At 59.4% G+C, this 230,686-nt stretch carries 207 protein-coding genes and 2 pseudogenes (2 of these 209 only partly in view); 121 read left to right on the forward strand and 88 right to left on the reverse strand.

Annotated elements, in window-relative coordinates:
• The 3 genes from JTP94_RS01030 to JTP94_RS01040 all read right to left on the reverse strand — a co-directional run.
• Positions 1–562 carry the 5' portion of a bifunctional allantoicase/(S)-ureidoglycine aminohydrolase gene (locus JTP94_RS01030; RefSeq protein ID WP_204848712.1) on the reverse strand. The gene continues 275 nt to the left of window position 1, outside the view, so only the first 562 of its 837 coding nucleotides appear in the window; its start codon is at positions 560–562; the stop codon falls past the left edge of the window.
• A gap of 423 nt (positions 563–985) precedes the next feature.
• Complete coding sequence (locus tag JTP94_RS01035; RefSeq protein WP_204848713.1) at positions 986–1,795, reverse strand: SDR family oxidoreductase; 810 nt, start codon at positions 1,793–1,795, stop codon at positions 986–988.
• A 7-nt stretch (positions 1,796–1,802) separates the two neighbouring features.
• Positions 1,803–2,996, reverse strand: a complete 1,194-nt coding sequence (locus JTP94_RS01040) for a phytanoyl-CoA dioxygenase family protein (protein ID WP_204848714.1) — start codon at positions 2,994–2,996, stop codon at positions 1,803–1,805.
• A gap of 107 nt (positions 2,997–3,103) precedes the next feature.
• Here JTP94_RS01040 and JTP94_RS01045 point away from each other — a divergent pair, with 107 nt between their 5' ends.
• Positions 3,104–4,123 carry a substrate-binding domain-containing protein gene (locus JTP94_RS01045; RefSeq protein WP_204848715.1) on the forward strand — a complete coding sequence of 340 codons (1,020 nt, stop codon included), beginning with the start codon at positions 3,104–3,106 and terminating at the stop codon, positions 4,121–4,123.
• Positions 4,124–4,146: 23 nt separating this feature from the next.
• Here the strand turns inward: JTP94_RS01045 and JTP94_RS01050 are convergent, their stop codons facing one another.
• Positions 4,147–5,028, reverse strand: coding sequence for a LysR family transcriptional regulator (locus tag JTP94_RS01050; RefSeq protein WP_204848716.1), 882 nt, complete (start codon positions 5,026–5,028; stop codon positions 4,147–4,149).
• A gap of 151 nt (positions 5,029–5,179) precedes the next feature.
• Here JTP94_RS01050 and JTP94_RS01055 point away from each other — a divergent pair, with 151 nt between their 5' ends.
• The 4 genes from JTP94_RS01055 to JTP94_RS01070 all read left to right on the forward strand — a co-directional run bounded on the left by JTP94_RS01055 (position 5,180) and on the right by JTP94_RS01070 (position 8,156).
• On the forward strand, positions 5,180–5,926 hold the full coding sequence (locus JTP94_RS01055) for an SDR family NAD(P)-dependent oxidoreductase (RefSeq protein WP_204848717.1): 747 nt from the start codon (positions 5,180–5,182) through the stop codon (positions 5,924–5,926).
• A gap of 64 nt (positions 5,927–5,990) precedes the next feature.
• Entirely contained in the window at positions 5,991–6,836 is an 846-nt protein-coding gene (locus JTP94_RS01060) for an alpha/beta fold hydrolase (RefSeq protein ID WP_204848718.1), read from the forward strand.
• Positions 6,837–6,878: 42 nt separating this feature from the next.
• Positions 6,879–7,280 carry a DUF427 domain-containing protein gene (locus JTP94_RS01065; RefSeq protein ID WP_204848719.1) on the forward strand — a complete coding sequence of 134 codons (402 nt, stop codon included), beginning with the start codon at positions 6,879–6,881 and terminating at the stop codon, positions 7,278–7,280.
• A 129-nt stretch (positions 7,281–7,409) separates the two neighbouring features.
• Positions 7,410–8,156 (forward strand): SDR family NAD(P)-dependent oxidoreductase, encoded by a 747-nt coding sequence (locus tag JTP94_RS01070; protein WP_204848720.1) that lies wholly within the window; start codon positions 7,410–7,412, stop codon positions 8,154–8,156.
• Positions 8,157–8,232: 76 nt separating this feature from the next.
• Here JTP94_RS01070 and JTP94_RS01075 read toward each other — a convergent pair whose 3' ends face one another.
• On the reverse strand, positions 8,233–9,192 hold the full coding sequence (locus JTP94_RS01075) for an SPFH domain-containing protein (RefSeq protein WP_204848721.1): 960 nt from the start codon (positions 9,190–9,192) through the stop codon (positions 8,233–8,235).
• Between the two features lie 806 nt (positions 9,193–9,998).
• Positions 9,999–10,187: a hypothetical protein gene (locus JTP94_RS01080; protein ID WP_204848722.1), complete on the reverse strand. Its 189-nt coding sequence runs from the start codon at positions 10,185–10,187 to the stop codon at positions 9,999–10,001.
• A gap of 407 nt (positions 10,188–10,594) precedes the next feature.
• Between JTP94_RS01080 and JTP94_RS01085 the strand changes: the two genes are divergently transcribed.
• Positions 10,595–11,365: a 2-keto-4-pentenoate hydratase gene (locus tag JTP94_RS01085; RefSeq protein ID WP_204848723.1), complete on the forward strand. Its 771-nt coding sequence runs from the start codon at positions 10,595–10,597 to the stop codon at positions 11,363–11,365.
• Positions 11,366–11,452: 87 nt separating this feature from the next.
• Here the strand turns inward: JTP94_RS01085 and JTP94_RS01090 are convergent, their stop codons facing one another.
• The 3 genes from JTP94_RS01090 to JTP94_RS01100 form a co-directional block, all read right to left on the reverse strand.
• The gene (locus tag JTP94_RS01090; RefSeq protein ID WP_204848724.1) at positions 11,453–12,322 is read right to left on the reverse strand and encodes a DUF4118 domain-containing protein; all 870 of its coding nucleotides are present in this window, start codon (positions 12,320–12,322) and stop codon (positions 11,453–11,455) included.
• A gap of 612 nt (positions 12,323–12,934) precedes the next feature.
• Entirely contained in the window at positions 12,935–13,567 is a 633-nt protein-coding gene (locus JTP94_RS01095) for a PQQ-binding-like beta-propeller repeat protein (protein ID WP_204848725.1), read from the reverse strand.
• Positions 13,568–13,614: 47 nt separating this feature from the next.
• Positions 13,615–14,835 (reverse strand): helix-turn-helix domain-containing protein, encoded by a 1,221-nt coding sequence (locus tag JTP94_RS01100; protein WP_204848726.1) that lies wholly within the window; start codon positions 14,833–14,835, stop codon positions 13,615–13,617.
• A gap of 118 nt (positions 14,836–14,953) precedes the next feature.
• Between JTP94_RS01100 and JTP94_RS01105 the strand changes: the two genes are divergently transcribed.
• Positions 14,954–15,748: a thioredoxin family protein gene (locus JTP94_RS01105; RefSeq protein WP_204848727.1), complete on the forward strand. Its 795-nt coding sequence runs from the start codon at positions 14,954–14,956 to the stop codon at positions 15,746–15,748.
• 3 nt (positions 15,749–15,751) lie between these two features.
• Entirely contained in the window at positions 15,752–16,030 is a 279-nt protein-coding gene (locus JTP94_RS01110; RefSeq protein WP_204848728.1) for a hypothetical protein, read from the forward strand.
• Positions 16,031–16,083: 53 nt separating this feature from the next.
• Here the strand turns inward: JTP94_RS01110 and JTP94_RS01115 are convergent, their stop codons facing one another.
• Positions 16,084–16,986, reverse strand: a complete 903-nt coding sequence (locus tag JTP94_RS01115) for a LysR family transcriptional regulator (protein ID WP_204848729.1) — start codon at positions 16,984–16,986, stop codon at positions 16,084–16,086.
• Between the two features lie 178 nt (positions 16,987–17,164).
• On the opposite strand from JTP94_RS01115, the gene JTP94_RS01120 reads away from it, so the two are divergent.
• The 3 genes from JTP94_RS01120 to JTP94_RS01130 all read left to right on the forward strand — a co-directional run bounded on the left by JTP94_RS01120 (position 17,165) and on the right by JTP94_RS01130 (position 20,025).
• Positions 17,165–17,890 (forward strand): SDR family NAD(P)-dependent oxidoreductase, encoded by a 726-nt coding sequence (locus JTP94_RS01120; protein ID WP_204848730.1) that lies wholly within the window; start codon positions 17,165–17,167, stop codon positions 17,888–17,890.
• Positions 17,884–18,372 carry a RidA family protein gene (locus JTP94_RS01125; RefSeq protein WP_204848731.1) on the forward strand — a complete coding sequence of 163 codons (489 nt, stop codon included), beginning with the start codon at positions 17,884–17,886 and terminating at the stop codon, positions 18,370–18,372. Before JTP94_RS01120 ends, JTP94_RS01125 begins: the two co-directional genes overlap by 7 nt.
• A gap of 576 nt (positions 18,373–18,948) precedes the next feature.
• Positions 18,949–20,025: a porin gene (locus JTP94_RS01130; RefSeq protein WP_204848732.1), complete on the forward strand. Its 1,077-nt coding sequence runs from the start codon at positions 18,949–18,951 to the stop codon at positions 20,023–20,025.
• Between the two features lie 238 nt (positions 20,026–20,263).
• Here JTP94_RS01130 and JTP94_RS01135 read toward each other — a convergent pair whose 3' ends face one another.
• The 7 genes from JTP94_RS01135 to JTP94_RS01165 all read right to left on the reverse strand — a co-directional run bounded on the left by JTP94_RS01135 (position 20,264) and on the right by JTP94_RS01165 (position 27,651).
• Positions 20,264–20,680, reverse strand: a complete 417-nt coding sequence (locus tag JTP94_RS01135; protein WP_204848733.1) for a DUF3830 family protein — start codon at positions 20,678–20,680, stop codon at positions 20,264–20,266.
• Positions 20,681–20,726: 46 nt separating this feature from the next.
• Positions 20,727–21,455, reverse strand: coding sequence for an amino acid ABC transporter ATP-binding protein (locus tag JTP94_RS01140; RefSeq protein WP_092577313.1), 729 nt, complete (start codon positions 21,453–21,455; stop codon positions 20,727–20,729).
• On the reverse strand, positions 21,452–24,373 hold the full coding sequence (locus tag JTP94_RS01145) for an FAD-dependent oxidoreductase (RefSeq protein WP_204848734.1): 2,922 nt from the start codon (positions 24,371–24,373) through the stop codon (positions 21,452–21,454). Before JTP94_RS01145 ends, JTP94_RS01140 begins: the two co-directional genes overlap by 4 nt.
• Positions 24,374–24,383: 10 nt before the next feature.
• Positions 24,384–25,274, reverse strand: a complete 891-nt coding sequence (gene dapA, locus JTP94_RS01150; RefSeq protein WP_204848735.1) for a 4-hydroxy-tetrahydrodipicolinate synthase — start codon at positions 25,272–25,274, stop codon at positions 24,384–24,386.
• 16 nt (positions 25,275–25,290) lie between these two features.
• Positions 25,291–25,986 carry an amino acid ABC transporter permease gene (locus JTP94_RS01155; RefSeq protein WP_034505757.1) on the reverse strand — a complete coding sequence of 232 codons (696 nt, stop codon included), beginning with the start codon at positions 25,984–25,986 and terminating at the stop codon, positions 25,291–25,293.
• Positions 25,987–26,058: 72 nt separating this feature from the next.
• Positions 26,059–26,895 (reverse strand): ABC transporter substrate-binding protein, encoded by an 837-nt coding sequence (locus JTP94_RS01160; protein WP_204848736.1) that lies wholly within the window; start codon positions 26,893–26,895, stop codon positions 26,059–26,061.
• A 108-nt stretch (positions 26,896–27,003) separates the two neighbouring features.
• The gene (locus JTP94_RS01165; protein WP_204848737.1) at positions 27,004–27,651 is read right to left on the reverse strand and encodes a GntR family transcriptional regulator; all 648 of its coding nucleotides are present in this window, start codon (positions 27,649–27,651) and stop codon (positions 27,004–27,006) included.
• A gap of 111 nt (positions 27,652–27,762) precedes the next feature.
• On the opposite strand from JTP94_RS01165, the gene JTP94_RS01170 reads away from it, so the two are divergent.
• On the forward strand, positions 27,763–28,434 hold the full coding sequence (locus JTP94_RS01170) for a GntR family transcriptional regulator (protein WP_204848738.1): 672 nt from the start codon (positions 27,763–27,765) through the stop codon (positions 28,432–28,434).
• A 91-nt stretch (positions 28,435–28,525) separates the two neighbouring features.
• Here the strand turns inward: JTP94_RS01170 and JTP94_RS01175 are convergent, their stop codons facing one another.
• The 4 genes from JTP94_RS01175 to JTP94_RS01190 form a co-directional block, all read right to left on the reverse strand.
• Positions 28,526–29,317: an amino acid ABC transporter ATP-binding protein gene (locus JTP94_RS01175; protein WP_204848739.1), complete on the reverse strand. Its 792-nt coding sequence runs from the start codon at positions 29,315–29,317 to the stop codon at positions 28,526–28,528.
• A complete protein-coding gene (locus tag JTP94_RS01180) occupies positions 29,314–29,982 on the reverse strand; it encodes an amino acid ABC transporter permease (protein ID WP_204848740.1) in 669 nt (222 codons plus the stop codon). The genes JTP94_RS01175 and JTP94_RS01180 overlap by 4 nt, the downstream gene beginning before the upstream one ends.
• Positions 29,979–30,620 (reverse strand): amino acid ABC transporter permease, encoded by a 642-nt coding sequence (locus JTP94_RS01185; RefSeq protein ID WP_204848741.1) that lies wholly within the window; start codon positions 30,618–30,620, stop codon positions 29,979–29,981. Before JTP94_RS01185 ends, JTP94_RS01180 begins: the two co-directional genes overlap by 4 nt.
• A 98-nt stretch (positions 30,621–30,718) precedes the next feature.
• Positions 30,719–31,546 carry a transporter substrate-binding domain-containing protein gene (locus tag JTP94_RS01190; RefSeq protein ID WP_204848742.1) on the reverse strand — a complete coding sequence of 276 codons (828 nt, stop codon included), beginning with the start codon at positions 31,544–31,546 and terminating at the stop codon, positions 30,719–30,721.
• Between the two features lie 231 nt (positions 31,547–31,777).
• Between JTP94_RS01190 and hutC the strand changes: the two genes are divergently transcribed.
• The 3 genes from hutC (at position 31,778) to JTP94_RS01205 (ending at position 34,913) form a co-directional block, all read left to right on the forward strand.
• Positions 31,778–32,521 carry a histidine utilization repressor gene (gene hutC, locus JTP94_RS01195; protein WP_204848743.1) on the forward strand — a complete coding sequence of 248 codons (744 nt, stop codon included), beginning with the start codon at positions 31,778–31,780 and terminating at the stop codon, positions 32,519–32,521.
• Positions 32,518–33,459: a LysR family transcriptional regulator gene (locus JTP94_RS01200; RefSeq protein ID WP_204848744.1), complete on the forward strand. Its 942-nt coding sequence runs from the start codon at positions 32,518–32,520 to the stop codon at positions 33,457–33,459. Before hutC ends, JTP94_RS01200 begins: the two co-directional genes overlap by 4 nt.
• A gap of 104 nt (positions 33,460–33,563) precedes the next feature.
• Positions 33,564–34,913, forward strand: coding sequence for an LLM class flavin-dependent oxidoreductase (locus JTP94_RS01205; RefSeq protein WP_204848745.1), 1,350 nt, complete (start codon positions 33,564–33,566; stop codon positions 34,911–34,913).
• Here the strand turns inward: JTP94_RS01205 and JTP94_RS01210 are convergent.
• On the reverse strand, positions 34,905–36,074 hold the full coding sequence (locus tag JTP94_RS01210) for an aminotransferase (protein WP_204848746.1): 1,170 nt from the start codon (positions 36,072–36,074) through the stop codon (positions 34,905–34,907). The two genes, JTP94_RS01205 and JTP94_RS01210, sit on opposite strands and share 9 nt — an antisense overlap.
• Before the next feature lie 214 nt (positions 36,075–36,288).
• Between JTP94_RS01210 and JTP94_RS01215 the strand changes: the two genes are divergently transcribed.
• On the forward strand, positions 36,289–36,765 hold the full coding sequence (locus JTP94_RS01215) for a GNAT family N-acetyltransferase (protein ID WP_204849010.1): 477 nt from the start codon (positions 36,289–36,291) through the stop codon (positions 36,763–36,765).
• Between the two features lie 11 nt (positions 36,766–36,776).
• Here JTP94_RS01215 and JTP94_RS01220 read toward each other — a convergent pair whose 3' ends face one another.
• Positions 36,777–37,679 carry a LysR substrate-binding domain-containing protein gene (locus JTP94_RS01220; protein WP_204848747.1) on the reverse strand — a complete coding sequence of 301 codons (903 nt, stop codon included), beginning with the start codon at positions 37,677–37,679 and terminating at the stop codon, positions 36,777–36,779.
• A gap of 172 nt (positions 37,680–37,851) precedes the next feature.
• Here JTP94_RS01220 and argH point away from each other — a divergent pair, with 172 nt between their 5' ends.
• The 8 genes from argH (at position 37,852) to JTP94_RS01260 (ending at position 46,912) form a co-directional block, all read left to right on the forward strand.
• Positions 37,852–39,318, forward strand: a complete 1,467-nt coding sequence (gene argH, locus JTP94_RS01225; RefSeq protein WP_204848748.1) for an argininosuccinate lyase — start codon at positions 37,852–37,854, stop codon at positions 39,316–39,318.
• Positions 39,315–40,187: an amino acid ABC transporter permease gene (locus JTP94_RS01230; protein ID WP_034505777.1), complete on the forward strand. Its 873-nt coding sequence runs from the start codon at positions 39,315–39,317 to the stop codon at positions 40,185–40,187. Before argH ends, JTP94_RS01230 begins: the two co-directional genes overlap by 4 nt.
• A gap of 8 nt (positions 40,188–40,195) precedes the next feature.
• Positions 40,196–40,966 carry an amino acid ABC transporter ATP-binding protein gene (locus JTP94_RS01235; protein WP_037197005.1) on the forward strand — a complete coding sequence of 257 codons (771 nt, stop codon included), beginning with the start codon at positions 40,196–40,198 and terminating at the stop codon, positions 40,964–40,966.
• A gap of 53 nt (positions 40,967–41,019) precedes the next feature.
• Positions 41,020–41,862 carry an ABC transporter substrate-binding protein gene (locus JTP94_RS01240; RefSeq protein ID WP_409456572.1) on the forward strand — a complete coding sequence of 281 codons (843 nt, stop codon included), beginning with the start codon at positions 41,020–41,022 and terminating at the stop codon, positions 41,860–41,862.
• Positions 41,863–41,973: 111 nt separating this feature from the next.
• Positions 41,974–43,365, forward strand: a complete 1,392-nt coding sequence (locus JTP94_RS01245) for an MmgE/PrpD family protein (protein WP_204848750.1) — start codon at positions 41,974–41,976, stop codon at positions 43,363–43,365.
• Between the two features lie 10 nt (positions 43,366–43,375).
• Positions 43,376–44,260, forward strand: coding sequence for a polysaccharide deacetylase (locus JTP94_RS01250; RefSeq protein ID WP_204848751.1), 885 nt, complete (start codon positions 43,376–43,378; stop codon positions 44,258–44,260).
• Between the two features lie 18 nt (positions 44,261–44,278).
• Positions 44,279–45,331, forward strand: coding sequence for an agmatinase (gene speB, locus JTP94_RS01255; RefSeq protein ID WP_204848752.1), 1,053 nt, complete (start codon positions 44,279–44,281; stop codon positions 45,329–45,331).
• Positions 45,332–45,424: 93 nt separating this feature from the next.
• Positions 45,425–46,912, forward strand: a complete 1,488-nt coding sequence (locus JTP94_RS01260; RefSeq protein WP_246754603.1) for an FAD-binding oxidoreductase — start codon at positions 45,425–45,427, stop codon at positions 46,910–46,912.
• 125 nt (positions 46,913–47,037) lie between these two features.
• On the opposite strand, the gene JTP94_RS01265 is transcribed toward JTP94_RS01260, so the two are convergent.
• The 13 genes and pseudogenes from JTP94_RS01265 to JTP94_RS01325 form a co-directional block, all read right to left on the reverse strand.
• Entirely contained in the window at positions 47,038–48,354 is a 1,317-nt protein-coding gene (locus tag JTP94_RS01265) for a M20 family metallopeptidase (RefSeq protein WP_204848753.1), read from the reverse strand.
• A 2-nt stretch (positions 48,355–48,356) separates the two neighbouring features.
• Positions 48,357–49,313 (reverse strand): ABC transporter permease, encoded by a 957-nt coding sequence (locus tag JTP94_RS01270; protein WP_204848754.1) that lies wholly within the window; start codon positions 49,311–49,313, stop codon positions 48,357–48,359.
• A complete protein-coding gene (locus tag JTP94_RS01275) occupies positions 49,310–50,287 on the reverse strand; it encodes an ABC transporter permease (RefSeq protein WP_204848755.1) in 978 nt (325 codons plus the stop codon). Before JTP94_RS01275 ends, JTP94_RS01270 begins: the two co-directional genes overlap by 4 nt.
• Before the next feature lie 17 nt (positions 50,288–50,304).
• Entirely contained in the window at positions 50,305–51,291 is a 987-nt protein-coding gene (locus JTP94_RS01280; protein WP_204848756.1) for an autoinducer 2 ABC transporter substrate-binding protein, read from the reverse strand.
• A gap of 32 nt (positions 51,292–51,323) precedes the next feature.
• Positions 51,324–52,094, reverse strand: a complete 771-nt coding sequence (locus tag JTP94_RS01285) for an ATP-binding cassette domain-containing protein (RefSeq protein ID WP_204848757.1) — start codon at positions 52,092–52,094, stop codon at positions 51,324–51,326.
• Positions 52,095–52,119: 25 nt separating this feature from the next.
• On the reverse strand, positions 52,120–52,887 hold the full coding sequence (locus JTP94_RS01290; RefSeq protein ID WP_204848758.1) for a glutamine amidotransferase: 768 nt from the start codon (positions 52,885–52,887) through the stop codon (positions 52,120–52,122).
• Between the two features lie 43 nt (positions 52,888–52,930).
• Positions 52,931–54,112 carry a carbohydrate kinase family protein gene (locus JTP94_RS01295; protein WP_204848759.1) on the reverse strand — a complete coding sequence of 394 codons (1,182 nt, stop codon included), beginning with the start codon at positions 54,110–54,112 and terminating at the stop codon, positions 52,931–52,933.
• A gap of 358 nt (positions 54,113–54,470) precedes the next feature.
• On the reverse strand, positions 54,471–55,490 hold the full coding sequence (locus JTP94_RS01300) for a LacI family DNA-binding transcriptional regulator (RefSeq protein WP_204849012.1): 1,020 nt from the start codon (positions 55,488–55,490) through the stop codon (positions 54,471–54,473).
• A 122-nt stretch (positions 55,491–55,612) separates the two neighbouring features.
• Positions 55,613–56,623, reverse strand: coding sequence for a zinc-dependent alcohol dehydrogenase family protein (locus JTP94_RS01305; protein WP_204848760.1), 1,011 nt, complete (start codon positions 56,621–56,623; stop codon positions 55,613–55,615).
• A 31-nt stretch (positions 56,624–56,654) separates the two neighbouring features.
• Positions 56,655–57,425 carry an L-iditol 2-dehydrogenase gene (locus tag JTP94_RS01310; protein WP_204848761.1) on the reverse strand — a complete coding sequence of 257 codons (771 nt, stop codon included), beginning with the start codon at positions 57,423–57,425 and terminating at the stop codon, positions 56,655–56,657.
• A gap of 169 nt (positions 57,426–57,594) precedes the next feature.
• A complete protein-coding gene (locus tag JTP94_RS01315; protein WP_204848762.1) occupies positions 57,595–58,911 on the reverse strand; it encodes a sugar ABC transporter substrate-binding protein in 1,317 nt (438 codons plus the stop codon).
• Between the two features lie 274 nt (positions 58,912–59,185).
• Positions 59,186–59,476 (reverse strand): annotated as a pseudogene (locus JTP94_RS35980) (DUF736 family protein); the annotation flags it as partial.
• 43 nt (positions 59,477–59,519) lie between these two features.
• On the reverse strand, positions 59,520–60,107 hold the full coding sequence (locus JTP94_RS01325; RefSeq protein ID WP_204848763.1) for a TetR/AcrR family transcriptional regulator: 588 nt from the start codon (positions 60,105–60,107) through the stop codon (positions 59,520–59,522).
• A 139-nt stretch (positions 60,108–60,246) separates the two neighbouring features.
• On the opposite strand from JTP94_RS01325, the gene JTP94_RS01330 reads away from it, so the two are divergent.
• Positions 60,247–61,230 carry an SDR family NAD(P)-dependent oxidoreductase gene (locus tag JTP94_RS01330; protein ID WP_204848764.1) on the forward strand — a complete coding sequence of 328 codons (984 nt, stop codon included), beginning with the start codon at positions 60,247–60,249 and terminating at the stop codon, positions 61,228–61,230.
• On the opposite strand, the gene JTP94_RS01335 is transcribed toward JTP94_RS01330, so the two are convergent.
• A complete protein-coding gene (locus tag JTP94_RS01335; protein ID WP_204848765.1) occupies positions 61,227–61,385 on the reverse strand; it encodes a hypothetical protein in 159 nt (52 codons plus the stop codon). The two genes, JTP94_RS01330 and JTP94_RS01335, sit on opposite strands and share 4 nt — an antisense overlap.
• A gap of 51 nt (positions 61,386–61,436) precedes the next feature.
• A complete protein-coding gene (locus JTP94_RS01340; protein ID WP_204848766.1) occupies positions 61,437–61,829 on the reverse strand; it encodes a GFA family protein in 393 nt (130 codons plus the stop codon).
• A 357-nt stretch (positions 61,830–62,186) separates the two neighbouring features.
• Here JTP94_RS01340 and JTP94_RS01345 point away from each other — a divergent pair, with 357 nt between their 5' ends.
• The 3 genes from JTP94_RS01345 (at position 62,187) to JTP94_RS01355 (ending at position 63,907) form a co-directional block, all read left to right on the forward strand.
• The gene (locus tag JTP94_RS01345) at positions 62,187–62,417 is read left to right on the forward strand and encodes a BrnA antitoxin family protein (RefSeq protein ID WP_168597999.1); all 231 of its coding nucleotides are present in this window, start codon (positions 62,187–62,189) and stop codon (positions 62,415–62,417) included.
• A gap of 178 nt (positions 62,418–62,595) precedes the next feature.
• Positions 62,596–63,183, forward strand: a complete 588-nt coding sequence (mug, locus tag JTP94_RS01350; protein WP_204848767.1) for a G/U mismatch-specific DNA glycosylase — start codon at positions 62,596–62,598, stop codon at positions 63,181–63,183.
• A gap of 436 nt (positions 63,184–63,619) precedes the next feature.
• Positions 63,620–63,907, forward strand: coding sequence for a hypothetical protein (locus tag JTP94_RS01355; RefSeq protein ID WP_204848768.1), 288 nt, complete (start codon positions 63,620–63,622; stop codon positions 63,905–63,907).
• A gap of 355 nt (positions 63,908–64,262) precedes the next feature.
• Here JTP94_RS01355 and JTP94_RS01360 read toward each other — a convergent pair whose 3' ends face one another.
• Positions 64,263–64,520, reverse strand: a complete 258-nt coding sequence (locus tag JTP94_RS01360) for a hypothetical protein (RefSeq protein WP_246754604.1) — start codon at positions 64,518–64,520, stop codon at positions 64,263–64,265.
• A 467-nt stretch (positions 64,521–64,987) separates the two neighbouring features.
• On the opposite strand from JTP94_RS01360, the gene lpxD reads away from it, so the two are divergent.
• The 5 genes from lpxD (at position 64,988) to JTP94_RS01385 (ending at position 71,045) form a co-directional block, all read left to right on the forward strand.
• Complete coding sequence (lpxD, locus tag JTP94_RS01365; RefSeq protein WP_246754605.1) at positions 64,988–66,049, forward strand: UDP-3-O-(3-hydroxymyristoyl)glucosamine N-acyltransferase; 1,062 nt, start codon at positions 64,988–64,990, stop codon at positions 66,047–66,049.
• Positions 66,050–67,146: 1,097 nt separating this feature from the next.
• A complete protein-coding gene (locus tag JTP94_RS01370; RefSeq protein ID WP_204848769.1) occupies positions 67,147–67,968 on the forward strand; it encodes a galactosyl transferase in 822 nt (273 codons plus the stop codon).
• Between the two features lie 314 nt (positions 67,969–68,282).
• Positions 68,283–68,672 (forward strand): hypothetical protein, encoded by a 390-nt coding sequence (locus tag JTP94_RS01375; RefSeq protein WP_204848770.1) that lies wholly within the window; start codon positions 68,283–68,285, stop codon positions 68,670–68,672.
• Positions 68,673–68,854: 182 nt separating this feature from the next.
• Positions 68,855–69,316, forward strand: coding sequence for a hypothetical protein (locus JTP94_RS01380; protein WP_271024218.1), 462 nt, complete (start codon positions 68,855–68,857; stop codon positions 69,314–69,316).
• Positions 69,317–69,983: 667 nt separating this feature from the next.
• Positions 69,984–71,045 carry a porin gene (locus JTP94_RS01385; protein WP_204848771.1) on the forward strand — a complete coding sequence of 354 codons (1,062 nt, stop codon included), beginning with the start codon at positions 69,984–69,986 and terminating at the stop codon, positions 71,043–71,045.
• A 290-nt stretch (positions 71,046–71,335) separates the two neighbouring features.
• On the opposite strand, the gene JTP94_RS01390 is transcribed toward JTP94_RS01385, so the two are convergent.
• Positions 71,336–72,271 (reverse strand): nucleoside hydrolase, encoded by a 936-nt coding sequence (locus JTP94_RS01390; RefSeq protein WP_204848772.1) that lies wholly within the window; start codon positions 72,269–72,271, stop codon positions 71,336–71,338.
• A 231-nt stretch (positions 72,272–72,502) separates the two neighbouring features.
• Between JTP94_RS01390 and JTP94_RS01395 the strand changes: the two genes are divergently transcribed.
• The 12 genes from JTP94_RS01395 (at position 72,503) to JTP94_RS01450 (ending at position 87,262) form a co-directional block, all read left to right on the forward strand.
• Positions 72,503–74,023, forward strand: a complete 1,521-nt coding sequence (locus JTP94_RS01395) for a 4-hydroxyphenylacetate 3-hydroxylase family protein (protein WP_034505809.1) — start codon at positions 72,503–72,505, stop codon at positions 74,021–74,023.
• A gap of 43 nt (positions 74,024–74,066) precedes the next feature.
• A complete protein-coding gene (locus JTP94_RS01400) occupies positions 74,067–74,600 on the forward strand; it encodes a flavin reductase family protein (protein ID WP_204848773.1) in 534 nt (177 codons plus the stop codon).
• A 26-nt stretch (positions 74,601–74,626) separates the two neighbouring features.
• The gene (locus JTP94_RS01405) at positions 74,627–75,058 is read left to right on the forward strand and encodes a RidA family protein (protein WP_204848774.1); all 432 of its coding nucleotides are present in this window, start codon (positions 74,627–74,629) and stop codon (positions 75,056–75,058) included.
• A 19-nt stretch (positions 75,059–75,077) separates the two neighbouring features.
• Complete coding sequence (locus JTP94_RS01410) at positions 75,078–75,749, forward strand: DUF1028 domain-containing protein (protein WP_204848775.1); 672 nt, start codon at positions 75,078–75,080, stop codon at positions 75,747–75,749.
• Positions 75,750–75,792: 43 nt separating this feature from the next.
• Positions 75,793–76,743, forward strand: coding sequence for a LysR family transcriptional regulator (locus JTP94_RS01415; protein WP_204848776.1), 951 nt, complete (start codon positions 75,793–75,795; stop codon positions 76,741–76,743).
• A gap of 104 nt (positions 76,744–76,847) precedes the next feature.
• Positions 76,848–77,720 carry a hypothetical protein gene (locus JTP94_RS01420; protein WP_204848777.1) on the forward strand — a complete coding sequence of 291 codons (873 nt, stop codon included), beginning with the start codon at positions 76,848–76,850 and terminating at the stop codon, positions 77,718–77,720.
• Positions 77,721–77,787: 67 nt separating this feature from the next.
• Complete coding sequence (locus JTP94_RS01425; RefSeq protein ID WP_409456578.1) at positions 77,788–80,133, forward strand: beta-glucosidase; 2,346 nt, start codon at positions 77,788–77,790, stop codon at positions 80,131–80,133.
• Between the two features lie 79 nt (positions 80,134–80,212).
• Positions 80,213–81,364 carry an acetylornithine deacetylase gene (gene argE, locus JTP94_RS01430; protein WP_204848778.1) on the forward strand — a complete coding sequence of 384 codons (1,152 nt, stop codon included), beginning with the start codon at positions 80,213–80,215 and terminating at the stop codon, positions 81,362–81,364.
• Between the two features lie 118 nt (positions 81,365–81,482).
• Positions 81,483–82,550, forward strand: a complete 1,068-nt coding sequence (locus tag JTP94_RS01435) for an extracellular solute-binding protein (protein ID WP_204848779.1) — start codon at positions 81,483–81,485, stop codon at positions 82,548–82,550.
• Positions 82,551–82,692: 142 nt separating this feature from the next.
• Positions 82,693–84,432: an ABC transporter permease subunit gene (locus JTP94_RS01440; protein ID WP_204848780.1), complete on the forward strand. Its 1,740-nt coding sequence runs from the start codon at positions 82,693–82,695 to the stop codon at positions 84,430–84,432.
• Between the two features lie 37 nt (positions 84,433–84,469).
• Positions 84,470–85,543 (forward strand): ABC transporter ATP-binding protein, encoded by a 1,074-nt coding sequence (locus JTP94_RS01445; RefSeq protein WP_246754607.1) that lies wholly within the window; start codon positions 84,470–84,472, stop codon positions 85,541–85,543.
• 426 nt (positions 85,544–85,969) lie between these two features.
• A complete protein-coding gene (locus tag JTP94_RS01450) occupies positions 85,970–87,262 on the forward strand; it encodes an NCS2 family permease (RefSeq protein WP_204848781.1) in 1,293 nt (430 codons plus the stop codon).
• Positions 87,263–87,458: 196 nt separating this feature from the next.
• On the opposite strand, the gene JTP94_RS01455 is transcribed toward JTP94_RS01450, so the two are convergent.
• Both JTP94_RS01455 and puuE read right to left on the reverse strand, forming a co-directional pair.
• Positions 87,459–87,944, reverse strand: coding sequence for an ureidoglycolate lyase (locus tag JTP94_RS01455; protein WP_204848782.1), 486 nt, complete (start codon positions 87,942–87,944; stop codon positions 87,459–87,461).
• Positions 87,945–87,988: 44 nt separating this feature from the next.
• On the reverse strand, positions 87,989–89,446 hold the full coding sequence (gene puuE / locus JTP94_RS01460) for an allantoinase PuuE (RefSeq protein ID WP_204848783.1): 1,458 nt from the start codon (positions 89,444–89,446) through the stop codon (positions 87,989–87,991).
• 159 nt (positions 89,447–89,605) lie between these two features.
• Here puuE and uraH point away from each other — a divergent pair, with 159 nt between their 5' ends.
• The 4 genes from uraH to xdhC are packed head-to-tail and all read left to right on the forward strand — an operon-like array spanning position 89,606 to position 94,721.
• Complete coding sequence (gene uraH / locus JTP94_RS01465; RefSeq protein ID WP_204848784.1) at positions 89,606–89,971, forward strand: hydroxyisourate hydrolase; 366 nt, start codon at positions 89,606–89,608, stop codon at positions 89,969–89,971.
• 3 nt (positions 89,972–89,974) lie between these two features.
• Positions 89,975–91,459 (forward strand): xanthine dehydrogenase small subunit, encoded by a 1,485-nt coding sequence (gene xdhA, locus JTP94_RS01470; protein WP_204848785.1) that lies wholly within the window; start codon positions 89,975–89,977, stop codon positions 91,457–91,459.
• A gap of 3 nt (positions 91,460–91,462) precedes the next feature.
• Complete coding sequence (gene xdhB, locus JTP94_RS01475) at positions 91,463–93,817, forward strand: xanthine dehydrogenase molybdopterin binding subunit (RefSeq protein WP_204848786.1); 2,355 nt, start codon at positions 91,463–91,465, stop codon at positions 93,815–93,817.
• 4 nt (positions 93,818–93,821) lie between these two features.
• Positions 93,822–94,721 carry a xanthine dehydrogenase accessory protein XdhC gene (gene xdhC, locus JTP94_RS01480; RefSeq protein WP_246754608.1) on the forward strand — a complete coding sequence of 300 codons (900 nt, stop codon included), beginning with the start codon at positions 93,822–93,824 and terminating at the stop codon, positions 94,719–94,721.
• Here the strand turns inward: xdhC and JTP94_RS01485 are convergent.
• On the reverse strand, positions 94,661–95,605 hold the full coding sequence (locus tag JTP94_RS01485) for a LysR family transcriptional regulator (RefSeq protein ID WP_204848787.1): 945 nt from the start codon (positions 95,603–95,605) through the stop codon (positions 94,661–94,663). The two genes, xdhC and JTP94_RS01485, sit on opposite strands and share 61 nt — an antisense overlap.
• 140 nt (positions 95,606–95,745) lie before the next feature.
• Here JTP94_RS01485 and JTP94_RS01490 point away from each other — a divergent pair, with 140 nt between their 5' ends.
• Both JTP94_RS01490 and guaD read left to right on the forward strand, forming a co-directional pair.
• Positions 95,746–96,987 (forward strand): urate hydroxylase PuuD, encoded by a 1,242-nt coding sequence (locus JTP94_RS01490; protein WP_204848788.1) that lies wholly within the window; start codon positions 95,746–95,748, stop codon positions 96,985–96,987.
• Positions 96,984–98,327, forward strand: coding sequence for a guanine deaminase (gene guaD, locus JTP94_RS01495; RefSeq protein WP_204848789.1), 1,344 nt, complete (start codon positions 96,984–96,986; stop codon positions 98,325–98,327). Before JTP94_RS01490 ends, guaD begins: the two co-directional genes overlap by 4 nt.
• 118 nt (positions 98,328–98,445) lie before the next feature.
• Here the strand turns inward: guaD and JTP94_RS01500 are convergent, their stop codons facing one another.
• From JTP94_RS01500 to bhcA, 5 genes are all read right to left on the reverse strand, one after another.
• Positions 98,446–99,429, reverse strand: a complete 984-nt coding sequence (locus JTP94_RS01500; RefSeq protein ID WP_246754609.1) for a type I glyceraldehyde-3-phosphate dehydrogenase — start codon at positions 99,427–99,429, stop codon at positions 98,446–98,448.
• A 142-nt stretch (positions 99,430–99,571) separates the two neighbouring features.
• The gene (bhcD, locus tag JTP94_RS01505; RefSeq protein WP_204848791.1) at positions 99,572–100,537 is read right to left on the reverse strand and encodes an iminosuccinate reductase BhcD; all 966 of its coding nucleotides are present in this window, start codon (positions 100,535–100,537) and stop codon (positions 99,572–99,574) included.
• A gap of 47 nt (positions 100,538–100,584) precedes the next feature.
• Complete coding sequence (bhcC, locus tag JTP94_RS01510) at positions 100,585–101,748, reverse strand: 3-hydroxy-D-aspartate aldolase BhcC (RefSeq protein ID WP_204848792.1); 1,164 nt, start codon at positions 101,746–101,748, stop codon at positions 100,585–100,587.
• 12 nt (positions 101,749–101,760) lie between these two features.
• Positions 101,761–102,708, reverse strand: coding sequence for a beta-hydroxyaspartate dehydratase BhcB (gene bhcB / locus JTP94_RS01515; protein ID WP_204848793.1), 948 nt, complete (start codon positions 102,706–102,708; stop codon positions 101,761–101,763).
• A 14-nt stretch (positions 102,709–102,722) separates the two neighbouring features.
• Positions 102,723–103,913, reverse strand: coding sequence for an L-aspartate--glyoxylate aminotransferase BhcA (gene bhcA / locus JTP94_RS01520; protein WP_204848794.1), 1,191 nt, complete (start codon positions 103,911–103,913; stop codon positions 102,723–102,725).
• Positions 103,914–104,109: 196 nt separating this feature from the next.
• Here bhcA and bhcR point away from each other — a divergent pair, with 196 nt between their 5' ends.
• The 7 genes from bhcR to JTP94_RS01555 all read left to right on the forward strand — a co-directional run bounded on the left by bhcR (position 104,110) and on the right by JTP94_RS01555 (position 110,459).
• On the forward strand, positions 104,110–104,919 hold the full coding sequence (gene bhcR / locus JTP94_RS01525; protein WP_204848795.1) for an HTH-type transcriptional regulator BhcR: 810 nt from the start codon (positions 104,110–104,112) through the stop codon (positions 104,917–104,919).
• A 137-nt stretch (positions 104,920–105,056) separates the two neighbouring features.
• Positions 105,057–105,890: a formate/nitrite transporter family protein gene (locus JTP94_RS01530; RefSeq protein ID WP_204848796.1), complete on the forward strand. Its 834-nt coding sequence runs from the start codon at positions 105,057–105,059 to the stop codon at positions 105,888–105,890.
• Positions 105,891–106,070: 180 nt separating this feature from the next.
• Entirely contained in the window at positions 106,071–107,651 is a 1,581-nt protein-coding gene (locus JTP94_RS01535; RefSeq protein WP_204849017.1) for a sensor histidine kinase, read from the forward strand.
• Complete coding sequence (locus JTP94_RS01540) at positions 107,644–108,300, forward strand: response regulator transcription factor (protein WP_204848797.1); 657 nt, start codon at positions 107,644–107,646, stop codon at positions 108,298–108,300. The genes JTP94_RS01535 and JTP94_RS01540 overlap by 8 nt, the downstream gene beginning before the upstream one ends.
• Before the next feature lie 78 nt (positions 108,301–108,378).
• A complete protein-coding gene (locus JTP94_RS01545; protein WP_204848798.1) occupies positions 108,379–108,750 on the forward strand; it encodes a response regulator transcription factor in 372 nt (123 codons plus the stop codon).
• A 217-nt stretch (positions 108,751–108,967) separates the two neighbouring features.
• Entirely contained in the window at positions 108,968–109,183 is a 216-nt protein-coding gene (locus JTP94_RS01550) for a hypothetical protein (RefSeq protein WP_204848799.1), read from the forward strand.
• A gap of 28 nt (positions 109,184–109,211) precedes the next feature.
• Entirely contained in the window at positions 109,212–110,459 is a 1,248-nt protein-coding gene (locus tag JTP94_RS01555) for a cupin domain-containing protein (protein WP_204848800.1), read from the forward strand.
• Between the two features lie 174 nt (positions 110,460–110,633).
• Here the strand turns inward: JTP94_RS01555 and JTP94_RS01560 are convergent, their stop codons facing one another.
• The 4 genes from JTP94_RS01560 to JTP94_RS01575 all read right to left on the reverse strand — a co-directional run bounded on the left by JTP94_RS01560 (position 110,634) and on the right by JTP94_RS01575 (position 115,288).
• The gene (locus tag JTP94_RS01560) at positions 110,634–112,580 is read right to left on the reverse strand and encodes a methyl-accepting chemotaxis protein (protein ID WP_204848801.1); all 1,947 of its coding nucleotides are present in this window, start codon (positions 112,578–112,580) and stop codon (positions 110,634–110,636) included.
• Between the two features lie 238 nt (positions 112,581–112,818).
• On the reverse strand, positions 112,819–113,874 hold the full coding sequence (locus JTP94_RS01565; protein ID WP_204848802.1) for a LacI family DNA-binding transcriptional regulator: 1,056 nt from the start codon (positions 113,872–113,874) through the stop codon (positions 112,819–112,821).
• A 22-nt stretch (positions 113,875–113,896) separates the two neighbouring features.
• Entirely contained in the window at positions 113,897–114,343 is a 447-nt protein-coding gene (locus JTP94_RS01570) for a VOC family protein (protein WP_204848803.1), read from the reverse strand.
• A gap of 123 nt (positions 114,344–114,466) precedes the next feature.
• Positions 114,467–115,288 carry an aldo/keto reductase gene (locus tag JTP94_RS01575; RefSeq protein ID WP_204848806.1) on the reverse strand — a complete coding sequence of 274 codons (822 nt, stop codon included), beginning with the start codon at positions 115,286–115,288 and terminating at the stop codon, positions 114,467–114,469.
• A gap of 176 nt (positions 115,289–115,464) precedes the next feature.
• On the opposite strand from JTP94_RS01575, the gene JTP94_RS01580 reads away from it, so the two are divergent.
• The 10 genes from JTP94_RS01580 to JTP94_RS01625 all read left to right on the forward strand — a co-directional run bounded on the left by JTP94_RS01580 (position 115,465) and on the right by JTP94_RS01625 (position 126,763).
• The gene (locus JTP94_RS01580) at positions 115,465–116,364 is read left to right on the forward strand and encodes a carbohydrate ABC transporter permease (RefSeq protein ID WP_204848807.1); all 900 of its coding nucleotides are present in this window, start codon (positions 115,465–115,467) and stop codon (positions 116,362–116,364) included.
• Entirely contained in the window at positions 116,361–117,314 is a 954-nt protein-coding gene (locus tag JTP94_RS01585) for a carbohydrate ABC transporter permease (RefSeq protein WP_204848808.1), read from the forward strand. The genes JTP94_RS01580 and JTP94_RS01585 overlap by 4 nt, the downstream gene beginning before the upstream one ends.
• Before the next feature lie 24 nt (positions 117,315–117,338).
• Positions 117,339–118,439 (forward strand): ABC transporter ATP-binding protein, encoded by a 1,101-nt coding sequence (locus JTP94_RS01590; RefSeq protein WP_204848810.1) that lies wholly within the window; start codon positions 117,339–117,341, stop codon positions 118,437–118,439.
• 32 nt (positions 118,440–118,471) lie between these two features.
• Positions 118,472–119,719: an ABC transporter substrate-binding protein gene (locus JTP94_RS01595; protein WP_204848811.1), complete on the forward strand. Its 1,248-nt coding sequence runs from the start codon at positions 118,472–118,474 to the stop codon at positions 119,717–119,719.
• A gap of 76 nt (positions 119,720–119,795) precedes the next feature.
• Entirely contained in the window at positions 119,796–120,275 is a 480-nt protein-coding gene (locus JTP94_RS01600) for a VOC family protein (RefSeq protein WP_204848813.1), read from the forward strand.
• 58 nt (positions 120,276–120,333) lie between these two features.
• Complete coding sequence (locus JTP94_RS01605) at positions 120,334–121,089, forward strand: sugar phosphate isomerase/epimerase (RefSeq protein WP_204848814.1); 756 nt, start codon at positions 120,334–120,336, stop codon at positions 121,087–121,089.
• 5 nt (positions 121,090–121,094) lie between these two features.
• Positions 121,095–122,291, forward strand: a complete 1,197-nt coding sequence (locus JTP94_RS01610; protein ID WP_204848815.1) for a mandelate racemase/muconate lactonizing enzyme family protein — start codon at positions 121,095–121,097, stop codon at positions 122,289–122,291.
• Positions 122,292–122,317: 26 nt separating this feature from the next.
• On the forward strand, positions 122,318–123,145 hold the full coding sequence (locus tag JTP94_RS01615) for a PD40 domain-containing protein (protein ID WP_204848816.1): 828 nt from the start codon (positions 122,318–122,320) through the stop codon (positions 123,143–123,145).
• A 435-nt stretch (positions 123,146–123,580) separates the two neighbouring features.
• Positions 123,581–126,004 carry a glucan 1,4-alpha-glucosidase gene (locus JTP94_RS01620; protein WP_204848817.1) on the forward strand — a complete coding sequence of 808 codons (2,424 nt, stop codon included), beginning with the start codon at positions 123,581–123,583 and terminating at the stop codon, positions 126,002–126,004.
• Between the two features lie 57 nt (positions 126,005–126,061).
• Entirely contained in the window at positions 126,062–126,763 is a 702-nt protein-coding gene (locus tag JTP94_RS01625) for an ROK family protein (RefSeq protein ID WP_204849018.1), read from the forward strand.
• A gap of 21 nt (positions 126,764–126,784) precedes the next feature.
• On the opposite strand, the pseudogene JTP94_RS01630 reads toward JTP94_RS01625, so the two are convergent.
• Positions 126,785–126,969 (reverse strand): annotated as a pseudogene (locus tag JTP94_RS01630) (Fic/DOC family N-terminal domain-containing protein); the annotation flags it as partial.
• Between the two features lie 154 nt (positions 126,970–127,123).
• Between JTP94_RS01630 and JTP94_RS01635 the strand changes: the two are divergent.
• Entirely contained in the window at positions 127,124–127,327 is a 204-nt protein-coding gene (locus tag JTP94_RS01635) for a cold-shock protein (RefSeq protein ID WP_007693942.1), read from the forward strand.
• A gap of 270 nt (positions 127,328–127,597) precedes the next feature.
• On the opposite strand, the gene JTP94_RS01640 is transcribed toward JTP94_RS01635, so the two are convergent.
• Entirely contained in the window at positions 127,598–128,503 is a 906-nt protein-coding gene (locus JTP94_RS01640) for a LysR family transcriptional regulator (protein ID WP_204848818.1), read from the reverse strand.
• Between the two features lie 270 nt (positions 128,504–128,773).
• On the opposite strand from JTP94_RS01640, the gene JTP94_RS01645 reads away from it, so the two are divergent.
• The 6 genes from JTP94_RS01645 (at position 128,774) to JTP94_RS01670 (ending at position 133,677) form a co-directional block, all read left to right on the forward strand.
• Positions 128,774–129,406 (forward strand): hypothetical protein, encoded by a 633-nt coding sequence (locus tag JTP94_RS01645; RefSeq protein WP_204848819.1) that lies wholly within the window; start codon positions 128,774–128,776, stop codon positions 129,404–129,406.
• A gap of 421 nt (positions 129,407–129,827) precedes the next feature.
• Positions 129,828–130,556: an SDR family NAD(P)-dependent oxidoreductase gene (locus JTP94_RS01650; RefSeq protein ID WP_210384002.1), complete on the forward strand. Its 729-nt coding sequence runs from the start codon at positions 129,828–129,830 to the stop codon at positions 130,554–130,556.
• 144 nt (positions 130,557–130,700) lie between these two features.
• Complete coding sequence (locus tag JTP94_RS01655) at positions 130,701–131,435, forward strand: SDR family oxidoreductase (protein WP_204848820.1); 735 nt, start codon at positions 130,701–130,703, stop codon at positions 131,433–131,435.
• A 95-nt stretch (positions 131,436–131,530) separates the two neighbouring features.
• Positions 131,531–132,172 (forward strand): glutathione S-transferase family protein, encoded by a 642-nt coding sequence (locus JTP94_RS01660; RefSeq protein WP_246754611.1) that lies wholly within the window; start codon positions 131,531–131,533, stop codon positions 132,170–132,172.
• 103 nt (positions 132,173–132,275) lie between these two features.
• Positions 132,276–133,265: a zinc-dependent alcohol dehydrogenase family protein gene (locus JTP94_RS01665; protein ID WP_204848821.1), complete on the forward strand. Its 990-nt coding sequence runs from the start codon at positions 132,276–132,278 to the stop codon at positions 133,263–133,265.
• A gap of 25 nt (positions 133,266–133,290) precedes the next feature.
• Positions 133,291–133,677, forward strand: coding sequence for a nuclear transport factor 2 family protein (locus tag JTP94_RS01670; RefSeq protein ID WP_204848822.1), 387 nt, complete (start codon positions 133,291–133,293; stop codon positions 133,675–133,677).
• A gap of 32 nt (positions 133,678–133,709) precedes the next feature.
• On the opposite strand, the gene JTP94_RS01675 is transcribed toward JTP94_RS01670, so the two are convergent.
• The gene (locus JTP94_RS01675) at positions 133,710–134,600 is read right to left on the reverse strand and encodes a GntR family transcriptional regulator (protein WP_204848823.1); all 891 of its coding nucleotides are present in this window, start codon (positions 134,598–134,600) and stop codon (positions 133,710–133,712) included.
• Between the two features lie 313 nt (positions 134,601–134,913).
• Here JTP94_RS01675 and JTP94_RS01680 point away from each other — a divergent pair, with 313 nt between their 5' ends.
• The 11 genes from JTP94_RS01680 (at position 134,914) to JTP94_RS01730 (ending at position 145,496) form a co-directional block, all read left to right on the forward strand.
• On the forward strand, positions 134,914–135,723 hold the full coding sequence (locus tag JTP94_RS01680) for an ABC transporter substrate-binding protein (protein ID WP_204848824.1): 810 nt from the start codon (positions 134,914–134,916) through the stop codon (positions 135,721–135,723).
• Positions 135,724–135,756: 33 nt separating this feature from the next.
• The gene (locus tag JTP94_RS01685) at positions 135,757–136,473 is read left to right on the forward strand and encodes an amino acid ABC transporter permease (RefSeq protein WP_204848825.1); all 717 of its coding nucleotides are present in this window, start codon (positions 135,757–135,759) and stop codon (positions 136,471–136,473) included.
• Positions 136,474–136,484: 11 nt separating this feature from the next.
• Entirely contained in the window at positions 136,485–137,234 is a 750-nt protein-coding gene (locus JTP94_RS01690) for an amino acid ABC transporter ATP-binding protein (protein WP_204848826.1), read from the forward strand.
• A 15-nt stretch (positions 137,235–137,249) separates the two neighbouring features.
• Positions 137,250–138,407 (forward strand): M20 family metallopeptidase, encoded by a 1,158-nt coding sequence (locus JTP94_RS01695; protein WP_204848827.1) that lies wholly within the window; start codon positions 137,250–137,252, stop codon positions 138,405–138,407.
• Between the two features lie 51 nt (positions 138,408–138,458).
• Complete coding sequence (locus JTP94_RS01700; protein WP_246754612.1) at positions 138,459–139,505, forward strand: mandelate racemase/muconate lactonizing enzyme family protein; 1,047 nt, start codon at positions 138,459–138,461, stop codon at positions 139,503–139,505.
• Positions 139,505–140,671: a M24 family metallopeptidase gene (locus JTP94_RS01705; RefSeq protein WP_409456573.1), complete on the forward strand. Its 1,167-nt coding sequence runs from the start codon at positions 139,505–139,507 to the stop codon at positions 140,669–140,671. The genes JTP94_RS01700 and JTP94_RS01705 overlap by 1 nt, the downstream gene beginning before the upstream one ends.
• 21 nt (positions 140,672–140,692) lie before the next feature.
• Positions 140,693–141,919, forward strand: a complete 1,227-nt coding sequence (locus JTP94_RS01710) for a glutamine amidotransferase-related protein (RefSeq protein WP_204848830.1) — start codon at positions 140,693–140,695, stop codon at positions 141,917–141,919.
• A gap of 40 nt (positions 141,920–141,959) precedes the next feature.
• Entirely contained in the window at positions 141,960–142,373 is a 414-nt protein-coding gene (locus JTP94_RS01715) for a VOC family protein (protein WP_204848831.1), read from the forward strand.
• Between the two features lie 21 nt (positions 142,374–142,394).
• Positions 142,395–143,330 carry a glyoxylate/hydroxypyruvate reductase A gene (locus tag JTP94_RS01720; protein WP_204848832.1) on the forward strand — a complete coding sequence of 312 codons (936 nt, stop codon included), beginning with the start codon at positions 142,395–142,397 and terminating at the stop codon, positions 143,328–143,330.
• A gap of 59 nt (positions 143,331–143,389) precedes the next feature.
• Positions 143,390–144,262 carry a D-amino-acid transaminase gene (locus JTP94_RS01725; RefSeq protein WP_204848833.1) on the forward strand — a complete coding sequence of 291 codons (873 nt, stop codon included), beginning with the start codon at positions 143,390–143,392 and terminating at the stop codon, positions 144,260–144,262.
• Positions 144,263–144,407: 145 nt separating this feature from the next.
• Positions 144,408–145,496: a GSU2403 family nucleotidyltransferase fold protein gene (locus JTP94_RS01730; RefSeq protein ID WP_204849021.1), complete on the forward strand. Its 1,089-nt coding sequence runs from the start codon at positions 144,408–144,410 to the stop codon at positions 145,494–145,496.
• A 721-nt stretch (positions 145,497–146,217) separates the two neighbouring features.
• Here the strand turns inward: JTP94_RS01730 and JTP94_RS01735 are convergent.
• The gene (locus tag JTP94_RS01735) at positions 146,218–146,364 is read right to left on the reverse strand and encodes a DUF1127 domain-containing protein (RefSeq protein WP_080739486.1); all 147 of its coding nucleotides are present in this window, start codon (positions 146,362–146,364) and stop codon (positions 146,218–146,220) included.
• 489 nt (positions 146,365–146,853) lie between these two features.
• Between JTP94_RS01735 and poxB the strand changes: the two genes are divergently transcribed.
• Positions 146,854–148,578 (forward strand): ubiquinone-dependent pyruvate dehydrogenase, encoded by a 1,725-nt coding sequence (poxB, locus tag JTP94_RS01740; RefSeq protein ID WP_204848834.1) that lies wholly within the window; start codon positions 146,854–146,856, stop codon positions 148,576–148,578.
• Positions 148,579–148,592: 14 nt separating this feature from the next.
• Positions 148,593–149,117: an FUSC family protein gene (locus tag JTP94_RS01745; protein ID WP_312038131.1), complete on the forward strand. Its 525-nt coding sequence runs from the start codon at positions 148,593–148,595 to the stop codon at positions 149,115–149,117.
• Positions 149,118–149,242: 125 nt separating this feature from the next.
• Here the strand turns inward: JTP94_RS01745 and manD are convergent, their stop codons facing one another.
• Together manD and JTP94_RS01755 are read right to left on the reverse strand one after the other, a co-directional pair.
• Entirely contained in the window at positions 149,243–150,445 is a 1,203-nt protein-coding gene (manD, locus tag JTP94_RS01750) for a D-mannonate dehydratase ManD (protein ID WP_204848835.1), read from the reverse strand.
• Positions 150,446–150,474: 29 nt separating this feature from the next.
• Complete coding sequence (locus JTP94_RS01755; RefSeq protein ID WP_204848836.1) at positions 150,475–151,782, reverse strand: MFS transporter; 1,308 nt, start codon at positions 151,780–151,782, stop codon at positions 150,475–150,477.
• A 136-nt stretch (positions 151,783–151,918) separates the two neighbouring features.
• On the opposite strand from JTP94_RS01755, the gene JTP94_RS01760 reads away from it, so the two are divergent.
• Complete coding sequence (locus JTP94_RS01760) at positions 151,919–152,695, forward strand: GntR family transcriptional regulator (RefSeq protein WP_281434773.1); 777 nt, start codon at positions 151,919–151,921, stop codon at positions 152,693–152,695.
• Positions 152,696–152,849: 154 nt separating this feature from the next.
• Here JTP94_RS01760 and JTP94_RS01765 read toward each other — a convergent pair whose 3' ends face one another.
• Positions 152,850–153,284, reverse strand: a complete 435-nt coding sequence (locus tag JTP94_RS01765; RefSeq protein ID WP_246754613.1) for a lysozyme inhibitor LprI family protein — start codon at positions 153,282–153,284, stop codon at positions 152,850–152,852.
• A gap of 677 nt (positions 153,285–153,961) precedes the next feature.
• Here JTP94_RS01765 and JTP94_RS01770 point away from each other — a divergent pair.
• The 7 genes from JTP94_RS01770 (at position 153,962) to JTP94_RS01800 (ending at position 165,921) form a co-directional block, all read left to right on the forward strand.
• On the forward strand, positions 153,962–156,529 hold the full coding sequence (locus tag JTP94_RS01770; protein WP_204848839.1) for an autotransporter outer membrane beta-barrel domain-containing protein: 2,568 nt from the start codon (positions 153,962–153,964) through the stop codon (positions 156,527–156,529).
• Between the two features lie 179 nt (positions 156,530–156,708).
• Positions 156,709–158,433, forward strand: a complete 1,725-nt coding sequence (locus JTP94_RS01775) for a penicillin-binding protein 2 (RefSeq protein ID WP_204848840.1) — start codon at positions 156,709–156,711, stop codon at positions 158,431–158,433.
• Between the two features lie 123 nt (positions 158,434–158,556).
• Positions 158,557–159,486 (forward strand): hypothetical protein, encoded by a 930-nt coding sequence (locus JTP94_RS01780; RefSeq protein ID WP_312038132.1) that lies wholly within the window; start codon positions 158,557–158,559, stop codon positions 159,484–159,486.
• Positions 159,487–159,956: 470 nt separating this feature from the next.
• Positions 159,957–161,441 (forward strand): lipopolysaccharide biosynthesis protein, encoded by a 1,485-nt coding sequence (locus JTP94_RS01785; protein WP_204848841.1) that lies wholly within the window; start codon positions 159,957–159,959, stop codon positions 161,439–161,441.
• Between the two features lie 58 nt (positions 161,442–161,499).
• Positions 161,500–162,510, forward strand: coding sequence for a polysaccharide pyruvyl transferase family protein (locus tag JTP94_RS01790; protein WP_204848842.1), 1,011 nt, complete (start codon positions 161,500–161,502; stop codon positions 162,508–162,510).
• Between the two features lie 639 nt (positions 162,511–163,149).
• Positions 163,150–163,527 (forward strand): hypothetical protein, encoded by a 378-nt coding sequence (locus JTP94_RS01795; RefSeq protein ID WP_204848843.1) that lies wholly within the window; start codon positions 163,150–163,152, stop codon positions 163,525–163,527.
• Between the two features lie 288 nt (positions 163,528–163,815).
• On the forward strand, positions 163,816–165,921 hold the full coding sequence (locus JTP94_RS01800; protein ID WP_204848844.1) for a carboxy terminal-processing peptidase: 2,106 nt from the start codon (positions 163,816–163,818) through the stop codon (positions 165,919–165,921).
• A gap of 165 nt (positions 165,922–166,086) precedes the next feature.
• Here the strand turns inward: JTP94_RS01800 and JTP94_RS01805 are convergent, their stop codons facing one another.
• Positions 166,087–167,370: a cystathionine gamma-synthase family protein gene (locus JTP94_RS01805; protein WP_204848845.1), complete on the reverse strand. Its 1,284-nt coding sequence runs from the start codon at positions 167,368–167,370 to the stop codon at positions 166,087–166,089.
• A 175-nt stretch (positions 167,371–167,545) separates the two neighbouring features.
• Positions 167,546–168,193 carry a TetR/AcrR family transcriptional regulator gene (locus JTP94_RS01810; RefSeq protein ID WP_204848846.1) on the reverse strand — a complete coding sequence of 216 codons (648 nt, stop codon included), beginning with the start codon at positions 168,191–168,193 and terminating at the stop codon, positions 167,546–167,548.
• Positions 168,194–168,331: 138 nt separating this feature from the next.
• Here JTP94_RS01810 and JTP94_RS01815 point away from each other — a divergent pair, with 138 nt between their 5' ends.
• Complete coding sequence (locus tag JTP94_RS01815; RefSeq protein ID WP_204848847.1) at positions 168,332–169,519, forward strand: HlyD family secretion protein; 1,188 nt, start codon at positions 168,332–168,334, stop codon at positions 169,517–169,519.
• Between the two features lie 27 nt (positions 169,520–169,546).
• Complete coding sequence (locus tag JTP94_RS01820) at positions 169,547–171,130, forward strand: DHA2 family efflux MFS transporter permease subunit (RefSeq protein WP_204848848.1); 1,584 nt, start codon at positions 169,547–169,549, stop codon at positions 171,128–171,130.
• Here the strand turns inward: JTP94_RS01820 and ftsZ are convergent.
• Entirely contained in the window at positions 171,124–172,119 is a 996-nt protein-coding gene (gene ftsZ, locus JTP94_RS01825; RefSeq protein WP_204848849.1) for a cell division protein FtsZ, read from the reverse strand. The two genes, JTP94_RS01820 and ftsZ, sit on opposite strands and share 7 nt — an antisense overlap.
• A 239-nt stretch (positions 172,120–172,358) precedes the next feature.
• Entirely contained in the window at positions 172,359–172,628 is a 270-nt protein-coding gene (locus tag JTP94_RS01830) for a hypothetical protein (RefSeq protein ID WP_409456574.1), read from the reverse strand.
• Here JTP94_RS01830 and JTP94_RS01835 point away from each other — a divergent pair.
• The 6 genes from JTP94_RS01835 to JTP94_RS01860 all read left to right on the forward strand — a co-directional run bounded on the left by JTP94_RS01835 (position 172,621) and on the right by JTP94_RS01860 (position 176,970).
• Positions 172,621–172,875 (forward strand): hypothetical protein, encoded by a 255-nt coding sequence (locus JTP94_RS01835; protein ID WP_204848851.1) that lies wholly within the window; start codon positions 172,621–172,623, stop codon positions 172,873–172,875. The genes JTP94_RS01830 and JTP94_RS01835 overlap by 8 nt on opposite strands.
• Before the next feature lie 296 nt (positions 172,876–173,171).
• Entirely contained in the window at positions 173,172–174,077 is a 906-nt protein-coding gene (locus JTP94_RS01840) for a LysR family transcriptional regulator (RefSeq protein WP_204848852.1), read from the forward strand.
• A 156-nt stretch (positions 174,078–174,233) separates the two neighbouring features.
• Complete coding sequence (locus JTP94_RS01845) at positions 174,234–174,635, forward strand: ester cyclase (protein WP_204848853.1); 402 nt, start codon at positions 174,234–174,236, stop codon at positions 174,633–174,635.
• Positions 174,636–174,669: 34 nt separating this feature from the next.
• A complete protein-coding gene (locus tag JTP94_RS01850) occupies positions 174,670–175,428 on the forward strand; it encodes an SDR family oxidoreductase (RefSeq protein ID WP_204848854.1) in 759 nt (252 codons plus the stop codon).
• 405 nt (positions 175,429–175,833) lie between these two features.
• A complete protein-coding gene (locus JTP94_RS01855) occupies positions 175,834–176,424 on the forward strand; it encodes an ankyrin repeat domain-containing protein (protein WP_204848855.1) in 591 nt (196 codons plus the stop codon).
• Positions 176,425–176,460: 36 nt separating this feature from the next.
• A complete protein-coding gene (locus tag JTP94_RS01860; protein ID WP_204848856.1) occupies positions 176,461–176,970 on the forward strand; it encodes a YHS domain-containing (seleno)protein in 510 nt (169 codons plus the stop codon).
• Positions 176,971–176,973: 3 nt separating this feature from the next.
• Here the strand turns inward: JTP94_RS01860 and JTP94_RS01865 are convergent, their stop codons facing one another.
• The 11 genes from JTP94_RS01865 to JTP94_RS01915 form a co-directional block, all read right to left on the reverse strand.
• Positions 176,974–179,181: an adenylate/guanylate cyclase domain-containing protein gene (locus tag JTP94_RS01865; RefSeq protein ID WP_204848857.1), complete on the reverse strand. Its 2,208-nt coding sequence runs from the start codon at positions 179,179–179,181 to the stop codon at positions 176,974–176,976.
• A gap of 311 nt (positions 179,182–179,492) precedes the next feature.
• Entirely contained in the window at positions 179,493–179,918 is a 426-nt protein-coding gene (locus JTP94_RS01870; protein ID WP_204848858.1) for a hypothetical protein, read from the reverse strand.
• Between the two features lie 60 nt (positions 179,919–179,978).
• Positions 179,979–181,943, reverse strand: a complete 1,965-nt coding sequence (locus JTP94_RS01875) for an SUMF1/EgtB/PvdO family nonheme iron enzyme (protein ID WP_204848859.1) — start codon at positions 181,941–181,943, stop codon at positions 179,979–179,981.
• A 142-nt stretch (positions 181,944–182,085) separates the two neighbouring features.
• Positions 182,086–182,595, reverse strand: a complete 510-nt coding sequence (locus tag JTP94_RS01880; protein ID WP_204848860.1) for a hypothetical protein — start codon at positions 182,593–182,595, stop codon at positions 182,086–182,088.
• 121 nt (positions 182,596–182,716) lie between these two features.
• Positions 182,717–184,138 carry a hypothetical protein gene (locus JTP94_RS01885; protein WP_210384004.1) on the reverse strand — a complete coding sequence of 474 codons (1,422 nt, stop codon included), beginning with the start codon at positions 184,136–184,138 and terminating at the stop codon, positions 182,717–182,719.
• Positions 184,135–186,981, reverse strand: coding sequence for a peroxidase family protein (locus tag JTP94_RS01890; protein ID WP_204848861.1), 2,847 nt, complete (start codon positions 186,979–186,981; stop codon positions 184,135–184,137). Before JTP94_RS01890 ends, JTP94_RS01885 begins: the two co-directional genes overlap by 4 nt.
• 168 nt (positions 186,982–187,149) lie before the next feature.
• Positions 187,150–188,868 (reverse strand): thiamine pyrophosphate-binding protein, encoded by a 1,719-nt coding sequence (locus JTP94_RS01895; RefSeq protein WP_204848862.1) that lies wholly within the window; start codon positions 188,866–188,868, stop codon positions 187,150–187,152.
• Positions 188,869–189,220: 352 nt separating this feature from the next.
• Positions 189,221–191,566 (reverse strand): patatin-like phospholipase family protein, encoded by a 2,346-nt coding sequence (locus JTP94_RS01900; protein WP_204848863.1) that lies wholly within the window; start codon positions 191,564–191,566, stop codon positions 189,221–189,223.
• Between the two features lie 435 nt (positions 191,567–192,001).
• Positions 192,002–195,076 carry an efflux RND transporter permease subunit gene (locus JTP94_RS01905; RefSeq protein ID WP_204848864.1) on the reverse strand — a complete coding sequence of 1,025 codons (3,075 nt, stop codon included), beginning with the start codon at positions 195,074–195,076 and terminating at the stop codon, positions 192,002–192,004.
• A 9-nt stretch (positions 195,077–195,085) separates the two neighbouring features.
• Entirely contained in the window at positions 195,086–196,219 is a 1,134-nt protein-coding gene (locus JTP94_RS01910) for an efflux RND transporter periplasmic adaptor subunit (protein WP_204848865.1), read from the reverse strand.
• Positions 196,220–197,023: 804 nt separating this feature from the next.
• Complete coding sequence (locus JTP94_RS01915; protein WP_204848866.1) at positions 197,024–198,574, reverse strand: winged helix-turn-helix domain-containing protein; 1,551 nt, start codon at positions 198,572–198,574, stop codon at positions 197,024–197,026.
• A gap of 195 nt (positions 198,575–198,769) precedes the next feature.
• Here JTP94_RS01915 and JTP94_RS01920 point away from each other — a divergent pair, with 195 nt between their 5' ends.
• Complete coding sequence (locus JTP94_RS01920) at positions 198,770–199,483, forward strand: alpha/beta fold hydrolase (RefSeq protein WP_204848867.1); 714 nt, start codon at positions 198,770–198,772, stop codon at positions 199,481–199,483.
• Between the two features lie 120 nt (positions 199,484–199,603).
• Here the strand turns inward: JTP94_RS01920 and JTP94_RS01925 are convergent, their stop codons facing one another.
• On the reverse strand, positions 199,604–200,359 hold the full coding sequence (locus JTP94_RS01925; protein ID WP_204848868.1) for an SDR family NAD(P)-dependent oxidoreductase: 756 nt from the start codon (positions 200,357–200,359) through the stop codon (positions 199,604–199,606).
• A gap of 249 nt (positions 200,360–200,608) precedes the next feature.
• On the opposite strand from JTP94_RS01925, the gene JTP94_RS01930 reads away from it, so the two are divergent.
• The 12 genes from JTP94_RS01930 to JTP94_RS01985 all read left to right on the forward strand — a co-directional run bounded on the left by JTP94_RS01930 (position 200,609) and on the right by JTP94_RS01985 (position 212,071).
• Positions 200,609–201,115, forward strand: coding sequence for a flavin reductase family protein (locus JTP94_RS01930; RefSeq protein WP_204848869.1), 507 nt, complete (start codon positions 200,609–200,611; stop codon positions 201,113–201,115).
• Positions 201,116–201,142: 27 nt separating this feature from the next.
• The gene (locus JTP94_RS01935) at positions 201,143–202,234 is read left to right on the forward strand and encodes an LLM class flavin-dependent oxidoreductase (protein WP_204848870.1); all 1,092 of its coding nucleotides are present in this window, start codon (positions 201,143–201,145) and stop codon (positions 202,232–202,234) included.
• 122 nt (positions 202,235–202,356) lie between these two features.
• Positions 202,357–203,157 carry a transporter substrate-binding domain-containing protein gene (locus JTP94_RS01940; RefSeq protein ID WP_246754614.1) on the forward strand — a complete coding sequence of 267 codons (801 nt, stop codon included), beginning with the start codon at positions 202,357–202,359 and terminating at the stop codon, positions 203,155–203,157.
• Positions 203,158–203,213: 56 nt separating this feature from the next.
• Positions 203,214–203,879, forward strand: a complete 666-nt coding sequence (locus JTP94_RS01945; RefSeq protein WP_204848872.1) for an amino acid ABC transporter permease — start codon at positions 203,214–203,216, stop codon at positions 203,877–203,879.
• Positions 203,879–204,535 (forward strand): amino acid ABC transporter permease, encoded by a 657-nt coding sequence (locus tag JTP94_RS01950; RefSeq protein WP_204848873.1) that lies wholly within the window; start codon positions 203,879–203,881, stop codon positions 204,533–204,535. Before JTP94_RS01945 ends, JTP94_RS01950 begins: the two co-directional genes overlap by 1 nt.
• Positions 204,532–205,293: an amino acid ABC transporter ATP-binding protein gene (locus JTP94_RS01955; protein WP_204848874.1), complete on the forward strand. Its 762-nt coding sequence runs from the start codon at positions 204,532–204,534 to the stop codon at positions 205,291–205,293. The genes JTP94_RS01950 and JTP94_RS01955 overlap by 4 nt, the downstream gene beginning before the upstream one ends.
• 45 nt (positions 205,294–205,338) lie before the next feature.
• On the forward strand, positions 205,339–206,100 hold the full coding sequence (locus JTP94_RS01960) for an SDR family NAD(P)-dependent oxidoreductase (protein ID WP_034505938.1): 762 nt from the start codon (positions 205,339–205,341) through the stop codon (positions 206,098–206,100).
• A 129-nt stretch (positions 206,101–206,229) separates the two neighbouring features.
• Positions 206,230–206,655, forward strand: coding sequence for a RidA family protein (locus JTP94_RS01965; RefSeq protein ID WP_204848875.1), 426 nt, complete (start codon positions 206,230–206,232; stop codon positions 206,653–206,655).
• 120 nt (positions 206,656–206,775) lie between these two features.
• Entirely contained in the window at positions 206,776–207,471 is a 696-nt protein-coding gene (locus JTP94_RS01970) for a GntR family transcriptional regulator (RefSeq protein ID WP_204848876.1), read from the forward strand.
• Positions 207,472–207,892: 421 nt separating this feature from the next.
• Complete coding sequence (locus JTP94_RS01975; protein WP_204848877.1) at positions 207,893–208,498, forward strand: dual specificity protein phosphatase family protein; 606 nt, start codon at positions 207,893–207,895, stop codon at positions 208,496–208,498.
• Between the two features lie 186 nt (positions 208,499–208,684).
• The gene (locus JTP94_RS01980) at positions 208,685–210,646 is read left to right on the forward strand and encodes a glycosyltransferase family 39 protein (protein WP_204848878.1); all 1,962 of its coding nucleotides are present in this window, start codon (positions 208,685–208,687) and stop codon (positions 210,644–210,646) included.
• Between the two features lie 258 nt (positions 210,647–210,904).
• On the forward strand, positions 210,905–212,071 hold the full coding sequence (locus JTP94_RS01985; RefSeq protein WP_204848879.1) for a glycosyltransferase family 2 protein: 1,167 nt from the start codon (positions 210,905–210,907) through the stop codon (positions 212,069–212,071).
• Positions 212,072–212,273: 202 nt separating this feature from the next.
• Here the strand turns inward: JTP94_RS01985 and JTP94_RS01990 are convergent, their stop codons facing one another.
• Positions 212,274–212,921 carry a TenA family protein gene (locus JTP94_RS01990; protein WP_204849025.1) on the reverse strand — a complete coding sequence of 216 codons (648 nt, stop codon included), beginning with the start codon at positions 212,919–212,921 and terminating at the stop codon, positions 212,274–212,276.
• 3 nt (positions 212,922–212,924) lie between these two features.
• Entirely contained in the window at positions 212,925–213,767 is an 843-nt protein-coding gene (locus JTP94_RS01995; RefSeq protein ID WP_204848880.1) for a BtpA/SgcQ family protein, read from the reverse strand.
• Positions 213,768–213,793: 26 nt separating this feature from the next.
• On the opposite strand from JTP94_RS01995, the gene JTP94_RS02000 reads away from it, so the two are divergent.
• Positions 213,794–214,696, forward strand: coding sequence for a PfkB family carbohydrate kinase (locus JTP94_RS02000; protein ID WP_204848881.1), 903 nt, complete (start codon positions 213,794–213,796; stop codon positions 214,694–214,696).
• Between the two features lie 2 nt (positions 214,697–214,698).
• On the opposite strand, the gene JTP94_RS02005 is transcribed toward JTP94_RS02000, so the two are convergent.
• The 10 genes from JTP94_RS02005 to JTP94_RS02050 all read right to left on the reverse strand — a co-directional run bounded on the left by JTP94_RS02005 (position 214,699) and on the right by JTP94_RS02050 (position 227,312).
• The gene (locus JTP94_RS02005; protein ID WP_204848882.1) at positions 214,699–215,469 is read right to left on the reverse strand and encodes a glutamine amidotransferase; all 771 of its coding nucleotides are present in this window, start codon (positions 215,467–215,469) and stop codon (positions 214,699–214,701) included.
• A gap of 29 nt (positions 215,470–215,498) precedes the next feature.
• The gene (locus JTP94_RS02010) at positions 215,499–216,569 is read right to left on the reverse strand and encodes a phosphotriesterase (protein WP_204848883.1); all 1,071 of its coding nucleotides are present in this window, start codon (positions 216,567–216,569) and stop codon (positions 215,499–215,501) included.
• A 1-nt stretch (position 216,570) separates the two neighbouring features.
• Positions 216,571–217,575 carry an ABC transporter permease gene (locus JTP94_RS02015; protein ID WP_204848884.1) on the reverse strand — a complete coding sequence of 335 codons (1,005 nt, stop codon included), beginning with the start codon at positions 217,573–217,575 and terminating at the stop codon, positions 216,571–216,573.
• The gene (locus JTP94_RS02020) at positions 217,572–218,381 is read right to left on the reverse strand and encodes an ATP-binding cassette domain-containing protein (protein WP_204848885.1); all 810 of its coding nucleotides are present in this window, start codon (positions 218,379–218,381) and stop codon (positions 217,572–217,574) included. Before JTP94_RS02020 ends, JTP94_RS02015 begins: the two co-directional genes overlap by 4 nt.
• A complete protein-coding gene (locus JTP94_RS02025; protein ID WP_204849026.1) occupies positions 218,378–219,328 on the reverse strand; it encodes a substrate-binding domain-containing protein in 951 nt (316 codons plus the stop codon). Before JTP94_RS02025 ends, JTP94_RS02020 begins: the two co-directional genes overlap by 4 nt.
• A 39-nt stretch (positions 219,329–219,367) precedes the next feature.
• Positions 219,368–220,405: a LacI family DNA-binding transcriptional regulator gene (locus JTP94_RS02030; protein WP_204848886.1), complete on the reverse strand. Its 1,038-nt coding sequence runs from the start codon at positions 220,403–220,405 to the stop codon at positions 219,368–219,370.
• A gap of 324 nt (positions 220,406–220,729) precedes the next feature.
• Positions 220,730–221,869 (reverse strand): alpha/beta hydrolase, encoded by a 1,140-nt coding sequence (locus tag JTP94_RS02035; RefSeq protein WP_204848887.1) that lies wholly within the window; start codon positions 221,867–221,869, stop codon positions 220,730–220,732.
• A 216-nt stretch (positions 221,870–222,085) separates the two neighbouring features.
• Positions 222,086–225,157, reverse strand: a complete 3,072-nt coding sequence (locus tag JTP94_RS02040; protein WP_204848888.1) for an efflux RND transporter permease subunit — start codon at positions 225,155–225,157, stop codon at positions 222,086–222,088.
• Positions 225,154–226,236 (reverse strand): efflux RND transporter periplasmic adaptor subunit, encoded by a 1,083-nt coding sequence (locus tag JTP94_RS02045; RefSeq protein ID WP_204848889.1) that lies wholly within the window; start codon positions 226,234–226,236, stop codon positions 225,154–225,156. The genes JTP94_RS02040 and JTP94_RS02045 overlap by 4 nt, the downstream gene beginning before the upstream one ends.
• Positions 226,236–227,312 (reverse strand): efflux RND transporter periplasmic adaptor subunit, encoded by a 1,077-nt coding sequence (locus JTP94_RS02050; protein ID WP_204848890.1) that lies wholly within the window; start codon positions 227,310–227,312, stop codon positions 226,236–226,238. The genes JTP94_RS02045 and JTP94_RS02050 overlap by 1 nt, the downstream gene beginning before the upstream one ends.
• A gap of 114 nt (positions 227,313–227,426) precedes the next feature.
• Between JTP94_RS02050 and JTP94_RS02055 the strand changes: the two genes are divergently transcribed.
• Positions 227,427–228,092 carry a TetR/AcrR family transcriptional regulator gene (locus JTP94_RS02055; protein ID WP_204848891.1) on the forward strand — a complete coding sequence of 222 codons (666 nt, stop codon included), beginning with the start codon at positions 227,427–227,429 and terminating at the stop codon, positions 228,090–228,092.
• 187 nt (positions 228,093–228,279) lie between these two features.
• Here JTP94_RS02055 and JTP94_RS02060 read toward each other — a convergent pair whose 3' ends face one another.
• A complete protein-coding gene (locus tag JTP94_RS02060) occupies positions 228,280–228,840 on the reverse strand; it encodes a dual specificity protein phosphatase family protein (protein WP_204848892.1) in 561 nt (186 codons plus the stop codon).
• Positions 228,841–229,454: 614 nt separating this feature from the next.
• Between JTP94_RS02060 and JTP94_RS02065 the strand changes: the two genes are divergently transcribed.
• Positions 229,455–229,961: a (2Fe-2S)-binding protein gene (locus tag JTP94_RS02065; RefSeq protein WP_204848893.1), complete on the forward strand. Its 507-nt coding sequence runs from the start codon at positions 229,455–229,457 to the stop codon at positions 229,959–229,961.
• Positions 229,958–230,686: the start of a molybdopterin cofactor-binding domain-containing protein gene (locus JTP94_RS02070; protein ID WP_204848894.1), read on the forward strand. The gene runs 2,829 nt beyond the window's last position; the window shows 729 of its 3,558 coding nt (coding positions 1–729); the start codon lies at positions 229,958–229,960; the stop codon falls past the right edge of the window. Before JTP94_RS02065 ends, JTP94_RS02070 begins: the two co-directional genes overlap by 4 nt.

A 230,686-nucleotide genomic window follows, 5' to 3' on the forward strand; every position in this document is an offset into this window, starting at 1 on the left:
GGCGGAGATCGGAGGGATCTACGAAGCGGGTCGTCGCCCAGCGCCCTTCCGTGCCGGGCATGGTGGACGGCGTGACGTCCTTCTCGTTGAGGATGAGCGGTTCCGGATGATCCAGCCCTTCGACAGCTTCATAGGCCTTGCGGATCCAGTGGAAGCGGGCATGGGTGCCGCCGCGGTTGTGCAGCGACCACGTCAGGCCCGGCGGCAGGAAGGCATAGCCGCCCGGCTGGAGAATGTGCTTGCCGGCCGGCAGCGTCAGTTCAACCTCGCCATCGACGACGAAGAGCACGCCTTCGGCTTCCGGATCCTGCTCCGGCCGGTCGCTACCACCGCCCGGCGCCACTTCCATGACATATTGGGAAAAGGTCTCGGCGAAGCCGGAGAGCGGGCGGGCAATCACCCAACAGCGCGTGTCGTTCCAGAAGGGCAGGAAGCTGGTGACGATGTCCTGCATCACCCCCTTGGGGATGACCGCATAGGCCTCCGTGAATACAGCTCTTCCTGTCAGGAGATCACTTTGCGGCGGATGGCCGCCAAGGGAAGAGTAGTAGTTTCTTTGCATCGTCTGGGCCCTTCGTTCTCAGAGTTCCGGAAGGCTGCGGCATTCGCCTCCGCCTCCATATTAGATGGTGTCAGAGCCTTAACAAGGATATCCGGGGACACCTGCAAGCCTCCACGCACAAGACTACTCCGGATCTGGGACAATATCCTCCCATCGTTCCACCGGATCTTTCGTGTTGTCGCACTCAATCAGGAACTGAAGGTGGTGAATCGCCGTACTCCGAAGTCGGCGGGAATATTTATCAAGATTCTCACAGGCGTCGAGGTCGGCGAATTCGTTTTCGCCAACCCACCTTTTCAGAACATCGAATCGAAGGTGTATCGATCCCCCCGGTTGGGTACAAAGCAAGCCTCGGGCTTAGCGCCAATTGACGCCGCTGGTCGTCGTCGGTGAGGGAGTATCCCTCCCGTCAGCCAACTTGCCTTAAATCGCCTCCCTCGGATGCGGAGTATCTTCATAGGCGCCCCAGATCGATTGATCCAGATTGATGGTAGCGCCGGTCATCAGACCGGATTCCTCGGAAGACAAATAGGCGACAGCGCGCGCAACCTCGGCCGGCTCTACAAGCCGGCCGAAGGGTTGATTGGCAGCCGCCTTCGCCAACCAATCGTCATCAGCACCATGATACTCCCGTTGGATGCGGTCCTCACCATCGCTTGCCATCCAGCCGATATTGAGTGCGTTGACCCTGATCCGGTTTCTCAAGAGCGCAAAGGCGGTGTTGCGGGTCAGCGTGTCGAGCGCTCCCTTGGATGAGCAATAGGCGCTGATGAAGGGCTGCCCGGCCATCGACGACATCGAGGAGATGTTGACGATCGTGCCCTCGATGGCATTGGCGATCATGTTCTTGATCGCGTCCTGCATCAGAAAGAACGGCGCACGCACATTGACCGCGAAGATCCGGTCGAACAGCTCCGGATCGGTATCGAGAATAGTGCCCCGGTCGGTGATCGCTGCGACATTGACCAGGGCGTCGATCCGGCCGAACCGCTCGGCCGCTGCGTCTATGACCTTGCGACAATCCTCAACCCGGCCGAGATCGGCTGCGACGAAGACGACCGGCGTGCCATATCGGTCAACGATCTCCCGTGCCTTGGCCTCGCCCTTGGCGGTGCTGCGGCCGCAGATCGTAATCCCCGCAGCGCCGCGCTCGGCAAAAAGACGTGCGACTTCCGCACCCAGGCCCTGCGTGCCGCCGGTGACGACGGCAAATTTTCCATCCAGGCGATTCATCGGACCCTCACGCCTCCCTGCGTGCTGCGTGAGCCGCGATCAGCTCCGCAAAGCGCCCAGCATCCACCTTGGCGTCGATGGCCTCGGCCATGATCTGAGCCTGCGTTTTCGGTGCAAGGCCTCCGACCGGCGGATCGCTGTCGAGATTGGTGGGGAAGGCATAGCCTTCGGCAGTCGATGCGATCACATTGGCCGCCTCGGCGCGGTTCAGCGTGCCTGCCTCAAGTGCAGCGAGCAGCGGGGGATAGACAGTGACCGACATCCGGTTCCGGTTGATGCTTTCCATTGCCCGTCCGAATGCCGATGACACCTGCAGGAGATTTGCCATGCGATAGATGTCCGTTGAGACATTGTTGCCGGCGCCATGCATGACCGCCGGGTTGAAGAAGACGGCATCGCCCTTCTGCAGCGGCAGCTGCACATGATGCTCCGCGAAATACGCCTGGAACTCCGGACGGCCGAAGGCGATGTAGCCTTCGAAGAACGTCTGAGAATAGGGCAGAAACAGCGTCGGCCCGCTTTCGAGCGGCATGTCGCAATGCGCGACGGCTCCTTGCAGGGTGAGCAGCGGCGAAACGGCGTGGATATGTCCGGGATAGGCCTGCATCTGCTGGGGCGTCATGAAGCCAAGGTGGTAGTCGCGATGCGGTTTCTGCGCGGTGCCGCCCGGATTGACCCGGTTCATCTGCGCGGTCATCTGGTAGCCCGTACCGAGCCAGGCTTCCGATACCATGGCGATGGCGGTGGAGGCATAGTAGCGGGCGAAATTCTCCGGATCCGCCAGGCAGTGCTTCTCAAGCGAGTTCCAGATGCGGTCATTGGCGCCGGGCTTGGCAAAGTGGTCGCCCGCGCCTTTGCCCTTCTCGCGCTCGTCGCGGACGATTGCGTCGAACACGCCAGTGGCACGGTCGACGACCGCAGCGTCCGGCATGGCGTTCTTGATGGCGATGATGCCGGGACCGGAGGTGAATGCTTCGACCCATTCAGCCATCAGCGCGCGGCGATCGTGTTCGTCTCCTGCGGCGTTCCGAACCTTCTCGCCATCATAGATGAGGATGTTCTTCTCGATTCCGTCGGCAAACGGCCAGTCTGCAGGGTCAGCAGTCTTTTCGACCAAGGTCCTGAAATGATCGAAATTGCCGCAATCGGCCGAAAGCCAAACTTTCCGGCTGCGCCGGCTGGCGAGCGTTTGAGTGTCCATAATGATCTCCTCCCGAAGTGGTGTTGGACTTATGCATTGATCGTAGTATCCGCCCGGCCTATGAGAAAGGCAGAAAAGCCCTCAAAAACACCTCAAAAGGAATACCGGTGACATCACGCTTTCCTTTGAAGGATATCGCCTTGCAGGCCGGCCTCAGTCTGGCGACAGTCGACCGGGTGATGCATGAACGCGTGGGCGTTCGCGCCGTCACGCGGGCGCGGGTCGCTGCGGCAATTTCCGAGCTGGAACGGCAGTATCTACAATCGGGCCTCGCCGGGCGGCGCTTCGTCATCGATGTCGTGATGGACACGCCTCAGCGCTTTTCCACGACGGTGCGCGAAGCATTCGAGGCCGAACTGCCCGGCATGCGTCCCGCTTCGTTTTCTGCACGATTTCACGTCGCCGAGACAATGAGCGAGCAGGAGCTACTGTCCATCCTGCGCGCCATACGCCGGCGCGGGAGCCATGGCGTTGTCCTGAAGGCCGCTTCGACGCCGGCGATTGCCGAGCTTGCTTCCCAGCTTATGGCGGCAAAAATTCCGGTCGTCACGCTGGTGACCGATCTGCCGGCGAGCTCCCGGATTGGCTATGTCGGCATGGACAACCGGGTGGCGGGAGCGACAACGGCCTATCTGCTCGGGCGCATGGCGGGAGAACGGGCGGGCAAAGTGCTGGTGACGCTGTCGAGCAGGCTCTTTGCCGGTGAAGACGAGCGCGAACAGGGATTCCGCAATGTGCTCGCCGAACGATTTCCCTGGCTGTCCGTCGCGCGGATCTCCGAAGGTTTCGGCGTCGATCGCACGACAGAACTGCTCGTTCGCGATGCGCTGGAACAGGAACCGGACATTCGCGCAGTTTACTCGATCGGAGGCGGCAATCGCGCCATATTGAAAGCCTTCGCCGAAGCCCGGCGCGAATGCACGGTCTTTGCGGCTCATGATCTCGATCATGACAATATCAAGCTTCTGGCCGCTGGCGATATTACCTTCGTCATTCATCACGATCTGCGGCACGACGCCCGCAGCGCTTGCCAGCTCGTGCTTGCCTATCACCGGATGCTGCCGGCCGACTTCCAGGTGGCGCAGTCGCGGGTTGCGATCGCGACGCCCTTTGATCCCTCGCACTGACACGCAGCTTGGCTCAGACACAATCACTTCGTTAGCTGATCAGCACGGGAAAGAAAGAGCGAGAGAGTTGGCGAGGTGTTGGTCCGATTGTATCCAATAACCAGATCGATGGTGGGCGCTTCGCCTTTGAGGGGGCGGCTGGTGACGGACCATGGCAGGAAGTTCTCCGCATAGGCAGGGAGCAAAGCCACGCCTCTCGTCGAGGCGATCAACGACATCGCCATGGTAAGATTGTGGACACGGTGGGCGGGCTCGATGTCGAGGTCGTTGGCAGCCAGATATCTCTCGATGGATGCTCGCATCGGGCCGGCGATGTTCGATCCGCTGATGAAAAGCTCGCCGGCAAGTTCCCGTACGTCCACGCTCTCGCACGCTGCAAGGCGATGGTCACTTGGCATGATCACGACGAACGGTTCGCGCGTGACGGTGATATAGCTGAGGTTGGGCCAGTTGGGCTCGGCCCTCATGAAGGCGACATCCAGCTTGCCCGTCGCAAGTAGCTGGGCGAGGTCGGGCGAGTGCTCGCTTGATATCGTCATCGCGATATTCCGCAACTCGTCGGTCAATAAGCATGTCGCCTTCGCGAGCCAGTTGACCTCCTGGCCGCTGAGGAAGCCGACGGCGAAGACAGGTTTCAGCGGTTTCGCCGCCCGGCGCGCCGCTTCTACCGCGGTCTCGGCCTGTGCCAGCGCCAGCCTGGCATGATCGAGAAAGACCTTGCCTGCCGCGGTTAACTCGATGCCATGCACGCTGCGGTTCATCAGCGGGACGCCGACTTCATATTCGAGATCGCGGATTTGCCGGCTGAGGGAAGGCTGGGCCGTATGCAGCCTTTTCTCGGCGGCAAGCGTCAGGCTGCCTTCTTCGGCGACGGCGACGAAATAGCGAAGATGTCTCAGTTCCATGAGCGTTCCATGCCTTGGAGGTATGAGGGCAAGCTTACAAAGTCTTTTTCGATGGCGCCAGCAATACCTAAGTTCAGCCCAACAGAAACGAACTGGCCGCGACCCCACGGAACTCCGCCGGGCGAAGGCCATATCTTGAAGGACTGGAAACATGAGTACTCAAGTTGTTTTGATTACCGGTGGACTGACCGGCATCGGGCGTGCAGCCGCTATCGCCTTTGCCAAGAAGGGCGCGAAGGTCGTCGTCGCCGGTCGGCGTGACGAGGCTGGTCGAGCGCTCGTCGAGGAACTGCGCTCCTTCGGTTCGGAGGCCGAGTTCGTTAACGCCGACGTCCGCAAGGAGGAGGATGTCCGCGCCATGGTCGACAAGACCGTCGCCCGGTTCGGCCGTCTCGATGTCGCCGTCAACAATGCCGCCACCGAAGGCGATCGCGGTCTGATCACCGAGCAGACGTCCGAAAGCTTCGCCGCGACGTTTGACACCAACGTTCTCGGCGTGGTCCTGAGCATGAAGCACGAAGTGCGTGCCATGCAGGCGCAGGGGAGCGGCAGCATCATCAACATCTCCTCGACCTATGGTCATGAGGGCGCGGCCGGCGCTTCGATTTACGTCGGCGCCAAACATGCAGTCGAAGGCATCACCAAGTCGGTGGCGCTCGAAGTCGCCAAGTCCGGAATTCGAGTGAATGCCGTCGCGCCCGGCCCCACCGACACCGGCATGCTCACGCGCTTCACGGAGACGGCGGAGAACAAGGCGGTTCTTGCGGGGCAAGTCCCGCTGGGTCGGCTCGGCCTTTCCGAAGAGGTCGCCGACGGCATCGTCTTCATGGGGTCGGATGAGGCGAGGTTCGTCACGGGTCACGTCCTCAACGTCGACGGCGGGCACAGCGCCAACTGATCCTGCCAGGCGCGGAGCAAATCTCCGCGCCTGATTTCGGCCGATAAACACCAAGGGACAACCAATGACCCAGCATAGTCACGAGACCGCACCGACACAGTTCATCGAGGCCGACGGCATCCGCTTCGCTTACCGCCGCTTCGGCACCGGGAGCGGTGTCCCGCTGGTCTTTTTCCAGCACTTCATGGGCAACCTCGACGATCATGATCCGGCGCTGACCGACGCGTTCGCCGCCGACCGCGCGGTCATCCTCTTCAACAATGCCGGGGTCGCCTCTTCCACTGGCACCACCCCGAACACGATCGAACAAGCGGCACGCGATGCGGCGACGTTCATCGACGCCCTCCGCCTCAAGACAGTCGACCTGCTGGCCCATTCGATGGGCGGCATAATAGCCCAGCAGCTTGCACTAGACCGGCCCGAGCTGGCGCGCCGCCTCGTTCTGGTCGGCACCGCGCCACGCGGTGGCGTCGGCCTCGGCGCAATGGCGCCGGAAACGCGGGCGCTGTTCTTCCAGACCTATGAGCATCAGGAGGAGATGTGGCTGCCGATCCTGTTTGCCCCATCAGAGAGCAGCCAAGCTGCGGGTCGCGCCTATCTGGCACGCATGATGGCCCGCAAAGACCGCGACGCCGAGGTCTCGATGGAGACGGTCCAAGCCCAAGCCACCGCCATCGCGGCATACGGAGCACAGAAGGACGAGACCTACGCCCACCTGAAGGACCTGCACCAGCCGACCCTGGTCGTCAACGGCGACAACGACATCATCATCCCCACAATCAACTCCTATCTGCTGCAGCAGCATCTCCCCAATGCGCAGCTCATCCTCTACCCCGACGCCAATCATGGCGCCCACCACCAGTATCCCGAGCTGTTTGCCCAGCACACCAAGCTCTTCCTCGACGCGTGACGTCGAAAAAGGAGCCGGGCGCCGCATCCAAGGATTGAAGCCATGTCAGACCAAGCAGAGCCAAAGACGAAGACCATCAAGATCCCCGGCCGGGACCACCCGATCACGATCGAGCGCAATGCCCATCGTGTCGTCGTCAAGGTCGCAGGACGCGTTATCGCCGATACGCAGGGCGCATTGACACTGCGCGAGGCAGGTTATGCGGCCGTGCACTACATTCCGCGCAAGGACGTGGACATGACGCTGCTTGAGCGGACGGATCACGCCACCTACTGCCCTTACAAGGGTGATTGCGCCTATTACAGCATCCCGGCCGGAGGCGAACGTTCGCTCAACGCTGTCTGGACCTACGAGACGCCTTACACCGCAGTCGCCGCAATCAAGGATCACCTCGCGTTCTACCCCGACCGCGTCGATTCGATCGAGGAACCGGCAAGCGACTAGCCGCTCTCGGACCAGCCGGCCGGGCCAAGGCCCGGCGATTGACCGACCAGATACCGCCGCGAATCCTCGCGTCGGCAAACCCCTTGCTGCGCCCCGATGCAGGTTCTCGGACCGGAAGGACACCAAATCATGATCATGCTCACGGGAAAAACCGCCCTCGTCACCGGCGCTTCGCGCGGCATCGGCCGCTCCAGTGCCCTCGCCTTGGCAAAGGTCGGCGCCCAGGTGCTCGTGCATTATGGGCAAGGGAAGGCGGAAGCTCAGCTCGTCATCGAGGAGATCCGCAAGGCCGGCGGTCGCGCCGAGACAGTCACCGCCGATCTGGCCACCGCTGAAGGCCCAAACAAGCTTGCCCAGCAGGTTCGCGCCATCGTCGGCGCTCGACTGGACATCCTGGTTGCCAATGCGGGCATCTCGAAAGCTGCGACCATCGAGGAGACAACGATAGAGGATTTCGACCGGTTGTTTGCCGTTAATGTGCGCGCGCCGTTCTTCCTTGTTCAACAACTTCTGCCGATCATGTGCCAGGGAAGCAGCATCACACTTCTGTCCTCGCTCGCGGCCCATGCTTCGGTCGGCACGCTCTCCGCTTATGCGGCGACCAAGGGCGCGGTCGACACACTCGTCAGGCACTTCGCCGCGGCACTCGGTCCGCGCGGCGTCCGCGTCAACGCGGTCGCGCCCGGCGTCGTCCAAACCGACATGTCGAACTTCACCAAAACCGAGACGGGCCGCGACGTCACACTCGGCATGCAGGCACTCAAGCGCCTGGCCGAACCGGATGACATCGGCGGTGTCGTCGCCTTCCTCGCCTCGGATGAGGCACGCTGGATCACCGGCGACATCCTGCATGTCGACGGCGGCTCCAAGCTCTGAACTTCAAGAGCCCGATGAGGGAGGAAGGCATGGCAAACCACATCGCGGATTGACCTCAGTCAAATGCACCAATACCTCATTTTGGGGCATTCTCCGGGCTGGGTCGACTTTGATCCGTTGGCGGCAGGTTGAGCATCGTCAGTGGATTCGATCCGCTCCCCAGCATCGTAGCGGGCATCATCCCGTTCCAACGGTGTGCCGTCTCATAGGCGACGACACCAGGGTTGGAAGCGACGGCGGAGCCAACCTGCTGTATGATCTTGGCTTGAGCCTCCCCCGTCAGCATGGTCGCCTGTGCTGCGCCTTCAGCCTGCAAGATCGAGGCTTCGCGCTGGGCATGCGCCTGAGCAATCTGTGCTTCCGCCTCGCCGTTGGCTTGCGCGATGCGTACGGCAGCAGCTGCGGCGGCTTGCACCTTGGCCTGCTCTCCTTCGTACTGGACCTTCGTCACCGTATTCTCCGCACGAATGGCATCGTTTTTGGCTTGGACGGCGGCCTCAACCGAAGCCTGGAAGCTCGGGCTATAGGTGATGCTGCTGAGTTGCAGGTCGGTGATTTCCAGCCCGAAGATACTGTTCAGCGCCTCGGTAACGTTCTTGGTGATCTGGGCGGTGATCTGTTCGCGATTGGCGGAAATGCTGACAGTGCTCTGCGTAGCGAAGACGCGAAGCACCCTATCGGAGAGAATCGGTCTGATGTTCTCGGTTATATCAACGTCTCCCGCCCGGCCGACCTGGTAGAGCAATTTCAAGACGGCGGCCGCAGGGATTCTATAGGAGACCCCGAGGCTGACGGTGACCGCCTGGTTGTCGATCGTGTAGACGGTGAGGTTGCTGAGATTGAGAGTGTCAAGACTTGTCTGGATGGTATCGACCACATCGACAAAGGGCAGCTTGAAATGCAGGCCGGGGCCTACGGGCTTGTCGGTGACAACCGTTCCGAAACGCCGCACGCCCGCCATTTCCGTTGGTTCGACCACATAGAAGCTGCTGAGCAGGAGAGCTACGATCGCGACGATGGCGACACCCCCCACCACTAAAAGCCGTGCTAGCCCAGGCGGCAATTGCGGCAATTGCGGAGTCCTAATTGGTTGCTGAGGGGCCGACCCCCAAGGTCCTCTTTCGTTTGGCACGACTTAATCCTTTACATATATAAGCGTATGTTCTTTCTAAAAGCTTGAATGCGCCTATTTCCGGAAGGATAAAAGTGAATTTAGTAAATTTAATATGCATTTTATAAAATAAGTCTTCGTCTTTATACATTATTTATATTGGCGTTATTTTTTTCTATAGAATATTGATATTCGCATCATCGCCTAATAATCTTCATCTTTACGTTCGACGAGGATTGCTCCACGGCTGCCATTCCGCTCTCTATTGAGATCGACCCGGGCGGTCCGTCGCGAATGGCGGGTGGGATAGCGGGATATCCAATTGGCCCTTTCCCAAGGGCGCTGCTTAATCCGAACAATATACGAGGTCTGGCAGGACGATCCATTCGCCGGCCCGAAGGGATTCCACATCAAGACGTCCGTTACCGTCTCGATGTGCCAATCCTGCAAATCGATATCTATGGCCGGTGGCATCGATTACGATGTCTCGTATCGGTCGGCCCGCAAGATAGCCGACAACTGCTCCGTCAAACCGCGGATTGCCCAGGACAAAATATTCAAAAGGTAGATTTCGGCTCACCATTGGATGTGGCTCCCCATTTCAACAATATAATCCGCGCAGGCTGACGCTGACACCTATTCGTCCAAGCAGGGACTAGACCCTGTTCCCGCTTTCTTTGAGTTTTTGATCAACGTCGTAAGCGGTGTTCTTGGATTGCTCTTCGGCGAGATTAGCCGGTGTGATCGCGGGCCAGCTTGGCTTCGAGTGGGTTCTTTTGCCCCGCCGGGACGATTTGATTTCTACCAGGAAGGGCTTGGTCTGAGGCTTCATGAAATTCCCCCAAAGGCAGCAGCTGCGGCCATATGATGGTGGTGATGAAAGTTTCGCAGGCCCATGCCGTCGACAGCGTCGTTGGCATCGGTCGCGGCTTCCGCATCAGGGTGAGGTATACCGGAGCAGATAGGATTTCCATTGCGGAAGGCTGGAGATTGCATAGGAATCTCATAGGAATGGCGCGGTCCCCATGCCGCCAAAGCCGGGGATTGGGATCGTTGACGGACCGCCGGCACATTGAAATTTTACCGGTGTCGGTACAACACGACCGGATAGCCATGGACGATCTTTAGCTCTGGCGCGTGTTCGAAGTCTCCGGATTGTGCAGGCGACTGCTTCGCCAGTTTTCGCCTATGAGATTTTGATGGTCCGACGCCCATTGTCGAATGGAACGCTTATCCGTACATCCCCAGATACCTTCCCTGAACACCGGAATGAACAGCGAGCGTGATTTTCCTTGGCTCGTCAACAGCACCGGTTCAGGAGGTGAAGATGTATTTCGAACTGATCGATTCCACTGCCGCTATCCTCGCGAAGAGCCGCCGGCATGAAACCTGCTGCGATCTCCCGCTGGACATGATTTCATCAAAGGCCGAGGCCCTTGAGATACAGACGGCTGCCCTTGAAGTGCTCGGCTTTAGCCGCAGCGGCTACTCCATCGTCGGGACAAGCGAGGCAAGCAGAAAGTTTCTCGGGATCGGAAAGCCGATCTATTCAGCTATTCCTGCAAATGCCTTTTACGCCAGCGGATCCGTTCTTCGGCTGCCGCCCGGTATGATTGGCGCGCAATGCGAACTGGCATTCACCATGCTTCGGCAGTTTCCCGATGCGGATGAGGACATCAATATCGAGAACGCGGCCCTGGCAGTGCTTGGCTGCCAGCCCGCTATCGGCTTGCTCGGTCGCCGAACGAACTTTCCGCACATGGGCGAGATCGCCGCAACCGCCGACTTTGGCCTGCATGTTGCGACGATATGCGGACCCTATGCCGATACAAAGGATATGCTGAGCCTCGATGCGGTCGATGTGAATGCATTCCTGTTCAAGCGCACCATGGTCAGCGGCTCCGCAAGCTGCATCTTCGGCCATCCTCTTGAAGCGATTGGTTGGCTGGCCAAGCAGCTCTCAGAAAATGGCCGTTCGCTCCAGGCCGGCGATGTCGTCACCACCGGTTCCTGCACGACAATCCTCGAGGTCAAACCCGGCCAACACCTGGCCGCCGAATTCGGCGCCATCGGCCAGATCGAATGTTTCTTCGAATGATCCACCATCCGCTATGAGTCGAATTCGACAAGCCGCCGGATGAACATGGGGACAGCTCAGTCCCTGGGCAGTTTGGCAAAGACTGGTTCAGCGGGCCGTCCGAAGATCACCCGAAGTTCGGAAGCGCTGGCGGTCGAGAGCCAAGCCGAGAAGGCCTCCAACGACCTCGACGAGAATCCCGGGCCTTGGCGGGCGCTCTTGCGGATCGAATGCCAGACCGATGACGGCCTGCGGCCCGAGCGACGTCGCAACGGGCCAGAAGTCGAAGCGAGAGGCGTCGAACGGATACACCTCCGCCGGGACGAACTGCCGCGTCGTCAGCGAAGATTGCGCCGCTTCCATCTCCACCTCGCCGAGCTCGACTTTGCCGCGTCTTTCGACGAAATCCACCGTGGTCTCAGATGCAAACCCGATGACGACGGACGTGTGGAAGAGCGCTTCAAGAGCGGTGGCGGCAACGGAGATCATTCCCCTCGTATCTTCGGTTGCGACGATGTCTCGGCTGCAGGCCTGCAGAACCGCCGCCTGCCGCGTGAGGAGCGACGCATCATCTGCCCTTCGCCGGGCAGTCGAGGCTACGGCGCTCGCAATACATCCGACAACGAATAGCAGCGCAATCGCCCATATGTTCGCCGGATCGTCGACGGCCAACGAGTAGCGCGGCTCGGTCAAAAAGAAGTTATAGGCGAGAGCGCCTAGGACTGCTGAAAGGAGGGACGGCCCCAGCCCAAAAGCGACTGCAGCTACAACAACGGGAACGACGTAAATAAGCGAGAGGTTCGGGATGGTTACTTCGTGGTCAACCCCGACGGCCACGACCGTCGCAATGGCGACCATGACGAACACAGCAATGTATTGCACCGCGATCGACGTGCTTGGGAACCGCAAAGCCTGAAACGGGTCTGGAGCGTTAAACGACGTTCCATCGCTCGGCGAGGTTACTTTATCAATGCTCATCACGATACCTCCTTATGCCGCTTACCGCCATGAGGGCCATCCGGCGATGAGCTGGAAAGGGCTTCGAATGTTCGTATCCGAACCGCATCGAGGCCGGCGATTTCCGTACCGAGCCAAGTCGGCCGTCAATTACGGTGTTCCATTCTCAGCAGACCTGCGACCATCGCGATAAATCTTAATTTAGAAATGGAGAAAACAATATAAGAATTCCATTCGTGTACCGACCCTTAGATATAAAGATCGCAAACATACGCTGATGCGCTTGGGGCGCGGCGATCCTGATCGAGCACCAGCCCTCGGCCGGGCTCAGCCGATTTGGTCTTCGGTCGTTTCAGGACGGATGGCTCGCCAGAGCGTAAGGTTGCTCTCGATGCCTGGGGATGAACGCCGTGATCACAGGCGCAACCTCGCCCTTCCTGTCGGCAATGGCGAGGTCGGACGTCGTCACTGTCATTTCGCAGCGCGGGCGGCCTCTGCGCGATGCGCGTTCGCCGTGGCTATCGGCGCCCTCCACGGCAGCTCAAAGGCGCAGACGAAGCGATGTGCCCAGCGTGACCGCTTTGCCATCGATACAAATACGCACGTACGCGCAGAAACGCTGCAGCATATCCTTCAACGCGGGCGGCGGATCGCCCGCACCTTGCCGCTGCCGCCACCGCCAGCGAAGAAGAGGTCCCCGCCGTTGGATTCGAGGCCAGAGACGCCGGTGCCCTCAGGCATTTCCAGCCGTTCCAGCACTTCGCCCGTTATCGGATCGATGCGGCGAACGTCGCTTTCGTCGCCGTCCCAGGTGCCGTGCCACAACTCGCCATCGACCCATGTGACACCGGTAACGATACGGTTGGATTCGATGGTGCGCCTGATAGCACCGGTTTCGGGGTCGATCTCGTGGATCTTGCGGCCGCGATGCTGGCCCACCCACAGGCTTCCCTCGCACCAGGCAAGGCCCGAATCGCCACCCTTGCCGGGCGCGGGAATGGTGGAGAGCACCTTTCCGGTCTCGGGGTCGATCTTATGAATCAGGTCCTCGGCGATCTGGTAGAGATAGCGCCCGTCGAAAGCGGTGCCCGCATGCGAGGCGACGTCGATCGAGCGCACCTGCATACCGCTCTCCGGGTCCAGGGCGTGCAGCTTTTCGCCGGAGGCGAACCAGACATGCCGGCCGTCGAACGTCACGCCGTTTACACGGGGCGCATTCTCGAAGGGGCCATATTCGCGAAGGACCTCAGCTTGAGACTTTTTCATTGTATCCATCCTCCGGTCAGCATCTGTTGAATTCGGCAGCTCCAACCCTAGTCGCTCGGCAGCGGTCCCGGGAGTAACAATGTTGTCGGGAAGCCGACGACCGGCGGCATCATCCAGCGACAAGCGCGGCCATTGCCGATACTTTGCACCCGCCCGGTGGCCGCCAGTGCATCGAGCGCCCGCTGCACCGTGCGCGGGCTTGTGGCCAGCGCGATCGCCAGCGCCGAACTCGACCAGGATTCGCCGTCGGTGAGCAGGGCAAGCAGGAAGGCATGTTCCGCCTCGACAGGTGGCGCCAGCACAACGATATCGCGTTTTCCATGCGGCGTAAGCGCAAAGCCGTGCGTCGTCGCGCCAATATCGGCAAATGGCTCCAACGCGGTGCGCAGCCTCCCAATTTCCACCCTGAGCCGCGCCCTGTGGGATTCGTCGGCATGGCGGGCGCGGAAAGCACGGGAAAGCAGCACGGCACGCGGCGCGTCCGCCGGAGCAGCCTCTGCAAGCGCCCGCGCCAGTGTAAAGAGCACCGGCCGGCTCGCCAAAGACACGACTTCACCGCCGCTGCGCACGACATTGCGGCAGGCATCGACGACCAGCGCTCCGGAGGACAGCAGGGCTTCCACCTCGCCGAGCGAAAGCAGGCGCTCCCTACCCTGTGCGATCAGCCGGGCCGCTGGTGCGTCGAGAACGTGCGCGGCGTCGCGCACTTCGATCGTGAGCGCGGGAATGCCGGCCTTGCGTGCCGCCTCCGCGGCTCGCGCCAGGGCACCACGGGCCGGCTCGGTGCGAAGGCGGCGGATGGCGATACCGGCAACTGCAAGCTCGTGGCTTGCCCTTGCGGCCGGCGGTAGTGGCGAGGGATCAAGTTTCGCGAGCAGTCGTTCGGCCTCGTCGAGATGGCCGATCAGCAGCAGGCGGCGTATCTGCAGGTTGCGGGCATGGGCGGCATTGATGCGGTCGCCATGCTTGTCGAGGACGGCCCGCGCCGTCTCCAGCGCCTTTTCCGGCCAACCGAGATCTCGCGAGACGAGGGCAATCTCCGCCTCGGCCACGACGCAACGGGCGCGGGCCACCGCCTCGCGAGGGCCGAAGGCGCGCGCGGCGCTCTTCAGCAGCGTCTTGGCGCGGACTAGATCGCCGAGCTGCGCCATGGCAATGCCGCGAAGCGCCAGCGCCGGTGCATCGTCGCGCAGCGCCACGCGTTTCAGCGCACCCAGCGGATCGCCTGATGCAAGCGCCTGTGCGGCCGCGACGATCAGCGAGTCCATCGAAATCCCGTCACACTTGTAACTCCCACCCGTCCGGCTTCCAGCCGTAAGTTATTCCCCATCGGCCGGCAAGATGCCGCGCCGGAGAGACAAACCTAGCAGACACAGGAGATGAACCATGACGATGCACAGAACAGGAACGCGTAAGGAGTGGCTTTCGGCACGGCTTTCCCTGCTGGAACAGGAAAAGGAGCTGACGAGGCGCAGCGATGAAATTGCCGCGAGCCGCCAGCAGTTGCCCTGGGTGAGGGTGGAAAAGGACTATCGGCTCGAAACCGAGGATGGCACGGTTCCGCTCTCGGCGCTCTTCAAGGGGCGTTCCCAGCTTCTCGTCTATCACTTCATGTTCGGGCCGGACTACACGGCCGGCTGCCCATCCTGCTCGTCGATCGCCGACGGCTTCAACGGCTTTGCCGTGCACCTTGAAAACCATGACGTCGCCTTTTCCGCGGTATCCCGGGGACCGCTTGAGAAACTGCGGGAATTTAAGCGCCGCATGGGCTGGACCTTCGACTGGGCCTCGTCGGCCAACAGCGACTTCAACCACGATTTCAATGTCTGGTTCACGCCGGAGGAGCAGCGCGACGGCAGCATCGAATACAATTACCGCCGCGAGCCGCCGATGCCCGAGCCGCTCGCGGGCAAGACGGTGCAGCAGTGGGAGTTGCGCGGCAGCGAAGGCCCGGTCGCGCAGATCGCCTCGATGACGGGAACGGATGTCGCGACCTACACGCGCGACCGGCCGGGTGTCAGCGCCTTCGTGATGCAGGATGGGGAGATCTATCACACCTATTCGTCCTATGCCCGCGGGCTAGACGGCCTCTGGGGCATGTATCAGTGGCTCGACCGGGCACCGCTCGGCCGCAACGAAACCGGTGTCTGGTGGCGCCATCACGACCGCTACGGAGCGTAGCCGATGTCCAGATTGTCTGAAATCCACGAAAGGGCCGGCGCGCGTGCCGCCGGCCTGCTGCAATATGCGGGTATCGGTCGCTGGCTTCAGCTGGCCGCCGCGCCAACCTTCGCCGCCATGGCGCTACTAACTGCCCGCGATGGCGCAGCCGACATGATCTGCTCGGCGCAAGGCGGCTCGATGTTTGGCGGAATGGCGCCGATGTACCTGCTGATGAGCCTGTTCCATGCCGGACCCTGGCTGAGGCTTCTTGCAAGAGAAGAGAGTGCGCGCGGCCCCTGAGTGAACCTCCGCCTTGCTGCTCGAGCCAATCAATCCGACTATCGGAACAAGGGTCACCGCAGCGGAATCCAAAGCGGGCTCTTCCAGGCCTTCAACGCATCGAGAAAGACTTGCAGCTTCGATGGCAGGAAGCGCCGCGTCTGATAAACCGCGTGCACGAAGATTTCGGGCGAGGACCAATCCGGCAGGACGCGGACGAGTTCGCCGCGTTCGATCCGGTCGTCACAATAGTTCGAGGGTAGTAGGCCTATGCCGTGGCCCTTGTAAGTAAATGCGCTTACTGACTGGAAATCGCGGCTCGCGATCGGTCCCGATACCTGCACCTTCGCCGATTTGCGGCCGTTGACCAGATGCCATTCGGTTTCGTTGTTGCGGCCATTCAACAGGACGCATTGATGCTCTCGCAAATCCTCGGGTTTGGTGGGTAGGGCACGACCCTGCAGATAGGTCGGCGTCGCGACCAGATAACGGACGCTCTTGCCGATGCGCTGCGCAATGATCGTCGAATCCTGCAATTCTCCGAAACGGATGGCGAGATCGACATTCTCGGCGATCAGGTCGAGAAACGTATTGGTGATGAAGAGATCGACCTGGATGCGTGGATAGTTTTTCAGAAATGCGGAAATGAAATCGTAGAAGGGTTCCTGCCCTAGGACGACTGGCACGGAAATCCGAAGCAGGCCCTCCGGCTGTCGCTGTGACTGAATGAGCACCCGCTCGGCGTCGTGGAGATGGCTGAGCGGCTCGCTGCATTGATTGTAGTAGGCACGCCCCTGCGCCGTGAGGTTCAATTTGCGTGTCGTCCGCTGCAGGAGCGTCACGCCCAATTGCTCCTCGAGCGCGGTTACCCTGCGGCTCACTGTCGAGACCGGCATGCCGAGCGCATGGGCGGCCCGGCTGAAGCTCTCGAGCTGCGCTACTTTCACGAAAACAGCGATATCATTCAGATCGGTCATGCCACGATTTTTGCATAAATGAAAAATTGATTCCAGATATTTCCATCTAATCGCGTAAAGCCCAAGTGGGCATATTTCCCTTCACGAGAGCAAACCAACCACCTCGTCCCCTCTCGATCGGTCCGCTCTTCGGGCCGAAGCATGGCGATGAGGTCGCTTCGTGAAACGGAGAACGACAATGCAAACAGAAAAAACAGTACTGATTACCGGTGCCTCGCAGGGCATTGGTGCCGGCCTTGCCAATGCCTTCCTCGACCGAGGCTATAATGTTGTCGCGACATCGCGACGGGTCAGTGAAACCGGCGAGATCAAGGCCTCCGACAGGCTGGCCCGTGTTGACGGCGACATCGGCGATCCCGCCACAGCCCAACGCGTCGTCGAGACCGCGCTCACCCGCTTCGGGACGATCGACGCTCTGGTCAACAATGCCGGGATTTTCTTCACCAAGCCGTTCATCGACTACACCATCGAGGATTATCGCAAGCTGTCCTCGACGAATCTGGAGGGCTTTCTGCATCTGACCCAATTGGTCGTGCGCCAGATGTTGATGCAGAAGACCGGCGGCAGTATCGTCAGCATCACCACGCCTTTGGTTGACCACCCGATCGCCGGCATCAACGCTTCCGTCGCGATGGCCACCAAGGGCGGTATCGAGGCGCTCTCCAAGAACATTGCCCTCGAATATGCAAAGGAGGGAATTCGCGTGAACACAGTGGCGCCCGGCGTCGTCGACACGCCGCTTCACAAGGACAACCCGAAGGATTTCCTCAAGACGATGTCACCTATGCCTGGCATTTCCAACGTCCAGGAAATCGCCGATGCCGTCCTCTTCCTGACCGAGGCTCCACGCATTACCGGGGAGGTGCTGCACGTCGACGGCGGCGCACATTTGGGAAAATGGTAAGCTCCGAAAAGCCGCCGGCCGCTGGCGCAGAACAGCGGCTGAAGGATCTTGGCATCGCGCTTCCTCCGCCTCCGACGCCGTTCGGCGCCTATGTGGAGGCGGTGAAGATCGGAAAGCTGTTGTTCCTGAGCGGGATGCTGCCGGTCATTGACCGCAAGCCGCAATATGTCGGACGCGTTGGCGGCGAACTATCCGCTAAAGATGGACGCAAGGCGGCCGAGATCGCCACCCTAAGTGCACTCGCCGCCATCAAGGAACATCTCGGTTCGCTCGACAAAGTGACAGGTGTCGCCAAGCTCGGCGTCTATATTGCGACGGAAGGCGATTTCCGGGATCATCCGAAAGTCGCTGATGGGGCGTCCGAGCTTCTCCTCAAGGTCTTCGGCACGGAGATGCTGTCGGGCCGGATCGTCCTCGGAGTGGCCAGCGTGCCCCTCGGTATGCCGGTTGAAGTCGAGCTCGTGCTCGAGGTCGCGGAGTGAAACACCGCGCCCTGGTCCGGTCTGCCGGCCGGGGCGCTTCACATCCGTCCCCACGACACCCCTATGGTTGCTTCCTGCATGCTGAAAACTCGAGGCGACGATGACGGAACAACCTGTCCGTGACGTCGGCATCCAACCAGCCCGCTTCCCAGTCTCGCCGCTCGCGACACTCAACCACGTCGCTCTGCGACGTGTTTGGCGCCAATTGACGTTACGGTTTAGGGGCGATTGATTCATACAAAATACGGTGAGCGAATACCAATTAAGACTTATAGAAGTATATCCGACGATTACATACGTTTATCAAATATTTTTCTATTAATACTTATAATATTCAAGAATGTATTATGTTTATACTTTTTATTTCTGCGTGATGCAGTTACGCATCTACCACCTATTGATATGAAGAGATTACAGAGCATGACCGAAATATTGGATTTCGGCGCGTGCATTTCCCTCTCTATCGTGTGCGTGGGGGGCCGTCGGCTTCCAATCAAGGGGGAACAGCCGGATCAATGAACATAGCGGGTGGTCGCCAGCGTCGTTCCGATCAGGCAAAGCGATTGGAGAAAACTAATGAATATCAAGAGCCTTCTTCTCGGCTCCGCTGCTGCACTGGCAGCAGTATCCGGTGCTCACGCGGCTGACGCTGTCGTCGCTGCTGAGCCGGAGCAGCTCGAATATGTTCGCATCTGCGACGCTTACGGCGCCGGCTACTTCTTCATCCCGGGCACCGAAACCTGCCTCAAGATCGGCGGCAAGGTTCGTACGGAGGGTCAATGGTACAGCGCGTATGACCCGAACGCCCGTTTCGGCACGCTCTGGCACACCCGCGCCGAGCTGCAGCTGCAGACCGCGACGGACACCGAATACGGTCCGCTGAGGACCAACACCGAACTCCGTTGGGACTGGGACGACGGTGGTTCGACGTTCACCAACCTGCTGCACGCCAGCATCAGCCTCGGTGGTTTCACCGTTGGTAAGGAAGACTCGCAGTTCAACGTCTTCACCGGTTATGCCGGCGACGTCATCAACGACGACGTTGTTTATGATGGTCCGTACGAACTCAACCAGATCACCTACAACTACGACGCAGGCAACGGCTTCACGGCTGTGATCTCCGTCGAAGATACCAATTCCGGTCCGGGCGCTACCGGCTTCAACGGCGAGGACAGCTCCGACCATTATGCTCCCGACGTTGTTGCCGGTGCTGGTTTCAGGTCTGGCGCATGGGGCTTCAAGGTCGTCGGCGGCTATGACTCCATCGTCGAAGAAGGCGCCATCAAGGCTCGCGTCGATGCTGACTTCGGTGTCTTCTCGGCCTTCTTGATGGGTGGCTGGAACACCGATGGCGACAAGCTGAACAAGTATGCCGGCACCAACACCGGGGGCGCTTGCCCGGCTGATCGTCCGGCGCTGTGCGGCTGGGGTGACTGGGCACTTTGGGGCGGCGTTGGCGTTCCGATCAACGAAAAGCTGAAGTGGAATCTCCAGCTCGCCTACACCGACTCGAAGATCTTCGCCGCGACCACGAACGTTAAGTGGTACGCGGTCAGGAACCTGCTCATCGAGCCGGAGCTCTCCTACACCAGCTGGGATTCGATCAATCAGGACCAGTGGGCTGGCATTCTCCGCTTCGAGCGCAGTTTCTAATCCAATCTGATCTGAAATAGGCCTCCGATCAGAAAAGAGAGGAAGGCTCGGTTCCTACCGAGCCTTCTTTCCGTCCAGGAAAGCTTGAGTCTGGGCTCAATCCCTCCGCCGACCCGGGGACCGGGTTTCGCTCGTGGTAGAGCAACTCCAGGAAAAGTGCGCAGCGGTTTTCCGTCCGGAATTGCGTAAAAACAATAACATAGAGCGGTTAAGCGATTCCGTGAAACGCGCAGCCGCTCTAGTCGGAAATTTGTTCGAACCTGATGTGCTGCGCTCCTTCCCAAAGCACCAGACGACCCAATTCAGCAAGCTTGTCGAAGTTGGAAGTCACCGTGATGAAGTGATTGCCGGCGAGCTGACCCATTTTCGACGAGAAATCGACGCCGCCATAGGCAAGCAGGATTTCGGTTTCGCTAATGCCGCCCGGATAGAGAATGATGTGCCCTGGCGCCGGATGGCTCGTGTGGTTTTCGTATCCAACGCCGAAGTCGAGATCGCCGAGAGGAATCCAGACGCCCTCGCCCGACCAGCGGACATGCACGATCTGGCCTTCGAACGGCATCTGCCTCAGGAAGGCTTCGCAAGTCTTAGGCGCCTTCGCGGTTTCAAGCACGGCATCGAATTCGAAGGGGCCAGCGGTAATCTTCAGTTTCATTAGGTTTCTCTCTTTGCTTAGGAAATGTCGTAAGTCGGTCCCGCCCTCAGTGCTGCAGGATCTTTCCGAGGAATGCTTCTGTCCTCGGATTGTGCTTGCCGGCGAAGAATTCCTCGCTCGGGCGGTCCTCGACGATCTCGCCCTGGTCGATGAAGATCACGCGGGTCGCGACGCGGCGGGCAAAGCCCATTTCATGGGTAACGACCATCATCGTCATGCCGTCTTTCGCAAGGCCGGTCATGACATCGAGCACTTCCGAAATCATCTCCGGATCGAGCGCCGAGGTCGGCTCATCGAAGAGCATCGCCAAGGGGTCCATGGCGAGCGCCCGCGCAATGGCGACGCGCTGCTGCTGGCCGCCGGAAAGCTGGCTCGGATATTTGTTGGCGTGATCGGCCAGCTCGACGCGATCGAGAAGTTGCATGGCCTTTGTCTTCGCGATCGTCTCGCTGCGCCCGAGCACGATCTTCTGCGCCAGCATGAGATTGTCGATGATGGTCAGGTGCGCGAAGAGCTCGAAATTCTGAAAGACCATGCCGATGCGTGTGCGCAGGTTCGGCAGATCCGTCTTCGGATCTCCCACTTCGATCCCGTGGACGCGAATGGAGCCCTTCTGGAAAGGCTCCAGACCGTTCACGCATTTGATCAGCGTCGACTTGCCGGAACCGGACGGGCCGCAAACCACGACGACCTCGCCGCGATCGACCTTGACCGTGCAATTCTTCAGGACTTCGTAGTTGCCGTAGAATTTGGAGACGCCACTGATTTCGATCATGAGCGACCTTTCGCGAAACGAGTGATGGAAAACGGTTGCAGCGCCCTGCCGGTCTCCCGGCCGAGGACGAGCTGCGCGGTCAACTGGCCGACGATCGGGCCGAGCGTGTAGCCGTTCGATGTGACGGCGCTGAAATAGCCGGGCTGCGACGGATGCTCGCCGAGGATCGGCGCGCCGTCGATGTTGATGTTCATCGCCGCCCAACTGCGGATGACATGAAGCTTGCGCAGCGCCGGGACCACATGCTGGGCAACCCAAAGATTGCCCTCAAGGCTCGATAGCAGCGGCCTTGGATGCTGGTGTACGCGGTCGAGGCCGGCCGTCCAGCCGCCGCCGATGATGAAATTGCCGTTCGCCGCCTGCTTCAGGGTCAGGTGACGATCGGCATGGGCGACGAGGCAGGAGATCAGGGGCGCAGCAGCCTCTGTCACCACCATCTGCAGCGGCGCGCCGAAGACGGGAATATCGAGACCAAGCATCGATCCGATGCGCGACGAGAAGGCGCCGGCAGCATTGACGATGCGCTTTGCCCTGATGATGCCGCGTGACGTGGTGACCTCGAAGCCGGCTGGACCTGGCACGATGTCGATAACCTCGCATGTTTCGAAGATGCGGGCACCTTTCGCCCGTGCCGCTTCAAGAATGTGCTGGGTTGCGACCAGTGGATTGATCTTGCCTTCCTGCGAACAATAGGCGGCGCCGACAAAATCCGGCGACAAGGCCGGTTCCAGCGCCCGCAACTCTTCTTGGCCAATCAGCCTGCAATCAATGCCGGCCCGCTGCTCGACACCGACTTTCTCGGCAAGGAAGCGCATATGCGCCTCGGTCTCGGCGACCATCAACCCGCCCGTCACCTTCATTTCGAAGTCGCAGCCGAGTTCATCTTGCAGCGCTGCCCAAAGGGCGATGGAATCGCGTTGCAGCGGCAGCGTCTGCGCGGCCGCACTGCCGCCGCCTTCGGCGCGCGCGCCGTGATCGAAGGAGAGAAGCTGCGCATGCAGGCTGCCGGCATTGCCGCCCGAGGCCAGCGAGTTCGGAAAAGCGCGCTCCAATACCGTGACCTCTTCGCCTTCGCGGGCGAGAAAGAGGGCGGTCGACAAACCGGCAATTCCCGCGCCGATCACCAGCGTCGATGTCTGCGACAACGGCAGCGGTTCGCGGCTTTCCAGTGGTGGCCTCTCCGGCAGCAGCGCGCGCTTGTGGCCACCCCATTCCGGCTTTTCAACCGCGAGTGCTGCGAGCGGCACTGGCCGCAATGGCATTTGCGGCGCCAGAAAACCGCGCGTCTCTCCAGATGTGCGTTTCTCCCCCGCGACGGCCGCGATCGCGTGGCCGCAATAGCGGCTCTGACAGCGCCCCATCCCGGCACGGGATAACCGCTTCAGCGTCGCTATATCCTTGGCGCTGTGCTCGCCAAGCGCCCGCAGCGTGCCATAGGTCACGCCTTCGCAGCGACAGATGACGGTGTGATCAGGCGGCGTATGACTGCCTGCCGGACGAGCCGGTTTGAAAGCCGTCCAGAGCGCGGCTTGAAAAGCCCTGTGTCGCGCAAGCCTGCGTTCAGCGCCAGGATCGGGCGCGACGCCGAAGCCCAATTTGCGCGCCACGGCAATCCCGGCGAGCCTGCCTTGCGCCAGAGCGATATGCGCGCCGCCGAAGCGGGCGGCTTCTCCGATCACATGCACATGCGGAAGCGTCGTCTCGCCATCGTCCTTGCGGATGATGGCAAGGTTTCCATCGATGACTTCATGGCCGCAACCGAGTAGTCGGGAAAGCTCGTTCGATGAAGCGAAATCGCCGCCGACGAGAACGGTATCGACCTCAAGCCTGGTCCTACCATTCGGTCCAGTGATGTTGACCATTTCGACAGCGGCCGTCCCATCTATCGCAACAATGCTGCTTTCCCACAGGATCGAAATGCCGGCAGCGCGCAAAGCCGCGAGCTGCCGAACACCGACCAGTGCAAGCGCTCTGTCAGCCACCAGAAGCTGCAGCGCCGCCAGAGGCTGCTTCCACGGCGCCGGAGCGGATTCCACCAGAGCGACCACGGAGCCCCCAGCCTTGTGGATCTCATTGGCGACCTGGATGTTGAGTGGGCCGTTGCCGGCAATGACGATCCGACCGGCGGGCACTGTGCCATAGCTTCTGAGCAGCGTCTGTGCCGCGCCTGCCGTCATGACGCCGGGTCGCGTCCAGCCGGGAATGGCTGGTGGACGTTCGTAGGCGCCCGTCGCGATGACGATCATTCGCGGCTTGCAATAGAAGGCCCCTTGTGGACCATAGCAGGCAATCCTTGCACCGCTCTCGTCATTCTCCGCGCCCCAGACGACCGTACCGGCCATCATCGATACGCCAGCAGCTTGCACGCGACTGATCAGGTCGGCTCCCGATTGGGCCTGCTCGTCGCCGACAAGATGCAATGCCGCCTTCGATGTCGAGGGCTGCTTGAAATATTGCCCGCCGGCGATGGCGCGCTCGTCGACGAGCGTCACGCTCGCCCCGGCCGCCGCGGCGACCTCGGCAGCGGCAAGACCTGCCGGTCCCGCCCCGATCACCAACACGTCCATCTCGATGTATGGGATCGACGCCGGCACGTCGCAGAGGTCGGCAAAGTCGCCTGCCGCGAGCGACGGCCTCGAGGATGGCCGATCGACCCGCATGCCGTCCTTGACCGATGTCATGCAGGCGCGCTGGCTGACCTTGCCGTCAACCGTGACGAGGCAATCGTGACACGCGCCCATGCCGCAGAAGAGACCGCGCGCCTCCCCCTTGAGACCGCGGGAAAAATCATGCCGCCCGCCCGCCTCGATTGCGGCTGCAATCGTCATCCCGCTTTCGGCATGCAGAGCCGCGCCGTCGAGGAAGAACTCGACGCGCGTTTCCGATCCGGAATGCGAGATTGCAAGGGAGGCGGACATTGATCGATCCTCAGGCGCTGAATGTCAGACCGAAGTCCGAAACCAGCTTTTTCATGGCTGCATCCTGTGCAGGCGGCAACGGCAGGCGCGGCGGCCGGGGCGTTCCGGCGGCAAAGCCCATATGCGTCAGCAGCGACTTCGAACCGGCAACATAGGCCTGCCCACCCACGGCCTGGATGATCGGCAGCCACTTCAGGTAAAGAGCGCGCGCCTCATCGATCTTCTTCTCATCCGCGACGAGCTCGAAAATGCGAGCCATCGGTCCCGGCGCCACGTTCGAAGCGACGGCAACCCAGCCCTCAGCCCCCATCACGAAGGATTCAAATCCGAGGATACCACCGAAAACGGTCATATTCTCTCCCGCCAGGCGGATGATGTCACGCACCCGCGTCACTTCGAGGGTCGATTCCTTGATGTAGTCGCAGCCTTTGATCTCGGCGATGCGCTTCACCAGCTCCGGCTTCAGATCGACATTGGCCGTCGCCGGGTTGTTGTAGACCATGATTGGAATGGAAATAGCGGATGCGACCGTGCGATAGTGATGAACGAGTTCGTCATCCGTCGGCGTGGAATAGAATGGCGGGATGATCATGACGCCATCAGCGCCCATGGTCTCGGCCTTGAGGCTGAGACGGACACATTCGCGCGTGTCTTCCGCCCCGGTCCCGATCAGCACCGGAACGCGGCCGGCGACGGTTTCGATCACCGTCCTTGCCACCCCGTCGCGTTCCTCTTCGCTCAGCGACAGGAACTCGCCGGTCGAGCCGAGCGGGATGAGACCATGTATGCCCTCGCGCACCTGCCAATCGGTGAAGGCGGCGAGCGCCTTAAGGTCCACGGCGCCGGTCGCATCCAGCGGCGTGATCATCACGGTATAGACACCGCGAAATTTCCTAGTCATGTAAAGTATCCTGGTTCTAGCGCTTTTCGGTGATGGAAAGCCGGGAGTTGGTGGCTTGACCGAAGCGCTTCTCGATATGGTTCTGGAAGAAATCCCAGAGCGTGGTCAGAAGGAGGTAGTAGATGGCCGCCACCGCGAAGAGCTCCAGCACCATGAAGCGTTCCTGGATGAGGACCTGGGTACGCCTCAGAAGCTCCTCCATGGAGATGACCGAGGTCACGGAGGTCGTCTTCAGCAGGCCGTTGACAGAGTTTCCAAGCGGCGGAATGATCACCTTGAAGGCTTGCGGCATGACGATGTGGCGCATGATCTGCCGTTCCGTCATCCCGAGCGCCCGGGCCGCGCGAGCCTGCCCTTCCGGAACCGCCTCGATGCCGGCGCGGATGATTTCCGCAAGATAGGCGGCTTCGTTGAGCGCAAGCCCGATCAGGGCCGCCTCGACCACGGTGAAGCGAATGCCGAACTGCGGCAGCGCTGTGTAGATGGCGATGAGCTGGACGAGCAACGGCGTGCCGCGGAACAACCAGATATAGGTCTTGGCGAGGATCTTGGCCGACCGGAAGGGTGATCGCCGCATCAGAGCAAGGGCAAATCCGAGGATAAGACCCGCTGTCAGCGACACGACGGTCAGCCATATGGTCGTCAGGACCCCGCCGAGAATGAAGGGATTAAACAGGTATCCGAAGAAACCCGACCAGCTCCAAAGCGTCATGAACGTAGCTTTCTGCTCAAGGCGAGCGCGGCAGACCCGCGCATCGCCATTCCGATGGACCGATCGATCCGATCAGCGGCCAGGGCCCTTAACGGAATAATCACCGGACACCATAGGCAATCCGTACTTGTCGAACAGCGCCTTCAACGATCCGTCGGCCTTCATTGCCTTGAGCGTCGCCGATACGGCATCGGCAAGGGCCGGGCTTTTGAAGGCGACGGCGACCGGTGCGGGATAGAGGCCGCTCAGCGCACGCTTGAAGTCGCCGCGTGCATCATATTCCTTGGCGACGGCATCGATCGACACCACGCCGTCGACCTGCCCGGCACGCAGAGCCTGGTAAGCAAGCGCAAAATTGTCGAAGGTCTGGATCGTCAAGCCCTGCTTGCCGGCATCGCGCAATTCCTTGTCGAGCAGGCGCGTCTTGGTTTCCTCGAAGCCGCCGATCTCGACACCAATAGTCATGCCGGAGAGATCGTCCTTGCTGGCAACCTTCTTGGTGGAATTCGGCGCGATCGACACGCTGATCGCCTGGTCTTCATAGGGGATCATCTGCATGATCTTGGCGCGTTCTTCGGTGAAGAAGATACCGGTGTTGATCATGTCCCAGCGACCGGCCTGCAGGCCAGGCACCATCGCGGAGAACTCGATACGGACATATTCCGGCTCAAGGCAGAGACGCTTGGCGATCTCCGTGCCGAGTTCGACGCGCATGCCCTTCAGCTCGCCGCTGGAGTCGATGAACTGCAGGGGCGGCAGCGTCGGATTGGTCGACATGACGAGCTTGCCCGGCGTGATCAACTCGCCGGCCGCAACTTTCGGCGTGCAGGATTGGGCAAGGGCGAGCGATGTCGTCAGGGCTAGGAATGAGGCGGCAAGAACGCCGCGGGACAATTGAATTCGGAACATGATGACCTCTGGAGTTGTTTTTATTGGTGTCCCAAAGTTTGCATTCATCTGGGATCCCACTTTTATACAAAGTTTTGCCGCTGACGCAAGAGCTGTCGCGAAAGCCTATCAGTAATTTGTGAGAACACCTTGTCGGACCGCATCGAGATGACGGGCCATTGCCTGTCGCGCCGCCTCGGGATCGCCCGCCGACAAAGCGGTGAGGATTGCCCGATGCTCGGCGATGCCGGGCTTTGCCCGGATCACTGCCATCTGCCTTTCGAAGATCGTGGTATAGCGCCGCATCTCGCCGATCGTGGCGGCCATGAAGGAATTGCCGCTCTCATTGGCGATGGACATATGCAGAGCATCATCAAACTGCCAGACGAGTTCCTGATCCGGGTCCGGATCTGCTTCGATCGCATCGAGCATTGCGGAAAGCGACGTCAACGTCTCCACCAGCATATGAGGCGCCGCCGCGGCCGCGGCGCTCGGCTCGAGCAGCATTCGCATCGACAGACTGTCGAGATAGTCCTTCAGCGTGATGACCCGGACGCAAAGCACTCCCTTGTCGTTGCGGACCAGCAACCCCTCCCCCTCGAGACGGCCGAGTGCGTGCCGCATCGGCGAGCGCGATACCGCGTGCTTGGTCGCAAGCCGCCTTTGCTGAACCACCGATCCGCCGGCGAGCCGGGCCGAAAGAATATCGGCTAGGAGCAGGCGATAGGTCTCCTCCGCAAGGCTTTCGTCTTCAGCGTCGTTCAAGCGATCGTCCATAAGTCCCCTTTTTCGTTATTTGCGAGTTCGGCTATCATATGTAACACCAACCTACAGGAAGAAAGTGCGTCGTTGCACGGTCGCGCCCTCGACACGCGAAATGAGGTAAAGGTGACAGATATTTCAATCTTGCCGGATACGCAGCCAGCGGGCACACAGCACAATCTTGCCTCGCTGACCTACAAGGCCGTGTCCGACATGATTCGCCATCGCCGCTTGAAAGGCGGACAGGTCATTGTCGAAGCAAGGCTCGCCGAAGCCCTCGGCATTTCCCGGACGCCCCTGCGGGAAGCCCTGCAGCGGCTCGAGGGCGAGGGATTGGTGCGCAAGGGCGATGGCCGCAATTACGTGGTTCGCCGGGTTGATATCGGAGAATACCTGCAGAGCCTGAAGCTTCGGTTGCTGATCGAGCCCGAGGCCGCTGTGCTGGCAATCCCCAATATTCCGCGCCGGCAGTTGATCGCCGTCAGGCACGAGATCCATGAGCTTCTCGATGCAACGGCCTATCACACCGATGCGCACTGGGTCTCCGACGACAACCTGCACAATCTCATCATCGACCACTGCGCCAACGCGGTCATGGCCAAGGTACTGCGGGAGCTACGCGCCACCACACGCCTGTTCGAAATCGACCGGTTGAAGGATCGGCTGAAGCCCGATTCAACCGAGCACCTCGTCATCATCGAGGCTCTGGAGCGCGGCGATGCGGAACAAACGCGGTCTGCGGTTGCGGTTCATATCGAAAGCCTGATCAGCTTTGCGAGAGAACAATTGGAATGGTGATCCAAGACGCGCGGAACTGCCTGATCAGGCGGCCTGGAGATAGGCGACTTGGCTCCGTGTTTGCGCCGATGCCCACGGGATCCTCGACAAGTTAAAGCAGCATCGAGGCGCCGCGATCGAGATAGGTATCGAGGAACTGCTCAAGACGCGGATTTCTCGGCTTCTTGAAGACCTCCTGCGGCGGCCCGGTGAACAATACCTTGCCGTGGTCGAGGAAGATGATCTGCTGGCCGACCGTCGCGGCGAAACCTATCTCGTGCGAGACGACAACCATGGTCATGCCCTCGGCCGCCAGATCTCGCATGACGTTCAGGACCTCGCCCGTCAGTTCCGGATCGAGTGATGAGGTCGGCTCGTCGAACAGCATGATCTTCGGCTTCAACGCCAGGGCACGGGCGATCGCCACGCGCTGCTGCTGTCCGCCCGACAGCTGCGAGGGATAGTGCCCTGCCCGCGCTTCCAGTCCCACTTTGACGAGTTGCGCCATCGCCGCATCCTCGGCCGCTTTCCGGCTCATCTTGTGAACCGTTTTTAGCGCCTCGCTGACATTGCCGAGCGCGGTCATATGAGGCCAGAGATTGAACTGCTGGAACACCATGCCGATCTGGGCGCGGATCGCACGGTTGGCCGCGGCCGAAATGCGCTCGCGCCGTCCTTGAGAATCCTCGGTGAAACCGAGCACCTCGCCGTTGATGGAGATCGTCCCGCGCGTAGCCTCCTCGAGAAAAGCCATGCAGCGCAAAAGCGTGCTCTTGCCGGAGCCGGATGGGCCGATAAGGCAGGAAACCTGCCCCGGCTCGATGGCAAGATCGATGCCATGAAGGACCGTGGTCTCTCCGAAAGTCTTGACGAGATTGCTGACTGCGATCGCGGGGACGCTCATGCGCTGAAAAACCTGAATCTGGAAAGTTTCGTTTCGGCAAGATTGCCAAGCCAGCCGGTGAGTTCGACGAGTACCCAATAGAAGAGCGCCAGCGCGGAAAGAGCTTCGACGAAGGCATATTGCTGCGATCCGATCGCGCTCAGCGTTGCCGTCAGCTCCGGCACGGTGATGATGGACAGGACCGCCGTCTCCTTCATCAGGATGACCACCATGTTCACGGATGGCGGCAGCACCAGCATCGTCATTTCCGGCAATAGAATGCGCCTGACGATCTGCCCTCGCGTCAGGCCGACGCATTCGCCGGCCTCGATATGACCCTTCGGCACCGCCTGGAAGCCCGAGCGGAAGATCTCGCTGAAATAGGCCGCGCCGTAGATCGAAATGCCGATCAACCCGGCGGGCAAGGGATCGAGCTCAAGGCCGACGAAGGGGCCGCCGTAATAGACCAGGAAGATCTGGATGAGAAACGGCGTGCCGCGCAGCACGGCGACGATGGCGCCGAGCGCCTTGTAGACCAGCATGCCGCCATATTGCCGGGCGACTGCCATCAGGAAGCCGATGATGGCTGCGGCGATGGTGCCCAGGATCCAGATCATGATCGTCACGCCCGCACCGCTGACGATGGCCGGCCACTGTCCGATGAGCACATTGATATCGAAGGTCATCGCGGCACCCCGGGCAATCTGCTTTCGATCAGGCCGCCGGCAAGCGCCACCAACCAGTTGATGACGAGATAGATGAGGCCGGCGGATGCGAAGAGCTGCAGCGGCAGGAAGGTGCTGCCCGCCAGGTCCTGCGCCATGCGCGTCAGTTCGACGATACCGACGACGGAGACCAGCGACGACGCCTTCAGAATGAGGATCGCCTCGTTGACGAGAGCGGGAAATGTGAGGCGCAGGGCGATCGGAACCTTGATGCGGCGGAAGATCTGGCGCGGCGTCAGGCCGACCATCTCCGCCGATTCCACAAGGCCCAGAGGCACACTGGCAAAGCCGCCGCGCAGGTTCTCGGCCTGATAGGCTGCCGTGCAGAGCGACAGGCCGATGACCGCGGCGACGATGCTCGGCACATTGATGCCGATGCCCGGAAGCAGATTGTAGATCAGCAGCAGTTGCACCAGCAGCGGTACGCCGCGAAAGAAGCTGATGAAAATCTGGGCAGGTCGCACAAAGAGACCGCGCCCCGACAACAGCATTCCCGAAAGGAGGATCGCAATCGCAAAGCCGATGAGGATCGACACGACGCTAATCGTCACCGTGTAGATCGATGCCTGCAGAAGCAACTCGAAGAGCTTGATGGACATTGTTCAGATTTCGCCCGCTTGACGGCCAGGAAGATGCGGTCGCATGCCTCGGCCATGCCCCGACATTGCCGTGGGCATGGCCGATTTCCGGTGGCTGATCAGAATGCCGGGTCCTTGACAGAATCCGGGGTGTCGAAGCTTGCGCCGAACCACTTCTTCTGCAGCGTTGCCATGCGCCCGTCAGCCTTGATCTTCAGCATGGCGGCATCGATCGCATCCATCAGCGGCGCATGATCGGCGTCCTTCAGGCCGATAAAGCCGAAATAGGATTTCTTGCCGAAGGGCGGCAGCACGACTTCAAACGTGCCTTCACGCTGCTTGGCGACGAAAGCAATATTCGGCAGCGAGTTGGCAACACCGGCGATGCGGCCGGCCGCGAGGTCTGCATAGGATTCCGTAAAGGCCGGATATTCGCGAATGTCGACCTTGGTCGGCAGAGTTTCGGAAAACTCCTTGAGCTGATCGAGCTGGGCGGTCGCCTTGCCGACGCCGATCTTTTTGCCGGCAATATCTTCCGGCTTGTTGATCGTCTTGTCACCGGCCTTTTTCAGGATGGCGATCGTTGCCTCGGCAAGCGGCGGCGTGAAGCGATAGCGCTCCATGCGCTTCTTGGTAATCGTCGCCGGACCTGCGACAACATCGAACTTGCCGGCTTCGAGCGCCGGGAAGACGCCATCCCACGGCAGCGTGACCCATTCGATCTTCACGCCGAGTTCCTTGCCGATCTCAGCGAAGAGATCGACGTTCAGGCCGACATGTTCGCCGGCATCGATGAAATCGAAGGGTGCAAAGGCCGTCTCGGTGCCGACCTTCAAGGTGCCGGCGGCCTTTACGGCGGCAAGCGTGTCGGCCGCATGGGCGGAAATCGTCGCGCCAAACAAGAATGCGGCGCCGACCAGCCCCTTCAGAAGCGAATTCTTCCTCATGTTTTTCTCTCCAGTTTTTTGCCCTTCCGGTGGAAGGTGCAGGTTCCCCAAGCGTAGTCCCGCCAAGCGGATTTCTATGACCCGCTTTTGTCTATACAAATAGATACAGGCTGGCCTACACTGTCAAACGTTAAACTCGAACGACGCAAGATTTATGCCGAATAGCGGCAATGGACCTAGCAAAAGCGGCTTTCGCGGCAACTGAATGTCATGGCTGGATCGAGGTGAGCATTGGTCTCAATTCATCGGAGAATTTTCGAAGACATCGAAGCCAGGATCATGAGCAGGGCCTGGCCGCCCGGTCATCGCATCCCCTTCGAACACGAGCTGGTGCAAGAGTATCAATGCTCTCGGATGACCGTGAACAAGGCGCTTTCGGCCTTGGCGGCACGCGGCATGATCATCCGCCGCCGCAAGGTTGGTTCTTTCGTCGCCGCGCGGCAGATCGACCGAACGGTGATGGATATTCAGGACATTTCCACGGAAGCCGAGTTGGCGGGGCATGACCACAGCTACAGGATCCTGATGCGAAAGATCGAGGCGCTGGATGCCGCCACCGCGACGCAGCTCGGTGAACCGACGGGAGCGGAAATCCTGCGGCTTCACTGCCTGCATGCGGTGGACGGCAAGCCGAATGCGCTGGAGCGGCGCATCATCATGCTCGCCATGGTGCCATCCGCCAGAACCGAAAGCTTTGCCTCGGTGCCGCCCGGCAAATGGCTGCTGGACATGGTGCCCTGGTCGAAGGCGAGGCATGTCATTCGCGCCGTTTCGGCCGATGCCGCCACGGCGCGCCTGCTTGAGACCGAGCGCGGCGAGGCCTGCCTTACGCTCGTCCGCCAGACATGGCAGAACAGCCGCACGGTCACCTATGTCGAGATCATCCATCCCGGCGACCGTTTCCAGTTCGCGGGCGACTTTCATCCGAGTGAAAAAGGCGCCATGGATCAACTGCCGCGGAGAAGCGCCTCTTGACCGAGAAACAGGCTATCAGGACAGTTCCGCTCAAGGGCTTGCAGGCCTTCGAAGCTGTCGGCCGTTGTGGCGGCGTGAGCGCCGCAGCCCTGGAACTGAAGGTTTCCCCCGGCGCGATCAGTCAGCAGATCCGCAAAATCGAGAGCTTTCTCGGCGTCACCTTGCTGGAGCGCAACGGCCGTACCGTGGAGCTGACCCCATGGGGGCGGCTCTACCATCAGGAAATATCGAAGGGTTTCGAGCAATTCGCGCTTGCGGAGCAGATCCTGGAACGGGCGCGCAACGAGAATGCCCTGGTTCTCAGCGCCCTGTCTTCCGTCGTCAACAAATGGATAGGACGCCGGATCTTCGACTGGCAGGCCCTTCATCCGAATGCCCATGTCAGGATCGTCGGCCGCGATAAGGAACCGCGCATGGGCTTCGACGACATCGATTTCCGCATAAGCTATGGATCGGATGTGCTGCAGCACGAACACTATACGGAGCTGTTCCGCGATTGGGTCGTTCCGGCCTGCTCGCCGGCGCTGATCAAGGGCAAGGCGCCCTCTGCCGCGCGGCTTCTCGACTATCCGCTCCTGCATGTCGAATGGGAGCGGCATTTCACGCCCTATCCAAGCTGGCGTGAATTCGCCGCGAAGACAGGAGCGGCACTCAAGGAGACCACCGCCGGTCTTTCCTTTACCCTATCGAGCAGCGCCATCGATGCGGCCGTCAACAAACGCGGCATCGTCCTCGCGCAGATGTCGATGATCGCAGATGAGCTTGAAGCGCAGACGCTCGTCATTCCCGCCGATATCCGCATTCCGTTGCGCGAAAGCTATTTTCTCGCCTGGGACAGGGCGGCGCTGCAAAAGCCCTTCGGTCCGGCATTTCGCGACTGGCTTGTTTCGATCTCCCGTCAACAGGCGCGCATATCCGCGCCATCGAACTCGGCATAGACTTTTAGAAAAACTAAAACGAAAGACAGCGCCGCGATATTGATGAAAAAATTCGCAAGACGATAATCTGCGCAGACTTTGAGCTTGGCGATCAGGAGAACGACATGGCGCGCACCGACAAGATGAAGCTGGGCACTTTTGTCTACACCTTCGGTTTCCATCCCGCCTCCTGGCTTCATCCGGCCAGCGATGTCAACGGCGCCAATGATTTCAGCCACCTCCTCGACGTCGCCAAGCGATCCGAGGAAGCCAAATTCGACTTCATGTTCATGGCGGATTCGCCTGCCGCAGCCGTCGGCGACCCGGACGCGCTCTCGCGCATCCCGACCAAGATGAACCGTTTCGAGCCGGTGTCGCTCCTGGCCGCGCTGTCCGTCACCACCAAAAATCTCGGCCTCGTCGCCACCCTCTCGACGAGTTACTACGAGCCCTACAACGTCGCCCGCCTCTTCGCATCGGTCGATCATTTGAGCGGCGGCCGCGCCTGCTGGAACGTCGTGACCTCCGACCACGACGAGACGGGCTATAACTTTAACCGCGAAGGGCTGGATCCCCACGCGCTGCGCTACGAGCGCGGCAACGAATTCGTCGATGTGGTGTTCGGCCTGTGGGACAGTTTCGAGGAAGGCGCCCTGCTTCTCGACCGGGAAAGCGGCGTCTATTACGACAAGACGAAGCATCACACGCTGAACCACAAGGGCAAGCACTTCCAGGTGCGCGGGCCGCTCAACATCGCTCGCACGCCGCAGGGCCGGCCTGTCATAGCGCAAGCCGGCGGGTCGGAACCCGGCATGGATATGGCGGCGCGCACCGCCGAGATCGTCTTCAGCCTTGCCTCCAACATCGACCGCAATCGCGACTTCTATGCCAATGTCAAAGCCCGCATGCCCGCCTATGGGCGCGACCCGGAGGACCTTAAGATCATGCCCGGCGTGGTCATCAATGTCGGGGAAACGCAGGCTGAAGCCGAAGCCAAGGTCAATTATCTCATCGACAAAATGCATCCGGATGTCGGCCGGCTGATGCTGTCGGAATTCCTCGAAGCCGATCTGCGCGGCGTACCGTTGGATCAACCCTTCCCGATGGACCGACTTCCGGCGGCACCGAAAGGCTCGCGTGCACTTTTCGACGAGCTCGTCGATTTCGTCAAAAGCGGGCGCACGGTTGGCGAGCTTGTCCGCCATTATGCGGAAAAGCATACCGGCAACGGCATTACCGGCACACCGACGCAGATTGCCGACTTCATGGAGGAATGGTTCGAGACACGCGCCGCGGACGGCTTCATCCTGATGTTCCCGACCCTGCCCTCCAGCCTCGACGATTTCGTCAAGCTTGTCCTGCCGGAGCTGCGCCGCCGCGGGCTGTTCCGAGAAGAATACGAAGGCTCGACGCTTCGTGAAAACCTGGGACTGTCCATGCCGGCCAACCGGTTTGCGAAGAGCCCGTCAGCCTAGGGGCAGCCGGCTCCCGAGCAGCCCGATCGAGGCAACGTCGGCATTGGCAAAGGCAAGACGCAGATAACGCTCCTGTCCCACGCCGAAATAGCTTCCGGGGATGCTGACGATCCCCGCCTGCTTTGCCAGCCTCTCGGCCACCTCAGCGGAAGACTGGTCAGTGAAGGGGTGCCGTACGAAGGCGAAATAGGCGCCGATTGCGGCAATGTCCCAACCGGGCAGGTCGGACACTACGCCCTTCAACGCCTCCGCCCGGCGCGCGATCTCCAGCCGGTTTCCTGCCCGCCAATCGGCAAGCACCGGCAAGGCGGCAGCCACGGCCACCTGGGCTGAGCGCGGGGCGCAGATCTGCATATTGTCCATGATCTTGGCGATCTCGCCCAAAAGCTTAGGCCCCGCCGTCACGGCCCCCAGCCTGTGGCCGGGAATGCAGAAAGACTTCGAGAAACTGTAGAGCAGGACGAGCGTATCCTCCCAGCCCGGCTCCGACAGCAGCGCATGCGGCGGGCCGTAATCGCCAGGAAGAAAATCGCGATAGGTCTCATCAAGCACAAGCCAGGCGCCATATCTCCGGCAAAGCGCAAAAAGATCATGCAGCAATGACGGCGGATAGACGGCCCCGGTCGGATTGTTCGGCGTGACAACTGCAAGCGCCCGCGCGCCGGCGGCAAGCGCCTGCTCGGCCGAAGCAACATCCGGCAGGAAGCCGCCGGCCGCATCGCACTCGACAAGCACGCGCTTGATGCCGAGCATGGACAAGGTCGTCTCATGATTGAAATAGAAGGGATTTGTGAGCGCGATCGCGTCATCGGCACCGGCAAGGGCGATGGCGGCACACATGAAGGCCTGATTGCAGCCGGAGGTGATGTGGATATTGGCTGTTTGGATCGACGCGCCGTAGATGTCGCTCACATGCCGCGCATAGGCTTCGCGCAGCACCGTTTCTCCCTCGATCGGCCCATAGCCCGTCATGGCCTGCGATGCCGCCGCCTCGCCGAGGAGCCGCAGCATCTCGGGATGGGCGGGATAGCCGGGCACGGCCTGCGACAGATCGATCAGCGGCCCGTGAGCGCCGGCATAGTCGCGCGCCCATGCAAAAACCGAGGGGATGGGCGGCGGCGAAAGCCGCGTTACGAAAGGATTGGGGATTGCGGATGGCATGTCGATGGGTTCCTTGGAGACCGATTGCTACACCGATATCGGTCACGATCTCAACTGCTTTGTCGGAGCAAACCGCTCCTCGGCGAATTGCCGGCGATTGTTTCCGCCATATCGAAGATGTTGACGGCTTCGGCATCCGGCCCCTAAAGCTCGACGACAAGAAGGCTTTCCGCTCGCACGGTCTGTCCGATACCCGAAACCTAGCTTGGAGCGAATCGTGACCACCAAAATCCGTCTTCTATTGACGAACGATCCAGCATTGCCGGCGCTGGCGGCCCTCATGGAAGAAATGCAGGCGCATTATCAAGTGCCCTGTCCGTCGCGGGCCGAAATCATTGCCGGGCTCAAGGCAATGCCGCCAGGTGCCGAGATCCTGATCGTGGAAGAGAACGACGCCATCCTCGGCTTCGCCGCCTTCTCCGGGCTCTATCCCGGACCTGGCCTGAAACCGGGCATCTTTCTGAAGGAGCTCTTCGTAAGCGCCGCGCAACGCAGCCGCGGGTTAGGCCGAGACCTCATGCGCGCGCTCGCGGAGCTGGCACAAGAGCGGGGGCTTGCCCGGATCGACTGGACCGCCGACCCCGAAAACGCAAAGCTTCTGGATTTCTACGACGGGCTCGGCGGCTCGCGCAAACCCGATAAACTGTTCTATCGCCTCGACGAAAAGGCGCTCGAGAAACTGACGCGCTGACCACTTTTGTTTCAGTCGCGCATGCTCTCAGCTTGCCCCATCAGCCATGCCTCGAACGTCCGCATCGAAGCGCCGGGGGAGATGTCTTCAGGCTTGGCAAACCAATATCCATATTCGCTTCGATATCCGAAGCCATTGGGGTTGATCAGTCTACCTGTCTCCAATTCATCGAGAATGAGGCCGCGCGGTATCAACGCCATCCCCTGTCCGGCAAGGGCCGCGCGGATCACCATGGTGTAATAGCCGAACCGCGTGATGTGATGGACGGCGATATCGGGCTTTCCATGGCTTTCGACGAAATGCTGCCAATGCAGCGGCGTCTGCGGGTGTTCCAGCATGACGCCCTCGGCCAGCTCGTCGATCGTGCCCGGAATGCCGTTCTTCTGCCAATAGGATGGCGCGCTGACGATCAGGACCTCGTGCCCGAACAGATATTGCGCAGTCTCTCCTTTGTTGGGTGTAATGAGAAAACGGAATATGCCGTCCGCCGTCTCCGATTGCGTGGGTGACACGAAGGTCGTGAACTGCACGTCTATTTCCGGATGTTGTTCAGCAAACTGCACGAAACGCGGCAGCAGCCAGCGATCGCCGAAAATCGGAAGAACCTGCAGGCGCAGTACGCCGGGGCCGGGTTTGAGACGCGCGACGCGCAATGCCGCATCTTCCATCGCCTTCAGCGCGGTGCGCGCGTGTTCGATGTAAATCAGACCGATCTCCGTGGGGATCATGCCGCGCGGCGTTCGAGTGAAGACCGGACTGCCGATCAGGTCTTCCAATGCGAGCAATTGCTTGCTGACTGCGCTCTGTGACAGGGATGTGCTCTCTGCGGCAGCACTCGTCGATCCCCTCTCCGCCACGGCAAGCAGAACCTGCAGGGCAGTCATCGAAGGCAAGTGCTGTCGGCCCGATACCATGAGTTCTCCGCAGGAGCGCCGATCATGGCTACATCTCCTCGGCCAATTTCAATAGTCCACTGACGAAATTCGAGCTAGTCGGTTTTGTCATAGCGTAGTGAAATAACTTCGCTTGCCGATTAAATCAGCACGTAGGAGCATTGCCAAAAGTTTAAACAAACAGGGGACATCAATGTCTGAGCCCACGCAGCTCTGGGGCGGGCGCTTCAAGTCCGGACCGTCCGAGGCGCTGGCCAATCTGTCACGCGCGCCACTGTCCTATTTCCGCCTTTTCCGGGAAGATATCGCGGGCTCCCGCGCGCATGCTTCCGAATTGAAGCGCGCCGGCGTTCTCGACGAAAGCGAATTCACGGCGATCCGATCTGCCCTTGACGGCATCGAGACGGATGTCGCCGGCGGTCATCAGCAACCGATCGCGGGTGACGAGGATGTCCACACCTTCCTAGAGCGCCTGCTGATGGCACGTCTCGGCGCTCTCGGCGGGAAGCTCCGCGCCGGGCGGTCCCGCAACGACCAGACAGCCAACAACACGCGCCTCTATCTGCGCCGCATGGCGCGCGAGCTCTCGCGGGAGATCATCTCGGTCCAGGAAGCCTTGACGGAGCAGGCTTCGCACCATGCCGAGACTGTCATGCCGGGCTTCACCCATCTTCAGCCGGCCCAGCCGATCGTCCTCGGTCACCACCTGATGGCGCACGCCCAGTCCTTGTTGCGCGACCTGCAGCGCTTCGAGGATTGGGACCGCCGCTTCGACCGCTCGCCGCTCGGCGCGGCAGCCCTTGCCGGCTCCGGTATTGCCTGCCGTCCCGACCTATCCGCCATCGAGCTCGGCTATTCGGCAGCTTGCGAGAACTCGATCGATGCCGTGGCCGCCCGCGACCATGTCGCCGAATTTCTGTTCATCTGCTCGCTCGTCGCGGTCGATCTGTCGCGGTTGGCGGAGGAAATCTGCATCTGGAGCTCCAAGCAATTCAGCTGGGTGCGGCTGCACGATTCCTATTCCACCGGCTCCTCCATCATGCCACAGAAGAAGAACCCGGATATTGCCGAATTGACGCGCGGCATGTCCGGCACCCTTATCGGCAACATCACCGGCTTCCTGGCCACCATGAAGGCCATGCCGCTCGCCTATAATCGCGACCTGGCTGAAGACAAGCGCGCGCTGTTCGAAACGATCGACATTCTCGAACTGATCCTGCCAGCCTTTGCCGGCATGGTCGCAACGCTGGAATTCGATGTCGGCAAGCTGCGTGAAGAGGCTCCCAAGGGCTTCACGCTCGCAACCGAGGTCGCCGACTGGCTGGTCGGCCAGAACGTGCCGTTCGCGGAGGCGCACGAGATCACCGGCGCGGTCGTTCGCTATTGCGAGGAAAGCGGCCACGATCTTGCCGGGCTCACCGAAGAGGATCTGCCGAAGATCGATCCGCGGCTGAACAAGGATATGCTTGCCGCCATCACGCTCGACAAGGCGCTTGCCAGCCGCACCGGCTACGGTTCCACCGCGCCGGTTCGCGTGCGCGAACAGATTGCCCGCTTCGAAACGGCAATCGATGCCTGCCGCGCCTTTGCCGGCGCGCCGATGAAAGCAGCCAGTGCCGCCCACGGAGAGAACGACCCTCAGGAGCTTCGAAGCCGATGACTGTTGCAAGCGCCAGCCCTTCCCCCACCGATGACAAATACGAGATCGCCCATCTGCGCTTGGTGCCGAAGCGGCATATCGGCCGCATGGTCGCCGCCGCTATCGTACTCGTCCTGCTCGCGGGACTGGTGCGTGCTTTCAGCGTCGGCCAGATAGAATGGAGCTACGTTCGCGAGTTCCTGTTCGCGCCGGCCATTCTCGACGGTCTCACGAACACGCTGCTGATGACCGTAGCCGCCATGGCCGTTGGCATCGTGCTCGGCGTCCTCATCGCCATCATGCGCATTTCCGGCAATCCGGTGCTCTCCTACATCGCCATCGGCTATGTCTGGATCTTCCGGGGCGCGCCGGCGCTGCTGCAGCTGATGCTGTGGTTCAACCTGGCGCTGATCTTTCCGACCATGGGCATCCACGGCCTTATCGAATTCCGAACCGTTGACGTGATGACGCCCTTCGTCGCCGCCATGCTTGGCCTCGGCATTTCCCAGGGCGCCTACACCTCCGAGGTCGTCCGAAGCGGGCTGCTTTCGGTCGATAGCGGCCAGTACGAGGCCGCCCGGACCATCGGCATGACGCAGATGAAGATGCTGCGCCGCATCGTGCTGCCGCAGGCCATGCGCGTGATGGTCCCGCCGATCGGCAACGAAGTGATCGGCATGGTGAAGCTGACATCGCTTGCAAGCGTCATCCAGTATGCCGAAATCCTGCACAACGCCCAGATCATCTACTTTGCCAATACCCGCGTTCTCGAGCTGCTGCTCGTTGCCAGCTTCTGGTATCTCGCGGTGGTCTCCGTCCTGTCGGTTGGCCAGCACTATATCGAGCGTTATTTCGGACGCGGTTCGAAATCGATCAAAGCGTCCATGTGAGGTCGACCATGAAACAGGATATTCTCGTCAAGGCCGTCGACGTCACGAAGAACTACGGCGACTTCTGCGCCCTCGACAAGGTCAGCATGGAGGTCGTGCGCGGTGAAGTCAGCTGCATCATCGGCCCCTCCGGCTCCGGCAAGAGCACGTTTCTGAGATGCATCAACCTTTTGGAGCGGATGGATGGCGGCGCCATCTGGGTCAATGACGAGCTGATAGGCTACCGCCGGGAAGGCAACAATCTGCACCAGATCAGCGATGCGGAAATCTCCCGTCAGCGCCGCCGCATCGGCATGGTCTTCCAACGCTTCAACCTCTTTCCGCACAAGACCGCGATCGAGAACATCATCGAGGGACCGGTGCATGTCCTCGGACAATCCGTGGAGCAGGCCCGCGAACGAGCCTCCGTCCTTCTGGAACGCGTCGGTCTTGCCGAGAAGGCGAACCATTATCCGTCCGAACTATCAGGCGGCCAGCAGCAGCGCGTCGCCATTGCCCGCGCCATGGGGATGCAGCCGGACCTCATTCTCTTCGACGAGCCCACATCGGCGCTCGACCCGGAACTCGTCTCGGAAGTTCTCGACGTCATGAAGGATCTCGCAGCGTCCGGAATGACCATGATCGTCGTCACCCACGAATTGGGCTTTGCCCGCAATGTGGCCAATACCGTCACCTTCATGGAAGCGGGAAAAGTGGTCGAAACAGGCTTGGCATCGGAGGTTCTCAGCACTCCGAAAAGCGCCAGAACGGCGGAGTTCATCAAAGCCGTTCACAGTTGAGAAGAGGAAGCTGGCGGAACAGGAAACCCTCCGGCTTTGCACCAGAGTCAAAAATGGGGAACAACATGAACAGGCATCTCGTCATGCTCGCAGCTCTTTGCGTTGCCGCAACCGCGGCCAACGCCGAAGGCCTGCCGGAAAGAATCAAGTCCGCCGGCAAGGTCGTCGTCGCCAACCAGGCGAACTATCCGCCGATGGAATACAAGGATCCGGCCACCAACAAACTCATGGGCCTCGATATCGATCTTGGCCTCGCGCTTGCCAAACAGCTCGGCACCACGGTGGAATGGTCCGATATCGGCTTCGAACAGATGGTCTCGTCCCTGACGACCGGCCGCGTCGACCTCATCCATAGCGGCATGAGCGACCTGCCCACCCGTCGCGACACGCTCGATTTCGTCGACTACATGAAATCCGGCGCGCAGTTCTACACATCCTTTGCCCGCAAGGACGAGTTCAAGAAGCCGACCGACTTCTGCGGCAAGATCATCGGCATGAGCCGCCGCACCTCCTTCCCGGATGAGACGGCGAAGTGGAGTGCGGCCAACTGCGAAGCCAAGGGACTGCCGGCCGTCAAGGTTGTCGGCACGGAAGGCTCGGCGGACGCCCGTGCCCAGCTGAAGCAAGGTCGCGTCGATGGCGCGGTGCAGGGTTCCGAAACGCTTCCCTATCTGCTGAGCCTCGAGAAGGACACCTATACCGTTGTCGGCGAACCCTTTACCGCCGTCTATCAGGGCATCGGCTTTTCCAAGAAGGACACCGAACTCCGCGATGCTTATGCCGCCGCGCTGAAGGCGCTGATGGCCAGCGGCGAGTACAAGACGATCTTCGCCAAATACGGCCTCGAAGGAGCGATGCTGGACGGTATTTACGTCAACGTTCAAGCCGTAAAGTAACGCCTGTCGTCCGCGGCTCCGGCGCGAAAGCACCGGGGCCGCAAACCAATGACTCGGTGAAGGCTGCTTCACTCGAGTCGATCATTCCCAAATACGAGAGAGCAGACAATCATGTCCCGCGTTCTTGGCGACGCCCCGATCGACAGACTGGCATCCTTCATTTCGGCACTCCGGTTTGAGGCCCTTCCCGCCGATGTCGTCGAAAAGACCAAAATCCACATTGCCGATACATTTGCTGCCGCTCTCGCCGGCGGCCGCTCGAACGAATTCCGGATCGCCAGGCGCCTTGGCCGAGCGCAGGGATACGCGAGGCTCTGGGGCACCACTGAGCGTGTATCCGCCCGCGATGCCGCGCTGATCAACGGCGTTGCGGCGCATGCCTTTGAGCTTGACGATGCCGGGGGATGCGATCACTCCGGCGCCGTCGTCATGCCCGCCGTCATGGCCGCTATCGCTGAAGAATCGCGTGTCATAACGGGCAAGGAACTGATCGCGGCCGTGGTCGCCGGCTACGATGTCGGTCGGCGGATTCTGGAGGCAGCCGGCGGGTATGACAGCCACAACAGCCTCGGCTGGCACTCGACCGGCACCTGCGGCACCCTCGCGGCAGCCGCCGCCGTCGCCAATATCTCCGGCCTCGATGCCTCTTCCACGCGCGATGCGATCGCCCTTGCGACGAGCTTTTCATCCGGCCTGTGGGCTTTCATCCACGACGGTTCGCAAGCCAAGAAAATTCATGCCGGCCGCGCGGCCGAAGGCGGCCTGCTTGCCGCGCAGCTGGCCGCGGAGGGCTTTGCCGGACCGTCCAAGGTCTTCGACGACGTCTGGGGCGGCTTTTTCCGCTCCTTCAACAAATCGGCCTGCGAGGCGGAAAAGCTTAGCGACGCGCTCGGTGAAAGCTGGAAAGTAAAACGCGCTGTTTTGAAACCCTACGCCTCCTGCCGCGGTGCCCACTCGGCCGTGGATGCGCTGGACGACCTCCTTCAGGAAACGGGCCGCCACGCCACCGAGATAGCGACGATCGAGCTGCGATTGAGCCCGATGCTGATGGGCATGTGCGGTGCCAGGGAGACCGGCGCGATGGCGCCGACCCAGATGAGCCTGCCCTATGCCCTTGCCGCGCGCTGCGTTTTCGACACCGCAGGGCTGGAGGCCTATTCGGCGGAGCGGCGTTCCGATGCCCGTCTCCGCAGCATCATGGATCGCATGCGCCTCACCGTGGATGATGGCATGCTGCCGCTCGACGAACCTGTGGTGACGCTGATCTTCACGGATGGTTCCAGCGCTTCGCGGATGGTGCCGCGCGCCACCGGCTCCGCTGAAAGGCCGATGCAGCCAGCCGCAGTCGCTGCCAAGTTTCGCGAACTCACGGCCATGGCCATGGAGCCGGAACAGGCCGACCGGCTTTGGACCGTGATCGCCGACCTTGAGAACCTGGATGACTGCCGCAGGCTCGAAACCCTGCTGGCAGGCGATGCGGACAACCGCCCCGTCTTTTGCTGAGGATATAGCCGTGACCCACGACCTGACCCCGCGCCCGCTCAACCCTGCTGACAAGGCCCCGCCGATAACCTGGCCGAACGGTGCCAGAAGCGCCCTGTTCATCGGCTTTGACGTCGATGCGGAAACCGCATGGATCGGCAACAATCCGTCCAATATCGACCGCATGGTCACCACCTCCCACGGCGGCTATGATGCGCGCGTCGGTATAGCCAAGATTCTCGAGTTGATGGAGGAACTGTCCCTGAAGGCGACCTTCTTCACGCCGGGATGGACGGCCCTGGCGCATGCCAAGGTCTGCGAGGGCATTCTGAAAGCCGGGCACGAGATCGGCCATCACGGCTATCTGCACAAGATGCCGGATCGCGAAAAACTGGACGAGACATTCGAGGAGATCGATCGCGGCTTCGAGGCGCTGGAGAAGATTTTCGGCATCCGCCCTGTCGGCTACCGCGCCCCCTCGGGCGAAAATTTCCCGGAACTGCTGGCCTATCTTGCCAAATCCGGCATCCGCTATTCGAGCTCGTTCCGCGACGATATCCTGCCCTATCGGCATCAGTCCGCAGGCGATCTGCCGGGCCTGGTCGAGATCCCCGTCAACTTCGCTTTTGACGATTGGAACTTCGGCATGTCGAGCCGCACCAGTTCGCGTCCGCTTTTCGGGCGGGACGCGGTGCTCCCGCTCTGGATCGAGGAATTCGAGGCAACCCATGCATGGGGCGGGGTGACAACGCTTGTCCTGCATCCGCAGGTCTCCGGCCGGCCGATGCGCTGGCACATATTGCGCGACTTCCTGCGCTACGTGCAGTCGAAGGACGACGTCTGGATCGCGACAGGGGCGCAGATCACGGATCATTTTGAAGCGTTGGAAAAAGAGCGCAAAGCTTCTTCAGTTTGAGACGAGGGGTGATACGACATGGCATTCGACCACGAAAAACTGCAGCAGCTGCGTGAAAAATTTGGCGAGGGGCATGGTGGCAACATCCATGATCCGGAATTCCGTGCCGTAGCCGACAAGATCTTTTCGGCAAGCGGTACTCGCGCCGCGCCCTTTAGCGGCATTCCGACCCTCCTTGACGCCCCCTACCGGCCGATTGACGCCGAAAATCCCGAATTTGGCGATCTCGACATCGCCTTGATCGGAGTTCCGATGGATCTCGGCGTCACCAATCGCCCCGGCTCACGCTTCGGGCCGCGGGCGCTGCGCGCCATCGAGCGTGTCGGGCCTTACAATCACGTGCTGAAATGCGCGCCCCTCTTCGAAACGAAGGTCGCCGATATCGGTGATGTCCCTTTCCGCAGCCGCTATCGCCTCGAGCTCAGCCATGAGGATATCGAACGCCGCTTCGGGCAGATCATTGCTGCCGGCGTCATACCGCTGGCAGTTGGCGGCGACCATTCGATCACGCATCCGATCCTCAAGGCTGTCGGCAAGGAGCGCCCGGTCGGCCTGATCCATATCGACGCGCATTGTGATACCGGCGGCGCCTACGACCTGACCAAGTTCCATCATGGCGGTCCGTTCAGGAATGCCGTGCTGGATGGGGTTCTCGATCCCACACGCACCATTCAGATCGGCATCCGTGGCGCGGCGGAATATCTCTGGGAATTCTCCTACGAATCGGGAATGACCGTCATCCATGCCGAAGACATTGCCCGCATGGGCATCGATGCGATCATCGAAAAAGCGCGCGCGGTCGTGGGAGACGGCCCGACCTATCTTTCCTTCGATGTCGACAGTCTTGATCCGGCTTTTGCGCCCGGTACGGGCACGCCGGAAATCGGCGGCCTGACCAGCCGCGAGGTGCTTGCAATCCTCCACGGATTGAAGGGCATCGATTTCGTCGGCGGCGATGTGGTGGAGGTCGCGCCGCAATATGACGCAACAACGAATACCGCCCATGTTGCGGCACAGATGCTCTTCGAAATCCTCAGCCTGATCCGCTTCAGTCCGTCCCTGAAGCCCTAGCGCATCCCATCGGCCGCGCGCACCCTGCGCCAGCCGATCACCACAGGATGAGGGCCTGAACCTCACCCGCCGGAAATGAAAGGATTTTCTCCAATGACGCTGGACATGAAGGCGGACATATCCGGAGAACAGATACGGCCTGACAGGCTTGCGGAAGCGCTTGAGCGTCTGAAGGAGACGGTCGGGCCTTCCGGCTGGAGCACCCATCCCGGCCTTCTCGAACCGCATGTCGTCGACTGGACGGGCGTCATGCGCGGCAGTTCGCCCCTGTTGTTGAAGCCGGCACGGACGGAGGAAGTCGCCGCCATCGTCTCGATCTGCCGGGAATATGGGCTGAAGATCGTGCCGCAAGGCGGAAATACATCCCTGGTTGGCGGCGCGGTGCCGAGCGGAAAGGGCGTCGAGATCCTGGTCAACCTCGCCCGCATGAACAAGGTGCGGGCCATCGATACCATCAACGATACGATGACCGTCGATGCGGGATGCCTTCTCGCCTCGATCCAGGCGGAGGCCGAGAAAAACGGACGTCTCTTCCCACTGCGTCTTGCCTCCGAAGGCAATTGCCAGATCGGCGGCAACCTCGCCTCCAATGCGGGTGGCAGCAATGTCCTTCGCTACGGAAACACAAGGGATCTGGTTCTCGGGCTCGAGGTGGTTCTCGCGGACGGCCGCATCTGGAACGGCATGCGCGGCCTTCGCAAGGACAATATGGGCTATGATCTCAAGCAGCTGTTCATCGGCAGCGAAGGCACTCTCGGCATCATTACGGGCGCCGTGCTGAAACTCTTTGCAAGGCCCGCCTCCGTCGCGACGGCCGTGTGCGCCGTGCCATCCGTCAAGGCAGCGCTGGATTTGCTCGCGCTTTGCAAGCAGCGAACCGGCGGGCAGGTTACCGCTTTCGAGCTCATGCCGGGAAACGGCCTTGAGCTTGTCCTCAAGCATTTCCCAGCCTGCCGTTTCCCCTTGGAAAGGCTTTGCGAATGGCAGGTGCTTGTCGAATTTTCCTCAAGCGATGAAACCGCCTCGCAGCAGGAAAGGATGACGGCCGTGCTTGCCGAGGCTTATGAAGCCGGCTTGGTCAGCGACGCTGTCGTTTCCGCTTCTCTCAGCCAAAGCAAACGCTTCTGGGCGCTGCGCGAAGGATTGGCCGAAGCCGATATGATGGAGGGACCGACGATCCAGGGCGATATCGCCGTTCCAATCTCGTCGATACCGGATTTCCTCGAGATCTGCTCCGCGGCAATTTCTGAAGCTGTCAAGGGAGCCCGCATCATTGCTTTCGGCCACCTCGGCGACGGCAACATCCACTTCGGCATCATCCAGCCCGATGACGTTTCGCCAGAGGATTTCCTAGCCAGATCGGATGAGATCCACGGTATCATCAATCACAACGCCCTGCGCTTCGGCGGAACCGTTTCAGCCGAACATGGGCTCGGCACGCTCAAGGCCGGGGCGGTGCTCAAATATCGCGGCGAGGTCGAGCAGGACCTCATGCTTGCGATCAAGCGCAGTCTCGATCCCTCAGGCATGATGAACCCCGGCAAGGTGCTGGGAGCGGACCGTCGTCAGCTCCAGGAATAACGTCCGCTCTGGTTGCTCGGCGCAACCAGAGCCTCGTCAAATGCCGGTTCCCATCGCCGCCCGCAATCGTCCTTTAATAAACCCTAGGGTTGCGGACCTTTGAACTACAGCGCACGACAACTCGTTCAGGCACACCATTTTTGTACAGCGAGCGCGATCGCCTTGGTGCAATCGATGAGATCGCGGACTGATACGCGCTCGTTTGGCTGATGGGCCTGTGCAGGATCGCCCGGTCCGAAGTTGATCGTCGGCGTGTTGCCGAGCGAGGTCGGAAGCCCGATGTCGCTATGGGCTCCGAATCCGGAAAGCACAGGCGATAGCGCTGCCGTTTCGACTGCTTCCTGAAACAGCCGCACGAACGGATTGTCGGCCGGGACCTCCGCGCAATCCGCATCGAGTATCCATTCCACCCGCGCCGGATGCTTGCGAAGATATGGGTCCGCCTGGCAGATGTTGCGCACGTGCTCTTCGATCTCGCGCTTTACATGGCCTCCGAGACCGAACTCGTCCTTCTCACTGGGCAGATATTGCGCATCGATAATGATCTCGGCCTTGCCGGCCATGGATGACGGATGCTCTCCTGCCTTGAGCTGCGTGACGATGATCTGGTTCGGCAGGTCCATCAGCGGATGGTTCTTCTTGGGATCGAACATCCAGCGGCGGTTGAGAATATCAATGCCATCGAGCACCTGGCGGCAGAGCTGCACGGCATCGACGGGGCCGCTCGTGTACCAGGAATTCGGCGTGAGTTCCGCGTGGCCACCGATACCGTCGATGATGATCTTGCCCCAGAGGATGCCGTGGCAGAGCGGGGCGATACGGTTGGCGGTCGGCTCGGTCATGATCCCCGCGTCCGCATGGAAGCCGCGGTCCACCATGGCGAGCGACCCCATTCCACCGATCTCCTCGTCAACCACGGTCGTGAAGACGATGTCGCCCTTCAGCGGGATATTCATCTCCTTCAGGATCTCGACGGCCATCAGCATGCAGGCGACCCCGCCCTTCATGTCAACGGTGCCACGTCCATGCAGGAAACCATCCTTGAGCACCGGGCCGAAGGGATCGGTCGTCCAGTGTTCTGGCGCCCCGGGCGGCACGACATCGATATGGCCCGTCAGCATAAGGGAGCGGCCGCCGCCGGCCCCCTTCAGAACACCCCCGAGGTTTGGTCTTCCCTCGAAGGTCCTGCCCTTGTTCGCACCCGGCCGCCCCTCGTATTTGGCATAGAGTGCCGGCCCATCGGGATCCCAAAGGTCTGTGGTGAAGCCAAGGCGCTCGAGGCGCTTCTGCAGATAGAGCTGGCAATCACGTTCGCCGGGGCCGGCCTCCTTCGGGTTCGATTTGACGATCGATGCGAAGGCAACGAGATCGCTCAGCGTCTGGACGATACGGTCTTCGGCGGCCTCGACCCGTTCGGCAATCAGTTTTTCAATGGATGACATTCTTATCTCCAGTGTTTCGAAATGCGGTCTATCAGCAGGACGGCGATCAGCAGTGCGCCGACGATACCGACCTGCCAAACCGTGTTGACATTCAGTTGCAGCAGGCCCGTTTTGAGCGTGATCAGCAGAATGACGGCGGCGAGAATGCCGCCAACTCCGCCGACGCCACCTGTAATGGCGACGCCGCCCAACATCACGGCCGTCAAGGATTCAAGTTCGAGGTTCTGCCCGATATTCGGTCGCGCGCTGCCGAGCCAGGCGATCGAGATGAGCCCGGCCAGCCCTGCCAAAGCGCCGCTCAGTGCATACATCGTCAACCGAGCGCGATCGACCGGGATGCCGACAAGCCGCGCCGAGCGTTCGTTGTAGCCCATGGCAAAGATCCAGCATCCCCATGCCGTTCGCATCAGCACCACGGAACCGATCATGAAGACCGGAACGACAATGGTGACGAAGGGGATCGGCAGACCGAAGACAACGCCTCGTCCCCATGCCAGGAGCCAGGCGGGAACACCTGATTGCGCTGCACCCCCCGTCAATGCAACGGCAAGGCCTGAATAAATGAAGAGCGTCCCGAGTGTCGCGATCAGGGGAAGTATGGAGAGGCGCGTCACCAGGAGACCATTGAAGGCGCCGAGCGCCGCGCCGATGGCGGTGCAAAGAAGCGGGATGGCGAGCACCGGCACGCCGCTCTTAATCGCAAGCATAGTCATGACGGCGGATAGGGATGCGATCCCGCCGACCGACAGATCGATGCCCGCGCCGCCGGCCAGCACGATCAGACCCTGCCCAAGCGCCACAAGCGCCAGAATTGTCGAGAACTGGAGAATGGTGGTGACGGTTGCTTCCCCGAACATCGAGGGTTTGAAAAGCGCAAACAAGACGACGACCACGATCCAGAGGGCACCCAGCAGAAAGAGGATGCGGGACGAACCGTTCATTGCTGGATTGCTGGTCATCCGCGCATCCACTTCGTCTTCAGTGCGGCGAGCTGCATCGTCGGCATTTCAAGTGCCAAGACCCCGATGAGAAGAGCGCCCGTCACCACCGGTTGCCAGAGGGAGGGCACGCCGACAAGCAATAGGCCGTTCTGCAGGATCCGCAGGAGAATGACGCCGATTGCCGTGCCGATGAGGCTGCAGCGGCCGCCCATGATGCTGGTCCCGCCAAGCACGACGGCGGCGATCGCATCCAGCGCCAATGTGGACCCGATCGCCATTTCCACATTGCGGTAGTTCGCGACATAGAAACTTGCCGCGAGTCCGGTGAGCGCGCCGCTGATGATGAAGGTCGCAAGGCGCACCTTCGTAACAGGCACGCCGGAGAGGCGTGCCTTCTCCTCGGAATTGCCGATCGACAGAAGGTGTGGGCCGAAGGGCGTGCGCCGCAGCGCGATCCAAAGCGCGAGATAGACGGCAACAATGGCGATGGCGGCAACAGGAACGCCCACGACCGTTGCTGCCAACAGCCCTGTCAGGTTGGTCGGCAGGCCCGACAGCCACTGGCCGCCGAGCAGTGCAAAGACGGCTGTTCGATAGACGCCGAACAGGCCGAGCGTTCCGACAATGGCCGGGATCCGTCCGATGACGACGACGCTGCCGGTTACCAGGCCGAGGGCTGCACCGATGGCCGGTCCCAGCAATGCCGCGGGCAAGGCACCCCAGCCCGCGAGCAGAGCGTTTGCGACCCCGATCGCGGCAAGGCCCATGACGATGCCGATGGAGACATCGATGCCGCCCATGGCGAGCAACAGGGTCATGCCGAGACCGACGAGCATCAATTCGATGCTGTTGCGGACGATGGTGTCGATATTGCCCATTGTCGCAAAGAAGGGCGATGCGACGGTGAAGACGAGCGCGGCGAGAATGGTGGCGCAGAGTAGCCCCCATTCACGTCCGCCCATGGCTAGGAAGCGTGGACTCAACAGTCGCATCGCATGATCATCCACGTTCAGAAATTGAACTTGTCGACATTGTCGGCAGTGAAAACGGCCGGCGGCCCGAGCAGCAGGATGCCCTTGGCCGCATCGTAGGTAACGGGAGCAGCAAGGCCTGGAACCGTATTCTCCGCCGCAAAGGGCTTGCCGTCGATCAGCTGCTTGCCGGCCCAAACCGTCAGATAGCCAAGTTGCGACGGATCCCACAGAACAGTGAAGCCGAAGGCACCGCTCTTCAGATAGGCACGAGCCGTATTCGGGCTGCAATAGCCGGTTCCGATAACAGATCCGATCTTGCCCGCCGTCTCAATGGCCTGCGCCACGCCGGGGCAGGTCGAAGAGGCAACCGCGATGATCGCCTTGAGATCGGGATTGGCGGTCATCAGATCGCCGGCAATCTGGCCGGCGCGCTGCGCCGTGCCGCCGGCATATTGCGGCTCGAGCAGCGTGAGCTTGGGGTATTTGGCGGCGGCTCGCTGCTTCATGAAGCCGATCCAGGCATTGAGGTTCGAAGCCGTCGCTTCACCGGAGACAATGCCGATCTTCGCATCGGCACCGACCCGCTTGACGAGTTCATCGATGATCGTGCCGCCGAGACCTTCGTCGGTCGCCTGCGCAACATAGACGGCACGGCCGCTATCGGGGGCATCGCTGTCGCTGGTAAACAGCTTGACGCCCTTTGCCTTGGCGGCTTCGACCACCGGCGCGATGGAGGAGGCGTCGAGCACACTGACTGAAACGGCGTTGACGCCTTGGTCGATCAGATTCTGCACGATCTGGAGCTGGTCGACGGGGTTGGTATCAACGGGGCCGGAGTAGATGAAATCCACGCCGAGTTCGCCGGCAGCACGCTTGCCGCCTTCTTCCATGGCGTTGAAATAGGGAATGCCGATCAGCTGGGGCACAAACGCGACTTTCGGCTTGTCCTGGGCGATAGCCGCCGATGCGAGAGCCAAGGTTACTGATGACGCTATGAATGCCTTCTTGAATTGATTGAACATGTTATGATCCTCTGGAGATTGAACGCGCTTTTTTATTTATTGTTTTCAAGCGCCCGCACGTCGGGATGAGCGCCTGTTATAAGGGAGACGATTTCTTCGGGTGTCGTTTCGAGCCGCCGTCTTTCGGCGACCTTGCGGCCTCGGCGGAAGACGACCATGCGGTCGGCGACCTCGAAGACATCAGCGATATTGTGGCTGATCAGCACGACAGCACAGCCGCGCTCGGCAAGCCGCCGCGTCAGCGACAGCACCTTGCGCGTCTCGGCGACGGCAAGTGCCGCGGTCGGCTCGTCCATGATCACGAGCTTGGCGTTGAGATTGAGGGCACGGCAGATGGCGACCGCCTGGCGTTGACCACCGGACAGGCTGCCGACGGGCGCCTCCGGGTCGGAAATATGGGCTTCGAGCTCATGCAGCAGAGCATCGACGCGTTCGCGCATTTCCGTGCGACGCAGAAAAGGGATGCCGAGTACGGATCGCTTCAACTCGCGGCCGAGGAAAACGTTTTCGGCGATCGACAGGTTTTCGGAGAGAGCAAGCTCCTGAAAGATCGTGGCGATACCCGAGCTTGCAGCGTCCTTGGGGGACGAGAACGCCACCGGCTCACCCTCAATAAGAAGGTCACCGTCGCTCTGGGCGTGTGCGCCCGCCAGGATCTTGACGAAGGTCGACTTGCCGGCGCCGTTATCGCCGAGGAGCGCGAGGACCTCGCCGCTATTGATGTCGAGGTTGACATCGGTCAGCGCCGCAAGCGCCCCGAAGCGCTTGCTGATCCCGTTTGCCCGCAGGAATGGATATGTCATCGTCGACCCCCGTGCTTCCTGAACCTCATGCAACATGGCTGACCCACCGCAGGATGTTCTTCCAGAGAGTGGCGTAGCCCGGCCACGCAACGAATTCATTCGGCACCCAGTGCGGCCCGATATCCGACGTCCATGCCACCGTTCGGCCTTTGCCAAATTCGCCAGTGACGAGCAGCGGATGGCCGCCTTCGTCTTCTGGCAGCGTGGCGAGAACTTCGACGCCAGCCTGTTCCTTCACCACGACCTCGTTGGCGCCGAGAAGCAGGGGCCACTCGCCGTCTACACCGGCCAGAATTGGATGCTCCTTTTTGACATCAGCTCGAAATCCCTCCGGAATTTCAAGGCGATCATCATAGGGCAGGCACGTCACGGGCAGCGCTTCTTCGACGGGAGTCCGACGCCAGCGCGCCTTTCCGTCGATCCCCTGGAAGCTGAAATATCCCCCGGCCATCACCAGGCCGCCGCCGGCTGCGGTCCAGTCACGGATGATCTTCAGACGGTTGGGCACAGGCTTTCCATGCAGCCAGACAGCCGGCGGCAAGAGCAGTGAGTTCGCGCCGATATCCGACAGGATAATGACCTGATAGGCGGACAGTTCCTCCAGCGAAAATGGGAACTTCTCCACGGTGTCATGCGCGGTCATGTAGGTGATGTCGAATTCGCTGCCCTGGAGGGCGGCGACCAGCGGCTCCGCGCCGAGGTGGAAGGTGACGCTGCCAAACTGATCGAAGCCCTTGTAATGGGTGGCCGAGCTCACCCAACTCTCTCCGACCAGCAGAACCTTTATCGTCATAATCATCTCCTTGCACGATTTCTCTTGGGCATGGCGGCCGAACTCAGACCGCGGCTTTTACTTCGACCGAGGGCAGCAGTGTCTCGATCTCATAGGCATTTGCAGACCGCCCTTGGGCGCCTTCGGCAGTGGTCGTCAGGCTGGCGCCGATCGCGGCGTACCGAGCAGCATCAACAAGCGATTTGTCGTGCAGCCAGAGACTGAGGAATATTCCAGCGAAGGCGTCGCCGGCCCCTGTGGCGTCGACCCGTGTCACCGGCAGGGCTGGAACTTCAATGGGCGCACCACCGCTCTTCTTGAAGACCACGGCTCCGAATTCGCCCAGTGTCAGGACGACGTCACCGCGTGCTTTGATGCGCTTCAGGATACGATCCGCTTCGTCGATCATCGTCGCGAGCGGGGTGCGTATGTCGAAGATCTCCCGAAAGGCCTCATCGTTGATGAAGGTCAGATCGACCTGCCTGATAAGGGCCGAGAAGGCTGTCGGCGTGCGGGAGCCGGCGGGAAGACCGGCAGTATGGAGGCTGACCTTCCAACCGGCTGCGTGAAAACGAGCGATCGAGGGAACCATCCGCTCATAGTGAAAACCTTCGATGTGAAGGCAGGAGCGGACGTTGGCGGGACCTATGTCCATGTTTTCGGTTAGATCGATCTCGCTCAGTTCGAATGTTTCGTGAATGATCGTCCTGCTGCCGTTGGCCTCGATGATCACCATCGCCCGCGGCAGGCGATTCTTGATCGGCCGGCGAATGGGAAGGACATTGACGTTGCGTGCCAGCAATTCGGCGAGGGCCCACTCGCTGTCCCCGTCGTCCCCGATCGACGTGGCAAGGTCGATTTGAAGCTCGTAAGGGGCACCGACACTGGCGGCAGCGACGGCCAGATTGGCGGCGGGTCCACCGAGAGCCTTGTCGATATGCTCTGCCGCTATACGATCGTCGCGATGAGGAAGAACGGGGACGCGGCAAAGATAGTCGAGACATATGTGACCGACGACGAGAAGGCGCGGGTTGCCTTCCCGAGCATGCACCGTCTTCGCAGACAGCATCGGCAGCGACCGGGCAAACACGCTTGGGCGATAAGCGAGCTTCTGTATCGCTCCCTGGATCCGCTCGGCCGTCTCGGCTTTAACGGGAACCGTTTCATTGAGAAAATGGGATACCGTTCCGACGGAGACACCGGCGGCGCGTGCAACATCAGCAATTGTCGGGCGTCCCTTTTTCATGGCTTCCAATCCATTGAAACGCTTCAAATGCTATGGAGCCATCCAGGCAAGGTCAAAGAAATTGAAATCTAATTTTCTGCGGTATTTTGTGTCTCGACACGGAAATCGCCAGTATTCAGCAGAAAATATGACCACGCCGGCTTGAAATTGAATTTCCTTCAATTGCGACATATGCCCGATCGTGTAACCGATCGAGGATAGGCGGCCTTCAAACGCGTGTGTGAGTTCAGGGCGAAGAGCGACCTGGCTGTGGGTTCGGACGCATCGGATCGTTTCCCGTTGATCAGCCGCACGGCCATAACTTGTCGGACCGAAGCAACCGCAGTCCGGCAGCACCGGAGCTATCTGTCCGGACCTCTCAAGCTGAATCGCGGAGCATCAGGTCGCCGCTCAGCAGCACACGCTCATCGACCACAGCCGACGCTGCGGTGCTTGCCATTTCACCGAGTTTGGACAGCAGCATCTCGATCGCGCGCTTTCCGATCTGATCATAGTTCTGCGCAACCGTCGTAATAGGAGGGCATGCGTATCTTGAAAGCGGATGGTCGTCATGACCCGCGATGCGAAGCTGATAGTCCGCACCATGGCCGACGCGCAGGCCGTGACGGTAGGCTGCGGAAATGGCTCCGAACGCCACTCGGTCGTTCGCGCATAGAACCGTTCGGGTCGGAAAGCCCGATCTTGAATTCAAGATCTTGGTCGTCTCGTCGCAACCGAACTTTTCAAAGTCCCAGGTCTTAACGCTCATGACCGGTACGATATGCGGCGTCATGCCCAGGCGCTTCATTGCGTCGACATAGGCCTTCTCTCGCGTCAATGCATTGGTATTGACATGAGGCATTCCCAAATAGCAGGGCGGCTCCCCTGATCTGCAGAGGTAATCGACGATCAGACCGAAGCTCTGTCGATTGTCGGTGCCGACGAAAGCAGATGTTTCGTCCAGCGGCGAGTCGACGTAGATCAAGGGAACATCTCGACCGAAATCTTCCAATGTGCGCCGATGGGATTCGATTCCGAGCGGCGCGATGATCGCGCCGGCAACGTTCATCGACTTCAACGTCCTGATCGCCCGATCTTCCATCTCTGCTCGGCCATCAGACGAGAGCACGAGGGCGAAAAAGCCGGCTTCGCTGGCAAGCGACTCGATGCGCCGCGTCAGCGCCATGTAGAACGGGTCGGTCGAGTTCGGAATGATGATGCCGAGGATATTGGTGCGCCGACGGTTGAGGTTAACAGCGAAGATGTTAGGACGGAACCCGGACTTCTTGAGTGCGACCTCAATCGTGTCCCTCGTCTTTTTCCGGACCGAATTCGGATCGTTGAAATACTTGGAAACAGTGGGACGAGAGAGGCCGACGAATTCGGAAAAGTCCTCCATCGTTTTGATCGTCTTTCCCACCATTTGATCTCCTGACGCGCCGCTTCTCGCTGTGTAGATGACTCATAGCCCTTCGAAAAGGCGAAACGAGAGGCACGCTCGACTTGCTCCGGAAATGGAATCTACTCGGCCACGAATTGAACCTTCATCGTTGCCGGATCACCCCCACGTTTGGTGAAGTAGGGCACGATCTCTGGCAACGGCAATTTATGCGAGACCAGTCGTGCCATGGCGCCATTGTCACGCTGCAATATCGCCAGCGCATCGGGGATATTCCTGTTGAGGGAATGCGACCCGCAAACCTTGAGCTGACGGCGGAAGATTTCGAACGGCGGAATTGAAATCCGCGCATCCGGCGCGCAGACGCCAAATACCATGATGGTGCCGCCATCCGCGGTGAAGTCGATCATCGCTTCGACGACACCTGCGATTCCCGTCGCGTCAGCCACAAGATCAAAGGCACGTCTTTGAGCCAGCAACTCTTTGGAGCCGGAGGGGACCGCCTCAAGCCCGAGCTCCTTGGCGAAAGCAAGACGGCTCTCGTTGATATCGGCGACCGTAACGGATCCGACGCCTTCCGCTTTCAGCGACAAGGCAAGGAGAAGGCCGATTGGGCCGGCGCCGAACACGAGCGCATTTTCGGTCTTCGCCGGACCTGCATTCAGCCCAGCAGCGCCCAAGCCGTTGAGCACGCAGGCTAGAGGTTCGGCCAACGCCGCTACATCGAAGGGCAGCGCGCCGATGTCATGCAGGTGGTCGACCCGTACCACGCTGTATTCCGCAAATCCGCCATTGTGGGTGACGCCATAGGCTTTCAGCTCACGGCAGAGATTTGTGAGCCCCTTGCGGCAGGCAGGGCATGTACCGCAGGACAGGTTCGGATCGACGGCCACCCGCGCGCCGACGCGGATGCCGCTGACATCAGGGGCGACGGCTTCGACGACACCGGCATATTCATGGCCGGGCACCAACGGAAACCGGCCCTCGCCGTAGCGTCCGTAGAGAACATCGATATCGGTATGGCAGAGGCCGGCGGCCTGCACGCGCACCAGGGCATGCCCCGCCAGCAGTTCGGGCAGCGGCATGGCGACAGATGCTGCGACACCTTTTTCTGTGAAGGAAATGGCTTTCATTTTCATGCTCCTTCGTAACGAGCCGAACAGCTCAGCTCATCCAGTTGCCGCCATCGACGTTGTATGTCTGTGCGAGGATGTAGTCGCTGTCTGCGGATGCGAGGAAGACCGCAAGTCCCTTGATATCCTCAGGCGTCGCGAAGCGGCCGATCGGTACGGATTTGGCGACGGCGGCCTTCTTCTCACCACGCTTCAGGCCTTCCCACTTGGCGAAGTGGGCGTCGACGATATCCCAGTGCTCGCCGTCCACCACGCCAGGCGCTATGGCGTTGACATTGATGCCATATTTTACGAGCCCCAATGCGGCTGACTGCGTCGCCGAAATGATCGCGGCTTTCGAGGCGCAGTAGAGCAGAACGAGCGCCTCGCCGCGGCGGCCGGCCTGGCTGGCCATGTTGATGATCTTGCCGCCTCTGCCGCGCGCGATCATCACATTGGAGACAGCCTTCATCATGAAGAGGGGACCCTTCAGATTGATCGCGAAGACTTTGTCATAGCTTGCCTCGGTGATGTCGTTGATCGGCGCCATGTCGAAGATTGCGGCATTGTTGACCAAAATGTCGATGCCGCCAAACTCCGCGTCAACCGCCTTGACGACGGTGTCGATGGCGTCAAGATCGGTAACGTCCAGCTTGACGGCCTTGACCGCCGGGCCGATCGCTTCGGCAGCCTTCGTGGCGCGGTCGATATCGATATCCGCGATGACGACCTTGGCGCCTTCCTTGACAAAAGCCTCGGCAAAACCGAGCCCGATCCCACGCGCGCCGCCAGTGATGAGGGCGACTTTATCTTTCAATCTCATATCGTTCTCCAATTCGCGGTCAGCGATCAACAGCATTTAGTGCGTAAGTTCTTGGCGAGGAGCATGCTGAAATGAATGTGAACGCCGCCGCCAAGAAGATTTCGGCAGCCGAAGCTGCCGAAATCCCTCCGGGAGGAACTCGCGCGCAGATGCCGCGAGTGCGAAAGGCCTACTTCTTCGGATAGCCTGCCTTCTTCATGTCACGCTCGACCTGCTTCTGGGCCGCATTGAGCGCTGCATCAACGCTTTGCTGACCGGCCAAAGCCGAGGCAATCTGCTGACCGACGATGGTGCCGATGCCCTGGAACTCAGGAATGGCAACAAACTGGACGCCGGTGTATGGCACCGGATCCTTGGTCGGCTTTGCAGGGTCGGCCGAAAGGATGGCCTTCAAGACCGTATCCGCAAAAGGGGCTGCCTTCTGGTATTCGGCAAGATCATAGGTCGACTTGCGCGTGCCCGGGGGCACCGCAACCCAACCGTCCTTTTCACCGACCAACTTGACGTATTGCTTCGACGTTGCCCACTTGATGAACGACTTCGCTGCTTCTGCCTTTGTCGACGAGGCGGGAATTGCGAGATTCCAGGACCACGACCAGCTTGAACCGTTCGGCGTAACGGCAACCGGCGCGCGGGTAAACGCGATCTTGTCGGCCACCTGGCTTTGCTTGGGATCGTACACACGGCCAGCGGCCGATGTAGCATCGATCCACATTGCGCAATGTCCGGTCGAAAACAGCGCCTGGTTCTCGTTGAAGCCGTTTGCCGTAGCACCCGGCGGGCCGTACTTCTTCATGAGATCGACATAGTCGGTGATCGCCTTCTTCCAAGGCGCCGAATTGATCTGCGGCTTCCAATCCATGTCGAACCAGCGGCCGCCATAGGTATTGATCATCGTTCCGAGGAAGGCCATGTTTTCGCCCCAACCGGGCTTACCGCGCAGGCAGATGCCGTATTGCTCCTTCGACTTGTCCGTCAGCTTGGCAGCATATTCCTTAATCTGATCATAGGTCGGCTGGTCCGGCATCTTGATGCCGGCAGCATCGAAGAGATCCTTGCGGTAAAGCGTGAAGGAACTCTCGGTATAAAACGGCACGGCATAGAGCTTACCATTCACGGTCAGGCCGCTCTTGATCGGGGCCAGCAGGTCGCCGTAATCGTAGTCGTCGCCGAGATCATCGAGCGGTTCCAGCCATCCGAGCTTGCCCCAGATCGGTGCCTCATAGCCGCCAATCGTCAAGATGTCATACTGGCCGGCCTTGGTGGCGATGTCGGTGGTCACCTTCTGGCGCAGGACATTTTCTTCCAGCACCACCCAATTCAGCTTGTTGCCCGTTTCCTTCTCCCACTCGGGGGAAAGCTTCTGCATGATGATCATGTCACCGTTGTTGACGGTGGCAATCGTCAAATCCTCGGCGTGCGCCAGACCCGCTGCGAGCCCGAAGCCAATCGTCGATGTTGAAAGTGCATAAAGAATTTTTTTCATAATTCCGTCCTCCTCCTTAACGGATGTATACGCATAAAATTACATGCGTAAACTTTAGATCAGATATTTTTAGTCACGTTGTCAAGCTCCTTCATCTCAGGAGGACGCTGGAACTGCCGCGGCGTGACATAACAACCTGAAAAAACACCGTAATATTTTCAACGCGCTCCGATCATATCGCAATTGCGAAATTTCTTTGCTGCGATTGCTAAATTATCGCGCGTAAAGTTTACCTTTATATGATCACCATCACAAGCTGCCGATTGCCAGCGCATCATGGCGTGAGTGCAATGCTGGGGAAGACGGAGTCTCGATTGGCCGCATATGAAAGAAGCGTGAGAGGCGCCCTATCGAAAATCGTGGGAAATCCGCGACAGAACAGCGGCTGGACGCAACGGATCCGTGACAGTGGCAAACGCGACCAGATGAATTGACGGCCTTCCTGGCCCCGGACCTTGATGAGCGACGCATAGATGAGCGACGCATAGATCGAGGCTGCAAAGCTTGGATCGCCTGGCTTGACCGAGATGTATTCGCGTCCGCTCTCGCGGGCTTGTTTCTGCCAGCCGGAGCCAGCTCCTCGACAAGCTCAAGCGCCCCTCCTGGCGTCACCCATTCGGCGCCGTTTCGATACCAGCGATCAGGATGTCGATGAGGCGCTTGGCGGCGTTCTTCCATTCCGGATTATTGTTATTGGCAAGGCCGCCGATAGCGCGCAGGAGATCCAGAGGGGGAATGTCGAGCCGGATATCGCCGTTTTCCACCGCTCGTGCGGCCAGCATTTCCATCGAGCCGCTGATCAGTGGACCGGCGGCGGCATAAAGCGTTGATGTGCCATCCACCAGAGAATTCAACAGCGGATACATGCCGTGCTTGGTGGCCATGTATTCGACGAACACCACCATCCATTGCCGCAGCGCCTCCTTCGGCGGAAGACTTTCAGCCAGCTCAGTCGCGGCTTTGGCAAGCTGTTCGGTCTCGTTGCGATAGACATCACCGATCAAGGCATCGCGGGTCGGGAAGTGGCGATAGAGCGTGCCGATGCCGACGCCCGTGACGCGCGCAATCTCCTCAAGGCTGGCATCCGCACCCTTCTCGGCAAAGACGGCCTTGGCCGCCGCCATCAGGCGAAGACGGTTTCGCTCTGCATCGGCCCGCGGCTTGCGGGCGACGCGGCGCTCAGTTTTTATCGTCACGTTTGCAGATGCCCCTTGATAAACGGAGGTCTCCTCCGTATTTAATGCGGAGGCGCCCTCCTTTTAATTTATTCGAGGGCGGCGGGCAATGGCTCGCCGTCGACGGGTGTCTGCGTGTCCACGGTTGAAGGAGATTTTCATGACCGGACCTTTTGGAGCGACTTCCACCACTGACGAGGTGCTTGCCGGCATCAACCTCAGCGGTAAGCGCGTGCTCGTTACCGGCGTATCAGCCGGGCTTGGCGTCGAGACCGCACGCGCCCTCGCCGCCCACGGAGCGCAGGTCGTGGGCACTGCCCGCGATCTTGCCAAGGCGGAGGCGGCTACAGCGCCGGTTCGCGCCGACGCCAAGAACGGCGGTGGCCTCGCGCTTGTAGAGCTCGATCTCGCCTCGCTTGCCAGCGTTCGTAAAGCTGCCGATACTCTCCTAGCGGATGGGCGGCCTTTCGACGTCGTCATCGCCAATGCCGGCGTCATGGCAGCTCCCTTCGGCCACACCGCCGATGGTTTCGAAACGCAGTTCGGCACGAACCATCTCGGTCACTTTGTCTTCGTCAACCGGATCGCATCGTTGATCGCCGCCGGCGGACGGCTGGTGAATGTGGCCTCCTCAGGCCACCGCTTCGCCGACGTCGATCTCGAAGATCCCAATTTCGAACATAAGGAATATGACCCCTGGATGGCCTATGGGCGCTCCAAAACCGCCAATATCCTCTTTGCTGTCGAATTCGACCGGCGTCATCGGACGCGCGGCGTCCGGGCGGCGGCGTTGCATCCGGGAGGCATTCAGACCGAACTCACCCGTCATCTTCCGGCGGATACGTTGGAGCAGATGCTGACAAAGATCAACGCCGATCTGGCCGCTGAAGGTAGGCCGCCCTTCCAGTTAAAAACGATACCGCAGGGTGCTGCTACCTCCGTCTGGGCCGGCGTCGTCGCCGAAGCCAGCGAAGTCGGCGGCAAGTATTGCGAAAACTGCCGTGTCTCGGTGGTGACAGACGGGCTGATCAACCCGGTGAGCGAAGGCGTGCGATCCTACGCGCTCGATCCTGAGCACGCGAAAGCGCTTTGGGCAAAGAGCGAGGAAATGGTCGGCGAAGTTTTCGCGATTCAGGAAGCTTAACAAGAGCGAGCGCTTGGCAGCGACAACCCGCCACTGACAAAATGCTCGCAGGCATAGGCCGTCCGTGGCGGGCGTGTGCTCGTCGCCTCGCCGCGGACTTCGCCTTCCATGTCGAAGGCGAAGTCCTCGAGCATCTGGTTCGAGATGTCGATCAAGGCCTGTATCCTTGTCACCTCGCAACGGCGCCTTCGCACCGATCGCGCGACCTACTCCTCGAAACGACCCGTGGCGTCACGATCGCGGTCGTATCGTCTTGTGAGCGGAAACGGCGGCAACCAGCATTCACGACGGACGGTCCAGAGTTCGTAGGTCGGCTTCAGTTCGTCAGGGTTATCCAGGGATCCCAGGTTCACTTCGATTTCGTCCGCGGTGCGGGCGAAAACGGGTGAGCCGCAGCGAGGACAGAAAAAACGCCCGGCGTAGTCGCGTGTTTCGCCTTCGATCGTCACCGCATCCTGAGGAAATATCGCGGAAGCGTGAAAAAGGGCGCCGTGATGCTTGCGGCAGTCGAGACAGTGACAAAGGCCGACCCGGTATGGGCGTCCCGACGCCACAATTCGGACGTTGCCGCAAAGGCAACCGCCGGTCAATCGGTCCATGCTGCGCCTCCTCTAAAAACAAGCAGGCGGAATGTTTACGACGAACAGAACTGCCATTGCAATTACCCGCCTCGGGCGGGAGCGCGTCGTTCTTCCGTTGCAGGCGATAGTGATCATCGCTTCCAGGCGAGTTACCTCCGACCTGATCAATCATGTCGATTGAGGAATTGGACTTCACAAAGAGCTTCCCGAACACTAGAACGACATTGGTCCAAAGTTGACCAGCTGACCGATTAAAGAGTTCGCCGGCATTGTTTCCTCAACGCGTCGGCCAGGAAATATCCAACTCGCCGTATCAAAAGGTCGGTCGATGGCGACAGGCACGAATGACCGCCGCCAGAGAGCAAGGTAGGATCCATGCGCACACCAAGACGGCCAGGCAATCCGCTCGAAGCGGCTGAGGCACTCTTCAAGCCAGTCAAAAAAGCGCCGGCTCCCGCGGTCGAACGGGGGCCGCTGCCGAATATCAAAGAGCTCGTGTCCCTAAAGCTTGACAGCGAAGTTCTGGCTTATTTCCAGGCAGACGGCGCTGGCTGGCAGGACCGGATCAACGACACCCTGCGCGCCGCCATGAAGATGAAAGATTAGACCGTACGGCGTTCATCAGGCTACTGCGGCACAAGATACAGCTGTCAGCCGCTGCGACAGATCGCCGACATCAGCATTGCAAGCTGGCGGTGGTCGGTCGACGGTCTACCGGCTAACTTAACGAGGACGCCTGACGCATCGAGTCGCTCTCGCCTCCACTCCCCCAGGGAAGTTTCATATGCAAGAGAATGGCACGGCCAAGGACATAGATGGTCAGGTCGACGCCGCAACGCCGGCGAGCGGACTATCGGAAATCCTTGCGCCTCGCCTTTCCGTGGTTTTCTGCGGATTGAATCCTGCCCTTTCCGCTCAGCAAGACGGCCACAACTTCTCGAACCGAAGCAATCGCTTTTGGCGAGTATTGCATCTCGCCGGATTTACTCCCCGTCTGCTGCGGGCGGACGAAGAACGCGAAATACTGAGATATGGCCTGGGCCTGACATCGGCAGTCTCACGTCCCACGAAAAGTGCCAACGAGCTTAAGAGCCGCGATTACCTCACCGCGGCTCCCGCACTGGAGAGCAAGATAAGAAAGTTTGCGCCAGGCAATTTGGCCTTTCTGGGAAAGGCGGCATACATGGCCATCAGCCTTCGAACGCATGTCGAGTGGGGCAGGCAAGCGGACGAATTCGCCGGCGCTTCAATCTGGGTGCTTCCAAATCCAAGCGGACTCAACAGGGCCTTCGACCTGGCGAGATTGACGGAACACTATCGCGAGATGAAATCGGCGGTGGCCGGCACAGCGACCCCCATCGGTGATGGCTGACCCCAAACAAGCAGCCAATCATTGCCCGGCATTTCCCGCAGACGACACCTACGGCGCTGGAGGCCGAACACCGGCCTCAGTTCGATTTACCCGACGAAATTGCCCAGTCATGATGATGCGCTTGTCGATCTGAGGCCACGATCCCTCGTCCGGTTCAAAGCTCTCGCCTTCGAGGAAATTTGAACCGTCGGCCCACACATTCGAGTATCGTTTTGGACCGCATGCGATCTGCGAAACGCCGATCTGGAATGACGCATGTTCACGACGAATACGGTCAGTTGCGCACCGACAGCTGACATTTCTTGAGTTGGTCGCTCTGCAGCGATACTATCCACCGAGCAGATATACGAACACCGGTCGCGCATTTTGGGAAACACTCGACTTTTTTTGTGGTAAGTGCGCCCGAGAGTAATAGCGATGGAGACATTTCGCACCCATGATTGAACTAACACCGTCCCAGATCGCCGGGTTGAAACTTGCACAGCAAGGAGACCTTTATCCGCAGTCGGCGAAGAAGTGGACGCACCAGAACGCAACCGTGACATATGCAAAAACCGATCGTTGGAAAGAACGACCGCAGAAGATCAAATTCATAAGCGCCAAAACATTGGAAGAGTTGAAGGAGCCCGGCTTTCTCGAGCGTCTTCACCTTAACGACGATGCTGAAAAGGACGTGTACGCCATAACCATGGCCGGCAAGATATGGCTTCTGAAGAACAAGTAGAGCCAAGGGCGCATAGGCCGGGCATGATGCTGATCCTGATTGTCGCCGTGCCTCTTGACTGCACCCATATCTTCTCGAGATAGACCCGGCACCACCGAACGAGCGAAGTTGATCACATCGTGTCGATGACAGCTCGTTCAGGTGGTTTGGAGGCAAGGTGAAATCGAAATCGTGAACGAGTGTTCGCAGGAGCAGACGCTCACTCGAATTGTTGACATTGAGCGCAACGACGGGTTCGTTCGATCGCACGGGGAACATCAGGTTAGGTCGGAACAGGAAAAGCAACGCCGACGATCGTAGCCACCCGAATGAGTGCGAGTTTCAAAAGTCTCTTCGTCAAAGCTTTTTATCTTGATTACTCACGACCCCCGAACGGATTGAACTTGTACTCATCTTCCTCGTACCGGGTGTCGTCGGATAGAGCGGCGTAACGATCCGCCAAGGCCGTTTCAACGCCTTCCCGTGTCATTTGGTCGGCGATATCGTCAATCAGAGCAGCGCTCTTGAGCTGCTCGGCATCGGTTGACGGCCGCTGTTTCATCCAATTGCCAGCTTTACTGTCGAATGGTTGCGTGAGCGCAGCGATGAAGCTCTGTGGCGCGGGATTTTGCATGGGCAATTTCACGGATTATTTCTCACAACGTCTTGCGGAAGACAGCACAAGATCGACGTTCTGGCGAGAGAGAACATTGTCCATTTCAACCGCGGAACATCCACATAGCGCCTCAAAACCGTTATCATTCAGAACATCGGAGATCATCAGCGCAATGTCGGGACGGTCCCCTACGCAGAGAACCGGGGCCTTGACTATGGATGCAATACTAGACAGAACGTGAACTCCATCGATAGTCTTCAACCCAATTTTATACTTTTGAAGATGACGATGTCACCGGAAGAAATGTGACGCTTTGTTAAGGCGACTCCGCCCCATTCTGCTCGCGCTCCCTCGCATGCGCTGTCCATGAGCAATATTTCGTCACAGGATTAAATACTGAAAAGCCGCAGTTCAAACGTAAAGAGCTCGACGCCGGCATCGATTTTGATGCCGGTGCATATTTTAACCCTGCTGGAGAGATCATAATGATGGCTGACTCGAGATTCTTTGAAAAACGCGGGCCTTTCGATCTGGCAACGGTAGCATCGTGCGCGCGCGGCTCGGCGATTTCAAAAGATCTCGTGCTGACCGGCGTGGCCACTCTTCAGACAGCTGGTCCCTCCGACATCAGCTTCCTGGACAACCGCCGTTATCTGGCTTTCCTTGGCAAATCTCTGGCGGGCGCGATTATCGTGCATCCGGATTTGCAATCCGATCTGCCGCCTTCTGCCGCGGCTATTGTGACTATTGAGCCTTACGCTGCGTGGGCGCGTGTTTGCGCACTCTTTCATCCTGAGTCGCTTGTATCCCCAGGGGTCCATCCATCAGCCATCATCGAGGAAGGGGCTTCAATAGATCCCTCCTGCGAGGTGGGACCGAATGTCGTCATCAGCAGCGGTGTCGTGATCGGCGCCGGCTGCGTGATCGGCGCCGGATCTGTGATTGGCCGAGCCGTCGTCATCGGACGAGATTGCAAGATTGGAGCTCAAACTACTGTGAGCCATGCAATCATAGGCTCTCGTGTCGAGCTTTTTCCCGGCGTCAGAATAGGCCAGGAAGGCTTCGGCTTCGCTGCAACAGCAGAGGGGTTTCTGGGCGTAGCCCAGCTTGGTCTCGTGGTCATCGAAGATGATGTCAAGGTCGGTGCAAACACCACCATCGATCGCGGATCAGCGCGAGACACGGTCATAGGGGCAGGCACTCGCATAGATAATCTCGTTCAAATTGGTCATAACGTTGTTCTCGGCCGCCAATGCGTCGTCGTTGCGCAGGTGGGCATCGCTGGCTCCACCACGGTGGGAGATTTCGCGAGAATCGGGGGGCAAGCGGCAATTGCCGGTCACCTGAACATCGGCCGCGCCGTGCAAATCGGCGCACAGGCGGGCGTGATTTCCGACGTCGAGGAGGGAGCGGTCCTGCTTGGAAGCCCCGCTCAGCCAAAACGGGATTTCTTGCGCCAAGTTATCACGTTAAGAAATATCGAGCGCCAGACCGGGGTGGGCGTTCAGTCTGATGGTCGGACTGGCCAAGGAAACGGCGCGGTGTAACCGGGCGAATGCCTTTTCAGCCGTTGCAATAGGCCCTTCAAAGGGCGGGCACTTGCATCGGCCAGTCGCATTCCCACTTTGAAGGTCTTTCAGAGGAAAGTCTTGCCGCCGGCGATATTTAGTGCCTAACCGGTAATGTGGGCTCCCCGACCCCGAGCAAAACGCGATAGCGTCAGCGAGCTGAACCAACGCGGCTACTTTCGTAGCCCATGCGACACACAAAAAGGGACGTCTTCCCTTTTGGCCAACGCATAATCTACCTCATTCCCTCAATTCCCTCACCAGAGATTATCCTCATCATCCTGGACCTCGGGAGGCTGGGGCATGACGAAACAACCAAGAACGATGGCCGCCATGAAGGCAAGAAATAGAAGCACGCGGTCCCCTCCGGTCTCATTGGAATGCAGCAGGCCTTGAAAGGTCGAGCAACGCTTTACCGTCGCTTGGCTCGTTGCCTTTAGGTGCCGGAGACGTTGATACAGCAGCTCGATTATCGAGCTTGCTGGAGACGGAAATTCGGCCGGAACGTTACCGTCTGTTACGGATTGTAGATTCTTGCAAACGAGGGATTGTGCTGGAAATTCTCTCTCGAGCCAGAATGCCCCTACAGCCGGGCGCAATTCAGGCGGCAAGCCTCTCGAAACATTGAATTTTGTAAACAAACCTAACAAGGATTGCCGCAGGTAGTCTATGGAGCTTTGGAGCAAAGTAGAACCGGCGACGTAATTAATGTCATAATTTCCGATACTTACAGATATCAGCCCCTCACGAACCGACGACCTGCCCGTTTCATGTCGACCATGGACACATGGTTGCGGACATCTTCGTTGAGACAAAAAAATCTTTGGAAATCTTGGCGCCGGATTTCGATCACCGACCCCGGTTATCGATCAATTCGCCGTCGTTGCCCCACAATTCGGACGGGCGGAAGCCGGAAGCGTGTGCCTGAGCGCGCTTCCGGCTTCTGACACTTACCATTCACCTGGCTGGTCCTGAATAATCATTCCGATGGGATGCCCACAGATGCTCTTGGTAACGGTCTAATGCCCCTTCGGCCCTGCACGGCAGCACTCCTCATTGTCGACAAGGGCGCATCTATGACACTGGTTACCTTCATCATCCCCGTTCGTCATCAGGCCAATTCGAACGATTGGCCTTCGCTGAAGAGGAGGCTGTCGCAAACGATAGCCTCCATTTCCGGGCAATCCAACGGCGACTGGCGCGCCGTGATCATCGCCAATGAGGGCGCCGATCTGCCCGACCTGCCGCCGAAATTCTCGGTAGAACGCGTGACCTTCCCGCCAAACCAGCTATTCGACCTGCATAGCGCCGAGCGCGAGCAGGTTTATGAAGCGGTGCGCCTGGACAAGGGCCGCCGCATATTAACGGGGATGCTCTCCGCCCGGAACAGCCGATTTTTCATGATCGTCGATGATGACGATTTCGTCAGCGCCAATGTCGTCGAGTTCGCCGCAGAGAATGTGGATGCCAATGGCTGGAAAATCGACAGAGGCTATCTCTGGAGCGAAGGCGGACGTCTGCTGCTGCATCACAACGACTTCGCCAATTATTGTGGCACATCGCTGATCATCCGCTCGGATCTCTACCAGCTGCCGGCAACCTTCGAGGACGCCGATGTCGATTACATCAAGTCGATGCTCGGCAGCCATGTGCGCATCGGCAAGCTGCTGGCCGATCAAGGTCATCCGCTGGGATCGCTTCCCTTTCGTGGCGCAATCTACCGGGTCGGGCATAGCGGCGCTCACAGCAAATCCACCAATCTGCTCCGAGCCTATTTCCTCAACTCATCAGTGCTTCGCCATCCACGCCAGTTCCTGCGCAACCTTTCTCGCCTGCGCTTGCTCGGTCGTGATCTGCGAAGCGAGTTCTTCGGCACAGTGCAAACTGATAACGCATGAGCATGGAAAAGACGGTTCACGACCGCCCATTTGGCCAGCTTAGATAGACATCAGGGAGATGGCGAAGCCATTGCTACCGGATTGGATGCCTCCTATCCGGCTGTTGCAACATCCGGCGAGACTATGCCCCATTAGTTTCGTCGGACACCCCGCAGACGACCCGTCATGTTGCTCCTCTGAAACGGCCAACTCACTTCATCTCGCAATAGCAAGAAACGTCGCCGATAGGATGCGCCGCGCTCGAACTGTTCAACATAGGTTGAGCAATTCTCCTCTCTGATGTATCCAACAGTGGGTTTTGCGGGGAGGAAAATATGAAAAAATCTATCTCGATACTGGCATGCGCCATATTGGCATCCTGTCATTTACTTAGACCTACTCCTGAAGCGCCTCCCTCTGTCGTACGTCCATTGACGCCGGAGGAAACCAGCGCCGTTCAAAACGGATTTCAAAAATCGCTTTCGTTGAAGCAGGTGGCGGTTAACAGCGGGAAAGCCCGCTCATCGTCTGGCGGAGCGACATATGCCTGCGGCACAGCGAACCTCGGCAAAGACAGCCCGAATGCCCCATACATCGGCACGCTCGTGCAAAGTCAGTTTGGAGGCCAGAACATCACCATCTTCAACCTGATGGCCTACGGGCAGACGGATGAACTGGCGGCGCAAGTGCGTGATCGCTGCAAGGCCAACGGTATTGATACTTAAGAACGCCGGCCAGCCGTGATGGCCTTGCTTTGATCGGCAATGCCAATTTCCGCGCTGAGTTTCGGCCCTAACACATTCGGCCTGCCCTTTGTAAGCCATGGGCGACCTCTCGCGCTCGACTCTCGCTCTGGATTCAAAGATGATCATCCGGAACTTGGGAGGAGAATGGCACCTTGAAGCGTGTGACGCTGACCGCGGTTCTGCTGACCTCGATGACAAGTTCATCATTTGCGTCCGGCACCATTTACTATGGCTCTCGTGCCGGGATGGAAGTCACCATCGTTAGCATGTCGGGTCTGGACACTTCTCATGCCGAAATCCGGGCAAAGCATACGCGCGCAAATGCAATCGCCTTCTGTCGTGAATACGTTCAGAAAGTTACTCCGGACTGCATCAGGCAAGAGCTGTCAACGCCATTGAACGATGTGATAAAGGCCGATTGTAAGATCGGGATTTTCACAGATTTTGCCGGCGATCGATATCAATTCCTCGGTCGCAACCCTGCCCCCGACAGCGTGGCGAAATATCGGCTGGCGAACCTGCAGACCAATGACGATGCGGACGGCTCTTCTGCGTCTGGCTACCCGACAAATATGGTGATCTTCCGCGCTCTGTGCCCAAGGACCGCGCCGGCGGACTATTGAAGCCCAGCCATGACGATCCTGCGGATGACGTTACTTCCAGTATCACGAGCCCTCTTGCCAGGTTAACAGCCCACGGCAAGCCGGGCACAATCACCTGCGGGATTGTCGGCATTTCCAACAGGGCAAGTCAATCATCGACTGCCCGATGCCCATCGTGAAGATACCCACTCTAACTGACCAGATAGCCGAGTTTGGTGCCTTCGTATCTCCTGGTGCTCCGATCGATCTCGGACACCGAGCGCGCCCAGTCTTTGCCGGCAAAGACATGCCATAGGGCTCACATTCCATCACCCGAATCGGCGTAATTCCTGCTCAAAACGGCTCTATCGAGAGTTAAAATCAGTATAAATAGTAATATAGACTTATCATATGGCTACTATCATTCTAGTTTATATATACATTACGTACGTTTATTTAGTATTTCCGGTAGATATAGTTGGATAGACTCAACCGTTATTGAGTATACGTGATGTATTTTTGCACCTATGACAATTTTATGTCTAAAAATACACGGCGTGGCGAAACTATTGTGTTCCGATGCCATATCGGTCTCGCTACCGTGTGCGTGGGGGGCCGTTGGCTTCCATTAAGAGGGAACAGCCTGATCAATGAACGTAGCGGGTGGTCGCCAGCGTCGTTCCGATCAGGCATATCGATTGGAGACAAAATGAATATCAAGAGCCTTCTTCTCGGCTCCGCTGCTGCACTGGCAGCAGTATCCGGTGCTCACGCGGCTGACGCTGTCGTCGCTGCTGAACCGGAGCCGCTTGAATATGTTCGCATCTGCGACGCTTACGGCGCCGGCTACTTCTTCATCCCGGGCACCGAAACCTGCCTCAAGATCGGCGGCAAGGTTCGTACCGAAGGTCAGTGGTACGACCCCTACAACCCGAACAGCCGTTTCGGTACGCTCTGGCACACCCGCGCTGAACTGCAGCTGCAGACGGCAACGGACACCGAGTATGGTCCGCTGAAGACCAACACCGAACTGCGTTGGGACTGGTCCAATGGCGGCTCGACCTCCACCAACCTGCTGCACGCCAGCATCAGCCTCGGTGGCTTCACCGTTGGTAAGGAAGACTCGCAGTTCAACGTCTTCACCGGTTATGCCGGCGACGTCATCAACGACGACGTGGTTTATGACGGTCCGTACGAACTTAACCAGATCACCTACAACTACGACGCGGGCAACGGCTTCACGGCTGTGATCTCTGTCGAAGATACCAACTCTGGTACGGGCGCTACCGGCTCTAACGGCGAAGACAGCTCCGACCATTACGCTCCCGACGTTGTTGCCGGTGCCGGTTTCAAGTCTGGCGCATGGGGCTTCAAGGTCGTCGGCGGCTATGACTCCATCGTCGAAGAAGGCGCCATCAAGGCTCGTGTCGATGCTGACTTCGGTGTCTTCTCGGCCTTCTTGATGGGTGGCTGGAACACCGATGGCGACAAGCTCAACAAGTATGCTGGTTCGAACGGTGGTGGCGATGCTTCCGGTATCGGCTGGGGCGACTGGGCTCTTTGGGGCGGCGTTGGCGTTCCGATCAACGACAAGCTGAAGTGGAACCTCCAGGCAGCCTACACCGACTCGAAGATCTTCTCGGCAACCACGAACCTCAAGTTCAAGCCGGTCAAGAACCTGCTCATCGAGCCGGAAGTAACCTACACCAACTGGGATTCGATCAACGAAGACCAGTGGGCTGGTATCCTCCGCTTCGAGCGTAGCTTCTAATCTGATCTGACTTCGACCTCCGATCAGAGAAGGGAGAAGGTTCGGTTTCCCTCCGAGCCTTCTTTCTATTTATGAGGGTCATCAGCAGCGCCTGCTCAATGAGAAGCCATTTTTCTCTATGCAAGCAGCATGGGTGCAGGGATCGGTCTGCGTCGGCAATTCGGTCCATGATGGATATTGTCAGGCTGCGTCCGCTCCGCAGCGAACGGCTTTGCGAACCGAATACTCTCCAGGGTCATATGCGACCCTTTGAAGGTGATACGCTGTAGACACCAGCAACAAATACCGTGTTAGATCCCCGGAATGTTGAAGCGAGCCAATCGCTGTTCGAGCATTTCAAACAGATCGTCGCAGCGCGCATTTGTGATGATCTTGCAGTTGGCCTGCCGCCCTGCGAGATGGCGCGAGCTGACGGAGGCGACCGTGCGGCCATAGTTCGGCCCCGCCGCGCAATCGACCTCAAGCAAGGCATCGACGCCCGAAAACAGACCCGGATCAATCATCCAGGCGATAACGCAGGGATCATGCAGGCATGGGTCACCCTGAGCATAAGCCGTCATCATTCGAACCACGGTTCGCGCCACATCGTTGTCGAACGTCTCCAGACGGACCAGACGCTCAGGGGTCGCAATGACGGAGCGCGTAACATCGAGACCAAACATCGTGAGCTGCACACCGCTGCAGGCGACGATGTGGGCCGCGTGGGGATCAACATAGACATTGAATTCGGCAGAGGGCGTCGTGTTGCCAGATCCGAAGGCCGCGCCACCCATGAAGACGATCTGCTTCAGATTGGAAGCAAGACGCGGCTCCTTCACGAGGGCGACCGCGACATTCGTCAGCGGTCCTATCGGACATAGCGTCACCTCACCTGGGCGGCTCATTACCGTATCGATGATGAAATCGACGGCGTGTTCTGACGCCGGTTCAATGCCGTCGTTCGTAAGTTCGACGCCACCCAGCCCCTCGGTACCATGCATGATCGAGCGATGACCCACAGCGCGCATCAACGGTCGTGCGCAGCCGGCATAGACAGGAATGTCCGGCCTGCGCAGTAGGGCCAGCAAACCGATGGCATTTCGGGTCGTATTCTCGAGCGGTACATTGCCGGCAACCGTGGTGACGCCCAATAGTTCGATCTCGTCAGGCGCGGCGAGCGCCAATGTTATGGCGACGGCATCGTCTACCCCAGGATCGCAATCTATGATGATTTTATGAGAGGCCATGCCATCCGTCTCCCTTGTGTTTGACGACCGAGCCTTTGGACGAAGCGCGGACGGAGGCAAATCATTTTTTCCTCTGCGCTGTTTAGGCTTTTCCTAAGCCCCAAATCCGCATTGCCTAGGTTTAGGCGAAGCAAGGCACCGGAAACTAATATTTTCCAAATGCGGCCTTAGTCGCAATAGTCGCGCCAATCCTGCGAAAGCGGGCACGATGGTCGATTGAGGAACTACAGCATGATCCGCACAGGTGCCGCGTATATTGAGTCCATCCGGGATGGGCGCGAAGTCTATATCGGCGGGGAACGGGTGAAGGATGTACCCAGTCACCCGATGTTCAAGCCGCTGGTGGATATCCGTGCCCGATTCTACGATATGCAGCATGACGAGAAGACCCGTCATCTCATGACATATGAGGAAGACGGCGAACGCAACGCAATCGGCAACAAGCTGCCACATACGCAATCCGATTGGTGGGACAAGCGTCGCGCCACCGACACGCTGCTCGAGGATATCGGCGGCATCGTGACGCGCGTCGGCGACGAAACCGTCGGCGAGATGTGGTCGCTGTTCGACGGACAGGATGTTCTCAACGAGGTCGACCCGCAGTTTTCCGCCAATATCCGTAACCATATCAGCCACGTGCTCAAGGCAGATCCGTTCCACGTCTCGGCCAACACGGATCCCAAGGGCGATCGTTCCAAGGCGCCGCAGGATCAGGATCCGGACATGCTGCTGCATGTCGTCAAGGAAACGGATGCCGGCATCGTCGTCCGCGGCGCCAAATACGAGACCGCCGCCGCCTACGCCAATCAGGCCTTCACCAAGCCGACCATCGCCAACTGGGGCAACGAAGCCTATTCGGACTATGCCGTCGGCTTCATCTGCGATCTCGGTTCGCCGGGCCTGAAGTTCATCTGCCGCACCGGCTTTGCAGGCCGGGCGCCGATCGAGGACTATCCGCTGGCGAACCGTTTCGATGAAGTCGACACGATCGTCATCTTCGACGACGTTCTGATCCCATGGGAGAACGTCCTCTTCTACCGTCATACCAAGGCTGCGGTCTTTATCCGCGCAACCTTGCACCGCTACTCGGCCTTTGCCTTCGTGCAGCGCAATCTCAAGCTTGCCGACATGATGATCGGCGCCGCCCTCTTCAATGCCCGTCAGACCGGTCTCGACAAACAGCCGGCCGTCCAGGAAAAGCTATCGAAACTCGCCGTCTATCGCGAAGGCATCAACGCGCATCTGACCGCTTCGATCGCGCTTGCCGAACGTTCGCCGGGCGGGCTTATGATGCCGAACCAGTCGCTGCTCTATACCGGCCGCGTACTCGCCTGTTCCCAGCTTCATGAGATGATGCACATTGCGCGCGAGCTTTGTGGTGGCCAGATCTGCGTCACGCCCGATCGCGCCTCTTTCGAAGCTCCGGAAACAAAGCCTTGGCTCAGCAAATACTACAGCGTCAACGAGGAATGGATCGCGGACGATCGGCGCAAGCTGCTCGCCTTCGCCCGTGACATGCTGAACTCCGACTATGCCGGTCATCGCCTCACCTTCCAACTGTTCGCCCAATCTCCGCCCTTCGCGCATCTGGCCGCCGTCTATCGCAATTTCGATTGGGACGGTCCGCTGGAGTTCGTGCAGAAGGCGGCCGGTCTTTCCGAACGCGTTCTCGGGCCGCAGACGCGGGCGTCCGGCGATAGTGCCGTAAGCCAGTGGTTCAAAACGCAGCCGTCGAAAGCTGCAGCCGAGTGACCATGCGGAGCGATCGGTGACGCCGTCAATCAGGAGACCTGGGATGACCGAGACGGGACTCGACGCCGAGAGCGGAAGCCTCCGCGACCGCTTCATTGCGGGCATGGGGGCCGCGGCCTGCACGGTCAACATCGTGACAACCGATGGCGCCGCCGGCAGAGCTGGCGTCACCGTTTCCGCCATGGCGTCGGTCTCCGCCGATGGCCAGCACCCGACGCTTCTCGTCTGTATCCATCATCTCAGTCCAGCCGCACGGGCAATCATCGAGAATGCGGTGTTTTGCGTCAATGTCCTGCGCGCTGACCAGTCACATATCTCCGACAGCTTTGCCGGCCGGCTCCATGCCTTCGCGAACGACAAATTCGCCTGCACCGACTGGACGTCGACCGAAAGCGGCTGCCTTCGGGTCGACGATGCGCTCGTCGCTTTCGACTGCCGCGTCACCTCGAGCGAGCAGATTGGAACACACCATGTCTTCATCGGCGCCGTCACCGGCGTCCATGGCAGCCGCCAGGGGTCGCCGTTGATCTATTCGAACAGGACCTATGCCAAGCCGCAGCCGCTTGCCGTCTCCTGAACCCATTTTCAATCTAAGGATATCTCATGGTCGTCCATAAGCGCATTCGTCAGTTCAACACCAAGGATACCTATCCGGAACAGAAGCTCGACAACGATCTCTGCCAGACTGTCGTCGCCAAGGGCAGCATGGTTTTCGTGCGCGGTCAGATCGGCCAGGATCTCGATACGGCCGAAAGCGTGGCGATCGGCGACGCCGAGGGGCAGACCGAAAAGGCCATGGCCAACATCAAGATGCTGCTCGAGGAAGCCGGCTCGAAACTCGAGCATATCTGCAAGATCACCATCTACATCATCGATCCGCGTTATCGCGAACCGGTCTACAGAACCGTCGGCAAGTGGCTGAAGGGCGTCTTCCCGGTGTCCACCGGTATCGTCGTCTCGGCGCTCGCACGTCCCGAGTGGCTTGTCGAAGTCGATGCGATCGCCGTCATTCCGGAAGACGAGAAACGCGCCTGAATAGGGCTGGGGGCTAGCAATGACATTTTCCATCTCCGCCCGCTGCCCGCAAACCGGCATGCTCGGCATGGCAATCTCGTCGTCTTCTCCCGCCGTTGCGGCCCGATGCGCGCATGCCGAAGCAGGCGTCGGCGTGGTCGCCAGCCAGAACATCACCGATCCGGCGCTCGGAATAACGGGCCTTGCCCTCATGAGGCAGGGAAAATCCGCGCTGCAAGCGCGCGATGAGCTTGTCCAATCGACGCCGTATGCGCGTTTCCGCCAGCTTGCGCTTGTCGATTCCAAAGGTCTCACCGCCGGATTTTCCGGTTCCGGTATACTTGGCATTCACGCGGTTGCAGAAGGCGAAGGATGCATCGCTGCGGGAAACCTTCTTGCGAACGATGCGGTGCCGGCTGCGATGGTGGCAGCTTTCCTAGCCTCTCGCGAGCCGTTTCCGTTGCGTCTGCTTGTCGCGCTCGACGCCGGCCTTGCAGCGGGGGGTGAAGCAGGCCCGGTCTATTCCGCAGGCCTCAAGGTTGTGCGCGAGGTGTCGTGGCCGGTCGTCGATCTGCGCGTCGACTGGTCGGAAAATCCCATCCAAAAACTGACACAAATATGGGGCGTCTATGCGCCGCAACTTGAAGATTACGTCCGCCGCGCCGTCAATCCGGAGGCTGCCCCATCTTTCGGGGTACCCGGCGACGAATAGCTTCGGTTAGGATTCTCTTGGGTTTTGCAGATACGATGGAGCGATGAGGTACACTTTCCGACAGATCGAGTATTTTATCGCCACGGCGGAGACGGGAAGCATCACGCTTGCCTCCGAACGGCTGAATATCTCGCAACCATCGATTTCGACGGCGATCACCCATCTTGAGGAAGAGCTCGAAACGCAGCTTTTCGTGCGCCATCATGCCAAGGGCCTGTCGCTAACGCCAGCCGGCCGGACACTGCTTGCCGAGGCCAAGCGTCTCGTCGATCAGGCGGAGCACATGTATGCCGTTGCCTCCGAGATCAACGAAAAGATCAGGGGGCAGCTTTCGCTCGGTTGTCTGGTGACGCTCGCCTCGATGATCATGCCGGAGCTTTCGCATTCCTTCACGTCGGCCTTCCCGGCCACGCGTATCGTTCAGACGGTCAGCGATCACGAGGACCTGTTGGAGCGATTGTCGCGCGCCGAGATCGACGTTGCCTTGAGCTACGATCTTCTGGTGCCGGAAGGGTATGATTTCGTGCCGCTGGCGAGCTTGCCGCCACATGTGCTCGTCGGCGAGTCGCATCCCTTGGCACGCCATTCCTCGATCAGCCTGACGGAGCTGGTGAAGGAACCGCTCATCCTCCTGGATCTGCCGATAAGCCGCGAATATTTCATGGGCCTGTTCGCCAAGCAGGGACTGGAACCGACGATCGCGACGCGTTCGCGCCATCAGGATGTCATCCGCACGATGGTGGCGAACGGATATGGCTACACGCTCGCCAATGTCAGGCCACGCTCTCAAGTGGCGATGGACGGGCGGCCGGTGGTCAGAGTTCCGATCTCCGGCGAACACAAACCCATGATCATCGGAGTGCTGTCCTATCGCCAGGGGCGCCGGTCGCGGCTATTCGAAATATTCGAGCAGCACTGCAAGTCCTTTGTTTCCGACGCCTATATTCCGGGCATGGTCGCTCCCCTGATGGAGCGCCGCAAGATCACCCCCTAGCCTGCCTCGGTTTTGGCGAAGCGTCGGTTTGGAAATCAGTTCTTTCGCCGAAGTACCGACTGGGACATGGATATCGCAAAGCAAATGTTCCGAAGCGGATCTCCATGCTGGCGACGAAAGCCAAATTCTCGAGCAAACCCGATGCCCTCCCCGTCGCCGGCATGGACGAGATGAGTATCGTCGGCGTCAAGGAGGCTCTGCCGTCGAGACTGGCGCGCAGCGTGCTCCTTCTGGGCAATTTCGACATGCTCCATGCCGGGCATCGCAAGCTCGTCGATGCCGCGCGGCGGATCGCGCGGCGGCGTGACGCACCCATGGCGATCATGTCCTGCGATCCGCATCCGCGCGAATTCTTCCTGCGATCCGATGCGTTTTCAAGGATCGGCACGGCGGAGAGTTCACGGCTTGCCTTTGCCCGTGAAGGCTTCGATCTGCTGTTTCGTCCGCGCTTCGATGCAAGCTTTGCCGCCATGAGCGCCGTCAGCTTCATGGAGGACATTCTTGCCGGACAGCTCGATGTCGGCGCCGTGGTCTGCGGCGGCGATTTCCGCTTCGGACAAGGTCGGTCGGGAAGGCTTGACGACATCCGCGATTTTGCGGCCCGCCACGGCATTGAGGTCGCGGTGTGTGACGAGGTGGCCGATGCGGCCGGCGTGCCCATTCGATCGAGCCGCATCCGGCAGGCGATTGCCTATGGCGATATCGGGGCTGCAGAGGCTTTGCTCGGCGGACATTGGTACACGTCCGCCAATTGCACCCGCATGGGTACTGTCGAGTTTGACGGCCGGCAACTTCTGCCGCCGGCGGGATCCTATCGTGTGCGCCTGCTCGATATGGACGGAAATCATATCCACGACTGCGTTCTCAGGTTAGACGAGGAAGCGAGCAGGCGCCAATGCGATACACCGCCACCAGTAGCCGGAAACTACATCATCGTTTGGCTCGGCCATGTCAGGCACCCGGCCTGGCGAGCGTGAGCCGTCTTCTTCATTCCGGTCCGAACAGCAAAACCTCCAGGAGACAAAAGTGACGAACCCAAAACTGATGGAAGGCGATTTTGCCTCGCTGATCGCCGAAATGACGGTTGAAGAAAAGGTCGCACTTCTGGCCGGGCACCATATGTGGAAGACACATGCCATCCCGCGGCTCGACATCCCCAGCATCGTCATGACGGACGGCACCTATGGCGTGCGCTATTCCATTCCGCAGATCGATGACGACGAAGCCGGCGGCCAGGACTTTGCCGCCTTTCTGTCCGTGGTCAATCAGCGTGCCGATCACGTCCAGATCGCCTGGGGCAAGATCAAGCTCGCGACATGCTTTCCGAACGGGTCCAGCATCGGATGCTCCTGGGATATCGGTCTGGCGCACGAATTGGGAGAAGCGCTGGCGAAAGAGTGCCAGGAGTTCGGCGTCCATCTCCTGCTTGGGCCTGGAATCAATATCCGCCGCACGCCGCTTGGCGGCCGCAGCTATGAATATTACTCCGAAGACCCTGTGATCAGCGGCGATTTCGCAGCCGGCGTGATCAACGGATTGCAGGAAAACGGCGTAGGTGCATCGCTGAAGCATTTCGCCTGCAACAATTCCGAAGTCGAGCGCACGTCGATGGACTCCGTCATCGAGGAACGGGCGCTGCGCGAAATCTACCTGAGGGGTTTCGAACGCGCGATCAAGCAGAGCAATCCATGGACGGTGATGAGCTCCTACAACCGCCTGAATGGCGTTCAGGCGGCGGAGGATCCGTGGCTTCTGGATGAGGTGCTGCGCGGGGATTGGGGCTATGACGGCCTCGTGGTCTCCGACTGGCACGGCATCAAGGATCGCCCCGCTTCGCTGATCGCCGGCAACGATCTCGACATGCCGGAAAGCGAGACCCGAAAGAAAGACCTGCTCGATGCGATCGAGGCCGGGCGGGTCGACCCCGCTATTCTCGATCGCGCCTGCGCCCGCGTTCTGCAACTGGTCAGGCTTTCCAAGCTCAGCGAACGGCGCGGAACGGTCTTCGACCGCGCTGCGCATCATGCGCTTGCCCGCCGCATGGCAGGCGAATCGATCGTGCTTCTCAAGAATGAGGACGCGCTTCTTCCGATTGTCGCCGGGAAGGTCAGGCGGATCGCCATCGTCGGCGAAGGTGCCGGCGAGCCGGTCATCCAGGGATCGGGCTGCGCGACCACATTGCCGACTTCGGTCGACAGTCCGATCGAGGAAATCCTGAAGCTCGCCGACGGCAAGTTCCAGATCGATCGCTATCGCGGCACCAGCGAGATCGAAACGGAACGGACGGCGCTCCGGGCCGAGGCCGTCGCTGGCGCACTGGATGCCGATCTCGTCATTGTCTTCGTGAATACGGAAAACGGCTATGACGGCGAAGGCTCGGATCGGCGCTCGCTCGACCTGGCGCCCGGCCACGACGATCTGGTCTTTGCACTTGCGGCTGCAAATCCGAATATCGCCGTGGTCGTCGCCAGCCCCGATGCCGTCGTCATGCCCTGGATCGATGCGGTGAAATCCACCGTCGAGGTCTTCTTCTCCGGTCAGGCGATGGGCGGGGCGCTTGCCGATATCCTGTTCGGCAAGGTCAACCCGTCCGGCAAGCTAACGACCACTTTCCCGAAGCGCATCGAAGATATTCCCGGCCATCTGACCTATCCGGGCGAAAACGGCCGTCACGTCTATAGCGAAGGCATTCACGTCGGCTACCGCTGGTACGACGCACGCGGGATCGAGCCCTTGTTTCCTTTCGGCCATGGCCTCGGCTACACCAGCTTTGCCTATTCCGACATCCGGCTTGACCGGGAGACGTTGCAGACCGGCGAGACGCTCACCGTGAGCTTCACCGTCGAAAACACCGGCAAGGTCGCGGGCAAGGAAATATGCCAACTCTATGCCGCCTACCGCCAGCCACGCTTCAAGCGGCCGCTTCGTGAACTAAAGGCCTTCGCCAAGGTTGCGCTTGCGCCTGGCGAACGCCGAACCGTAACCTTCACCGTGCCGGCGGAGGATCTTGAACTCTACGATAAAGCGCGCGGTGCGTTCCTTCTCGACGATGATATGGTCGATATCCTGATCGGCTCCTCCTCACGGGACATCCGCCTTTCCGGCGCGCTTCGCACGCGCTCGGCGGTCTCGCGCCATCGCAAGATCGAATGGGATACGCAGCCTGTCTTCGTACTCGCCAATCCGGTTGCGAGAGCGAAGTTCAACAGTTTCCTGCAGAAGCAGCTTTCGGTGGATGAGGCGGAAGCTGATCGGATGCTGGAACATTGCGCCAACTCCTTCTTCGGCATCTTTACGACCTTCGATCGCCGCTTCCGTCAGGCCTTTCCGAAAGCGGATATCGCAGCGCTGCTGGCCGATATCGACGATGCGATGACGAAGGCAGCCTAAAGCGCCGTGCAGCGGCTGCCAATAGCTGGCCCGCCGACCGGCGGGCCTCTTGCCGTTCAGTCCAAGGATCGACAGCGACGTGGATACGATCGAACTTCTGGAGACGCTGGTCGGCTTCGAGACCGTCAGCAAGGATACCAATCTGCCGCTGCTCGATTTCGTCACAGCCTATCTCATCGAGCGGGGCTTCACCTGCCGGCGCATTGCGGACGAAACCGGCCTCAAAGCCAATCTCATTGCAAGCATCGGGCCACAGGGAAACGACGGGATCATCCTGTCGGGACATACCGACGTCGTTCCCGTTGCCGGGCAATCCTGGAGCAGCAATCCCTTCCGTCTCCGGCGTGACGGCGGCCGTCTCTACGGCCGTGGCGCTGCCGACATGAAGGGTTTCCTGGCTGCAGCGCTGCGGGTTGCCGACGAGGCAAGCCACATGCGTCTGCAGCGGCCGCTGCATCTGGCCTTATCGCATGACGAAGAGATCGGCTGCATCGGCGTGCGATCCTTGCTGGCCGACCTCAAAGGCCGCAGCTTTAAGGCTACCCTTTGCATCGTCGGCGAGCCGACTTCGATGAACATCGGTCTCGGCCACAAGGGCAAGCTCGCAGCGCGGGCGACGTGCAGGGGCGTCGGGGGTCATTCCGCCGTCGCGCCGCAGCTTCTGAACGCCATTCATCTGGCCGCCGATTTCGTCTCCGCCCTGCGTGAGGAACAGGCTGAGATCGCGATGTCAGGGGCATCGGATCCCGACTTCGATATCGCCTACAGCACGATCCACGCGGGGAAGATCAGCGGTGGCGCGGCGCTGAATGTCGTCGCCGACCAGGCGACTGTCGAATTCGAAATCCGCCACCTTGCGCAGGATGACCCGGCAATCATCCTGGCGCGACTGCAAGCTCGCGCTGAAGAGATCGTTCGACCCCAGCGGGAACGTTTCGACAATGCGGCGATCAAGATCAATGTCGACAACGCCTATCCCGGCTTTTCGATAGGCGCCGCCTCGCCGGCCGTGGCGCTGCTTCGATCCTGGTTGCCGTCAGCGGAAACGACGAAGGTCTCATTCGGCACTGAAGCCGGCCTCTACGCCGAGACGCTGAACATACCGACCATTGTCATAGGTCCCGGTTCGATGAACCAGGGACACAAACCGGACGAGTATATCGATGTCGATCAGCTTTCGGCCTGCGACACATTTCTCGATCGCATCCTGTCTTCGCTTGCAAAAGCCTGAACCACAGCGTTTGGGGCTTAGGTCGCACCTAACCAGAAGGCTCGAAATAAATAATTTACTTGGGTCAACCCGAATGGCTTTCTGAACGGGTCTCAGCCTCAGAAACGGGAACTAAAATATGAACAACAAACTAAGCATTACCCGCCGTAATCTCCTGAAAACGGGAGCAGGCGCTGCAGCCATGCTAGCGACGCCAGCCCTGATGACCAAAGGTTTTGCCGCAGATACGCTGACCGTTTCCGACTACGGCGGCGTGTTCGAACAGGGCTTTCGCCTCGCCTTCTATGATTCCTTCGAAAAGGAATTCGGCGTCAAGATCAACGTGACGACCGTCTCGCCCGATCCCGTCCCCCAGTACAAGATGAGTGTCGATACGAAGTCGTATCTGGCTGACGTCGTTATGCTGACGCCCGAGCATGTGGACCGTCTGACGAAGATGGGCAACTATCTCGAAGATCTCAATCTGAAGGTCGATGATCCGGAAAACTACGTCAAGGGCTCGCTGACCCCCAAATTCGGCGGCATCGAAGTCTATGCGCTGGCGCTTGGATATCGCAAGGATGCGGTGGGCGACAACGCGCCCAAGAATTGGTTGGATTTTTGGGATGCGGATAAATTCAAGGGCCGCCGCGGCCTTTGGCGCAGCCCGGTTCTGACGCTGGAGATCGCGCTTCTTGCAGACGGCGTTGCTCCGGATAAGATCTATCCCCTCGATGTCGATCGTGCCTTCAAGAGCCTCGACAAGATCCGTGACCACGTCGACATCTGGTGGACGAGCGGCGCACAGGCAACCCAGCTCATCCAGAGCGGCGAGCTCGACATGATGAGCATCTGGAGCACGCGTGCTCAGGCGGCGGCCGATGGTGGCGCGCCGGTCGGCATCTCCTGGGATCAGGGCTTCTACAACATCGATGGCTGGACGATTCCGACGGGCTCTCCAAAGGTGGAGCTTGGCCGTAAATTCATCCAGTACTGCATGAACGCCGAACGTCAGGCCAAATTCACCGATGTTCTTTCGGCCGGCCCCGTCAATACGAAGGCCTATGACTTCATCAAGAAGGAGCGCGCGGAACTGCTGCCGACCACGCCGGCGCATGTCAAGGGAATGCAACCGCTGAACGCCTCGTTCTGGGGCGAACATCAGGATGCGCTCACCGAACGTTTCGAGAAGTGGATGCTTGGCTAAGCCCGATCTGCAAGGCTGGCCTTGGCGAGCGTATCCTCGACAAGGCCGCAATTGCGCTAGCGTTTCTCGATCGGCGCGCCTATTCAGCGAGACAATATCCGTGTCGTTCGCGCGATCGTATTGGCTACCTCAAAGGGCTCCAATGACTGCAATTCCCGAACCAATCGCCCTTAGCGCTTCGAGGTCCAAAGACCCGATCTGGCTTGCAGGCCCAGGTCTGCTCTACCTCGCTCTCTTCCTGATCCTTCCCGCAGCCGCCCTGATGTGGCTGAGTTTCAATGACAATGCCGGCCATCTGACGCTGGACGGCTACCGGCAGATGTTCACCGCCGGTATTTACGTCAAGGTTCTGATCAACACGTTCCGGATCGCCGCCGAGACGACGGCCGCCTGCCTTGTCTTCGGCTATCCCGTCGCATTCTGGCTTGCGCACATGCCGGAGCGCCGCCGGAGATGGATCATCCTGCTTGTCCTCCTGCCATTCTGGATGAGCGCGCTTTTGAAGAATTTTGCCTGGATGGTGCTCCTGTCACGCCGCGGCGTCGTCTCGCAGCTCGCTTCCCTGATCGGCTACAAGGGGCCGATCGATCTTCTCTACGGCCACGGCGCAGTCATTTTTGCCATGGCGCATACCATGCTGCCTTTGGCCATCATGACCATGCTGCCGACGCTGCTCAACATCGACGGCCGGCTGTCGCGCGCGGCCCATACGCTGGGCGCAACGTCTGGCCAGGCCTTCTGGCGGATCTATTTTCCGCAGTCGATGCCAGGTGTTGCCGCTGCCGGTCTCCTCGTCTTCATCGGAGCGCTTGGCTTCTTCATAACGCCCGCGCTCCTTGGCAGTCCGCGTGAAACCGTTATCGGCCAGCTCTTGATCACCCAGGTGCAACAGCTCCTCAACTGGCAGCTCGCCGGCTGCATCGCGGTCATGCTTCTGACGGTCACGCTGGTGGTTTGTCTCGTCTATGACCGGCTCTTCGGCATCTCGGCGATTTCAGGCGAGCGAGCGGAGCCCAAGCCGCGCGCGGTTGCCCGCAGGATCGGCTACGGTGTCCTTGCTGTCCTCGCCGCTGTCACCGATCTGATTGACCGGGTTCTGACCGCTTGCTTCGGGGGCCGCAGGGGCTGGCTTCTCAGCATCTTCGGAAGCCTGGTGGTAATCACATTGCTGCTGCCAGTGCTATTTTTCCCTCCGATGGCGTTCAGCAGCGCGACATTTCTGCAATTTCCGCCACCCGGGTTCTCGCTGCGGTGGATGCAGACATATTTCACCTCGGACATCTGGACGGGCGCGACAATCCGATCCTTTGCCATCGCCTTGGTGACGGCCGCCTTGGCGACGACGTTTGCGGGTGTAGCTGCATTCGGCGTTGCCAGAACCAAGAGCCGGATGGGTAGCGGCGCATTTCTGATTTTCCTTTTGCCGATGATCATTCCGAACATCGTCACGGCCGTCGCGCTCTTTTATCTTTTCGCCCATGTCGGCCTGATTGCGACCGATATCGGCATTGCCCTTGGCCATACGGTCACCGCCATGCCCGTCGTCTTCATCATTATCCTGACGGCCTTCAAGAACTACGATTGGCGTCTCGATCAGGCGGCCGGCACTCTGGGCGCCAGCCGGCGGCAAACCGTGCAGAAAGTGACGGTGCCGATGGTGATCGGCAGCATCGTCGCGGCCTTTCTCTTTGCTTTCCTGCATTCCTTCGAGGAGCTGACCATATCGCTTTTCGTCGGCGGTGGGGTGAAGCAGACGCTGCCGAAACAGATGTGGGACGATATCCTGCTTCAGGTCACGCCGACGCTGGCCGCGGCCTCGGTGGTGGTGCTCAGCGTCGTTGTCGTCGTCTTCCTCATCGCGGAGAGCACGCGGCGACGCTGATGCATGTCGCTGCGTAAGACCTATCAAGGAAAGCTTTATGAATATGCAGATGTCCATCCCCGACCTAGAGGCGAAACGCGATCAGAAGATCAAGCTGAGCATCAAGGGTATAAGCAAGAACTACGGGTCGGCGACCGTCTTGCAATCGCTCGATCTGGATGTCCGGAACGGCGAGCTCCTGACATTGCTGGGGCCATCCGGTTCCGGCAAGACGACACTTCTCCAGATCATCTGCGGGCTGACCGATCCGACCTCGGGCAGCCTGGTGATAGATGGGCGTGACCAGACCCGCCTGCCCGTCAACCAGCGCGATATCGGCGTCGTCTTCCAGCACTACGCTCTGTTTCCGCATCTAACTGTGGCTGAGAATGTCGCCTTTCCCCTGCAGATGCGCCATGTCGCACGTGATGAAATCAAGCGGCGCGTGGAAGACGCCCTGGCAATGGTCAACCTTTCGCACGTCGGCGAACGGTTTCCGAAGGCGCTGTCCGGCGGACAGCAGCAACGTGTCGCTCTTGCACGCTGCCTGGTCTATCGGCCAGGCGTGATCCTCATGGACGAGCCGCTTGGTGCTCTTGATCGCAAGCTTCGCGAGACGATGCAGATGGAGATCAAGCGCATCCACCGGGAGACAGGCGCGACGATTATTTTCGTCACCCATGATCAGGAGGAAGCCCTGGCATTGTCCGATCGCATCTGCCTCATGAACGATGGCAGGATAGCGCAAATCGACAGGCCGCAGGTCGTTTACGATCAGCCTGCCAATCGCTTCGCCGCCGAATTTATCGGCCTTTCAAACATCTTTGAAGGTGAACTGGTTGCCAACGGCTTAGTGACGCCTGACGGCCCGATACCCTTCGACGCAGAAGCGTCTGCGTCACGATGCATGATGGTGAGACCCGAGCATGTCGAGTTCGGCAAGGAGGGCATCGGGTATTTTAATGCCACGGTCGTCGAGAGCATCTATGCCGGTTCGAGCAGTCTCGTCATGGCGAAACTAGCCTCCGGTCTAACGATCTTATCCCAACGTCCGGCAAGTAGCACTGATATCGCGATCGGCTCGGTTGTCGGCGTTTCCTGGACGCCCAACGATGTCCGCTTTTTGCAGTGAGCGACTAACCTCTCGCTCGTGCTGAAATCTCCGCCACACGGAACGCTGTAGCCGCGACGCCGTTTTCTGGCGCAAAATAGGTTGGCTTTGTCGCTTCGCACCTGTAAAACATAGTCCATATCATCGTTGCCCGATCGATGGCGCCAGGCGGTGGCGAACAGAACACGTTGGAGATATCCGCATCGAAGGTCTTCTCCATTCGGTGATCGCTCTGAAATGCAAATCAATTCGCTCGGAAATAGCCTGAAAAACTAGAATGACTTTCGCGAATTGCAGGGAAATCCGGCTCTAGCGCGCAGAGCCTCTAAAAGCGCACAATCCCCCTCGCTACGAAGCGTTTACAAGCGCTTGTCGCACCGGCATCCGGAGGAGATGCGGGCTACATTCATGACATGCACTGGCGTTGGGAACGCTTAGGGAGGAACTATGTTTGAACGACTTTTCAAATTGAGTGAGCACGGCACGTCCGTCCGCACCGAGCTCATCGCAGGCGTGACGACGTTCTTGACGATGTCCTATATCATCTTCGTCAATCCGGATATTCTGTCGACCACCGGCATGGACCGCAATGCCATTTTTGTCGCCACCTGTCTTGCCGCGGCATTGGGTTCGATCGTGATGGGGCTTGTCGCCAATTGGCCGATCGGGCTGGCGCCAGGCATGGGGCTCAATGCCTTCTTTGCCTTCACCGTCGTCGCAGCACTCGGCTTTACATGGCAGCAGGCGCTCGGAGCGGTCTTTATTTCGGGTGCGATCTTCGTCCTGCTGACCGTCACCGGCGTGCGCAGTTGGCTGATCGCCGGAATCCCGCGCTCGCTCAGAAGTGCGATCGCTGCCGGTATCGGCCTCTTTCTGGCTATCATTGCACTCAAGGGAGCTGGCATCGTCGTCGCCAATAAGGCGACGCTCATCGGTCTCGGAGACCTGAAGCAGACCGGCCCCCTTCTCGCAATCTTCGGTTTTTTTGTCATCGCCGTTCTTGATGCGCTGAAAGTAAGGGGATCGATCCTGATCGGCATTCTTGCTGTCACCGTTCTCTCCTGGATCTTCGGCGTCAGCCAATTTCACGGCATCGTTTCGATGCCTCCCTCGATCATGCCGACCTTCATGCAGCTCGACATCGTAGGGGCTCTCCATGGAGGCTTGATCCACATTATCCTCGTCTTCGTGCTCGTTGAGGTCTTCGACGCAACCGGGACGCTGATCGGTGTCGCCAAGCGGGCGAAACTGATCGAGGAAGGCAAGCCGAACCGCTTGAGCCGGGCTCTGCTCGCCGACAGCGCGGCTATTGTCGCCGGCTCGTTGATGGGCACCAGCAGCACGACTGCCTACGTCGAAAGTGCTTCGGGTGTTCAGGCGGGAGGTCGCACTGGCCTGACGGCGGTGACAATTGCCGTGCTCTTTGTCGCGGCCCTGTTCTTTTCCCCACTCGCAGCCTCTGTTCCAGCTTATGCAACGGCGCCAGCCCTGCTCTACGTCGCCGGCCTGATGATGCGCGAGCTGACGGAAATCGAATGGGATGATCTGACCGAAGCTGCACCCGCAGCACTCACGGCGCTGGCGATGCCGTTCACCTACTCGATCGCCAATGGTCTTGCTTTCGGGTTCATCAGCTACGTCGTCATGAAGGTTTGCACCGGCCGATGGAAGACGCTCCATCTGGCGACACAGATCGTTGCAGCCTTGTTCATCGTGCGCTTCGCCTTCTTCGCAGACTAACAATTGCACGCGTCAAGGAGCCGGGTCATCCGATGGGACGTCCCGGCTCCTTGGCCTGTTTGCAGGCCGGTTCTCGTTGCATCGGAAAATGTCCTGCGACGCGTTGGATGTGAAATGTCAGATGCTCGCAACAGGAATAGGGGGACGCCGCGGTCGCGGCGCCCCCCTCTTATCGTCTGGGATCACCCGGACCCGATCAGCGGATCAGGAATGGTTCCTTGAAGAAATGCTCTTCCAGGTTTACGCCCTCACCGGCGCGGTCGACGACGGCAAAGTCAGAGACGCCGTCGAGGGGGGTGAGGATGCCGTGCCAGACATTGCGCCCGATATTGATGCCCTGCCCAGGCTTCGTCCGGAAAGCCAGCGGCTCACCCGGCCCATTGGCTGTTTCCTGCGCCACGACAACCAGGAACGGGTTATCCGTCAACGGTATGAAGGCCTGACTGCCAAAGGGATGCCGCTCAACCATCCGCAGTTCCAGCGGCAGCATGTAAGGCTCGCCGCGGAGCAGACTGATCATTGCTCGCGCCTTCTCGCCTGTTGTCTCGATCTTCGCGAGGTCATGGTATCGGACGCATTTCCCGGCATTGATGGGATAGTTATATGCCCCCTCCGTTTCGATCACCTCGCCGAAGGGGAAGAAGGCAACGCTCGTCAGCGGCTGAATCTGGATCACTTTCATTCACGCTCTCCTCATTTCTGTTCTTTCAGGGCAGCGCCGGCGCTTCACGCGGCAGTCCGCTGGCCGAGCGGGTGCAACGCCTGTCCGTCCTCGAACAAGGCGGTGAGCCGCAGAAGCGCGATCCGCTCCACTTGACGGCAGGCGGTGGCGAATTCGGCGGCGCGGTCGTTCTCGATCCGGGTCTCGAACGCGGCGAAGATCCCGGATTTCGTGTGGTCGCGCACGGCGATGATGAACGGGAAACCGAATTTCGCGACGTAGCGGCTGTTGAGGTCGGTGAGGCGCACGCGTTCATCGTCCGTCAGCGCATCGAGGCCGGCAGAGACCTGTTCTTCCGTCGAGCTCGCTGTCAGGCGCTTGGCCTGCGCCAGCTTGCCGGCAAGATCCGGGTGGGCGACGAGCACGCTAAGCCGCTCCTCCTCGCTCGCTGCGCGGAACTGGAAGGCGAGCGCGGCATGGAGACCGATCGCAGTATCGTTCGCCGGCGAAAGTTCGCCAGCGAAGGCGCGACGTGCGATCCAGGGCGAATGTTCGAAGATGCCGCCGAAGCGCTCGACAAAATCGGCCTCGGGCATCTGCGAAGGTCGTTCCGTGGCGAGCTTCGACGGATGGGTTTTCGCCCAATGCTCAGCGATATCGACGCGGCGGGCGATCCAGACTTTCCCGTGGCTTTGAACGTAGTCGATGAAGCGGGCGAGCGCCATAACGCGGCCCGGTCGACCGATCAACCGGCAATGCAGTCCGATGCTCATCATCTTCGGGCTGTCGGCGGCGCCTTCCGCATAGAGCGCATCGAAGGAATCCTTCAGGTAGCTGAAGAACTGGTCGCCGCTGTTGAAGCCCTGCGGCGTCGCAAAGCGCATGTCGTTGGCGTCGAGCGTGTAGGGGATGATGAGCTGCTGGCGACCGCCATGCTCATACCAGTAGGGAAGATCGTCGGCATAGGTGTCGGAGATATAGTCGAAGCCGCCGAGTTCCGTCACCAGATCGACGGTGTTTATCGAACAGCGACCGGTGTACCAGCCGCGCGGCCGCTCGCCGGTGACGAGTGTGTGCAGGCGAACCGCCTCGGCGATTGCCGCGCGCTCCTCGTCCGGCTCCATGTCCTTGTGCTCGACCCATTTCAGGCCGTGCGAGGCGATTTCCCAGCCGGCCTCCAGCATGGTGGCGACCTGCTCCGGCGAGCGCTGCAGCGCGGTTGCGACGCCGTAGACGGTGACGGGCACCTGCTTTTCGGTGAAAAGCCGGTGGAGGCGCCAGAAGCCGGCGCGAGCGCCATATTCATAGATCGATTCCATATTCCAGTGGCGCTGGCCCGGCCATTGGGAGGCGCCGACGATTTCCGAAAGAAAGGCCTCGGATGCGGCATCGCCATGCAGCACGCAGTTCTCGCCGCCCTCCTCGTAGTTCAGGACGAATTGCACGGCGACGCGCGCATCGCCCGGCCACTGAGCCGCCGGCGGCGTCTGACCATAACCGTGCATGTCACGGCAATATCGCATGGAACACTCCTCCAAATGTTGTCGATGGCAAATCTCTAACCGCAAATCGCGCGCGCTATTCCCCTTGGAAATTTTGAAAGTCTCGAACGATCTCGCCGCTTTTCAGGGGAATAAGCCTGGCGGATAGTGGAGACAGGAGCGCTACGTTCGGGAGAAAACATGCAGTCTCATTCGCAAGGAGCCGGCCGGCTCACGACCCACGTGCTGGATACGGCGCTCGGCAAGCCAGCCCAGGGCCTGCGCATCGATCTCTATCGGATCGAGGGCGATGCGCATCACCACGTCAAATCAACAGAGACCAACGGCGACGGCCGCTGTGATGCACCGCTGCTATCGGGCGAAACCATGAAGGCCGGCACTTACGAACTGCGCTTCCATGCCGGTGATTATATCGGCCGCACATCGCAAAGCCCGATGTTCCTCGATATCATCCCGATAAGGTTCGGCCTTTCGGATGAAGGCGCGCACTATCACGTGCCGCTGCTCCTCTCGCCCTACAGCTATTCCACCTACCGTGGGAGTTAAATGATGGCGCCCGTCACGATCCGCTCCGAACTGCGTTTCATCCTCAACGGCCAGGACATTGCGCTCGGCGACGTTGCGCCGAGCCAGACGCTGCTCGACTGGTTGCGTCTTTCCCGCTCGCTCAAGGGCACCAAGGAAGGCTGTGCCGAGGGCGACTGCGGCGCCTGCACGGTATTGGTCGGCCGGGTTACTCCGGCGGGTGGCCTTGTCTATGAGGGGGTCAATGCCTGCATACGCTTCCTTGGTTCGCTGGATGGCTGCCATGTGGTGACCGTCGAGCATGTCGCGGGAAGCGATGGCCATCTGCATCCGGTGCAGCAGGCTATGATCGACTGTCATGGCTCACAATGCGGCTTCTGCACGCCGGGCTTCGTCATGTCGCTCTACGGCCTCTGGATGCAGACGCCGAACCCGACCGACCAGCAGATCGAAATCGCGCTCCAGGGCAACCTTTGTCGCTGCACAGGCTATGAGCCGATCCTGCGCGCCGCACGCGCCATCTCCAGCTATGGCGGGACGACCAAGGACCCTCTGCTCGTCGAACGCGAAGCGATGATCGCCCGCCTGCGGGCCTTGCACGACGGCGCCCGCGTCGAGATCGGCGAAGGCAGCAACCGCCTGGTCGTGCCGGCGAACCTTGATGATTTTGCCGCTGTTCTCGAGGTGTCGCCGACCGCCACCGTGGTCGCGGGCTCCACCGATGTCGGCCTCTGGGTCACCAAGCACATGCGCGACATCTCACCAGCGGTCTTCATTGCCGGGCTCGACGAGTTGAAGTCGATCGCCGTGAAAGACGGCATCGTCTCCATCGGCGCCGGCGTTACCTACTCGGAGGCGATCGTGACGCTTTCGCGGCACATTCCGGCACTCGGTTCGCTGATCACCCGTATTGGTGGCCAGCAGGTGCGCAACATGGGAACGATCGGCGGCAATATCGCCAATGGCTCGCCGATCGGCGACACACCGCCTCCCCTGATCGCGCTCGGTGGATCCCTCACCTTGCGCAAGGGTGCTATCAGGCGCACCGTATCACTCGAAGACTTCTTCATCACCTATGGCAAGCAGGACCGCCAGCCTGGCGAATTCGTGGAAGCCGTGCATGTGCCGGTTCCCACCGCTGAGGAAAAATTTGCCATTTACAAAGTGACCAAGCGCCGGGACGAGGACATCACGGCAACGCTCGGTGCCTTCCGCCTGACACTTGCCGCGGACGGTACAGTCACGGAGATCCGGATCGCCTATGGCGGCATGGCCGGAACGCCGAAACGGGCGTTTGCCGTGGAAAAGGCGCTGCTTGGCCAGCCCTGGAACGAGGCCACGGTGGAACGAGCGATGGAAAGATACGCCGAGGACTACACGCCGCTCAGCGATATGCGGGCCACCGCCGAATACCGGGCGCTCGCGGCAAGGAACCTTCTTCTCCGCTTCTACTTGGAAACGACATCAGGCGCTGCGCCGGCTCAGGTGTCCAGATACGAGGCTGCGTAAGCCATGAACAAGCACACTTCAGACCTCAAGGCCGAAACCATCGTTGGTGGCGTCCATTCCAGCCCGCGTCATGACTCCGCTCACAAGCACGTCGCCGGCACGGCCGTCTATATCGACGATATCCCGGAGCCTGCCGGTACCCTGCATGCAGGGATTGGCCTATCGACCGTCGCGCACGGCCTCTTGAAATCGGTCGATCTCACCGCCGTGCGCGCCGCGCCCGGCGTTATCACCGTCCTGACCCATGAGGACGTGCCCGGCGTCAACGATATCTCGCCCTCCTGTATGAACGACGACCCTGTGCTCGCCGCCGGCAAGGTCGAGTTTCATGGCCAGCCGATCTTCTGCGTGATCGCCGAAACGCGCGAGCAGGCGCGTCGGGCGGCGCGGTTGGCAAAGATCGAGTATGAAGTCTTGCCTGCCGATATCGACATCTGGGACCTCGACGTTTCAACCCATCGGCAGGTCGTCACGCCGCTGACGCTGAAGCGCGGCGATGCGGCGGCCGGGCTTGAAAGTGCGCCGCGCCGCGTGAAGGGCCGCATGCGGCTCGGCGGCCAGGATCATTTCTATCTAGAAGGTCAAGTCTCACTCGCCATGCCCGGCGAGGACGACGAGATTATCGTCTATTGCTCGACCCAGGGTCCGAGCGAGACGCAGCACATGGTCGCCCATGCGCTCGGCGTGCCGAGCAATGCCGTGACGATCGAGGTCCGCCGCATGGGCGGCGGCTTCGGCGGCAAGGAAACACAGGCGAATCAATGCGCGGCGATCGCTGCCATCGCCGCCAAGAAGCTGAGCCGCGCCGTTAAAGTCCGGCTCGACCGCGATGAGGACATGACCGCCACCGGCAAGCGGCACGACTTCGCCATCGACTACGATGTCGGCTTCGACGACGAGGGCCGCATCCTCGCCATCGACTATATCTTCGCACTTCGCGCCGGCTTTTCCGCCGACCTCTCCGGCCCGGTTGGCGACCGCGCACTGTTCCACTGCGACAACGCCTATTTCTTCCCTCACGTTCACGCGAAATCAGCGCCGCTCTACACCAACACCGTCTCCAATACGGCCTTCCGCGGTTTCGGTGGCCCGCAGGGCATGGTGGGTGCCGAGCGCGTCATCGACGAGGTAGCCTTTGCCGTCGGCAAGGATCCGCTCGAAATCCGCAAGCTGAACTTTTACGACGCCATGGGTGTTGACGGCGAGCGCAACCTCACTCCCTATCACCAGAAGGTCGAGGACTGCATCATCCAGCGCATCGTCGCGGAGCTTGAGGAAAGCGCCGATTATGCCGGCCGCCGAAAGGCTATCGCCGCGTTCAATGCGAAGAGCCGCATCGTCAAGCGCGGTCTCGCACTGACTCCGGTGAAATTTGGCATCTCCTTCACCAAGACCGAGTCGAACCAGGCCGGCGCTCTGGTGCATGTCTACAGCGACGGTTCCGTGCACATGAACCATGGTGGTACCGAGATGGGGCAAGGTCTGCACCTGAAGGTGGCCCAGGTGGTGGCGGAAGAATTCCAGATCGATCTCGACCGGGTGAAGATCACCGCCACCACGACAGGCAAGGTGCCCAATACCTCGCCGACGGCCGCCTCTTCCGGCGCGGACCTCAATGGCATGGCGGCGCAGAACGCCGCGCGCCAGATCAAGGACCGGCTGATCGCCTTCGCGGCAGAAAGCCACCAGGTACCCCGCGAGCAAGTCATCTTCCTGCCCAACCGGGTGCGCATCGGCGATATCGAGATCCCCTTCAACGATCTCGTCAAGAAGGCCTATATGGCGCGCGTCCAGCTCTCGGCGGCCGGCTTCTACAAGACGCCGAAGATCCATTGGGACCGCTCCAAGGGCCGCGGCCACGCCTTCTACTACTATGCCTATGGCGCCGCGTGCTCGGAGGTATCCATCGATACGCTCACTGGAGAATATGTGGTCGAGCGGACGGATATCCTGCACGATACCGGCCGTTCCTTGAACAAGGCCATCGATATCGGACAGATCGAGGGCGGCTTCATTCAGGGCATGGGCTGGCTGACGACGGAGGAATTGTGGTGGGACGACAAGGGGCGGCTGCGCACCCACGCGCCCTCCACGTACAAGATCCCGCTTGCCTCCGACCGGCCGAAGATTTTCAATGTGGCGCTCACCGACTGGTCGGAGGCTTATGAGCCGACGATCCACCGTTCCAAGGCGGTCGGCGAGCCGCCCTTGCCGCTCGGTCTTGCCGTTTTACATGCCCTTTCGGATGCGGTGGCGAGTGTCGCCGACCACAAGATCTGCCCGCGCCTCGATGCGCCGGCAACGCCCGAGCGGGTGCTGATGGCAATCGAACGTCTCAAGGCAGCAAAAAAGGGGTGATATCATGTCTGCCGCACGCGAAGACATCAGGGATTTCCTGCGGCGGGAGCCGGTGTCGGTCCTGGTCGAGGTAACGGGTGCGGCGGGCTCTACGCCGCGCGATACCGATGCCTGGATGCTGGTATCGGAAGAGACAATCTTCGCGACGATCGGCGGCGGACAGCTCGAATATATGGCGATCGACCAGGCGCGGCGGGCCTTGCGTTCCGGCCTTGCGGCGGAGCCGATGAACGTGCCGCTCGGTCCGGAAATCGGACAATGCTGCGGCGGCCGCGTGGGCCTGGCCTTCACGGTGCTCAACCCGGCGCTTGCGAGTGAGCTCATCGCCCGCAGCGACCGGGAAATGGCGGCGCGGCCGCATGTCTATGTTTTCGGGGCGGGCCATGTCGGCGATGCGCTCGCCATGGCGCTTTCGCTGGCGCCGCTACGCGTCGTGCTGGTGGATACCCGTGAGGACGAACTCACCGCCTGTACCGTGCCACGCATCGAGACTTGCCTGACGGCCATGCCCGAGGCCGTAGTGCGCGACGCTCCGGCCGGCAGCAGCTTCGTCATCCTCACCCATGATCATGCGCTCGACTTCCTTATTACCGCGGAAGCGCTGAGACACAGGGATGCTGCCTATGTCGGCATGATCGGCTCCAAGACGAAACGCGCCACATTCCGTAACTGGCTGTCGCGAGAAGTCGGCCAGCCCGACCTTTTCGATCATCTGGTCTGCCCGATCGGCGGAACTGCGTTGAAGGACAAGCGTCCTGCCGTCATCGCCACGCTCGCCGCTGCCGAAATCTTGACGGCGGCGCTGACTTGGGCACCAAAACCGGGCAAAATCCGTGCAGACTGTCAGCCGGTAGAGACCACGGCCGCAGGCTCGTCTTGGAGCAGCTTGCCGATCAGCCGCTGACAGCGTTCCGCCATGAAATCGATCATCAGGCGGACCTTCGGATCCTGAAAACGCTTGTGCGGATAGATCGCAGCAAGCTGCACAGGGGCTGGCGGGCTGTCCTTCAAGATCTCCATCAGCCGGCCTTCCCTAAGATAGGCCTTCACCTCGAAGAGCGGCTTGTTGATGATGCCGCGGCCTTCCAGCGCCCATTGGGTCAGCACGTCGCCGTCGTCGCTGTCATAAGGGCCGGCGACCTCGAATTTGCGTGGGCCATCCGCCGTTACCAGCGTCCAGAAATACTCCTTCGATCCAGGATAGCGCAGCAGCAGACAGTCATGCTTCTCGGCAATCAGCGCATCCGCGTTAACAGGCACGCCGCGGTGCGTGAAATAGGCCGGCGAGGCGCAGAGCACGCGTTCGCAATTGAGGATGCCGCGCATGCGCAGGTTCGAGTCCTCCAGCACACCGAGCTTGAAGGCCACGTCGACACCTTCGGCGAGGATGTCGACATTGTGGTCCGACAAGCGGACGCGCACTTCGATATCCGGATACTTGTCGTGGAACTCCGGAATGCCGGACGCGATCAGCCGGCGGCCGATGCCGAGCGGCGCGGTAATCCTAAGCGAACCTTTCGGGTTGCGCGAGAGGTCGGCGATCGCCCCCTCAGCCTCGTTCACCGCCTCGATAATCTTCACAGCCCCGTCGTAAAAGACGCGGCCATGTTCGGTCGGCGAGAGTTTCCTGGTCGTGCGGTTGAAGAGCCGTACGCCGAGATGGCGCTCGAGTTCCTTGATGCGATTGCTCGCCACCGCGGGTGTGACGCGTTGATCGCGCCCCGCTGCCGAAAGGGTTCCGAGTTCGACCACACGAACGAAGACACGCACATTATCGAGATAGGACATGGTTCCTTTTACCACATTGGCGTGCGGATCAAAGCAGGGGTCATCTTATAGATTTTTTTGAAAGTGTTGCGGATTCACCGGGATTTCCTAGAAAATCATGGGATGGCAAACAGTCCCCTGAAGATCGGGAGGACTTTCCCTTGTACGAATACGCTATCGCCTGGGACTGGGTAACATTTGCCGTCCGCTGGCTGCACGTGATCACGGCTATCGCCTGGATCGGCTCGTCATTCTATTTCGTCGCGCTGGACTTGGGCTTGAAGAAACATGCCGCATTGCCTCCGGGGGCGTACGGCGAAGAGTGGCAGGTTCATGGCGGGGGCTTCTACCATATCCAGAAGTACCTGGTAGCACCGGCCAATATGCCGGACCATCTCGTCTGGTTCAAATGGGAAAGCTACGTCACCTGGCTCTCCGGCTTCGGCATGCTCTGTCTCGTCTACTACGCCGGCGCAGACCTCTACATGATCGATCCGGCGGTACTCGACGTATCGAAGCCCGTGGCGATCGCCATTTCGCTAGGTACGATCGCGGGTGGCTGGATCATGTACGATCTCATCTGCAAGTCGCCCTTCGGGAATGACAATACGCGGCTGATGGTGGCGCTGTATTTCATTCTGGTCGGGGTAGCGTGGGGATATACGCATCTGTTCACGGGCCGGGCCGCCTTCCTGCATCTCGGCGCCTTCACGGCGACGATCATGTCGGCCAACGTGTTCTTCATCATCATCCCGAACCAGAAGATCGTCGTCGCCGACCTCCTTGCCGGCCGCACGCCCGTTGCGAAATACGGCAGGATCGCAAAGCAGCGCTCGACGCACAACAACTACCTGACGCTGCCAGTGCTGTTCCTGATGCTGTCGAACCACTATCCACTGGCGTTCGGTACCCAGTTCAACTGGATCATTGCCTCGCTGGTCTTCCTGATGGGCGTCACGATCCGCCATTATTTCAACACCCGCCACGCCAATGCCGGCAACCCGACCTGGACCTGGCTCGTCACCGTCGTTCTCTTCATCGTCATCATGTGGCTTTCGACGGTGCCGAAGCTGCTGACCGGTGAAGCAGCCGACGCCAAGATCTCGGCTATCCAGCAGCCCTTCGTCACGGCGCAAGCCTTCCCGAAGGTGCGCGATACGGTGATGGGACGATGCTCCATGTGCCATGCCAAGGAACCCAGCTGGGAGGGCATCGTCGCCCCTCCCAAGGGCGTGGTGTTCGAGACGGATCGCGACATCGCCGCCCATGCCCGCGAGATCTATCTGCAGGCCGGCCGCTCGCACGCCATGCCGCCAGCCAATGCCTCACATATTACTGACGAGGAGCGCCGCCTGCTCGTCTCCTGGTACGAAAGCGCCATTAGTGGAGAGAAAGCCCAATGAACGAATTCCTGATCCGCGGCCGTGTGCTGACATTTGTCGCCGAGCCGCAAGGCATCGATGACGCCGCCGCCTATCATTACTTCGACGACGGCGCAGTTTTCGTGCGTAACGGCAAGATCGTCGAGACCGGGAGCTATGGCGATATCCGCAAGCTGGCGGGTGCCAATGTTGAGGTTGCCGACCACCGGCCGAACCTCATCCTGCCCGGCTTTATCGATACGCACCTGCATTTCCCGCAGACGCAGGCGATTGCCTCCTACGGCGCGCAGCTGCTCGAATGGCTGAACACCTATATCTTCGTCGAGGAACAGAAGTTCGCACGCGCCACTCATGCGGCTGAAGTGGCCGACCGCTTCATGGACGAGCTGTTGTCGAACGGTACGACGACGGCGGTTGTTTATTGCTCGGTACATCCTGAAAGCGTCGACGCCTATTTCGCCGCGGCCGAGGCGCGCGGCATGCGCATGATCGGCGGCAAGGTCATGATGGATCGCAATGCTCCGGAAGCATTACGCGACACGCCGCAGCAGGGCTATGACGAGACGAAACGGCTTATTGAGAAATGGCATGGCCGCGGTCGCGCGCATTATGCGATCAGCCCGCGCTTTGCCATCACCTCCACGCCCGAGCAGATGGAAATGAGCCAGGCCCTCGTCGCCGAACACCCCACCTGCTACGTCCAGACGCACCTCTCCGAAAATCGCGACGAGGTTGCCTTTGCCACCTCCCTTTATCCCGAGGCGAAGGATTACACGGATATCTACGCCCGCTACGACCTGCTCAATGAGCGTATGCTGCTCGGTCATTCCATTCATCTGAGCGATCGCGAGGTCTCCGTATTTGCCGAAACCGGCGCGGTCGGCGTCTTCTGCCCGACGTCGAACCTCTTCCTGGGTTCGGGTTTGTTCGACGCTGCCCGGTTCGACAGGCTTGGCGCGCGCTGGTCGGTCGCAACCGACGTCGGCGGCGGCACCAGCTTCTCCATGCTGGAAACCATGGACGAGGCCTACAAGGTGCTGCACCTGCAGGGTCAGCGGCTGACGCCGTTCAATTCCTTCTATCGCATGACGCGCGGCAATGCCCTGGCACTTGGATTGGAACGGCATATCGGTTCGCTCCAGGCAGGCGCGGATGCCGACATCGTCGTGCTCGATTCCCGCGCGAAGTCGGCGATGGAGTTCCGCATGCGCACGGCGACGTCGCTCGCCGAAGAGCTCTTTATTCTCCAGACCATGGGCGACGACCGTTGCATCGCCGAAGTCTATGTTGCCGGCAAGGCGATAAAGGCGAAGGATAGAAAACGTGAGGCAGCGGCACCTCAGCCACTGCAAATTGCCTGATCAACCGGCGGGACGCGCCGCGCCGCGCCGCCATCTCCGGCATAGGGGACGGCGGCGAAACGGGAAAGTCCAGCGAGAATGACAAACTCGTCGTCTTCAGACGACAAATTCACCACTCCTAGTTCGTGCGCCCGATGTATTGCGCCATGTCAAGCATCCGGTTCGAGAAGCCCCATTCGTTGTCGTACCAGCCGAACACCCTGAGAAGGCCGCCGGCGCCAAGCGAGATCTCCGGTCCACTCAAAACAAGAGATTCAGGTCGACCGCGCAGATCCACCGAAACCAGTGGCTTCTCGATCCAACCCAACACCGGCGACCCATCGGCTGCTTGTTTCAGTTTCGCACGCATGGTGTTGAGGTCCGAAACATGCCGAACCGCGACGGTGAGATCGATCGCCGAAACGCTGGCGGTCGGCACCCGAAGCGCGCGCGCCTCGATCAAGCCGGCAAGATGTGGAAGAACTTCACCGACGATCGCATGGGCGCTCGTGGTCGTCGGCACCATCGAAAGCGCGGCGGCACGGCTTCGGGACAGGTCGGAGCGCGGTTGATCTGTGGTCGGCTGGCTCGCAGTGTAGCAATGAATGGTGGTCATCTGACCACCGACGATGCCAAATTCCTCGTCAACGATACGCAAAAGCGGCGCAAGCGCATTTGTGGTGCATGAGGCGTTCGAAATCACGGTCTCGCCGCGGAAGGCTTCCTCATTGGCACCCAGCACCAATGTTACATCGGCAGCGGCAGAGGGCCCGGAAATCAGCACCTTCTTTGCGCCGGCATCTATGCCTCGTTGAGCCACCGCTCGGGAATTGGCATGGCCGGTGCATTCCAGAAGAACGTCGACGCCGTGAAGGTCGAGCTTGCTGATATCAGGAACATTGTGAAACGGGATCGACACCTTGCCGACGACGAGCGTCCGCTCGCCAGTGGAGACGGCCTCCGGCCAGGGACCATAAATACTGTCATATTCGAAGAGGTAGGCGCATGTCTCCAAAGCGGCGATGTCGTTGATCAGCACGACTTCCATATCAGGACGATCGCGCAGGAGGAGACGCAGGACCGAACGCCCGATCCTGCCAAACCCGTTAATTGCAATCCTCAACGGCCGGTTCGACATACGACTTACACCCTTGCTCGACAATGCCGGAGGCCTGCAATGTCGCGGTTGAATTGGCTATCGCCGTGGCGTCGCGGATGTCGATGCCACTGTCCTCCCTATCCTCCTCCCTTTAGATGCGCCGGCCCTAGAAGTCGACCTCAATTGCCACGCCTTTCGCCAGAGCGAGCTCGACGGCAGCCGAGGCGACGGCAAGATCCTGAAGGCCAACCCCCGTACCGTCGAAGAGGGTGATCTGGTCTGCGGAGGTGCGTCCGGGATGAGTGCCGTTGATGACGGCGCCAATCTCGACGATGGCCTCTTCGCGGATCAGCCCCCTTTCGATGGCATGCTGGGATTCGCCGATGGTTATGGCCTGTGCGACTTCATCGGTGAAGACGGTTGCCGCAGCGAGGATTTCGGCTTCGATCTCCTGCTTACCCTTCGTGTCGGTCCCCATGCAGGCGAGATGCGTGCCCGGTCGAACTTGCGACGCCTTGAGCATCGGAGCGAAAGACGAGGTGATCGAAATAATGACATCCGCTTCAGCCCCCAGGCGATCAAGATCGACTGCCTCGAAGGGAAGGCCCTCCTCCTTGGCAACCTCCTCCAGACGGCTCAGCATATCCGGATGCAGATTCCAGCCGACAATCTTTTCGAATTGGCGCTGCTCAAGGGCTGCGCGCAATTGAAACGTCGCCTGATGACCAGCACCGATCATGCCGAGGACCTTCGCGTCTTTACGGGCAAGATATTTTATCGAGATGGCAGAGGCCGCCGCCGTCCGCAGCGCAGTCAACAGATTGCCGCCGACGACGGCGCGGCATTTGCCGGTATCGGCATCGAACAGGAACACGGTGGACTGATGATTGGTGAGGCCTTTGTGGACGTTGTTCGGCCAGAAACCACCGGCCTTGAGACCGAGCGCCAGGCCTTTGCGATCGAACCCCGACTTGAAGCCGTAGAGGGCATCGGCATGCCCGATCGCCTCGCGGACGACGGGGAAGTTATAGGCCGATCTGCTCGCCATCGAAGCAAAGACGCCCTCGACTGCCTTGAGGCAATCGGCAGGCGTGACCAATCCAGCAATTTCAGTCTCAGGAACGATAATCATTGTGGCTTCCGCCTGCTTTTCAATGGGGGCCGGAGCCCCCTGTTTCGTCAATAGGCCTTGCCGCGGGCGGACACCGGCCAGAGCGTTTCAACCACGCCGTTGCGCACGCCGACATACCAATCATGGACATTGCAGGTCGGATCGCAATGACCGGGGACCAGACGCAGCTTTTCGTTGATCTTGAGGACGCCGTTCGGGTCTTCGATAACGCCGTGCTCGTCCGAGCATTTGATATATTTCACGTCATCGCGACCGTAGATAAACGGCAATCCGGAGTCGACCGATTGCGCCTTGAGACCGGCATCGCAGATTGCCTTATCCGCCTTTGCGTGGCTCATGATGCTGGTCAGGATGAACAGTGCATTTTCCCATTCCCCCTGATCGATCCGCTTGCCGTCCTTGTCGTGGATGCGACCATAATCCGCGTCCATGAACGCGTAGCTGCCGCACTGCAGCTCATTGTAGACACCCGAATTGCTCTCGAAATAGTAGCTGCCTGTGCCGCCGCCGCTGACCAGCTCGGGGTCGAGACCTTCGGCCTTGAGCGCTTCGACGGCATCCTTGACCTGGGCTATCGCCACATCAAGCTTCGCCTTGCGGTCTTCATACTTGTCGATGTGCTGCATGGCACCCTGATAGGCCTGGATGCCGGTGAACTTGAGGCCGGGGGCCGCATGGATAGCGTTGGCAAGCTCGACGACGGCCGCAGTCGTCGTGACGCCGCACCGTCCGGCGCCGCAATCGATCTCGATGAAGCATTCCAAGGTCGTGCCGTATTTCTGCGCTGCCCGGGAGAGCTCATCGACATTGGCCAGATCGTCGACGCAGACGATGATCCGCGCGCCGTGCTGCGGCAGAAGCGCCAGTCGATCGATCTTTGCCGGATCGCGAACCTGGTTCGAGACCAGCACATCCTTGATACCGCCGCGAACGAAGACTTCCGCTTCGGAAACCTTCTGGCAGCAGACGCCGATCGCGCCGCCCAATTCCTGCTGAAGCCTCAGAACATCGACTGACTTGTGCATCTTGCCATGCGCCCGGTGGCGCATGTTGTGAGCCTTTGCATAATCGCCCATCTTGCGGATGTTGCGCTCGAGCGCGTCGAGATCCAGGATCAGGCACGGCGTCTGGATATCATCGACGCTCATTCCGGGAAGAGCCGGTACGTCGTAGCCGACTTCCATGCCGGCGAATTTCGTTTCCATGTTCATAGCGTTTGCTCCCTATTGCCAAGGCAATTTATCGAGGTCGACGTTGCCGCCGGTGATGATGATGCCGACACGTTTTCCGGCAAAGACGTGCTTGTTCTTCAGGATGGTCGCCAGAGGCACGGCACTGGAAGGCTCCATGACGATCTTCATCCGCTTCCAGATGAGCTTCATCGCATCGACGATGTCTTCCTCGGAAGCCGTCAGGATATCAGTGACGTGGTTCTTGACGAAATGCCACGTGAGGTCCTTGAGCGGCACCTTGAGGCCATCGGCCACGGTGTTCGGCGCATCGTCAGCTATGATGTGGCCGGCTTTGAAACTGCGGTAAGCATCATCAGCCTGTTCCGGTTCGGCCGCATAGATCCTAATGCGGGGCGCGAGGTTGGACAGGGTGAGGCAGGTTCCCGAGACCATTCCGCCGCCACCGATCGGTGCGATCACGGCATCAAGCCCGTCAACCTGTTCGATCAGCTCTTTCGAGCAGGTCGCCTGGCCCGCAATGACCCGTGGATCGTTATAGGGATGCACGAACTCCGCACCCGTTTCGGCGACGACTTCAGCAAAAACGGCTTCGCGCGATGAGGTCGAGGGTTCGCACTCGACGACCTTGCCGCCATATCCTCGGACGGCATCCTTCTTTGCCTGCGGTGCAGTGCGCGGCATGACGACCGTGCAGGGAATTCCGCGACGGCCGGCCGCATAGGAAAGACATGTGCCATGGTTGCCGGACGAATGGGTGGCGACACCCCTGGCGGCCTGTTCGTCGCTGAGGCCAAAGACGGCATTCGACGCGCCGCGTGCCTTGAAGGCCCCCGCTTTCTGGAAGTTCTCGCATTTGAAGAACAGTTCGGCTCCCGCCAGCGAATTGATAAAGCTGGAGGTCAGAACCGGGGTGCGATGAATATGGCGCCTGATCCGCTCTTCTGCGGCGGTCATGTCGGCAAGTGTTGGAATATACATGGGTCTGGCTCTCCTCAGGCAGCAGCCTGGATTTTCGAAGCGCGGCCGTCGCGATAATAGTCCTGCGCCGCCGCGACACCCGAGCCGAGCCTGATGTTGAGGCCGAGATCGACCATGACCATCTCAGCCGTCGCAATGCCGGATAGGGCCATGACATCAGTCAGGCTGCCGAGATGCCCGATGCGGAAGACCTTGCCGGCAACCTCACCAAGACCAACCCCGAACGCGACATCATATGTCTTGGCGGCGTGGGCGACGATCGACGTCGCATCGAAACCATCAGGCGTGCGGATTGCGCTCACCGTGTCGGAGTAAAGGTCCTCACTCCTGGCGCAGAGTTCCAGCCCCCATGCCCGGACGGCCGCACGAATGCCCGAGGCAATGCGGCGATGGCGGGCGAAGACATTCTCCAGGCCTTCCGCCAGCAACAGTTCCGTTGACAGCTTGAGCCCATTAAGGAGACCGACGGCCGGCGTATAGGGATAGGCATTGTTTGCGTAGCTCCGCGCCATGTCTCGGATATCGAAAAATGTCCGCGGGAGCCTGGCCGTTTCGACCGCCGCCAGGGCCTTTGGCGAAAAGGCGGTGATTGCGAGGCCTGCAGGCAGCATGAAGCCTTTCTGCGAGCCTGTGACCGCGATGTCGACCGACCATTCGTCCATGCGGAAATCCATCGAAGCGATGGAGCTGACGCCATCCACGAACAACAAGGCGGGATGACGCGCCGCATCGATCGCTCGACGAACGGCGGCAATGTCCGATTTGACGCCGGTTGCCGTCTCGTTATGGGTGACGAGAACCGCCTTGATCTCATGGGCGGTGTCACCTGCGAGGATTTCCTCGTAACGGTCAGCGGGAGCGCCGCCGCCCCATGCCGCTTCGATGATATCGACCTTCAGCCCGTGCCGCTGGCACATATCGATCCAGCGCTGGCTGAACATGCCATAGCGGGCGGCAAGAACGCGGTCGCCGGGGCTAAGCGTATTGGTAATCGCCGTTTCCCATCCGCCGGTTCCCGTGGACGGAAATACGTAGACAGAGGCCGCTTCGGTTTTGAGGACCTTCTTCACGCCGGCAAGCGCGGGCCGCAGGATCTCTCCGAACAAGGGCGAGCGATGATCGAGCGTCGGCATGTCCGCAGCCTTGCGAAGGATCTCAGGCATGTTCGTCGGGCCCGGAATGAAGACGGGGTTTTGCATATACATTTGGGCGACCTCCTGTTGTTAGGGAATGGATAGCACGTCGAAAATCAGAGATAAATTTTTTTGAAATCATTTTTCAAAATTGTGATAAATACAATAATATCTATTATAATCAAAATCTTGATATTTTTTCATTGTACAAATGTATTTTTCAAGTCAGAATTTTTCGTCAATTGAATCCTAGTGGAGACGACGGCTGATGCCTGCTGAACCGCGCCGTAGAGGACGCCCCAAGGCCTTCAATGGCCCTCAGACACAAAACACGATCCAGGCGCTTGATCGGGCACTGGATGTCCTTGATGCTCTGGCAACCCCGGAGGGCAAGACGCTTTCCGAGCTGGCCGGCCAGCTCGGTCAGTCAGCGGCAACCATGCATCGCGTCTTGGCGACGCTGGAGCGCCGCGAGTTCGTCGAGATCAGCCCCGATCGCCAGGTCTGGCACATTGGGCCTGAGGCCTATCGGCTTGGCGCGGCTTTTCTCCGTCGCTCCAACGTCGTCGAGCGCAGCCGCCCCATCATGCGCGAGCTCATGCTCGAAACGGGGGAAACATCCAATCTGGGCATCGAGAAGGACGGGAACGTCCTGTTCATCAGCCAGGTGGAGACCCATGAGTCGATCCGTGCCTTCTTCCCGCCCGGAACGCTGTCGCCGCTGCATGCTTCCGGCATCGGCAAGGCGCTTCTCAGCACATATGACGAAGACCGGCTTTCAGCGCTCTTCAAGAAAAAAGAATTCGAGCGATTTACCGAAAACACCGTGCGTTCCTTCGAGCAACTGCGCGAGGAGCTGCAGAAGACGCGCGAGAGAGGCTATTCGTTCGACGACGAGGAGCGCACCAAGGGGATGCGATGCGTCGCGGCGCCAATCCTGAACGTGCACGGCGAGGCGGTGGCAGGCATTTCCGTTTCCGGACCAATACATCGTCTTCCGGACGCCGATATCCACCGGATCGGCGAGCGAGTGAGAAACGCGGCGAGAATGGTGTCCCGTCGCCTCGGCGCACCGTAGGATCGACGTTTAGGCCCGGCCCGTTATCCAGCCGACCTAGACCTAAGTATGATTCTGCTCAGTAGCGTCTGGCACTAGCTTCCTGCATCAGCCAGCCAAGCGCTCGGTTCGAGCCGGGCAAGATGCGAGGATTCGTCATGTACCAGGATTCCATTCTCAACTTCGCCGAATCCGGCGAACACAAGGCCCTCACAGTACGCACACAGCTCTTCGCCTTCCTCATCGGGGCGGCGATGGCCGGGGCGTATATCGGGTTCGGCGACATCATCATGTTTACCGCCGGCGCGCATGCAGATGCTGCCTGGGCGCATCTCATCATGGGCGCAGTCTTCTCGTCGGCCCTGACGATCGTCGTGTTCGCTGGTTCCGAGCTGTTTACCGGAACGGCCATGTACATGCCGCTTGCGGTGCTGACACGGCGCGCGCGCCTTTCGGACATGTTGCTCGTCTGGTGCAGCGCCTGGGTCGGCAACCTGGTCGGCGCGGTGGTCCTCGCCGGGCTGTTCCACATGGCGGGTGGTGGCGTGCTGCTGGGCGATGGAAGCCAGGAATTCTTTGCGGTTGTCTCGGCCAAGATGTCGGCAAGTTCGCTTGAGCTTTTTGCTCGCGGCATCCTATGCAACTGGCTTGTCTGTCTGGCGATCTGGATGGCGGGGCGCACCGACAATGCCGCTGCCAAAATCATGCTGATCTTCTGGCCAATCACGATTTTCGTCGTCGCCGGATATGAGCACTCCGTCGCGAACATGTTCACCTTCGCCATGGCGCTGATGGGCGATCATCCCGCAAATATCACCCTTGGCGGCGCGGTTCACAATCTGGTCTGGGTCACGCTTGGCAATCTGATCGGCGGTTCGGTCTTCATGGCCTTGGGTTACTGGGTCCAGTTCCAAAGCAGTGGCCATGTTTCATTTGCACCGGCTCCCGCGGCCATCCGGACGGAGGTTTCGGCCAACAGGAAACAAAAGTGAGCCGCCCTGACAGGCTGGTTCGATGTCACGAGCCCCAGCCCGCCGATTGAAAGCTATCCGACTGGACGATAACTTGCCTTCAGCGTCATCGTCGCTTCCACTCAGCCGGACCACACCTATGTATAGGTTAAGTGGTACCAATGAGAGGATATGCTTGCGGTCAAAGAGGCTGAGGGAACGATGTCCATAGTGTCGATATTGCTTCGTGCCCGCGATCCCGGGGAAGGTCACAACGTGGCCTTCGGTTTGATTGCAGTCACGCTCGCCACCATCATCTTTTACATCGATACCTATACCGACATCGAGGGCGCCATCGCGGTTCTCTACGTCGTCACCATGCTGCTTGCCGCCCAGGCGACGACGCGTATCGGCCTGCTTGTCATCGCGGCAGGATGCGCCTCCCTCACGCTTCTTTCCTACGCTATGACACATGGCGAGGAGGCAGATCTTCAGGAGACGCTCCGTCTTTTCGGGGCGCTCTCTGCATTGTTCGTGACGACCATGCTGCTCCTGAAAACGGAGACGGCACGCCTCAATCTGCTTTCGACCAATTCTGCTCTGAAGGAAAGCGAGGCGAGATATCGCTCGATTTTCGATCGCACGCGCGTTGCTCTGTGGGAGCGCGACTTTTCGAAACTGCGACGCTATCTGATGGATGTCAGGGCGCAGGGCGTTACCGACATCAAGGCTTATGCTCGGACCAATTCAACCTTCGTCGATCACTGTATCGGTCTCATCAAGGCGGTTGAAGCAAATGAGGCAGCACGTGAATTGCTGGGTCCAATATCCTCCGGCATAGGGATTCCGCAGCGCTCCCTTATTGCAGGTGAGGAGAAGTTCCTTGATATGCTTCAAGCGATCCTGAACGGCGACAGAATCTTCGAAGACAAGGTAGAGGTACGGACGGACAATGGGGAAGACAAGCTGGTGCTGCTCAGCATCAGCCTCCCGGGAGATCCTGCCGCCTTCAGCCGTGTGGTCGTCAGTATGGTCGATGTCACCCAGCGCGAAATGGTTTTGAAGGCGCGAGCCGACGCGCAGGCGGAGCTGATGAGGGCATCGAAGGCCGCCATGGTCGGCGCGATGTCGGCATCGCTCGCTCACGAACTCAACCAGCCACTCGGCGCGATCGTCGTCAATTCGCAGACGGTGCTGCGATGGCTCGATCGCGATCCACCGGATCTCGCCGCCGTGCGCCGCTCGGCCGAAAGAATGGTCCGTGACAGCCAGCGGGCAAGCGAGATCATCCAGAACACGCGCAACCTGCTTTCTCCCTCGAACAGCAAGCTCGAGAATGTCTGCCTGGATAGGCTGATCGGCGAAACGATGGCTCTGATGGAATACGAGCTTCAGCAGAGCGGGACGGCGGTGCTTGTGGATTGCAAGCCCCACGTCCCACCGGTTTGGATCGTGAAGACAGAATTGCAGCAGGTGCTGATCAATCTCGTCACAAACGCCATCCAGGCAATGGAGGAGGCCGAGAGCACGCGGCGGATTATCAGGATAGCGACGGGCCGACCGGATATCGAGCATGCCTGCATTGCCGTGCATGACTCCGGACCTGGAATCGTTGAAGATGTGAAGGACAAGCTCTTTGCCCCGTTCTTTACGACCAAGGCGACCGGCATGGGCATGGGCCTTTCCATTTGCCGCAGCACGCTGGAGGCTCGTGGCGGCAAGCTTGATGGAACCAATCATCCCGATGGCGGCGCAATCTTCGAGATGCATCTGCTCATAAAGCCGGAAGCGGAACATGCCTGATCTACGCAAGTTGCAGAAGGAACCACCTGGGCCTGTTGTTTTCATTGTCGACGACGATCTGTCGATGCGGGAAGCCCTGACGGATTTGTTCCGCTCGATGCAGTTCGACGCCGAGGCGTTCGATAGCGCGGCGACACTCATGGAGACAGCGAATTTCGATCGGCCGGGCTGCATTCTTCTCGATGTCCGGTTGCCTGGCGTCAGCGGACTGGATCTGCAGATGCAGCTGGAGCGCATCGGCAGCAAGATGCCCATTATATTCATGACCGGTTTTGGAGACATACCGATGAGCGTGCGGGCAATGAAGGCCGGCGCCGTCGACTTTCTGACCAAGCCATTCAAGGATCAGGACATTCTCGACGCGGTGGCGACGGCGATGGAACGCGATGCGGCACGCCGGCGCCAGAGCGCGCGGAGCCAGGCCGTTGCCTCGCTTGAGGAGAGCTTAACGCCGCGCGAGCGCGAGGTCATGAAGGCTGTTGTCAAGGGGCTGATGAACAAGCAGATCGCTCACGAGCTCGGTATCAGCGAAGTCACGGTGAAGCTGCACCGCGGCAATGTCATGCGGAAAATGGAAGTTCGCTCGGTCGCCGAACTTGTCAGGAAAGCCGAAATGCTGGGCGATAGCATAAAGCCACCTGTATCTTAGTATGATATCTTTCGAGGCAGGCATGAGCGCATAAAGCCCATATTAAGCATCGGAAAGCAGTCAGAGAAGGTCGCTTCGTTGCCCCCTGTACCGACCATAGCCATTGTCGATGACGACCACGCCATCCGCGAAGCAATGGATGATCTGGTCAAGTCCTGTGGTTACGAGTGCCGCCTGTTCGCGTCGGCGGAGGAGTTTCTCGCCTTCGAACCGAGATCGGCGATCGACTGCATGCTCGTCGACGTGAAGATGCCTGGTCTTAGCGGGATCGAGCTTCAGGCTGAATTGAACAGGCATTCGGCGCGTCCGCCGATGATCTTCGTCACCTCTCACAAGGATGAGCGGACCCGCAAAAGAGCAATGAACGGCGGCGCCTTCGCCTTCCTGGGCAAGCCGGTCGATATCGAGAGGCTGATTGGTTGCCTTGAGTCAGCGCTCGGTCACTGCTAGCCGAAAGGCAATCGGGAGGCGGCCTGCCCTCTTCGGCTGATCCAGCCCTTTGCAATCATTCATCTGCTGGTCGTGTTCCCCGCGCCATCGGGTCGATATTTTGTATTCATGCGCAGGCATATACCTTTTGCGAGACCCCACTAGACCTAGGTATAGATGTGCGGTTGCCTCTGCGGTTGTAGCCTCCTGTCATTACATTCGTCGGCAGGAGGAGACGATGTTCAGATTTGAAGCGAAGCGCGCCTTATTGGCCCTTCCTGGGACCGGTATCACCGGCTCGATTTCGATCCACCTCGAAAACACCATCGATGCTGTACGCCATTGGCTTGGGTTGCAGTGGCGATCCCTGGCGTTTGCGCCATCGGCGAATGACTTCCTAGCCGCCACCGAGTGTTCGTCTGCAGAGACGGCAGCCCTGGCCCCGGCGGAATAGCCCCATCCACATGAAAGGAGTAATAGCAATGGAATCTCTATCGAGACGCTCAGTTCTCGCCCTCGGAGCTATGGGAGGTGCTGCACTTGCGGCAGGGGCTGCCCAGGCGGCCAGTTTCGGCAATCCCGATCAGCCGGCCGAGGGCGCGATCAATGCTAATCCCGCAAGCCTCTCGGACCCCGGTCCAAAGAACCCGGCGCTCTACGAGCAATTTCCCTCGTTCCAGAGCCCGCCGGCCACCGACATCGGCGACATGCAGCTCTTCTGGGGGTCGTTCAATAACGCCGCCAAGCGTGTCCAGAACGGCGGTTGGGCGCGTCAGCTCACCAAGGCCGATTTCGCCATCTCGGAGGCCGTGTCGGGCGTCAACATGCGTCTTGGCCCAGGCGGCGTTCGCGAACTGCACTGGCACCGCGCGGCCGAATGGGCGATCATGACCAACGGAAGCTGCCGCATCACTGTTCTCGACGCACAAGGGCGCGCCTATGTGCAGGATGTGGGAGTGGGCGACCTCTGGTATTTCCCCGCCGGCTTTCCCCATTCGCTGCAAGGACTTGGTCCCGACGGCTGCGAATTCGTGATCGTCTTCGACCAGGGCGACCAATCCGAATACAACACACTGCTGGTGACGGACTGGTTTGCGCATACGCCGCCGGAGTTGCTTGCCAAGAACTTCGGCCTCCCGCAAGACACCTTCAAGAACATCCCGCTGCAGGATCTGTGGATCTTCCAGGGCAAGGAACCCGGCCCGCTTTCGGCCGATCAGGAAGCCGTTGCCTCGGGCGGCCTGCCGCCCTACCCCTTCACCTACAAGTTGACCGCTTCAGCACCGGTGAAGCAGAACGCCTCCGGCATTCTCCAACTTGCTGACAGCAGTGTCTTCAAAGTCTCCAAGACGATTGCCGCGGCCATCGAGACGATCAAGCCCGGCGGCGTGCGCGAAATGCATTGGCATCCGAATGCCGACGAATGGCAATATTGGATCAAGGGCGAAGGCCGCATGACGGTTTTCGATGCCGGTCCGCACAGCCAGACCGCCGATTTCCGGCCGGGTGATGTCGGCTACGTCAAGAAGAGCCAGGGCCACGTCATCGAGAATACCGGCAAGACGGATCTGCAATTTGTCGCCGTCTTCAAGGTGGCCGAATATCAGGAAATCGGCTTGTCGTCCTGGCTCGCCCATACGCCACCGGCGCTCGTCGCACAACATCTGAACGTCAGTCTCGCCGACATTGCCAAGTTCCCCGCCGATCAACCCGGGCTCATGCCGCGCTAAGTGCCCGAATCGCGGCACCATAGCGCGCCGCGACGCTCAAAAGGCGGTCAAATTTGCACACCGGAACACACGGCAGGCGTGCTTCCAGGAGAGTTTATGACCCTGCGGCCACGGTTATGAGAACCAGCTCTCCGTCAGCTGCGACGTACCGGTCGACCTGACCGGTATGAAGCCTCAAAACTCTTCCCATTCCTTTTGAGAGGCTGCTGAAGCCGATGCCCTGTTTCCTGCGGCTGCGGCTCGTTTAGGCTGAGGCATCATGGAAACGACGGTCGCCTGCCTATCGGGTTCTGCCATCGCCCGTCCCGTCCTGCGCAGCGCTGCGGATTGTGCCGAGGCGGCCGCTTGCAGCGTGAATTGGGAGACGAGATCACGAAGCTTGGCTGCCTCCATTGCCAGGCTATTCGAGGCTGCGGTCGATTGTTCGACCATGGCTGCGTTCTGCTGTGTCGTCTGGTCCATCGAATTGACGGCCGTATTGACCTCCGCCAGTCCGGTGGACTGTTCCTTCGCTGATGTCGCAATGGCGTTCATATGCTGGTTGATGTCAGCGATTTGCTCGCCAATCGTCTTCAGCGACATGCCGGTATCCAGCACGAGCTTGACGCCGCTTTCAACCTCTGATGACGACTTCTGAATCAGTCCCTTGATCTCCTTGGCCGCTTGCGCCGACCGCTGTGCGAGTTCACGCACTTCCTGAGCGACAACCGCAAAACCCTTTCCGGCTTCGCCGGCGCGCGCTGCCTCGACCCCGGCATTCAGTGCCAGAAGGTTTGTCTGGAAGGCGATCTCGTCGATCACCCCGATGATGCTGGAAATCTGTTGCGAAGATGTCTCAATGCGACGCATGGCTTCCTCGGCGTGCGACACGACTTCGGCGGACTTTGCGGCGCTGCGATTGGCTTCGGTCGCCGCAGTGCGGGCCTCGTCGGCGCGCCTGCTCGAATTCGACACGTTGACGGTGATCTGGTCAAGGGCTGCGGCTGTTTCCTCGAGGGAGGCCGCCTGCTGTTCGGTGCGCTTGGAGAGATCGTTGGCCCCGGAAGAAATCTCGCGCGTGCCGTCATCGATCGCTCCAATCGCCGCTGAGATTGCGCCGAGCGCATCTCCAAGCTGCTTGACCGAGCTGTTGAAATCCTGCCGAAGCGCTTCGAAATCCGCGGAAAAAGGCTCGTCAAGCTGAAAGGCAAGATCGCCGCCGGCAAGCCGTTTTAATCCGGCCGCAAGGCCTGATGTGGCAGCGCGAAGGCGATCCGCCGCTTCTTCGTCGGCCTGGCGTCGAACAGCAACCTGGTTCGATTCGGCTTGAATTCTGGCTGCCTCTGCGTCCTGTTCAAGCCGCTTATTGGCAATCGCAGCTTGCCGGAAGACTTCGAAGGCCGATCCCATGACGCCGATTTCGTCTGAACGACCGATCGCGCCGCAACGGATGTCGGTCTCGCCCCCGGCCAGCGTCTGCATATCATTGGAAAGTGCAAGGATCGGCTTCGTGACTGTCTTGCGTGTCAGCCAGTAGAGGCTGATGGAAAACAGTGCCGTTAAGCCGAGAAGGCCACTCAAAAGCCTGTCCACGAAGGTTTGCATGTCGGCGCTGTATTTTGCTGTTGCAGCGGACAAGGAACTGATGTGATCCCCGGCCTGTTCCATGGCCGTTTCAAGAGCGGAAAACTGATTCATGAAATCGGGTAGTGATTTCATGGCTGCAGCCTGATCCTTCGCAGCAAGATCGACCATTGCCGTGGCACTGTCGATATACTTCAAAAGAGGAACTTCGACCTTGACCAGCACGTCTTGTACGCTCTTGTCGGTTGCGAGCTTTTTGTTGGCTTCGATCATTTCCCGGAACGAGGCCTCGTGTTCCTTTAGATCAGCCTTTACCGCGTCCGTGGTGATCCCTGCCGCCGGATTGGCCGCCAGCATCGCCGCCAGCACGTCTGCGCGAAGCGCATCGTGCATCATATCCGCCTGCATGTGGTTCCGAAGCACATCCCCCGTTCGGGCAACCTCGGCGTTGTTATCTGCAAGAGTTGCGGCTGACCACAGCCCGACACCCGTGGCGCCACCGGCCAAGGCGAAAATTGCGACACTTGCAATGATGATCTTATGCTGTATCGACGCCATCGAAGCACTCCCCCGGCTTGTTTCCAATACAAAACTAGCCAAACATTCTTAATTATTTATCAACCATACATTTCTACTTAGATCACACGAAATTATATTATAATCTTCTAAAATTACTTCAGGTTGAAAGTATAATAGGATTCCGCAAGGAACAGCCGCAGTTAAAAGCCAAACGAAATAGCGTGGAAGTATCATCTCCTACTTTGATGCCCCTGCGCGGCCACCTTATGGAGCCGTATCATTCCGCTTTGGGTGCGGCATTTATCAACGGCATAGCAAAGGGCTTCGAGGAGCTCTCCCGAATCAAGAGATCCGGCTCGACCTGGATAATGCGCGGTTCGGGAAGATCCCCGCTGACGGCGATCAACTCGATGATGCGATCGACTGCCAGCTGCGACACCCGCTTCACGTCGTAATCGACGGTCGACAGCGGCGTCACCGCGAATTCGCCGAATTCGATATTGTCGAACCCGATGATGGAGATCTCGCCCGGCACCTTGATCGAGTGTTTGCTGCAATAACGCAGGACGCCGAGCGCCAGGGAATCATTCGTTGCGAAGACGGCCGTCGGCTTGACCGGACGTTCCATCAAGGCTGCCATCGCCCAGTATCCGTATTCGACGGAATGGCCTTTGGGATCAACAAAAAGCTCGGTATCGACAGCAAGGCCCGCTTCGGCATGCGCCTGAAGATAGCCAGTCTGCTTTTCGATATTGCCGAGAATGACCGCGGCATCGATCAACGCAATCTTTCTATGACCGATCGCGATCAGATGGCTGACGGCCTTGTAGGCGCCGCTCTGCTCGTCCATCGAGACCGCATCGATGCCTGCATTGGGATCGCCGACGAGAAGCACGACGGGATAGTTTCGGCTGCGCAGCTGCCTGATATGGTCGAGGCGGCGGTGACTGCAGGGGAAGATCAGCATGCCGTCGGCACGGCGCGTGCTGAAGACTTCGATCATGCGCATCTCTTCCTCGAGATTGTTGTTCGAGGTGGCAAGCAGCGTCGTATAGCCATTGCGGGCAAGCGCCAGTTCGATGCTTTGCGCCACATGGGTCAGCACCGGGTTTTCGAGATCGGTCAGGATCAGGCCGACCGACTTGGTCTCCTTGGCGACGAGCGAGCGGGCAACATCATTGGGCAGGTAATTCAGTTGTTCGGCCACTTGCTTGATCAGCTTCCGCGTCTCAATCGGGATACGGGGGCTGTTGCGCAGCGCAAGTGAAACGGTGTTGACGGAAAAACCTGTCAGCTCAGCCACATCCTTCAGCCGCGCCACAGGTTTTCCCATTGTCTTCTCCGCTTGATCGATGTCAGGCCGGCTGCCGCTGCTTGCGCAGCTCGGCGATCGCCTTGAATTGCAGGCAATCGGGATGCATCTCCATCAATTCGATCCGATTGCCGTCGGGATCTTCAATCCACGCCTGCCGATTGCCGTCAAGCCCTTGCTTGATCTCAGCCGTCAACTTAATGCCCGCAGCCTTGATACGCTCGGCCGTCCCATCGAGATCTTCGATGATGAAGCACATGTGATTGACACCATTGGCGTTCCAGCCGGGCGCACGATCATTCTCAGCGCCTGGAAAAATCTCCAGATACTGATCGTCGGTGATGCGCAAATAGACGAGCCAGGTACTGCCATCGTCGTTTTTAAGCCGCAGCATCTCGGGAAATTGGAGACGCTCGCGATAAAAATCGAGCGATACATCAAGATCCCTAACCTTGATTGCGACGTGACCGATACTTGTTATTCCACGCATTGAGTAGGTCCTTCTTCTCCATTTTTGGCCCGAGAAAATGCCTCGAATGGCCAATAATAACGCTAATACAACTTACTGATTTCAATAGGCATCATTTTCTGATCGATGGCTTTGCTCCCCTGATCAATCCCAATCCGGACCCCAATCCGGATCGATTGAGCGTGCTCCCGGCACGATGGCGTCGATCGCCGCTAGGTCTTCCGGCGTCAAGCGCAGTACCGTTGCCGCGAAATTCGAGCGGATGCGTTCCACCCGGCTGGAAGTCGGGATCGCGGCATAGCCCTTGGCAAGTCCATAGGCGATGGCGATCTGCTCTTCCGCTGCCCCATGGCGCGCGGCAATGGGTGCGAGAACGGGATGACCCGAGACGCGGCCTTGAGCGATCGGCTGATAGCACGTCACCAAAATGCCACTTTCGCTGCAGTAGTTTGCAATTTTCGTGTTTCTAAACAGCGGGTTGAGTTCGATCTGGTTGGTCGCGATCCGACCCCTGCCAATCAGCCGTTCAGCCTCTTTCAAAAGAGCAATGGTGAAGTTGGAAACACCGATCAGCCGCGTCAAGCCAAGCGCCTGCGCCTCGACGATCTGGTGCATGTAGGTTGCCAGCGGTATCCGGCCATTGGGGGCAGGCCAATGGATCAGGCATAGATCCACATGATCGACGCCGATCTGATCCAGGCTGCGCCTTAAGGACGGAACGAGCTTTCCTTCGTCGAGATTCTCGCTCGAAATCTTGGTGGTGATGAAGACGTCATCGCGCTTGAGACGGCTGCGTCGGACCGCTTCGCCGACAAAGGCTTCACTACCATAGGTTTGCGCCGTATCAAGATGCCGATAACCTACCTCTAGTGCCGCAAGGATTGCCGAAACCCCCGCCTCTCCGAGACGGCCATAAGTTCCAAAGCCGATTCTCGGAATATCCGTTGAATCTCGACCCAGACTCATGCGCTTTCTCCCCATTTTCGCGCCTACGAGAGCGATTTCGCGATGCAAAATGCAAAAGGCAGCAAAATTGCCGACTTGACGCATGAAACATCGCATGCCAGTATTAGCGCTAATACGATCTCGGCGCAAGAGGCCTTCATGCAACCAGAAGGGTGGCGGGATCAGGGGAGGAAAGAATGAAGCTACGATGGAGCCGTCTATCGCCACAGCTTGCCTTGGCTCCCGCTGCGACCATCACCCTCGTCGCATTCGCCGGCTCGATTCTCTGGACGATCTACGTCTCATTCACCGGAAGTCGCCGTCTGCCGGACTACGCGATCGACTGGTCGGACCCCTTCCGCCAATATCAGCGGCTCTATCACGACATGGGTTGGCACATTTCGCTTTCCAACCTGATCATTCTGGCGATTGGAAGCACTCTTGCAATCATCTTCGGCTTCATTCTCGCGGCAATGATCGAGCGGGAGCGGCGCGGCGAAGACGCCTTCCGGACTGTTTTTCTCTATCCGCTGGCCATATCACTGATCGTCACCGGCGTCGCCTGGCGCTGGATTCTCAATCCGCAACTCGGCCTGGAAAATTTCCTGCATCAGATCGGCCTGACGGGCATCAGCCTCAATTGGCTGGCAAGCGGCGACACCGCGATCTATGCGATCATCCTGGCATCGATCTGGCAAAGCTCCGGCTTCTACATGGCGCTGATGCTGGCGGGCCTGAAGGGGATCAACACGGAAATATGGAGTGCTGCCCGGCTCGATGGCGCGAGCCTATGGAAGGTTTATCTCGAAATCATCATCCCGATGATGAAGTTCACCTTCCTGACCTGCGCCATCCTGCTGTCGCTCGGTGTCATCAAGGCCTATGACATCATCGTCGCGATGACCAATGGCGGCCCCGGCCAATCGACATGGATGCCGGCTTATTTCACGATCAACGCCCTGACGAACAAGAACAATCTCGGCTATGCCTCGGCTGCCGCCTCTCTGATGCTCGCGATAACCGTCCTCCTCTTTCTGCCGCTCGTTCTTCTCGTCGTCTGGCAGCAGCGCGGGGCACGCAAGGGGGGCCTTGCATGAGCAACGTCAATCCCCTGCAGCTTACCGCATCCTCCGCGAAGTCCGCGCTTCGCGTCGCGCCCGAATCCGGCGCCAAGGTCATCTATCCAAGACGCAAGAAGCGCATCAAGGCACGATCGATCGCTGTTCTCGTCTTCCTCACCATGGCGGCATTGTTCTTCTGCGTGCCGCTCTATGTGCTGATCGTGACGTCCTTCAAGACGATGGATCAGATCCGGGAAGGCGCCATCTTCTCGTTGCCGCATGTCTGGACGCTCCAACCCTGGGATTACGCCTGGAACCAGGCCTGCTCCGGTCTCACCTGCGCGGGCCTCAAGGGCGGCTTCATGAATTCCGTAAAGATCCTTGTCCCCTCGCTGATTGCTTCCATCGCCATCTCGTCTGTCACGGGCTATGCGCTCGCGATGTGGAACGTGCGCTGGGCGGGGACTTTCCTCTTCGTCCTGTTTCTTTGCGCTTTCGTGCCGTTCCAGATCATCATGTATCCCTTGATCATCATCACGGTTAACCTCGGCATCTATGGTTCGATATGGGCGGTTGCCTTCATCCACACCATCCTGGCCCTGCCGGTGCTGACGCTGATTTTCCGGAATTATTACAAGGATATACCGGCCGATCTCCTCAAGGCCGCGATCATGGACAGCGGCTCCTTCTGGCGCATCTTCGGCGAGATCATTCTGCCGATGTCCGGCAACATCCTGATCGTCGTGCTTATCATGCAGATCACCAGCATCTGGAACGACTATCTGATCGGCGTCACCTTCGGCGGGCTTGGCGCCGCGCCGATGACGGTCAACCTGGCGAACATGGTGACGGTGACGACGGGAACAGCCTCCTACAATTCCAACATGGCGGCGGCGCTGCTGACCGCCATTCCACCGCTCTTCATCTACTTCGTACTCGGCAAATTCTTCGTCCAGGGCATCTCAGCAGGCGCCATCAAAGGCTAACCGGACGGACCAACGGAGGACCGCATGCCCAGTGTCTCGTTTGAACATATCGTCAAGAAATACGGTGAGCTCATCGTGCTCGACGATTTGAATCTGTCGATCGAGGATGGTGACTTCCTTGTTCTGCTCGGCCCCTCGGGCTGCGGCAAGACCACGCTCCTCAATCTGCTTGCCGGCCTCAACGACGTCTCAAGCGGCCAGATTCTGATCGGCTCGCGCGATGTCACCGATCTCGACCCGAAGGATCGCGGCCTCGCCATGGTCTTCCAATCCTATGCGCTTTACCCAACCAAGACGGTGCGAGGAAACCTGAAGTTCGGGCTGTCCGCCAGCCGCCTTTCGAAGGAAGAGGCGGAGAAGCGGATTGCCTGGGCGGCCGACATGCTGCAACTCGGGGCACTGATGGATCGCAAACCGGCGCAACTCTCCGGCGGACAACGCCAGCGCGTCGCCATCGGCCGTGCGCTCGTCAAGCACGCCGGCGTGCTCCTCTTCGACGAACCGCTTTCCAATCTCGATGCCAAGTTGCGCACCGAAATGCGGATGGAGATCAAGAAGCTGCATGAAGAGCTCAATCCGACCGTTGTCTATGTGACCCACGACCAGATCGAAGCCATGACGATGGCGACGAAGATCGCCATCATGAACGGCGGCGAGATCCAGCAATTCGGATCCCCGGATGAGGTCTATGAAAAGCCCGCCAATCTCTTCGTTGCTGGCTTCATCGGATCGCCGGCGATGAACCTGTTCAATGTGGATATCGGAGCCGCAAATGGAGAGGTTGTCGGTACCTTCTCGACGGGGGAAACGATCACCCTTTCGGACTACCCGTTCGAAAAGCCGCCGCAACCGGGATCCAAAGCAGTCGTCGGCCTGCGGCCGGAGCATTTCGCCAGGCCAGAGGAAAAATCGAGCGAAAACGCGTTTGCGATCGAAGTGCCGGTGCGCGCGGTCGAGCGCACAGGCTCGGATGCCATCCTGTCGTTGAATTTTGCCGGCGGGTTGCTGGCCGTCCGCGCCGAGCCCGATCGCGCGGCCGGTATGAAAGCCGGGCAAATGGTCTCCGTCCGCTATCCGAAAACCAAGATCAATCTCTTCGATGCCCGGACCGGGCAGCGCATGTAACGTCCTTGTCATTTTTCATTGGGAGGAAAGATATGTTCAAGACGCTGAAGTTAGGCATCGGTGCCGGGCTGGTGGCTGGCATCATGGTGGCATCCGCCTCGGCTGAGGATCTCGTGATCTACCAGGATTGGTCCTCGCCGGCGGAAGTGGCCGCGCTGAATGTCCTCAAAAAGGCGGCGGCGGCGAAGGGGATCAACTGGATCGACATCAGCATCCCTCATGATACCGGCTCGAACGTCAATCTTCTCAATCTCGTGACCGGCGGCAACCCGCCCAACGTCTTTGTCGAGAACAGTCCTGGTGTCTATCGAGACCTGACGAAGATGGGTCTTGGCCATCCGCTGACCCAACTCTTCACATCCATCGGCGCTGCCGATCATTTTCCTGCCTCTGTGAAGAAATCAATCACGGTCGACGGCGAACTGATGAAGATCCCACTCGGCATACAGATGGACGGAATGGTCTATTACAACATGGATGTGGCCAAGAAGGCCGGTGTCGACCCGACCAAATGGGATTCGCTGGACGCGATGTTTGCAGACTTCCCGAAGATCAAGCAGGCCGGCTTCGTGCCCCTGGCGCTTGGCGCACAACAATGGCAGGTCGGCTACCTCATGCATGCCCTGGTCGCCACGCTCGGTGGCCAGGATGTCTACATGAAGGTCTATGGCGAGAAGCCGGATCGCGCGGCCCTGGATTCGCCCGCCATGCGCGATGTCTTCACCTGGCTGCGCAAGTTTCAGCAGGCCGCCGATTCCGGTTCGGTCAATCGCGATTGGAACATGACCACCAATACGGTGATCACGGGCAAAGCCCTGATGCAGATCCATGGCGACTGGATGAAGGGCGAATGGGTTGCCGCCGGCAAGCGCGCGAACCAGGATTTTGGCTGCATCCCGATCCCGGGCGCCAAAGCCTATGCCGTCAGCGTCGATTCCTGGGGCATCCTCGGCAAACAATCGCCGGCCAAGGATAAGGCCGAGCTGGACTTTGCCGCGACGATCGTCGACCCAACGGTCAATACGGACTTCGCGGTCGCTAAGGGGTCGACACCCATCCGTAACGATGTAGACGCCTCGAAGCTGGATAGCTGCTCCCAGGAAGTCCTGACAATGCTGAAGGACCCGGACAAGCAGGTTCAGAACCCGCATTCGATGACCGATGCCGACTGGCTGGCAGCCACCTGGGAAGTCGCCTTCAATTTCTGGAGCGACCCTTCCATGTCGGTCGACGATGCCATCAAGCAGCTCCAATCCGGCTACGACACCATCGTGCAATGAGCCTTCCAGGACTGCCGATCGCGGCCCGACAAAGGTCGGGTCGCAAAACCGCCTCCAAGACTGAAAGGTATTCCCAATGACAACGTCCCTGCTCGATGAAGATCGGGTCTTCCAAATCTGCTTTGTGACCGACGATGTGCAGAAATCCGCAAAATGGTTCTCCGACTTGACCGGCAAGCCAATTCCGCCGGAGGGCAAGGCAGCCGATCCGGAGGAGGCCAAGGCAATCTATAACGGCATGCCGGCTGCCGTTGGCTGCCGCATCATCATGTTTGAATTCGGCAATATCGATTTCGAATTCCTACAGCCCGGGCCGGAAAAAAGCGCCTGGCGCGATCTGCTAGAGGCCAAGGGGCCTGGCTGCCACCACATCGCGTTCAAGACACGCAACCTGACGAAGAGAAATGCCTTTTTGGAAGCGCAGGGACACAAGCTTCTGCAGCGCGGCGAATTCCAAGGCGGCCATGGCCGATATGCCTATTACGATACGATGCCGCAGCTCGGCGCCCTGGTCGAGCTTCTCGAATTCGATGCCGACAAGGAGCCGCAGCCCTGACCGAACGATCGAGCGTCCTCGAAGACTCGCACTCGGTCGCCAATGAAAGCCGTATCCGATGAGCTATAAGATTGCCTATCAACTCTATTCGTCGCGCAATTTTCCACCGCTTGCCGCTCAGCTTCCGATCTTAAAGGGCATGGGCTATGACGCGATCGAGCCTTGGCTGCCTGCCTATGAGGCCGATCCCGTTCTTTTCCGCCGGCAGCTGAACGATGCGGGCCTCGCCTGCTATGGCTTCCATATGCCACTGGCCGGCCTTGTGAACGAGCCCAATCGTTACCTCGATATCGCCGAAACACTTGGCGCCACCTACCTTATCCCGCCCTTCGTGCCGAAGGAGGAAAGGCAGGAAACGACCGATTTCTGGAAAGGAATCGGCGGAAAGCTGGCGGCAGGAGCTGACAGAGCCGGAACACGCGGTCTCAAGGTCGTTTGGCACAATCACGATTTCGAATATTTCCCCCTGCCCGACGGCTCCCGGCCGATCGATCACATTCTCGGACAAAGCGACGCGGTTCTCTTCGAAATCGACTGCGGCTGGATCACCCGCGCAGGCGCGGACCCAGCTTCCGAACTTCAGCACTATGCCGACCGCATCGCATGCATCCAGGTGAAGGATACGGCACCCTCTGGAACGGTCGAGGATGACGGCTGGACTGCGACCGGCGACGGCATTATCGACTGGCAGGCGCTCGTGCCGCTATTTCGGAAGACCTCCGCCGACCACATCGTGACCGAGCATGACAATCCTTCCGACTGGGAACGCTTCGCGCGCCGATCGATTGACTATCTCCGGGTTCTTGGGTTGTAGCGGTCATGAAGATCGTCGACATCAAATGTGCAGTCATCGGACGCAGCCCAGTTCTCCGGATCATCACCGACCAGGGCGTTGATGGATACGCCCAGGCGGAAACCTGGAAACCGTTCCTCAAGCCACATATCTTAAGTTTTCGCGACAACCTGATCGGTTGCGACCCGACAGACGTCGAACGCACGATGATGAAGATCCGCCAGCGCGGCGGCTTCAAGCCCTGGGGCGCGGCCGTCAGCACGATCGAAATGGCGCTGTGGGATATTGCCGGCAAGGCGGCCGGCGTACCGGTCTACAAGCTGCTCGGTGGAAAGGTCCGCGACCGGGTCCGCGTCTACAATGGTGCAGTCCGCCTTCCCCTTACCGGCTATGGCCCGGAAGACTATGCTGAAAATACCAGGGCCATGGTGGAGAGTGCCGAAGGCTTTACTATTATCAAGCAGCCGATCGGCTTCCACAGCCCGATGGCCCGGACCATTCCGGACTTCTTCTATGGCGACCCGGAAGCCGGCAAAGTCCATGGAACCCACGATCGCGGCATGCTGACGGAACGCGGCCTGAAGCATCTGGTCGAATGCGTTGCCGCCATGAAGGACGTGACGGGGGATCGCGTCGGACTGGCGCTCGATTGCGGCCCGGGTTTCACCCTTCCCGACGCCATCCGCTTTGCCCGCGCTGTCGAACCCTTCAATCTCGTCTGGCTCGAGGACCTGTTGACCGGCGATTATTCGCCTTTCGTCAATCCGGATATTTATCGCGACCTTACGATCTCGACGACGACGCCGATCCATACCGGCGAGCAGATCTATCTCCGGCAAAACTTCAAGCCGCTGATCGAAGGCAAATGCGTCAATATTATCGGCCCCGATCCGGGCGATATCGGTGGCATCGCCGAGCTCAAATGGGTTGCCGAACATGCCGATCTCCATGGCGTGTTGATGGCGCCACACGGTACGGCCAATGGCCTGCTCGGTCTTGCCGCGCTGGTCCAGGTCTCGGCTGTTCTGCCGCACAACTTCATTGCCTTCGAATACCCGGTTGGCGATCCCGACTGGTGGTACGAGATCGTCGAGGGGCTACCGCATCCCGTCGTTCAAGATGGACATATCAGGGTCTGGGACAGGCCGGGAATGGGCGTCAGCCTGATCCCTGAGAAGGCGAGCCGCTATCTGGCACCCGAGGATGCCGACTTCTTCCGCTAAAGCATGAACACGATGAGGGATTTCCCATGACAAGCGAACTGGCAATCTACGACTTGGAAGGCGGCGCGGTGACGACCGTCTTGACGACACCGGAGCTGATCGAAGCGCCGAATTGGACGCCCGACGGCAAATGGCTCGTGATCAACGGCGGCGGCAGGCTATTTCGCGTCGATCCCCACGCGCCCGAAATGATCGAGATCGACACCGGCTTTGCCAAGGACATCAACAATGACCACGGCATTTCGCCCGATGGAACATTGATCGTCATCAGCGATTCTACGGAGGCAGGATCGAGCGCCATCTATTCCCTCCCCTTCGCCGGCGGCACGCCTCAACGGATTATTGAGAAGGTGCCGTCCTACTGGCACGGCTGGTCGCCAGACGGCAAAACGATCGCCTATGTCGCCAACCGCAATGGCACCTACCAGGTGTACACCTGCCCGATCACAGGCGGCGCCGAAACGCAAGTCACCTCAGCCTTCGATCATTGCGATGGCCCGGACTTCACGCCGGACGGCCGATGGATCTGGCTCAACGGCGAAAAGAACGGCGAGGTTGCCCTGTGGCGCATCAGGCCCGATGGCAGCGACGCGCAGAAAATGACCGAAGACGAGCGCGTCAACTGGTTTCCCCACCCCTCGCCCGATGGACGCCATATCCTCTACGTCGCGTATGAACATGGGGTCAAAGGTCACCCTCGCGACCACGAAGTGGAGCTGCGTATGATGCCTGCGGAAGGTGGACCGGCAAGGACATTGCTCCATCTCTTCGGCGGACAGGGCACGATCAATGTCCCCTGCTGGGCGCCGGACAGCAGACGATTCGCTTTCGTCCGCTTCCACAAGGCGGCATAGAGCAGCCCTGGCATTCCATGTCGGCAACTCATATCGCGCGGTTGGAATGACCATCAATCAGCAGCGAACATCGGCACCGTGATGTAGAACAGCGATTGGTCTGAATTCGAGGCCGCATGCCACCAGCACGGTGTGGCCGGGCTGGTGGCGATGGTAGCCGATCATATCGACGGGGCCACCGCATCTGCTATGTCAAAGCTCACGATTTCGGCCCTCCCCCTCAAATCTACGCGGCAACAGAAAAGCTCAGCCCGCCGGTGATCACGTTAGTCGATGCGAACCCTCTTCGCTAAGGGGCAGGTAATTCCTGGCCTGATCGGCAATCCGAATATTCCATCGGCACACTGGTTGCGGCGCCATTCCTGGCGCGTCGCAAGCAGCTCTTGCCGAAGCAGCTTTGTCGGAGCAGATTGCGGCGACAACGGAGATACATGCATGACACAGGACGATGCTTCAGGCTCTAACGTGGGCGCTATCGCGCCTCGCTGGACATCCAGCGCGAAGAGCGGTGTTGGCACGGCGCTCTCATCGGCGTGCCGCATATGGTTCACGCTCAGCCACGGCATCCTCAACGAAGTCTATTTTCCGCGCGTCGATTGCGCCTGTACGCGCGACCTTGGCCTGATCGTCACCGGTCCGGACGGCTATTTTTCCGAGGAAAAGCGCGATACCGAAAGCATTGTTACGACGATAGAGGACGGCGTTCCGGCCTATCGGCTCGTCAACACGGCACTTGATGGGCGCTACCGGATCGTCAAGCGCATCATCGTCGATCCGGTGCGCAACAGCTTACTTCAGCAAATATCCTTCGAAGCGTTGCAAGGGTCGGTCCACGACTATCGCCTCTATGTGCTTGCCGCCCCGCATCTGGTCAATGCCGGCAGCGGCAACACCGGCTGGGTTGGCGATTACAAGGGCACGCCGATGCTCTTTGCGACGGGCAAAGGTGGTATCTCGCTGGCGCTAGCCGTTAGCGACGGATGGCGGACGGCGTCCGCCGGCTATGTCGGCATTTCCGACGGATGGCGTCAGTTGCAGGATGCCGGCCAATTGGACCCGCGCGTCACTCATGCCGCTAACGGCAACGTCGCGCTAACAGGCGAAATCGATCTTGCGGCCGGCAGCGACACCTTCCTTCTGTCGCTTGGCTTCGGAAACCGTCCCGAGGAGGCGGGCTACAACGCGCTTGCCAGCCTGCAGGCCGGCTACGAGGATGCCGAGCGTTCCTACGTCGCCGACTGGCGGACATGGCAGAGCACTCTATTACCGCTGGATGAACCGAGAGCGCCGCCGCCCGAGGTCAATCGCTACCGGATATCGACGGCCGTTCTTGCCACGCACCGGCCTTTGTCCTTCGAGGGGCCGGCCGTCGCCTCACTGTCTATCCCGTGGGGCTTTGCCAAGGGCGATGAGGATCTCGGAGGCTATCATCTGGTCTGGCCACGCGATCTCGTCGAGACGGCCGGCGGCTTCCTTGCGGCTGGCGCCCCGCAGGATGCGCTCCGTATCCTTGCCTATCTTCGGACGATCCAGGAGGCAGACGGGCACTGGCCACAGAACGCCTGGCTCGACGGTGTGCCCTACTGGACCGGCATACAGATGGATGAATGCGCCTTTCCGATCCTGCTGGCCGACGCGCTGCGCCGCGAAGGAGCGCTCACCGGCGATGCGCTCTTGTCCTATGTTTCGATGGTCGAACGAGCGGCGCGCTATGTCGTCGTGAACGGTCCGGTAACGGGTGAGGACCGCTGGGAGGAGGATGGCGGCTTCTCTCCCTTCACGCTTGCTGTCGAGATCGCCGCGCTGCTCGCCGCTGCCGACATTCTGGAGATTGCCGGCCAAAACCACAATGCCGAATATCTCAGGCAAACGGCCGATGCCTGGAATGACCAGATCGAGCGCTGGACCTATGTCGGCGCCGATGCCGCTAGTGCCGGTCTTGGGGTCAAGGGCTATTATGTACGCATCGCCCCACCCGAGATCGCCGACGGCGCCTCGCCTGCCGATGGTTTCGTGCCAATCAAAAACCGCCCGCTCGCGGAATCGTTTCTGCCGACGGCCCGCGTCGTCAGCCCGGATGCTTTGGCGCTGGTTAGGTTCGGATTGCGTGCCGCCGACGATCCACGCATCCTTGACACCGTTAGGGTTATCGACGCGCAGCTCAAATGCGATCTGCCGCAAGGTCCGCTCTGGTATCGCTATACGGGCGACGGCTATGGCGAGCATGCCGACGGCGGCCCATTCGACGGTATCGGCATCGGTCGCCCGTGGCCATTGCTCGCCGGCGAACGAGCCCATTATGAACTTGCTGCCGGCAGACCGAAAGCAGCCATCGCATTGCTTAGCGCTCTTGAAGGCTCTGCAGGACCGGGCGGGCTACTGCCCGAGCAAGTATGGGACCAGCCTGACATACCCGAGCGAGGCCTTGTTTTCGGCGAACCGTCCGGCAGTGCGATGCCGCTCGTCTGGGCGCATGCCGAACACATCAAGCTGCTGCGTTCGCTGAGAGACAATGCCGTTTTCGACATGCCGCCACAGGGCGTCGAGCGCTATATCAAAAACAAGACCACCGCGCCTTTCGTGCTCTGGCGCTTCAACAACAAAACATCGCAGTTTTCTGTCGGCAAGCGTCTCCGGATCGAAGTGATGGCGCGGGCGGTGGTGCGCTGGAGTTCGGATGGTTGGGAAAGCGCAAGCGATACCACAACCCGCCAAAATGGCTTCGGCATCGATGTTGCGGAGCTTGCGACTGAACGGCTGCCAAAGGGCACGGTGATCGCCTTCACCTTCTATTGGCCTGACACCGACCACTGGGAGGGAGAGGATTTCTCAGTCGTCGTGGCTGACGGCGACGCGTAAACGTCACTAACAACAAACCTACCGAAAGGGGAGACGCACCGTGAACGAAAAACCCGAATCTCTCGCGCACACAACGCCGATCGCGCCGAAGGATCTGTCGTGCTGGCAATCGATCTTGGCGGTTCGCATGTCAAAACGCGTCTGAGTTCTGGCAGCGACCGGCGGGCAGCCGTCTCCGGTGTGGCAATGTCCGCGCAAAAGATGGTCGAAGCAGTCAAAGAGCTTACCGCCGACTGGCGATACGACGTCATCGGTATGGGATATCCCGGCCCGGTCACCGACAACAGACCGGCAGCGGAGCCGCACAATCTGGGGGCCGGCTGGAAGGACTTCGATTTTTCAGCCGCTTTCGGCAAGCCTGTCAGGCTCGTCAACGACGCAGTTTTGCAGGCAATCGGCAGCTATGAGGACGGCAACATGCTGTTTATTGGGCTCGGCACGGGGCTGGGTTCGGCAATGATCGTCAAGCACGTCTGCTTGCCCATGGAACTTGCACATCTGCCCTACAAAAAGGATGAGACGTTCGAGGACCTCGTCGGCGAGCGTGGCCTCGTGAAATATGGCAAGAAGAAATGGCGCAAGTCGGTCGAGAAGGTCGTCGGCAGGTTGCAAGCGGCACTGCTGCCGCATGAAACTGTCATTGGTGGCGGCAATGTCGACAAGCTCGAGAAGCTGCCCGACGGCTGCCGCGCCGGCGACAACGAGAATGCATTTCTTGGCGGCTTTCGCCTATGGAAGGACGAAAGCCTGAGATTTTAGGCTGGATCCGGCATGGGTTGCCGCCTGCGCCTCAGTCTCAAAAACAACGGAGATCGGAGATCGTCGATCGTGTTCCTTCGATCTGCGAGGGTAGAACGGCTTCCTTCCTGGCATGCATATAAAGAAACAGCTCTCGACGCGGAACGGCATCGTGAGATATCGTCCAGCCGTCCGAGAGCTCGCTCCGCCAAGCTAAGCAGCGACAAAGAAGGGGAGAATTTCATCAAAACCCTACCTTAATGGCTGAAATCTCCGGAAAATGGGAAACTCTTGAAGAGTTTCGGATTGTTGATAGTAAAGTACACGCGCTATAAGGTCGGTGCGCGAGCTAGATGGCCGTGGAAGTGAAGAGGAAATACGATGCCTACAGGTACTGTGAAATTTTTCAATGAAGACAAGGGATTTGGCTTCATTACTCCAGAGAACGGAGGAACGGATGTGTTCGTTCACGTTTCCGCTCTACAGCGGGGCGGTTCTCTCAGAGAAGGTGAGAAGGTTAGCTACGAATTGGGCCAGGACCGGAAGACCGGAAAGTCGAAGGCTGAAAACGTCAGCGTGCTCTGATCGCATGAGCTAGCAGACCCGCCGCGGATTTAGCCTGCTTCATGATTGGAACAGGCTAAATCAACCCCGTTGCTTGAGTGGAATCGAATCAGCGGCTCCGGCGTGCAGACAACAACTATTTCAGAATCCGGCCCGACATGGTGCCGCTTTCTTTTGTCCTGCTCTCCGAGCATGCCCGCGTTGTTCCCATAATCGCGGGATTTTTGCGTAGTTTCGCTGCAAGGCCGTCCGCGCAGTCGTCACTGCGCCATGATGCCCACCGCGGCGCCCTCAACCCTCTGCGGTATCGACCAACCCAGCTGCGACATCGCGTGAGCATTCTTCGATGTCCTGTATCGCGCGCCGGCGATCAGCTCGGCGCCTCACGAGAGCGGTTCCCACAGGAGGAACGCCAATCTCGATATATCTGATGGCGGGATTGGAATAGTAGCGCTCAAGGCGCTCGCCAACGATGACGACGGCCTCGCCTGATTCGACGACCGCAAGACATTCCCTAATCGTTGTCACGATTGGCCCGCGCGCAATCGGCTTGCCGGAGGGCGTGTGGTCAGGGAAATGGATCGCCGCCCAAGCTCCCAACTGATGATTGTCCGGTAATGTCGGCAAGGTCTCGAACGCGAGCTCCTCCGGATCGATCAGGTCTCGGTCGCACAGCCTGTGATCGGCAGGCACGACCAGCTTCTTCTTCTCCTCGAATAGAACGGCGCATTGCACCAAGCCATCATGGGAAAGCGGAAGTCTGCAGAACGCTGCATCGACCTTGCCCAGTGCAACCGCTTCGAACTGATCCAGCAGCGAAAGCTCCACCCAGTCGACATCGATATGGAACTTGCTCCTGAGATGTCTGACAAATGGCAGGGTGTACTCATAAAGACCACCACCGAGGAAACCGATCCGCAGCCGGCCCGCCTGGCCAAGAGCGGTTTTCCTGCAATCATCCAGCGTGGCGCGGAGGACCAGGGCGGCGGGTTCTACGCCGAGACGAAACTTCTCGCCAAGGGGCGTCAGCTGGACGCGTCTGCTCGTTCGCACGAAGAGCTGCCCGCCCAATTCTTTCTCCAACGAGTGTATCGCTTCGGAGACGGAGGATTGTGCGAGGGACAGCCTCTCCGCCGCTTTTCCGAAATGTAGATCCGTAGCGACCGCCAGGAAGCAATCGATCTGCCGTAGTTCCACGCCGATCCCCGCATGAACCGATTGATCATATTTACCGATTGAATGCCACTCTACGCTTCGGGGATGCAGCTCGCAATCTGGCAACTATCTTGCGGCAGCTTCATCATGACAGCCATGGCCGATTAATCGGTTCTACCGATCGAATGTATGGGAAACGCCGCTTGTTCGGGCGGAAGCCAATAAAATATCACTGATGACCTCACGAGACTTGGGCGCTCCTGCTTTCCATCGTCTCGTAAAAAACTGGGCGCCATCGCCAGAGGAACCAGAATGACCCAACATAGTCAGCAAAGCGCTCCGTCGCCGGTGGCCAACTATGCTGAGCGCGATGAGAACATAAGCTGTTCGTCCTATGCTGTCCTGCGCAAGCTGGCTGGGCTTCCGCAGGATTTATTCGCGGACTACTGGCGTGATGTCCTCGGGCCGCTCTGCGCGCGACTTCCTGGTGTGGGCTACTACGTGCAGCACCACTTTTCTCGGGATCACCGGGCAAATCTCTGGCCTCTGCCGGACGGCGTTCGCCGCATGGACGTCGTGCTCGACGGCGCCGCTGAAATCGGCTTCGCCGACATCGCCGGTCTGAACCGCTATGCTGAGGCGAGCCCCATGCTGTTCAGAGACGTGTTCCATTTATTTGAGCACATCGTTGCCTATAGTCTGCCTCGGGGGTCACATACGCTGGTTGATCGCGAGACCGACGGCATTCCCAACGGGCCGGACCGGCTGTACCGCCTGCATTTGCATCTGAACGGCGGGTCCGGCGACGGATTCCGGCCCTGGCTGTCGGATTGGGCGCGACAACTGGCATCGGCGCCGGCAGTGCAAATTACGCCTGCATCTGCCGGAACCCTACGACAACGATCGCCCGTCGCCGCCCTCGCCCCACGGCGATCATCAGGTTAGTGGCGAACGCAAGGACATCGGTGTCATCGAGATCAGTTTCGCGAGTGCGTTCACCGCACGGGAATTCTGGGAAAGCGAAGCCTATCGCGCAACTGTCGAGGAACAGCGCAGGCACCTCCGCTCTGTCGGCGCATTTCTGGTGTCTGGTATCTACACATATGTCCGCGACGGCGTGATCACCACCGCCGGTTTGAGAGGCAGCCGGACTGCGGAGCTCATCGAACGAATAGGTGCCGTCAACCAGACCCGGGATGAGGTGACGCGGCTCTTCGTACAGGACCCTCATCGGCAGCCCAACTGAACCCGGCATGGGGCTCGAACCTCCACCGGCGAGCTATGTGCCAAGCCGAGCGTTTCATGACCGGAGCTCGGGCCGTTCGCCAACATTACAAATCGACACGCCCAGCAGAGAGAATGAATCATGGGTAAATTGCAAGGGAAAGTGGCTGTCATTACCGGAGGCACTCAAGGCATCGGCCTTGCCACGGCAAAACTCTTCGCCAGCGAGGGCGCTTATGTTTTCATTACCGGCCGCCGCCAGAAGGAACTCGAAGAAGCGGTAGCGTTCATAGGCGGCAACGTCACTGGCGTTCAAGGCGACGTCGCAAAGCTGGCCGACCTCGATCGTCTCTACGAGAGCGTCAACGCGAAGGGCCGAATTGATGTCCTCTTCGCCAATGTCGGGCTTGGCGGTTTCGTCCCGCTGGGAAGCATCACCGAGGAATACTATGACAAGACCTTCGACACCAACGTCAAGGGGCTGCTCTTCACGGTACAGAAGGCGCTGCCGTTTCTGAACGATGGCGCCTCCATCATCCTGACCGGCTCAGCCGCGGCCGCCAAAGGCACTCCGAGCTTCGGCGTCTATGCCGCAAGCAAAGCGGCTGTTCGCTCATTCGTGCGAACCTGGACCGTGGAACTGAAGGACCGGCGCATCCGCTCAAACGTTCTGAGTCCCGGGCCAGTCGTGACGCCGCAGGCGGAGCTCCAGCCGCCCGAAACCATCGCGCGCATCGTGTCCACCGTGCCAATGGGCCGCATGGCGCAGCCCGAAGAGATCGCCAAGGTCGCGCTCTTTCTGGCCTCGGACGATGCCAGCTTCGTCACGGGGATCGAACTGTTCGCCGATGGCGGCAGAGCGCAAGTCTGACGGTCGATCACATGTGGACAGCTCTCGGCGAGAGCTTCGGAAAGCAGTTCACGAAAGTTGTCGATCGGCCATCGCGCCGACGACGGCCAACCGCAAGAGGAAGACGCAAATGATCAAAAACCTACCCGCTTTCGGGCATCGACCATGAGAATGGAGGATCTAACGGGCAAGGTCGCCGTCGTAACCGGCGCCTCGAGCGGGATTGGCGAAGCGGCAGCGCGGCTGCTCGCCGCGGAGGGGGTGCACGTCATCCTTTCCGCTCGGCGTCGAGAGCGGATCGAAGCGTTGGCGCAAGAGCTGGGCGACAAGGCAACCGCCGTGGTCGCCGACGTGACGGATGCGGATCAGGTACACGCCCTCTTCGACACGGTTCGCGCGCGCTTCGGCGGCCTCGACCTTCTCTTCAACAACGCGGGACTCGGCGTCTTCGGCCGGTTCACGGATAGCACGCCCGAGGACTGGCGCCGGATGATCGACGCCAATATCTACGGTGTCCTCAACTGCACGCATGCCGCCATCCCGCTGATGAAGGAACGGCCCGGTGCGATGATCTCCTCGGTGTCGAGCACCGGCGGCCGATACGGTATCGAGGGATGGTCCGTCTATAGCGCAACCAAGTTTGCGATCGTCGGATTCCATGACGCACTCCGCAAGGAATTGGGATTGGAGGGGATCCGCGTGTCGGTAATCGAACCAGGCGCCGTGTGGACCGAGTTCGGCCACAATGTGCCCGAGGAGGCGCTTCGGGAGCGGCGCGCCAACCTCGATGCTCTCACCGCCGCCGATGTCGCACAGGCTCTGGTCTATGCCTTCGCGCAGCATCCACGCGTCTTGGTCGAGGAGATCCTCGTGCGGCCTGTCAAACAGGTCGCCCCCTAGAGAGGGCGATCTCTTAGCGCCGGGTCATCGCGATGATCGGGAGCTCTTGTGACCGCTCATGCGGATGATCCTCATCGAACATAAGGAGTCGTGCCATGTCACGCACGTTGCAGCTTTACCACGCCGCCGGTTCGCCCAATTCGCGGCGCGTCCGGGTTTTCCTGGCCGAGAAGGGTCTCGAGCTGACGCTGATTCCCGTCGATCGTGGCGCCGGCGAACAACACTCGGAAGCTTATCGGGCGATCAATCCGCGCCGCGTGGTGCCGTCCCTGATGCTCGAAGACGGCACCACCATTGGCGAGGTACCGGCCATCATGCGCTATCTCGACGAGGCCTTTCCCGAAACGCCTCTGCTAGGCGCTACGCCCAAGGACAAGGGCTTGGTCGCGATGTGGGAGCGCCGCGCGGAGCTGGAAGGCTTCGCGGCGGTGATGGAGGGCGTACGCAACAAGAGCGCTGGGCTGAAGGGCCGCGCCATTGCCGGCCCGCACGGCTATGAGCAAATCCCGGCATTGGTCGACCGCAGCGTGCTGCGTGTGAAGAACTTTCTCAGTGACCTGAACGAGCGGCTCGAGCAGGTGCCCTTCATCGCCGGCGACCAGTTTTCGGCAGCAGACATCACAGCGCTGGTGACGATCGATTTCGCAAGAGCGCTCGACGTGTCAGTCCCCGACGAGCACCGGTCGCTGAAACGCTGGTACGAGGCGATATCGGCTCGGCCCAGCATGAAAGCATGATCCGGAGTGCTCAGCTTTCCGGCCGGCATGCGTTCGTCGGCCGGAAAACAGCAAATGCGTCAGAACGACCCCAATCGAATATTGAACCAGTCACGGAGAGATCATGTTGCGCATCATCAAGTTTGCGAAAGCCGGTGGGCCGGAAGTCCTCGAATTCATCGAAATGGAAGTTCCAGCTCCCGGCCCCAGTGAAGTTCGTATCAGAGTTAAGGCAATCGGTATCAACCGCGCCGAATCAATGTGGCGCAATGATAAATATGTCGAATCCCCAATATTCCCGGCCGGCCTTGGATATGATGCGGCGGGTGTTGTCGATGCCGTGGGCAAGGACGTTACCGGTTTTGCCGTGGGCGACATCGTCAGCACGATCCCAGCATTTTCCCTGAATAAATACTCCACTTACGGAGAGGTCATTCTTGCCCCCGACCACGCGGTCGTCAAACACCCGGAATCGCTTTCATTCGTCGAAGCGGCGTCGGTTTGGATGATGTTTCTGACGGCCTACGGCGCGCTCGTCTTTGACGCTCAAGTGAAAGCAGGCGATTTCGTCATTATCCCCGCTGCATCAAGCAGCATCGGCTTGGCGGCGATTCAAATCGCCAATTATGCCGGTGCGACGCCTATCGCGCTGACGCGCACTTCGGAAAAAAGGCAGCGGCTGCGCGAGGCCGGTGCACCGCATGTCATTGCAACTCAGGAGCAGGACATGCTTGCCGAGGTGATGCGCATCACGCAGGGCAAAGGCGCGCGCGTTGTCTTCGATCCCGTCAGCGGCCCGGACTTTCCCAAGCTGATCGCCGCGCTGACCTTTCAGGGGATCGCCTACGTCTATGGCGCATTGAGCGAGGATGAGACCACGATCCCTGTGCTGGAGGTGATCCGGAAGATGCCTGCGATCAAGGGATACAGCATCCGATTGGTGACGGGCGACGCGGAGCGGCGGAAGGTTGCGATCGAGTACGTCACCAAGGGCCTCGCGAGTGGCGCACTCAAGCCAATCATCGATCGGATTTTCAAGTTCGACGAGATGGTGGAAGTGCACCGGTATCTGGAGAACAGCGGCCAATTCGGCAAGATCGTCGTTACCGTTTGAACCTGCGCCAAAGGAGAATGAAGTGATGCAGACAATCGAGGAAAAGAATAAGGCTTTCGTACTGGAAGCCTTCGAAACGCTTTTCAATAAAAGGGACTACGCCGCTGCCGAACGTTTCTGGTCTCCAAACTACATTCAGCACAGCGCGCACATTGAACCGGGTCGGGAGGGCCTCTTCAACCTCGTACGCGGCCTGCCGAACAATCTTCGCTACGAGCACGGGCTGGTCCTCGCCGAGGGCGACTACGTCATCCTCCACGGACGTTTCTCGGGCATTGGGGGGCCGGCGGCGTACATCGCGGCCGATATCGTCCGAATCGAAGACGGGCGCCTTGCCGAGCATTGGGACGTGCTCCAGGACGAGGTAACGCAGGCAGAGTCAAAAAGTGGGCTGCCGATGTTCACCGGATAACGAGGAACGGGCCGCCGATCCGAATACCGTCATCACTCGCCATATTGCGGGGCAAACGACAGAGCAGCCTGGAGATGTTGCGTCATAAGCTGGGCCGCGCGCGCGCGCTGTCCCGATGCTATCGCATCCAGGATCGCAACATGTTCCCGGCACCAATCCTTCACTCGCCTGCGATTAGTGTAGCCCCCGAATTCCAGCAATCGCCGCAACCTGTTCTGCTGCTGGATAGATTGCAGGAAGAAGACGTTGCCGCTGAACTCGGCGATCATTTCATGGAACTGCGCGTCCGTATCGAACAACTGGCGGGGATTTACGGAGGTAATGTCGGGATGCGCCTCCAGATAGAGATGCTGAAGACGCGATCGTTCCAGGGCGGCAGCATCGTGGCGAAAGGTGCTGAGCAGCAGTCCGGCGGGCTCGATGGTCGCGCGGAAATCGTAGCTGTTGCGCAGGGCCACCTGGGTGTCGAGGGTGGGCAGGAAGGTCCAGCCCCTGCCGCTGTTTCGCGCCAGTAATCCGTCATTCACCAGATGGGTCAGGGTTCGCTGCAGGAGGATGCGGTCCACGTCGAAACGACGCGCGATTTCCGACTGCGTGAAGGTTTCCGGGAGCGCGCCGGAAAGGCGGTCCTCTACAATCCGCGAATAGAGATCCTGATCGGCTGTCGCCGGCACCTCCACCTCCACTCGCAGCAGTTCCTCCGGCAATACCTTCAAAAAAAATCCCTGGTTCCTGCGTGCCTCCACGATACCGCGCTCCGCGAGCAAAAGCAGCGCAGAACGAACCGGTGTCCTCGACACGCCGATCAGATCGCCAAGCTGCTGTTCACGCAGATGATGCCCCGGTTCGAACCGCGCATTGCGGGCGAGATCGAGAATCTGATTTGCAAGGCGATACCGACCCTGACGTGGAGCGCTGGCCATGAGGCTTTCCATTTTTGTACGAAACCATACAACTAGTACAACAAGAATACCGACATCGACAACATGAGGAATCCGCTTAAAGCCTGAAACTCACGACTTTCAAAGGGAAAGCAAGTGGTTATAGCCTCAGCGGCTGCGTAAATTTTCCGGCGTCTTATGGTGTTCGTTCAAAAAATCACCAATACGCATATTATTTATGCAATTTTGAGAGTGCCTATTTTTCGTCTTCCGCGCTTGACTCTTTTGATGGCAGCATTGTACCGTTGTATTCAATCAGAGCAATTATAGCTCGATCAAACAAGAGGGAACTGCCATGCTTCGATCTTTCATGACTGCATTCGCCCTGCCCCTGATCCTCGTGCATTCCGTCGTTGCGGCCGATCTTCCAAAGTCGGGTCTCGTCGAGAGTGGATCCGTCACCTATGGTGTCGCAGCGACATTCGCGCCATTTGAATTCCAGAAGGATGGGGTACTGTCCGGCTTCGATATCGACCTGATCGCAGCGCTGGCAGCGAAACTCAGCGCGAAGCCAGTACCGATGAACATGGAGTTCAAAGGGCTGATCCCGGCGCTTCTCTCCAGCCGGATCGATATCATCAACTCGGCCATGTACATCAATGACAAGCGCGCCGAGCAGGTCGATTTCATTCCCTATATGAAAATCGGCAATCAGGTGATCGTTCAGGCCGGCAATCCGGCCAAGATTACCGGCCGGGACGATACGCTTTGCGGCAAGACGATCGCCGTCACGCTTGGCGGCATTCAGGAAAACCAGGCGCGTGCCGATGATGCGCGTTGCAAGGCCAAGGGGCTTGCAGGCGTATCGGTCCTCACGCTGCCGACAGCACAGGATTCCGCGTTGTCGCTGCGGCAGGGCCGTGCAGATGTGGAGTATGATTCCACGCCGGGGGCGGTCGTGCTTCAGGCGGCGGTTCCAGGCGTCTACGAGGTCGTTGGTGGCGAGTTCGAGTCCGACACCAGCATCGGCATTGCCACCCGAAAGGGCGATGCCGCGCTTCAAGCCTCCATCAAGGCGGCGCTTGCCGAAATCGTTGCGGATGGCACTTACAAGAGCCTGATCGAGAAGTGGAAGCTGCCGGCCTCCGTCTCGATCTTCAACTGACATCCAGCCTGATACCGAAGAAAAGGAGCGGGCATGTCTCTCGAACTCGTTTTCGACTATCTGCTATCGCCCGCTTTTTTCCACGGCGCCGTGCTGACCCTGCTGATCACCGTGGTGTCGTTATTCTTCGGGATCATCGTGGGGCTCATCATTGCTCTTTTGCAAGAGACGGGTCTGCGCGCCGTCAAAGCGGCGACGCTGGTCTATCTCTGGCTGTTTCGCGGCACCCCCGTCCTGTTCCAAATCATCTTCATCTATAATGTCCTGCCAGGTTTCGGGATTCGTCTCTCGGCCATTCTCAGTGCGGTCGTCGCCCTGTCGCTGAATGAGGGTGCCTACATGGCGGAGATCCTGAGGTCCGGTCTGCATGCGGTGAAAAAGGGCCAAAGGACGGCCGGGCTTGCGCTTGGAATGACACGGACGAGCGTCATGCGTTTCGTCGTGATGCCGCAGGCTGCCCGCATTGTCCTGCCCGCCGTCGGCAATCAGATGATCGGAATGCTGAAGACCAGCGCGCTTGTTTCCGTCGTTGCCGTGGAGGAGTTGCTGCTCGTCGCCAACCAGACCGCCAGTGCGAATTTTCGCTATTTCGAGGCCTTGAGCGCCGCCGGCATCTACTATCTGGCGCTGACGACGATCTTCATGGTCTTTCAGTCGTTTCTCGAACGGTCGCTTGATCCGAAACGCGGGCGCCGGGGCAGCGTTCGCAAACCCTTGCGCCTCATCGCCCCGAAATCCGAGATCCAGTGAGGAAAGACGATATGGCCGCGCCGGATAACAAGCCGCTCCTGGAAATCATCGGCATCGATAAGAGTTTCGGACAGGCACGGATTCTGAAGACCTGCAGCTTGAACGTTTTTCGCAAGCAGACCGTGGTCGTCATCGGCCCGTCCGGATCGGGAAAGTCGACATTGCTGCGATGCGTCAACCTGCTCGAGCCGGCGGATGGCGGCAATATCTTCTTCGACGGCATCGATATTACCCATGACCTCCGCAATGCCTCCAGAATACGCCGTGATATCGGCATGGTCTTCCAGAACTTCGAGCTGTTCCAGCATCTCTCGGCCGCCGAAAACATCATGCTTGCGCCGATGAAGGTCTCGGGCGTCAGCAAGCTCGATGCGCACGACATCGCCATGCAATTGCTCGAAAAGGTCCGCATCCCGGAGAAGGCCGGTTTCTTTCCCGATGAATTGTCCGGAGGTCAGCAGCAGCGCGTCGCGATCGCTCGCGCGCTCGCCATGAAGCCCAAGCTGATGCTCTACGACGAGCCGACCTCGGCGCTCGATCCGGAAATGATACGCGAGGTTCTGGACGTGATGGCCGATCTCAGCGCCGACGGCATGACCAGTGTCGTCGTCACCCATGAGATGGGCTTTGCCAGGCGTGCCGCCGATCAGATCGTTTTCATGGAAAACGGCGAGGTGGTCGAAAACGCGCCGAGCGAAGAGTTCTTCAGCGGAGCGGTCAACGACCGTGCACGCCTCTTTCTAGGTCAGATATTGCACTAACTGCGGAAGGCAGACATGTCCCACACCCCCGATAGCGCGCGCATGAAGCGTGAACTCGCCGAGCTGATCGCCATCAAAACGGAAAATCCGCCCGGCCGGGAGGCTGATGCCGCGGTTTATGTCCGCGACCTGCTCCTGCCCGCAGGTTTTGCGGTCGATGTCACCGAGTACAAACCGGGACGCTTCAATATCGAGGCGCGGCTGGACAACGGGCCAGGCCCGGTCTTCGCCTTCAATACCCACATGGATACCGTGCCTGCTGGAGACGGATGGTCATCCGATCCATTCACGCTGCGTGAGGCCGACGGCAAGCTCTACGGTCGTGGCGCTTGCGACTGCAAGGGGCCGCTGATGGCGATGGTCGAAGCCATGCGCATGTTGGCATCCAACCGCAGCACATGGTCCGGTACATTGCTCGGCGTATTCGTCGGTGACGAGGAGATTGCCAGCGAAGGCGCCAAATTCTATGCGGCCGGCAAGCCGAAAATCGACTTTGCCGTGGTCGGCGAGCCGACATCGAATACGACCTTTGCGGCGCATAAGGGAAGTCTCCGGCCTGTTGTCCGTGTTCACGGGCAGGCAGCACACTCCGGAACACCGCATCTTGGCGAAAACGCCATCTATCGCGCCGGACAACTCCTTTCGCTCATCGAGGCCCATCACAACGAGGTGGTGCGCCGCCGGACGCATCCGCTGGTCGGTGAAGCCAGCCTGACGGTGACGCGTATCTCCGGCGGCCATGCGGACAATGTCGTGCCCTATGCCTGCGATCTGCTGCTGGACCGCAGGATGGTGCCCGGAGAGGACGAGGCGGTAGTGAAACAGGAGTTTGCCGATCTGCTGGCGCTTGCCCAGGCGCGTTTCGGCGTTCGCGCTGAAATCGTCGACTACAAGGCGACCACGGGCGGCGCGACGGAAACCGCGATCGACAGCGCGATCGTCCAGGCCAGCATGGCCGCCTGCCGGTCTTACGGTGTGGCAAACCCCGGTCCCTTCGGCTTTCAGGGCGGCTGCGACCTCGTGCATTTCCGCCAGATCGGCGCGCAAGGCACCGTGATCGGGCCGGGTGATTTGTCCGTGGCCCACAAGCCCGACGAATTCGTTCCTGCCGACGAGTTCGTGACAGCCAGCCTGATTTATCGGGATGTCGCTCAATCAATGCTGCGGGCCTGATCGATGCAAGCGTCCCTGCACCGCGCAATGCTGAGCTACGGGGGTGGCCTGATGCTGCATACGGCATCATCCGGTCCGATCACCGGCCTCGATGTACTTTATCTGCGCCTGCGCGAAGGCGATGTGGTGGCGACCGGCGAGGTCCGCATCAATATCGCCTATCTGAACGGCCTTCAGGCGGATGTGGTTCTGGCGGAGGCGCTATTTCTTTTCGACCGGATCGACTGGTCGCGGGATGCGGCCGATCTGCTTGGCGACGAAGCGATCTGGGCAGAGGCGAGCGCCCCAGTGCGGATGCTGCTGGACATAGCGCTTCACGATCTTCTGGCGCGGCGGCAGGACGTGCCTCTCGCGCAATGGCTCGGCGCGGCCACCGCGCTTCCCATTTCACATTCCACGAACCAGACACTGTTCATTTCCACGCCGGAGCAATTCCTCGCGCAGGCGGAAAATTACGCGAGGCGCGGTTTTTGCGACCTGAAGGTCCGGATCGGAGCCGGCGCTTTCGAGGATGATCTGTGGCGGCTTTCGCAGCTGCGCAGTCGTTTCGGTCAGACCGTCAAGCTCGCGGTCGATGCCAATGGCGCCTGGGGCCGCGATGATGCGGAAGCAAAGCTCGCGCAACTGGTACAATTCGATCTCGCTTATGTCGAGCAGCCCATTCCCGCTGGAAATTTCCAGCTTATGCTCGAACTCGCGCGGAAAAGCCCAGTGCCGCTGATGCTGGATGAAAGCGTCTCCAGTTTGAGAGATGTGGAGGCTATCGTCGAGGCCTCCGGTCGCTTATGGGCGCATCTCAAGCTGGTCAAGCTCGGCGGCATCGCTCCGACGCTGAAGGCAGCAGCGGCCCTCCGCAGAGGTAATATCCCCTTCATGCTCGGGCAGATGAATGAAGGGGCCGTGGCAACGGCCGCGGCCCTGCATCTGGCCTGCGCGACCGGCCCGACATTCGCCGAGTTATATGGCGCCGATGGACTGGCTGACGATCCGGCGTCCGGCCTGGTCTATGAGCAGGGCCGACTGACCGGCCCTCAGGCTCCCGGCCTCGGGCTGACAGTTGATCTATCGAAGACAAGTCTCTTGAAGGAGTTCGCTTGATGACGGCAAGCACTGTAGTACAGGGGCAGGAATCGGCCTTCCCGAAAGAGGAATACGAGATCCGGGTCGCGCGCGCGCGTCAAAACCTCGTCGAGGCGGGCATCGATGCGCTCGTGGTTACCGGTCCGGAAAACATCTTCTATCTGACTGGTCAGCAAACGCCGGGCTACTACACGTTCCAGGCGCTGCTTCTTCCGGCCGAAGGTGATCCGGTCTTCGTGATCCGGCAGCTCGAATATTTCAACTTCATCGCCAATACCTTCATCGCCGATGCCGAGGTCTATCAGGACGGCGACGAGCCCGTTTCCTTCCTGATGGCACTTATCGAGAAGCGCGGCCTTGCAGGAAAGCGCGTGGCGATCGACAAGAGAGGCTGGTTCCTGCCGATATTTGTCTACGAATCCCTTCTTGAGCGGTTGGGCGTCGTTCATGACGGTGCCGGCGTCATTGAGAAGTTGCGTGCCGTCAAATCTCCCCTGGAAATCGAGAAGCTCGAGCGCGCAGCTTCCTATGTCGATGCGGGCATGCGGGCCGGACTTGCGGCCGTCAAGGTCGGTGCCACCGATAACGACCTGGTCGCCGCGATGATGCAGGCGGCGATAGCAGCCGGATCGGAATATATGGGGATGGAGCCGCTTGTTTCCGTCGGCGCGCGCACGGGCGTGCCTCATGGAACCTGGCGGCGCGGCAGGATCGAGGATGGCGATCCGGCCTTTCTCGAAATGGCGGCCTGCCATGACCGCTATCATGCCGCCTTGATGCGATCAGCCTGGATCGGACGTGCTCCCCGGGAAGCAACTGACATGATGAAGGTTTGCCAGGAGGCGCTTCAGGTCTCTCTCGATACCATTCGTCCAGGCGTGCCGTGCGAGGTTCCGCATATGGCCTGCCAGCGGATCATCGACGCGGCCGGCTATACCGATAATTTCCGCAAGCGCCTCGGCTACAGTGTCGGGATTTCTTTCGCGCCGGATTGGGGCGAGGGAGCCATTCTCAGCCTGAATGCCGGGGTCAAGACGGAGCTGCGTCCGGGCATGACCTTCCATTTGCCGCCGGCACTGCGCATTTACGGCCGTTTCACCGTCGGCGTCAGCGAAACGATCGTCGTGACGGATACGGGATATCGCGCGCTTGGAACCGTCAAGCGCGATCTTCTCGAAGTTTGAAGTGATGAGAGGGAGCGCGCCATGGGGTTGATCCTCGTCTTTCATGATACGTCCCGCCCTGCTCTCTACGGCGCGGCTGCCGCCGCGATCACGGCCACGCGCCAATGCGCCTTCATGCACGTCGCTGCCCGCTTCGATACCAAGCTTCACGCCGATGCCGCGCAGCACGTGATCGCAAGTGGCGGGCTTGGCGCAAGTGGGCTCTGCTGGTTCGAACGACTGTCGGGGAAGCAGGCGCTGCCCGTCGCCACGCTTGAGACTGTTCTTGATGCCGCTCGGGTACAGGACGTCGTGGTGCCGATCCATCCGGCATTTCTGGTTGATCAAGACATGCCGACGGCACTCTCGTCTGCTGCGCTGGCCCTTGGAATAGAGATGAAAGCGATCACCATTCGCGAGGATTCCGATTGCTTTTTCGACGCGGTTACCCAGGAGGCCCTTGCCTGGCGGGATCGTTTCGGGCGTATCGGGTTGCATGCACCTCGCCCGTGCGGGGGCGACGGCCTGACGATCGGCCTTATCGGCGCGGAAAGCGATCATCGGAACGTCTATCCGGCAGCACTGGCAAGTCTCGCCGATGCGGCGGACAGCCTTTCCATTCCGATCAACATACGCTTCATCGATCCGGTAAACATCAATCGGATTGAAGATCCGGCCGTTTTCGAGGGCCTCTCGGGCATTCTGCTCCCCGGGGGCGCCGACATGAAGAATGTTGCCGGCCAGACCGCCGCTGCCGCGTTAAGTCTCGAAACCGGCCTGCCGACGGTTGGATTGTGCCTGGGCATGCAGACAATGGCGACGGCTGTGGCATGGCGTGCATTCGGTCGCGGCACGGCCAATCTGGCGGAGGCCGACCCGGATGCTAGGCTCAAGACCTTCGTGCCAATGGCCGGCGCCGGGGATCCAGATGGAATTCTGCTGCCGATCCATAGGACGGGCGACCAGGCGATCGATATCGTTTCCGGCACCCGGCTTTCGGGCATTATCGGCTCCGAGCGACAGATCCGCTGCAATCACCGCTTCCGCTTGAACCCTGCTCTGCTACCGGATCTTGAAGCGGCCGGGCTTCGGGTCGCCGCATCCAGCTCATCAGGTGCCGTTGTCGATGCCATCGAGGTACCGGCTCATTCCTTCTTCATCGGCATGCAAGGACATCCCGAATTGTCGTCGAGAGCCGACCTGCCCCATCCGTTGCTCTTGGCATTTCTGGAAATGGCCGCCAAATGGCGTCCATCACCGATGTCATAGCAATGAACACCACTCACACTTAAACAGGGAACCAGCCACCATGCGTTCACTTTTCCATCTCGCCTATCATGTAACCGATCTCGACGAAGCCCGTCGCTTCTATGGCGGCGTGCTCGGTTGCGAGGAGGGCCGCAGCACGGATACGTGGGTCGATTTCGATTTCTTCGGCCATCAGATTTCCCTCCATCTTGGCAAGCCGTTCGAAACGTCGCGTACCGGCAAAGTCGGCGATCACATGGTGATGATGCCCCATCTCGGGATCGTGCTTGCACTCGACGACTGGTTCACCCTTGCCAAGAGGTTGGAGGACGCCGGCACGGCATTCGACATTCCGCCCGTTGTGCGCTTCGAGGGGCTTCCTGGCGAGCAGCGCACAATGTTCTTTTTTGATCCGAGCGGAAACCCTATCGAAGTCAAGGGTTTCAAAGACTTCGAGAGCGTTTTTGCGCATTGAATGAGAAAAGGAACCAGTCGAATGATTGCGCTGGTAACGCGTATACCCGATGAGGCGGAGCAACTATGGCTCGAGGCCCTCTCGCTAAGGATGCCGGAGGAGAAGATCGTCTCGTTCCGGCACTTGGAAGAAGGCGGCCGGGCGGCGGTCGATATTGCCATCGTCGCCAACCCGGATCCGATGGACCTTGCCTGCTTGCCCGGCTTGAAGTGGATTCACAGCCTTTGGGCGGGCGTCGAACGTCTGGTCAGCGAAATTGGCAATGGCACATTGCCGGTCGTGCGTCTGGTCGACCCGCAATTGAGCCGCACCATGGCCGAAGCCGTTCTCGCCTGGACCTATTACCTGTTCCGCGACATGCCGGCCTACGCCCGCTTTCAGCGGGAACGCAGCTGGCAGCAATTGCCCTACCGACGTCCGGAACAGGTTACCGTCGGTCTGCTCGGATTGGGCGCGCTCGGTGAAGCGGCAGCGCATCGTCTGACCCATGCCGGTTTCAAGGTGATTGGATGGAGCCGCTCGGCAAAGAACATCGAAGGGATCGAAACCCATTCCGGCGACGATGGTCTAAACGCAGTCCTGCGCGGATCCGATATCCTCGTATGTCTTCTGCCGCTGACATCGGAAACGCGGGGGCTATTGAACGCAGACCGACTTACCCTCCTGCCCGCAAATGCCTCGCTGATCAATTTTGCCCGTGGCCCGATCGTGGTGAGCGAGGATCTGTTACAGGCGCTCGATGCCGGCCGCTTGAACCATGCGGTGCTGGATGTTTTCGATGTCGAGCCGCTGCCCGAGGATGCGCCCTTTTGGACCCATCCTCGGATTACCGTGCTGCCGCACATCTCAGCCCCGACGGACCGCGAGACGGCGGCGGCGATTGTGGCTGATAATATCCGAACCTTTCGTCGCACAGCCACGCTTCCATCCACTGTCGATTTCGCCCGCGGATATTGAAGGCAGCGTGTCTCCAACGCGCCTCTCTTCAATGCAAACAAACCTTTCTTGGGAATTGAATGAACATGACGTCACTTGAACGCACTGTCTATGTCAACGGCCACTACTGCCCGGAATCGCAAGCCAAAGTCTCGATTTTCGACCGCGGTTATCTTTTCGCGGATGCCATCTATGAAGTCACCTGCGTGCTCGGCGGCAAGCTCGTCGATTTCGACGGTCACATGGCGCGGCTGCAGCGCTCCTTGCACGAACTCGACATGGTAATGCCGATGTCCATCGACGAGCTCCGGGCCATCCATCGCAGATTGGTGGCAGCCAATCATGTCGATGAAGGTCTGATCTACATGCAGATTTCCCGAGGCTCGGCCGATCGGGACTTCAATTTTCCGCCCAAGGACACGCCACCGGTGGTCGTCATGTTCACCCAATCTCGGCCGGTTATCGAGAGCCCTCTCGCCAAACGCGGTCTCAAGATCATATCGCTGCCGGACATTCGCTGGGGCCGCCGCGACATCAAGACCGTCCAGCTTCTCTACCCGTCGATGGCGAAGAACGCCGCCTACCAGGCCGGCGCCGACGATGCCTGGCTCGTGCAGGATGGTTACGTCACCGAAGCATCTTCCGCCAATGCCTATATCGTCACGTCGGACGGCAAGATCGTCACGCGCAAGCTTTCATTCGATATCCTGCATGGCATTACCCGAGCCTCCGTTCTCCGACTTGCCGCGGAATCCGGATACACGTTGGAGGAAAGATCCTTCACCATCCAGGAAGCATTGAACGCAAAGGAGGCCTTCATCACCTCTGCCACATCTTTCGTTACCGCTGTCCTCGAGATCGACGGAACCACCATCGGCGAAGGCACTATCGGCCCCGTCAGCAAACGGCTGCGAGAAATCTATATCGAAAGAGCAATAGCGGCGGCGAATTGATGTGATCGGGATGGTGGATCGAGCCAGGAGCATTCGCAAACTGGCACCGCCGGAATTTGCAACAGAACTCCTTGGGGTTGTCCTTAAAGCTCGACTGTTATACCCTTTTGGAGAAAAGGTATAACAGTCGAGCGTCGCCATGCAAGTGAAGAAGATAGACCTGATGTACCAGACGATGCTTGCCGAGCTGGGGCAGCGTTCGCTCGATGCGGCATGGTCCATGGACTTCCCCCCCCACGGCCGCTTCACCCCTGTTACGGTAAAGCAGAGACGATATTGGTATTTCGACATTCCAGACGGCAGCGGAGGTAGGACACGTCGCTATGTAGGGTCAGCAGACGATCCAGAGATCGCGGCTCGCGTCGAGGCCTTCAAAGCTGAGAAGGATGATTTCCGCGCCAGGCGTCGGATGGTCTCCACCCTCACCCGCGAAGGAGGAATGGTTGCGCCTGATCGGATGTCTGGCGATATCATCGAGGCTCTGGCGGCAGGAGGTCTGTTCCGATTGCGTGCAGTCTTGATAGGGACCGTCGCATACCAGACCTACGCCGGGATCCTCGCCGTTCGCCTCCCCGGCTCCACTCTCATGACTGGCGACACCGATGTGGCACAGGATCACGCTATCAGCCACGAAGTCGAAGATTCTCTGCCCCCTATTCTGGACCTGCTCCATCAGGTCGATCAATCCTTCCGACCGATCCCGCATCGATCGGGAGCCGCAGCTTCCTCGAGCTTCGCGAACAGGCAAGGATATAAGATCGAGTTCCTGACCTCGAACCGAGGACCGGATGAATACCTGGATCATCCGACCAAGATGCCGGCACTCGGTGGGGCGAGCGCGGATCCGCTGCGATTCCTCGACTTCCTCATTCGTGATCCGGTCAGGACTGTGATGCTGCACAAGAGCGGCATCCCCGTGACTGTCCCTGATCCGTCGCGATACGCGGTTCACAAGCTGATCGTGGCCTCACGCCGTTACACCGACGGCATCAACGCTTTGAAGAGGGACAAGGACATCAGGCAAGCCGGGACACTATTTGCAGCCCTCGCCGAAACCAGACGTTCCTCGGAACTCGCTCTCGCTTATATCGAAGCATGGGAGCGGGGACCTGGATGGCAGCAGGCGATCAAGGCAGGAGCGGCAATGCTGGACGCGCTGGGCAAGCGCTCGCTAATCGAAGCGCTCTCGACGGGGTTCCGGGAAGTAGGGGAAGAGAAGCCCCTTCCGGTCTGAAATCGATCGAGACAATCATGGGAGGCAAGCCCATCAGAAAGCCCCTCCCGGCCCTGTTGCAAAGAACGAGAGCGGGTGCGGTTAAGTGTACCTGCGCTGCCGCTTTCGCATCTTCTGAACCATCTCCGTCCCGCAGGCGGGCATCGTAAAATTAGCGCGCTGAAGGCAATCTCGACGGATGTGACTTTGCCCCAGGCGGCTTGAAGGGGCTCGAACTGCCGACCCATTTGCAGAAAGTTCCATGCTTGCAAAGGATTGGAACTACAGACGGCAAATTGGCTTGGAACGTTTGCCCGGCATATCCGATCTATTCCAGTCGTTAGGTGCCTTCCCAGCGGGGCTAACCTTGAATGCTTTCTGACAAGGAAACATAGCCCAAAACGAAAAAGCCTGCCGCGGGAGGAGGTGCGGCAGGCTTTTCGAAAAGAACCGAACAGCGACTGGGAGGAGGAGTGCCGCTGTTCCTACAGACGTCCCTGGGAGGAGGAGTGGGCCGTCTGAAACTCGAAGCTCTGCGGGAGGAGGTGCATCACTTCGATAGAGCCAACCATACCCCAGTCATCGAGATTTCATATAGCTTATGCTGCACTGCAGCTATGCAAAAAACACAAGTCGGAAAACTCAGGGCAGAAGGAGGAGAAAACCGATCTCCAACAGGAGCGACTGACGCAAAAACGCCCGCGTCATCAGCGGGCGTCGAGCAGTCGTAAAGACTATACAGTTAGCGCGCGATCGATGCGCGAGCAACGCTGCGGATATCGGCACGATCGATGCCGAGGTCCTGCAGTTCGCGGCTGGACATGCGACCGAGTTCGTTAACAGTCTGACGGAACTTGCGCCAGTTGTTGAAAGAGCGTGCTACGTTCATGATAATCCCCTTTCCTGAGGCTTTCTGACGTCAGCAACCTTGTTTGGCCCCGGCGTCGTTTCGATGATTGGAATATAGGCGTTTCAATCGGTTTAAAACAGAGATAATCCCGCACTGCACCTATGCATTCAACGCATTGGTTCCGCGTATTCGATAAGGGATGATCGTTTTTTAGGCCAAAGTCTGTTCGATGCCGACCGCCAGGCCAGGATCGTGGCAGCGACGGATCACTGTCTGTGAAGTGGCATCGCTCCAAACACTGCTTAGCCGCAGCAGGCGATTATCTCACATCTACCTCCTCGATGAGGACAAGCTTCTTGGGCGGCTGCGCCATCATGACCAACTCGGGCGCTGAAGCCCCGAAGAAAAATGCCGCCTCGCCCCGTTTCTCCAACGCGGATCCGCGCTATTCTCAAATGGAGATCCACCCGGCGAGATAGCGCGCACAAAGCCATCTGCGCCCCGCCTCACGACCGAAGGAGCAACTCCATGACGCAGACCCTTGCCGATCTGTTGGCTGAAACCTTGGCGGAAGCCGGCGTCGAGCGCATATGGGGAGTGACGGGCGACAGCCTGAACGGCCTCAATGACAGCCTGCGGCGTCTCGGCCGGATCGATTGGATGCATGTGCGCCATGAGGAGACCGCCGCTTTCGCGGCCGGCGCGGAAGCTGCCATTACCGGCAAGCTTGCTGTCTGCGCTGGGAGTTGCGGACCGGGGAACCTGCATCTGATCAATGGGCTCTACGACTGCCAGCGCAACCATGTGCCCGTCCTGGCGATCGCCGCGCATATCCCGTCCTCCGAAATCGGTCTGGGCTATTTCCAGGAAACCCATCCGCAGGAGCTGTTCCGCGAATGCAGCGATTTCTGCGAGCTGGTATCCAATCCCGCCCAGATGCCGGAGATCCTGCACAGGGCGCTCAACACGGCCATCGGTCGCAATGGCGTGGCCGTGCTCGTCATTCCCGGTGACGTGGCGCTCGCCGATGCACCCGCGGGCGCGAAAACAGGCTGGGCGCAACTGGAGCCGCCACGCATTCTCCCTTCGGACGCAGAGATCAGTCGGCTCTCGGCGCTGCTCAACGGGTCAGACGCCATCACGATCCTGGCTGGCAGCGGCTGCGCCGGTGCCCATGACGCGGTGGTGGCGCTGGCCGAAAAGCTCGGCGCGCCGGTCGTTCATGCCCTGCGCGGCAAGGAACATGTCGAATGGGACAATCCCTATGACGTCGGCATGACCGGACTGATCGGCTTTTCGTCGGGCTATCATGCCATGTTGAACTGCGACACGCTCTTGATGCTGGGAACTGATTTCCCCTATCGTCCCTTCTATCCCAAGGATGCCAGGATCGTTCAGATCGACCGTAACCCAGGCGCACTTGGCAAACGGGCTCAACTAACCCAAGGCATTGTCGGCGACGTGTCCGAGACAATCGCAGCACTGCTGCCGCACCTTAAGGATCGACCGAACCATGCCTTCCTCGATGCCGCCCGCAAGCATTATGCCGAGGCGCGAAAGGGACTCGACGATCTGGCCGTCCCGTCGGCGAAGGGCAATCCCATTCACCCTCAGTATCTGGCGCGGCTGATAAGCAAAATCGCGTCGGAGGACGCGATCTTCACCGCCGATGTCGGCACACCGACCGTATGGGCGGCCCGCTATCTGAAGATGAACGGCAAGCGCCGCCTGCTCGGCTCGTTCAACCACGGCTCGATGGCCAATGCCATGCTGCAGGCCATCGGTGCTCAGGCAGCTGCGCCCGACCGGCAGGTCGTGTCGCTCTCCGGCGATGGCGGCTTCACGATGATGATGGGCGACTTCATCACCCTTTCCCAGCTCGAGCTGCCGGTGAAGATAGTCGTCTTCAACAACGGCTCGCTGGGCTTCGTCGCCATGGAAATGAAGGCCGGCGGCTTCCTCGATACCGGGACAGACCTGAAGAACCCGAACTTTGCCGCCATGGCCGAGGCGATGGGCGTCAAGGCGTACCGGGTTGAGGACTCCAGCAATCTCGAGGGCGCGCTGCGCGAGGCGTTGGCGCATCGCGGCCCGGTGCTCGTGGATGTCGTCACGGCAAAGCAGGAACTGGTCATGCCGCCGAAGATCAAGCTCGAACAGGCTAAGGGCTTCAGCCTTTACATGCTGAAAGCGATCATCAACGGTCGGGGCGACGAGGTCGTGGAACTCGCCAAAACCAATCTCAGGCTCTGACAGGAGAGCGGCGCGTGACCGGACTGGAACTCGCCAGGCATATAGCCTTCGTACTGCGCTGCTCCGCTGCAGCGACATTCTCCTACATGCTGGCGTCCGTTATCGGCCTGCCGCATCCGGTATGGGCGGCGATGTCGGGGATCATCGTCTCGCAGGAGAAGCTAACCGAAACGCGCAGCGCCATGGCCTGGCGGCTGATCGGCACGGTGATTGGCATCGTCGTCGCCGTGGCCGTTGGCAGCCTCACCGCTCCGCTCGGCGCCGATGTGGCAGTACAGATCGCCCTTGCCGTCGGGCTCTGCGCCATCGTCGCCCGCCGCTATCCCGCGGTTAGGGTCTGCATGTGGACAGGGCCAATCGTGTTCCTGACGGCAGATCCGGGTATGCCTCTCTTCATGGTCGGCCTTTATCGCGGCACCGAGGTCTTTCTCGGCGGCTTGGTCGGTGCAGCGTTGCATGCCGTCTCGGAAGCGGTGATTAGGGGCATGTTTGGCAGAGCTGGGCCTGATCCTGCCGATCTGGCGGAAAAACAGCCATGACGCTCTCCCGTGCATGGCGAGCGAAACAACTGAAATCAAGCTCGATGACCCCTTGGAAAGATTTTAGCTATTCAGTCTGGATGAGGCAGACCGGCGGGGCACCGCCCCGTCGGTCTGCAATCATCCTACCAGCTCCACATCGTGCCGTCGGATAGACGGGCAACATCCAGATAGGCACGGCGGTAAGGATATTTCTCAGCCGCCTTCTCATCGATATCCACGCCGTGACCAGGCTTTTCGCCGCTATAGAGATAGCCATCCTTCAGATGCCACTCGTGCGGAAAAACATCCTTCGCCTCGGCAGGATGCAAGGCATATTCTTGGATCCCGAAGTTGGGTACCCAGCGGTCGAAATGAAGAGCCGCACCCATGGTGATCGGCGACATGTCGGCCGCGCCATGGCAGGCGGTGCGGATATGGTAAAGGCCGGCGAGATCGGCGATGCGCCGTACGTGGGTGATCCCGCCGGCATGCAGCGGCGTCGTGCGGATGTAGTCGATCAGCTGTTCCTGGATCAGTTGCCGGCAGTCGTGAATGGAGTTGAACACCTCGCCAAGCGCCAGCGGCGTCGTCGAATGATGCCGGATCAGCCGGTAGGATTCCTGGTTTTCGGCGGGAACGGCATCCTCCAGCCAGAACAGCTTGTGGCGCTCCACTTCCTTGGCGAGTGCCGCTGCCTCCTGCGGCGTCAGCCTGTGATGGACATCGTGAAGCAGGTGCAGTTCATAGCCGAAGCGATCACGCAGATGATCGAGAAGTTTCGGCAGGAAGCGGAGATAGGTCGGCGTATCCCAAAGCGTCTCGCGCGGCCTGTCCTCGGCCTGGGCAAGCGAGCCGACCTTTTCGACGCCATAGGTGACGGGGAGGCCCGGAACGGCGGCCTGCACGCGGATCGCTTTCCAACCTTGCGCCTGGAACTCCGCTACCTTGTCGGCGGTTTCCTCGATCGTCTCGCCATTGGCATGAGTGTAGGTCAACATATGCGTCCGGCTGGCGCCGCCGAGCAGCTGATAGAGCGGCATATTTGCCGCCTTTGCCTTGATGTCCCACAGGGCCACGTCGACGGCAGCGATCGCCGCCATCGTGATCGGGCCGCGGCGCCAGTAGGCGCCTTTATAGAAATACTGCCAGATATCCTCGATCTGCGACGCATCCCGGCCAATCAGGCAGGGTACGAGGTGATCCTGCAGATAGGAGGCAACGGAAAGCTCGCGGCCGTTCACCGTCGCATCCCCGATGCCATAGATACCCTCGTCGGTCTCGATCTTGAGGGTGACGAAATTGCGTCCGGGCGAGCAGACGATCACCTTCGCATTGGTGATTTTCATGGAATGTCCTTTCGTGTCTTGGAAATGGCTCAAGCCGTCGGTTCCGGGATCGGCTCGATACGGCCGAGGATGAAGACGTAAGAGAGGATGCCGATTGCCAGCATCACGCCAGCCAGGATGAAGGCGCGGCTGAAGGATTGCGTGGCGCCGACAATGAAGCCGGTGATGATCGGCGCGGCGATGCCGGTCACGCTGTTCAAGAAGTTCATGATGCCGCCGATCGTCGCCGCACCACCCTTCGGCGCAATCAGCGACGGGATGGACCAGCCGGCCGGCGCAGCAGCGGCGAGCCCGCTCAACGAGACCGTAATCCAGAAGATCGCCCAATAGGGATGCGATGTCAGGCCCGCACCGACGACTGCAAGACCCATCAACATGCCAAGCACGATGATCGTCTTGCGCACCTTGGACTCGTCATGCCCCTTGCGGATCAGATGGTCGATCAGCCAACCGCCGATCAGAAGATCGGAGATGGTGGCGAATATCCACGGAATAGTCGTGAAGGTTGCGGACTTCAGGATGTCCATATGCATCTCCTTCACCAGATAGTCCGGCAGCCAGAAGATGAAGAGCGCGAAGGCATAGCCATAGGCGGCGAATCCGATGGACAGGCCCCAGACCTTGCGGTTGCGCAGGAGGTAGCCGAGAAGCCCGACCGCGTTTGCCGAAGCTTCGCCTTCCTGGGACGCACCGCCGCCCTTGATATAGCTGCGCTCCTCGTCCGACAGATGCCGGTCGGCACTCGGATCCCGGTAGAACATCCAGAACAGGCCGAAGAAGACGAAGCTGATGATCGCCGTGGCGACGAAGCCGCCGCGCCAGCCGAAATGGAGCATCAGAAAAGCGACCAGCGGGATAGCGATCACGTTGGAGAATTTCGCGGCCGCGTCGAACAACGCAGTCGCAAGCCCGCGCTCGTGCCTCGGGAACCAGTAACCGGTCGCCTTCGAATTTGCCGGGAAGCCGGGAGTTTCGGCAACGCCGAGCAACATGCGCGAGAGAAAAAGCGTGGACATGCCCGTGGAAAAGGCCGTGATAACCGAGGCGATACCCCAGGAGAACGTGCTCCAGCGCATGACCTTCGTCACGCCGAAACGGTCAAGCAGCACACCGACAGGGATTTGCAGGAAGCCGTAGGTCCACCCGAAGGCACTGAACAGAATCCCCATCTCGGCCGGGCCGATTTTGAATTCGTCCTGGATAAGCGGGGACGCGACCGTGAGGTTTACGCGGTCGAAGTAGTTGACCAGAACGCCGAGCGCCAGAAGTCCGCCGATCCACCAGCGGCGATTTGTGGATGGCCGCCGCATCGCGTGAGCGACCGTCAAGTGACTCATATTCATGTTCTCCTCCCATAAAATATCAACACTATAATCTGAAATTTCACATTGCTGAATAATCCTGTTATATCGTGCGAGTCAATATCAGTCGTGCAACGACGAAGCGCGACCAGCACTATGAGGACGGCACAGGATGGTGCGAAAAATCTCGGAGAGGCCGTCTCGCAGCCTGTCGGATGAAGCTTACGATCGGCTCGAAAGCATGCTGATATCCTCCGAACTCGCGCCCGGAGCACGCTATACGATCCAGCAGCTACAGGAGAAGTCAGGGCTTGGCAGAACGCCGGTACATGACGCGGTCAAACGCCTTGCAAGCAATCAACTGGTCCATGTCAGTCCTCGTTCAGGCCTATTGATTGCCCCGGTCAATCTTGCGCAGGAGAGAACGCTGCTTCCGCTGCGGACGGAGATCGAAAGCCTCGCCTGTGGGCTGGCCAGTGAGCGCGCCACACCGCACGACCAGATGGTATTGCGGCGCTTCATCACTGATCTTGAAGCATCGGAGAGTGAGCTCAATCTCGCCCGGTTCAACGAAACGGACCGCTTGCTGAACGGCGCCATTCTGAAAGCATCCGGCGAGCCTCTGCTCGCCAACACACTTATTCCGCTGCAGACGCTCTACCGCCGTACAGGGTGGATATTCCACGTCCATGTCGCGCAGTCGTCGTCCATGCATTCGATGATCGCCGACCACGTTTCTCTTCTTAAGCTGATCCTGTCAGGCAACCGCGAACAAACCCAATCCTTCGTACGAAAGATGATGCTGTCGCTGTCCGAGGTCTTGCAGCACGTGCGCGAGCACGTTGATCCCTCTATCCTGGACGTGCGCCTGGCGCGGCTCGATGTCCGCACGGGCATGTCGAGCACGCCTTCCAAATCGAGCGACGCCCCGCAGCCCATTGCAAAGTGATCTCGAGCTGGCTCAGTTCTTGGTGGTCCGTCAGTCAGTTCCTGCGCGGACAGATTTGTGTCTGCCTTAAATTGCGGCCGTTTATCAATGCAACCCATTGCAAGGGGCATTGGTGCAGGGATGAAAATTCAATGGTTTGGCTTGGGGTGCCTCATCAGCGTCCATCAATATCCAAGACGCGAAGATAACTCTCGAGGAGCAACGCCCTGTCCCGGGTCAGATCAGTTTCGGCATCAGCCTGCATAGGGGCGTACATACTCCCTTGCGTGGTGGCAAACAGACTTCCACGAGCCCGCGCCTCCATATCCCGATAGGCTATCCAACTGCGCTGAGCGGCTCTCAGGTCTTGCCCGGCCTGCGTTGGAAGTTCGTTCAGGAGCTTCGAATAGGCCACGTTCATCCGTTTATCGTACGATGCAAGCGCTTTCGTTTCACACGCAGTCTGGTCACCGGTCGAATCATTTTTCGGATCCTGCAGGCAAGAATCAAGGCTTTGCCGGGTCGGATCCTTCAATGGTCCAGCACCTGCCGGCGGAAAGATGAATTGAGCGGACAAAAGGATGACAACGTATTTGAGCGTACAATTCATGATCATACAACCGTGTTGATCGCGGCAGGGCGGTCCTTGAATGCCATTTTAAATCTCGAAATGAAATCACTTTCGGACAGCTTAAGCCCCTCGATGATTGAGCGGGTGCGACACCGGCCAATGGTATCTGTTGCGGGGAGATGCTCGAGAATCGCGCCAAAGATTTGGGACTGCTCACAACGCTACGCTGAGGTTCAATACCCACCTGCCACCTGATTGAAGCGGATCGTCACAGCCCCGCATTGCATAAAAGGACGTAGCCGAGCAGGTCCGATAGCACGGGCCGGTTGCCGATCCCGATCCACTCACATCCCAAAGAAGTGCATTTTACTCATAAAATTAGACGTGGCTTTTTTAGTTGCCACGAATCTTCGGCCATGCTTTTAGTTCGATGGGGGAGGCCAAAACGTCGGCCGAAAGTGCATTTGAGTATGGGGGGCGTGCACCGTATGACCAATTCAGTTCCGAGATTTGCCTACACTTGTCTCAAGGCTACACTCCTATTGGGAGCGAGTATTATTTCGCCAGAAATGGCATGGGCGGCGTGCAGCAGCTTCGCCCCGACGAGTGGCCAAACGGCTACCTGCGACACGACCTCGCCCAATCCGGTCACTACGGGGGTCTATGGCGCCGCTGGAAGCTCCAATGTTACGATCGACATTCTGGGCGGAGCGATCGTGACTATCGTTCGCACGCCGACCGCCAATGCCGGCGCTCGTGTGGTCGATTCCAGCACCATCGTCAATAGCGGCAACATTTCCCTCACCGGGTCCGGCAGCAGCGGTCTCAATCGCGGCGCGGCTATGGTAGGCACCGGCAGCAACAACGCGATCACCAACAATGGCTCGATCAGCAACACCGGCCAATTCAATGACGGCATGGCTGCGGACGGCAGCGGCAACACGCTCGTCAACAACGGTTCGATCACGACGACAGGACCTTCTGCCTATGGCATGACGGCGAGCTGGGGCCAAAGTGGCGGCGGCTCCCCGAACAACACCATCATCAACAACGGTTCGGTCGCAACCAGCGGCAGCAATGCGCGTGCGGTGTCGATTCTCGGCGCAAACGGCACGGTCACCAACACGGGTACTCTGACCACGACGGGAAACAGCGCGCCGACGGTCTATATTCAGGGCGGCAACGGTCGTCTGGTGAACAGCGGCACGATCCATGCGAGCGGCGGTGCAGCCTCAGGCGGGCTCCCGTCGGACGGCGTATTCTCCAACACGCTCGGCTCGACGTTCACAGCGACGATCATCAATCTTGCCGGTGGCCAGATCATCAGCGACCAGGGTCCCGCCATTCGCACGCTCAACGGACAGACCGCCATCACCAATGCGGGTCTGCTGAGTGGCGGCAACGGCTTTGCCATCAGTGGCGGCAACGGCAATATTGCCCTGACCCTTCAAACCGGCTCCAGGATGATTGGAACCGCCAATGGCGGCGGCGGCAGCAACACGGTCACGCTTCAAGGACAGGGCGTGATCGACAACGCATTCACCAATTTCCAGACGCTTTATATGACCGGCACCGATTGGACTTGGGCCGGAACCGGGGACTTCCACGATAGCTTCATCCAGAACGGCACGTTTCAGCTGCAGCGTAACCTGACAGGAAATGTGACGGTCTCGTCCGGTGCCAGCCTGCTTGCCGGTGGCGGCTACAACCCCTCGATCACTCCCTATCCGGGCGGTCCTGCCGTGACGGTCACCAACTCGGGCGTGATCGACCTGACCAATGGCGGCTCTCAGGCAACGAACAGCCTTACCGTCGTCGGAAACTATGTCGGCTCCGGCGGCACGCTCCTCCTCAATACCGTGCTGGGCGACGATGCGTCAGCTTCCGATAAACTGGTGATCAATGGCGGAGCGGCATCGGGTACTACGGCGATTACGGTCAATAATTTTGGCGGCGGTGGCGGGGCAACGATGCTCGACGGCATCAATGTCGTCCAGGCAACAAACGGCGCAACAGCCAGCAGCAGCGCCTTCTATCTAAACGGGCGAGTCGCTGCCGGCGCCTACGACTATTACCTCTTCAAGGGAGGCATCAGTGCCGGCACAAGCGACAGCTGGTATCTGCGCTCTGCCTATGTTGCCCCAGTCCCGACAGCAGCCAACCCCGATCCGGAGGTGCCCATTCTGGTCACACCCCCTGGAGGGGGAACATCGGTTATCCAGCCGCCGCTGGCGACGCCCGATGATCCGACGCCAACGCCGCCAAATCCGGGCGCGACGCCGATCTCCCCCGAGATCGTCAACATCGGCGGCATCGAGGTTGCGGTCATCCCGCTCATCCGGCCGGAGGTGGCAACCTACACGGCCGTTCCGCCGGCGGCACAGGTCGCAACACTGACCACATTGGGAACGTTTCACGAGCGCCGCGGCGACCAGAGCGTGCTGACGCCGAGCGACAATGTCTCGACGGCCTGGGGGCGTGCTTTTGGCGAACATGTCGATCAGGGCTGGGCAGGTTCCGTATCACCGTCGATCGACGGATCGCTCTGGGGCCTGCAAACCGGCCTGGATATCCTCAGCCATGAGAGCGACAATGGCAACCGTGACATCGCCGGCTTGTTCTACGGCTACGCCAATCTCAGGGCCGATGTCACCGGTCAGGCGGTTGGTTGGAACAATGTAAAGACCGGCAAATTCAACCTCGATGCAAACAGCTTTGGCGCCTATTGGACGCATATCGGCCCCTCCGGCTGGTATCTCGATGGTGTGTTGATGGGCACCTGGTTCGACGGCGACGCTAATTCGATCGGCGGCACCGGAATCGACATTGGAGGAAGCGGCGTCACCGCTTCCTTGGAAGGTGGTTATCCGATTGCACTCGCCAGCGACTGGTCTCTCGAGCCACAGGCGCAGCTGATCTGGCAGGACATCTCGCTCGACGACAAGCATGACGCTTATTCAACCGTTTCGTTCGGCACGGATACAAGCTGGACCGGGCGGATAGGCGCACGCCTGCAGGGCAGCTTTCAAACCTCCAGCGGTCTGCTTCAACCCTATCTGAAGACCAATATCTGGCACAACTTCGACACGACGGACACCGTGCGCTTCGGCGCGGATCCGATGAATACCACCATCAAAGGAACATCTGTGGAGCTTGGGGGTGGCGTGGTCTATGCCTTCAACACATCGTGGAGCGCCTTCGCGACGGCCGATTACAAGTTCGACGTCAGCGGCGAGCATCAACGTGTGTTCGAAGGCAATGTCGGCTTGCGTTTGAAGTGGTAGATCGGGCAGCAGTCTCGACGGCTGCCGAGATTCCGGCTGCCACCAAGCATGGCGGTCACGGCTTTCCAGTGGTCCAAAGCGCGGACAATCAAGATTAGATTCTTGTTAACCATCTTAACGTTATAAATTTCTGATCGAAAGGCGCATCCGCTTTTCCAGCTCTCGCGAATAAATCGGTAATGTCGATCATCCATGCTTTAAGCGCAAACAGCGGCCGCCTCGTCAGGCTCACCTTCGGCCCCGAATCGCGCGGGCGCCCTTCCGTGCAAACCAAAGGTCATGCCAAGCTTGCGAAAGCCCGCATCGTGATGCTCAGCGGCGGGCTGATCATGATCTACGTCGTGATCTTCGCCAGACTTATCAATTTCGGCATGGGGCCAAGGGACGACACGTCATCGATCCCGGCGGAACATGTGACAGCCGCACGTCCCGATATCGTCGATCGAAACGGCGAGCTGCTCGCGACTGACATCCGCACCGTGTCGATGTTTGCCGAGCCGAACCGTGTTGTCGATCCGGACGAGGCGGTGGAGAAAATAGCCGAGGTCTTTCCCGATATCGACCGCAAATCCCTCTATAAAAAGCTTGCCGACCACCGCTCGCACTTCGCTTGGCTACGGCGCCAATTGACGCCGAAGCAGCAGAGCGAAATTCTGGCACTCGGCATTCCGGCAATCGGTTTTCGACCGGAAATCAAACGTTTCTATCCAGGCGGCCGCACCGCGGCCCACATCCTCGGCTATGTCGATATCGACAATCATGGCGTGGCCGGAATGGAGAAATATCTCGACACGCAGGGCCTCTCGGATCTCGATTCCACCGGCTTGACGAGCCAAGACTCGCTGCAGCCTGTGCGACTTTCGGTGGACCTGCGCGTTCAGAACATCGTCCACGACGTGGTGTCGGATGCGATCGGCCGCTACCAGAGTCAGGCGGCCGGCGCCGTCATTCTCGACATCCACACCGGCGAAGTGCTGGCCATGGCCTCGGCCCCCGATTTCGATCCGAACGATCCGCAGGCCGACGGCGACAAGGGTTGGCTGAACCGAATGTCGAACGGCACCGACGAGATGGGCTCGGTGTTTAAGACCTTCTCGATCGCGTTGGCCCTCGACACGGGTACGGTCAAGCTAACGGACACCTTCGACGCCAGCGCTCCCCTGCATTACGGCGGCTTCACCATCCATGATGACCGCGACGTGCCACGGCGTGTTCTTTCGATCCCGGAAATCTTCCGCTATTCCTCGAACATCGGCACGGCCAAGATGATGGACAAGGTGGGCATGAGCGACCAGAAGGCCTATCTGACCCGCTTCGGACTGTTGTCAAAGATGCAGACGGAACTGCCCGAGGTGAAAGCGCCGAGTCAGCCAAGAGTTTGGAAGAAGCTCAACTCTATAACCATAGCGTTCGGTCATGGCGTCGCCACCACGCCGATGCAGACCGCCGTCGCCGGCGCAGCCCTCATTGACGGCGGCAAGCTGATCGAGCCTACCTTCCTTCCGCGCACGCAGGAAGAGGCGGAAAAGACCGAAACGATGATCGTCAAGAAGAGCACCAGCGACACCATCAGATATCTGTTCAAGCTGAACGGCGAGCAGGGCACCGGTAGGTCTGCTGACGTCCCCGGCTATCATGTCGGTGGAAAGACCGGCACCGCAAACAAGGTGATCCACGGCGTCTATTCGCATAAGCTCAGCTTCAATTCCTTCCTAGCCGCCTTTCCCATGGCAAACCCGAAATATGTGGTCCTGGCCTTCATCGACCAACCGTTGACGGGGTTACACAACCTGAACCTCGCCGCCGAAACGGCCGCGCCGATGGTTCACGACATCATCAGCCGCGCGGCGCCGATACTCGGCGTCGAGCCGGATTTCGGGACGAACGTGATTGCCTCCTATTGAGGGCGCCGTTGTTTCGACAACGATGAGATACGAGCACCGCGAGGTCGCTTTCCGGATAAATTTCCTCTGAAACCCTATCGTCGGGTCTCCAAGGCTGCGCGCGTTGCAGCGTAGAGCCGATCGGTGCGACAGGCCGCCGGCTACTACAACAGCGCCACGCGACGAAGCGAAAAGATCACAAAGCTTTTGTACTCCCGCTCCGCCGAAATACATGTCATAGTCGACGGCCAGACACAGCTGGAGCAGTATTCGATGCGACGCGAAGCAGTCTGGACGCTGGCTTTATTTATTCTCCTCATGATTAGCGCCACAGCCGGCTCGGTATTGCGCACCAGATTGCCTGCTCCGCACCGCGGCAGCGAGACAATAGACTTTCTTCGAGTTGTAACAGCTTTGCTTGTGACCTTTGCCGCGCTCGTGATGAGCTTGCTGTTGGCGTCGGAACTCAATGCATACACAGCGGCCTCCCATGATCGCAACCACTACGCCGCCGGGCTCGCGGAAATGGACCTTTGTCTGAGAAACTACGGCTCCGCATTGGACAACGAAAGACAACTTCTGCACAGCTACACAGCCGCCGTCATTGCCAGCACATGGCCCGGAGAACCAAATCCACCGGAGGTGGCCTACCCTGACATATCAAAATTGCCGTTGATCGGCGAAGCGCCGGCTCTCGGGACAATTCTGAACACCATAGGGCTCGGCATTGCCCGCCAGCAGCCCGCCGATCCGTTCCATCAGGCGCTCATGACACGTTGCCATCAGGTCTTCAACAATCTCATGACGGGGCGATGGACCGTCATAGAAGACGCGCATGGCTCGCTTTCCGCGCCGTTTCTGGGAGTCCTGATCTTCTGGCTTATGCTCGTATTTCTAAGCTTCGGTCTTCAAGCCCCCAAAAATCTGCTCGCAGGCTCGATTGTCGCTGTCGCCATCGTTTCGGTCGCGAGCGTCATGTTTGTCATCCTGGATCTTGATCTCCCCTATGGCGGTCTTTTCGGTATCTCGAGCACATCTATGCGGCATGCGCTCGCCGATATGTTGGCGCAATAACAGTCGACTAAGTGCGCCTTGGCAGCCAAGGCGCACGGCTGGCTGGCCGGTAATCCCAGGCGTCGGGAGCACCGACCGGGGGCTGTCCGCGCGGCTTCCGCAGCGCGTGCGGGGCTATCTCGACGAGCTGATTTCGTCGGCACAGACGAGGATGCCGAGACTCTGCGCCACCTCGTCGACGAATGCATGGGCGGCAATACGCTGCGGGCGCTGTCCCGCCAGGCGACATGGACAGGTGATCCGAAGATGATGCGAAGATGAATTAAAAATGATGCGAAAATGAACCGGAAATATTGACATACGGATTCTCCGAACTAGTTCCCGCTGAGACGCCGGGGTCCTCCCCCCTTTCACAGTGGCCGTGTAATTCTGCCCGCTGTTCCAGCCCTTAAGGGGATGGTACGGCAAGGAATATTTGTGCGGGTAAACGGTGTGATCGCATCACAGCGCAGTGGGAACTTTAATATCGTATGGCCAACATTACCGGACGGCTCGTCAAGGGAAGCATGTGGTTAAGCCTGTCTCGGACGATCGTGAACGGGCTTGCGACCCTCAGCACGTTCGTACTGGCACGGTATCTCGCACCCTCCGATTTCGGCGTGGTCGCTCTGGGCATGACGATACTTTTGATCGTCACGACCGTTACCGAGCTCTCGCTTTCTGAAGCGCTCATTCGTCATGCGGCGCCGGAAGAATCCCATTTCAGCGCTGCCTGGACCCTCAATGCCGCACGTGGGCTGGCGATCTGTATCCTGTTCGCGATCTTTGCCTATCCTACCGCCGTCCTGTTCGACGAGCCTAGGCTGACAGGCGTCATGCTGGCACTTGGCGTCAGCATGCTGATGGGTGGCCTCACCAATCCGCGCCGTATCATGCTCCAGCGCGATCTGATCTTCTGGCAGGAATTCGTGCTGGCCGTTTCGCAGAAGTTCGCCGGCTTCGTCGCCTCCGTAGCGATAGCAGTCATCTATCAAAGCTATTGGGCGCTGGTCGTCGGGACACTCATAAGCCAGGCAACGAATGTCATCGTCTCCTATCTCGTGCTGCCGTTCCGGCCCAGGATCACCTTTCAGCATATGCAGGAGTTCTTCTCCTTCTCCGCCTGGCTCACCGCCGGCCAGATCGTCAGTACACTCAACTGGCGCTTCGATTATTTGCTGGTCGGCAAGATGCTCGGCGGGGTCCAGCTCGGCTTTTATTCGGTGGGGAGCAACCTCGCCATGATGCCGACGCGGGAAGCGACCGCGCCCCTCACGCAAACAATATATCCGGCCTTTGCAGGCATTCACAACGATCCGGCCAGGCTCGCCGCCGCCTATCAGCGTGTGCAGGCGCTGGTCGCCGCCATTGCGCTTCCGGCCGGCATCGGCGTTGCGGTGACCGCCGAACCGCTGGTCAGGCTCGCGCTGGGCGACAGGTGGACGCCGGTCATCTTCATCATCCAGTCACTTGCCTCGGTCTTTGCGCTGCAGACGCTCGGCTCGCTGGTGCAGCCGCTCGGCATGGCGAAGGGCGAGACGCGGGTGCTCTTCGTTCGCGATACCCAGATGTTCTGCCTGCGGGTGCCGATCATGATCGCCGGTCTGATGCTTTACGGCCTTCCGGGGGTCATCCTGGGCCGCGTGTTCAGCGGCCTGTTCAGCACCGTTGTCAACATGATGCTCGTCCGGCGCTTCACCGGCATTACCGTATTGAAGCAATTGTCGGTGAACCTTCGGGCGCTCGTAAGCGTCGCGGTGATGGCCGCCGGTGTCTCGCTTGCCTCGAGCCATCTGGCGCCTACGGATGACAAGGTCGTGCTCGTGACGCACCTCGGAATACTGATCCTGCTTGGCGGCCTGCTCTATTGCGGTTCGACCTTACTGCTGTGGACGTTGATGAGACGACCGGCCGGTCCCGAAACGGAGGTTCAAACCATCCTCGGCAAAGTGCTGCCGAAACTACGCCTTGCCTGAAGAATGTGCGGCCGATGTCGGCCGGACCGCCTTGTCGTCTGAATGGGGGAATGGGGAAATGACATTGCAATCAAATCGAACCCTGATCACGAAACTGGAAAACACGATCCACGATTGCCTGAAGGACTACATCAGCGATGACGAGCCCTTGGCGATCCTCGACTTTCCGGACATCCGCAACTGCGGCGACTCTGCCATCTGGTTGGGCGAAATGGCCTATCTCCAGAACAGACACCGTAAGCGGCCGGCCTATGTGTCGCGGATCGATGACTTCTCGCCCGAGCAGCTCGAGCGCACCATGCCAACCGGCCCGATCTTCATTCATGGTGGCGGTAACTTCGGCGACATCTGGGACGCACATCAGGACTTCCGCGAACGGGTGCTGGAGCGGTTTCCCGATCGCCAGGTGATTCAGTTCCCGCAATCCATCCATTACAAGTCTCAGGCGCGTCTGGAAGAGAGCGCCCGCGTCATCGGGCGCCATAAGCACTTCGTATTGCTGGTGCGCGACGTGGAATCCCAGGAGTTTGCCCTGAAGCATTTCGATTGCGAGGTGCGCCTTTGCCCGGACATGGCCTTCAGCATCGGACCAATCCAGCCGGCGGAATCGGAATTTCCCGTGCTTGCCATGCTGAGATCCGATCTCGAGAAAGTGGGAGATGCCGACCTCTCCGCTTATCCCGATATTCCGAAAGAGGACTGGACCACCGAATCCGCCAGGCGCGTGCGCGTCTCCAAGGCCCTCGGCGCGGCGACGGCTCTGCTGGCACTTAAGCCGGCCGAATTGCGGCTGCGCAAGCTGGACGCGGCGGCGCATAACCGGCTGAGCCGCGGCATCCGACAGATCTCCCGTGGTCGCGCGATCGTCACCGACCGGCTTCATGTCCATATCTGCTCTCTGCTGCTCGGACGGCCGCACGCGGTGCTGGACAACAGCTATGGCAAGATCCGCCGATTCATGGCTGCATTTTCCGGCGGCACCGATCTATCCTACCGGGCGACATCGCTCGACGATGGGATCGCGTGGGCGCGTTTTCAGGCCGATCAGCAGCTGGCGCCGGCTGCGTAACGCGCCGGCACCAGGGCTCATTGCCTTCGCCAAGTTGGCTCATCACGGGTTCCCAGGTCATGCAACAAAGGGCGTCAAGCGCTCCTACCCATCGATCCAGGCACACCGCATTGACCTCATCGATGCCCTGAGCATCGGCCCAAGCGAAAACTCGCTACGCTTGGGCCGACACCCAGCTGTCGCTTTACGGTTGACCGTGAGAATTGCACGCCAATGATTTCAGACGTTTGATCTCGCACCTAATTTGAGAACAGTGCCGGCCGGTTACTGTTTAAACTGAGAGCCGGCTTCGGTGCGTATGACGCCCGCGGATTTCAGAATTGAAGCATATAAGCTTCATAGAATACAAAAAGTGGCGGCAACTTGGTTTGGAAGGCTCCGATGGTCCAGCCGGAGGGGTTCACTCCAGCGCCGGGTCAGTTCCTAGCCAAAATCAACAGGATCGGGGAAGCGAGCGGTCGAGACTTTTGTGGGAACAAGAACTAGACTTCCTTTCGGTGACAAGCAACAACGTGACTACGGGATTGACGGGGGAGATGGCGATTGCAATGGAGAGCGGCCCTGCAGCCCTCTCCATCGGCTTGCCCGGGCATCGGACAAGACACCGACGCGTTCTATAGCGATGAAGGAATATGAGCGATGGCCAAGCCTCCAGAGATGACGAAGTACCGCGGCTTTCCATCCGGCATGCCGGGAACGGGCATTCAATTCACCATTCGCCGCGCGAACTCCAAGGGCGTTACCCCGATCAAGACCCTACCCCGTCGCGCCCGACCAGGCTCTTCGGAACACCGCGTCGATGCAGCATTCCTGCATGCGCTCTGGCACTATTTTGGGGCCGAGCCTTTCGCGCGTGGCAATTTGGACGCTGCCCGATTGAACCTGCTCTTTGCACGTGAAGTGGTGGCGGCCGACAAGGATTTCGATCCGATCTCTTATGATGCGATGCTCGTGATCAACGAAAAGCTGGCGCGGGAAAACTTTCCGGAGGCCTTCGAAGAAGTAATGGAGATCTGACGAGGCGCTCGTCAGGTGGCGTCCCCGTCGCTCCGGCGATCGCGTTTGCGGTTTTCATTCCTCGATAATTTCGAACCAGATCGGCGCATGATCACCATCTCAAAGCCAAGGTTGAAAAGTCTTATCGATGACCTCTGCAACCAATTCGATCCTCAAATCCACGTCGCGCGCGGAGACATTCCGGAATCTTTGCAGACGGAGAGGATCAGTCTAGTTGCCAAAGAACCATAATTGTTCCACGAACATCACACATTAAAGACTCAACGTCGACAATCGGATCAAAGCTTAATGCGTATACAATATGGTTTCCTCTGCATGTTCCTGGCAATTGCCCCGTCGGCATATGCTCTTGAAACCGGTTCGCCGCCAGTTTTGGCGCCGCTAGAGCAGCAGGCGCAAGCAGCTCATTTGAGCGCGCAATTTCTCACGCGTTTCCACTATAAGCCGGTTCCGCTTGACGATGCCTTGTCGGCCAAGATCATGAACCGGTTCATCAAGTCTCTCGATCCGGACCGTGTCCTCTTCCTGCAGGCGGATATCGACAAGTTCATGGCCGACAGCGCCAAGATTGATGACGCCATCAACCAGGAAGACTTGCAGATCCCATTTTCCATTTTCAATGTATATGAGCAGCGCGTTGTCGACCGCATGAACTACGCGCGCAGCTTGCTCAAGCAGGGTTTCGATTTCAGCGTACAGGAAGACTATTCCTTGCTGCGCGACAAGGAGCCTTGGCCGCAATCTGAAGCGGAAAGCGATGAACTCTGGCGCAAGCGCGTCAAGAGCGACTGGCTGCGCTTGAAACTGGCAGGCAAAGCCGACGCGGCTATTCGCGATACGCTTGACAAACGCTACGAAAACTCCCTCGAGCGCGCCTACAAGTACAAGAGCGACGACGTGTTCCAGTCATTCATGGACGCCTATACAACGTCGGTTGACCCGCATACCGACTATTTCGGCGCAACCGCTTCGGCTGAGTTCGATATTTCCATGAAGCTGTCGCTGGTTGGTATCGGCGCGGTATTGCAGGAAAGAGACGACTACACGACGATCCGTGAGCTCGTGCCCGGCGGCCCGGCGCAATTGTCCGGCAAGCTTGCGGTCGGTGACCGCATTACCGGTGTTGGTCAAGGCGAGAACGGCGCGATAAAGGAAGTTGTGGGGACGCGCCTTGATGAAATCGTACAAATGATCCGGGGTGCAAAAGATTCTGTCGTGCGCCTCGACATTTTGCCGGCGGATGCCGGACCGGATGGCAAACATCGCCTCATCAGCCTCGTGCGCGATAAGATCAGCCTCGAAAAGCAGGCCGCCCAGAAGACCATCCTCTCGGTAAAGGATGGCGACGCCACTCGTAAAATCGGAGTGATCACTCTGCCGGCGTTTTATGAAGACTTCGAAGCACGACGAAAAGGCGACAAGGACTATAGAAGCGCAAGCCGCGATGTCGCCAAGCTTCTCGTTGAACTGAAGCAAGACAATGTCGACGGCGTTCTGGTTGACTTGCGCAACAACGGCGGCGGTTCCTTGTCCGAAGCGATTGATTTGACAGGTCTGTTTGTCGGCAAAGGCCCGGTGGTTCAGCAACGCGATGCAGGCGGTAAGGTGGACGTGGAGAGCGATGATCTTCCCGTGCCTGCCTGGACTGGTCCGCTTGGCGTTTTGATCAATCGCGGCTCGGCGTCGGCGTCCGAGATTTTTGCCGCAGCGATACAGGACTATGGTCGAGGCGTGATTGTCGGAGAACCCAGTTTTGGGAAAGGCACCGTGCAGACCGTGGTCAATCTTGACCAGGTGGCTCACAACATCAAGCCGAAATTTGGCGAGCTGAAATTGACGGTTGCCCAGTTTTTCCGTGTCAATGGCGGGACGACGCAGCTGCGCGGCGTGACGCCCGACATCAGCTTGCCGGCTCTTTCCGACCCTAAGAGTTTTGGTGAGGCGAGCTATGATAATGCTCTGCCGTGGACGCAGGTCAAGCCGGCGAACTATGCGCCTGACGGTGATATAAAGACATTGCTGCCGCAGCTGCAAAGCCGCCACGATACTCGGATAAAGAACGATCCGGATTTCCAACGCTTTGTGGAAGACATCGGCGAACTGAAGGCGCAGCGTGAGAAAAAGGTCATCTCGCTCAATGAAACCGAACGCCGCAATGAAATGACCGCTCAGGCAAAGCGTTTGAAGTCGCGCGAGCAGATAAACGATGGTGTGGACACGGGCGAAGACGATGGCCTGCAGGCAAACGAGCGCAGCCTGAGTGCTGATATTGCCATTGAAAAAGCCCGCAAGAACGCAAAGGACGTCCAGCTGAACGAGGCCGCCGCCATTCTTGCCGATGAGGCGGATCTGCAGGCAGGTGCGCAACGATCGGGAAATATTGGCGGCAAATAGTAATGTCTCGATGGACACAGCCACAGAGGTCGGATGAGCTATTCCAGCTCACAGGCCTGCCTGGCCAGAAGCACTATAGTCGCGCTTCGTGACGCCCCCTTTTTTGCTCCGGCAATACTAGAACGCGCCAAGTGGCGGAGGCGGCGCCTTAGGCCGCCCTGTTCTTCAAGCTTCGTCAAGCGCCAGCGCCAGATCGGCAATCAGGTCGTCGGGATGTTCGATGCCGATCGAAAGCCGGATCGTCGATTCAAGCACGCCGATGCGTTGGCGCACGTCCACCGGCACACCCGAATGGGTCATCGTCGCCGGGTGGGAGGCCAGGGACTCCGTTCCGCCGAGGCTGACAGCGAGCTTGAAGATCTTCAGCGCATTGAGGAACTTGAACGAGGCCGGCTGGCCGCCCTTGATGTCGAAGGAGAACGTCGAGCCGGCGCCGGTGCACTGGGTGGCGAATGTCTGGCCGAGCGCAGATTTCGGGTCGCTGTAAGACAGGTAGTGGATCCCTTCGACCTTGGGATGCTCCCGCAAGAAATTGGCCACGGCCTCTGCGTTGCTGTTTGCGCGCTCCATGCGGATCTGCAGCGTTTCCAGCGAGCGCCCGAGCATCCAACAGGAATGCGGATCGAGCTGCGTGCCGATCGCGCCTCTCAGCGCCTTCACCTGCTTCATGACCGCCTTGCGGCCGAGCGCGGCGCCGGCGATCAGGTCCGAGTGCCCACCGACATATTTCGTCAGTGAGTAGAGCGAGATGTCTGCCCCGTGTTCGATCGGCCGCTGGAAGACCGGCCCGAGAAGTGTGTTGTCGCAGGCGATGATCGGCGTATGGCCTTGCTTCTCGCCGATTGCGTCGGCAACCCTGCGGATCATCGCGACATTGACGAGGCTGTTGGTCGGATTGGCCGGCGTTTCTATCAGGATGACAGAGACACGGCCCTTGGCCATGGCTTCCTCTGCCGCAGCCTGCACCGATGCTTCGTTGACACCATCCGCGAAGCCAACGGCGGAAACGCCGAGATTGGCGAAGGTCTTGGCGAGCAAAGTTTCCGTACCGCCATAAAGTGGCTGCGAATGCAGTATCGCATCCCCCGGGTGGACGAATGCAAGAAGCGTGGTCGCGATAGCCGACATGCCCGACGAGAACAGGACGCAGCTTTCCGTGCGCTCGTAGACCGCCAGACGGTCCTCGACGATCTCGCTGTTCGGATGGTTGAAGCGCGAATAGACGAGCCCCGCCCCCCTTCCCGCCGGCGGCTCCTTGCGGCCTGAAACGTAGTCGAAGAAATCGCGGCCGTCTTCCGCGGACTTGAAGACGAAGGTCGAAGTCAGAAAGACCGGCGGCTTGACGGCACCTTCGGAGAGCTCGGGATCATAGCCGTAATTCAGCATCTGTGTTTCGGGATGCAGGGCATGATTGCCGATATGGGTTCTCGGCGGGTGCGGCGCAGTCATGAGACGTCTCCTCCATCGGTTTCACGAACCTTGCGTCGCAGATTATATCAAACGTGGCGGCGTATTGTTGCTATTTGGCACGCTCTTTTGTTGTTTGAGGCAACTTCTTACGGTGACAAGGCATCGCTTCGAACAAGCGTGAAGCGGTTTCCGGGACAAGGCGAAGTCCAATCGGTCAGACTTGGCATCCTTTCAGGAAGATGTCGGCGCAAATTCGCGCGCGCTGGGCGATCTCCTCGATACCGGGCGGCTTCTGTTGACGCAGGATGGCGGCGCGCTGCGGCTCCATGATCATCATTCCGCGCAGCATGCCCGAAGCCATGTGCGGATCCTCGAGCTTGATCAGCCCGCGCTCGGCTTGCCTTGCCAGCCATTTCTCCATGACAGCATTGGAACCGACGATAGCGGTTTCATAGAAGCTTGTGGCGATCTCGGGGAATCGGTCGGATTCCGCGATAACGAGACGCGTCATGTCGACTGTATCGTCCGACATCGTCAACATGCCGTAGGTCGTCAGCAGCCGCTCCAGCCCCTGCCGCAGATCCATCGTCGCGAGTGTCGACTGGTCGAGTGCCAGGAAAAACCGATTGATGCGATCGGAAATGATGCTGGAAAACAAATCCGCCTTGGTCGGGAACAGCCTGTAGAGCGTCTTCGTCGAGACGCCGGCCGTCTGCGCGATCGCGTTGATGCTCGCGGCCGCATAGCCATTTTCCCGGAATTGAGCGTCAGCGGCCTCGATGATCAGGCTTTTGGTGTCGTCGTCGCAGCGGATCTGGGGACGGCCTCTCGACCGCTTCTCAATTAATTGAATTTCGACCATGTTGATTTTCCAAATTCCTATTGACTTCCATTTTATAGCGCATATTTTGGAAAACATCAAGTTTCCTAAATATGCGACCGAGAATTTTCGCGGCCCATCCGCCCTCCCAAGACGATCGGCCTATCCGGAGAAACAGCAGTGGAAAACAAGGTTCATGTATTGAATGCCGGCAAGCAGGCACCCGTCGCCGAGGCTCCAACCCCGACCATGGACGCCGGCAAGCCGGATGTATCGGCCGAACTGGCGCGTATCGCCGCTGAGGAAAAGCCGCCGGCGAAGCGGGGCAAGTCGTTCCTGCTCGGAGCCACTGCGCTCGTCGTCATCGCGGCCGCCGCCTATTACGGTCATAATTACTGGACGGTCGGCCGCTTCCAGGTATCGACCGACGATGCCTATGTGCAGGCTGACAACAGCGCTATTGCGCCAAAGATTTCCGGCTACATCGCCGATGTCGTCGTCGGCGACAATCAGACGGTCAAGACAGGGCAGGTGCTTGCCCGCATTGACGACCGCGACTTCAAGACGGCGCTGGATCAGGCCAAGGCCGACGTCGCCGCCGCTCAAGCCGATGTGGAGGCCAAGCAGGCATCTCTTGAGATGCAGCAGTCGTTGATCGCCGCCGCCCAGGCAACCGTCGATGTCGACAAGGCCAACGAGACCTTTGCCGAGCAGAACGACAAGCGTTACGCGAGCCTTTCGGTCAATGGCTACGCTGCAGTGCAAACCGCACAACAGGCCGCGTCTCAGATCGCCGCCGCCCGCGCCGCGATCGATCGCGATACGGCATCGCTTGCTGCCACCACCAAGCAGGTCGATCTGTTGAAGGCGCAACTGGCGCAGGCCAAGGCAACACTCGCCCATGACCAGGCCGTCCAAAGCCAGGCTGAGCTCAATCTATCCTATACGGCGATCACCGCACCGCTCGACGGCGTCGTCGGCAACCGCACGCTTCGCGTCGGCCAGTATGTGCAGGCAGGCACACAGCTGATGTCGGTGGTGCCGACATCAGCCGCCTATATCATCGCCAATTACAAGGAGACCCAGTTGACTGACGTGCATGCCGGTCAGCCTGTTGATATCGAAGTCGATATGTTCCCCGGCCGAACCTATCACGGCCATGTCGACAGCCTGGCGCCCGCCAGCGGCCAGGAATTCGCGCTGCTGCCGCCGGATAACGCCACGGGCAATTTCACCAAGGTCGTGCAGCGTATCCCGGTCAAGATCGTCCTTGACGCCGACAGCGCCACATCAGGCGATCTGCGCCCCGGCATGTCGGTACAGCCGAGCATCGACATCAAGACGGCCGACCAGAGCCACGGCGCGTGAACGGTGAGGGATGAGGAGTATTGAACCATGTCCACCATCGCAGCCACCGCCGTCCCGCAGCCGAGTGCGAAGGCCAGCACCAGAGAATGGATCGCCGTACTCGCCGGCATGATCGGCGCCTTCATGGCTATCCTCAACATCCAGATCACCAATGCTTCGCTTCTCGATATCGAAGGCGGCATCGGCACGGGCGTCGACAACGGCGCCTGGATATCGACCTCCTATCTGATCGGCGAGATCGTCGTCATTCCGCTGACGGCCTTCTTCAGCAACGTCTTCTCGTTTCGTCGCTATATCCTCGTAAACTCGATCCTGTTTCCGCTGTTCTCGATTGCCTGTGCCTTTGCGCATGATCTCGGCACGATGATCGTGTTGCGCGGGTTGCAGGGCTTTGCCGGCGGCGTGCTTATCCCGATGGCCTTCACTATGATCCTCACCAAGCTGCCCAAGTCGCAGCAGCCGACCGGGCTTGCCCTCTTTGCCCTCTCGGTCACGGTCGCCCCAGCCATCGGCCCCACTATCGGCGGTTATCTCACCGAGAACTACGGCTGGCAGACGATCTTCTTCATCAATGCCCTGCCGAGCGCCATCATGGCGATTGCCCTTGCGTTGACGCTCGATAAAGGGCCGATGCGGCTCGGTCTTCTGAAGCAGGGCGACTGGGCTGGCATCGCGACGATGGCGATCGGACTTTCGGCGCTGCAGACCGTGCTTGAGGAAGGCAACAAGGATGATTGGTTTTCCTCGCCCTTCATCCTGAAGCTCAGCGCCATCGCCGTCGTCTCGCTCAGCGCCTTCATCTGGATCGAGCTGACCGTCCAGAACCCGCTGGTGAAGCTGCGGCTGTTGAAGCAGCGCAATTTCGGCATCGGCGTTCTCGTCAACGTCCTGGTCGGCTTCGCTCTGTTCGGCTCGGTCTATATCCTGCCGCAATATCTCGGCCAGGTGCAGCGTTACAATGCCGAGCAGATCGGCAACGTGCTTGCCTGGACCGGGCTGCCGCAGCTCATCCTCATCCCGCTGGTTCCGATGATGATGAAGCGCTTCGACGTCCGCTATATCGGCTTCCTCGGCATCGCCATCTTCGCGATAAGCTGCTTCATGAACGTGACGCTTTCGGCCGATACCGCCGGCGATCAGTTCTGGATCCCGAATATCGTGCGCGCCATCGGCCAGGCCATGGTCATCACCCCGATTACGGCGATCACGACCGCCGGTATCGCCGCGGCTGACGCCGCCGCCGCATCGGGTCTTACGAACATGCTGCGAAATCTTGGCGGCGCTGTCGGAACGGCGACGCTCGGAACCGTGCTCACCAAGCGCGAACAGTTCCACTCCAACATCATCGGCCAGTCGGTGACATTGTCACGCGACGAGGTACGGGAACGGTTGACGCAGGTGACCAATTATTTCCTGTCGCATGGCGTCTCGGATCATGCCCTTGCCGCACAGAAGGCGACCGTCGCTCTCGGCAGCATCGTTAAGCGACAGGCGCTGATCATGGGCTTCAGCGATACTTTCGCCGTGATTGGAATACTGTTGGCCACGGCGGCGGTCGCCGTCCTCTTTGCCCGCAAGCCCTCACCCGGCGGTGGAGCAGGGGCTCACTGATGCCCCCCGAACTGATTACCGGACGCCGCGAAACCATCCAGACCGGTGGCAACGACCGATACCCTGAATACGCCATCGAGGTTTCTGTCAAAGATCGCTCCAACAACAATATCGGCATCATCGAAGACCTCGTCGCGTATGCGACTGGCGGCCTCATCGACCTCGAACAGCGTCATATCAGTCCCGCCGGAAATGGAGATCAGCACGCCCCGCGCGCCCTTCATGCTCATGTCATCCAGAAGCGGGTTGGCAACGGCGGCATCTGCGGCTCTCAATGCACGGCCAGGCCCCGTCGCCTCGCCTGTTCCCATCATCGCTCGACCCATTCCACGCATCACGGATTTCACATCTGCGAAGTCGAGATTGATGAGGCCTTCCTTGATGATCAGATCCGTGATGCAGCTGACGCCGGCATATAGGACCCGGTCTGCGGTCACAAAAGCATTGGCGAAGGTGGTCGTGGCATCCGCAATGCGAAACAGGTTCTGATTGGGAATGACGATGACAGTGTCCGCACTTTCGCGCAGCCGCTCGATACCCTCGTCGGCGGTGCGCATGCGTCGGTTGCCTTCGAACGTAAAGGGCTTGGTGACGACGCCTACCGTGAGGATCCCCGCCTGCCGTGCGACCTGAGCGATGATCGGGGCAGCGCCCGTGCCGGTGCCGCCACCCATTCCGGCCGTGATGAAGCACATGTGCGTACCCTGAAGGTGATCCATGATCTCATCAATGGATTCCTCAGCGGCGGCTCGCCCGATTTCCGGCAAGGAGCCCGCGCCGAGACCTTCCGTCACCTGCGCACCCAGCTGAATGCGCCTGCTCGCCTTTGACGTCGCGAGCGCCTGTGCATCCGTATTTGCCGCAATAAATTCGACGCCCTGAAGCTCTTCCGCGATCATATTGTTGATTGCGTTGCCGCCGCCGCCGCCGACACCGACGACGGAAATCTTCGGTATCACCTCGGAAACTGGTGTGCGGATGTCGGCCATGAAGGACTCCATTGGATCAATTGCATTCTCAATCGCAATCGCCTGCCGCTTATGGGAACGAACATTGAAGCGATTCGCGAGAGCATAGAGATCCTAGTGAGGAACGTGTGCGCATTGCGGCAGGAGCCGGCCGCCCTCCACAGGATAATGACTCTGGCGCACGGCCGAACTTCCACGCCTAGTCATTTCCACCGTGCTGACGTCGCTCTTGGTCCCGAATCCGTGCTCCGATCTCTGCATCAGATGCCTGTGGATCGTACTTGTGAAGCGAGGCCACGTGCCTGCGTCATCAATTGCTGTGCCACGGTCTCGAAAGGGTCAAGGGACTTCTCGGCTCGGCTTAACACCACAGCGCCTTCGACAGAGGCGACCAGCATCACCGCAAAAGCGTGTGCCTCCTTGTCCGAAACGCCGCCCTCACGAAGAAGATCGGTCAACCGGCGAATCCAGCCCCGAAATATATGTGCCGTATGCGCCAACTGCTCTGCAGACTCTGCGGCGATGGTCACAGCCGACCTCTTGAACCAGGTGGCGACCCAGACCTATGAAAAATGGGAGGTCGGCCACGCACAGAGCATTTTCGGCAAGACCTTTGTGCCCTTTGGTCTGACTGCCGGCAAAAACTTCATGGAATACGACCTCGTGTACCTGTCGCATGACATGCTGTTTTGGGGTGCGAGGAACGTCGACGGACGTGGTTTCGACACCGAGCACAACCGACCGACCAATCTCCAGATTCCACTTGTCCGTCGATGAGGGCGGTGGTCTAACCGCTCTTCGGAGGTTGAACGAATGCATCGCGGCCATCGCAGGGTGTCTAGCTGATGTTGACGACCGATATGTTGGCGTTGCTTGCAAGAGAGCCGATCATACGCAAATCTCCGGTCTCATTCACGCTCGAATGGCCGCATGGATATCATGCAACGCAGCCGATGCTCGGCGGAACCAGGAAGTACTCAGCAGAGGAAAGGGTTCGAATCTTTGCAGACCTCCAATAACATGAGTAGCATTCCCTGGTGTGACCGACACGCCGGGGCTGGAGTTTGCGGTATTTGATCAAGGATAATTTCGCACTTCGTCTCTATACGCGAGTTGCCCGTTTGGGCAGCTTCTCGGCTGCTGCGCGGGAATGCGGCCTGTCACAATCTCAGGCTTCGCGCATCGTTGCCGATCTTGAGGCCGAGCTCGGCGCGAGGCTGTTGACGCGCACCACGCGGGCCGTTGTGCCGACAGAAATGGGCATTGAATTTCTGGCGCGGATCGAGCCGATCCTCTCGGCATTGGACGACGCCGAGCAAAGTGTGCGCGAAGGTGGTGAGCTGCGTGGACTGCTCAGGTTGACCACGCCGACCAGCTTTGGCGTTCGCGATGTCATTCCCCGCCTCGCCTCGTTCGCCGAAAGGCACCCAAATCTGCACATCCAGATCCAGCTCGGCGACCGCCGGCAGGACCTGATCAAGGATGCGGTCGATGTCGCCATACGGCTTGGCCGATTGCCCGACTCTACGGCAACCGCCAGGCTAATCGCCACGATCCCGCGCGTCATCGTGGCCTCTCCCGACTATCTCGCACGCCACGGTGTGCCTGAGACGCCCGATGACCTTGTGCAACACCGTATCGTCGGCGGCACGGCCGCGGCAGTTCCGACAGCCTGGCGATTTGAGCTGAATGGCCAGGAATCCGCAATCAAGCTGGAGCCGCATTTTTCGACCGACGAGAACGAAGGGGCCATCGCGGCGACCGTGGCGGGCTTCGGCATCACCTCGACGAGCGGCTGGGCGTGTCGCCGCGAGCTCGAGGAGGGTACCTTGGTGCGTCTGCTTGCCGACTGGACGTTGGCCGGCATTCCGGTCCACGCCTATTTCCCGATGGGACGCGCCACGCGCGTAGCGGCACGGGCTGCCATCGATCACCTTGCAGCCGACTTCCGGCGCACCTCAATCAATGGAACGATCTGACTTTGGGAGCCTGCCTCCGCGGGCTCTGACAGTGGCACACCCATCCGTCGATTAATGCGTCGCATGCATAGAAATTAGCGGAATCCGGTGGCTACCGACGGAAGCACGCATGGACGATGTTTACCTTGCATGACACCAATGTGAGGTCTTTTCATCATGTCCAAGACAACACCGGAGCAGAACAAGGCGCTGGTTCTCGAAGCTTTCGATGTGCTGTTCAACAAGCGCAACTACGCCGCCGCTGAGCGCTATTGGTCGGATCGCTACATCCAGCACAGCGCCCATATCGCTCCCGGCCGCGATGGCCTGTTCAACCTGGTCCGCACCCTGCCGGACACGCTGAAATACGAAAACCAGCTCATCGTCGCAGAAGGCGATTACGTGATCGCGCACGGGCGTTTCTCCGGCAACGGCCGGCCCGCCGCATGGATCGCCACCGATATCGTGCGCATGGAGGACGGCAGACTCGCCGAGCACTGGGATGTGCTTCAGGACGAGGCGACCGAGGCTCAGTCCCTCAGCGGCTTGCCGATGTTCGGCGACAGGTTCCCCAACTGACGATCTCAACTCACGTCGTTCACGGAGAAAAACCATGAAACTCTCAGGCAACACCATTTTCATCACCGGCGGTGGATCGGGCATCGGCAAGGCCCTCGCCGAAGCGTTTCACAAGCGCGGCAACAAGGTGATTATTTCCGGCCGCCGCCGCGCCAATCTCGATCAGGTTGTCGCCGCCAACCCCGGAATGACCGCGGTCGAACTCGATATCACCGATCCTGCCAGCATCAGCGCTGTGGCCTCTCAGTTGATCGCCGCGCATCCCGATCTCAATGTCCTCATCAACAACGCCGGCATTATGTTGCCGGACCAAGCTACCGGGCCGGTCGACGACAAGCTCATGGTCGATACCGTCATCACGAATCTCGTCGGATCAATCCGCATGACGTCAGCCCTGATCGAGCATCTGAAAAGCAAGGACGACGCCGTCATTGCTTACACAAGTTCCGTGCTCGGTTTTGTCCCGATGGCGGTCACGGCCGTCTATTCGGCAACAAAGGCCGCCCTTCATTCCTATGCCTTGTCGCAACGCTTTCTCCTGAAAAATTCCGGCGTTCGCGTGCTCGAGATTGCCCCGCCCTGGGTGCGTACGGATCTTATGAACAGCCGCGAGGCTGCGGAAGCCATGCCGCTTGACCAGTTCATCGAAGAGACGATGGCGATACTCGCAACGGATGCCGACGAGATCCTGGTTGAGGGCGCAAAAGCTTTCAGAGCGAATGTCGGCCCACACGAACATGGCCTCGTCAACAGCTTCAACGAATTTGCGTCGGCGCGCTTCGCCGAGGGCTGAGACGGCTATGAGGTAAGCGCCTCGCTCGCCTTGATGGGAACCGAACCGACGGTCCGTCATCTCGATTTCCTGGGATAACAATGATTTATGGAACCAATGAGCCGAAGAAAGATTGGTGGTGGCTGCGCTCCCTCAGAATCAGTCTAAATATCAGACATTTTTCCGCGCAGCCGTTTCAACATTGTAATATCAAGCAGCGCCATTTTAATTCAGGAATGCGGCCCGTGCTCGATTATGTCTCCATCTCAACTCTTCTTGCAGCACGTTAAGTAGTGACGCCCGCAACGCCTCCACATTATGACTGTCTAAGCTCGCGTTTGCGCGATTTCTTGATTATGATGACATATTCGTGATACGTTATGTTCTTTCGCGCCGGTGAGGCCGTCCTGTTGGACGGGGTATGCGATGAGGGTCGTCAGCGGATTTATAGCATGCCTTCTACTCTGGACGCCGCTCGTCTATGCAGGGCCGCTGCATGACGCCGCCCGGACCGGCGATCGGGAACGCGTGGCCCAATTGATCGCGACCGGCATTGATATCGCCGCACCGAACGAGTCTGGTGAACCGCCCCTGCTAATTGCTGCGCTCGCCGGGCAGAAGGATATCGTCGCGCTGCTGCTGGAAAACGGCGCCGATATCGAATGCCGCAACAAAGGCGGCCTTACCGCGCTGCACGCCGCCGCCTACGGCGGACATCTCGACGTGGTCGAGCTGCTCATGTCGAAAGGTGCTAGAGTCAATGACGATAAGAACTTCTATCATATGTCGCCGCTGCATGCTGCGGCGGAGGAAGGACAAACCGATGTGGTGGCCTTCCTGTTGGTGCACAAGGCCGACCTAGAAGCGAAGGAACGTAACGGCTACACGCCGTTGACCCAGGCCGGATGGCGGTCCCACTGGGATACCGTCGCACTGCTGCTGAAAGCCGGAGCGGTCTGCCAGAAGGCTGATCTCGTCGGCGACTGGCTCTTTGCCGAATGCACCAAGCGCCAATAGCGCCACATTCACTGCCCTAAAAGGGAGGACCTATACATGTCTCGCAAACAGACAGGACCCGCCGCGCTGATCTTCGCAGGCCTGGCAATCGCCTTCGCCGCGCCGGTCTGTGCCGAGGAGCCGGTCAACACCGGCTATTTCGGTGACGTCGCGATCAAGGGATACGATCCGGTAGCATATTTCGTTGAAAACAAGGCCGTAGCGGGATCTGCGGCCTATTCGCACCGCTGGCTGGGTGCAGAGTGGCATTTCGCCAGCGCCAAGAATCGTGACCTGTTCATCGCCGATCCCGGCAAATACGCGCCGCAATACGGTGGTTATTGCGCAGACGGCGTTTCGTTCGGCACGGTGACCACCAATATCGATCCGAATGCCTGGCGCATCATCGATGGCAAGCTATACCTGAGCTATGATCCGGGCGCCGCCGATGGCTTCGAGAAAAAGCCGACAAAGGTCGTCGACTCCAAGAAGCACTGGTCGGAAGTCCAGAACACGCTGATCTCGGACAAAATGCAAAAGGACTGGCAGCACATGCCGGCAGAATGACCCTTATGGCGCCGGCGAAAAGAACATCAGTGCCTGAGGGGTCACGTGGACATATTGGGCGTCGGGCTGTGCGGCGTCCCTGTTCCGATAGACCTGCCCACAGACCATGCGATCCAGGAAGTAACCACTAAACCTCTCGCACAGCCTGTTTCCCTTGACGTCGACCGTGCCGGTAATATTGGTATTGGCGCTCCTGTAGGCGGTGTTGCCTGCCTTGTCGAAATACTGGACGAAGGCCGTTCCGTTCTTGTGTTTTCCGGCCCAGGTCTTTCCGTCGATTAGATCGCGCAGCGCCTTCTCGTCGAGCTGATCGGCATCGTTCCCGACAAATCCGAAAGGCCATGCCGGAATGCCCGCAGCCTTCAGCCCGGTCAGGTGATGTTCCAGTTCGGCTGGACGCCAGTAGTCGTAGAGATACCCGTAATAGGTGAGATTGCTTTCCGGAAAGAGTTCCAGAAGCTTGGTCTTCTCCGCCGCGCTCCGCACCCGGTCGCCATCAAAGCCATAAGCCGCCGTCAGATATTCGCGCGCCGGTTCGACGTTCGGCAATGCGTCGCGCGCCGCTTCTATGAGAGGGACGGCACGGCCATTGTCTCGCGCCGTGTAGAGAACGATGCCCGCCAGCAGCTGGAAGCTCGGCGATGGCGACGGATCGAGCCTGAGCGCCCGATCGATTTCGGCAATGGCCTCGTCGTGGTTTCCTGTTTGGGACAGGATCAGTGCCAAGTTACCTACAGCTTCAGCGCTGTTCGGCTGGGCCGCCACAGCCCGGTTTGCCGACTCTCGGGCTTCGGACTCCCTCCCGTCGACCAGTTGCAACAAGGCGAGCACGGTATGAGCGCGCGCATTGTTCGGGTCGAGCTTCAGCGCCTGCCCCGCCGCGTCATAAGCGATCTTGCGCGCCACCGCCGCCGACCAGAGAAAATTGTAATCGTTGCGCCAGACATCGACCGCGACGCGTGCGATCCCGGCATGCGCGTCGGCAAAATTCGGATCGAGATCGATCGCCTTCTGGTAATAAGAAAGCGTCCGGCGATAGGTCTCCACGTCACTGTAGAGCAACCCCTCGTGCTCCGCGCGCATGTAATAGTCGTAGGCCTCGAGGTTATCGCTCGGGATCTTCTCGATCTGCGTGCGCTCGCCGTCGCTGAGCTCCACCTTCAGCGCCGAGATGATCTTGCCGGTCACGTCGTCTTGAATTGCAAAGAGATCCGCATATTGCCGGTCGTAGCGTTCCGCCCACATGGAAAGCCCTGTCAGCGCGTCGATCAGTTTGACGTTGATCCGCAATTGTGGCCCCGCCCGCTGCAGCGTGCCTTCGAGCAGGTAGTGTACGCCGAGCTCCGCTGCCACCTCCGCTGTCTTGCCCGCATTGCCCTTCAACGCAAAGACCGAATGCCTAGCAATGACAAACAGCCCCGACACTTTGGAAAGTTCGGTAATCAGATCGTCCGTCAGCCCCTCGGCCAGATGATCTTGTTCTGAATCGCCGCTGACGTTGATGAAAGGAAGGACGGCGACCGAAGGCTTATCTGGCAGAGGATAGGCGAAGCGCCGGACGAATGCAGGCGTCTCACCGATATCCAGCCTCTGCCAGAGGTAAGCGCCGCCGCCGGCAATCAGAGACAGTGCGATGGCCAGGATCGCGCCGCGGCGCACGCGCTTGGACCATCGCGGAAACCGGCGGGCCGCAGCCGGATCTAAAACGACTCTGTAGACCCGGATTGGCTCGGCAATGCTCCTGACTTTTTGCCTCCCGAGCGAAAAGAAATCGGCATCGATCTTCGTTTTCACCTGATCATATGTCGTGCCGGAGATGGCGATGCCGCCCGGTTCGGCTAGCGTCTGCATGCGATCGGCGATGTTTACGCCATCGCCATGAATATCCTCGCCCTCAACGATAATGTCGCCGAGATTGACCCCGATGCGGAACCGCAGCGGTATGGCGTCACCGGAGGCCGGGTTCTGCTTCGCTTTCTCCCGCTGGATCGCGATCGCGCATTGCAGGGCGTCGACGACGCTATGAAACTCGACGAGCAGGCCGTCGCCCATCGTCTTGACCAGCCGGCCGTGATGTTCGGCGATTCTGGGCTCGATGAGATCATCCAGGTCGGCCTTGAAGCTGCGGCGCGTCGCTTCCTCGTCGATCTGGCTCAGGCGGCTGTAACCTGCGACGTCAGCGATCAGAATTGCTGCAAGACGGCGCTCCATGCCCCTCCCCGCTGACCGCGATGGCCCCTCCGGCACATCTTACCGCAGGTCGACTGGCGAAGCCATTGGTCGAGGGCTATCTCGCATGAGAGATATTCTGTGGTGGCCTTGAAAGGATTGGAACCGGCGGCTGGCATCTGGTCGACCGTTGCTGACAATGGCCGCTGGGCCTCCAATCCTGGCATCCCGAATGCAACCTCGATCGGCATGTTCGAGGGCACCGACACTGCGCGTGACGATCCCGACAATCTGTACATCGCGGCAATCAGGCAGGCGCCCTTCGATGGACAAGCTCGACAAGCCCATTGTCGCTATGGCTGGGGATTGCTCTTCGCAACTCCAACATCACCGACCGGATGTTGCACGGCAACGGCAGGCTCTCCTCTTTTGAAGACCAATTTGATCCCGCCACTGCCACCCAATTTTCCGCCGCTGCCAAACACACGGACCTCCCCCTCCGAGCTGATCTCCACTGAGAGCTCGACTTCGTCGAGCATCAATCCCAACCGGCTCGGCGACTGATCGAAGACATGTTGAACCACCTCAAGCAGATTGGTCATCTGCTCTTTCAGCGCGTCGGCGCCAAGTCTGACCACTTTCAACGGCGACCCGAGGACGGAGCCGAAACCGCCGCCGACGTCATCGCCACCCCGCGCACCTCGGTCACCAACGATGGGTCCGGTTGCAAAGCCGGGTGTTGGAGCTGCGTCGGTAATAAAAGTAATTTCTCTGTTCATGTCAGGCGCTCCTTGTTCATCCGTCATCGGACATGCTCGAGAAAACCTTATTCCCGTGGCTCAGACCTCGCAAACCACCCTGAAACCGACACGCCCCTCCCATCCCGCCAGCGTCTCCTTCATCCAGTCCCGATATGCCGAGCGACAAATCGCCGGATTATGCGAGAAAGATCCGCCGCGAAGAACGCGCGTTGAGGAATCAGCATCGATGAAGGGCCGACCGTCATGCGGTATCGATCTCACGTCAGGATTCCAATTGTCGAGGCAATGCTCCCAGACATTCCCATGCATCTCGAAGAGCCCATAACGATTGGGTGGGTAGGATCGGACGGGCTTCGTTGATCCGTAGAAGGTGCCTCGCGGGCCTTTGGCATAGGCCCCATCGGGATAGGCAACGTCGGCATAGCTGGCGCGGGAGACGTTCTCGCCGAAGCTGATTCCGCAGACCGCGCCGCCCGTACCGCAGTAGTTGGCAAGCGCCGGGGTCAGTGTGGGGCCGAAGTGGAAAGCCGTCAACGTGTCTGCCCTGCAGGCACGCTCCCACTCGGTTTCGCTCGGCAATCGGATGACGCGTTCGGTCAATCTGGAGAGCCTAGCGCAGAATTCCATCACCTGCTGCCAAGTAACGGTTTCCACCGGGCGGTCGTCGCCCGGAAATGAGGATGGTGCCATCGGCAGGGAAAGACCGGTCTGTTCGTGATAGGCAGCAATCACAGCACGCCACATGCGCTGCGTAATCGTCGTCCGGCTGACCGCGATGCGGCCGACGGTAACATCGACCTGCTGCTCAAACTTGCCGATCCGCAACAGTTCGCCGTCAGGCGAACCCATCTTGAAGCTGTGGGCCGGCAGCAGGCTGAATTCGATGGCGTTTTCCGCGTCGACGGGCTGATTGAAGGTTTCAACCGTCTCCCAACGGGTATCAAACAGAGTGCCCTCGTCATTGACGGTCGTCACCGGCACCGTTTCGGCGCGCATCGGCGAGGGCCGCAGCTTCACCCGGTTCCGGGCAACCCATGCCCCCGCTCCGATCGTGGCAACAAGACTGGCCGCACCAATCCCGTAAAGAAGCGTCCGTCGCGGTACCGTAACGGGTGGGCCGTCGGGTTCATCGGGCTTGCGTTTTAGGGTGATGCGCCTGATGCCCTCTCTGGTTTGCGCATCTGCCGGAGCAACGGCGTTGATGCGCCACCACAATTGTTCGGCCTCGGCGAGACTGCCATTCGCTTCGGCCTCCAGTGCTTCGAGTTTCAGCGGCTCCAAATCTTCGGGTAACGCACGCGCCGGAAGCAATATGAAGTGGCGCTTGGCAAGCGGCTCGACGAAGGTCGAGGGCGTCTGGCGAGGCTTGCCGTATTTGCGGCACAAGTCGGGGACAGCGAATTTCAGATAGTTGTCGAGCCGTTCGACGGTGGCACAATTTTGCGGACCTTCCATGCCGAGCCCCTCGAGCAGCCCATAGGTGAAGGCACCGTGACCAAGTTCGGCAATCTCGTAGGAGAATTCCGAAGGGCTGCATGAGCAGACGGTAACGGCGCCCTGCTGCCTGTCGAGACCAAGGCCTTGCCCGTCGCGTGCGCCCTCATTGCGGCAAGCGTCCAGAAGCAGGATAACATTGTCCGCGCCGCAGCGCTTCAGTCGCTCGGCAACGTGCTGCACCGAAATTCCTGTCTCCTCGACATTGCCGGGATCGGCGTCGATCGGCAGCAGATAGTCCTGCTCCCGTTCTCGCCGTCCGTGACCGGCAAAGAAAAACCAGAGATTGTCACTTGGCCGAAGGAAGGGCTGTTCGAAACGCACGCGCAGAAAACGCATCAGATTGCCGAATGTCGGACGAGATTGCAGCGGGCTTCCGAAATCCGAAGGGAGGGGCGGCGCGTCCTCAGCCAGATAATAAACCTGGCTGAAATGGACTGAAGCGCGAAAAAAATCGCTCATCGCTTCAGCATCCTGTTGAGCGAACTCGAGCGGTTTCAAATTATCGTAGCGATTTATCCCTATGCAGATCGCCCAATTCTCACTCATGCCCCAAAAGCCCGCTCCGTGAACGACGTCGACCAACGCAAATAGCTTGTCCGCGTGCTCCCGATCGAGACAGCCATCCTGCGCATAGCTGCCGATCTTTCTCGCTTTGCCACCCGGGCCTCCGCCAAACGCCGGCTTTACCTCACTTCATATTTCCGCTGCCGCCGCCGCCCATGTTACCGGTGCCGCCTGTGTTGCTGCTGCCATTGGTGCTACCACTGCCCATATTGCCAGCGTTGCCCGTGCTGCTACCACCCATATTACCGCTGCCTGAATTGCCCGATCGACTACCAGAAGCGTCATTGTCACGGTTTCCGTGCCACTGCCTTTTTTTCTTGATCGAGTTGTCCTGGGTTGGCGACGATGCCCAGGGCCACATAAATGGTTTGCGACCGGATTCGTTATCGGCAATTGCGCGTCCCGTTGACCATTCGCCATGAATGTCGCCGTCGTTCTCTATCTTGCGATCATTCGTCTGTGCGGCAATCGCAAGTCGCCGCGTGGCGAGACCGTCACTGCCGGAACCCGATTCCACCATCGGATCAGCGAAAACAAAATATTCGGAACTAAATTCATGGGCGCCGGCGACGCCTGCATAGAAACCGGAGCCTAACATCGAGGCTGCTGTTAATATCACGCACAAGTCGTTCATCCCGACCTCCCCATATTGCGTGAAAAAAGCACTATATAAAACTATCACTTGTACTTCGAATCACTTTTTACATCGCCAGATATTCGGCATATTTCAATCAAGCGCGAGAATGCGCCTTTCTCTAGTGCCAGTCTTGACGATGAGAGCGATGGGCGTCTGTCAGCCCGTTTTTGAAGTACCGGTCGTAGTAGCCAAGTTCGACATGATGCGCCTGAAGCCAGACGCCAGGCACGTGGATCGCGTCGCAATGCGCCGGAAACCGCCCATGCGTCTCGTAAATGTAGGTGCAGATGTCGCGTGCGCAGTTGATGACGTCGTCGTTGTAGACGGCCGCTTCCGCCAGATAACGCTTGCCATAATCGTCCTTGTAGATTTCGGCAAACAGGGCCTGGTCGCTGAAAAGGCCGTTCTTCCCGAACTTCTCCTCGATGACGGCGGCAACGGCCTCGGCCATGCTGTCGTAATAGGGTGGCGACATGCCCTTGATCAGGTGCTCGCCCTTGTAGCGCAGTCCGATCGGGTTGCTGCGCAGATTGGAATAACGCGGCAAAGGAATCTGCCACCGCAGGATGTCCATCAGCCGCCAGCGCGGCGTAACGACGTCGAAGCCCAGCATCGCACCATAGGTCTTCAGGAATTTCGGGTCGCCGACGAGGACAGGCGGGCTGATGGAAGCATGGATCCAGGCGCCAAGCCCCATGGCGTCGGCAGTCAGGAATATATTCTGGAGAAGAAGATCAGCCTCGATCTGCGTGCGCAACGAACCGATGACGCCGAGCGGTACCTTGATATCCTTGTTCAGAAAGCCCTTGTCCACCCAGCGCTTCACACCTGCGAGCCGATAGAAGTTGCGGTCGTCGACGATGGCCGGCCGGGCACCGTCCGGTTGGGTCAGAAGATACATCATGCCATTGATATATTGCCGGGAGAGGTCGACGACCGGCAGGAAGATCGTCGTGCCTGGCTGGTTCGACAGGAAACGATTGGAATCCAGATAGGCCGGAAAGGCGCGCTTGCCGTCCGGAACATCGAGGCGGTGATCGAGAATGCGCACCTTCGCCTCTGCCGCCCGGGCGATCAATCTCTCCGGCGTCAGCGCTTTTTCACCGTCCGGCGGTGGTGGCAATTTGCGGATGAAATAGGTGCCGCTGTCGTTGATCATGAAGAAATGCGTACCCTGGGCATTGTCGGGGCTGCCGGCGGTGCGGCCTTCCATGGTGAGGTTCGGCTTGGCCATGATCGGCTGATGCGTGGCGGGGTCCTCGAAGGGCCGGTCCGGCATGGTGAGCCCGGTCGAACCGGTAATGGCGATCAGCACCGCCTCCTCCAGTTCCGAAAGAGGCTCGCGCGGCTGATCCGATTGATAGCTCATCGAGCCGGCAAGGACGGAACTTCCCTGGCTGACGCGATGGGTGCGGCGGCGCCATATCGCCTCGATGAGCGGCCGGCGGAAAAGCGCATCGAGACCGCGATTGCCGGTCGAAGTCTCCGTTGCGGCAGCGTTTGGTGGCGAAGAACCATCGGCTCCGAATATGTTGGTCATGATGCCTTCCTTTCCAGATCCTGCTTCTCGCCGCCCGGCAGGATCGGCCGCCAGGGCGCAAAGGCACTGGCATTGCGCGGCACCATCGAGGCGAGGTCAGGACAGTGGCGCAGGATCAGGCTCGTCATGCCATTATTGGCGATCCAGTCGATCCCGAAGGGCGAATAGACTTCCGGGCGGAAATCCACCGTCAGGAAGCGGTCGCTTTGCAGCCGGCGCGATGCCATGAGGATGAAGATGCGGAATGCGGTATCGCTGAAACCGAAGCCGGTCGGAGGAGGCTCCGCAAATAGGCCGACCACCGTGTCGACACGGTCTATATCGCCGTAGATTTCCTTGATCAGCCGCACGTCTTCCGGATTGGTCGACAATTCCTCCCAATTCTTGATCCGTGGCCGGTGCAAGCCGGCCCTGAAATCATTGTAGCGCGGCACGCCACGGTGCCGTGTGCGCACGAGGTCAACAACGGAAAGATCGATAATCTCGTTGTCGCGCGTGAAAGCCTGCAACGCGCGAGGGAAGTTGTGCAGCGTGATCGCGCCGGGATGGGCAGTACCGAAGGAATAGAGCGTGTTGCGAAGGCCGTATTGCCGCATGATGTCGTCGGCGCCTGGGCCCTGTATATCCATGAAACTCTTGTCTGCGATCTTGCCGCCTGTCTTGTGGTCGTAGAAGCAATAGTCATCGGGCAGCAGCGGGTGCATGCGATAGACGGTGACAAAATCCTCCGTCAGCGAATAGGGCGTGCCGTGGTGATCCGGCATCGTCTTCGGAATGCCGGTGGACGCATGTTCGTCTACCAGCCACAGGCCTGCCTTTGTCAGCCAATCATTGGCGGGCGGACCGTTCCAATTGCTGGAGAGACCGACTTCGATCGCCTTGGTGGCAAGGATCGCCGGCGTCCATTCGACCGTATGAATCTTGGCGATCAACGCCGAGACGATCAGCCTCGCCGTCTGATAGACGCGCTCATCGTCCCAATTGCCATATTGGCGGCGCAGTTCATCACACAGCAGATTATGCTCGCGCGCAAACAAGGTGTGCATCGCACTGAGGCCGAGCCACCAGCTCTCGTTGAAGCCGGTAACCTCAAAGCCATGAACGTCGACCGGCAGGTGCCCGTTGACGAGACGGATCTTTGGCCCCTCCCGCAACAGCTTCGCCTTCTCGCTGTCAGGGCCGTAGACCTCGGATCCATCCCACCAATGGGAGGCGGCGTTGCCGAAATAGATGGGTGGCTTGCCGGCATAACCACCTATCTCCATGTTTCCGGCAATTCGCATGACGTCTTCGGGCTTGCCTCCGACCTCGCTGGTCCATTTCATGCCGGTGGGGAGGCCAATGACCACGTCCTTTTCCCCAAGTGGATGGCGGGCATGGCTGACCCAATCATGGACCTGAAACTGGATCCAGGCGGCAGCGAGGATGTTGAGCGAGCGAGCGGGAATGAATGTATCGCGATGCATCAGTTGCTGCGCGACCACCACTGGATTGGGCGTGTCGAACAGTTCTGGCGCGAAAACCGGTGTTAGGTTGCGGCCAAAAGTCGAGCCGACGGCGCCCATTTGCGGCGACGAGAGATCATTGAAAGTGCCGTCATAGGTCCGCATTTGCCGCTCACCTTCGGCAATCGCCGCCGGCGGCGTCGGGCGCGCGATCGGCGGCGCTTCGGCCGGGTCCGTTCCGATCAGGTTCTTTTCACGCAAGACATAGCGGAAAGCGTCGAGATTGAGCAGGCTCAGCCGCAGCGACAGTCGGTGCCAGGCGACGTAGCGATTGATGATCAGAAAGGCACGGCGCACTATCCTTCCTGCCAGCCGGTTGCGAAAGGGCACCGGGCTTGTCCAGCGGAAGCTGTGGCGATAGGCGGCGCTGGCATCGTAGACCACCTTGCGCGCCCGGTTGAGATTGCCGAGCGGCCTGAAGGCGTCGGTCGTGTTCCAGGGGTTGAAAGCCAGTTCGTCGACAAGGCGGGCATTGGCGATGGCTTCGGCCTCGCCGGTCGTCGGTTTGCTGACCTTGAGGTCTGCCACCTTGATCGGAGGCGAGGCGGTCTCCGTCCATTCGATGGACGTGTCTTCAATTGGCGTTGACTTCGGATCGGCGAAAAGCTGGAGACAGAGTTCGTAATGGATGTCTCCAACTTCCAGCCGCCGGGCGAGTTCGGTGGAGAGATAGCCAGGATCGGTTTCGGACGGATCGGGAGCATGCGGCGCATTCGGTGCAGGACGGAATAGATAGCGTACGGCCAGCTTGTCGCCCCAACAGATCGCACCGCGGCTCCAGAAGGTCTCGAGCGCCAGGCTGCGGACTTTCCGGTTGCGGCCGGTGGTGACGTTGCGGATCATCCGCAGGGTTTCCGAGGGTCCGAAGGTGAAGGCGAGGCCGATGACACCTAGGAGCCGGCTTAAACCTCCTCCCGCCGTCGCCTTGGCGAAAGCGACGAATTGCTTGGCATCGCGGGCATGTGAAACCGGAAAGTTGGTCGCCAAGAGATCGTGCTGCTCCTGGTCCGAGACATTGATCCGCACCGCCAACCCACGCAGATCGGGCTTATAGTCCGGTTGACCGTAGCCGCTGGCATTGGACAGGCGCAGTATCGTGGAATAGCTCTTACCAGGCCCGGCAAAACCCACTCTCAGATCGTCGGGCAGATTGTCTACGAAGGTCAGTTCAGCGTCCAGCGCGGCAAAGACGGCCTTGCTGTGAAAGGCGCGCTGAATGTCGGCGGCCTTGGCATAGGCGCGCGTCTTGTACTGCACGCGCATCATATCCTGAGCGAGGCGCTCAAACAGGAGGCGCTCGGCCTCTACATCTCCTTGATAGGATTCACTCCACGCCATTACCGTTCGCCCTCCGTGAACGCATCGAACAATGGCCCTCGGCGCATCGCATCGATGGACTGCATGGGATACAAAAGAGGCGGACGTTCCCCCGTTTCCCGTCGCCGTCCGCTACGCGACCAGGAAACGCCTGCTCATTTCGGCTTGTCTCGCCGACGACCAAAATAGCTATTGCCCACTGCGACCCGGCAAAATCCGATCCTCGACCATCTCTGCGATGCCGGAAAGAAGCCCTTTCGGCGAAGGGCTGTAGTGCGGCAGCGCGAGCCTGGTGATGTGGGCATCGATGATTGCCGGCTTGCCCAGCGCCAGCGCCTCGTCGAAGGCGCTTTCGAATTCCTCGATTGTCTCGACTCTGTATCCCTGCGCGCCGCAAGCCCTGGCATAGGCAACGTAATCGGGATTGCCGAATTCGACGAGGGCCGATTCCGCATAGGCTTCGAGTTGATAAAGCTTGATGAGCTTGAACTCGCCGTCGTTGAAAATAATCCAGATGACAGGAATGTCGTACTGAACGGCGGTCAGAAGCTCGAAGCCCGACAGCAGATAACATCCATCGCCGCAACCGACGATAACCGGACGGTCGGGATTGGCGCATTTGGCGCCAAGCGCGCCGTTGACATGTCCCGCCATCGGCCCGAATCCGCCGGGCTTTCGGAAAAACTGTCCCGGCGACAGCTCCAGATAATAGCCGAGCCAGGCAAGATGCGCGCCGGCGTCCGCAAGGACGATGGCATTGTCGGGCAAACGCTTGGACACGGATTGCGCAAGCTGTCCGGGATGGATTTCATCCAGGAGATGGACGATCCGCTCCGCGTCATAATCGCGTCCCTCGGCGGGCCTCGATGCCACAGCCGCGGCCTTCGGCCATATTTCCTTGTTGAGCGCCGCGACCGCAAGTTTTGCATCGCCGATGATGGCAGCATCGGCCTTGTAGACCTTGTCGATCTCGCCGATATCGATGTTGATATGGATGAGCGTCTTGCCGGCGAGAAGATCATCGCGAAAATTGAAGGTGGCATGCTGTGCGAAGGAGTTCCCCACCGCAAGGATGACATCGGCCTGCAGGAAAGCTTTCCAGGCGGCGCTGTGGCCGCTGTCGCAGAACACGCCAACGGAGAGAGGATGACGCTCCGAGATGATGCCTTTTCCATCGAGCGTCGTTGCGAACGGAATCTGATAGCGCTGCAGAAGTTCCCTCAGCTCCGGCCCGGCGCCACTGCGAACGGCGCCGAAGCCGATCAACGCCAATATCTGCTTGCCCTTGGCAACGGCATCAGCCAAAAGCTGGGCCACTTCGCTCACCCGCTTGGACTCCGGCATCACCGGACGTCGCCGGAGATCGATGGCGCGAAAGTTGTCGACGGAAACGCCATGATGCGTCAGGTTTTCAGGGACATGGATGTGAACCGGGCCAGGGCGGCCGTCGAAGGCCAGGTTGACCGCCTCCTCGACGACGTCGCAGGTCTTGGCCGCATCCGTCAGCAAGAATGACTTCTTCGTGGTGGCGGCAAACATTGCCTGGGAATCTGGAGTGCGACTGGTGCCGGAGGTTTCGTTCAAAGCCCCCTTTCCCTTCCAGTCGAGGGAAGCATAGCCGGAAACGGCCAGTACCGGATATGAATCCGACATGGCGACAGCCAATCCGGAAAACAGATTGAACGCGCCCGGTCCCGCCGTCGCGAAGCAAAACCCCAACTGATCCGAATGCATGGCATAGCCGCAAGCCATGAATGAGGCGGCCTGTTCGTGGCGCGTAATGACGGGCCGGATTGAGGAATGCTTGAGGGCAAGCATCAGGCCGGCGGCATTTTCACCCGCTCCACCGAAGGCGGCGCCGACCCCCACTCCCTCCAGTGCCTTCACGATCGCCTCGTAGACTCTCATCGAGAATGCCCTCCCCACGGACACCCAGATTGACTGGGCGTGTTTAGCCTCCCGCCGAATTGCGCATGCAGAATACTGCTATTCCTATGCTTCAAGTGCCGTAATGAATATTAGAAGAATACGATCTGAAAGCGGTCTACTGCGTAGCTTTGCAACGCCCTACGGGCGGACGTTCAAGCAGCTGATTCGAAATATGCTATCGAACGAAAATGCAGCCGGGCGGATGATGTATCCATCTCGTCCCATTACAGACTATTCCCGTTATATTCGCCCATTTCGTAGCGGAATTCAACTTCAGATTACGACAGGCCCTCATGGCGAACGAGTACACACGGCCGCGTCCTGTTCTTTTCTAAAGCCGGGCGCTGAAAGCCTCTCGCATCGCCGGTGGAATATTGAGCAATGCAAGCGCTGCGACAAGCTCATCGATCCAGCCGGCCTGGAAAGCCGAAGGCCGGGCAAAATTGTCCTTGCCACTGAAGAAATGCTGGACGGCGTGAAAGCCAAGCGCCCGGTAAACCTCGAACTGCTCCTCGCTAAAAAACTGGTCGAGGGTCGTCTCGTGTGGAAACGTTGGGTTCCGCCTCTTGTAGTCCATGATGTAGTCGTTCTCGTCGCCGGTCAGCGATGACTTGATGTAGAGCAATATGCCCCTTTCGTCCTCGCCATACTCGATGATTCCGACGGCGATGTGGGGTCCCGCGGATTCGACCGAAGGGGCGACGTTCGATGCCAAATCCTCAGCCACTTTCAGGGTTTTCCTCTGTATATCCTGCCACGGAAGCTCGATGCGGACGCCAAGGTCGATACGTGCCATGATCTGAAGCTTGACGAAGGATTCGAAGGTCATGCTTGGATCGGCGTCGGCGTCGATGGCCACAATAACCTTGCAGCGTCGGCGCAGCAGTTCGTATATGCCGAGATTTTCGATATGGCCGCCATCGGTCAGATAGACATTCAACTTCTTCTCGTCCAAACGGCCGGCGGTTTCATTGGCAAAGTACCACGTGCCGAAATTCGACCACCATCGATTCCACCAATGGCCGAATGCGTCGAGCCTTGCCGGATTGGCAAGCCAGTAGCCCAGACGGACGTTGAGCAGGGAAAGGCTGAAGGTCAGGATCCGGATGGTATGGCTGCCCATATTCGCCGAGGCGGCGGCGCCGGATGTGGCCATCGCCGTTGCGAGCGTGAGCGACGGCACTGTGTCTTCCATATCCTGGGTCGCCACATAATGCGTTGCTTGGCTGCCGACATGCAGTGGACTGAAGATGAAGCTGTCGGCATTGCGGCCGCGCTTGTTGAGGTTCTTCGATCCGATCAAATTGATCGTCGTGTTGACGAGAAGATAGGGAGAATAGGCAGCCCCCTCGGACCAGCCGTCGCTTGCGGCATCAAAAGGTTTCAACGAAGAAAACTTCCAGCCGTCGACATTGACCGACGGCTTGTTATTCTTAAGGAGTGCGCGCTCAAACAGAAAAGCTCGGCTAAGACGGTCCCGATAGAGCTGGTTGAGCGAGTTGGAGTTGGGGCCGATGAAAAGGCAGGCGAAAGCGAGCCCCAATGCAATCCATAGGTAGAGCGAGCCGATTGCTCCCAGACGGCCGATCGCGGGGATGCACTGCGCGACAAGGACAGAGACGTCGGACAGCCATGTCGGAGCGACGGGAGCAGGCGGATTGGCGCCGGCCGCACCAATCGCAGGCGTTATCGCCCAAAAGCTGAGGTAGAGATAGGAAACCCACAACAGCAATGGCACGACGATAGCCGAGAGATAGAGCGCGATGCGGCTTGCATATTTCTGCAGCGTCGCCGTCCAGGTCGCCTCCCCGAGCGTCGACTTTGCGATGTTTGCCAGTTTCTGCGCCGCGCCGATCAGAACAATGGCCGTTGGGATCAGGGCGCTTGTCAGCGCAGGCACGACATGCGCGACTACCAGAAGGACACTTTTCAAGTTGCCGTCCTCCAGGCCGGTAACCGCAACCGAACCGGCATCTGTCTTTTCGAACATACCGCCGAGGATCAGTGGCTGCAGCTCGATGAGAAGCGCAAAGGCGATGGCCGCCACCAGCCAGCCGAGGATCCGCCCAAGCCTTTCGCGCGCCGCCAACTGGCTTGTCTGAAAGGTCAGGGAGGTCGTGATTGCGCTTGCGAACATCAGGATCAAGACGGCGATCAGAACATTGACCGTCAACGTGAAGGCTTCCATGCCGCTGACGGTGACGAGCGGCAGCCGGTCGAGCGGAAAGCCAAAGATATCCGGCTGCCCAAGATCGATTGACCGCGGGTTGCAGGCAACGGTCAGCACCGCCAGGAAAAGCAGGACCGGCAAGACGATCAAAGCATTTACGAGCAATCCGCGCATCAAAAGCGCGGCGCTGGTCAGATAGTCGATCGATCCGTTCGGGACGAGGAAGTTCGAATAGTTTCGCAGATGTTGAATTTCCGGCGTTTCCTGAGCGTCGAGTTTGCTGGCGAAGGGAAACGTATAAGGCTCCTGCATCATGCCTGAAACGATCGAGGTGCCGATGTAGCCGCCGCCGGACACTGTGGAGAGATAATCGAAGGCGTCGAGGACGCGCGGTTCACCGTCGTGCGAGAGCGAGTCCAGCGCCTGTGAAGCGCCCAGGCAAAAGGCGGCCGAACGAATACCACCACCGGAAAACGAAAGTCCCGTCAGGTTGCTGCCCGTCTCCATTCGCACTGTGCCACGCTTGTCCGCGCTAACGTGGTCCTGCGACAGTTTTGCCGCGTGACGAGGGATATGAAACCGGCGGCTATCCTCCCTGGGCGCTCGCTCAGCACGATGAGCTTTGGCACCGCCATTTTGAAGTGACTGACGGCGGAAATTGATGACATCCAGTTCGCGTCTAAAGATTGCTTCGAAAGCCAGCTTCATGTGCCCCACCCAATTGCAAAGAATGGTTGCCACTCAACAGAAATGCGCGCCGCAACTGTATCAGAAATGTTTCGCGGCCTAGGAAGCATTTTCCTTTATAAAAACACACCGCGTTCACGCCCACATCAGTACGTGCGGGCCTGATCATCCATGTTCATCACATATCCACATCTAATCAAATTCGTCACTTCCCAATGGAGCGATGACGTGGACGAACTCCCCATACGGCCCTCATCAATGCGCGGGAGCCGGCTCTGTTTCGGACGCATCCTGCTTGCGGTGGTCAGCAGCCAGCAGCATGTAGACAGCAGGCACCACGAAGAGCGTGAACAACGTACCGATGGCCAGCCCCGTTGCGATCACCAACCCCATATTGTAGCGGGAAGCCGCGCCAGCGCCGGTAGCCAGGATCAGCGGCACCACGCCCAAGACCATGGCGCCAGTCGTCATCAGGATCGGACGCAGTCGGATGCCGCAGGCGCCCTCGATCGCGTCGCGCTTGGACTTTCCTGCAGCCTGCAACGTGTTCGCCACCTCGACGATCAGGATGCCGTGCTTGCTGATCAGCCCCATCAGCGTGACCAACCCGACCTGCGTATAGATGTTCATCGTCGCGCCGCCGATACCAAGGCTGATGAAGGCGAGCGCGCCTGCGATCGACATCGGCACCGAGACGAGAATGATCAGCGGGTCGCGGAAACTGTTGAACTGAGCCGACAGCGCCAGAAAGACGATGATCAGCGCGAGCGCGAAGGTGGTGGCCATGCCGCTGGATTCCTGCACGAACTGGCGCGACTGGCCGCCATAGTCGACCGTATAACCCTGCGGCAGCGTGCGCGCCGCGATCGACTTGAGACTATCAAGAGCATCGCCAACGGCAACGCCCGGTGCCGGCACGCCCGAGATGGTGGCGGAGTTCAATTGCTGGAAATGCGCAACCGAGCGGGGAGTGGCCTGGAGTTTCGCCGTAGCGATCGCCGAAAGCGGAATCTTCGATCCGTTCACGTTTGCGATCGGATAGTTCATGATCTGATCGATGGTCTGACGTGAGCGTTGCTCCACCTGCGGAATGACCTGGTAGGAACGGTTGTCGATGCTGAAATAATTGACGTAGCCGCCGCCGAGCATGGAAGAGAGCGCCGCACCCACGGTATTCATGGACAGGCCGAGCGCCGATGCCTTGCTGCGGTCTATCTGGATCGAATATTGCGGATTGTCGACGTAGAGATCCTTCGTCAGAAAGATGAACTCGCCGGATTTCTGCGCCTCCTGCAGGAAGGTGCTGGACACTTCGTTGAGCTGATCGAAACCGCCTGTGCTGCCGATGGCGAACTGCACCGGCAGACCGCTGGCACCGGGAAGCGGTGGTATCTGGAAGACCACCGCCTGACCGCCGGCAATGCTGGCCAAGTCGGCCTGCACCAGTGGCTGCAATTGATCCGCCGTTCGCTTGCGATCGGCCCAGGGTTTCAGCACCATGCCTTCGAACGAGGTGCCCGGCACTTCAACCTGCAGGGTCTTGTCGGTCTCCGGGAAGCTCCGGAAGATCTTGGTGACCTGATCGGAATTGAGCAGCTTTTGTTGAAGCGTCGCGTTGGGAGCATTGGTCACCTGTGCGGCCAGAAATCCTTGGTCCTCATTGGGGGCGAGTTCATTCTTGGCGCTGCTATAGAGGAAGTAGATGCTGCCGAGGACGATCGCGGCAAATAGCAGGGTCACCGGTATCGTGTTCAGGCTGCCATGCAGCATGCGCACATAGGGACGATGGATCTCCGAGAAGCGGCGGTCGATGAAATCCGAGACACGCTCTTCCCAGCCACTGCGGTCGGTCAGATGCGGTTTCAGGATGCGCGAGCACATCATCGGCGTCAGCGTCAGCGCAATGATCATGGAGACGGTCACAGCGCCCACCAGGGTGAAGGCAAATTCCGTAAACAGAGCGCCGGTCAGGCCGCCCTGGAAGCCGATCGGCACATAGACGGCGATCAGCACCACGGTCATGGCCAGGATCGGCCCGACCAGCTCATGCGCGGCGGCTAGCGCCGCCTGCATCGGTGCGGCGCCCTCCTCGATATGGCGGTTGACATTTTCCACGACGATGATGGCGTCGTCGACCACAAGACCGATGGCGAGCACCAAAGCGAGCAAGGTCAGAAGGTTTATCGAGAAGCCGAAGATCAGCATCATCGCGAAGGTACCAACCAGCGACAGCGGTATGGCGACGATGGGAATGGCAACCGAACGCGGCGAACCCAGAAACGCAAACACCACGAAAATGACGATCGCCAGAGCTTCGAGCAGGCTTTTCACGACCTCGTCGATCGACTGGGTGACGAAGGTACTAGAATCGTAAACGATATAGCCTTCGAGCCCCTGCGGCAGCTGCGACTGGATATCCGGAAACACCCCACGTATACCCTTGATCACGTCGAGCAGATTGGCCGTCGGCGCGATCTGGATGCCCATGAAGACACCGTTCTGCGCATCGAATCCGATCTGGACATCGGGGTTTTGCGATCCGAGCGCGACGGACGCAACATCCTTCAGGCGCACGATCGAGCTGCCGATCTGCCTGACCACCATCTCTTTGAATTCGTCGACCGAATGCAGGTCGGTCCGTGCGGTAAGCACCGTCTGAGTCATCTGGCCGCGCGTGGTGCCGATACCGGAGATATAGTTATTAGCTGCAAGCGCGGTCCCTACATCGCCGGCGGTCAACCCATAGGCGGCCAGCTTGTCGGGCTTCAACCAGGCTCTGAGAGCGAAAGTTCTGCCGCCAAGAATTTCGGCGGTCTGAACGCCCGTGACCGCCTGCAACTTGGGTTGGACCACACGCGTCAGATAGTCGGTGATCTGGTTGCTTGCCAGAACATCGCTGCGGAAGCCGATATACATCGCGTCGATCGACTGGCCGATGGAGACCGACATGATCGGCTGCTGTGTACCCGTCGGCAGTTGATTGAGAACCGAGGACACCTTGGCGTTGATTTCCGTCATTGCCGCATCCGCATTATAGTTGAGGCGCAGGTTGACGGTGATGGTCGACGTACCGCTGGTGCTCGTAGAGGTCATGTAGTCGATGCCGTTGGACTGGGCGATCGCGTTTTCGAGCGGCGTCGTAATGAAGCCGGCGATCACGTCGGGAGCGGCGCCCGGATAGGTCGTTGTCACGGTAACAACGGCATTCTGAGTCTGTGGATATTGGCGCACGGTCAGCGTGCGGAACGACTGGTAGCCGATCACGATAATCAACGCGCTCACCACCAGGGCAAGAACGGGGCGCCGGATGAAAATGTCGGTGATATTCATCGTCACGCCTCAGTTGGGATTTGCGGGATCTGCATTGGGATCGTTCGACGGCTGCACCGCGTTGTTGATAATGACAGGCGAGCCGTTGTTCAGTTTCAGCTGGCCGGATGTGACTACGATTTCACCCGCATTCACCCCCTTGGTCACTGCGATCTGATCGCCACGCGCCTGCCCTGTGCTGACGAATTTCTGATTGGCGATGAGCTGTGGCTTTCCATCCGGTCCTTTGCCCTTGTCGGTCACGATATAGACGACATTGCCATAGGGATTAATGGTGACGGCGGTCTGCGGCAGGGAGATATAGCTTTGCGGCTCGCCGATCACCACGGAAACACTGCCGAACATGCCAGGCAAAAGCTTGCGGCCGGGATTGGCAAAGGTTGCCCGGATCGTGAGATTACGGCTCTGGCTGTCCACCAGCGGGCTGATCGCCGTGATCTTGCCGTCGAAGGTCTGGCTCCCATAGGCGTCAACGGTTGCAGTCACCGCCTGACCGACCTCCAATTGTGACAGAGCCTGCTGTGGCATCGAGAAATCAAACTGGATCGGGTCGAGCGACTGCAGGGTCACAACAGCGGTTCCGGCCGCCAGATATTGGCCGAGGCTGACCAGCCTGACGCCGAGGTGCCCATCGAAGGGCGCGCGTATCGAATATTGATCGATCAGCGCTTGCTGGGAGGCGACCTGCGCCTGCGCGGCCTTCCAGGTTGCCAGATCGCTGTCGACCTGGCTCTGCGCGATGGTGTTCGCCTTGATCAGCTTGGAATCGCGGTCATAAGCGATCTGCGCATTCGCCGCCGACGCCTGGAATTGCTGCAGCGTGGCAATCTGCTGATCGGCAAGCAACTGCACGATGAGATCGCCGCTCTTGACGTCCTGGCCATCCTGAAAGCCGATCTTCTGTACGATGCCCTGGACCTGAGCCGAAAGACTGGCTCCCTGGACGGCATTGAAGCTGCCTATGGATTCCAGTGTCGTCTGCCATGGGCTCATAGCAGCCGTAATTGTCGAGACGGTCTGCGGTGGGGCCTTGAGATTAGCCAGATACGCCGCAATCATGCGGTTCTTGAATGCCTGAAAGCCGAAAATCCCGCCCAGGATCAGGCCTATGACGATCAGCATGATCACCATGCGTTTTATCATGATTGCAAACTCTACTCTTCAGGGACGGGAGGGGACGAGATCTGATTGGCATCGGCTCTGGTGCGTCTCACGGAAAACGCCTCTCCGCCGGCGCGGTCGCGAGCACACCGCCAGCTGCATTCAGAGCCTGCATGACAGTCGATAGTGACATGGGTAGGCGGGGTCGAGCGGGCAAACGCTTGTGCGTTGAAAGGCACCGCAGAACAACATCCCCCGCCCGCTGAAGGCGACGTTGGCTGCACCATGATCGAAGCAGGTCGTGTCGATGTCGACCACCCTCACGCAAACCGGACCAGTCAAACCTCATCAGCAGGCCTCCGTTTCCGATCGAGCACGATTGTCTCGGTCATATTCACGATAACTGATTTATTATGCCACGACCATATCGAGGGGCCTCGAAACCATCTCCAGTGAGGTCAACCTTTATTGACCTCAGTTGTCGCAGGTCACTTTGTCCCAAATGGGATGGTTGCCGTCCATTTCAGTGCAAAAATGGATGATCGGCGATACAAAGTACATGTGGCAGATTTGCTCGTTTTGAAAGGTCTTCCAGGACACTTCGCTGGAAATACAGATACTGGGCAACAGGACAGACGCCTAGAGGCATCCGAGCAATGTCACGCTGTCTCATCATTGATCGAACGATGTGTGTCAGCGAAGTCATGCATTCGCGCCCGTTACGGCTTCCCCATTGGGCAATGGCATGGAACCGGTCTTCGTTCGAAACAAGGTCCTATCGAGCAACCTGATCCGGTGATCAGACGCGGATGCCGTCAGGTCAACCGTAGCCGAAGCCTTTGGCAGCTATTCCGGCAATCCTGCCAGCCGCATGGCATCCACAACGGTATCGGATATCGTTGGCGCAATGCCAACCGCTGATGACCATCGGCTGATGGTGAAGCTTGGGTCGCATGCCAGCAACCGCTCGCCTGCGGCTCTTGCCTCCTCGAGCCGGCCGAGCGCGGCAAGTGGCGCTGCGAGCCACCCGTGCAAAATGCTGAAGCCCGGATTCAATTGGACTGCCCGCCGGCCTGCCACGATCGCTTCCTCATGCCGGCCGAGCAGGAAATTTCCGAATCCGATGATACCCTGCGGAATGCAGCTCATGGCATCGAGCGGGCTAAGGCGCATTGCACGCTCGCCCCATGCGATCGCGCGCGTAGCGTCTCCGCCGTAGGCCACGGGGACGCAACCGAATGAATAGACGAAGGCACATGAGGCGCTTAACGCCAAGGCACGCTCGAATGCCTCGTCGGCCAGTTTTCGGTCATGGGCCAGCAGGCCGATGGAGAAGCCCGCAAGGGCGAGCGCCATGGCATCACTCTGCCCGTGTTCGATTGCTGCAAGAGCATGACGGATCGATTTCTCGTGGTTCTCCGCACGCATGCCGCCGCGCACGAAGATGCTCTGATGCGCCCAGGCCGCAAAGCCATGCGCGAGCGCGTAGGTCGGCTCGATGGCAAGCGCCCGCTCCAGCAGCGGCAGCCCCTCGGCAGCTCCGTCAGGCATGAAGGTGTAGACGTGCGGCATCGCGCGAAGCAGCAGATCATAGGCATCGAGATTGTCGGGTCGCTTGCGCTTGATCCTCTCGATCTCGGCGCGGCGCACGCTGGGCTCGATCGCGGCAACGACGCTGACCGTAATTTCGTCCTGCAGCGCGAATATGTCCGTGAGGTCGCGGTCATATCGCTCGGCCCAGAGATGGCTCCCGTCCTCCGCATCGATGAGCTGACCGGTGATGCGGACGCGGTTCGCGGCCTTGCGCACGCTGCCTTCGAGCACATATCGCACGCCGAGTTCCCGACCGACCTTGGTCACGTCAACTGCACGGCCCTTGTAGGTGAAGCTGGAATTGCGCGCGATGACAAACAGCCATTTGATGCGCGAGAGGCCTGTGATGATATCCTCGACCATCCCGTCGGCGAAATAATCCTGCTCCGGATCGCCGCTCATATTGTCGAACGGCAGCACGGCGATCGATGGGCGGTCCGGCAGGCCCAATCCAGGAGAAGGTTTTTCCGCCGCTATCGCCGCCTCTGTGCCGTGCTCTTCGCGTACGGTGCCGACAAAACGGATGCCCTTGCGCATGATCGTGCGGACGAGCCGCTGTTCCTCGCCATTGTCGTTGAGCGCGCTGCGGACGGCATTGATGCGACTGCTGAGAGTGGCATCGGAAACGATGCGCCCCTGCCAGACAGAGTTGACGAGATCGTCCTTGCTGACGACACGGTCGCGATTGCAGATCAGGAAACATAAAAGATCGAACACCTGCGGTTCGACACGAAGCAATTCGCTGCCACGACGCAATTCGCGCCTGTCCTGGTCGATTGCGAAATCCTCAAAATGATACAGCAACTTAGATGTTCCGGTGTCACGCCGCTATCGGCGGGCCGCCGACACCGTAACAACGTCCCAAGGTAAAATCAAAGCCATCTGAAGGTAAAATCAAAACGGCCTGAAGGCCACCTCAAAGCGAGGCCCGAAACATTCGCCCATAGTGAGGGCGTCAAAACAACTCCACGTCAAATACAATTCCAAAGGAGAACTCAAATGTCGAATGCTTCGGAAAATGCAAAGGTCAAGTCGGTCGTCCTCGTCCATGGCGGCTTTGTCGATGGGTCCGGATGGGAGGGCGTCTACCGGCTCCTCAAGAAGGATGGATACGAAGTGATCGTGGCGCAGAACCCGACAACGTCCCTGGCGGATGATGTTGCCGTCACCAGGCGCGCCATTGCATCTGCTGCGGGCGATGTCATCCTTGTCGGTCATTCCTACGGCGGTGCCGTCATTACCGAATCCGGCACCGACCCGAAAGTCGCCGGACTGGTCTATATCACCGCTTTCGCACCGGACCGGGGCGAGTCAGTCGCCACGCTCATCGCCAATCCGCAACCCGGCGATCCAGTCCCCCCGATCGTTCCGCCTGTCGACGGCTTCCTTTTCTTGGATCGGTCGAAATTCGCTGCCTCCTTCGCAGCAGATGTTCAGCCTGATCTCGCCGCATTCATGGGCGATTCCCAGGTGCCGTGGGGTCTGGCCGCGCTCGAGGGCAAGGTCTCTGAACCGGCCTGGAGGGTAAAGCCGAGCTGGTATCTTGTTGCCACCGAGGACAAGATGATCCCTCCGGCAGCGCAACGCGCCATGGCCGGCCGCGCCGAGGCCGTCACGACAGAGGCTGCCGGCAGCCATGCCATCTACGTCTCAAACCCGGGCGCCGTCGCTGATCTGATCAAGCAGGCGGCGGTCGGCACTCACAAGGGCTGATCTCTCCTTGACCATATGGAATTGCCCCGGCGCCAACTGCAGGCACCGGGGCATTCCGTGCAAGCGATCGCTCCCCTATAGAGATTGCGATACTCTCAAAGCTTCTTTAGCCGTCGGCAATCATCGCGCAGTGTATCCGCCGTCCACCATGAGAATTTGACCGGTGACAAATGAGCTCGCGGATCCGGAAAGATAGACAATTGCGTCCGCTATCTCTTCAGGTTCAGCCCATCGCCCAAGAGGATGAGCCGACTTGATATTCGCCTCGCCGGCGGCCGGATCGTCCAAACCTTGAAGATATTTCGTCAGGAACGGGGTGTTGATCGAGCCAGGCCCGACCGCATTGATCCGAATGCCAGCCGAGGCGTAATCGACGGCCATTTGCCGAACCAACTGCAGCAGAGCACCCTTACTGGCGCAATAGGCTGCCTGTGAGGGGAGCCCTACGACACTGGAGATAGATCCGGTAGCGACGATCGTCCCCGTGCGACGCTCCATCATCGATGGGAGGGCTCGCTTGGCCATCAGAAAGAAGGACTTGGCATTTGCGTTCATGACGCTATCCCACTCGTCCTCGGAGGTTTCATGGACGGACTTCGAAATGATGAAGCCCGCATTGCTGACGAGGCCGTCGACAGGCCCAAACTTACTTTCTGCAAATTCATAGATGGCGTTCACATGGTCTGATTTCGTGACATCGCCAACGATCGAAACCACCTCGCCTGCACCACTCGCTGCGAGCTCCAGAACGTTGGGCGACAGATCCGTTGCGCAGACGCGCGCGCCCATTGCCGCGAGCTTGCTGACGACCGAGCGACCAACGCCGCCGGCAGCGCCTGAGACTATGATTGTCCTGCCAGCCAGATCCAATGACATGATGCTTCCCTCTCCCACCTAGACGCCTGTATTTGCCACGGCCAGTCGCCGCGGATTTGGTCGAGATATGACCGGCGCAGTTTGCTCGTGCATCGCAAAATGTCGCGGACAATAGCTACAATATTGCAGATGATCTACAATCTGGCAATGCCACTCCGTCTCCGGAGCAATTTGCCAAGCAAGAAAATGACGATTGACAGATTGTAGATAATCCGCAATCATCCAGCCATCGAATTGGAGATGGCTTTGATGAGCGACCAGCACGAAGAGAATTTCCGCCAATCCATGCGACGTCTCGCAGCAACGGTCTGCGTCATTTCATGTCGGCACGATGGAGTTCGGTTCGGGATTACGGTGACCTCGGTCACCTCGCTGTGCTTCAAGCCCCTGTCCATTTTGGCTTGCATCAACAACGGAGCATCGATCATCAATCCGCTGCTTGCGGAGGGCCGTTATTGCATCAACGTTCTTCAAAAGTCGCAGGTCGAAATCTCGAAGCGCTTCAGCGGCGGCGTCCCCGCGAGCGAACGGTTTCTCGTCGGCGGCTGGGCGGAAGATGCCCAGGGCGTTCCCTACCTGCCGGATGCCCAAGCCAATCTTTTTTGTGAGGTCGATCAGACCGTTGCCTATTCCACCCATCAAATCGTGATCGGGCGGGCCATCGCCGCAGGCTTTGCGGAGCGTGTTGATCCGTTGATTTACCAAAACGGCGGTTACGTGGCTTGTGCGCCATTGCTGCTGAATGACGCCGCTTAGGCGCTACCGAAAGCCAGGAGAATTGTAATGCAGCTCGGTCTGTTCAACCTGATGACGTTGCGGGATCATCCCGATGGCGCCCTCGGCGTCATGCGCGATACCAGAAAAATGGTCGAAACAGCGGAAGAGCTCGATTTCGATATCGCATGGTTCGCCGAACATCATTTCGCGAACTATTCAAGCTCCCCCTCACCCCTGATGATGTGCTCCTACGCCGCGGGCTGGACAAAGAAGATCAAGCTCGGGCCTGGCGTCATCGTCCTTCCTCTTTACAACCCGCTGCGGGTTGCCCAGGAGATCGCGGTCGCGGATACGCAATCCGGCGGCCGGCTGGTTATCGGCATGGGAACCGGATACCAGCAATACGAGTTCGATCGCTATGGCGTCGTCCTCGACGACAAGGTCGATATCTTTCTCGAATATTGGGACATCATCGAGCAGGCCCTCGTCAACGGGATGGTGGAACATAAGGGCAAATTCATCTCGGTTCCAAAGACGTCGTTTGCGATCAAGACCGAACAAAAGCCGTTGCCGCCGATCTTCGTGACGTCCTCCCACCCCCAGCTTCTCAGCCGCTTCAAGAAATGGGGCGCCACCCCTTTCATTGCCGCAAGCACGCTTGGGTCGCCGGCTCTCTACAAGATGGCTGATGGGCTGAACAAAGCTTGGGAATCGATCGGAGACGATCCTGCGGCAAAGCCACTTGCCATCATGCAGTACGTCAACATCACCGACAGCCGTGCCGAAGCGCTGGAGGCCGGCGAACGTGCCCGCTACGTTGGGCGCATGGCACATTTTCTGCGCCAGCCGGATCTGCCGTTGGACAAAGCCGGATTTGTCCGCAACGAACCCTATCCAGGGGAATTTACGCTTGAGCAATATGCCGACAACATGGTCGTCGGTGATCCGCACACGGTCGCTGAAAAGATCGTCGACAATATCCAGCGCCTCAATCCGTCCAACTACACCTGCAATTTTTCCTTTGGCTGCATGCCACTGGAGCGCGCGCAAAAGTCGATCTACCGCTTCAAAAAAGAGGTTCTTCCGCTTGTCGAGCAGGCGGTCGGCCCGATCGCAAATATTGGCGTTCAAGAAATAGCGCAACGCAAAGCCGGTTGAGCTCGGAAAAGCTCGACCGTCAGACGGGAGATAGTCGGAGGCTTATTAAAGTCAGAAACTGAGTTGCTAATACATATCAAAAAAAGGGGAATGACATGAAAAACACTATACTCAAGACTGCGATGCTCGCTGCCGCTTTCAGCCTGACACTGTCGGCGCATTCCTACGCGCAGTCCGCGCTCGACACGATTGTTCAGAGCAAAAAACTGCGCTGCGGCATTATGCTGGACAGCCCGCCCGCCGGCTTTCGCAATACGAGCAACGAGCCGGATGGCTTCGACGTGGTCTATTGCAAGGACATGGCGGCAGCCCTTGGGGCAGAGCCTGAGATCGTCGAAACCCCTTCGCCGGATCGCATTCCAGCGCTGGTATCCAATCGTATTGACGTGCTGATTGCGTCAACGACGCCAACGCCGAAGCGCGCGCTGACCGTCGCTTTCACGCAGCCTTACATGAACAACACCATGGGCGTGGTCACGCGCAAGGACACCGGTATCAAGGCCTATGCGGATCTGAGCAGCAAGAAGCTCGGCGGCGTGGTGGGCAGCACCCCGGAGCAGTTGCTGAATAAAGAACTTGCAAATGGCTGGAAGGACAAGGGCGCCACCTACACCGGCTATTCGACAGATGCTGAAGCCTATCTTGCCTTGCAACAGGGCAAGGTCGACGCCATTCTGGTCTCCTTCGGTGTATTCAACGCTCTTGCACAGAGCGGGCAGTTCCCCGAGTTCGTTATTGCCGGCGAAGCGCCGCTTTCCGACATGGTCTCCATCGCCGTACGTCGCGATGACCAGCAGATGTTGAACTGGGCAAAAATGTTCGTCTGGCAGCAGAGCGTCAGCGGCCGCTTCGCTGAAGTGTACAAGCAGTATTTCGGCAATGGGCCGGTGCCGTCGCTGCACGCCAACGGCATCGACTTTTAGTTCAACCGAACCTCCATTGGCAGGCAGCCCCTGCCAATGGACATTGGGGCACTGCCATGCTTGGCTATCAATTCTACTGGTCCATCGTTTGGGATGCCTTCCCGCAGCTCCTGTCCGGCGCCTGGGTGACCGTTCAGATCACGATACTGTCGTTTGTCATCGGAACGCTTATCGCGATGCCGATGGCGGTCGCGCGTCAAAGGGAAACGGGCCTCGGCTATCGAATTGCGACGGCCTGGGTTGAGCTTTCACGCAACACGCCGGTGCTTTTCCAGGTCTTCATGATCTATTTCGGCCTCGGCGCGCTCGGCATCAACATATCGAGCTACATCTCGGTGCTGGCCGCGATATCGTTCAACAATGCGGGTTATCTGGCCGAGATATTCCGGGGAGGCATTGCCGCGATCCCTCGCCAGCAATTTTCCGCGGCTCGGTCTCTCGGGATGAATAGCTTCCAGAGCTTTGCGTATGTCGTCTTCCCGCAAGTCTTCCAGATCATTTTCCTCGCCTTCGTCACGCAGGGTATCTGGGGAATGCTCAACACGTCCCTCGGCATGCTCGTTGGCCTGCGGGAACTGGCGGGTGCGGCCCAATATGCGCAATCCGTGTCATTTCGCACATTCGAATTTTTCATCGTGACGGCCGGATTTTACTACGTCATCGCAAAGGCCCTGCAGCTTTCGGCACATCTCGTTTTCAAGCTCATGTACGGGAGGACCTGATGCAGTTTCAATTCGCAAATCAAGGATTGCACTGGTCCGACGCTTACTTTCTGCTGCTGGGAGCCATCAACACGATCAAGATCGCCATTGCGGCGGGGCTGCTCGGCACGGTTCTTGGTATCGTCCTTGGATGGTTGCGGTCGATTTCGCTGATCATTCGCCTGCTCACGACGCCGCTCATCGACATTCTTCGCAGCGTGCCGATGATCATTCAGCTGATCCTGGCCAATAGCATGCTGTCGCTCATGGGCTTTAGCGCCTCGCCATTCTGGTTCGGCACCGTTGCGCTCGGAGCCTGGATGGCAGCGGTGACGGCCGAAGTCGCTCGCGACGCTCTGCGATCCGTACCGTTTCAGTATCGCCTGGGTGCTCGTTCCCTGGGAATGAACTACTTCCAGGAACTCTATCACATCTCGGCGCCTCTTGGCTTTCGCGCCGGGCTTCCGTCCTGGATCGGCCTGGTCCTGAGCCTGATCAAGGACAGTTCGCTGGCAGGGGTCATCGGCTATCTGGAATTCACTCGCACCGCCCAGATGCTCATGACCCGAACCCACGAAACCTGGCTCATGCTGCTGGGAACAGGGCTGTTCTATTTCCTCATTTGCTATCCGGTTTCCAAGTACAGCCGCCAACTTGAAAGAAGGGTCCTCGTATGATCGAGATCAAAAACGTCCGCAAGATCTTCGGTCCGTTGACAGTTCTGAAAGACATCAACCTGACGGTCGAAAAAGGCGAGCTTCTTTGCTTGATAGGCGCAAGCGGCTCCGGAAAATCGACGCTTCTGCAATGCATCAACGGCCTGGAACCGATCCAGGGCGGTGAGATCATCGTCGATGGCATCAGTGTCCATGACCCGAAGACCAACATCAACACCCTGCGCCGCAAACTCGGCATCGTCTTTCAGCAGTACAATGCCTTTCCGCATCTGACCGCCCTTGAAAACGTGGCGCTGGCACCGCGCGTGGTCGCAAAGCGTAGCCGTTCGGAGGCGCGCAAACTTGCCCACAAGCATCTAGACCATGTCGGGCTCGGGGATAAGGCCAATGCGCTGCCATCAAGGCTTTCCGGCGGCCAGCAGCAGCGGCTGGCCATCGCAAGAGCACTCGCGATGGAGCCTTCCTACATGCTGTTTGACGAAGTCACGTCGGCTCTCGATCCGGAACTCGTCGGCGAGGTCCTCGAAACCATGCGGCTGCTGAAGTCGGAGGGGATGACGATGGTCGTCGTCACCCACGATATCGGCTTCGCGCGGGAATCCGCGGATCGGGTCGCCTTTCTACATCAAGGCGAGGTTTGCGAACTTGGGACGGCGGCCGAAGTAATCGACAATCCCTCCCAGGAACAGACCCAACGTTTCCTACGGCGCGAGAACCGCGTCCCCTCTGACCGCAGCCGCAGGATATCGGCCGCCTAAGCACTTTCATGCAACGCAACGTTAGAATTTGATCGGATTTGCACCATGATTTCATTTGACCTTAAAGGTCGCACCGCGCTCGTAACGGGCGGTGCATCCGGGATCGGCTTTGAGACCGCACGGATGTTGAGCCGAGGCGGCGCCAGGGTGGCGATCAATTACCTTCCGGATGATGTCCGCGGGCCAGAAGCCATCGAGACATTGCGCAAGGAAGGCTATGATCCTGTCGCTGCTCCGGGCGATGTAGGCGATGCCGACAAGGCTGAAGCGATGGTCAAGAAGGCGATCAGCGATCTCGGCCATCTCGATCTGCTCGTCAACAATGCGGGCACCCCTGGCGTGAAGCTTCCGGTACCGATCGAAGATCTCGGATCCATCACTGAGGAGTTGTGGGCCAACCTGTTGAACGTCAATCTGATGAGCGTCTTTCGCTGCTCCAAAGCTGCGGCATCGGCTTTGAAGGAAAGCAAAGGCGCTATCGTCAATACAGCCTCGATCGCGGGCTTCGGCTCAGTGGCAAGCACCATCGCCTATAGCGGCTCCAAGGCCGCGGTGATCAACCTGACAAAAAATTTGGCGAGGGCGCTCGCACCGGATGTGCGCGTCAACGCCGTGGCGCCGGGCTCGGTGGACAGTTCCTGGGCCATCGAATGGTCGAAGGAGCGACATGACGGCACGATCGCTGCAACGCCGCTGAAGAAGCTCTGCACCCCGGATGAGGTCGCGGAACTGATCGTCTATCTTGGTTTCGCGGGCCGGATGATAACGGGCCATACGGTCGTGATCGACGGCGGAATCTCGATCTAACGCCTTATTTGGCCTGTCGTTGGCCCGCGGAAACCTCAACCTTTCAACAGCGCCTTTCGGCACCAGGAGCCGCCAGCAACACTGCGCGCTCCCGGCTCCGATACGCACATCCCTATCCAAGGACGAATCATGGGCAGCGAAATTGTCAAAGTGAAATCGGGCAGCATTCTGGAGGACAAGGAGGGCTATTCGCGGATCGTCGCGCTCGACAACTGGATTTTCATGTCGCTCACAGCCGGACGAGACTACAAGACCCGAGCCATGCCTGACACCGCCATCGAACAGGCCAAACAGGCGATGAAGAATGTCGAAGGCGCATTGGCGTCGGTCGGTGCCAGTCTTGCAGATGTTGTCCGCCGGCGGATCTTCATTCCACGCCAGGAAGATGTTCCGGACGTCATGGCCTACATGGGCGAGAAATTCAAAGGCATCGATCCCGCAAGCTGCGTGAGCTGTGGCCCTCTTGGCGGGCCTGAATATCTGTTCGAGATCGAAATCACCGCATATAGAGGCGCGGGGAACCTTCCCCAGAAGCACCTTGTCATTTCGCTCTAGCATGGCTTGGAAACATCGGGATTGCGTTTGTATACAATCGACAAGTTGCTGACGTTATAATACATACCCTCATGACAATGAGGAGGGCGAATCTTGGCTAAATCGGACGGTTCCGCGAACATGCTGGCGGCGATGACCATCATGGAAAGTGCGGAGTTCGCCGCGGAACAGATCAGAAAAGCAATCATCGCCGGTGCCTTGAAGCCCGGCGATCGCTTGGTCGAGCAACAGCTCACCGACATGATCAACGTGTCGCGCCATCCGGTGAGGGAAGCCTTGCGATTGCTTGCACGCGAGGGTTTTGTCGAACTCCGGCGAAATCGCGGCGCGGTGGTCAGCGCTTTGGATGCAGCCAGCGTCGTCGAGGTTTATGATATCCGGATGGCCCTTGGAAAGATCGCCCTCACCTATCTTCTATCGAAAGAAGGGCGCCTCAATTCAGATGACCTCAAGCGGATCGAGAAGCTGGCCAACAACGCCGTCAAGTTCGCCGATTTGAAGGATCAGACCGATACCGTCAGCAACGACCTGGAGTTTCAGCAGGCGATTATCGATGCAACGGGACTACAACGCACCATTCGCTATTTTTCAGAGCTGACCGGTGATGTCAGACGCTTCAACAATTTGCTGGGTATCGTCTACACCGATCGTCGCGGAGACGCCGAAAAATATGTCGTTTCGCTCTACGAGGCGATCAGGGATCGGAACCTACCTTTGGCTGAGAGCGTCTGGGACGCAAAATTCAGGAAGGCCATGGAGCGTTATCTCTCGCTTATCGCAAACACAACTTCGGATGGTGCGAGCAAACAGGCCTGATCTCGGCCGGGTCTTATCGATGATCGAACAAGGTGTGTGTTTCGAAATCAAGCACGCGTGGTGACCACGGCCCTTCCACTGCGCGATGGCGCGGCTTCAACAAATGTGGGCGGCGGCGAAGGCCATTTCGAAACGAGAATCGAGCCGTTTCATCTTCGTCGATTGCCTCCATAAACAGATCCACAACTCTGCCCATTCTGTCTCTCTGTACAGGTTAAGGCGACGCTTCCGTTGAGGCATCGGATCAGCCCGCTACCGGGCGCGGGTGCCGGCTGTGCGCCCAATCAGCAACCCAATCAGCATAGGTCTCGTCCGCAGATGCTGACAGGCTTTTCGCGTTTTTGCGCCGCCATTGTTCAGGCGTCTGTCAGGCTCTTCCGGCATGTCATGGAAACTTCGCAGAAGGAACGGCTGACGAGCAATGACTGTATTTCGCAAGGTGGTCCTCGCCGCCCTTGGCGCCATCGGAATTCTGGGCGCGAGCTGCGCGGCTTATGCTGGCCTTCTACAGGCCACCGATAACTTTCATTCGGTGATTGATGGCCAACTTTACCGCTCGGCTCAGCCAACATCCGACGAACTCGCTTCTTACATCCAGACATACGGAATCAAGACAGTCATTAATCTGCGCGGAACGTATCCAGGTGCCGCATGGTATGACGACGAAGTCACGACGGCTCGGGGCCTCGGCATAGCGCATATCGATTTTGGCATGTCGGCCTCGAAAACCATCTCGCCTGAAAAGGCGAAGCGGCTCGTCGAGTTGATGGCCTCGGCCCCAAAACCCATCCTTATTCACTGCCTCTCGGGTTCTGATCGCAGCGGTTTGGCGGCAGCACTTTATGTCAGGAAGATTGCCGGGCTGGATGAGGATAAAGCCGAAGGTCAACTATCTTTCTATTACGGACACGTGGGCATCCCCGTGGTTTCAGCCGCCTATGCTATGGATAGGAGCTGGGAGGATGTCGAGGCCCGGGACAAAAGACAGGCGCAGGCCGAGCTTGTAAACGGTGCTACTGTGCGATAGCCACGGAAGCTAAACATACGTCTTTGAAGTGAATGCGTCGATGGCAGCTCGTAGGCCTTCGGCACGACCGAGAGACGCATAAGGCTGTTCTTGTCCGCTGCCCATCCAGCGACATCGCTGGCTAGAGATACCCCTCGGGCACGCCGGATCATCGACAACAAGAGAAAATTGAGATCGGATAATATCGTGCGACAGGTTCAGGCTCTTGGGGCCACACACAAGCACGCTGTCATGCGCCTTTTTGTTGTTGGCATGATCTGCGCGCTTCTCGATTTTATGGCTTTCGTGGTGCTGATCCGGGTTGGCATCGACCCGATGAAAGCTCACGTTCTGAGCTTCGCCTGTAGTGTTCTCTTATATTTTGTCTGCATCGCAACCGGGATCTTGGCGCGGATCGATCCCACTGTGGACAGCAACTCCAGCTCACAGCAGTTGGCAATTTTCCTTTTCCTGAGGCTTTTGACGCTCAGTCTGAGAGGCGGAATCTTTGTTGTCGCAATGACAACCCTCAATCTTCCGGTCCTTCTTTCCGGCGCCTCTGTGGTGCTTGCAAGCGCTGCCATTGGTTTACTGGGTGACACGCTTTTCTTATGGTCGACCGTACCTGTTGAAAGGCGAAAATTATTCGCCGCGGTTGGCATCATTATCTATCTTCTTTCACTGCGCCTCGTATTTCTCGGTTTCGCCAACCTTCTGCCTGAAGAGGCCTACTATTGGAATTATTCGCAGCATCTAGACATCGGTTATCTTGATCATCCGCCGATGGTCGCATGGTTGATCTGGCTGGGAACCACGCTCTTTGGAGATAACGAGTTCGGTGTTCGCATCGGCGCATATATGTGTTGGCTATTGACCGCTGGTTTTTCCTTCCAGCTCGCGCGGAATCTCTTCGACAAGGCGACGGCAATAGCTTGCGCACTGTTGGTTGCCGTGCTCCCGTTTTATTTTTCGACCGGCTTTCTGATGATGCCAGACGCGCCGCTGGCCGCAGCCTGGGTGGCCACGCTATTTTTTCTGGAGCGAGCTCTCCTTGGTGAGAAGCATCTTGCTTGGTTCGGGGCTGGCGTGTCGTTTGGTATAGGCCTGCTGTCGAAGTACACGATACTGCTATTGGGGCCTGCAGCATTACTATTCGTTCTGATCGACCCGAGATCGCGGCGATGGCTTGGTCGAAGAGAGCCATACCTTGCCGCTGCAGTCTCGGCCTTGTTATTTTCGCCAGTCGTTTACTGGAATGCAACGCACCAATGGATGTCCTTCGCATTCCAGGGGTCGAGACGCGTGGGTGAGGCATTTCAATTCACTTTGCCGTCTCTCATCGTCAGTGCCGCTGTTCTATTGACGCCCACCGGCCTCATTGCCGCCGCCGCCAGCCTGAAGGCGAATGTCTCTGCAGTCCGATCGCGACCAGGCGCGACCAGGGCGCTTTTCATTCTCCTCTTCACACTTATCCCGCTTAGTGTATTTGTTCTCTTCAGCCTTTTCCATGAGAACAAGCCGAATTGGACCGGTCCTCTGTGGCTCGCGGTCCTTCCCTTCGTCGCATCCTTGCTTGCCGGAGCAGCGGGAGAAGACCGGTGGCTGGGAAGGCACCTGAGACGCGCATGGATACCGACGATCGGAATCACAACGGCTGTTTATGCGGCGCTTTTTCATTACGTGGTTCTGGGTTTTCCCGGCGTCGGCTACATTCATAACATCCGCACATTACCGGTCGCGTGGAGCGAATTTGGCCAGGCGGTCGGCGCAATTGAGGCCGAGGTAGCCGAGGAGAGTACAGCTCCCGTCGTGCTGATCGGTACGGACAACTACTTCCTTGCCAGCGAAATGGCCTTCTATGTGCGCCAAGCACAGCGCGTTCAAGATAATTCAATAGGGCAGAGCGCCATTGGTGGCAGCAGTCTTATGTATGACCTCTGGCATCCGGCCGAAACGGTGCGAGGAAATACAGCAGTGCTGGTTGCTCTGAAACGAAACGAGTTGCAGCAAGACGACATCCCTCAATACTTCTCACGTCTGACCGACATTCAAGAGCAGGTCGTGCGAAAAAATGGCGTCGTCGTCGGGAGCTTCTATTATCGCGTGGGTTATAATCTTGGTCGTTGCGAGAATGCAGGCACGCAATGCGCCTCGTCCTCTGGAGGCTAGACATTTCCGGAGCCGGCTACATGTGCTATGAGTGGGTAGATACCGAATTTCAACGCAAATTCAGAGTATTGTCAGGTAATCGTGACATATTGTCTGGATCGAAGTCGCTCAGGCGTCATGGCGAGCCAATGGGCGACGAAGATTCGTGGAGGCAAGTTGGGTTCATGAGCCGCTGAAGCGGTCGTATGTATTCGGCTCGAACCTTCCGCGAATTCGTCGACAGAACTCGCCCTTCCTTCCAAGGAATATTAGACCCTTATGACTTCATTTCGTTTGGCTCCCATCCGCGCATGGCCTGGGGATTTGGCAATCATAAAGAGCGAAATCCCGCGGCAGGAGGGCTTTGAGCTCTCCATCGTCATACCCACCTTCAATGAACGTGAAAACATCGTCCCGCTCATCGAGCGCCTTCGGGCTGCGCTCGTCGGTATCGCATGGGAGGTGATTTTCGTTGATGACGATTCAAGCGATAAGACCGTCGATGTCGTGCGAAGCCTTTCTCTAAGCGATCGGCGTATCCGAGGGATTCGACGGATCCATCGGCGCGGGCTTGCCGGCGCGTGCCTAGAAGGCATTCTCTCCACGTCGGCGCCTATCGTTGCCGTTATGGATGCTGATCTTCAGCACGATGAAACGCGGCTGGCGGCCATGCTTGCCATGATGCGTAGCAATCGGACCGATCTGGTGGTTGCAACGAGATATGGCGAGGAAGGCTCGTCGGCTGAGGGGTTCAATGGCATCCGCCAAGTAGGAAGTCAGATGGCCATCCGGATTGCAAGGCGTCTGTTGAAGATCGAGACGTCCGATCCGATGAGCGGGTTTTTCATGGTCAAACGCGCGCTGATCGACGAGCTTGCTCCGAAGCTCTCGCAGCAAGGCTTCAAGATCCTGCTGGATATTATCGCGTCATCGCCCGTTCCCTTGAAAATTGGGGAGATTTCATACGTGTTTCGGCCAAGGATTCACGGCGAGAGCAAACTCGATGCATCGGTGGTATTCGAGTATCTTGGGCTCCTCGTCGCAAAATGGTCCGGCGATATTATTTCCTCGCGAATGCTATTGTTCGGCTTGGTCGGCCTTAGCGGTGTTGTCGTTCACCTGACCATCTTGCGGTTGCTGCTGCTGGGTGGACTGGCATTTCCGGTCAGCCAGGCTGCCGCCATGTTGGCCGCAGTCATCTCGAATTACACGTTCAACAATGCCCTCACATACAGAGATCGACGCCGCCGCGGCGTGCGATTCGTGACAGGCTTGATGTTGTTCGCGGCATTTTGCAGCGTCGGAGTTCTCGCGGGGACCGGAGTGTCGTCACTTTTTTACAGCCGGGAGCCACAATGGTGGCTCGCCGGCCTGGCGGGAGCCGTCATTGGTGCAGGCTGGAACTATCTTACCAGCTCCATGATTACCTGGCGGCGAGCAGACTGATCGGAAGCGCTGGAATTATCGGGCCGATTTGAACCACAGTCGTATATGCGCCCCGACCACTAGATCTGCGCAGGTCCACAAATGGCGTGGATGTCGTCGGCATGAACACCCGCCAAATCTGCCCCGCCCACGACGTCTCGAAGTGCCTCGCCTTGAGTAACCGCGGCCTGTTAATTGCTAACCCCAGGTCATCTCCGAGCTTCTATGAATAGGCCGCTTCATGGAAATCGATCTCCAGGCGTTGAACCAGGCCGAAGATCATGCTCAGGCGCTTGCGCTCGGCGGCATCCACCATCTCGCCGGCTTCGTCCAGCACGGTCTTCAACCATCGCGCCTGCGCCTCGAATGCCGGTTCGGCATGGAGCATAACCCACTCCTTCAGAAGCGGATCGCTGATCGTGCATCTGCTGGCTGCCGTCGACCAGGTCCAGTACATCCATTCAGCGGCAAACATTGCCGCAATCGTATCGAAGAAACCGCCATTGCGCGCGATCGACAGCATCCCGTCGCGGAAGGCGGCGACATCTTCGCGGCTGGTGTCATAGCTGGCCGGATCAATGCCACGGATGACGAAGGTCTTTTCGAAATAGGCGATCTGCTGATTGGCCAAAGCGTCGAGCACGCCGATCAGCCAGCGTTTCTGTGCCATCGTCCCGGCCTTGGCGGTGGCATAGGCGAAGATCGCGATCGCGGTATCGACAAAGGCACCTTCGAAAACAAGATAGCGCTCGAAGGCCTCGATCGGCAGACGATCGGCCTTGATGTCCTCGACAAATCGATGATGAACCATCGCATCGAATAGGTCGCGGTTTTCATCGAGCATCTGTTCGGAAAGGCTTTGCATCATGATTGCTCACGCCTCCAGGCCGGGTGCCGCAGCAGCCACAAAAGCGGCGACGCGGGCTGGGTCGACTGGGTTCCACCACACACCCTCCTCTTTGAGCGACGAAGCGACAATGACGCCGTTCGTACGCTTGAGAATTTCAACGATATTGTCCTTGGTGACGCCGGATCCGACGAGCAGCGGCAGATGCGTTGCCGCGCCGATTTCCTCGATCTCCTTAATCGTCGCGCTATTGCCCGTTCGCTGGCCGGTGGCAATCACCACGTCGGCATCGAAGAAGGCAAGATCGCGCGTCAATTCATCGATCGTCCGGTCCGCGGTGATGGCATGCGCGCCATGCTTCACGTGGCTGTCGGCAAAAACCCTTATATGCTCGGCGCGCAGTAGCGACCGATAACGCATCGCCTCGGCTGCACGACCCTCCATAAAGCCCTCGTTGGCCACATAGGCATTGGCCCATTGATTGACGCGGATGAAGCGCGCGCCGCCGGCTATGGCAATTGCGAAGGCGGGGATAGGCGCATTGGCAAGCACATTGATGCCAAGCGGCACACCGACGGCGCGGGCAATGCGATCCGTGATAACAGACATGAAGGCGGCCGTCTCGTGTCCGATGTCTTCGGGCTTGGAGAAGGGAATGTCGCCGTGGTTTTCAATGATCAGACCATGCATGCCACCTTTGACAAGCGCTTCCGCATCGCGCATGCAGGTGTCATAGATTGTGTCCATCGCGGCACTGCGATAACGCGGCGCGCCCGGAAAGGCCGGGCAATGAATCATGCCGATCAGCGCCTTGTCAGTCCCGAATATTTCCCTTATGGCGCTTGAAGCTCTGTCAGATATCAGTTGCATTTCTCTTTCCTTTCCGAAGGTGTGCCATGCGTGCCTATGTCATCGGTAACGTCGCCATCGACGAAACCATATCCGTGTTGTCGATGCCCGAAGCGGGCGCCTCGATCCTTGGTCGGGAGGAAACCCGCGACCTAGGCGGCAAGGGTGCCAACCAGGCAGTCGTGATGAGCCGGACCGGCCTTTCCACGACGCTCGTTACGGCCGTCGGCGAGGATTTTCGCGCCCAGACGATCCGCGACCATCTTGCCGAAGAAGCTCTGCATACCTGCCTATCGAGCAATCCCGGCCGCTCCAGCGACTTTTCCATCATCTTCACCACTCCCGACGGCGAAAACGCCATCGTAACCACCACGGCTTCCGCCGAAGCGCTGTCCCTTTCCGAGGCTCTTGCGCCGCTGGACGATGCCGCAGCCGGCAACCTCGTCGTGTTGCAAGGCAACCTCAGCCAGGATGTCACCCGAGGCATCCTTAGCGAAGCAAGGCGCCGCGGGATCACGACAGCCTTCAACCCATCGCCGCTTCGACCCTACTTCACCGACCTCTGGCCACTGATCGACATCGCCTTCCTCAACAAAGGCGAGGCGGAAAGCTTGACCGGATCCTCGGGCGAGGACGCCATTCGCCACCTTGCCGGAGCTGGTGTTGCCCAGATCGTCCTGACGCTCGGCGGCGAAGGTGCGATCCTTGCACATGCAAACCAAATCGTCGCAACCGTCCCTGCCCTCGCCATTGATGTCGTGGACACGACCGGCGCCGGCGATACATTCATGGCCGTCGCCCTCGCCTCGGCAGCGCTGAGAAACTCCGTGCTCGACATCAGGGCTATCGGCCATGCGACCGCCGCCGCCGCCCTCACCGTCAGCCGGCGGGGAACACGATCCGCATTCCCCAGCCGCCAGGAGCTTGCCGACATTCTTGCCCGCGGCTGAGCCTACGACCTCTCGGTCAGCCAACCGAGAATGTTCTTCCAAAGGCGTCCATAGCCCTCCCATTCGCAGAAGGCCGGTGACAGCCAATGCGGTCCGATATCCGAGGTCCAGGCAGCCGTGCGGCCATTGCCGAATTTGCCTGTGACAAGCAGCGGATGACCGCCTTGGTCGTCCGGCAGGCGGGCAATGACTTCGACGTCGGCCCGTTCACGCACCTCGACCTCGTTGACACCCAGGAGCAGAGGCCATTCCTTCGGCAGGCCGGTGACGGTCGCATGATCCGGTTTTTCGATGACGGGCGTAGTCCCTTCCGAAATTTCGACGCGGTCGTCATAGGGTAGGCATGTGACCGGCAGCACGTCCTCGACGGCGGTGCGGCGCCAGCGGGCCTTGCCATCAATCCCCTGGAACGAAAAGTAGCCGCCGACCATCAGCAGGCCGCCGCCCTTCTCGACCCAGGCCTTGAGCAGCTTCAGGCGGTTCGGCACGGTCTTGGAGTGGAGCCAGACATCCGGCGGTAGAAGAAGAGAGTTGGCACCGATATCGGAGAGGATGATGGCGTCATAGGCATCAAGTCCCGCCATCTCGAAGGGCAGCTTTTCGACCGCTTCGTGCGCGGGCATATAGGTCAGCTCATACTCGCTGCCGGCGAGAGCCTTGACGAGCGGTTCGGCACCGAGATGAAAGGTGACGCTTCCGAACTGGTCGAACCCTTTGTAATGCGTCGCCGAACTGACCCAGCTTTCGCCGACCAGAAGAACCTTCTTCGTCATGATGTTTCCATTTCTATTTTTCTTGATGGTTAGATCGTCGCTTCGAAGACCGACCGCGGATTGGCGCGCATGAAAATGTCGAGCGTCTTGTCATCCAAGCCGTGACGTTTCAATCGCGGCAGGAAGTGGCGCAGGATATAGGCATAGCCGTTGCCGCCATAATGCTTCAGCATCATCTTCAGGAAGACGTCGTGCGACAGCAGTATCCGGCCGACATGGCCCATCTCGACCAACTTGACGATCGCGCGGGCCACCTCCTCATCGCTCGGGCACTGCACCTGCTGGTCGGCATAGAAAAAATCCATACCGATCATGTCGTATTCGAGGAAGGCGCCGCGGGCAGCCAGCTCCGACTGATAGGTGAGATCGTCATGCGACGGGTTCATGTGGCAAAGGACGGTATGCCTGAGATCAGCGCCCTCGGACGAGACGATGTCGAGAACCTTATGGCCCAAACGGAACCAACCGGGCAAATGCACCATCAGGGGCAGGCCGGTGCGTGTCTGCGCCTGCGCCGCGCCGCGCAGCGACTTCTCCTCCTGCGCGGTAAAGTCGGAGGAGACGCCGATCTCCCCGATCAGGCCGATCCTGACATCGGTATTGTCGGCCCCGACCGTAGCTTCGAGGACGATCTCGTCGGCGATATCACCGACCGACATGGCGGCGACCCTTACCGGATGCGAGGAGCCGAGATAGAAGCCCGCCCCCATCACGATGTTCAATCCCGTGGCCTTGGATATGCGCCGCATCGCCAGCGGATCCCGGCCGATGCCCTGGCAGGTAGGCTCGACGACGGTCTGGCCGCCAAGCCCCGCAAAGTCCTCAAGTTCTTGAATGGCAAGCTTTTCATCATCAAGCGTAATATTATGCTTGTTGACGAAGGGATCCTGCCGAAGCTCGCTCAAGATTTCCATGCAGACGAAGCCTTCGGCGAGATATTGCCGTTCGGGCGTCTTCGGCGCATGCCACCAGCAGCGGCAGTCGTTGAGGATATGCTCGTGCATCAGCGTGAGGCCGAGGTCGGACACCGGAATTGGTCCACCCACGGTCATCACCATGCCGGAGCGCACATGACCTGGCGAAAGCTCGTCGATCTTCATGTCAGGCTTTCCTCTTGCGGGCGAACCGGAAATTGGTGGTGAAGATGCGAGTGTTGAGCCAAATGGCGACCAAGATGATCGCACCGGTGACGATCTGGGTGAAGAAGGGCGAAATATGCATCAGGATCAGGCCGTTGCCGATGACGGCGATGGTCATGGTGCCGAGGACCGTGCCGATCATCGTCCCACGGCCCCCCATCAATGACGTACCCCCGAGGACAACCGCCGCAATCACCTGCAGTTCGAAACCGACGGCGGCATTCGACGAGCCGGAACCGAGACGCGCCGCGATCAACAATCCGGCCAGCGCCGAGGCAACGCCCGATACCAGATAGGCCGAGGCAACGATCCACTTGGCGGGCATGCCGACACGGCGAGCCGCCTCCATGTTGGAACCGACCGCCACGATCTGCCGGCCATATTTCGTGGCCGCAATGACGACATAGCCGACGACCGCAATGACGATTGCGATCAGCGCCGGCACGGGAAAGCCCGCCAGTTCACCGCGCCCCATGTAGAAGAAGCCCGGGACGTCATTGATGGGGATCGAATAGCCCTGTGTCAGATAGAGCGCCACGCCGCGCAGGATGGAGAGCCCGGCCAGGGTGACGATGAAGGCCGGAATGTCCTGATAGGCAATAAACCAGCCCTGCAGCAGGCCAATAATACCGCCGAATACGAGCATGCCGAGCGACACGATGGGCCAGGGCAGGCCCGTGGCGAGCGTGATCGCGGCAACCGCATTTATGAGCGCCAGCATGGAGCCGACCGACAGGTCGATGCCCCCGGTGACGATGACCATGGTCATCGCGATCGCCACGATGAGAATGGGGGCGGCCTGGCGCACGATGTTGAGAATATTGCCTGCGGTCATGAAGGTCGTCGTCGTCAGCGAAAAGAAGACGAGGCAGGCCAGGAAGAAAAAGGCGATGGATAGAACCTGGGCATGCTCGCCGAAGAAATCGGCCAGCGGCGAACCCTTGGCGCGTTCGGTATAGAGGGTCAATGTCCTTCTCCCCCGACGATGAGCTTAACGAGATCCTCGAGATTGGTCCTGCCGATATCGCGCTCGGCGACCTTGGTGCCCTCGTACATGACGGCGATCCTGTCGCAGACCCTGAAGAGATCCTGCAGGCGATGGGTGATGAGGACGACGGAGACGCCCTTGGCCTTGACCCGATTGATCAGGGAAAGGACCGCCTCGACCTCAGCCACGGCCAGAGCCGATGTTGGCTCATCCATGATCAGAACCTGCGGATTGAAAGAGGCGGCGCGCGCAATCGCGATCGCCTGCCGCTGGCCGCCGGACAGTTTCTCGACCTTGGCCGAAAGGCGCGGAATGCGGATTTCCAAAGCATCCAACATCTTGCGAGCCTCGACCAACATTCTCTTGCGGTCAAGGAACGGCCCCCTGGTCAGCTCGCGCCCGAGGAAGAGATTGCCGACGACGTCGATATGATCACAAAGGCTCAAATCCTGGAAAACCATCTCGATATGGCGGTCGCGAGCGTCCGCCGGACCGGAGAGGCGAACCTCTTCGCCGTTCAATGAAATCGTCCCCTCATCCGGCAGATAAGTGCCGGAGATAATCTTAGTAAGCGTTGACTTGCCCGCGGCATTGTCGCCCACAAGGCCGAGGCACTCGCCGGGAAAAAGATCAAGATCAACGCCGCGGAGCGCCTGATGCGAGCCGAAAGTCTTGCGGATACCCCGCAAGGAAACGGCCGGCGTCGGCATCGATCGGCCGGGAGGCTGCGAGGAGACTTGCGCCTCCCCGGCTCCGGCATGAACAGGCCGGTTCTCTGTGATCATTTGAAAACAGCCCGGTACGGCTCGACATTCTCCTTCGTCACGATCGTGATCGGCACCGAGATGCTTTTTTCGACGCTGCCGCCGGACGTCAACTTGGCAAGCGCTTCGACGGCCGCCTTGCCTTCGCCTGCCGGATCCTGTTGAACCACGGCAACAACGTAGCCTGCATCGAGGCCAGCGATGGCCTGTGCAGTGAGATCCCAGCCAAATACCTTGATACTATCTTGTTTACTTTGGCTTTGTACGGCGGCGATTGCTCCAAGAAGAGCCGGTTCGCCGGTTGCATAGATTGCCGTCATGTCGGGATTGCCGGTGATGAGATTTTCGGCAGCGGACAGCGCGTTGTCCTGGATGTTCTGGCCATCGACAACGCCAACCGTCTCGATCCCATCGCCCTTGATGGCGTCTTCAAAGCCTTTCTGACGAACGTTCTGGATATAGGAGTTTAGGGCACCGACAATTCCGACCTTTGCCTTGCCGCCCATGTTTTTCTTCACGTAGTCGAGGAAATGGGCGCCGATGTCGGCACCGGCCTTGCCGTTGTCGACGCCGATCTGCGATTTCTGTGGGCCTTCCGGCAGGATAGCGTCAATCGCGACGGTCGGAATACCTGCGTCGGAGGCCAGTTTGACGGCCGGCATGATACCGTTCACGTCGATGGCGACAACGATCAGGCCGTCCACTTTCTGCTGGATATAAGTCTCGATGGCGCTGTTTTGCGCCGCGGCGTCATTGTTGGCGTTGAAGATGACGAGCTTGTCGCCCGATGCATCGGCCGCCTTCTGCGCACCTTCGTTGATCTGGTTGAAAAAGAGGGCCTGCTGGTTGATCTGTACCAGCGCATAGGTCTTGCCCGCGGCGTGAGCAAGCGATGCGCTCATGGCGACACCGGCAAGGGCGGTGAAAGCGAGCGCGGTATTGAACGCCCGACGTCTGATCTGTTTCATCATGTTCTCATCCTCTGGTTTGGTTATCTTTGCTTATTGTTACCGTTGCTTATTATCGGTCGACGGCGGTGCAACGGAATTCCGCACGACGATTTCGACTGGCACGAGTTCCTCGGTGGCGAGCTGTTCGCTCTCTTGCCAGTTTGTTTCTAGAAGAAGGGATAGGGCACGCCGGCCGATGGCACGCACCGGCTGGCGGATCGCCGTCAAAGGCGGTGCAAAGAGATGCAAGGGGCTGACATCGTCGAAACCGATGATCGACAGATCATCGGGAATGGAGATGCCGTGTTCACGCAGCACTTCGATCATGCCGATCGCGATTTCGTCCGAGCTGGCAAAAATGGCCGTCGCAGGCGATCCTTCCTCAAGGAAACGCCGTGCCATCTCCCGACCGCAAGCGACCGTATATTCGACGCTGTAGCGCCGGATCGAAAATGCTTCGCCAAACCGCTCCTGCAGACCGCTGCGCAATCCATTGAAGCGGCGCTGCGTACTGATCATCGCATCGGGGCCTCCGACAAAAAGCACGTTACGATGCCCGAATTCAGCCAGGTGACGGCCCGCGAGATAACCGCCCTGCAAGTTGTCGCAAAAGAGCTTGGGCACCATCGCGAGCGGCACGTCCTCGTCGACAACGATGACCTTCCCGGTTCGATTGATGAGTGCCGCCAGTTCGCCGTCGTCTGGATGGTTGGTCACGAAAACAAGGCCGTCAACATGATTATGCTCAAGCAGCCGAAGATAGGCGACTTCACGCCCAGTACGATTGAGGGTCGCATACAGCGAGACCGCAAGACCCAGATCGTTGGCTGCCTCCTCGACGGCGGCAACCATGGTGGCAAAAAAAGGATTCGCGATGTCGGGGACAACGAGCCCAATCGTATCGGAACGGCCACGGCTCAAACGACGCGCATGAGGGTTGGGCTGATATTTTAGGGCGGAGATCGCTTCGTCGATGCGTTGCTTGGTTGCGGCCGGCAGATCGAGTGAACCATTCAGCATGCGCGAGACAGTGGTCACCGATACCCCGGCGGCTTTCGCCACATCTTTCAAACCGGGAGCTCGTTCATGCGCCATGGTCTTGTAAACCGCTTTAGTAAATCGCTTTACTAATCCTGTTTGACAATCGTGGATCTGTCAAGCGCCACACTGCGTGTTCATTCATTGCCGAACACCGCGTGTCCGGTCGACCAAGCATTTTCGGGAAAGCGTGAGCCCATCTGCTCTATCGGTCCAGTCGGAGCCCTGATCCGCGCTGGCGCCGTACCGCAACATCAAGTTGCCGCTCGACGGTTGCAGCATAAGTATCCGGCATCCATGTCTGGTGCGAATTTATACAACAGAGCCGTATTTCGCCCTCCCGCAAACGACCCCTGCCTGCATAAAAATCAAGGAACTCACCTATTGCGGATTGACCACCTTGCTCACCAATTTGAAGGGGCTGGCGACCGTGGCTCCCGCCGTGTCGAAAATGAAGGCGCCGACCTGTCCAGCGGATCTGCGGTTGGCCGGCTCATCGAGCGATGCCAGTTGCGGATAAAGTTTGGCAAGGCTCACAAAACGATCATGGCCAAGCCCATCGGACCCTTTGACAGAAGTGATGTCAATGACCTTAACTCCGAACTTAACTGCCGCTTCCCTGATTTGCGGATCATCGATATCCAGACGACCTACCCTCGGATGGTTGGCATCAAGAAAGCTGGACGCGGCAAGCGCACGGTCGTCTTTCGAAACAAGCAGGGTTAGCGGTATTTTCAGTTTGCCAATCACGTCCATCTGCCTGCGAAAGACGTCGGCATCGATGTCAGGTGCGGCAAGCACGATGCGCAGCTTCGACAGGACATCGTCCCGGCCTTCGAGCTTGAGCTGCCGCACGGTTTCCATGATCAAAAATCCACCCATGCTGTGCCCAAACAGGATGATATCCCCGCTGTTTCGATCAGCCGAGACCGAGACCAGAAGCGAGGCGAGATAATCTCGGGAATAGAGTACGGATTCGCGATCGGCGATGTAGCCCGTCAATGCCCCTTGCGACGGCCATGCGAATAGAACCGGAACCACGTCCATCTTTGCGTCGGCTGCCATTTGCGCCAACCGGAAGAGCGATTCCTGAAATGTATAGTTATAGCCATGGACAAATATGGCGACGGGCCGGTGCGTCATCTTTTGGGCGGCCACATCCTTGTCAAAGACCGGTGCCGTCAGTGCGCCTTGAGAGGTGACAACGAAATCGGTTTTTGCATTCGGCGCACCCTTTGGCCATTCGATCGTCGAAGCCTTGTGATCCGGCGGGATCGATATCGTATATTTGGCGTAGTTCAGATCATCAGCGCGTCCCACTGAAAATCCGTTGTCGTTTCCCTTGTCCTTTGTCCGGGTCGTCGCTGCGTAGAGCGTAACTTCTTGTGTACTGGCGTTCTTTGCCGAGACGACCTTGAGAACCTCAGGCCCCGGACGTCCGGCGCATGCACCGAGGATGAGAAGGATGCCAAATGGGAAAAGCAAATGTGGGAAACGGTGGAAGGAGGCGAGAAACTGCATTGTGCTGAAATCCGATAAAATGATTATTTTCGTGGATTGTACCGATGTCGGCTGCTCAACAGCCTTGCCGACACCGTTCTCGCTTAGCTTCAGCCTCCCATGTCGCCTGCTTGGATCATATCCAGTGCCGATGACGCGAGTTGGCGCTCTTCCCCTGATAGGCGACATGAAATTGCCAGCGCACCGCCGTCCGGACCGGCGGTGCGCTATGCTTCGTCAAGTCTGCGGCACGCCTTCACCCACATCGCGTGACGGGCGCTTGATCCTGAACCACGCGACATAGAGCGCCGGCAGGAAGAGCAGCGTCAGGACGGTGCCGACCACGATGCCGCCCATCATGGCGTAGGCCATCGGTCCCCAGAACACCTCCCTCGATATCGGGATCAGCGCGAGCGTGGCGGCCGCTGCGGTCAAAAGGATCGGCCGCATTCGGTGCTCGGTCGCCTCGACCACGGCTTGCCAGGGAGGCACGCCACTCTCTCTTAGATGCTCGATCTGCACGATCAGGATGACCGAGTTGCGGATCAGAATGCCGATCAGCGCGAGAATACCAAGGATCGCCACGAACCCCATGGGCGCGTTACTCGACAGTAGCGCGATGACGACGCCGATCAGTGCCAGCGGGGCAACGGCGAAGACCAGAAACAGGCGGTGGAAGCTCTGAAGCTGGATCATCAGGATCGTCGCCATGGCGAACAGCATCATCGGCGCCACCGCGGCGATCGGGCCTTGCGCCTTGCCGCTTTCCTCGACGGCGCCGCCCACGACGACCGAGTAGCCGACAGGGAGTGTCTTTTCGAACTCCGCCACCTTCGGCTCCAGCTGCGTGACGACCGTTGCGGGCTGGATCGCGCCGACGACGCCGGCCTTGATCGTGATCGTGGGCACCCTGTCACGCCGCCAGACAACCGGCTGCTCGAGCTCGTAGCGGAATGTCGCGACCGCTGACAGCGGCACCGATTTGCCATTGGAGCCAGGCAATTGCAGGTTCTGCAGCGTGTCGATCGATCCGCGTTCCGATCCCTGGGCACGGCCGATCACATCGATGAGATAGATGTCGTCACGGACTTGCGTGGTGCTGGAGCCCTCGACAATACCGTTGAGTGCCGTTGAGATATCCTCTGACGTCACCCCCAGCTGCCGCGCCTTGTCCTGAAGAACATCGACCTTCACGACACGTGCGGGCTCATTCCAATCAAAGGTCAGGGCCGCGAGAGAGGGGTTCGTGCTGACGATGCCCGCAAGCTTCTGCGCAAGATCGCGGACGGTCTGAATGTCCGGGCCACTCACTCTGTACTGCACGGGCTTGCCGACCGGCGGGCCGATATCGAGAAGCTTTACGAATGCGTCCGTTCCGGGGAAGGTCTTGTTGAGATAGGCCTGAAGATCGGCCCGAACCTTGTCACGGACGTCCAGCCCCTTGGTGACGATGACCGTCTGGCCGAAGCTAACGTCGGCGGGCTGAACATCGAACGACAACAGGAAGCGCGGAGCGCCCTGGCCGACATAAGTGGACCAATGGTCGATCGACTGATTTCCGACCAGCATGTCCTTTTCGAACTGCGCCATCTGGCGGTTCGTCTCGCCGATCGAGCTGTTTTGCGGCAGATTCCAGTCGACTACGAGTTCCGGCCGGTCGGAAGACGGAAAGAACTGCTGCTGGACGAAGCCCATTCCGGCGACGGAAAGCCCAAAAGCGGCAACCGTAATGATGATCGTGACGTAGCGGAAGCGCATGGCGAGATCGAGCGCGGCCGCAAAGATCGACGCGAACCTGCCCTTCTTCTCGTGATGCTGCTTCATCGTGTTCGGCAGGATGCTGACGCCGAGCAGCGGCGTGAACAGGACCGCCACAATCCAGGAGACAAGAAGAGAAACCGCGATGACGACGAATAGCGTGAACGTGAATTCGCCGGCGGCGCTGTCGTTAAGGCCGATCGGAATGAAGCCTGCGACCGTGACCAGGGTGCCGGTCAGCATCGGAAAGGCGGTGGAAGTGTAGACGTAAGTGGCTGCCTTGCGCAGGTCGTCTCCCAATTCCAGCCGCGCCACCATCATTTCCACCGCGATCATCGCATCGTCGACGAGAAGGCCAAGCGCGATGATAAGCGCGCCCAAGGAGATGCGCTGCAGCGATATTCCCGAATAGGCCATGACCAGGAAGGTAATCGCCAACACCAGCGGGATCGAGATCGCCACCACGAGACCGGCGCGAAGCCCGAGGCTGATAAAGCTGATGGCGAGAACGATGACGATCGCTTCGAACAGTGCGCGCGTGAAGCCCGATACCGCCTCATCGACCACGGCCGGCTGATCGGACACTTGATGAACGTCGACGCCGATGGGCAAATCGCCGACGATGACGCCCATCTCCTTTTCGAGAGCCTTGCCGAACTCCAGCAGGTTCGATCCGTCCTTCATGCCGATCGCCAGACCGATTGCCGGCTGGCCGTTGAAACGGAAGAGCGAAGACGGCGGATCGACATAGCCGCGTTTGATCGTCGCAATATCCGTCAGCGGGAAGAAGCGATCGTTGACGCGAAGGTTGATGGCGCGCAGGCTCTCCTCGGACGTAAACTGCCCTCCGACGCGCAAAGCGATGCGCTCGGGGCCAGCTTCCACAAAGCCCGACGCCGTCACTGCGTTCTGCGCTTGCAACGTCGCAATCACGGCTTGTCGATCGATGCCGAGAGCTGCGATCTTGCGGGTCGAGAATTCCAGGTAGATTGCCTCGTCCTGAGCGCCAATGACGTCGACTTTTCCGACATTAGGTACAGTCAGGATCTTCGAACGGGCGTCCTCGACCCGGTCGCGCAGCTGCCGCTGCGAAAGGCCGTCGCTGGTGAAGGCGAAGATGTTGCCGAAGACGTCACCGAACCGGTCGTTGAAGAACGGGCCGACGACGCCGGACGGGAAGTCGCCCTTGATGTCGGCGATCATGTTGCGGATGCGCACCCAGGTTCCGGAGACGTCCTTCGCTTTCGTTGTTGCCAGGAGGTCGACAAAGACAATCGTCTGTCCGGCGGTCGTGATACTGCGCGTCACATCGAGCGACGGCAGTTCCTGGAGCTTCTTTTCGATGCGATCGGTGACCTGTTTCGTCACATCCTCGGCGGATGCACCCGGCCATTGGGCCTGGATGACCATCGTCTTGATCGTGAAATTCGGATCTTCCTCGCGTCCCAGGCTGACGTAGGAGAAGACCCCGGCGATGATGAAGACGATCATGAAGTACCAGACGAGGGAGCGATGCTCGAGCGCCCAGTCGGAAAGGTTAAACGTCTTCAAGGGGTCGTCTCCTGATTAATTCTGACTTGCTGGCCTTCGGAGAGGTGATTGACACCGGCTATCGCGATGCGGTCGCCGGGCTTCAGCCCCGACAGAACGGTGACCGGGCTTTCGTCGCCATCCGGTTTTGCGATTTCCACCGGGCGCAGCGAAACCGTTTTTTTCTCCGGATCGACGACCCAGACGTTTGCTTTGCCATCTTTCTGCAGAATTGCCGGCGGCGGGACGGAGATTGTCGGCGAGGCATCGGTCGTTGCCGCGACGGTGACGATCGAGCCGAGCCGGAAGGCCGACGGCGGATTGTTCAGACCGATCTTGATACGCTGCGTGCGGGTTGCCGCCTCGGCTTCCGGAGCTATTTCGCGAACCGTGCCGCTGGCGCGAATGGTGGTGTCGAGCTGAAGGGCGATCTCGAACGGCGAGCCCATCTTCAGGCCCTGCATGTCGGCTTCCGGAATATCCACGACCACGTCGCGGAGGTCCGGTTGGGCGACCGTCAGAACGGTATCGCCCGCGGACACCACCTGTCCGACTTCCGCCGATGTCGCCGTGACGACACCGTCGAACTCGGCTTTCAACTGTGCATATCCAAGCTGTTCTTCCACCTTTGCAAGATTGGCCTGCGCCTTGGCAACGGCGGCGCTGGCGGTTTTCTCTGCCTGCTGTGCGCTCTCGAGAGCTGCCTCGCTGCCGGATTTGGCGTCCGCAAGCGCCTGCTGCCGTTGCGCGGTCGTAGAGGCGTTGGCCAATTGCGCCTGGCTGTTCGAAAGATCGGCCTGCGCGCTGCGGACCGCAAGCTGGAGGGACAATGGGTCGATGGCGGCGACGACTTGTCCCTTGGTGACGACGTCTCCAACCCCGACGTCTCTGGCAATGAGGCGGCCGAGTACCCGGAAGCCGAGATCGGTTTGAATGCGGGGCTGTACGACGCCTGCCAGCTTTAGAGTGACGGCCGCCTGCGGCTGTACCAAGACCGACAGCAATGGGCGGATTTTCTCCGGTGGAGCATCGGATTTTTGCTCGCAGGCAGCAAGGGCGACGGCTATTGCGGAGATCGCGATGATCGAGCGTCTATTCATTATTTCGTCTCCGGTGTGGCCGATACCTGCTGCCCGGGCCGGAGGAACTTGCCTCCTTCGACGACGACCAGATCCTTCGGCTCCAGGCCGCTGCTGACGGCGAACTTGCCCGTTTGATACTCGGCGACATCGATCTTCTTCATCGAGACCGTCTGCTTGGAGGGATCGACAACCCAGACGGCAGGCTTGCCGCCGCTCGAGGTCATTGCGCTCCATGGCAGCAGGATTGCCGGGCGTGGCTGCGCCGTGAATGTGCCGACGACCACGGCACCGAGCGGCATGCCGTCGCCGCTTTTATCGAGGCCCACTTTCACGCGGATCGTGCCCGTGGCGGAATCGATTGTGGGAGACACCTCGCGAACGGGCACCGATATCCGTTTTGCGGGGCTGGACAGAAGGCTTACCTGAACATCCGCTTTCGACTTTTGAAGGAACAGCGATTCGAATACATTAAAGACCGCGTCACGCGGTCCGTCATGGGCAAGCGTAAACACCGACTGGGCGGCTTGTGCCACCTGCCCGACCTCCGCATTGCGTGCCGTAATCACACCGTCGGCATCTGCCCGCAACTCCGTGAACGAAAGCGCATCCTTGGCGGTGCCGAGCTGAGCCTGCGCCGCGTCGAGCGTGCCTTGCGCGGTCAGAAGCGCTTCCTGCGCCGCGTCATAGCTGGCGCGGGTTGTCACTTGATTTGCGAAAAGACTTTTCTGGCGATCCGAGGCAAGTTTGGCCTGCATCAGCTGGGCTTCGGCCGAATGGAGGCTCGCCGTTGCGACATCGACATCCGCTTCCTGCTCCTGAGGATCGATCTTCGCCAGAACCTGACCGGCCTTGACCTCGGAGCCGACGTCCACCGATCGCTCAATGATCCGGCCGCTGACGCGGAAAGACAATTCCGATTGAATCCGCGCCCTGACCTCGCCGGTCACTGCCGTATTGGAGGCATAGCTGGAGAGCTCGGCGCTCACGGTGCGCACTTCCCGACTGGCAGCGGACTGATCACCGCTTTTTTCGCTACATGACGAAAGAATGGCTGCCGACGTCGCCAGCCAGATTAGATTTCTGGAAATTCCCATGAAGGCCCCGATCGAACACCGAACCACTTTGCGTTTTCGGACAGATAAACTTGACTAACCGATTAGTCAATGAGATAGTTTCTTATCAGCATTGGAATGCCTATCGGAGGGGTAATGGCGGAGAGAAAAAAGCTCGGGGTGCGCGCGCAGCGAAAGGCTGCAAGGCCGTTGGAGATCTTGGACGCCGCTTTTGAGGAGTTCGTTGCCCACGGTTATGTGGCAACCCGCGTCGAAGATATCGCTGCTCGGGTCGGAGTGACCAAGGGAACGGTGTATTTCTATTTTGAGACGAAAGAGGTTCTTTTCGAAGCAATGTTCAAGCACATGGCGGTTCCATTTACCGACATAAGAGCTCAACTGAAGACGCTCACCGGCCCCTACGCGGACCGCATCAAGGCTTTCTTCAATTTCTTTTACGAGCGGATCGTCCTCGACCGCAGATCGAGAGAAATGCTGCGCTTCATCATATCAGAAGGGTCGCGGTTTCCGCATGTGGTTGATCGCCATTATGAGGAAACCATCGCGCCAATGTTCGATGCAGCGAGAGAGCTCTTCGAAGAGGGAGTAGCCGCCGGCGAACTGCGGGCTTCTGCTGCTTTGCAAATACCCGAACTCACCCTCAGTCCTGCGATAATGCTAAGCTTTTGGTACATGTTGTTCGCCGATCGAAAGCCTCGCGACGTAAAAGCCTTCATCGACGGACACATTGATCTGCTTCTCAACGGGATGGTGACGAGAGCCGAGTGCACAACAAAAGAGGGTTCACAGGGTGCCTATTAGGCCCGCCCGCCACGAGCACCGAAGATCGGCAAATGGGATAACCACCAACGCTCGGATCAGCGTAAAAATATTCTGGAAACGGGAAACCATGGCCGGTTAGGGAGCTTCATGAATAAACTCATAGCCCCGCCGGAATGAGAAGCGCCATAAAGCTCGCTGCAAATATCTAGCACCAAACAACCTGATCCTAGCTTTTCAGTCCAAAGCTTTTTTCAAGCTGTTCCCAGCTTTTGTCCATCGCATAGGTGGACGAAAGATAGGGGATCCCGAAGTGACCATAGAGGATCGACAGTTGCCCTTCCGCCTTTTTCTCGTCAACACCCGCGATTTGCCGAAGATAAATGGCCGACACGAGGCCGGTGGGGTCGGCACCGGTTTCACAATGAACAAGGATGGGCTTCGGTGAATCGCGTAGAATTGCGATGAGCTGGCTGGCCTGCGCTGGCGTTACTTCCTTAGACGGTGGCAACGCAAAATCAATATGGGAGATACCGGCATGCTGTGAGGCACCAATCTCGTCCTTATACCAAAAGGCGTCGCTCTTGCCTCTAAGGTTGATGATGGTCCGGATACCATAGTGCTTCACATAGTCGTCAATATCGGCCTGGGAAGGCTGGGCGGAACGATAGAGCTGACCCGGCACCACCTCGTCGAAATTATCCGTCAGCTGGATCGCACTCAGATGCGAGCCGAGGAGCACCATCGAGATACCGACGATCCAAACAGACATCCTTAGTAGTTTGATCATGGGCCTATTCTCGTTTCTGCGGGAAATCCAAGATGACGCCGCCCGATGCTCAGGCGAACCAATGCCGCTACTCCTTTTTGATCCCCGCAGCTTGTATCGGCTCCTACCGGCGAAAGATGCGGGACATCGAACGTTCCCAAGCTTCGCAGAATATTATGTCCCCAAGGCGGTAATATTCTTACATTTTCGTAAGCAAAGCTTGGAGCTCAAGTGCTATCGTTGCCAGTGGTGTCCGCGTGGGAATGGCGACTGCGTCGTCGGGACCAAGCGTGACGATGCTTCGAATCGGACGCCCGCGGCCAGCTTTGCTGGCCGGGCCGGCTTTCACAAGCTGATCGGCCGCTCCGCCGCGCCAAAAATAACACGACATCACCGTCCTATAGTTTTCAAGCTTTGCCCATTGACAGACGGCCACCCCACAGCAATCATTCGTATACAAACGAAGGGCGGCCAAGACCCTTGGGAACAGAGCCTATGACAATCCTGACAAAGCGCGGCTGCGACCGCCCGATTTCGCGTGGCGTCTTGCCATCCGCTGCAACTGGCGGGATTGCTCCGGGACGGCAGGGAACGGCGAGCCCTTCCATTGCTTTCACGTCAGGAAGGGAGCTGCGGTGAAGACCCGTCCGATCGCTCTTAGTGTCAATGGGCACTGCCACACGCTCGACCTGCCTCCCGAAACGCCTCTCCTCTATATCCTGCGCAACGATCTCGGTCTCAACGGGCCGAAATACGGATGCGGCCTCGGCGAATGCGGCGCCTGCGCGGTGCTGATCGGCAAGCGCGCCGTGCGGGCCTGCACGATATCAGTCGCCGCCGCCGAGGGACGCGCCATCGTCACCCTCGAGGGTCTCGGCACAAAGGACAAGCTGCATCCGGTGCAACAGGCCTTCATCGAGCAACAGGCCGCGCAATGCGGCTATTGCCTGAACGGCATGATCATCGCGACCACGGCCCTGCTTCTCCGCGACGCGCAGCCGGACGAGACCGCCATACGCGCAGCCCTCAGCCGTCATCTCTGTCGCTGCGGCACGCATATCGAGATCCTCGCAGCCGCCCGGCGTGCCCGCGAACTGATGGCCGCCCTCCCCTCCCCGGTGATCGCGGAGGACGCGCCATGACCGCGCCGCAAGAAACGCCCCGCACCCGCTATCTCGAAGCTGAGGAAATCCTGCTGGTGGTCAAGCCGGGCGGCGCGCTCCAGCCCGACATTTTCCTTGCCCTTCATCCCGATGGGACCGCCAGCGCCTTCAATGGCCATGTCGATCTTGGCACCGGCATCCGGACGGCTCTGGCGCAGATCGTCGCCGAAGAGCTCGATCTGCCTTTCGAGCGGGTTCGGATGGTGCTCGGCAGCACGACGGCGGCACCCGATCAGGGTGCGACGATCGCCAGCGAAACGATCCAGGTGACGGCGATACCGCTGCGCCAGGCTGCGGCAACCGCGCGGCAATGGCTCCTCGAACAAGCTGCCCTTCGATATGGCGTAGCACCGCAGACACTCTCGGTCGAAGAAGGCATCATTCACCCCGAAGCACCGGCCAATTGGTCGATCACCTTCGGCGAGCTGATCGCCGGGCGCCATGAGCGGATCGCCATCGACGTCACCGCGCCGCTAAAGCCGGTGGAGAACTACCGGATCGTCGGCAAGCCCCAGCCGCGCAACGACATCGCCGCCAAGGCGACGGGGCAATGGACCTATGTCCATGATGTCCGCGTGCCGGACATGCTGCATGGCCGCGTCGTCCGCCCGCCCTATGTCGGCTTCGACCATGGCCCGCATGTCGGCCATAGCCTAATCTCCGTCAACGAGGCCTCGATCTCAGATATTCCCGGCTTGGTCGGC

Origin of the sequence: Martinezella lusitana (genome assembly GCF_016901135.1) — a bacterium.
GTDB classification, from domain to species: domain Bacteria; phylum Pseudomonadota; class Alphaproteobacteria; order Rhizobiales; family Rhizobiaceae; genus Rhizobium; species Rhizobium lusitanum_D.

What these genes read in the sequence shown, in the direction of transcription:
- JTP94_RS01965 (WP_204848875.1), top strand. Translation starts at nt 206,230, where the DNA reads ATGGGCAGCGAAATTGTCAAAGTGAAATCGGGCAGCATTCTGGAGGAC.
- JTP94_RS01240 (WP_409456572.1), top strand. Translation starts at nt 41,020, where the DNA reads ATGGGGAACAACATGAACAGGCATCTCGTCATGCTCGCAGCTCTTTGC.
- JTP94_RS01665 (WP_204848821.1), top strand. Translation starts at nt 132,276, where the DNA reads ATGTTGCGCATCATCAAGTTTGCGAAAGCCGGTGGGCCGGAAGTCCTC.
- JTP94_RS01785 (WP_204848841.1), top strand. Translation starts at nt 159,957, where the DNA reads ATGGCCAACATTACCGGACGGCTCGTCAAGGGAAGCATGTGGTTAAGC.
- JTP94_RS02000 (WP_204848881.1), top strand. Translation starts at nt 213,794, where the DNA reads ATGCGTGCCTATGTCATCGGTAACGTCGCCATCGACGAAACCATATCC.
- JTP94_RS02005 (WP_204848882.1), bottom strand. Translation starts at nt 215,469, where the DNA reads ATGACGAAGAAGGTTCTTCTGGTCGGCGAAAGCTGGGTCAGTTCGGCG.
- JTP94_RS01920 (WP_204848867.1), top strand. Translation starts at nt 198,770, where the DNA reads ATGTCGAATGCTTCGGAAAATGCAAAGGTCAAGTCGGTCGTCCTCGTC.
- JTP94_RS01960 (WP_034505938.1), top strand. Translation starts at nt 205,339, where the DNA reads ATGATTTCATTTGACCTTAAAGGTCGCACCGCGCTCGTAACGGGCGGT.
- JTP94_RS01340 (WP_204848766.1), bottom strand. Translation starts at nt 61,829, where the DNA reads ATGGACCGATTGACCGGCGGTTGCCTTTGCGGCAACGTCCGAATTGTG.
- JTP94_RS01595 (WP_204848811.1), top strand. Translation starts at nt 118,472, where the DNA reads ATGTTCAAGACGCTGAAGTTAGGCATCGGTGCCGGGCTGGTGGCTGGC.
- JTP94_RS01670 (WP_204848822.1), top strand. Translation starts at nt 133,291, where the DNA reads ATGCAGACAATCGAGGAAAAGAATAAGGCTTTCGTACTGGAAGCCTTC.
- JTP94_RS01190 (WP_204848742.1), bottom strand. Translation starts at nt 31,546, where the DNA reads ATGAGGAAGAATTCGCTTCTGAAGGGGCTGGTCGGCGCCGCATTCTTG.
- JTP94_RS01645 (WP_204848819.1), top strand. Translation starts at nt 128,774, where the DNA reads ATGACCCAACATAGTCAGCAAAGCGCTCCGTCGCCGGTGGCCAACTAT.
- JTP94_RS01680 (WP_204848824.1), top strand. Translation starts at nt 134,914, where the DNA reads ATGCTTCGATCTTTCATGACTGCATTCGCCCTGCCCCTGATCCTCGTG.
- JTP94_RS01700 (WP_246754612.1), top strand. Translation starts at nt 138,459, where the DNA reads ATGCTGCATACGGCATCATCCGGTCCGATCACCGGCCTCGATGTACTT.
- JTP94_RS01760 (WP_281434773.1), top strand. Translation starts at nt 151,919, where the DNA reads ATGGTGCGAAAAATCTCGGAGAGGCCGTCTCGCAGCCTGTCGGATGAA.
- JTP94_RS01755 (WP_204848836.1), bottom strand. Translation starts at nt 151,782, where the DNA reads ATGAGTCACTTGACGGTCGCTCACGCGATGCGGCGGCCATCCACAAAT.
- JTP94_RS01585 (WP_204848808.1), top strand. Translation starts at nt 116,361, where the DNA reads ATGAGCAACGTCAATCCCCTGCAGCTTACCGCATCCTCCGCGAAGTCC.
- JTP94_RS01445 (WP_246754607.1), top strand. Translation starts at nt 84,470, where the DNA reads ATGAATATGCAGATGTCCATCCCCGACCTAGAGGCGAAACGCGATCAG.
- JTP94_RS01120 (WP_204848730.1), top strand. Translation starts at nt 17,165, where the DNA reads ATGCAAACAGAAAAAACAGTACTGATTACCGGTGCCTCGCAGGGCATT.
- xdhB (WP_204848786.1), top strand. Translation starts at nt 91,463, where the DNA reads ATGAACAAGCACACTTCAGACCTCAAGGCCGAAACCATCGTTGGTGGC.
- JTP94_RS01070 (WP_204848720.1), top strand. Translation starts at nt 7,410, where the DNA reads ATGATCATGCTCACGGGAAAAACCGCCCTCGTCACCGGCGCTTCGCGC.
- JTP94_RS01165 (WP_204848737.1), bottom strand. Translation starts at nt 27,651, where the DNA reads ATGGACGATCGCTTGAACGACGCTGAAGACGAAAGCCTTGCGGAGGAG.
- JTP94_RS02050 (WP_204848890.1), bottom strand. Translation starts at nt 227,312, where the DNA reads ATGGGAATTTCCAGAAATCTAATCTGGCTGGCGACGTCGGCAGCCATT.
- JTP94_RS01580 (WP_204848807.1), top strand. Translation starts at nt 115,465, where the DNA reads ATGAAGCTACGATGGAGCCGTCTATCGCCACAGCTTGCCTTGGCTCCC.
- JTP94_RS01060 (WP_204848718.1), top strand. Translation starts at nt 5,991, where the DNA reads ATGACCCAGCATAGTCACGAGACCGCACCGACACAGTTCATCGAGGCC.
- JTP94_RS01695 (WP_204848827.1), top strand. Translation starts at nt 137,250, where the DNA reads ATGTCCCACACCCCCGATAGCGCGCGCATGAAGCGTGAACTCGCCGAG.
- JTP94_RS01385 (WP_204848771.1), top strand. Translation starts at nt 69,984, where the DNA reads ATGAATATCAAGAGCCTTCTTCTCGGCTCCGCTGCTGCACTGGCAGCA.
- JTP94_RS01370 (WP_204848769.1), top strand. Translation starts at nt 67,147, where the DNA reads ATGACACTGGTTACCTTCATCATCCCCGTTCGTCATCAGGCCAATTCG.
- JTP94_RS01605 (WP_204848814.1), top strand. Translation starts at nt 120,334, where the DNA reads ATGAGCTATAAGATTGCCTATCAACTCTATTCGTCGCGCAATTTTCCA.
- uraH (WP_204848784.1), top strand. Translation starts at nt 89,606, where the DNA reads ATGCAGTCTCATTCGCAAGGAGCCGGCCGGCTCACGACCCACGTGCTG.
- JTP94_RS01900 (WP_204848863.1), bottom strand. Translation starts at nt 191,566, where the DNA reads ATGGAGACGGGCAGCAACCTGACGGGACTTTCGTTTTCCGGTGGTGGT.
- JTP94_RS01765 (WP_246754613.1), bottom strand. Translation starts at nt 153,284, where the DNA reads ATGAATTGTACGCTCAAATACGTTGTCATCCTTTTGTCCGCTCAATTC.
- JTP94_RS01905 (WP_204848864.1), bottom strand. Translation starts at nt 195,076, where the DNA reads ATGAATATCACCGACATTTTCATCCGGCGCCCCGTTCTTGCCCTGGTG.
- JTP94_RS01725 (WP_204848833.1), top strand. Translation starts at nt 143,390, where the DNA reads ATGAACATGACGTCACTTGAACGCACTGTCTATGTCAACGGCCACTAC.
- JTP94_RS01690 (WP_204848826.1), top strand. Translation starts at nt 136,485, where the DNA reads ATGGCCGCGCCGGATAACAAGCCGCTCCTGGAAATCATCGGCATCGAT.
- JTP94_RS01085 (WP_204848723.1), top strand. Translation starts at nt 10,595, where the DNA reads ATGTATTTCGAACTGATCGATTCCACTGCCGCTATCCTCGCGAAGAGC.
- JTP94_RS01985 (WP_204848879.1), top strand. Translation starts at nt 210,905, where the DNA reads ATGACTTCATTTCGTTTGGCTCCCATCCGCGCATGGCCTGGGGATTTG.
- JTP94_RS01310 (WP_204848761.1), bottom strand. Translation starts at nt 57,425, where the DNA reads ATGAGATTGAAAGATAAAGTCGCCCTCATCACTGGCGGCGCGCGTGGG.
- JTP94_RS01280 (WP_204848756.1), bottom strand. Translation starts at nt 51,291, where the DNA reads ATGTTCAATCAATTCAAGAAGGCATTCATAGCGTCATCAGTAACCTTG.
- JTP94_RS01440 (WP_204848780.1), top strand. Translation starts at nt 82,693, where the DNA reads ATGACTGCAATTCCCGAACCAATCGCCCTTAGCGCTTCGAGGTCCAAA.
- JTP94_RS01715 (WP_204848831.1), top strand. Translation starts at nt 141,960, where the DNA reads ATGCGTTCACTTTTCCATCTCGCCTATCATGTAACCGATCTCGACGAA.
- JTP94_RS01275 (WP_204848755.1), bottom strand. Translation starts at nt 50,287, where the DNA reads ATGCGACTGTTGAGTCCACGCTTCCTAGCCATGGGCGGACGTGAATGG.
- JTP94_RS01970 (WP_204848876.1), top strand. Translation starts at nt 206,776, where the DNA reads ATGCTGGCGGCGATGACCATCATGGAAAGTGCGGAGTTCGCCGCGGAA.
- JTP94_RS01210 (WP_204848746.1), bottom strand. Translation starts at nt 36,074, where the DNA reads ATGCCATCCGCAATCCCCAATCCTTTCGTAACGCGGCTTTCGCCGCCG.
- JTP94_RS01550 (WP_204848799.1), top strand. Translation starts at nt 108,968, where the DNA reads ATGTTCAGATTTGAAGCGAAGCGCGCCTTATTGGCCCTTCCTGGGACC.
- JTP94_RS01895 (WP_204848862.1), bottom strand. Translation starts at nt 188,868, where the DNA reads ATGAGAGTCTACGAGGCGATCGTGAAGGCACTGGAGGGAGTGGGGGTC.
- JTP94_RS01065 (WP_204848719.1), top strand. Translation starts at nt 6,879, where the DNA reads ATGTCAGACCAAGCAGAGCCAAAGACGAAGACCATCAAGATCCCCGGC.
- JTP94_RS01800 (WP_204848844.1), top strand. Translation starts at nt 163,816, where the DNA reads ATGCGTATACAATATGGTTTCCTCTGCATGTTCCTGGCAATTGCCCCG.
- JTP94_RS01040 (WP_204848714.1), bottom strand. Translation starts at nt 2,996, where the DNA reads ATGGACACTCAAACGCTCGCCAGCCGGCGCAGCCGGAAAGTTTGGCTT.
- bhcD (WP_204848791.1), bottom strand. Translation starts at nt 100,537, where the DNA reads ATGATTATCGTTCCTGAGACTGAAATTGCTGGATTGGTCACGCCTGCC.
- ftsZ (WP_204848849.1), bottom strand. Translation starts at nt 172,119, where the DNA reads ATGGCCGACATCCGCACACCAGTTTCCGAGGTGATACCGAAGATTTCC.
- JTP94_RS01110 (WP_204848728.1), top strand. Translation starts at nt 15,752, where the DNA reads ATGTCCAGATTGTCTGAAATCCACGAAAGGGCCGGCGCGCGTGCCGCC.
- JTP94_RS01860 (WP_204848856.1), top strand. Translation starts at nt 176,461, where the DNA reads ATGTCTCGCAAACAGACAGGACCCGCCGCGCTGATCTTCGCAGGCCTG.
- JTP94_RS01050 (WP_204848716.1), bottom strand. Translation starts at nt 5,028, where the DNA reads ATGGAACTGAGACATCTTCGCTATTTCGTCGCCGTCGCCGAAGAAGGC.
- JTP94_RS01885 (WP_210384004.1), bottom strand. Translation starts at nt 184,138, where the DNA reads ATGACCAACATATTCGGAGCCGATGGTTCTTCGCCACCAAACGCTGCC.
- JTP94_RS01555 (WP_204848800.1), top strand. Translation starts at nt 109,212, where the DNA reads ATGGAATCTCTATCGAGACGCTCAGTTCTCGCCCTCGGAGCTATGGGA.
- JTP94_RS01455 (WP_204848782.1), bottom strand. Translation starts at nt 87,944, where the DNA reads ATGAAAGTGATCCAGATTCAGCCGCTGACGAGCGTTGCCTTCTTCCCC.
- xdhA (WP_204848785.1), top strand. Translation starts at nt 89,975, where the DNA reads ATGGCGCCCGTCACGATCCGCTCCGAACTGCGTTTCATCCTCAACGGC.
- JTP94_RS01135 (WP_204848733.1), bottom strand. Translation starts at nt 20,680, where the DNA reads ATGAAACTGAAGATTACCGCTGGCCCCTTCGAATTCGATGCCGTGCTT.
- JTP94_RS01305 (WP_204848760.1), bottom strand. Translation starts at nt 56,623, where the DNA reads ATGAAAGCCATTTCCTTCACAGAAAAAGGTGTCGCAGCATCTGTCGCC.
- JTP94_RS01615 (WP_204848816.1), top strand. Translation starts at nt 122,318, where the DNA reads ATGACAAGCGAACTGGCAATCTACGACTTGGAAGGCGGCGCGGTGACG.
- JTP94_RS01285 (WP_204848757.1), bottom strand. Translation starts at nt 52,094, where the DNA reads ATGACATATCCATTCCTGCGGGCAAACGGGATCAGCAAGCGCTTCGGG.
- JTP94_RS01290 (WP_204848758.1), bottom strand. Translation starts at nt 52,887, where the DNA reads ATGACGATAAAGGTTCTGCTGGTCGGAGAGAGTTGGGTGAGCTCGGCC.
- JTP94_RS01865 (WP_204848857.1), bottom strand. Translation starts at nt 179,181, where the DNA reads ATGGAGCGCCGTCTTGCAGCAATTCTGATCGCTGACGTCGCAGGTTAC.
- JTP94_RS01390 (WP_204848772.1), bottom strand. Translation starts at nt 72,271, where the DNA reads ATGGCCTCTCATAAAATCATCATAGATTGCGATCCTGGGGTAGACGAT.
- JTP94_RS02045 (WP_204848889.1), bottom strand. Translation starts at nt 226,236, where the DNA reads ATGAATAGACGCTCGATCATCGCGATCTCCGCAATAGCCGTCGCCCTT.
- JTP94_RS01535 (WP_204849017.1), top strand. Translation starts at nt 106,071, where the DNA reads ATGTCCATAGTGTCGATATTGCTTCGTGCCCGCGATCCCGGGGAAGGT.
- JTP94_RS01400 (WP_204848773.1), top strand. Translation starts at nt 74,067, where the DNA reads ATGACCGAGACGGGACTCGACGCCGAGAGCGGAAGCCTCCGCGACCGC.
- JTP94_RS01940 (WP_246754614.1), top strand. Translation starts at nt 202,357, where the DNA reads ATGCTCGCTGCCGCTTTCAGCCTGACACTGTCGGCGCATTCCTACGCG.
- JTP94_RS01355 (WP_204848768.1), top strand. Translation starts at nt 63,620, where the DNA reads ATGATTGAACTAACACCGTCCCAGATCGCCGGGTTGAAACTTGCACAG.
- argH (WP_204848748.1), top strand. Translation starts at nt 37,852, where the DNA reads ATGTCTGAGCCCACGCAGCTCTGGGGCGGGCGCTTCAAGTCCGGACCG.
- JTP94_RS01720 (WP_204848832.1), top strand. Translation starts at nt 142,395, where the DNA reads ATGATTGCGCTGGTAACGCGTATACCCGATGAGGCGGAGCAACTATGG.
- JTP94_RS01425 (WP_409456578.1), top strand. Translation starts at nt 77,788, where the DNA reads ATGGAAGGCGATTTTGCCTCGCTGATCGCCGAAATGACGGTTGAAGAA.
- JTP94_RS01265 (WP_204848753.1), bottom strand. Translation starts at nt 48,354, where the DNA reads ATGTCATCCATTGAAAAACTGATTGCCGAACGGGTCGAGGCCGCCGAA.
- bhcR (WP_204848795.1), top strand. Translation starts at nt 104,110, where the DNA reads ATGCCTGCTGAACCGCGCCGTAGAGGACGCCCCAAGGCCTTCAATGGC.
- JTP94_RS01295 (WP_204848759.1), bottom strand. Translation starts at nt 54,112, where the DNA reads ATGAAAAAGGGACGCCCGACAATTGCTGATGTTGCACGCGCCGCCGGT.
- JTP94_RS01180 (WP_204848740.1), bottom strand. Translation starts at nt 29,982, where the DNA reads ATGACCTTCGATATCAATGTGCTCATCGGACAGTGGCCGGCCATCGTC.
- JTP94_RS02020 (WP_204848885.1), bottom strand. Translation starts at nt 218,381, where the DNA reads ATGATCACAGAGAACCGGCCTGTTCATGCCGGAGCCGGGGAGGCGCAA.
- mug (WP_204848767.1), top strand. Translation starts at nt 62,596, where the DNA reads ATGCAAGAGAATGGCACGGCCAAGGACATAGATGGTCAGGTCGACGCC.
- JTP94_RS01055 (WP_204848717.1), top strand. Translation starts at nt 5,180, where the DNA reads ATGAGTACTCAAGTTGTTTTGATTACCGGTGGACTGACCGGCATCGGG.
- JTP94_RS01565 (WP_204848802.1), bottom strand. Translation starts at nt 113,874, where the DNA reads ATGGGAAAACCTGTGGCGCGGCTGAAGGATGTGGCTGAGCTGACAGGT.
- JTP94_RS01125 (WP_204848731.1), top strand. Translation starts at nt 17,884, where the DNA reads ATGGTAAGCTCCGAAAAGCCGCCGGCCGCTGGCGCAGAACAGCGGCTG.
- JTP94_RS01620 (WP_204848817.1), top strand. Translation starts at nt 123,581, where the DNA reads ATGACACAGGACGATGCTTCAGGCTCTAACGTGGGCGCTATCGCGCCT.
- JTP94_RS01090 (WP_204848724.1), bottom strand. Translation starts at nt 12,322, where the DNA reads ATGAGCATTGATAAAGTAACCTCGCCGAGCGATGGAACGTCGTTTAAC.
- JTP94_RS01530 (WP_204848796.1), top strand. Translation starts at nt 105,057, where the DNA reads ATGTACCAGGATTCCATTCTCAACTTCGCCGAATCCGGCGAACACAAG.
- JTP94_RS01375 (WP_204848770.1), top strand. Translation starts at nt 68,283, where the DNA reads ATGAAAAAATCTATCTCGATACTGGCATGCGCCATATTGGCATCCTGT.
- JTP94_RS01875 (WP_204848859.1), bottom strand. Translation starts at nt 181,943, where the DNA reads ATGAGTGAGAATTGGGCGATCTGCATAGGGATAAATCGCTACGATAAT.
- JTP94_RS01220 (WP_204848747.1), bottom strand. Translation starts at nt 37,679, where the DNA reads ATGGTATCGGGCCGACAGCACTTGCCTTCGATGACTGCCCTGCAGGTT.
- JTP94_RS01035 (WP_204848713.1), bottom strand. Translation starts at nt 1,795, where the DNA reads ATGAATCGCCTGGATGGAAAATTTGCCGTCGTCACCGGCGGCACGCAG.
- JTP94_RS01130 (WP_204848732.1), top strand. Translation starts at nt 18,949, where the DNA reads ATGAATATCAAGAGCCTTCTTCTCGGCTCCGCTGCTGCACTGGCAGCA.
- xdhC (WP_246754608.1), top strand. Translation starts at nt 93,822, where the DNA reads ATGTCTGCCGCACGCGAAGACATCAGGGATTTCCTGCGGCGGGAGCCG.
- puuE (WP_204848783.1), bottom strand. Translation starts at nt 89,446, where the DNA reads ATGCGATATTGCCGTGACATGCACGGTTATGGTCAGACGCCGCCGGCG.
- JTP94_RS01450 (WP_204848781.1), top strand. Translation starts at nt 85,970, where the DNA reads ATGTTTGAACGACTTTTCAAATTGAGTGAGCACGGCACGTCCGTCCGC.
- JTP94_RS01330 (WP_204848764.1), top strand. Translation starts at nt 60,247, where the DNA reads ATGACCGGACCTTTTGGAGCGACTTCCACCACTGACGAGGTGCTTGCC.
- JTP94_RS01175 (WP_204848739.1), bottom strand. Translation starts at nt 29,317, where the DNA reads ATGAGCGTCCCCGCGATCGCAGTCAGCAATCTCGTCAAGACTTTCGGA.
- JTP94_RS02025 (WP_204849026.1), bottom strand. Translation starts at nt 219,328, where the DNA reads ATGAAACAGATCAGACGTCGGGCGTTCAATACCGCGCTCGCTTTCACC.
- JTP94_RS01575 (WP_204848806.1), bottom strand. Translation starts at nt 115,288, where the DNA reads ATGAGTCTGGGTCGAGATTCAACGGATATTCCGAGAATCGGCTTTGGA.
- poxB (WP_204848834.1), top strand. Translation starts at nt 146,854, where the DNA reads ATGACGCAGACCCTTGCCGATCTGTTGGCTGAAACCTTGGCGGAAGCC.
- JTP94_RS01420 (WP_204848777.1), top strand. Translation starts at nt 76,848, where the DNA reads ATGCTGGCGACGAAAGCCAAATTCTCGAGCAAACCCGATGCCCTCCCC.
- JTP94_RS01540 (WP_204848797.1), top strand. Translation starts at nt 107,644, where the DNA reads ATGCCTGATCTACGCAAGTTGCAGAAGGAACCACCTGGGCCTGTTGTT.
- JTP94_RS01145 (WP_204848734.1), bottom strand. Translation starts at nt 24,373, where the DNA reads ATGTCCGCCTCCCTTGCAATCTCGCATTCCGGATCGGAAACGCGCGTC.
- JTP94_RS01975 (WP_204848877.1), top strand. Translation starts at nt 207,893, where the DNA reads ATGACTGTATTTCGCAAGGTGGTCCTCGCCGCCCTTGGCGCCATCGGA.
- JTP94_RS01435 (WP_204848779.1), top strand. Translation starts at nt 81,483, where the DNA reads ATGAACAACAAACTAAGCATTACCCGCCGTAATCTCCTGAAAACGGGA.
- JTP94_RS01405 (WP_204848774.1), top strand. Translation starts at nt 74,627, where the DNA reads ATGGTCGTCCATAAGCGCATTCGTCAGTTCAACACCAAGGATACCTAT.
- JTP94_RS02055 (WP_204848891.1), top strand. Translation starts at nt 227,427, where the DNA reads ATGGCGGAGAGAAAAAAGCTCGGGGTGCGCGCGCAGCGAAAGGCTGCA.
- JTP94_RS01710 (WP_204848830.1), top strand. Translation starts at nt 140,693, where the DNA reads ATGGGGTTGATCCTCGTCTTTCATGATACGTCCCGCCCTGCTCTCTAC.
- JTP94_RS01140 (WP_092577313.1), bottom strand. Translation starts at nt 21,455, where the DNA reads ATGATCGAAATCAGTGGCGTCTCCAAATTCTACGGCAACTACGAAGTC.
- JTP94_RS01810 (WP_204848846.1), bottom strand. Translation starts at nt 168,193, where the DNA reads ATGGTCGAAATTCAATTAATTGAGAAGCGGTCGAGAGGCCGTCCCCAG.
- JTP94_RS01655 (WP_204848820.1), top strand. Translation starts at nt 130,701, where the DNA reads ATGAGAATGGAGGATCTAACGGGCAAGGTCGCCGTCGTAACCGGCGCC.
- JTP94_RS01845 (WP_204848853.1), top strand. Translation starts at nt 174,234, where the DNA reads ATGTCCAAGACAACACCGGAGCAGAACAAGGCGCTGGTTCTCGAAGCT.
- JTP94_RS01245 (WP_204848750.1), top strand. Translation starts at nt 41,974, where the DNA reads ATGTCCCGCGTTCTTGGCGACGCCCCGATCGACAGACTGGCATCCTTC.
- JTP94_RS01395 (WP_034505809.1), top strand. Translation starts at nt 72,503, where the DNA reads ATGATCCGCACAGGTGCCGCGTATATTGAGTCCATCCGGGATGGGCGC.
- guaD (WP_204848789.1), top strand. Translation starts at nt 96,984, where the DNA reads ATGAACGAATTCCTGATCCGCGGCCGTGTGCTGACATTTGTCGCCGAG.
- JTP94_RS01675 (WP_204848823.1), bottom strand. Translation starts at nt 134,600, where the DNA reads ATGGCCAGCGCTCCACGTCAGGGTCGGTATCGCCTTGCAAATCAGATT.
- JTP94_RS01790 (WP_204848842.1), top strand. Translation starts at nt 161,500, where the DNA reads ATGACATTGCAATCAAATCGAACCCTGATCACGAAACTGGAAAACACG.
- JTP94_RS01410 (WP_204848775.1), top strand. Translation starts at nt 75,078, where the DNA reads ATGACATTTTCCATCTCCGCCCGCTGCCCGCAAACCGGCATGCTCGGC.
- dapA (WP_204848735.1), bottom strand. Translation starts at nt 25,274, where the DNA reads ATGACTAGGAAATTTCGCGGTGTCTATACCGTGATGATCACGCCGCTG.
- JTP94_RS01880 (WP_204848860.1), bottom strand. Translation starts at nt 182,595, where the DNA reads ATGAACGACTTGTGCGTGATATTAACAGCAGCCTCGATGTTAGGCTCC.
- JTP94_RS01160 (WP_204848736.1), bottom strand. Translation starts at nt 26,895, where the DNA reads ATGTTCCGAATTCAATTGTCCCGCGGCGTTCTTGCCGCCTCATTCCTA.
- JTP94_RS01345 (WP_168597999.1), top strand. Translation starts at nt 62,187, where the DNA reads ATGCGCACACCAAGACGGCCAGGCAATCCGCTCGAAGCGGCTGAGGCA.
- JTP94_RS01870 (WP_204848858.1), bottom strand. Translation starts at nt 179,918, where the DNA reads ATGAACAGAGAAATTACTTTTATTACCGACGCAGCTCCAACACCCGGC.
- JTP94_RS01570 (WP_204848803.1), bottom strand. Translation starts at nt 114,343, where the DNA reads ATGCGTGGAATAACAAGTATCGGTCACGTCGCAATCAAGGTTAGGGAT.
- JTP94_RS01260 (WP_246754603.1), top strand. Translation starts at nt 45,425, where the DNA reads ATGACGCTGGACATGAAGGCGGACATATCCGGAGAACAGATACGGCCT.
- JTP94_RS01660 (WP_246754611.1), top strand. Translation starts at nt 131,531, where the DNA reads ATGTCACGCACGTTGCAGCTTTACCACGCCGCCGGTTCGCCCAATTCG.
- JTP94_RS01855 (WP_204848855.1), top strand. Translation starts at nt 175,834, where the DNA reads ATGAGGGTCGTCAGCGGATTTATAGCATGCCTTCTACTCTGGACGCCG.
- JTP94_RS01100 (WP_204848726.1), bottom strand. Translation starts at nt 14,835, where the DNA reads ATGGACTCGCTGATCGTCGCGGCCGCACAGGCGCTTGCATCAGGCGAT.
- JTP94_RS01485 (WP_204848787.1), bottom strand. Translation starts at nt 95,605, where the DNA reads ATGTCCTATCTCGATAATGTGCGTGTCTTCGTTCGTGTGGTCGAACTC.
- JTP94_RS01415 (WP_204848776.1), top strand. Translation starts at nt 75,793, where the DNA reads ATGAGGTACACTTTCCGACAGATCGAGTATTTTATCGCCACGGCGGAG.
- JTP94_RS01080 (WP_204848722.1), bottom strand. Translation starts at nt 10,187, where the DNA reads ATGCCAACGACGCTGTCGACGGCATGGGCCTGCGAAACTTTCATCACC.
- JTP94_RS01635 (WP_007693942.1), top strand. Translation starts at nt 127,124, where the DNA reads ATGCCTACAGGTACTGTGAAATTTTTCAATGAAGACAAGGGATTTGGC.
- speB (WP_204848752.1), top strand. Translation starts at nt 44,279, where the DNA reads ATGGCATTCGACCACGAAAAACTGCAGCAGCTGCGTGAAAAATTTGGC.
- JTP94_RS01155 (WP_034505757.1), bottom strand. Translation starts at nt 25,986, where the DNA reads ATGACGCTTTGGAGCTGGTCGGGTTTCTTCGGATACCTGTTTAATCCC.
- JTP94_RS01560 (WP_204848801.1), bottom strand. Translation starts at nt 112,580, where the DNA reads ATGGCGTCGATACAGCATAAGATCATCATTGCAAGTGTCGCAATTTTC.
- JTP94_RS01995 (WP_204848880.1), bottom strand. Translation starts at nt 213,767, where the DNA reads ATGCAACTGATATCTGACAGAGCTTCAAGCGCCATAAGGGAAATATTC.
- JTP94_RS01775 (WP_204848840.1), top strand. Translation starts at nt 156,709, where the DNA reads ATGTCGATCATCCATGCTTTAAGCGCAAACAGCGGCCGCCTCGTCAGG.
- JTP94_RS01360 (WP_246754604.1), bottom strand. Translation starts at nt 64,520, where the DNA reads ATGCAAAATCCCGCGCCACAGAGCTTCATCGCTGCGCTCACGCAACCA.
- lpxD (WP_246754605.1), top strand. Translation starts at nt 64,988, where the DNA reads ATGATGGCTGACTCGAGATTCTTTGAAAAACGCGGGCCTTTCGATCTG.
- manD (WP_204848835.1), bottom strand. Translation starts at nt 150,445, where the DNA reads ATGAAAATCACCAATGCGAAGGTGATCGTCTGCTCGCCCGGACGCAAT.
- JTP94_RS01230 (WP_034505777.1), top strand. Translation starts at nt 39,315, where the DNA reads ATGACTGTTGCAAGCGCCAGCCCTTCCCCCACCGATGACAAATACGAG.
- JTP94_RS01095 (WP_204848725.1), bottom strand. Translation starts at nt 13,567, where the DNA reads ATGAAAAAGTCTCAAGCTGAGGTCCTTCGCGAATATGGCCCCTTCGAG.
- JTP94_RS01105 (WP_204848727.1), top strand. Translation starts at nt 14,954, where the DNA reads ATGACGATGCACAGAACAGGAACGCGTAAGGAGTGGCTTTCGGCACGG.
- JTP94_RS01910 (WP_204848865.1), bottom strand. Translation starts at nt 196,219, where the DNA reads ATGATAAAACGCATGGTGATCATGCTGATCGTCATAGGCCTGATCCTG.
- JTP94_RS01685 (WP_204848825.1), top strand. Translation starts at nt 135,757, where the DNA reads ATGTCTCTCGAACTCGTTTTCGACTATCTGCTATCGCCCGCTTTTTTC.
- JTP94_RS01600 (WP_204848813.1), top strand. Translation starts at nt 119,796, where the DNA reads ATGACAACGTCCCTGCTCGATGAAGATCGGGTCTTCCAAATCTGCTTT.
- JTP94_RS01590 (WP_204848810.1), top strand. Translation starts at nt 117,339, where the DNA reads ATGCCCAGTGTCTCGTTTGAACATATCGTCAAGAAATACGGTGAGCTC.
- JTP94_RS01890 (WP_204848861.1), bottom strand. Translation starts at nt 186,981, where the DNA reads ATGGCGTGGAGTGAATCCTATCAAGGAGATGTAGAGGCCGAGCGCCTC.
- JTP94_RS02010 (WP_204848883.1), bottom strand. Translation starts at nt 216,569, where the DNA reads ATGAAGATCGACGAGCTTTCGCCAGGTCATGTGCGCTCCGGCATGGTG.
- JTP94_RS01925 (WP_204848868.1), bottom strand. Translation starts at nt 200,359, where the DNA reads ATGTCATTGGATCTGGCTGGCAGGACAATCATAGTCTCAGGCGCTGCC.
- JTP94_RS01805 (WP_204848845.1), bottom strand. Translation starts at nt 167,370, where the DNA reads ATGACTGCGCCGCACCCGCCGAGAACCCATATCGGCAATCATGCCCTG.
- JTP94_RS01850 (WP_204848854.1), top strand. Translation starts at nt 174,670, where the DNA reads ATGAAACTCTCAGGCAACACCATTTTCATCACCGGCGGTGGATCGGGC.
- JTP94_RS02035 (WP_204848887.1), bottom strand. Translation starts at nt 221,869, where the DNA reads ATGCAGTTTCTCGCCTCCTTCCACCGTTTCCCACATTTGCTTTTCCCA.
- JTP94_RS01650 (WP_210384002.1), top strand. Translation starts at nt 129,828, where the DNA reads ATGGGTAAATTGCAAGGGAAAGTGGCTGTCATTACCGGAGGCACTCAA.
- JTP94_RS01610 (WP_204848815.1), top strand. Translation starts at nt 121,095, where the DNA reads ATGAAGATCGTCGACATCAAATGTGCAGTCATCGGACGCAGCCCAGTT.
- JTP94_RS01935 (WP_204848870.1), top strand. Translation starts at nt 201,143, where the DNA reads ATGCAGCTCGGTCTGTTCAACCTGATGACGTTGCGGGATCATCCCGAT.
- JTP94_RS01315 (WP_204848762.1), bottom strand. Translation starts at nt 58,911, where the DNA reads ATGAAAAAAATTCTTTATGCACTTTCAACATCGACGATTGGCTTCGGG.
- bhcB (WP_204848793.1), bottom strand. Translation starts at nt 102,708, where the DNA reads ATGTATATTCCAACACTTGCCGACATGACCGCCGCAGAAGAGCGGATC.
- JTP94_RS02060 (WP_204848892.1), bottom strand. Translation starts at nt 228,840, where the DNA reads ATGATCAAACTACTAAGGATGTCTGTTTGGATCGTCGGTATCTCGATG.
- JTP94_RS01705 (WP_409456573.1), top strand. Translation starts at nt 139,505, where the DNA reads ATGACGGCAAGCACTGTAGTACAGGGGCAGGAATCGGCCTTCCCGAAA.
- JTP94_RS01950 (WP_204848873.1), top strand. Translation starts at nt 203,879, where the DNA reads ATGCAGTTTCAATTCGCAAATCAAGGATTGCACTGGTCCGACGCTTAC.
- JTP94_RS01300 (WP_204849012.1), bottom strand. Translation starts at nt 55,490, where the DNA reads ATGGAGGACTTTTCCGAATTCGTCGGCCTCTCTCGTCCCACTGTTTCC.
- JTP94_RS01955 (WP_204848874.1), top strand. Translation starts at nt 204,532, where the DNA reads ATGATCGAGATCAAAAACGTCCGCAAGATCTTCGGTCCGTTGACAGTT.
- JTP94_RS01205 (WP_204848745.1), top strand. Translation starts at nt 33,564, where the DNA reads ATGGCGCGCACCGACAAGATGAAGCTGGGCACTTTTGTCTACACCTTC.
- JTP94_RS01945 (WP_204848872.1), top strand. Translation starts at nt 203,214, where the DNA reads ATGCTTGGCTATCAATTCTACTGGTCCATCGTTTGGGATGCCTTCCCG.
- JTP94_RS01835 (WP_204848851.1), top strand. Translation starts at nt 172,621, where the DNA reads ATGGTCACAGCCGACCTCTTGAACCAGGTGGCGACCCAGACCTATGAA.
- JTP94_RS01735 (WP_080739486.1), bottom strand. Translation starts at nt 146,364, where the DNA reads ATGAACGTAGCACGCTCTTTCAACAACTGGCGCAAGTTCCGTCAGACT.
- JTP94_RS01820 (WP_204848848.1), top strand. Translation starts at nt 169,547, where the DNA reads ATGTCCACCATCGCAGCCACCGCCGTCCCGCAGCCGAGTGCGAAGGCC.
- JTP94_RS01270 (WP_204848754.1), bottom strand. Translation starts at nt 49,313, where the DNA reads ATGACCAGCAATCCAGCAATGAACGGTTCGTCCCGCATCCTCTTTCTG.
- JTP94_RS01115 (WP_204848729.1), bottom strand. Translation starts at nt 16,986, where the DNA reads ATGACCGATCTGAATGATATCGCTGTTTTCGTGAAAGTAGCGCAGCTC.
- JTP94_RS01185 (WP_204848741.1), bottom strand. Translation starts at nt 30,620, where the DNA reads ATGTCCATCAAGCTCTTCGAGTTGCTTCTGCAGGCATCGATCTACACG.
- JTP94_RS01235 (WP_037197005.1), top strand. Translation starts at nt 40,196, where the DNA reads ATGAAACAGGATATTCTCGTCAAGGCCGTCGACGTCACGAAGAACTAC.
- bhcC (WP_204848792.1), bottom strand. Translation starts at nt 101,748, where the DNA reads ATGAACATGGAAACGAAATTCGCCGGCATGGAAGTCGGCTACGACGTA.
- bhcA (WP_204848794.1), bottom strand. Translation starts at nt 103,913, where the DNA reads ATGTATATGCAAAACCCCGTCTTCATTCCGGGCCCGACGAACATGCCT.
- JTP94_RS02030 (WP_204848886.1), bottom strand. Translation starts at nt 220,405, where the DNA reads ATGGCGCATGAACGAGCTCCCGGTTTGAAAGATGTGGCGAAAGCCGCC.
- JTP94_RS01930 (WP_204848869.1), top strand. Translation starts at nt 200,609, where the DNA reads ATGAGCGACCAGCACGAAGAGAATTTCCGCCAATCCATGCGACGTCTC.
- JTP94_RS01795 (WP_204848843.1), top strand. Translation starts at nt 163,150, where the DNA reads ATGGCCAAGCCTCCAGAGATGACGAAGTACCGCGGCTTTCCATCCGGC.